This is a genomic window from Pontibacter saemangeumensis (assembly GCF_039541895.1).
Lineage (GTDB): Bacteria > Bacteroidota > Bacteroidia > Cytophagales > Hymenobacteraceae > Pontibacter > Pontibacter saemangeumensis.
The window spans coordinates 230,687-461,372 of sequence record NZ_BAABHC010000016.1 but is presented as its reverse complement, the minus strand read 5'-3'; the positions used below and the strand labels follow the sequence as shown (position 1 = coordinate 461,372).

Annotated in this window: 201 protein-coding genes, 2 tRNA genes and 2 pseudogenes (2 of these 205 cut by a window edge); 106 read left to right on the top strand and 99 right to left on the bottom strand. The window is 53.1% G+C overall.

What is annotated here, in order from left to right; translation table 11 throughout:
* The 9 genes from ABD920_RS15985 to ABD920_RS15945 all read left to right on the top strand — a co-directional run.
* Positions 1–318, top strand: partial view of a cupin domain-containing protein gene (locus tag ABD920_RS15985; RefSeq protein ID WP_345160454.1) — the 3' portion only. 165 nt of this gene lie to the left of the window's left edge; the window shows 318 of its 483 coding nt (coding positions 166–483); the start codon falls outside the window, past its left edge; the stop codon is at positions 316–318.
* Between the two features lie 60 nt (positions 319–378).
* Entirely contained in the window at positions 379–834 is a 456-nt protein-coding gene (locus ABD920_RS15980) for a (2Fe-2S)-binding protein (protein WP_345160453.1), read from the top strand.
* Positions 835–856: 22 nt separating this feature from the next.
* Entirely contained in the window at positions 857–3,115 is a 2,259-nt protein-coding gene (locus tag ABD920_RS15975; protein ID WP_345160451.1) for a xanthine dehydrogenase family protein molybdopterin-binding subunit, read from the top strand.
* A gap of 34 nt (positions 3,116–3,149) precedes the next feature.
* On the top strand, positions 3,150–3,362 hold the full coding sequence (locus ABD920_RS15970; protein WP_345160450.1) for a hypothetical protein: 213 nt from the start codon (positions 3,150–3,152) through the stop codon (positions 3,360–3,362).
* Between the two features lie 666 nt (positions 3,363–4,028).
* Entirely contained in the window at positions 4,029–4,451 is a 423-nt protein-coding gene (locus ABD920_RS15965) for a hypothetical protein (RefSeq protein ID WP_345160448.1), read from the top strand.
* Positions 4,452–4,815: 364 nt separating this feature from the next.
* Positions 4,816–5,898, top strand: coding sequence for an efflux RND transporter periplasmic adaptor subunit (locus ABD920_RS15960; RefSeq protein ID WP_345160446.1), 1,083 nt, complete (start codon positions 4,816–4,818; stop codon positions 5,896–5,898).
* A gap of 25 nt (positions 5,899–5,923) precedes the next feature.
* Positions 5,924–9,088, top strand: a complete 3,165-nt coding sequence (locus tag ABD920_RS15955) for an efflux RND transporter permease subunit (protein ID WP_345160443.1) — start codon at positions 5,924–5,926, stop codon at positions 9,086–9,088.
* On the top strand, positions 9,081–10,511 hold the full coding sequence (locus tag ABD920_RS15950; protein WP_345160441.1) for a TolC family protein: 1,431 nt from the start codon (positions 9,081–9,083) through the stop codon (positions 10,509–10,511). The genes ABD920_RS15955 and ABD920_RS15950 overlap by 8 nt, the downstream gene beginning before the upstream one ends.
* A gap of 472 nt (positions 10,512–10,983) precedes the next feature.
* The gene (locus ABD920_RS15945; RefSeq protein WP_345160439.1) at positions 10,984–12,393 is read left to right on the top strand and encodes a multicopper oxidase family protein; all 1,410 of its coding nucleotides are present in this window, start codon (positions 10,984–10,986) and stop codon (positions 12,391–12,393) included.
* Positions 12,394–12,742: 349 nt separating this feature from the next.
* Here the strand turns inward: ABD920_RS15945 and ABD920_RS15940 are convergent, their stop codons facing one another.
* The 3 genes from ABD920_RS15940 to ABD920_RS15930 form a co-directional block, all read right to left on the bottom strand.
* The gene (locus tag ABD920_RS15940) at positions 12,743–13,117 is read right to left on the bottom strand and encodes a hypothetical protein (RefSeq protein WP_345160438.1); all 375 of its coding nucleotides are present in this window, start codon (positions 13,115–13,117) and stop codon (positions 12,743–12,745) included.
* A 93-nt stretch (positions 13,118–13,210) separates the two neighbouring features.
* Positions 13,211–13,429, bottom strand: a complete 219-nt coding sequence (locus tag ABD920_RS15935; protein ID WP_345160804.1) for an MBL fold metallo-hydrolase — start codon at positions 13,427–13,429, stop codon at positions 13,211–13,213.
* An 8-nt stretch (positions 13,430–13,437) separates the two neighbouring features.
* Positions 13,438–13,695 (bottom strand): hypothetical protein, encoded by a 258-nt coding sequence (locus ABD920_RS15930; RefSeq protein WP_345160437.1) that lies wholly within the window; start codon positions 13,693–13,695, stop codon positions 13,438–13,440.
* 847 nt (positions 13,696–14,542) lie between these two features.
* Between ABD920_RS15930 and ABD920_RS15925 the strand changes: the two genes are divergently transcribed.
* A complete protein-coding gene (locus ABD920_RS15925; protein WP_345160803.1) occupies positions 14,543–15,475 on the top strand; it encodes an alpha/beta hydrolase in 933 nt (310 codons plus the stop codon).
* 463 nt (positions 15,476–15,938) lie between these two features.
* Here ABD920_RS15925 and ABD920_RS15920 read toward each other — a convergent pair whose 3' ends face one another.
* Positions 15,939–16,796: a hypothetical protein gene (locus tag ABD920_RS15920; protein ID WP_345160436.1), complete on the bottom strand. Its 858-nt coding sequence runs from the start codon at positions 16,794–16,796 to the stop codon at positions 15,939–15,941.
* Between the two features lie 168 nt (positions 16,797–16,964).
* A complete protein-coding gene (locus tag ABD920_RS15915; RefSeq protein WP_345160435.1) occupies positions 16,965–17,627 on the bottom strand; it encodes an NADPH-dependent FMN reductase in 663 nt (220 codons plus the stop codon).
* A gap of 148 nt (positions 17,628–17,775) precedes the next feature.
* On the opposite strand from ABD920_RS15915, the gene ABD920_RS15910 reads away from it, so the two are divergent.
* Positions 17,776–18,639, top strand: a complete 864-nt coding sequence (locus ABD920_RS15910; protein ID WP_345160434.1) for an SDR family oxidoreductase — start codon at positions 17,776–17,778, stop codon at positions 18,637–18,639.
* Between the two features lie 55 nt (positions 18,640–18,694).
* Here ABD920_RS15910 and ABD920_RS15905 read toward each other — a convergent pair whose 3' ends face one another.
* The 6 genes from ABD920_RS15905 to ABD920_RS15880 all read right to left on the bottom strand — a co-directional run bounded on the left by ABD920_RS15905 (position 18,695) and on the right by ABD920_RS15880 (position 22,806).
* On the bottom strand, positions 18,695–19,345 hold the full coding sequence (locus ABD920_RS15905; protein ID WP_345160432.1) for an alpha/beta hydrolase: 651 nt from the start codon (positions 19,343–19,345) through the stop codon (positions 18,695–18,697).
* Between the two features lie 59 nt (positions 19,346–19,404).
* Complete coding sequence (ygiD, locus tag ABD920_RS15900) at positions 19,405–20,238, bottom strand: 4,5-DOPA-extradiol-dioxygenase (protein WP_345160430.1); 834 nt, start codon at positions 20,236–20,238, stop codon at positions 19,405–19,407.
* A gap of 112 nt (positions 20,239–20,350) precedes the next feature.
* Positions 20,351–20,803, bottom strand: a complete 453-nt coding sequence (locus tag ABD920_RS15895) for a DoxX family protein (protein WP_345160429.1) — start codon at positions 20,801–20,803, stop codon at positions 20,351–20,353.
* A gap of 22 nt (positions 20,804–20,825) precedes the next feature.
* Positions 20,826–21,398 (bottom strand): YceI family protein, encoded by a 573-nt coding sequence (locus ABD920_RS15890; RefSeq protein WP_345160427.1) that lies wholly within the window; start codon positions 21,396–21,398, stop codon positions 20,826–20,828.
* Positions 21,399–21,448: 50 nt separating this feature from the next.
* Entirely contained in the window at positions 21,449–22,111 is a 663-nt protein-coding gene (locus ABD920_RS15885) for an NADPH-dependent F420 reductase (protein ID WP_345160426.1), read from the bottom strand.
* Between the two features lie 116 nt (positions 22,112–22,227).
* Complete coding sequence (locus ABD920_RS15880) at positions 22,228–22,806, bottom strand: Crp/Fnr family transcriptional regulator (RefSeq protein ID WP_345160802.1); 579 nt, start codon at positions 22,804–22,806, stop codon at positions 22,228–22,230.
* Between the two features lie 402 nt (positions 22,807–23,208).
* Between ABD920_RS15880 and ABD920_RS15875 the strand changes: the two genes are divergently transcribed.
* The 4 genes and pseudogenes from ABD920_RS15875 (at position 23,209) to ABD920_RS15860 (ending at position 26,391) form a co-directional block, all read left to right on the top strand.
* Complete coding sequence (locus tag ABD920_RS15875; RefSeq protein WP_345160425.1) at positions 23,209–24,186, top strand: ring-cleaving dioxygenase; 978 nt, start codon at positions 23,209–23,211, stop codon at positions 24,184–24,186.
* 312 nt (positions 24,187–24,498) lie between these two features.
* Positions 24,499–25,134 (top strand): annotated as a pseudogene (locus tag ABD920_RS15870) (alpha/beta hydrolase).
* Positions 25,135–25,138: 4 nt separating this feature from the next.
* Positions 25,139–25,441, top strand: a complete 303-nt coding sequence (locus ABD920_RS15865) for a GNAT family N-acetyltransferase (RefSeq protein ID WP_345160424.1) — start codon at positions 25,139–25,141, stop codon at positions 25,439–25,441.
* 53 nt (positions 25,442–25,494) lie between these two features.
* Complete coding sequence (locus ABD920_RS15860) at positions 25,495–26,391, top strand: adenylate/guanylate cyclase domain-containing protein (protein ID WP_345160423.1); 897 nt, start codon at positions 25,495–25,497, stop codon at positions 26,389–26,391.
* A 961-nt stretch (positions 26,392–27,352) separates the two neighbouring features.
* On the opposite strand, the gene treF is transcribed toward ABD920_RS15860, so the two are convergent.
* Positions 27,353–28,915: an alpha,alpha-trehalase TreF gene (gene treF / locus ABD920_RS15855; protein ID WP_345160421.1), complete on the bottom strand. Its 1,563-nt coding sequence runs from the start codon at positions 28,913–28,915 to the stop codon at positions 27,353–27,355.
* Positions 28,916–29,070: 155 nt separating this feature from the next.
* Between treF and ABD920_RS15850 the strand changes: the two are divergent.
* Positions 29,071–29,313 (top strand): annotated as a pseudogene (locus ABD920_RS15850) (transposase); the annotation flags it as partial.
* 173 nt (positions 29,314–29,486) lie between these two features.
* On the opposite strand, the gene ABD920_RS15845 reads toward ABD920_RS15850, so the two are convergent.
* Positions 29,487–29,558 (bottom strand) — tRNA-Glu (locus ABD920_RS15845).
* Between the two features lie 186 nt (positions 29,559–29,744).
* Here ABD920_RS15845 and gap point away from each other — a divergent pair.
* The 4 genes from gap (at position 29,745) to ABD920_RS15825 (ending at position 33,224) form a co-directional block, all read left to right on the top strand.
* Positions 29,745–30,737, top strand: a complete 993-nt coding sequence (gene gap / locus ABD920_RS15840; protein WP_345160420.1) for a type I glyceraldehyde-3-phosphate dehydrogenase — start codon at positions 29,745–29,747, stop codon at positions 30,735–30,737.
* 176 nt (positions 30,738–30,913) lie between these two features.
* A complete protein-coding gene (locus ABD920_RS15835) occupies positions 30,914–31,762 on the top strand; it encodes a universal stress protein (protein ID WP_345160418.1) in 849 nt (282 codons plus the stop codon).
* 221 nt (positions 31,763–31,983) lie between these two features.
* Positions 31,984–32,880 (top strand): diacylglycerol/lipid kinase family protein, encoded by an 897-nt coding sequence (locus ABD920_RS15830; protein WP_345160417.1) that lies wholly within the window; start codon positions 31,984–31,986, stop codon positions 32,878–32,880.
* A complete protein-coding gene (locus ABD920_RS15825) occupies positions 32,877–33,224 on the top strand; it encodes a translation initiation factor (protein ID WP_345160416.1) in 348 nt (115 codons plus the stop codon). The genes ABD920_RS15830 and ABD920_RS15825 overlap by 4 nt, the downstream gene beginning before the upstream one ends.
* A 67-nt stretch (positions 33,225–33,291) precedes the next feature.
* Here ABD920_RS15825 and kdsB read toward each other — a convergent pair whose 3' ends face one another.
* The 4 genes from kdsB to ABD920_RS15805 form a co-directional block, all read right to left on the bottom strand.
* Positions 33,292–34,029 carry a 3-deoxy-manno-octulosonate cytidylyltransferase gene (gene kdsB / locus ABD920_RS15820; protein WP_345160414.1) on the bottom strand — a complete coding sequence of 246 codons (738 nt, stop codon included), beginning with the start codon at positions 34,027–34,029 and terminating at the stop codon, positions 33,292–33,294.
* Between the two features lie 202 nt (positions 34,030–34,231).
* A complete protein-coding gene (locus ABD920_RS15815) occupies positions 34,232–34,576 on the bottom strand; it encodes a hypothetical protein (protein ID WP_345160412.1) in 345 nt (114 codons plus the stop codon).
* Between the two features lie 77 nt (positions 34,577–34,653).
* Entirely contained in the window at positions 34,654–34,995 is a 342-nt protein-coding gene (locus ABD920_RS15810) for a hypothetical protein (protein WP_345160410.1), read from the bottom strand.
* A 134-nt stretch (positions 34,996–35,129) separates the two neighbouring features.
* The gene (locus ABD920_RS15805; protein WP_345160409.1) at positions 35,130–36,482 is read right to left on the bottom strand and encodes an NfeD family protein; all 1,353 of its coding nucleotides are present in this window, start codon (positions 36,480–36,482) and stop codon (positions 35,130–35,132) included.
* 99 nt (positions 36,483–36,581) lie between these two features.
* Here ABD920_RS15805 and ABD920_RS15800 point away from each other — a divergent pair, with 99 nt between their 5' ends.
* Both ABD920_RS15800 and ABD920_RS15795 read left to right on the top strand, forming a co-directional pair.
* Positions 36,582–37,358 (top strand): DUF4905 domain-containing protein, encoded by a 777-nt coding sequence (locus tag ABD920_RS15800; protein ID WP_345160408.1) that lies wholly within the window; start codon positions 36,582–36,584, stop codon positions 37,356–37,358.
* Between the two features lie 13 nt (positions 37,359–37,371).
* On the top strand, positions 37,372–38,352 hold the full coding sequence (locus ABD920_RS15795; protein ID WP_345160407.1) for a LysM peptidoglycan-binding domain-containing protein: 981 nt from the start codon (positions 37,372–37,374) through the stop codon (positions 38,350–38,352).
* A gap of 287 nt (positions 38,353–38,639) precedes the next feature.
* Here the strand turns inward: ABD920_RS15795 and ABD920_RS15790 are convergent, their stop codons facing one another.
* The 6 genes from ABD920_RS15790 to ABD920_RS15765 form a co-directional block, all read right to left on the bottom strand.
* On the bottom strand, positions 38,640–39,638 hold the full coding sequence (locus ABD920_RS15790; RefSeq protein WP_345160405.1) for a beta-ketoacyl-ACP synthase III: 999 nt from the start codon (positions 39,636–39,638) through the stop codon (positions 38,640–38,642).
* Between the two features lie 143 nt (positions 39,639–39,781).
* Positions 39,782–40,723 carry a phosphate acyltransferase PlsX gene (gene plsX / locus ABD920_RS15785; RefSeq protein ID WP_345160403.1) on the bottom strand — a complete coding sequence of 314 codons (942 nt, stop codon included), beginning with the start codon at positions 40,721–40,723 and terminating at the stop codon, positions 39,782–39,784.
* A 54-nt stretch (positions 40,724–40,777) separates the two neighbouring features.
* Complete coding sequence (rpmF, locus tag ABD920_RS15780) at positions 40,778–40,975, bottom strand: 50S ribosomal protein L32 (RefSeq protein ID WP_241638302.1); 198 nt, start codon at positions 40,973–40,975, stop codon at positions 40,778–40,780.
* Positions 40,976–41,023: 48 nt separating this feature from the next.
* Positions 41,024–41,575, bottom strand: a complete 552-nt coding sequence (locus ABD920_RS15775) for a YceD family protein (protein ID WP_345160401.1) — start codon at positions 41,573–41,575, stop codon at positions 41,024–41,026.
* Between the two features lie 67 nt (positions 41,576–41,642).
* Positions 41,643–42,665 (bottom strand): 4-hydroxythreonine-4-phosphate dehydrogenase PdxA, encoded by a 1,023-nt coding sequence (gene pdxA, locus ABD920_RS15770; RefSeq protein ID WP_345160399.1) that lies wholly within the window; start codon positions 42,663–42,665, stop codon positions 41,643–41,645.
* Positions 42,666–42,671: 6 nt separating this feature from the next.
* Complete coding sequence (locus ABD920_RS15765; RefSeq protein ID WP_345160398.1) at positions 42,672–44,105, bottom strand: leucyl aminopeptidase family protein; 1,434 nt, start codon at positions 44,103–44,105, stop codon at positions 42,672–42,674.
* Between the two features lie 156 nt (positions 44,106–44,261).
* Between ABD920_RS15765 and rsmA the strand changes: the two genes are divergently transcribed.
* From rsmA to ABD920_RS15740, 5 genes are all read left to right on the top strand, one after another.
* Complete coding sequence (rsmA, locus tag ABD920_RS15760) at positions 44,262–45,041, top strand: 16S rRNA (adenine(1518)-N(6)/adenine(1519)-N(6))-dimethyltransferase RsmA (protein ID WP_345160397.1); 780 nt, start codon at positions 44,262–44,264, stop codon at positions 45,039–45,041.
* A gap of 7 nt (positions 45,042–45,048) precedes the next feature.
* Positions 45,049–46,404: a magnesium transporter gene (gene mgtE, locus ABD920_RS15755; RefSeq protein ID WP_345160395.1), complete on the top strand. Its 1,356-nt coding sequence runs from the start codon at positions 45,049–45,051 to the stop codon at positions 46,402–46,404.
* A gap of 152 nt (positions 46,405–46,556) precedes the next feature.
* Positions 46,557–47,498 carry an NAD(P)-dependent oxidoreductase gene (locus ABD920_RS15750; RefSeq protein WP_345160394.1) on the top strand — a complete coding sequence of 314 codons (942 nt, stop codon included), beginning with the start codon at positions 46,557–46,559 and terminating at the stop codon, positions 47,496–47,498.
* A 570-nt stretch (positions 47,499–48,068) separates the two neighbouring features.
* Positions 48,069–48,542: a transcription elongation factor GreA gene (gene greA, locus ABD920_RS15745; RefSeq protein ID WP_345160393.1), complete on the top strand. Its 474-nt coding sequence runs from the start codon at positions 48,069–48,071 to the stop codon at positions 48,540–48,542.
* A 5-nt stretch (positions 48,543–48,547) separates the two neighbouring features.
* A complete protein-coding gene (locus tag ABD920_RS15740) occupies positions 48,548–48,946 on the top strand; it encodes an HIT family protein (protein ID WP_345160391.1) in 399 nt (132 codons plus the stop codon).
* Positions 48,947–49,048: 102 nt separating this feature from the next.
* On the opposite strand, the gene ABD920_RS15735 is transcribed toward ABD920_RS15740, so the two are convergent.
* From ABD920_RS15735 to ruvC, 4 genes are all read right to left on the bottom strand, one after another.
* The gene (locus ABD920_RS15735; RefSeq protein WP_345160390.1) at positions 49,049–50,092 is read right to left on the bottom strand and encodes an MlaD family protein; all 1,044 of its coding nucleotides are present in this window, start codon (positions 50,090–50,092) and stop codon (positions 49,049–49,051) included.
* On the bottom strand, positions 50,093–50,866 hold the full coding sequence (locus ABD920_RS15730; RefSeq protein ID WP_345160389.1) for an ABC transporter ATP-binding protein: 774 nt from the start codon (positions 50,864–50,866) through the stop codon (positions 50,093–50,095).
* Between the two features lie 12 nt (positions 50,867–50,878).
* Positions 50,879–51,697 carry an MlaE family ABC transporter permease gene (locus tag ABD920_RS15725; protein ID WP_345160387.1) on the bottom strand — a complete coding sequence of 273 codons (819 nt, stop codon included), beginning with the start codon at positions 51,695–51,697 and terminating at the stop codon, positions 50,879–50,881.
* Between the two features lie 673 nt (positions 51,698–52,370).
* Positions 52,371–52,943, bottom strand: a complete 573-nt coding sequence (ruvC, locus tag ABD920_RS15720) for a crossover junction endodeoxyribonuclease RuvC (protein WP_345160386.1) — start codon at positions 52,941–52,943, stop codon at positions 52,371–52,373.
* Between the two features lie 26 nt (positions 52,944–52,969).
* On the opposite strand from ruvC, the gene ABD920_RS15715 reads away from it, so the two are divergent.
* The 13 genes from ABD920_RS15715 to ABD920_RS15655 all read left to right on the top strand — a co-directional run bounded on the left by ABD920_RS15715 (position 52,970) and on the right by ABD920_RS15655 (position 67,528).
* Complete coding sequence (locus tag ABD920_RS15715; RefSeq protein ID WP_345160384.1) at positions 52,970–53,959, top strand: lysylphosphatidylglycerol synthase domain-containing protein; 990 nt, start codon at positions 52,970–52,972, stop codon at positions 53,957–53,959.
* Complete coding sequence (locus ABD920_RS15710; protein ID WP_345160383.1) at positions 53,956–55,089, top strand: glycosyltransferase; 1,134 nt, start codon at positions 53,956–53,958, stop codon at positions 55,087–55,089. The genes ABD920_RS15715 and ABD920_RS15710 overlap by 4 nt, the downstream gene beginning before the upstream one ends.
* Positions 55,086–55,343, top strand: coding sequence for a hypothetical protein (locus ABD920_RS15705; protein ID WP_345160381.1), 258 nt, complete (start codon positions 55,086–55,088; stop codon positions 55,341–55,343). The genes ABD920_RS15710 and ABD920_RS15705 overlap by 4 nt, the downstream gene beginning before the upstream one ends.
* Positions 55,344–55,965: 622 nt before the next feature.
* Positions 55,966–57,189 (top strand): PP2C family protein-serine/threonine phosphatase, encoded by a 1,224-nt coding sequence (locus ABD920_RS15700; protein ID WP_345160379.1) that lies wholly within the window; start codon positions 55,966–55,968, stop codon positions 57,187–57,189.
* A gap of 113 nt (positions 57,190–57,302) precedes the next feature.
* Positions 57,303–57,935 carry a polysaccharide deacetylase family protein gene (locus ABD920_RS15695; RefSeq protein WP_345160378.1) on the top strand — a complete coding sequence of 211 codons (633 nt, stop codon included), beginning with the start codon at positions 57,303–57,305 and terminating at the stop codon, positions 57,933–57,935.
* Positions 57,932–59,023, top strand: a complete 1,092-nt coding sequence (locus tag ABD920_RS15690; RefSeq protein WP_345160377.1) for a glycosyltransferase — start codon at positions 57,932–57,934, stop codon at positions 59,021–59,023. The genes ABD920_RS15695 and ABD920_RS15690 overlap by 4 nt, the downstream gene beginning before the upstream one ends.
* 183 nt (positions 59,024–59,206) lie before the next feature.
* Entirely contained in the window at positions 59,207–59,974 is a 768-nt protein-coding gene (locus tag ABD920_RS15685) for a TatD family hydrolase (protein WP_345160376.1), read from the top strand.
* A 2-nt stretch (positions 59,975–59,976) separates the two neighbouring features.
* The gene (locus ABD920_RS15680) at positions 59,977–61,044 is read left to right on the top strand and encodes an asparaginase (protein ID WP_345160375.1); all 1,068 of its coding nucleotides are present in this window, start codon (positions 59,977–59,979) and stop codon (positions 61,042–61,044) included.
* Positions 61,045–61,113: 69 nt separating this feature from the next.
* Positions 61,114–61,201 (top strand) — tRNA-Ser (locus ABD920_RS15675).
* A gap of 707 nt (positions 61,202–61,908) precedes the next feature.
* Positions 61,909–62,442, top strand: coding sequence for a hypothetical protein (locus ABD920_RS15670; RefSeq protein ID WP_345160374.1), 534 nt, complete (start codon positions 61,909–61,911; stop codon positions 62,440–62,442).
* 613 nt (positions 62,443–63,055) lie between these two features.
* A complete protein-coding gene (locus ABD920_RS15665) occupies positions 63,056–64,279 on the top strand; it encodes an acyltransferase family protein (protein ID WP_345160373.1) in 1,224 nt (407 codons plus the stop codon).
* A gap of 389 nt (positions 64,280–64,668) precedes the next feature.
* A complete protein-coding gene (locus ABD920_RS15660; protein ID WP_345160371.1) occupies positions 64,669–66,225 on the top strand; it encodes a vitamin K epoxide reductase family protein in 1,557 nt (518 codons plus the stop codon).
* The gene (locus ABD920_RS15655; protein ID WP_345160370.1) at positions 66,209–67,528 is read left to right on the top strand and encodes an amylo-alpha-1,6-glucosidase; all 1,320 of its coding nucleotides are present in this window, start codon (positions 66,209–66,211) and stop codon (positions 67,526–67,528) included. The genes ABD920_RS15660 and ABD920_RS15655 overlap by 17 nt, the downstream gene beginning before the upstream one ends.
* A 23-nt stretch (positions 67,529–67,551) precedes the next feature.
* Here ABD920_RS15655 and ABD920_RS15650 read toward each other — a convergent pair whose 3' ends face one another.
* On the bottom strand, positions 67,552–68,634 hold the full coding sequence (locus ABD920_RS15650) for a hypothetical protein (protein WP_345160369.1): 1,083 nt from the start codon (positions 68,632–68,634) through the stop codon (positions 67,552–67,554).
* 355 nt (positions 68,635–68,989) lie between these two features.
* Between ABD920_RS15650 and ABD920_RS15645 the strand changes: the two genes are divergently transcribed.
* Positions 68,990–69,934 carry a manganese catalase family protein gene (locus ABD920_RS15645; RefSeq protein WP_345160367.1) on the top strand — a complete coding sequence of 315 codons (945 nt, stop codon included), beginning with the start codon at positions 68,990–68,992 and terminating at the stop codon, positions 69,932–69,934.
* Positions 69,935–69,950: 16 nt separating this feature from the next.
* Positions 69,951–70,742 (top strand): DsbA family protein, encoded by a 792-nt coding sequence (locus ABD920_RS15640; protein ID WP_345160365.1) that lies wholly within the window; start codon positions 69,951–69,953, stop codon positions 70,740–70,742.
* A gap of 565 nt (positions 70,743–71,307) precedes the next feature.
* Here the strand turns inward: ABD920_RS15640 and ABD920_RS15635 are convergent.
* The gene (locus ABD920_RS15635) at positions 71,308–71,937 is read right to left on the bottom strand and encodes an IS5 family transposase (protein WP_345160364.1); all 630 of its coding nucleotides are present in this window, start codon (positions 71,935–71,937) and stop codon (positions 71,308–71,310) included.
* Between the two features lie 524 nt (positions 71,938–72,461).
* The gene (locus tag ABD920_RS15630; RefSeq protein ID WP_345160363.1) at positions 72,462–72,650 is read right to left on the bottom strand and encodes a hypothetical protein; all 189 of its coding nucleotides are present in this window, start codon (positions 72,648–72,650) and stop codon (positions 72,462–72,464) included.
* Positions 72,651–72,817: 167 nt separating this feature from the next.
* Between ABD920_RS15630 and ABD920_RS15625 the strand changes: the two genes are divergently transcribed.
* From ABD920_RS15625 to ABD920_RS15615, 3 genes are read left to right on the top strand one after another with little or no spacing between them, the layout of a single operon-like run.
* The gene (locus ABD920_RS15625; RefSeq protein ID WP_345160361.1) at positions 72,818–73,105 is read left to right on the top strand and encodes a hypothetical protein; all 288 of its coding nucleotides are present in this window, start codon (positions 72,818–72,820) and stop codon (positions 73,103–73,105) included.
* On the top strand, positions 73,102–73,419 hold the full coding sequence (locus ABD920_RS15620; protein WP_345160360.1) for a hypothetical protein: 318 nt from the start codon (positions 73,102–73,104) through the stop codon (positions 73,417–73,419). Before ABD920_RS15625 ends, ABD920_RS15620 begins: the two co-directional genes overlap by 4 nt.
* Before the next feature lie 2 nt (positions 73,420–73,421).
* On the top strand, positions 73,422–74,255 hold the full coding sequence (locus tag ABD920_RS15615) for a formate/nitrite transporter family protein (RefSeq protein WP_345160358.1): 834 nt from the start codon (positions 73,422–73,424) through the stop codon (positions 74,253–74,255).
* On the opposite strand, the gene ABD920_RS15610 is transcribed toward ABD920_RS15615, so the two are convergent.
* Together ABD920_RS15610 and ABD920_RS15605 are read right to left on the bottom strand one after the other, a co-directional pair.
* Positions 74,252–74,461, bottom strand: coding sequence for an SHOCT domain-containing protein (locus tag ABD920_RS15610; RefSeq protein WP_345160357.1), 210 nt, complete (start codon positions 74,459–74,461; stop codon positions 74,252–74,254). The two genes, ABD920_RS15615 and ABD920_RS15610, sit on opposite strands and share 4 nt — an antisense overlap.
* A gap of 500 nt (positions 74,462–74,961) precedes the next feature.
* Positions 74,962–75,969, bottom strand: a complete 1,008-nt coding sequence (locus ABD920_RS15605) for a potassium channel family protein (RefSeq protein ID WP_345160356.1) — start codon at positions 75,967–75,969, stop codon at positions 74,962–74,964.
* A gap of 548 nt (positions 75,970–76,517) precedes the next feature.
* Here ABD920_RS15605 and ABD920_RS15600 point away from each other — a divergent pair.
* Entirely contained in the window at positions 76,518–79,097 is a 2,580-nt protein-coding gene (locus ABD920_RS15600) for a multicopper oxidase domain-containing protein (RefSeq protein ID WP_345160354.1), read from the top strand.
* 589 nt (positions 79,098–79,686) lie between these two features.
* Here ABD920_RS15600 and ABD920_RS15595 read toward each other — a convergent pair.
* From ABD920_RS15595 to ABD920_RS15555, 9 genes are all read right to left on the bottom strand, one after another.
* Positions 79,687–79,818: a hypothetical protein gene (locus ABD920_RS15595; protein WP_345160351.1), complete on the bottom strand. Its 132-nt coding sequence runs from the start codon at positions 79,816–79,818 to the stop codon at positions 79,687–79,689.
* 38 nt (positions 79,819–79,856) lie between these two features.
* Positions 79,857–80,318 carry a hypothetical protein gene (locus ABD920_RS15590; protein WP_345160349.1) on the bottom strand — a complete coding sequence of 154 codons (462 nt, stop codon included), beginning with the start codon at positions 80,316–80,318 and terminating at the stop codon, positions 79,857–79,859.
* A 94-nt stretch (positions 80,319–80,412) separates the two neighbouring features.
* Positions 80,413–80,874, bottom strand: a complete 462-nt coding sequence (locus ABD920_RS15585) for a hypothetical protein (protein ID WP_345160348.1) — start codon at positions 80,872–80,874, stop codon at positions 80,413–80,415.
* Positions 80,875–80,901: 27 nt separating this feature from the next.
* Positions 80,902–83,028 carry a copper-translocating P-type ATPase gene (locus tag ABD920_RS15580; RefSeq protein ID WP_345160346.1) on the bottom strand — a complete coding sequence of 709 codons (2,127 nt, stop codon included), beginning with the start codon at positions 83,026–83,028 and terminating at the stop codon, positions 80,902–80,904.
* A gap of 176 nt (positions 83,029–83,204) precedes the next feature.
* Positions 83,205–83,402 (bottom strand): helix-turn-helix domain-containing protein, encoded by a 198-nt coding sequence (locus tag ABD920_RS15575; protein ID WP_345160344.1) that lies wholly within the window; start codon positions 83,400–83,402, stop codon positions 83,205–83,207.
* A gap of 166 nt (positions 83,403–83,568) precedes the next feature.
* Complete coding sequence (locus tag ABD920_RS15570) at positions 83,569–84,030, bottom strand: DinB family protein (protein WP_345160343.1); 462 nt, start codon at positions 84,028–84,030, stop codon at positions 83,569–83,571.
* An 85-nt stretch (positions 84,031–84,115) separates the two neighbouring features.
* Positions 84,116–85,183: a c-type cytochrome gene (locus ABD920_RS15565; protein WP_345160341.1), complete on the bottom strand. Its 1,068-nt coding sequence runs from the start codon at positions 85,181–85,183 to the stop codon at positions 84,116–84,118.
* 326 nt (positions 85,184–85,509) lie between these two features.
* Positions 85,510–86,316: a CPBP family intramembrane glutamic endopeptidase gene (locus ABD920_RS15560; protein ID WP_345160339.1), complete on the bottom strand. Its 807-nt coding sequence runs from the start codon at positions 86,314–86,316 to the stop codon at positions 85,510–85,512.
* A 265-nt stretch (positions 86,317–86,581) separates the two neighbouring features.
* On the bottom strand, positions 86,582–87,433 hold the full coding sequence (locus ABD920_RS15555) for a universal stress protein (protein WP_345160337.1): 852 nt from the start codon (positions 87,431–87,433) through the stop codon (positions 86,582–86,584).
* Between the two features lie 487 nt (positions 87,434–87,920).
* On the opposite strand from ABD920_RS15555, the gene ABD920_RS15550 reads away from it, so the two are divergent.
* The 3 genes from ABD920_RS15550 to ABD920_RS15540 all read left to right on the top strand — a co-directional run bounded on the left by ABD920_RS15550 (position 87,921) and on the right by ABD920_RS15540 (position 91,578).
* Complete coding sequence (locus tag ABD920_RS15550; RefSeq protein WP_345160336.1) at positions 87,921–88,979, top strand: response regulator; 1,059 nt, start codon at positions 87,921–87,923, stop codon at positions 88,977–88,979.
* 245 nt (positions 88,980–89,224) lie between these two features.
* Positions 89,225–89,899: a BON domain-containing protein gene (locus tag ABD920_RS15545; protein WP_345160335.1), complete on the top strand. Its 675-nt coding sequence runs from the start codon at positions 89,225–89,227 to the stop codon at positions 89,897–89,899.
* A 41-nt stretch (positions 89,900–89,940) separates the two neighbouring features.
* Positions 89,941–91,578: a bifunctional aminoglycoside phosphotransferase/ATP-binding protein gene (locus ABD920_RS15540; protein WP_345160334.1), complete on the top strand. Its 1,638-nt coding sequence runs from the start codon at positions 89,941–89,943 to the stop codon at positions 91,576–91,578.
* Positions 91,579–91,629: 51 nt separating this feature from the next.
* Here ABD920_RS15540 and ABD920_RS15535 read toward each other — a convergent pair whose 3' ends face one another.
* The 4 genes from ABD920_RS15535 to ABD920_RS15520 all read right to left on the bottom strand — a co-directional run bounded on the left by ABD920_RS15535 (position 91,630) and on the right by ABD920_RS15520 (position 95,867).
* Positions 91,630–92,406 carry a VIT1/CCC1 transporter family protein gene (locus ABD920_RS15535; RefSeq protein WP_345160333.1) on the bottom strand — a complete coding sequence of 259 codons (777 nt, stop codon included), beginning with the start codon at positions 92,404–92,406 and terminating at the stop codon, positions 91,630–91,632.
* 201 nt (positions 92,407–92,607) lie between these two features.
* Positions 92,608–93,708, bottom strand: a complete 1,101-nt coding sequence (locus ABD920_RS15530; protein ID WP_345160332.1) for an SRPBCC family protein — start codon at positions 93,706–93,708, stop codon at positions 92,608–92,610.
* A gap of 443 nt (positions 93,709–94,151) precedes the next feature.
* Entirely contained in the window at positions 94,152–95,252 is a 1,101-nt protein-coding gene (locus ABD920_RS15525) for a DUF6544 family protein (protein ID WP_345160329.1), read from the bottom strand.
* A 96-nt stretch (positions 95,253–95,348) separates the two neighbouring features.
* The gene (locus ABD920_RS15520; protein ID WP_345160328.1) at positions 95,349–95,867 is read right to left on the bottom strand and encodes a hypothetical protein; all 519 of its coding nucleotides are present in this window, start codon (positions 95,865–95,867) and stop codon (positions 95,349–95,351) included.
* 34 nt (positions 95,868–95,901) lie between these two features.
* Between ABD920_RS15520 and ABD920_RS15515 the strand changes: the two genes are divergently transcribed.
* The 3 genes from ABD920_RS15515 to ABD920_RS15505 all read left to right on the top strand — a co-directional run bounded on the left by ABD920_RS15515 (position 95,902) and on the right by ABD920_RS15505 (position 100,152).
* Complete coding sequence (locus tag ABD920_RS15515) at positions 95,902–96,990, top strand: AI-2E family transporter (RefSeq protein WP_345160327.1); 1,089 nt, start codon at positions 95,902–95,904, stop codon at positions 96,988–96,990.
* 107 nt (positions 96,991–97,097) lie between these two features.
* The gene (locus ABD920_RS15510; protein ID WP_345160325.1) at positions 97,098–98,558 is read left to right on the top strand and encodes an L-lactate permease; all 1,461 of its coding nucleotides are present in this window, start codon (positions 97,098–97,100) and stop codon (positions 98,556–98,558) included.
* 910 nt (positions 98,559–99,468) lie between these two features.
* Positions 99,469–100,152, top strand: coding sequence for a phosphatase PAP2 family protein (locus ABD920_RS15505; protein ID WP_345160323.1), 684 nt, complete (start codon positions 99,469–99,471; stop codon positions 100,150–100,152).
* A 59-nt stretch (positions 100,153–100,211) separates the two neighbouring features.
* On the opposite strand, the gene ABD920_RS15500 is transcribed toward ABD920_RS15505, so the two are convergent.
* The 6 genes from ABD920_RS15500 to ABD920_RS15475 form a co-directional block, all read right to left on the bottom strand.
* Positions 100,212–101,405: an MFS transporter gene (locus ABD920_RS15500; protein ID WP_345160321.1), complete on the bottom strand. Its 1,194-nt coding sequence runs from the start codon at positions 101,403–101,405 to the stop codon at positions 100,212–100,214.
* A gap of 141 nt (positions 101,406–101,546) precedes the next feature.
* Complete coding sequence (locus ABD920_RS15495; protein ID WP_345160319.1) at positions 101,547–102,368, bottom strand: phosphatase PAP2 family protein; 822 nt, start codon at positions 102,366–102,368, stop codon at positions 101,547–101,549.
* Positions 102,369–102,483: 115 nt separating this feature from the next.
* A complete protein-coding gene (locus ABD920_RS15490; protein ID WP_345160317.1) occupies positions 102,484–103,617 on the bottom strand; it encodes a VIT1/CCC1 transporter family protein in 1,134 nt (377 codons plus the stop codon).
* A gap of 32 nt (positions 103,618–103,649) precedes the next feature.
* On the bottom strand, positions 103,650–104,792 hold the full coding sequence (locus ABD920_RS15485; RefSeq protein ID WP_345160315.1) for an efflux RND transporter periplasmic adaptor subunit: 1,143 nt from the start codon (positions 104,790–104,792) through the stop codon (positions 103,650–103,652).
* 4 nt (positions 104,793–104,796) lie between these two features.
* A complete protein-coding gene (locus ABD920_RS15480) occupies positions 104,797–109,167 on the bottom strand; it encodes a CusA/CzcA family heavy metal efflux RND transporter (protein WP_345160314.1) in 4,371 nt (1,456 codons plus the stop codon).
* A gap of 11 nt (positions 109,168–109,178) precedes the next feature.
* Complete coding sequence (locus tag ABD920_RS15475) at positions 109,179–109,664, bottom strand: hypothetical protein (protein ID WP_345160312.1); 486 nt, start codon at positions 109,662–109,664, stop codon at positions 109,179–109,181.
* Positions 109,665–110,479: 815 nt separating this feature from the next.
* Between ABD920_RS15475 and ABD920_RS15470 the strand changes: the two genes are divergently transcribed.
* The gene (locus ABD920_RS15470) at positions 110,480–110,722 is read left to right on the top strand and encodes a hypothetical protein (RefSeq protein ID WP_345160310.1); all 243 of its coding nucleotides are present in this window, start codon (positions 110,480–110,482) and stop codon (positions 110,720–110,722) included.
* A gap of 32 nt (positions 110,723–110,754) precedes the next feature.
* On the opposite strand, the gene ABD920_RS15465 is transcribed toward ABD920_RS15470, so the two are convergent.
* A complete protein-coding gene (locus tag ABD920_RS15465) occupies positions 110,755–112,794 on the bottom strand; it encodes a glycogen debranching protein (protein ID WP_345160308.1) in 2,040 nt (679 codons plus the stop codon).
* A gap of 349 nt (positions 112,795–113,143) precedes the next feature.
* Between ABD920_RS15465 and ABD920_RS15460 the strand changes: the two genes are divergently transcribed.
* The 5 genes from ABD920_RS15460 to ABD920_RS15440 all read left to right on the top strand — a co-directional run bounded on the left by ABD920_RS15460 (position 113,144) and on the right by ABD920_RS15440 (position 118,567).
* On the top strand, positions 113,144–114,520 hold the full coding sequence (locus tag ABD920_RS15460) for an MBL fold metallo-hydrolase RNA specificity domain-containing protein (RefSeq protein WP_345160307.1): 1,377 nt from the start codon (positions 113,144–113,146) through the stop codon (positions 114,518–114,520).
* A 385-nt stretch (positions 114,521–114,905) separates the two neighbouring features.
* Positions 114,906–115,910, top strand: coding sequence for a universal stress protein (locus ABD920_RS15455; protein WP_345160305.1), 1,005 nt, complete (start codon positions 114,906–114,908; stop codon positions 115,908–115,910).
* 168 nt (positions 115,911–116,078) lie between these two features.
* A complete protein-coding gene (locus ABD920_RS15450; RefSeq protein WP_345160304.1) occupies positions 116,079–116,396 on the top strand; it encodes a hypothetical protein in 318 nt (105 codons plus the stop codon).
* A 197-nt stretch (positions 116,397–116,593) separates the two neighbouring features.
* Positions 116,594–117,595, top strand: a complete 1,002-nt coding sequence (locus tag ABD920_RS15445; protein ID WP_345160302.1) for a universal stress protein — start codon at positions 116,594–116,596, stop codon at positions 117,593–117,595.
* 27 nt (positions 117,596–117,622) lie between these two features.
* A complete protein-coding gene (locus ABD920_RS15440; RefSeq protein ID WP_345160300.1) occupies positions 117,623–118,567 on the top strand; it encodes a universal stress protein in 945 nt (314 codons plus the stop codon).
* Positions 118,568–118,726: 159 nt separating this feature from the next.
* On the opposite strand, the gene ABD920_RS15435 is transcribed toward ABD920_RS15440, so the two are convergent.
* The 4 genes from ABD920_RS15435 to ABD920_RS15420 form a co-directional block, all read right to left on the bottom strand.
* A complete protein-coding gene (locus ABD920_RS15435) occupies positions 118,727–119,479 on the bottom strand; it encodes an LOG family protein (RefSeq protein ID WP_345160298.1) in 753 nt (250 codons plus the stop codon).
* A 281-nt stretch (positions 119,480–119,760) separates the two neighbouring features.
* The gene (locus tag ABD920_RS15430) at positions 119,761–120,639 is read right to left on the bottom strand and encodes a universal stress protein (protein ID WP_345160296.1); all 879 of its coding nucleotides are present in this window, start codon (positions 120,637–120,639) and stop codon (positions 119,761–119,763) included.
* Between the two features lie 329 nt (positions 120,640–120,968).
* Positions 120,969–123,398: a phosphoenolpyruvate synthase gene (gene ppsA / locus ABD920_RS15425; RefSeq protein WP_345160295.1), complete on the bottom strand. Its 2,430-nt coding sequence runs from the start codon at positions 123,396–123,398 to the stop codon at positions 120,969–120,971.
* 58 nt (positions 123,399–123,456) lie between these two features.
* Entirely contained in the window at positions 123,457–124,314 is an 858-nt protein-coding gene (locus ABD920_RS15420) for a universal stress protein (protein ID WP_345160294.1), read from the bottom strand.
* Between the two features lie 1,009 nt (positions 124,315–125,323).
* On the opposite strand from ABD920_RS15420, the gene rnk reads away from it, so the two are divergent.
* The gene (gene rnk, locus ABD920_RS15415; RefSeq protein WP_345160293.1) at positions 125,324–125,728 is read left to right on the top strand and encodes a nucleoside diphosphate kinase regulator; all 405 of its coding nucleotides are present in this window, start codon (positions 125,324–125,326) and stop codon (positions 125,726–125,728) included.
* An 86-nt stretch (positions 125,729–125,814) separates the two neighbouring features.
* Complete coding sequence (locus tag ABD920_RS15410) at positions 125,815–126,837, top strand: rod shape-determining protein (RefSeq protein WP_345160291.1); 1,023 nt, start codon at positions 125,815–125,817, stop codon at positions 126,835–126,837.
* 278 nt (positions 126,838–127,115) lie between these two features.
* Here the strand turns inward: ABD920_RS15410 and ABD920_RS15405 are convergent, their stop codons facing one another.
* From ABD920_RS15405 to ABD920_RS15390, 4 genes are all read right to left on the bottom strand, one after another.
* On the bottom strand, positions 127,116–127,931 hold the full coding sequence (locus ABD920_RS15405) for an SDR family NAD(P)-dependent oxidoreductase (protein WP_345160290.1): 816 nt from the start codon (positions 127,929–127,931) through the stop codon (positions 127,116–127,118).
* Positions 127,932–128,222: 291 nt separating this feature from the next.
* Positions 128,223–128,588: a Rieske (2Fe-2S) protein gene (locus ABD920_RS15400; RefSeq protein ID WP_345160289.1), complete on the bottom strand. Its 366-nt coding sequence runs from the start codon at positions 128,586–128,588 to the stop codon at positions 128,223–128,225.
* Entirely contained in the window at positions 128,579–129,115 is a 537-nt protein-coding gene (locus ABD920_RS15395; RefSeq protein ID WP_345160288.1) for a DUF2231 domain-containing protein, read from the bottom strand. Before ABD920_RS15395 ends, ABD920_RS15400 begins: the two co-directional genes overlap by 10 nt.
* A gap of 171 nt (positions 129,116–129,286) precedes the next feature.
* The gene (locus tag ABD920_RS15390) at positions 129,287–130,162 is read right to left on the bottom strand and encodes an AraC family transcriptional regulator (RefSeq protein WP_345160286.1); all 876 of its coding nucleotides are present in this window, start codon (positions 130,160–130,162) and stop codon (positions 129,287–129,289) included.
* 197 nt (positions 130,163–130,359) lie between these two features.
* Between ABD920_RS15390 and ABD920_RS15385 the strand changes: the two genes are divergently transcribed.
* The gene (locus ABD920_RS15385) at positions 130,360–131,253 is read left to right on the top strand and encodes a 3-keto-disaccharide hydrolase (protein ID WP_345160285.1); all 894 of its coding nucleotides are present in this window, start codon (positions 130,360–130,362) and stop codon (positions 131,251–131,253) included.
* Positions 131,254–131,337: 84 nt separating this feature from the next.
* Here ABD920_RS15385 and ABD920_RS15380 read toward each other — a convergent pair whose 3' ends face one another.
* The 5 genes from ABD920_RS15380 to ABD920_RS15360 all read right to left on the bottom strand — a co-directional run bounded on the left by ABD920_RS15380 (position 131,338) and on the right by ABD920_RS15360 (position 137,645).
* Complete coding sequence (locus ABD920_RS15380; RefSeq protein WP_345160284.1) at positions 131,338–132,294, bottom strand: multidrug resistance efflux transporter family protein; 957 nt, start codon at positions 132,292–132,294, stop codon at positions 131,338–131,340.
* A 38-nt stretch (positions 132,295–132,332) separates the two neighbouring features.
* A complete protein-coding gene (locus ABD920_RS15375) occupies positions 132,333–133,220 on the bottom strand; it encodes an AraC family transcriptional regulator (RefSeq protein ID WP_345160282.1) in 888 nt (295 codons plus the stop codon).
* A gap of 314 nt (positions 133,221–133,534) precedes the next feature.
* Complete coding sequence (locus ABD920_RS15370; protein ID WP_345160281.1) at positions 133,535–133,822, bottom strand: hypothetical protein; 288 nt, start codon at positions 133,820–133,822, stop codon at positions 133,535–133,537.
* 496 nt (positions 133,823–134,318) lie between these two features.
* Positions 134,319–135,926, bottom strand: coding sequence for an alpha-amylase family glycosyl hydrolase (locus tag ABD920_RS15365; protein WP_345160279.1), 1,608 nt, complete (start codon positions 135,924–135,926; stop codon positions 134,319–134,321).
* Positions 135,927–136,004: 78 nt separating this feature from the next.
* The gene (locus tag ABD920_RS15360; protein WP_345160278.1) at positions 136,005–137,645 is read right to left on the bottom strand and encodes an alpha-amylase family protein; all 1,641 of its coding nucleotides are present in this window, start codon (positions 137,643–137,645) and stop codon (positions 136,005–136,007) included.
* A 385-nt stretch (positions 137,646–138,030) separates the two neighbouring features.
* Here ABD920_RS15360 and ABD920_RS15355 point away from each other — a divergent pair, with 385 nt between their 5' ends.
* From ABD920_RS15355 to ABD920_RS15320, 8 genes are all read left to right on the top strand, one after another.
* A complete protein-coding gene (locus ABD920_RS15355) occupies positions 138,031–139,248 on the top strand; it encodes a serine hydrolase (RefSeq protein ID WP_345160277.1) in 1,218 nt (405 codons plus the stop codon).
* 243 nt (positions 139,249–139,491) lie between these two features.
* Positions 139,492–139,677 carry a hypothetical protein gene (locus tag ABD920_RS15350; RefSeq protein ID WP_345160276.1) on the top strand — a complete coding sequence of 62 codons (186 nt, stop codon included), beginning with the start codon at positions 139,492–139,494 and terminating at the stop codon, positions 139,675–139,677.
* Between the two features lie 48 nt (positions 139,678–139,725).
* Complete coding sequence (locus ABD920_RS15345) at positions 139,726–140,685, top strand: N-acetylmuramoyl-L-alanine amidase (RefSeq protein WP_345160275.1); 960 nt, start codon at positions 139,726–139,728, stop codon at positions 140,683–140,685.
* 1 nt (position 140,686) lies between these two features.
* A complete protein-coding gene (locus ABD920_RS15340) occupies positions 140,687–142,045 on the top strand; it encodes a D-alanyl-D-alanine carboxypeptidase (protein WP_345160274.1) in 1,359 nt (452 codons plus the stop codon).
* Between the two features lie 36 nt (positions 142,046–142,081).
* Positions 142,082–143,095, top strand: coding sequence for a dipeptide epimerase (locus tag ABD920_RS15335; RefSeq protein ID WP_345160273.1), 1,014 nt, complete (start codon positions 142,082–142,084; stop codon positions 143,093–143,095).
* Positions 143,095–144,168 (top strand): aminotransferase class I/II-fold pyridoxal phosphate-dependent enzyme, encoded by a 1,074-nt coding sequence (locus ABD920_RS15330; protein ID WP_345160272.1) that lies wholly within the window; start codon positions 143,095–143,097, stop codon positions 144,166–144,168. The genes ABD920_RS15335 and ABD920_RS15330 overlap by 1 nt, the downstream gene beginning before the upstream one ends.
* Before the next feature lie 76 nt (positions 144,169–144,244).
* Entirely contained in the window at positions 144,245–145,504 is a 1,260-nt protein-coding gene (locus ABD920_RS15325) for a DUF819 family protein (RefSeq protein WP_345160271.1), read from the top strand.
* 303 nt (positions 145,505–145,807) lie between these two features.
* The gene (locus ABD920_RS15320) at positions 145,808–146,902 is read left to right on the top strand and encodes a C40 family peptidase (protein ID WP_345160270.1); all 1,095 of its coding nucleotides are present in this window, start codon (positions 145,808–145,810) and stop codon (positions 146,900–146,902) included.
* A gap of 210 nt (positions 146,903–147,112) precedes the next feature.
* On the opposite strand, the gene ABD920_RS15315 is transcribed toward ABD920_RS15320, so the two are convergent.
* The 3 genes from ABD920_RS15315 to ABD920_RS15305 form a co-directional block, all read right to left on the bottom strand.
* Positions 147,113–148,345, bottom strand: coding sequence for a nucleoside recognition domain-containing protein (locus ABD920_RS15315; RefSeq protein ID WP_345160268.1), 1,233 nt, complete (start codon positions 148,343–148,345; stop codon positions 147,113–147,115).
* Between the two features lie 122 nt (positions 148,346–148,467).
* Positions 148,468–148,956 (bottom strand): GNAT family N-acetyltransferase, encoded by a 489-nt coding sequence (locus ABD920_RS15310; RefSeq protein WP_345160267.1) that lies wholly within the window; start codon positions 148,954–148,956, stop codon positions 148,468–148,470.
* Between the two features lie 68 nt (positions 148,957–149,024).
* Positions 149,025–150,479 (bottom strand): M14 family metallopeptidase, encoded by a 1,455-nt coding sequence (locus ABD920_RS15305; protein ID WP_345160266.1) that lies wholly within the window; start codon positions 150,477–150,479, stop codon positions 149,025–149,027.
* 484 nt (positions 150,480–150,963) lie between these two features.
* Here ABD920_RS15305 and ABD920_RS15300 point away from each other — a divergent pair, with 484 nt between their 5' ends.
* Positions 150,964–151,350: a hypothetical protein gene (locus ABD920_RS15300; protein WP_345160264.1), complete on the top strand. Its 387-nt coding sequence runs from the start codon at positions 150,964–150,966 to the stop codon at positions 151,348–151,350.
* 106 nt (positions 151,351–151,456) lie between these two features.
* Here the strand turns inward: ABD920_RS15300 and ABD920_RS15295 are convergent, their stop codons facing one another.
* A complete protein-coding gene (locus tag ABD920_RS15295) occupies positions 151,457–152,095 on the bottom strand; it encodes a carbonic anhydrase (RefSeq protein ID WP_345160263.1) in 639 nt (212 codons plus the stop codon).
* A 682-nt stretch (positions 152,096–152,777) separates the two neighbouring features.
* On the opposite strand from ABD920_RS15295, the gene ABD920_RS15290 reads away from it, so the two are divergent.
* Positions 152,778–154,547, top strand: coding sequence for a chloride channel protein (locus ABD920_RS15290; protein ID WP_345160261.1), 1,770 nt, complete (start codon positions 152,778–152,780; stop codon positions 154,545–154,547).
* Between the two features lie 43 nt (positions 154,548–154,590).
* On the opposite strand, the gene ABD920_RS15285 is transcribed toward ABD920_RS15290, so the two are convergent.
* Entirely contained in the window at positions 154,591–155,004 is a 414-nt protein-coding gene (locus tag ABD920_RS15285) for a hypothetical protein (protein ID WP_345160259.1), read from the bottom strand.
* Positions 155,005–155,510: 506 nt separating this feature from the next.
* Here ABD920_RS15285 and ABD920_RS15280 point away from each other — a divergent pair.
* The 7 genes from ABD920_RS15280 (at position 155,511) to ABD920_RS15250 (ending at position 163,284) form a co-directional block, all read left to right on the top strand.
* On the top strand, positions 155,511–157,055 hold the full coding sequence (locus tag ABD920_RS15280) for a sensor histidine kinase (RefSeq protein ID WP_345160258.1): 1,545 nt from the start codon (positions 155,511–155,513) through the stop codon (positions 157,053–157,055).
* 12 nt (positions 157,056–157,067) lie between these two features.
* Positions 157,068–157,517, top strand: a complete 450-nt coding sequence (locus ABD920_RS15275; RefSeq protein ID WP_345160257.1) for a response regulator — start codon at positions 157,068–157,070, stop codon at positions 157,515–157,517.
* Between the two features lie 152 nt (positions 157,518–157,669).
* Entirely contained in the window at positions 157,670–158,902 is a 1,233-nt protein-coding gene (locus ABD920_RS15270) for a hybrid sensor histidine kinase/response regulator (RefSeq protein WP_345160255.1), read from the top strand.
* Entirely contained in the window at positions 158,899–159,960 is a 1,062-nt protein-coding gene (locus ABD920_RS15265; protein ID WP_345160254.1) for a response regulator, read from the top strand. Before ABD920_RS15270 ends, ABD920_RS15265 begins: the two co-directional genes overlap by 4 nt.
* A 142-nt stretch (positions 159,961–160,102) precedes the next feature.
* Entirely contained in the window at positions 160,103–161,365 is a 1,263-nt protein-coding gene (gene hemA / locus ABD920_RS15260; protein ID WP_345160253.1) for a glutamyl-tRNA reductase, read from the top strand.
* A gap of 514 nt (positions 161,366–161,879) precedes the next feature.
* Positions 161,880–162,416: a YceI family protein gene (locus ABD920_RS15255; RefSeq protein WP_345160251.1), complete on the top strand. Its 537-nt coding sequence runs from the start codon at positions 161,880–161,882 to the stop codon at positions 162,414–162,416.
* Between the two features lie 157 nt (positions 162,417–162,573).
* Complete coding sequence (locus tag ABD920_RS15250) at positions 162,574–163,284, top strand: pirin family protein (RefSeq protein WP_345160250.1); 711 nt, start codon at positions 162,574–162,576, stop codon at positions 163,282–163,284.
* Between the two features lie 372 nt (positions 163,285–163,656).
* Here the strand turns inward: ABD920_RS15250 and ABD920_RS15245 are convergent, their stop codons facing one another.
* The 4 genes from ABD920_RS15245 to ABD920_RS15230 form a co-directional block, all read right to left on the bottom strand.
* Positions 163,657–163,923 (bottom strand): hypothetical protein, encoded by a 267-nt coding sequence (locus ABD920_RS15245; protein ID WP_345160248.1) that lies wholly within the window; start codon positions 163,921–163,923, stop codon positions 163,657–163,659.
* A 224-nt stretch (positions 163,924–164,147) separates the two neighbouring features.
* Entirely contained in the window at positions 164,148–165,032 is an 885-nt protein-coding gene (locus ABD920_RS15240) for an ABC transporter permease (protein WP_345160246.1), read from the bottom strand.
* A 197-nt stretch (positions 165,033–165,229) separates the two neighbouring features.
* A complete protein-coding gene (locus ABD920_RS15235; RefSeq protein ID WP_345160245.1) occupies positions 165,230–166,630 on the bottom strand; it encodes an ABC transporter permease in 1,401 nt (466 codons plus the stop codon).
* A 9-nt stretch (positions 166,631–166,639) separates the two neighbouring features.
* On the bottom strand, positions 166,640–168,358 hold the full coding sequence (locus ABD920_RS15230) for an ABC transporter substrate-binding protein (protein WP_345160244.1): 1,719 nt from the start codon (positions 168,356–168,358) through the stop codon (positions 166,640–166,642).
* An 11-nt stretch (positions 168,359–168,369) separates the two neighbouring features.
* Here ABD920_RS15230 and ABD920_RS15225 point away from each other — a divergent pair, with 11 nt between their 5' ends.
* The 4 genes from ABD920_RS15225 (at position 168,370) to ABD920_RS15210 (ending at position 173,335) form a co-directional block, all read left to right on the top strand.
* Positions 168,370–168,609 (top strand): hypothetical protein, encoded by a 240-nt coding sequence (locus ABD920_RS15225; RefSeq protein ID WP_345160242.1) that lies wholly within the window; start codon positions 168,370–168,372, stop codon positions 168,607–168,609.
* 337 nt (positions 168,610–168,946) lie between these two features.
* Positions 168,947–170,434: a hypothetical protein gene (locus ABD920_RS15220; protein ID WP_345160240.1), complete on the top strand. Its 1,488-nt coding sequence runs from the start codon at positions 168,947–168,949 to the stop codon at positions 170,432–170,434.
* Between the two features lie 12 nt (positions 170,435–170,446).
* Positions 170,447–171,943 (top strand): hypothetical protein, encoded by a 1,497-nt coding sequence (locus ABD920_RS15215; protein WP_345160239.1) that lies wholly within the window; start codon positions 170,447–170,449, stop codon positions 171,941–171,943.
* A 63-nt stretch (positions 171,944–172,006) separates the two neighbouring features.
* Positions 172,007–173,335 carry an MFS transporter gene (locus ABD920_RS15210; RefSeq protein WP_345160801.1) on the top strand — a complete coding sequence of 443 codons (1,329 nt, stop codon included), beginning with the start codon at positions 172,007–172,009 and terminating at the stop codon, positions 173,333–173,335.
* Positions 173,336–173,541: 206 nt separating this feature from the next.
* Here the strand turns inward: ABD920_RS15210 and ABD920_RS15205 are convergent, their stop codons facing one another.
* On the bottom strand, positions 173,542–175,209 hold the full coding sequence (locus ABD920_RS15205; protein WP_345160238.1) for an amidohydrolase: 1,668 nt from the start codon (positions 175,207–175,209) through the stop codon (positions 173,542–173,544).
* Between the two features lie 9 nt (positions 175,210–175,218).
* Entirely contained in the window at positions 175,219–175,992 is a 774-nt protein-coding gene (locus ABD920_RS15200; protein WP_345160236.1) for an AMP nucleosidase, read from the bottom strand.
* A gap of 94 nt (positions 175,993–176,086) precedes the next feature.
* Between ABD920_RS15200 and ABD920_RS15195 the strand changes: the two genes are divergently transcribed.
* Complete coding sequence (locus ABD920_RS15195) at positions 176,087–176,548, top strand: type I restriction enzyme HsdR N-terminal domain-containing protein (protein WP_345160234.1); 462 nt, start codon at positions 176,087–176,089, stop codon at positions 176,546–176,548.
* A gap of 47 nt (positions 176,549–176,595) precedes the next feature.
* Here ABD920_RS15195 and ABD920_RS15190 read toward each other — a convergent pair whose 3' ends face one another.
* The 3 genes from ABD920_RS15190 to ABD920_RS15180 all read right to left on the bottom strand — a co-directional run bounded on the left by ABD920_RS15190 (position 176,596) and on the right by ABD920_RS15180 (position 180,745).
* The gene (locus tag ABD920_RS15190; protein WP_345160232.1) at positions 176,596–178,470 is read right to left on the bottom strand and encodes an LTA synthase family protein; all 1,875 of its coding nucleotides are present in this window, start codon (positions 178,468–178,470) and stop codon (positions 176,596–176,598) included.
* 151 nt (positions 178,471–178,621) lie between these two features.
* Positions 178,622–179,734, bottom strand: coding sequence for an alanine dehydrogenase (gene ald, locus ABD920_RS15185; protein WP_345160230.1), 1,113 nt, complete (start codon positions 179,732–179,734; stop codon positions 178,622–178,624).
* Positions 179,735–179,980: 246 nt separating this feature from the next.
* On the bottom strand, positions 179,981–180,745 hold the full coding sequence (locus tag ABD920_RS15180) for a DUF1573 domain-containing protein (RefSeq protein ID WP_345160229.1): 765 nt from the start codon (positions 180,743–180,745) through the stop codon (positions 179,981–179,983).
* Positions 180,746–180,940: 195 nt separating this feature from the next.
* Between ABD920_RS15180 and ABD920_RS15175 the strand changes: the two genes are divergently transcribed.
* The gene (locus tag ABD920_RS15175; RefSeq protein ID WP_345160228.1) at positions 180,941–183,352 is read left to right on the top strand and encodes an alpha-ketoacid dehydrogenase subunit alpha/beta; all 2,412 of its coding nucleotides are present in this window, start codon (positions 180,941–180,943) and stop codon (positions 183,350–183,352) included.
* A 78-nt stretch (positions 183,353–183,430) separates the two neighbouring features.
* Here the strand turns inward: ABD920_RS15175 and ABD920_RS15170 are convergent, their stop codons facing one another.
* A complete protein-coding gene (locus ABD920_RS15170) occupies positions 183,431–183,985 on the bottom strand; it encodes a hypothetical protein (protein ID WP_345160227.1) in 555 nt (184 codons plus the stop codon).
* A gap of 69 nt (positions 183,986–184,054) precedes the next feature.
* On the opposite strand from ABD920_RS15170, the gene ABD920_RS15165 reads away from it, so the two are divergent.
* Both ABD920_RS15165 and ABD920_RS15160 read left to right on the top strand, forming a co-directional pair.
* Positions 184,055–185,050 carry an acyl transferase gene (locus tag ABD920_RS15165; protein WP_345160226.1) on the top strand — a complete coding sequence of 332 codons (996 nt, stop codon included), beginning with the start codon at positions 184,055–184,057 and terminating at the stop codon, positions 185,048–185,050.
* A gap of 35 nt (positions 185,051–185,085) precedes the next feature.
* On the top strand, positions 185,086–186,009 hold the full coding sequence (locus ABD920_RS15160; protein WP_345160225.1) for a zinc-dependent peptidase: 924 nt from the start codon (positions 185,086–185,088) through the stop codon (positions 186,007–186,009).
* A gap of 282 nt (positions 186,010–186,291) precedes the next feature.
* Here the strand turns inward: ABD920_RS15160 and ABD920_RS15155 are convergent, their stop codons facing one another.
* The 3 genes from ABD920_RS15155 to egtB form a co-directional block, all read right to left on the bottom strand.
* Positions 186,292–187,407, bottom strand: a complete 1,116-nt coding sequence (locus tag ABD920_RS15155) for a pyridoxal phosphate-dependent aminotransferase (protein ID WP_345160224.1) — start codon at positions 187,405–187,407, stop codon at positions 186,292–186,294.
* Between the two features lie 138 nt (positions 187,408–187,545).
* Positions 187,546–188,553, bottom strand: a complete 1,008-nt coding sequence (egtD, locus tag ABD920_RS15150; RefSeq protein WP_345160222.1) for an L-histidine N(alpha)-methyltransferase — start codon at positions 188,551–188,553, stop codon at positions 187,546–187,548.
* Between the two features lie 7 nt (positions 188,554–188,560).
* Positions 188,561–189,832 (bottom strand): ergothioneine biosynthesis protein EgtB, encoded by a 1,272-nt coding sequence (gene egtB, locus ABD920_RS15145; RefSeq protein WP_345160220.1) that lies wholly within the window; start codon positions 189,830–189,832, stop codon positions 188,561–188,563.
* Between the two features lie 262 nt (positions 189,833–190,094).
* Between egtB and ABD920_RS15140 the strand changes: the two genes are divergently transcribed.
* Together ABD920_RS15140 and ABD920_RS15135 are read left to right on the top strand one after the other, a co-directional pair.
* Positions 190,095–191,144, top strand: a complete 1,050-nt coding sequence (locus ABD920_RS15140) for an o-succinylbenzoate synthase (protein WP_345160218.1) — start codon at positions 190,095–190,097, stop codon at positions 191,142–191,144.
* A 126-nt stretch (positions 191,145–191,270) separates the two neighbouring features.
* The gene (locus tag ABD920_RS15135; RefSeq protein WP_345160217.1) at positions 191,271–191,576 is read left to right on the top strand and encodes a ferritin family protein; all 306 of its coding nucleotides are present in this window, start codon (positions 191,271–191,273) and stop codon (positions 191,574–191,576) included.
* 149 nt (positions 191,577–191,725) lie between these two features.
* On the opposite strand, the gene ABD920_RS15130 is transcribed toward ABD920_RS15135, so the two are convergent.
* From ABD920_RS15130 to ABD920_RS15120, 3 genes are all read right to left on the bottom strand, one after another.
* Positions 191,726–191,971 carry a hypothetical protein gene (locus ABD920_RS15130; RefSeq protein WP_345160215.1) on the bottom strand — a complete coding sequence of 82 codons (246 nt, stop codon included), beginning with the start codon at positions 191,969–191,971 and terminating at the stop codon, positions 191,726–191,728.
* Between the two features lie 96 nt (positions 191,972–192,067).
* The gene (locus tag ABD920_RS15125) at positions 192,068–194,347 is read right to left on the bottom strand and encodes a TonB-dependent receptor (protein WP_345160213.1); all 2,280 of its coding nucleotides are present in this window, start codon (positions 194,345–194,347) and stop codon (positions 192,068–192,070) included.
* 247 nt (positions 194,348–194,594) lie between these two features.
* Positions 194,595–195,296: an SIR2 family NAD-dependent protein deacylase gene (locus tag ABD920_RS15120; protein WP_345160212.1), complete on the bottom strand. Its 702-nt coding sequence runs from the start codon at positions 195,294–195,296 to the stop codon at positions 194,595–194,597.
* 212 nt (positions 195,297–195,508) lie between these two features.
* On the opposite strand from ABD920_RS15120, the gene ABD920_RS15115 reads away from it, so the two are divergent.
* Together ABD920_RS15115 and ABD920_RS15110 are read left to right on the top strand one after the other, a co-directional pair.
* Positions 195,509–195,955, top strand: coding sequence for a LexA family protein (locus ABD920_RS15115; RefSeq protein ID WP_345160211.1), 447 nt, complete (start codon positions 195,509–195,511; stop codon positions 195,953–195,955).
* 3 nt (positions 195,956–195,958) lie between these two features.
* Positions 195,959–197,266: a Y-family DNA polymerase gene (locus tag ABD920_RS15110; RefSeq protein WP_345160209.1), complete on the top strand. Its 1,308-nt coding sequence runs from the start codon at positions 195,959–195,961 to the stop codon at positions 197,264–197,266.
* Positions 197,267–197,324: 58 nt separating this feature from the next.
* On the opposite strand, the gene topA is transcribed toward ABD920_RS15110, so the two are convergent.
* Positions 197,325–199,766 carry a type I DNA topoisomerase gene (gene topA, locus ABD920_RS15105; RefSeq protein ID WP_345160208.1) on the bottom strand — a complete coding sequence of 814 codons (2,442 nt, stop codon included), beginning with the start codon at positions 199,764–199,766 and terminating at the stop codon, positions 197,325–197,327.
* A gap of 163 nt (positions 199,767–199,929) precedes the next feature.
* Here topA and ABD920_RS15100 point away from each other — a divergent pair, with 163 nt between their 5' ends.
* From ABD920_RS15100 to ABD920_RS15050, 11 genes are all read left to right on the top strand, one after another.
* Positions 199,930–200,424, top strand: coding sequence for a SixA phosphatase family protein (locus tag ABD920_RS15100; protein WP_345160206.1), 495 nt, complete (start codon positions 199,930–199,932; stop codon positions 200,422–200,424).
* Between the two features lie 113 nt (positions 200,425–200,537).
* Complete coding sequence (locus tag ABD920_RS15095) at positions 200,538–201,287, top strand: ParA family protein (protein WP_345160204.1); 750 nt, start codon at positions 200,538–200,540, stop codon at positions 201,285–201,287.
* Between the two features lie 372 nt (positions 201,288–201,659).
* A complete protein-coding gene (locus tag ABD920_RS15090; RefSeq protein ID WP_425568635.1) occupies positions 201,660–205,715 on the top strand; it encodes a HAMP domain-containing protein in 4,056 nt (1,351 codons plus the stop codon).
* Positions 205,715–206,314 (top strand): chemotaxis protein CheW, encoded by a 600-nt coding sequence (locus ABD920_RS15085; protein WP_345160201.1) that lies wholly within the window; start codon positions 205,715–205,717, stop codon positions 206,312–206,314. Before ABD920_RS15090 ends, ABD920_RS15085 begins: the two co-directional genes overlap by 1 nt.
* A 42-nt stretch (positions 206,315–206,356) precedes the next feature.
* Complete coding sequence (locus ABD920_RS15080) at positions 206,357–206,731, top strand: response regulator (protein ID WP_345160200.1); 375 nt, start codon at positions 206,357–206,359, stop codon at positions 206,729–206,731.
* Between the two features lie 39 nt (positions 206,732–206,770).
* Positions 206,771–207,901: a chemotaxis protein CheB gene (locus ABD920_RS15075; RefSeq protein WP_345160198.1), complete on the top strand. Its 1,131-nt coding sequence runs from the start codon at positions 206,771–206,773 to the stop codon at positions 207,899–207,901.
* A complete protein-coding gene (locus tag ABD920_RS15070; RefSeq protein WP_345160197.1) occupies positions 207,898–209,538 on the top strand; it encodes a chemotaxis protein CheA in 1,641 nt (546 codons plus the stop codon). Before ABD920_RS15075 ends, ABD920_RS15070 begins: the two co-directional genes overlap by 4 nt.
* 31 nt (positions 209,539–209,569) lie before the next feature.
* Complete coding sequence (locus ABD920_RS15065) at positions 209,570–210,217, top strand: chemotaxis protein CheC (RefSeq protein WP_345160195.1); 648 nt, start codon at positions 209,570–209,572, stop codon at positions 210,215–210,217.
* A 54-nt stretch (positions 210,218–210,271) separates the two neighbouring features.
* On the top strand, positions 210,272–211,087 hold the full coding sequence (locus ABD920_RS15060) for a putative phage abortive infection protein (RefSeq protein WP_345160193.1): 816 nt from the start codon (positions 210,272–210,274) through the stop codon (positions 211,085–211,087).
* A 319-nt stretch (positions 211,088–211,406) separates the two neighbouring features.
* Complete coding sequence (locus tag ABD920_RS15055; protein ID WP_345160192.1) at positions 211,407–212,477, top strand: agmatinase family protein; 1,071 nt, start codon at positions 211,407–211,409, stop codon at positions 212,475–212,477.
* A 194-nt stretch (positions 212,478–212,671) separates the two neighbouring features.
* The gene (locus ABD920_RS15050; protein WP_345160191.1) at positions 212,672–213,004 is read left to right on the top strand and encodes a phage holin family protein; all 333 of its coding nucleotides are present in this window, start codon (positions 212,672–212,674) and stop codon (positions 213,002–213,004) included.
* Between the two features lie 88 nt (positions 213,005–213,092).
* Here ABD920_RS15050 and ABD920_RS15045 read toward each other — a convergent pair whose 3' ends face one another.
* Positions 213,093–213,428, bottom strand: coding sequence for a four-helix bundle copper-binding protein (locus ABD920_RS15045; RefSeq protein WP_345160189.1), 336 nt, complete (start codon positions 213,426–213,428; stop codon positions 213,093–213,095).
* Between the two features lie 172 nt (positions 213,429–213,600).
* On the opposite strand from ABD920_RS15045, the gene recQ reads away from it, so the two are divergent.
* Complete coding sequence (gene recQ / locus ABD920_RS15040) at positions 213,601–215,739, top strand: DNA helicase RecQ (RefSeq protein ID WP_345160188.1); 2,139 nt, start codon at positions 213,601–213,603, stop codon at positions 215,737–215,739.
* Between the two features lie 85 nt (positions 215,740–215,824).
* Here the strand turns inward: recQ and ABD920_RS15035 are convergent, their stop codons facing one another.
* Positions 215,825–217,324 (bottom strand): S8 family serine peptidase, encoded by a 1,500-nt coding sequence (locus ABD920_RS15035; protein ID WP_345160186.1) that lies wholly within the window; start codon positions 217,322–217,324, stop codon positions 215,825–215,827.
* 571 nt (positions 217,325–217,895) lie between these two features.
* Between ABD920_RS15035 and ABD920_RS15030 the strand changes: the two genes are divergently transcribed.
* From ABD920_RS15030 to ABD920_RS15020, 3 genes are all read left to right on the top strand, one after another.
* Complete coding sequence (locus tag ABD920_RS15030; RefSeq protein ID WP_345160185.1) at positions 217,896–218,684, top strand: XRE family transcriptional regulator; 789 nt, start codon at positions 217,896–217,898, stop codon at positions 218,682–218,684.
* 188 nt (positions 218,685–218,872) lie between these two features.
* Positions 218,873–219,592 (top strand): pirin family protein, encoded by a 720-nt coding sequence (locus ABD920_RS15025; RefSeq protein ID WP_345160184.1) that lies wholly within the window; start codon positions 218,873–218,875, stop codon positions 219,590–219,592.
* Positions 219,593–219,694: 102 nt separating this feature from the next.
* Entirely contained in the window at positions 219,695–220,474 is a 780-nt protein-coding gene (locus ABD920_RS15020) for a TIGR02757 family protein (RefSeq protein ID WP_345160183.1), read from the top strand.
* A 181-nt stretch (positions 220,475–220,655) separates the two neighbouring features.
* On the opposite strand, the gene ABD920_RS15015 is transcribed toward ABD920_RS15020, so the two are convergent.
* From ABD920_RS15015 to ABD920_RS14990, 6 genes are all read right to left on the bottom strand, one after another.
* Positions 220,656–220,988 carry an SDR family oxidoreductase gene (locus ABD920_RS15015; RefSeq protein ID WP_345160181.1) on the bottom strand — a complete coding sequence of 111 codons (333 nt, stop codon included), beginning with the start codon at positions 220,986–220,988 and terminating at the stop codon, positions 220,656–220,658.
* A gap of 24 nt (positions 220,989–221,012) precedes the next feature.
* Positions 221,013–221,156: an SDR family NAD(P)-dependent oxidoreductase gene (locus ABD920_RS15010; RefSeq protein ID WP_345160180.1), complete on the bottom strand. Its 144-nt coding sequence runs from the start codon at positions 221,154–221,156 to the stop codon at positions 221,013–221,015.
* 178 nt (positions 221,157–221,334) lie between these two features.
* A complete protein-coding gene (locus ABD920_RS15005; protein ID WP_345160178.1) occupies positions 221,335–221,778 on the bottom strand; it encodes an SDR family NAD(P)-dependent oxidoreductase in 444 nt (147 codons plus the stop codon).
* Positions 221,779–221,910: 132 nt separating this feature from the next.
* Positions 221,911–222,351 (bottom strand): DinB family protein, encoded by a 441-nt coding sequence (locus tag ABD920_RS15000; RefSeq protein WP_345160176.1) that lies wholly within the window; start codon positions 222,349–222,351, stop codon positions 221,911–221,913.
* 132 nt (positions 222,352–222,483) lie between these two features.
* Positions 222,484–222,822, bottom strand: a complete 339-nt coding sequence (locus ABD920_RS14995; RefSeq protein ID WP_345160175.1) for a hypothetical protein — start codon at positions 222,820–222,822, stop codon at positions 222,484–222,486.
* A 63-nt stretch (positions 222,823–222,885) separates the two neighbouring features.
* Positions 222,886–223,368: a NanQ anomerase/TabA/YiaL family protein gene (locus ABD920_RS14990; RefSeq protein ID WP_345160174.1), complete on the bottom strand. Its 483-nt coding sequence runs from the start codon at positions 223,366–223,368 to the stop codon at positions 222,886–222,888.
* Positions 223,369–223,564: 196 nt separating this feature from the next.
* On the opposite strand from ABD920_RS14990, the gene ABD920_RS14985 reads away from it, so the two are divergent.
* Positions 223,565–225,964: an endonuclease MutS2 gene (locus tag ABD920_RS14985; RefSeq protein WP_345160172.1), complete on the top strand. Its 2,400-nt coding sequence runs from the start codon at positions 223,565–223,567 to the stop codon at positions 225,962–225,964.
* 81 nt (positions 225,965–226,045) lie between these two features.
* Here the strand turns inward: ABD920_RS14985 and ABD920_RS14980 are convergent, their stop codons facing one another.
* The 4 genes in view from ABD920_RS14980 to ABD920_RS14965 are tightly spaced (at most 35 nt apart) and all read right to left on the bottom strand, a layout consistent with a single transcriptional unit that may run on beyond the window.
* Complete coding sequence (locus tag ABD920_RS14980; RefSeq protein WP_345160171.1) at positions 226,046–227,332, bottom strand: DUF4302 domain-containing protein; 1,287 nt, start codon at positions 227,330–227,332, stop codon at positions 226,046–226,048.
* Positions 227,333–227,367: 35 nt separating this feature from the next.
* Entirely contained in the window at positions 227,368–228,213 is an 846-nt protein-coding gene (locus ABD920_RS14975) for a zinc-binding metallopeptidase (RefSeq protein WP_345160169.1), read from the bottom strand.
* Positions 228,214–228,222: 9 nt separating this feature from the next.
* A complete protein-coding gene (locus ABD920_RS14970) occupies positions 228,223–229,677 on the bottom strand; it encodes a RagB/SusD family nutrient uptake outer membrane protein (protein ID WP_345160168.1) in 1,455 nt (484 codons plus the stop codon).
* A 5-nt stretch (positions 229,678–229,682) separates the two neighbouring features.
* On the bottom strand, positions 229,683–230,686 hold the 3' portion of the coding sequence (locus ABD920_RS14965; RefSeq protein ID WP_345160166.1) for a SusC/RagA family TonB-linked outer membrane protein. The gene runs 2,392 nt beyond the window's last position; 1,004 of the gene's 3,396 nt are visible here — the last part of the coding sequence; the start codon falls outside the window, past its right edge; the stop codon is at positions 229,683–229,685.

The following is a 230,686-nucleotide window of genomic DNA, read 5'->3' as shown; positions in this document are numbered from 1 at the left end:
TCTTTGGTTACTCCCGATAGCATCAACCAGAATGCAGTAGGAAGCGTCACCTTCGAACCTGGCGCAAGGACGAACTGGCACTCTCATCCGGCCGGGCAAATTATATTGGCCCTGGAGGGAGAAGGGTATTACCAGGAAAAAGGACAACCAAAAGTAATTCTGCGTAAGGGAGATGTGAGGAAATGCCCGGCGGAGGTACCCCATTGGCATGGAGCAAGTGCAGATCGTGAATTCGTCCAGATCGCCATAACAGGGCGTGAAAGCGGCCCTACCGTATGGTTGGAGCCAGTGACCGATGAAGCATATAACAAGCAGTGAAATTGATAAATGTGTCTTTTCCTGCTATCTTAATATCAGACATACCTTAACTGAATCGCAATGGCAAAGATCAACCTGAATGTCAACGGAAAAAAGCAAGTGGTGGACGTTGATCCCAACACGCCGATGCTGTGGGTTTTACGCGACCACCTGAACCTGGTCGGAACCAAGTACGGCTGCGGCATCGCCCAATGCGGGGCCTGCACCATCCACCTCGGCGACGTGGCGGTGCGCTCCTGCCAGCTGCCCGTATCGGCGGTAGGCGACCAGGCGATCACCACCATCGAGGGGCTCTCTGAAAAGGGCGACCACCCGGTACAGCAGGCGTGGCTGGAGCACGATGTGGCGCAGTGCGGCTACTGCCAGGCCGGGCAAATCATGAGCGCCGCGGCCCTGCTGAAAGCTAATCCTACTCCCTCTGATGCCGAAATCGAATTGGGTATGAACGGCAATATCTGTCGCTGTGCCACTTATCTGCGTATTAAGGCGGCCATCAAGACAGCTGCTCAATCTTAATCAACTTAAACCTTCCCAGCACATGACACAGGTAAAAACATCGATGAACCGAAGGAAATTTTTAAAGGTTTCGGCCCTTGCCGGTGGCGGTATGATGCTCAGCTTTAGCTGGCTGGCAGGCTGTAAGCCTACTCCTGAAGAGGTGTCGAACCTCCCGAAGGCGTGGTTTGAGCTCAACAGCTACATCAAAATCGGAGACAACGGGTTGGTTACCCTGATGGCCCCCAACCCTGAATTTGGATCTAATGTCAAGACCTCCCTGCCGATGATGCTGGCCGAAGAGCTGGATATTGATTGGAAGAACGTCATTGTGGAGCAGGCTGATTTTTACCCGGAGCGGTTTGACCGCCAGTTTACCGGCGGCAGCCTGGCCATGCAGATGGCCTGGAAACCGCTGCGCACCGCTGGGGCCACCGCCCGGCACATGCTCGTTCAGGCAGCTTCAAAAGCCTGGCAGGTGCCTGCCGGTGAAATCACCACAAAAAACGGCGTATTGCACCACAAAGCAAGCGGCAAGGAAGCGGGTTATGGGGAGATTGCCTCTCAGGCAGCCGGACTCACGGTGCCAGAGGAGGTGCCTTTGAAGAAAGTGGGTGATTTCAAAATAATCGGCAACTCGAAAAGGAACGTGGAAGGGGCAAATATCGTGACTGGCAAACCATTGTTCACCCTGGATCACAAACAGGAGGGGATGCTGATTGCCATGATGGCCCATCCGCCGGCCTTCGGCCTGAAGGTGAAATCAGTAGAGGACAGTGCCGCCAAAGCGATGCCCGGCATCAGGGATGTGTTTGTCATCAAAACCTTGGCGGAGGATTACGTAAGAAACGGTTTCGACACGACCAGCTTCACGGAACTGGTGGTGGTGGTGGGCAATACCACCTGGGAGGTGATGAACGCCAAGAAGGCCTTAAAGGTAGAATGGGAAAAGACAGCCGACGCTACAGTTGCAGTGGCCGGCTGGGGCGGTAAACAACAATCCGTCATCATTCCCGCCGGTCTGGAGAGCACCGAAGGGCACCTGGCAAAGATGGCAGAAATGGCCAGGAAGCCCGGCAAAGTGCTCCGGAAAGACGGGGATCCGGAAGGAGTTTTTCAGCAGGCGGCCAAAGTGATAGAGCGAACGTATACGGCTCCCTTCCTGGCGCACAACTGCATGGAGCCGGTAAACTGCTTTGCCCATGTAACCGCAGAAAAAGCGGAAATTATTGCCCCCATCCAGGCACCGGAGTCTATTATGCAGGCCCTTTCTGCACGCCTGGGGATGCCAAAGGAAAAAATTCAAATCAGACTGGCCCGAATGGGAGGCGGCTTCGGCCAGCGGGCTTACGGTCACCATTTGGTGGAGGCGGCGGTCATTTCCCAGAAACTGAATGCCCCGGTCAAGCTGGTGTATACCCGTGAGGATGACATGACCTACGGCATATACCGGCCCACGTACACGGCCACTTACAAAGCGGCTCTGGATGAAAATAACAATATGATTGCCTACCAGGTGAAGGCAGGCGGTATACCGGAAAGCCCCCTTGGCTTTGCCCAAAACCGCTTTCCGGCCGGTGCTGTGGACAATTACCTGGCAGAGGAGTGGGTGCTGAACTCTAACATCACCATTGGGGCCTTCCGGGCGCCCCGCTCGAATTTCCTGGGAGCCGTGGAGCAGTCTTTCCTGGACGAGGTGGCGGAACTGGCGGGTAAGGACCCGATAGACTTCCGCCTGGATCTCCTGGAGCGCGCCAAAAGCAAGCCTGTTGGAGAGCAGAATGATTATAACCCGGACCGGTATGCCGGCGTGTTGAAACTGGTGAGAGACAAGGCCGATTGGAAAAGAAACAAGGACGGTGTTCACCGGGGCGTTTCGGCCTACTTCTGTCACAACACCTATGTTGCCCAGGTAATCGATCTGACCATGAAGGAAGACAAGCCCGTTGTGGAGAAAGTATATGCTGCCGTTGACTGCGGTGTGGTCGTAAACCCTGATGCGGCCACTAATATGGCGGAAGGAGGCATTATAGACGGGATCGGGAATGCCTTATTTGGTGAGATGACCTTTGAAGAGGGAGTCCCCCAGAAAAAAAACTTTGACACTTATCGCATGATCAGACACAGTGAGGCACCGAAAGCTATTGAGGTACATTTTGTAAAAAGTGAAGTGGATCCCACTGGCCTGGGTGAGCCGTTGTTCCCGCCTATTTTTGCGGCGTTGGCTAACGCCATATATAAAGCAACCGGCAGGCGGGAATATACCCAGCCCTTCCTGCAGGACAAACAGCCGCTGGTGTAAGGGCAACTATTCTCAGAAAGAAAACATATTCTATATGAAAAAGACTTTAATGGCCCTCACTTTAGCAGGCATTTTTACAGGCTGCGGAAACGGTGGCGAAAGTGCTGTAGATGCAGACAGCACTGCCGCTGTCAACAGCACCACGCCTCCTCCAACATCGGATACCACAGGTGCCGTAGGCGTGATGATGAGCGATACCTCTGTCACGGCAGCCGACAGTTTAGTTGCACCCGATAGTATAGAATAGCCGGTATACTTTTTACAAAAATTGAGTCAAAGCATAGGTGTAGGGTCATAAGCATAATTCTGAAACGAAACCTTGTATACCAGCGAAACAGCTACAAGATGTCTGACTGGGATATTCGTTTTAACAGGGTGAGCGGGTGGATCATGTATGAGTAACCATAGCTAAAAGGTACGCGTAGCGTCGGCCACAGCGACCCAAATAGCCGGCTTCTGAATAGCCTCAGCGTACCTGCTTTCCCGTTGCCCTGTTTGAACTCAGTTCTTATCGGCGCCTGATCCGCGCCGGAAGCCCGGAGTGGTAGTAGAGTGCTTTTACCAGATAGCCTAAAGCCTCTTGCCTATATGGCTTCATGCTTATGAATAAAAAGGAAATGCCATTTTCACTGTCACTATGGAAGGGGGTATATATAAGTTGGTATAAAAGCTCCGCTAGACTTCTACATCCAAAAATGTTGCTTGCTAAAAATGAAGTGTGGCATCTAAACGGTTATTCTGCCTTTTCATAAATTTTTCGGCAGGCGCACAGGCGTCATGATAAAATAAAAAGAAAAGAATTGCCTCTTTATTAGCATTATAACAATTATTTGCGGCTGTTGATTATAATATTTATATATGAGCAAGCAACACGCTTGTATGTATTATGAACGAGATGTAGCTTTGCCTTCAGATGGTAAAGCCATTCCTGAAATATCTTCTGTTTTTGTGTGTGCTGCTGTTGAGCGTGCACAGTCAAATCTATGCGCAATCGAGTCAGGAGTTTTCGCGCATTTCTCTGGCCAAAGTTTCGAATGGCTCAGAACTCGCCAGCTATGGCGCCATTCAAGCTGATCAACCCTTAAAAGTCAGATATTTTTCACCAAGTTCAGGGGATAGCTTCAAGCTAGAAGCCACGGACATCGAGGAGGAAGAGGATGAATTTGTTTCAATCCAAAAGTTTTTAGAGAGCAATAATTACTTAGCTGCTTCTCTTTACGCTCTTATCCTTGCCTTTTTTTTCCGTTACATCAAAAGAAGCTTACTTTTCTGTAAGCAAATCTCATATAACTCATCTCTCAGACGGTATCTCATATTCCAGGTATTCAGGATATGATATGAACCTTGGCTAGGTAGAAGCTTGCAATAATCACCACCTCATCCTGCAGCCGTGGGTTGGCAGATAGTGTCGAACCTGACGGTATAATCGCTAAAAGTTCTGTTTCGATACTCTTACGCCGCAATAATGTAAGGTCGCGAAACAAATCAACCTGTACGATGATATGGTGTTGTGGTCATCCCCTTGGTAAGTCCGCATAGGGGGAACTACGTTGTAAGTGCCTAACCTTCTTCTCCATTATTCTTTTATGGCAGCATCCATAACTTGGACCATATGGGTGCGCAGAAGCACTATGTGTGCACATCTCCTATAAAATACAATCAATCCTTATCATTTTAAAAACAAAATTATCAAGAAGACCATGAAGAGAGTTCTCATGCTCATGGGCTTGTGCGCCTTGTTGTGCAACACAAGCTGTGAGGCAAAAAAAGAAGAGAAGGAAGAGGCAACAGAATTTCTGGTAACCAGCCCGGTGCAAATGGACACCACGATCACAAAAGAGTACGTGAGCCAGATCCATTCCATCAGCCATATTGAACTCAGAGCCCAGGAAAGAGGCTACCTGCAGAACATCTTTGTAGATGAAGGTGAATTCGTGAAGAAAGGGCAGTTGTTATTTAAAATAATGCCCAAGCTATACGAAGCCGAGCTGCAGAAAGCGAAGGCGGAAGCCAGTTTTGCCCAAATTGAATACCAGAACACGAAGAGGCTGGCCGATAGCAACATCGTGGCACCAAGTGAACAGGCAATGGCTAGCGCCAAATACGATAAGGCTAAAGCTGAGTTAGCCTTAGCCCAGGTTCATCTGCAATTCACAGAGATACGAGCGCCTTTTGACGGGATCATCGGTCGCTTCCATGTAAGGCTTGGTAGCCTTGTAGAGGAAGGAGAACTGCTAACAGAGCTGTCAGACAACAACAAGATGTGGGTTTATTACAATGTTCCGGAAGCTGAGTACCTGGATTATGAGTCAAAGGCACATGCAGACAGCAAAGTTAACGTGAACCTGCTAATGGCCAACAACATGTTGTTTGAGTATCCGGGTGTGGTAGAAACCATCGAAGCCGACTTTGACAATGAAACAGGAAATATTGCGTTCAGAGCCACATTTCCTAACCCCAAAAGGCTGCTACGGCATGGCGAAACAGGCAATATCCTGATGAGCGTGCCGCTGAATAATGCGCTGATCATCCCTCAGAAGGCCACTTTTGAAGTCCTGGACAAAAAATATGTTTATGTGGTGGACAAAGACAATGTCCTAAGGTCAAGGGAAATCAGCATAGCAGCAGAGTTACCGCATATCTATGTTGTACAAGATGGATTGGCTAAAAGTGACAAGTTCCTGCTGGAAGGATTGCGCCTGGTACGGGAAAACGAAAAAATCCACTACAAATTCGTGGCGCCTGATTCTGTCATGTCTCAATTGGATTTATATGCGGAATAATCAACTATCCTAAAAAGCAGAAGACATGTTTAGTAAGTTTATACATCGACCCGTATTCGCCATCGTAATATCGGTCATGATTGTTTTTGTGGGGGTCTTGTCAATCAGACAGTTGCCGATTTCACAATTCCCTGAAATCGCCCCCACCACAGTGAATATTTTTATCGCCTATCCCGGATCCAGCGCAGATGTGCTGGTCAAGTCTACGCTGATTACACTGGAACAGGCTATTAATGGAGTGGAGGGGATGCGGTATTTAGCCACCGATGCAACCAGTGCCGGTGAGGCTACCCTTAGGATCATTTTTGAACCTGGCACCGATCCCAATGATGCGGTGATCCGGGTGAAAACCAGGGTGGACCAGGTAATGCCGCTCCTGCCTGAACTGGTGCAGCGGGAAGGGGTTGTGATTACCCCCATTCAGCCGAGTATGTTGATGTATGTCAACCTCTATTCTAAGAATGAGAGCATGGATGAAAAATTCCTGTTCAACTACGCCACCGTTAAAATGATCCCTGAAATACAACGGACCAAAGGGGTGGCCAGGGCACAAATACTCGGTAGCCGCAGATATGCCATGCGCATTTGGCTAAACCCTGACCGCATGCGGGCTTATAACCTATCTGTAAATGAAATAATGAAGGCTTTAGGGGAGCAAAGTATCATTGGACGCCCGGGCAGGTTGGGCCAAAGTTCAGGCATAGCCGCCCAGTCGCTTGAATATGTGCTTACCTATAAGGGAAGATACAGCGAACCGAAGGAGTACGAAAATATTATCATCCGGGCCAATGCAGAAGGCGAAAGCATACACCTGAGCGATGTAGCCACAGTCGAGTTAGGGAGTGAATTCTTTGACATTTATTCCAACTTGGATGGCCATCCTTCGGCTGCCATTGTGTTGAAGCAAAACTATGGCAGCAATGCCAGTGATGTAATTGCTGAAGTAAAAGCCAAGCTCGAAGAAATGAAAGCGAACTTCCCCCCGGGAGTGGACTATAAAATCAGCTATGACGTTTCCCAGTTCCTGGACGCTTCCATTGAGCAAGTGATTCATACCCTAAGAGACGCCTTCATATTGGTTGCCATCGTTGTTTTTATATTCCTCGGTGACTGGCGCTCTACCCTGATACCGATCCTGGCGGTTCCGGTATCCTTGATCGGGGCGTTTTTTGTCATTCAGTTTTTTGGGCTTTCCATCAACCTGGTGACTCTCTTTGCCCTTGTCCTGGCAATTGGCATTGTGGTGGATGACGCAATCGTAGTGGTGGAGGCCGTTCATGCCAAGATTGAGGATAAGCCATATCTGTCGCCCTATAAAGCTGTACAGGAAGTACTCGGGGAGATAAGCGGCGCTATCATCGCCATTACGGCTGTGATGGTGTCAGTATTTCTTCCAATCTCGTTCATGTCAGGTCCGGTTGGTACTTTTTACCGGCAGTTCTCCGTTACCATGGCCAGTTCCATCGTGATTTCGGCTGTGATCGCCCTTACGCTCACACCAGTATTATGTGCCATGTTACTGAAAAACAATCATGGTAAAAAAAGGAAGAGAAACCTGCTTACCAGATCGCTCGACAGCTTTAACAGCGGGTTTGACAAACTAACGGGTAAATATGTAGGCTTGCTCAAGTCAATCGTCAGCAGAAGGTGGCTCACGTGGGGTATATTACTGGCATTTGGCGCAGGCATAGTCTACGAAAACCAGATTTTGCCGGCAGGCTTTATTCCCAATGAAGACCAAGGGACAATTTATGCCATAATCCAAACTCCCCCGGGCTCTACTTTGGAAAGAACCAACCAGGTATCACAAAGGCTTCAGAAAATCTGTGAGAAAATCGAAGGGGTGGAATCGGTGTCTTCTCTGGCAGGGTATGAGATTATGACCGAAGGAAGGGGATCTAATGCCGGCACATGCCTGATCAACCTGAAAAGTTGGTCGGAGCGCGAACACACAGTGAAAGAAATCATGGAAGAGCTGGAGGAGAAGTCAAAGGGCCTTGGGGCCGTTGTAGAGTTCTTTGAACCACCGGCCATCCCGGGGTTTGGCTCTTCAGGGGGCTTTTCGATGCGTTTGCTGGACAAAACCACTGATACCGACTACCAGGAGTTCGACAGAATAAACCAGCAGTTTATGGATAACTTGCGCAAGCGAAATGAGCTTTCGGGGTTATTCACCTTTTTCGCAGCCAACTATCCGCAATATGAGCTGGAGATAGACAATAATCTGGCGATGCAGAAGGGCGTGTCTATCGGAGAAGCGATGGAAAACCTGAACATTTTAATAGGAAGCACCTATGAACAAGGCTTCATTAAGTTTGGTCAGTTTTTCAAAGTCTATGTGCAGTCCGATCCCCGGTTCAGGAGGCTTCCGTCTGATGTTCTGAAGCTTTATGTCAAGAACGATCAGGGCGAAATGGCGCCTTACTCCGCGTTCATGAAGCTTAAGAAAACGCAGGGGCCAAACGAAGTGATGCGTTTCAATATGTACAATTCTGCGGCCATCCAGGGGCTTCCGGCCAAAGGCTATACTACTGCAGACGCCATTCAGGCTGTACAAGAAGTTGCAAAGGAAACACTGCCACAAGGATATGACATCGCCTGGGAAGGCCTTTCATATGACGAAGCAGGCAGGGGGAATGAGGCGCTGTATGTGTTCCTGGTGGTGCTGATGTTTGTCTACTTCGTGTTGGCGGCACAGTACGAGAGCTTTATTATTCCGTTGGCAGTAGTCTTCTCGCTGCCGGTTGGGGTGTTTGGTTCATTCGCGACACTGAAGCTAATGGGACTGGAAAATGATATCTATGCCCAGATAGGACTCATAATGTTGGTTGGTCTGCTGGGCAAGAATGCCGTGCTGATCGTAGAGTTTGCCGTCCAGAAGCGTCTGGAAGGGGCTTCTATACTGGATGCCGCCATTGAAGGTGCCAGGGTGCGCTTCCGTCCCATCTTGATGACATCATTTGCCTTTATCGCCGGACTGATACCGTTGATCATTGCAACCGGTGCAGGGGCCATCGGTAACCGCACAATTGGTGCATCTGCCCTAGGCGGTATGTTATTCGGAACGATTTTCGGCGTCATCATCGTGCCCGGACTGTATTACATATTCGCTCATTTGGCAGATGGCCGCCACCTGATCAAAGATGAACATGAAACTCCTTTAACTGAAGATTATGTCCACCATGTTTAAAAGAATCATATATAAATGCGTAGGAGTAGCCTGCATGTCGTTTGCCTTTACGGCATGTGTCACCCCATCTGTAGTAGAAAGAACAGCGATCACGTCGGTACCTGCGAGTTACGGCAACTCGCAGGATACAACAAACACGGCAAAGGTTAACTGGAAGGATTTCTTCACCGATACCAATCTGACCGCCCTTATTGATACGGCCCTGCAGAACAACCAGGAGCTGAATATCACTTTACAGGAAATAGAGATTTCCAGAAACGAAGTGAGGGCCCGGAAGGGGGAGTACCTGCCAACCATTGGCCTGAGAAGTGGGGCTGGACTAGACAAGGTGGCGCGATACACCAACATAGGAGCGATGGAGGCGACCACCGACATCAAACCGGAAAGAGAAATGCCGGAGCCGCTGCCTGACTTTTTGGTGGGGGCCTATGCTACCTGGGAGGTGGATATATGGCATAAGCTGCGCAACGCGAAAAAGGCGGCTGTAAGCAGGTACCTGTCTTCTGTGGAAGGGAAAAATTTCATGGTTACGAACCTTATTGCCGAAATCGCTGATTCCTACTTCGAACTGCTGGCGCTCGATAATCAATTGGCGATCGTAAACCAGAACATCGAGATCCAAAGCAATGCCCTGAGAATTGTAAAACTTCAGAAGCAAGCTGCCAGGGTAACGGAGTTGGCAGTCCGCAGATTCCAGGCACAGGTGCTCCACACGCAAAGCCTGCAATATGACATTCAGCAAAAGATAACGGAAACCGAGAACAGGATTAACTTCCTTGTGGGCAGGTACCCGCAGCCAATAATAAGGAATGACCAGGCTTTTGAGACCTTTGCACCTGCAACCATACATGCCGGTATGCCGGCGCAGTTATTAGGCAACCGCCCTGACATCAAGCAGGCCGAACTGGAACTGGCTGCTGCCAAACTGGATGTGAGCGTGGCAAAGGCAAGGTTTTATCCCTCACTGGGTATTTCCACTGGTATAGGATATCAGGCATTTGATCCAGGGTTTTTGCTGAAACCCGAGTCACTGCTATTTTCCCTCGCCGGGGACTTAGCGGCACCTTTGGTTAACAGGAATGCGATTAAGGCAACCTATTATAGTGCCAGCGCACTGCAGATACAGGCCGTTTACAACTATGAACAAACCATTCTAAACGCTTACGTCGAGGTGGCTAATCAGCTGGCAAAGATCAGCAACCTGGAAAAAAGCTACGAACTGAAAGCGAAGGAAGTGGAGGCCCTTACCCAGTCGATCGATATTTCGAACGACCTCTTCGCCTCCGCAAGGGCCGACTACATGGAAGTGCTGCTGACCCAGCGTGAAGCCCTGGAGTCGAAATTTGAACTTATTGAAACCAAAAAAGAGCAAATAGCCGCCTATATAGACATGTATCAGGCTTTAGGCGGCGGTTGGAATTAATCAGCTGTCAGCCTGTTTACCAGTTGCCGTTATACCTCTTTCCTATAATTAAAAAGCCGTTTTACTTATTTGTAAAACGGCTTTTTTGTGTGAGAAAGGGACGATAAATCAGGTTCTAAATGATATAATGCCTCACCTTCTTCACATGTTTAAAGGTTATAGCATAGCCATTTGCTCTACACCTCTACTTTCTGGCCCTATATAAGCCCTACTTTCCTTCTACATTGATTGCTGTACTGCGGATACACTCTCTGCTATTATATAGATCGTAGGTAGCGTTGGTTCTCGGTATGAATTGGAGATAAAATTTGAATTAACTAAGTAATTTTTGAATAAAAGGTGATAAATATCATATATAAATATGATTTCTATCTCTGACTTATCATGAGCCTATCCAGTGGTTAAAGCGTACTTTATGATATAAATCAAAGAAGTATTTGAATAATATATAACTGTGCTAATCCTTATTAAAATGAAAAATGTGAAAAGGTTTTTTCTGATGAAGGCTCCTTTGCTCGTCGCAGGATTTTTCTTACTATCCTGTGAAAAGGAAATTCAGGAATTGGACAACTTAAAAGTAAGTGCCTCCAAGGAAGCTAAGGGAGGTGGCAGTACTGTCGCCCGGAACCTGCTCTATCTACCCGCTGAAGTTAAACCTACTGCATTATCTATCACTGCAGCTCCCATAACTGTAAACCTGGGAGGTGGCAATAATGCTCAGGTTTGGGCTTATAACCAAAGCTTTCCAGGCCCAACCATAAGAGCAAATCGGGGAGACAATGCCACTATTACGTTTCAGAACCAGTTACCGGAGCACAGCATCATTCATTGGCACGGCTTAGTAGTCAGTACAGAAAACGATGGGCAGCCCCAACAGGCTATACAGACAGGTGAGACCTACGACTATAATTTTTCTATAAATCAGCGCGCGGCTTTCAACTGGTATCACCCCCATCCGCACATGATGACAGGTGAGCAGGTATATAACGGACTGGCAGGCGGGTTTATAGTGAATGACAGCGAAGAATCCGCCAAAAACCTTCCTTCTGGGAAGTATGAGGTTCCCTTGGTCATCCGCGACGCAACGTTCAGTAAAAGTGGGGATATGCTCTACAAGCCTACTTCAGGCGGATTTTTTGGGCAAATAGCTTTGGTAAACGGCACCAAGGATCCTTACCTGGATGTGGATAGAGCTGTTTACCGGTTCAGAATTCTGAACGGAGCTAACTCCAGGGTATTTGGGCTTGCGCTGTCGAATGGAGCCAGTATGCATCTGATTGGTAACGATGGGGGCCTTCTTCCCTTATCTTCAGATCAGGCACGAATTGATATGGGAAACGGAGAAAGAACAGATGTGCTGATCGATTTCCGCAACTACCCTGCCGGCTCCAAAATAATGCTGCGCGATCTAAGAGCAGGGTGGGATATACTTGAATTCAGGGTAGGCAATACGGAGCAGAAGCCTTTCTATGCAACCTTACCACTTACTTCTGCAGTGGAGCCTTTGCCTGCTGCAGTTAAAACCAGGACCTTTAGTTTTGATGGCATGACTAAGATCAATGGGAATCTTTATGATGTAAACCGCATCGATTGGACCGTGAAAAAAGGTGATACGGAGTTGTGGGTGTTCAAGACAAATGGTAATGCCCCTCACCCCGTACACATACATGGCGCCTCATTCCAGGTAGTGTCACGTTCTGGTGGTAGAGGCAAGTTGTTTGCATGGGAAGCAGGCTGGAAAGATACCGTTCTGCTCGAAGACAGGGAAACAGTAACGGTGCGCATCCGCTTCGATAGCTTTACAGGCAGGTACGTGATGCACTGCCATAAACTGGAGCATGAAGACATGGGGATGATGGCAAATTTTGAAGTAGTGCAGTAAAGGAAAAGTATAATTACTGAAAATAATACTGTCATAAATGAGCAAACTTTGATAATAAGCTTTTTAAAGGAAAAACAGCTATTGTAGCAAATTATTGGCGCTATTTTTTTGATCATCGGCTTTTACCAGAATGATAGGCCAAATCGCTCCATAGACGGGACAGGTGCTCCTGTGCTTAACAAAGTGAGTTATATCTCCTGTGCCTTTAATAGGGTAGAAGTGAAGCAGAAGCTCAGCGCTACAAATAATAGAATAATGGATTCCTACTCATAATCCTGGATTAGTTGGGTACTGATATAAAGGCATGGACAATGTGTATTTCTACCTGACTTATTATTTACTACTAGCCTTAAAGCTGAAGTGTTTCACCAAGACCAAAGAACAGGTACTTGTCACCGAAAACCTGCTTAAAAACTGAAAAGCCCATGTGCCCAGTGCAGTGAGCAGGAGCCACGCTTTTAACAGCATAATCTCCTTGCATACGCTTGGCCAGCCCTTCTATGTAGGCACGGTCGTAGGGTATCAGGTGAAAGCCTCCCGTCACCAGGTGAATGTTTTCTTTGCGTAATTTCAGAGTTTCCTGGATGATGGTTTCAAGGGTGGAGTGTGAGCATCCAGCGATGATGATTTGCCCTTTGGGTGTAGAAAAAGAGGCAGACAACTCAGGCAAGCCAATAAATTGGGGATTGCTTTCATGTGGCGGGTATTTGATGAAGGTGCCCATAAGTTGAGATGTAGTAGGAATAATTGTCAGGCCCGGCAGCACTTCTTCAGCTTTCGTTAAATACGTGACATTACCTTTCCAAAACCTGCCGGTTTATACAGTCATCATGCCTTCTACCACCCTCTCTCCGCGAAAATACTGCTCATCTTTTGTGAGTGTTTTTGCAACGGCTGGTTCAACTTCACGGAAAGGAAATTTAACAGGAGCGCCCAGCGAGAAAAAGTCGTTTGGAAGGTAAATTTTTATGTTTGGGTGAAGGCTAAACAAATAATCCAAACCACCCATATGGTCATAATGACCGTGTGATAAAATAGCAATATCTATTGTATTGGGATCAATATGAAGACTTTTGAGATTTGCCGAAAAATTTCAGCATTAGTGCCTGCGTCAAATAATATTGTCTTCCCCTTATACTCGATCAGGCAGGAGAAACCAAAGTCCTGTTTTAGCCCTGCCATTTCTGCACCAAAGGCATCATACAGATTGATAAGTTTTATAGTAGTTGAATTGGTGTTTGGTTGAGCAATAGCTGTGATACTAAGTGTGATCGCTACAAACATCAAAAAGGCAAGCAGCATGTTGCTGTATGTCCTCATCTTACTTTATTAGTATAGTACTGCTTTAACTTAACAGACATGATGGTATTACGTAACTATCTGTAAATATGCAAGATTAAATATTTTGATTTATTGAATAGATTAGAAGCCTACAGGAGTATCCAGAATTATATAGTTTACAGTACTTGCTTAGAAAGTAACCGAAGTGGGTAAATTAGCGAAGCATATCTTCATAAATTTAGGGGCTTTGGATAATAATTTACTGGTAGGAGAGTGGCAATAAACACCTTCTTCTACAATAGCAAGTGGCTTCATGGCTAACTCAAGAGCTGATATGCAGCTCGCATTGAGTTATTTGCCTCCTCCCTTATTAGCCTTGCCCACAGAGAAAGACCTACGGCAGAAAATTTCACTACTTGTAGCATAGAGACAGCTTTATAGTTAACGTTAATGAGTACAATCGGGCAATAGCTTAAACAATCAGGGAGTTTAGGGAGGCATATGATAAAATTTTAAGACTCAATTGTTTGACATGTGCATAATTATTCTTACGTTTAAAAGTGTACTTCATACAATTATCTGCAGGGTGTAACCGCTGCTTCATGAGGCTGATGGTTCCTGCCTCAGCGGAATACCCGCAGATGCCTAAGAGGAGCAGCACAACACGCCAGCCCGACTGTGTGAGTAGAAGTGGAGGGAACGGATGCTTGGCAGCTCGTTAGAGCCAGAAAATGCACGACTGTCAGGTAAAGCCTTGTATTTGATTATTGATTTTCAATAATGAATGGTAGTAAAACCTTTGAAATGCTTTAACCAATATATATTCAAACTTCCACCAATCAATCACCTCTCCATGACTTATAAACTTATGAAATTGGCTAAACCGCTCATTATGGCCGCCTTGCTTATCTCTGCTGCATCAGCTACGGCGCAGGACGGCACCATCTATCCACTCAAAGCCCCTTCAGAGCCAAAGGCTATTCCGCTCGGCACGGGCGGCGTAGAAGGACAGCCCGCCCCCGAAACCTGGTTCCGCCAGTGGGGCGACCCAATGGCGCGGAACATCTCCACTGCCACACTTACCCCCTTCCTGCCTAAGCCGGGCAAGGCGAATGGCGCAGCCGTGATTGTGGCTCCCGGCGGTGGTTTCAGGTGGCTCTCGATGGGCAACGAGGGCTGGGAAGTCGCACAGGCACTTGCTGATCAAGGAATCGCCGCCTTTGTGCTCAAGTACCGGCTCCACCCCACTCCAGAGTCGCTCGACGAGTTTACAGCATGGATGAATCGACCCCGCCCGGCCACAGCGTCCTCCGACACTGCGCAAGGTGCAACACCGCCGAGTCCGCCGCAACAAGACCTGTCTAACCAGCTTGAGGACGCCGAGGCCGCTTACGCTATGATTCTCAAGCGGGCCAAGGAGTGGGGTGTCGACACTAACAGAATAGGCATGATCGGCTTCTCGGCCGGTGCTGGCCTCACAATGCACTCCACACTTAACTCTAAGACCATGAAGCTTGCCTTTATCGGTCCGATTTATGGCGGTATGGGCCCGGTGGAGGTGCCGAAAAACGCTCCGCCCATGTTCAATGTCATCGCCACCGATGATTTTCTCTTCCGCGGTCAGTTCGGTGTGATTGACTCCTGGTACAAAGCGGGCATCCCTGTCGAGTTCCACCTCTACCAGAACGGCGGCCACGGTTTCGGCCTTGGAAATCCCGACCGAACCAGTAACCGCTGGTTCGATGCCTTCATGCACTGGCTGGATGTCAACGACTTTCTCACGGCCAAGTCCGGGAAGTAATTAGAACTCACTTGATCAACGATATAGCTGTAAGTTGCTAAAAACTTAGACGGATATAAGTACACGCAATGAATCATCCTGTTGCATTGATATGAAATAGCCTCAAACGCCTTACTTTATATTTATCAGACCGGTACTTGTTTAACTTAAAGTAGCTTATAGGCAATATACAGAGAGGCCCTTCGGAATGAGGGGCCTCTCTGTATTATAATATAAAGCACACCTAAACAGCTGTTCCTATATGGGCACACGCTCACTGACTCATAGAACCGGGAGAGCGGCAGACTTCAAGGCCTTATACCAATATTAACTGCTTGGTGCGCCTTCAGCAATATAGGGAAAAAGCGTTAGTTGTTTTACGGCTTGAGGTTGTTGCATGTATTTTCTGACCATGCTTTCGAGCCATTGTTCGATCTGCCCTATATCGGTGAAAACCTGATTAGCCGTCCATTTCCGAAGTTCTTCAAAGAAGCGCTCCACCGGGTTGAGCTCCGGGCAGCCGCTGCCAGTCCAGCCCATGCTGCCCCCAAACCTGGGCCGTGTGGGCGGCCGCTCCGTCCCCGATGAGCAGCGCGGGGCCTGTGCCCTTTTCCTGGAGATGCAGCGCAAGCTGCTCGAGGAACACCTGAAAACCGGCTTTGTCCAGGCGCGGCGGCCGCATGGCGAACACATCCCCTGTGAAGGGGCAAAGCGCCACGTACAGGTAAGCCCACTCATAACCCAGCCTCACCGGGCAGCGGGGCCGGCGGCCCGGTGAGGCTGGGTTATGAGTGGGTGCGGGTGCCGTAGCGCATCTCGTCGGTGAAGTAAGTGGCAGTGCCGTAGGGAGCGGCCAGGCGCGCGAAGTTCTTTCAAAAGCCGCCTCCCCTGCCTCATCCTTTCGCACGTTCACCGGCCGGCCTGTCTTGAGCTTGACCTTCAGGCGCGTGAGCAGGCAGCTCAGGCCGGGCTGTGAGTAGGTGACGCCCATCTCGGCCTGCAGCCAGGCAGGCAGCTGCCGCTGGGTAGAGATATCATCCTGGTCCAGGCGCTGGAGCAGCCGCGCCTGCTGACAGCTGTCGAGCTTGGCCCAGCTGCCCTTGTGGTGGGTTTGCAGCAGCGAGTCGAGCCCCTGATCGCGGCACTGTTTCCACAGCAGCTGGCTCTTGCGCCGCTTCAGGCCCACCAGTTCCCCGGCCTGCCGCTGGGTCTGGGCCTTGCCTTCTTTAAGCAGGCGGATAAAGCGTACCCGGTCCCGAATAAGGGCCCGCTGCTGCTGCTCTATGCGCAGCAGCTCAGAGACTTCTTCTCTGACAAGTGCTGGATAATCTATACGTGCCATGCTCCTAAGACAAGGCAGGCGTACAAATCATGCAATTGTGGTATAACATAGCAGGAAATAGTAGTTCAGATTACTAACTATAGTTCATACACTATAACCCACTTGTTTTAACCAGCTTTATTATGTTTTTATATATAGATAGGAGAGACGGTACAAGCCCGGTTATACTTATTCCACACGTTCTGTTTCTTTGGCAGGTTTCTCGCCCAGGAACTCTACCCATGCCTTTTTGATGCACGGATAATGTTTGGATGCTTCCACCAGGTTCATAAAAGCTATCAGATTATCTTCAAACCGTTTGGCCAGTGTTTCATTTTTCAGGGTGCCATCTTCCTTAAAAGCTTCGTGGGCCGTAGCCAGTGAGAACATATCCGGATAAACCCTGGTGCCCAGGTGCTCAAACGGCACACGCAAGGCCCAAAGCCCCCGGTTGCCGCCGGCCATAGACGGGGAAGCTGACATGAGCAAGGCATGGTGCTGGTGGAATGGCTGCGGACGAAAGCGGGATGTCCAGTCTATTACATTCTTCAGATAGCCGGGCATGGATCCGTTATATTCCGGCGACGAGATAATAAAAGCATCGTTTGCTAATATCTTTTTCCGCAGCGCTTCAGCCCCATCAGGGTGGTAATTGTCAATTTCCAGGTCTTGGTTAAATGTAGGGCAGTCAAATTCCGCCATGTCGGCAAAGTCTACGGTGCCGCCATTTTTTTCAATAACCTTGACGGCCAGTTTTGCCAGTTTTGTGTTAAGCGAACCCTTTCGTAGCGATGCCGAAAAGACCAAAAAGCTTGTCTGGCCTCTACCCGTATTCTTTAGTTGCTTTTCCATCAGGACACGTTTCAAAAATATTGATTATCAAAACAATAGTATTCGTACGGATGTCAAGCACTTAAAGGCAAATTTTCAGAACAGGAATATCCCTGTTTACTTACTGTTCGCGTATTGAAGAAATTAACAGACCTAAAAAACAATCAGTATGAAAATTGGAATAACCGGGGCCACAGGACAGCTTGGCCGACTTATAGTTGAAAAATTGAAAGCAAAAACTGGGGCAGACAATTTGGTAGCGCTTGTCCGGTCGCCGGAGAAAGCCTCCGAACTGGGTATAGAAGCCCGGGAGGCTGACTATGACTCGCCTGAGACCTTAGAACACGCTTTGCAGGGTATAAATACGCTGTTGTTGATTTCGGGGAGCGAAGTTGGAAAGCGGGCAAAGCAACATCAGCATGTGATTGATGCGGCAAAAAAGGCGGGCGTGAAACGAATTGTTTACACAAGCCTGCTGCATGCCGATACTTCTTCGCTTAGCCTGGCAGAAGAACATCTTGCTACAGAAAAAGCCCTTAAAGATTCCGGTATCCCGCATACTCTTCTGCGAAACGGTTGGTACACCGAGAACTATACCAACTCCATTCCGGGCGCACTGGCTGGCGGGGCATTTATTGGCAGCGCAGGGGAGGGTAAGATCTCATCGGCCACCCGTGCCGACTTTGCCGATGCGGCAGTTGCCGTGCTGACCAGTGAAGGGCACGATGGGAAAGTATATGAGTTGGCCGGAGATGAAACTTACACCCTGATCGAACTGGCTTCGGAGATCTCCAGGCAATCCGGAAGAGACATCCCTTACAAGAACTTGCCGGAGGCAGATTATGCAGCAGCTCTGACCAGCTTTGGCTTGCCTGATGGTTTAGCAAAGGCAATTGCAGGTTGGGACGTTTCGGTGTCGCGGGACGATGTGTACGATGACAGCCGCCAACTCTCCAAACTGATCGGCAGGCCCACTACACCATTAAAGGTTGCTGTGAGCGATGCCTTAAAGAATGCCCAGAAGGCGCAGTAAATTTGCTTGGATGCACCGAAATGGTGCGCCGTATAAAATAAGTATGACAAGCTGGCTACGCCTGTAGCCAGTTTACCACATCTGCAACCACCTGACTGTTTAGCTGGTGCCCCATGTCTTCTTCGTGGTAGGTAAGCTGCACCCCTTTATCCTCCAGGTACGCCTTTGCTTCGCGGGCATAATGCACGGGCAGCATGTTATCCTGCGTGCCATGCGAGATAAAGACCTTCAGTTGCTGTAAAGCTGCATTTTGCTGCACCAAAGGCCTGATCTCCTGCAGTATTCTTCCGCTGAATGCAAGTATGCCAGCTACCAGTTCCGGGTGCTTCAGACCGATACTATAACTCATGATGGCGCCCTGGCTAAAGCCACCCAGGTATACTTCGTCCAGGTTATACTTTGCCTTTACCTGCTCTACAAACAGCTGAATAGTTTCCCTGCTCTGCGCCTCCTGGGTCGGGTTTATAGTTGGCTTGCCCGTACTAAAATCTACTTCGTACCAGGCATAGCGTCCATTGCCCAGCACAATCGGACCACGCGGTGAGATCACTGTCACGTCGGCCGGGAAGTGAGTAGCCAACTGGAAAAGGTCCTGCTCGTTGCTGCCAACGCCATGCAGCAGAATCACTGCTTTTGCATGCGTAGTGGTACTGCTGGCCGGGCGTACCAGGTACTGCAATGCCAGGTCGTTTTCAAGTTTGTTCATAGTTGATTCTATAGTTGCCATAGTTCAGTTGTTTAATCAGTTAAAAAAGGATGAGCTGTTTACCCGATCATCACCGATGTCATGGTCAGTGAGCCGCCTACTACTTTGTCGTTAAAGATGGAGACATCATCCTTGCTTCCTTTTAAACCTAAAGTATAAAGCAGTGGCCAGTAGTGCTCCGGGGTAGGTATGGCCAGCATGGCTTCCTTGCCCAATTGCTCATACTTGATCAGCTTATCGTGCTGGCCGTTGCGGATCAGGTCTTTAAATGTGTTGTTGATCTGCACCGCCCAGTCAAAGCCGAATTCGTTCTCGTTCAGTTTGTCCCAGGCGACCATGCGCAGGTTGTGCACCATGTTGCCGCTGCCCATGATCAGCACACCTTTTTTGCGGAGAGCTGCCAGTTCATTTGCCAGGTCGTAGTGGTACTGCGGGCCTTTGGTATAATCTATACTTAGCTGCAGTACCGGTATGTTGGCCTGCGGGTACATGTGCCGGATTATGGTCCAGGCGCCATGGTCAAGGCCCCAGTCGTGGTCCATTTCCACCTGCGTAGATTTGATGATGGAGGCGGTTTCCTTCGCAATCTCCGCACTGCCCGTTGCTTTGTACTGCACATCAAACAACTCCTGCGGAAAGCCACCGAAATCGTGTATCGTTTGCGGGAAATCCATGGCCGTAATGCGGGTGCCTTTGCTCAGCCAATGCGCTGAAACGACAAGCACTGCCTTCGGTGTCGGGATCTCTTTGGCTAACTTTGCCCATTTCTGGCTGAATTCGTTGTCTAAAATACCGTTCATAGGCGAACCGTGGCCTATAAAGAGAACGGGCATCTGCTGCTCCTGCTCTCCCAGGCTGTCTGTAAATCTATTAAAAGCGGTTAGTGTGGTCATGCCTGCTACTCCTGTTAAAAGTGTTTTGATAAACTGTTTCCGTTGCATAACAGCTGTTTAAATAAGAGTTGCTTCCGGGATAATGTAATCCCGGAAGCACCCATTGGTCATTTTACTGTATTGAAAGCTTTCTTTCGTATCGCGCACAGAGTACCTTCTGCAGTACCAGGTAATCCAGGGAGTACCTGCCGCTGCCTGTGAGCAACAGTACGATGTAAGGCATCAGGTATAGTAGTCCTATCTCCTGCTTGGCAAACGGGTCGGCGCCGTGCACCACAAATACTGCCACCAGCATCGTGATGATAAGCGGGATAGCTGCCAGTCTTGTGCCCAGCCCTACCAGGATCAACAAGGAGCAAAGCACTTCAGCGAATACCGCCAGGGCAAGCGACACATTAGCGCTAAGGCCTAACACAGCCGGAAACTGAACCGGGGCATCTGCCAGCAGCATTCCCAGTTTCGGCAGGCCATGCACAAGCATTAAGGCTGCAATGCCTACCCGGGTTATCAGCAGCGCCACATCAATGCTGTTGGCGCTCTGGTACACGTTTATGAGCTTTTTCATTGCTGATCTATACTTTTAAGGATTACTGGATAAACTCGCCGTCCGCTTTGATGCGCACTTCGTCGCTGATCATCGGGGCCGGGAAGCCGCTGCCAAAGTTAAAGTCAGAGCGCTTAATGGTGCCTGTTACCTGGAAGCCCGCTGTCTGCTTTTTGCTCATCGGGTTTTCAACCGTGCCGTTGTATACCATGTCCAGGGTTACCGGCTTTGTTGCGCCAGCCAGGGTCAGGTTACCGATAACCTTATACTTGTCTTTGCCAGCCTTCTTCACCGATGTGCTTTTGAAGTGCATGGTCGGGTATTTCTCGGCGTTAAAGAAGTCCGGGCTCTTCAGGTGCTTGTCTCTGTCGTCTACCCTTGTATCTATTGAAGCAGTTTTGGCTGTCAGTTCTACCACCGCATCGCTGAAATCAGGTTTTGTGGACGTGATGGTGGCGTCAAAATCATTGAACGTGCCCGATACATCGGCAATACCCAGGTGTTTTACCGTGAAGCCAAGCTGCGAGTGTGCGTCGTCGTTTGTCCAGACAGCATTCAGGGTTGTGAAAGCTGTCAGGGAGAAAAATGCGAATAGAATTACTGATAATCGTTTCATAAAATTTCTAATTTAAAATGGTGTTTATATAGTTTAAAATGGAGGATGTATTATTGATGCAGGATCTTCCAGCCTGCGAGCCAGTTATAGTTGTATTTCATGTTCAGCTGGATAAGGAGCAACTGCATGCGCTCCAGCGTTCCGCTCACGGCCAGGTCTCCGGCAACTATAGGATTGAATCCTGCGGTGCTTACCAGCTCCGAAACTGTTTGCACAGCTTCTTTGTCATCTCCGGCAACAAAAGCGTCTGCCTGCTTGCCAGCTATAGTTGGTGTTGAGAAATCGGCGGCAAACGTGGTGTTAAATGCTTTGACCACTTTAGAGTTGGACAGCAGCTTTTGCAGTTCTTCGGCGGCACTTGTGTCCGGTGCGGTTACCAGCCCGTTATAAGTGTCGTTCAGCGGGTTGGCAATGCTGATCACGATCTTCTGGTTGGCTACTTCCTTTATCTTCTCGGCTACTTCTTGCTCGGCCCCATGAGGCACTGCCGCAATGATAATGTCGGCCTCCCAGCTTGCTTCGCGGGTGCAATCAACAGCTTCTACTTCGGCAGCAGGATTACTGCTTTTTATTTCATCTGCCACTGCCTGAACTTTATCCAATTCGTTGGCGCAGAGCAGTAATCTATAGTTGCCCTTTGACAGGCTTTTAGATATGGCAGAGCCCATGTTTCCGGAGGCTCCTATAATCGCTATGGTTTGTATCGTCTTCATAATCTTCTAATTTGTTGACAATACAAAGGTACGGCAGCGCAAGGCCTCGCTGCATTGAGGCCGGTCAAGAAAAAGCATTGATCCAAATCAATGCTTTTAAGGAAGTATGAGGCTGGTTATTTGGAGGAGATCCTTTTGCGGATGCGGCTCAGGGTTTCGGGGGTAAGGCCCATATAAGAGGCGATCATGTGCTGAGGAACGCGCTGCGCGATGTGCGGGTAAAGGTTGATGAAATCCTGGTAGCGCTCCTCCACGGAGGCACTTATAATGGAAGTTAGCCGGCGTTGCATGGCCAGGTAAGCGCCTGTCATGTTCAGCCGGGTGAAGGTTTCATACTTCGGCATCGTCTGCAGCAGTTCTTCGTGGGCCGATTTGCTGATGATCACCAGTTCTGAATCTTCTATGGCGTCTATGTTATAGGTAGCGGGCTCTCCCGTCAGGAAACTATAAAGGTCAGAGATCAGCCAGCCTTCCAGACCGAACTGAATGATGCGCTCATTGTTATTCTCATCTATAGAGTAGGCGCGCAGGGCACCGTTCTCTACAAAAGCAATTACTTTACAAACATCGCCTTCCTGCAACAGGTACTGTTTCTTCCGGAGCTTCTTAAAGGTGAGGTACTTCTTTATCTGTTCCTGTTCCGCTTCGGTAAGCGCCACTTTGCTGTTTAAGTTCTGGAAGAATAGATCGTACATCATAACTATAGTATGGTCAGCTTTCGGTATTGGAGAGCAAGCTGCGCTTTACGTCGGTTCTGTTTCTGCAACCAAGTTACATATTATACTCCACCCGTTCTCTTTCCTACGCAGGTTTTTATACTGAATATTCAAACTACACAACTCCACCCACGGCAGGCCTCTGCTATAGTTCTTTTTTATTTGCTGGTGTGGTTCTGTTTCTGGAGATGCCCATCTATAGTTTGACGTGCGACTTAGATCCTGAAACGGTTGACAGTAAAGTATAGGGTTGATTTACGCCGGTTATGAGATGATGATAAAGCCATATACCAAATTTAATACCTATCAAATTGATTACCAGCGTATAGTTATTCAGGGAAGTAGCATACTTGATAAAAGGACTAAACAAGCACACAGAGCATGAATCAACTAAAAGGAGTACACCATGTAACCGCTATCGCCAGCAGCGCTGAAAAGATATACGAATTTTTTACTGATATACTGGGCATGCGGCTCGTGAAGAAAACGGTGAACCAGGATGATATACAGACCTACCATCTGTTCTTCGCCGATGACAAGGGCAGTGCCGGAACCGATATGACCTTCTTTGACTTTCCGGGAATTCCAAAAGGGGTACATGGCACAAACGAGATATCAAAAACATCTTTCCGGGTTCCGGATGATGTAGCCCTGACCTATTGGATAGAACGGTTTAACCGGTTAAATGTCAAACACACCGGACTTATAAAACAATTTGGCAAACTAACACTTTCCTTCTCTGATTTTGATGACCAGCAATACCAGTTAATTTCGGATGAGTTAAACAAAGGTATAGCATCGGGCACCCCCTGGCAAAATGGTCCTGTTCCCCTGGAGTATGCCATCACCGGTTTAGGTCCGGTTTTCATCTGTATCGGCGACTTTGACTATTTTAAGGAAGTGCTGGAGAAGGTTTTCTTATTTAAGGAGACTGCCCAGGAAGGGGAATTCCATTTATTTGAAGTGGGAGAGGGCGGAAACGGTGCCTCCATTGTAGTTGAAAAGAATGGGGATATGGCCATGGCCCAGCAAGGCTTTGGTACGGTGCACCACGTAGCGTTTCGGGTAGAAGACCGGGCGGTGTTGGATGAATGGATTGAACGGTTTAGCAGCATCGGACTCCCGTCATCCGGTTACGTCAATCGCCACTTTTTTGAGTCGGTTTACACCAGGGTAGCACCAGGCATTTTATTTGAGTTGGCTACCGATGGGCCTGGCTTTACGGGGGACGAACCGTATGAAACCCTGGGGGAGAAATTATCCCTGCCTCCTTTCCTGGAACCGAAACGCGAAACGATTGAAAAAATGGTTCGCCCGATTGATACCATAAGAAGTACAAAAGAGTTTGTAAAAGAGTAGATAAACTATACGCTTAATTCTATTCTTTAGCCTGTTCATTCATGCGCTATGAGTAAAAGTTACAGTATCCACGTATGATTACGACTTTCACAATGCACCGGCCCGCCAATACCTTTTTCTGCTGGATGGGGGAATAGAGATAGAAACCTCGCTCGGCGAAAAGCGGCGCTTTGAAACAGGGGAGGTTCTGCTGCTGGAAGATATAACCGGCAAAGGACATAAAACACGCAACCTGGAGCCGGCCGTTCGTACCTCAGTATTCGTAACCCTGAAGTAAGCGGCGTTATCCATACTTTATAAACTCAAAGTAGCATGTATACACATAAGAAGGATATCAAAACCAAGGGCAAGCCCTTGTCGGAAACAGGGAAGGCGCTGATACTGGTGCATGGCCGTGGCGCTACCGCCCCAAGTATACTGGACCTGGCAAACTACCTGCCTGTGCAGGACTTTACCTTATATGCCCCACAGGCTACCAATAATACCTGGTACCCCTATAGTTTCATGGCACCGGAAGCACAGAACCAACCTGCCCTGGATTCCGCATTGCAGCAACTGGACGAACTGGTAAAAAGTATACTGGAACAGGGCATTAAGGGTGAGGATCTATACTTTGGCGGCTTCTCGCAGGGAGCTTGTCTTACCTCATAATATACTTCCCGTAATGCCCAAAAGTATGGCGGTATTCTGGTGTTTACAGGTGGCCTGATCGGGGAAAAGGTTGATACGAACAGGTATAATGGCGACTTTGCAGGCACACCCGTGCTTATCACTACCGGCGACCCTGACCCGCACGTACCCGTAAACAGAGTAGAAGAAACCGTAGAAGTGATGGAAAAGCTGGGAGCTATCGTTACCAAAAAGATCTACCCGGGAAGGCCGCACACCATTCTGCAGGAAGAACTGGACCTGGCAAGCCAACTTATTAAATCATCAAAGAATGGTTAAGGCTATGGAGATAGAAGTAAAAGATAATCCGGCACAGCACAGGTTTGAGACAACAATAGAAGGCCACACCGCTTTTATTGCGTATAAGCTGCGGCCAGGCGTGATCACGGTTCTGCACACCGAAGTGCCGAAAGAACTGGAAGGTCGTGGTATAGCGGGCGCTATGACCAAATATGTGCTGGATTACATCGCAACAAATAATTTGCAGTTAGTACCGCTATGCCCATATATGCGAGTTTACCTGAAGAAGCACCCGGAGTACCAGCATCTGGTAAAAAAGGAAGCCGCCAAAGGTTTTGAATTATAACTTAACTAAAAGCTCCAATGCCCTGCCATATAAATTTTAAAGGTGAGAAAACGGTGCCGGTAGAAGAGGGCCAGACCATTCTGCAGGCATCGCTGGCAGATGGTATACCACACTACCACGCCTGCGGTGGGAAAGGGCAGTGTACTACTTGCCGGGTAATGGTGCTGGAAGGAGCGGAAAATCTTACACCGCCTACCAGCTGTGAAAGAGCTATCAAAAATGTCAAGAAGTTTCCGGACAACGTGCGCCTTGCCTGCCAGACTCAGGTGCGTGGAGAAGGAGTTCAGGTTCAACGCCTGGTTCGGGATGATACGGACCGTTACATTTTTATAGACGGTAAAGAAGAGGGAACTACTATAGGAGAAATAGGAGAACGCCGGAAGCTGGCGCTTTTCTTTATTGATGTCAGAAACTTCACCCCCTTTGTAGAGGCGAATTTACCTTTCGATGTGATCCACATCATGCGCAGGATCTTTGCGCTATTTAAAAATGCCATAACCCAATACAATGGCGAAATTATAGATACTGCCGGCGACGGGCTTTATGCCGTGTTCGGGCTGAACAGTAAAATAAGACAAGCTACCGAGTCGGCTGTGCTGGCCGGTTTCAAGATACTATCAGACCTCAGGATCTTTAATAACACTTACATGCGGCCATACTTTAACCACACCTTTGAAGTAGGCATTGGCGTGCATGTAGGGAAAGTGATCGTGGGTAATGTAGGTATCGGACTGAGCCACAACCTGACGGTGATGGGATATCCGGTAAACATTGCTGCCCGGCTGCAGGCGTCCACCAAAGAGCTGAATAACAGTTTTGTGATTTCAGAAGTTGCTTACCGGCTACTCAAAAATCCGCCTTATTCGCTGGGCTGTGACTACCTCAACCTGAAAGGTGTCAGCACGCCTTACGAAGTAAAGCTGATTGGCAAACCTTATGAAATTATTTAGCCAGTAAAACCCGGCAGGAAGAAGTAAAACGCTCAACCTGATGCTGCACTACTAATCCACGAAAGAATTAAGAAAAATACCAAGATTAAAGATGTATGTCCAGCAGACTAATTCTTTACCTGCGAGTTAGCGCATTTGATCATCACTTCTGCGTCTTACTACCTAATATTGCATCGCAGATTTTAAAGATGAGTGTTTGAAATAAAAGCATACTTTATTGTCTGCAAAGCAATAGTTTGTAAATGCCTGATGAAGAGGGGTTTATAAAGTTAAAGAGATTCTTTATTAATCTTGAAAAGCAAAAGCGGCTTAAACTATAGTCTAAGCCGCTTTTTGCTGTTTACCGAGTAGTCCGTAGGATAGAATTATCGAACCATTTCCACAAAGATTTTATGGCTGTGGAAAAGTTTCTGCAGGCGGGAGAGGTGCAGTAAATACCCTCTTCTACAACAGCATCTGACTGCCTGTTTGTCATAAAATCTGTTATTAGCTGGAGAAGGTGTGTTTTTTCACTTCCTCCATTCTAACAGCCGATCAATTTTATTCGAAGACAGGTAAATATTTTCAGTGGTAAGAATCAAAACGCAATTTTAAGAGTCTTGCACAGCAGCAACACTGAGAAAATTGTGTAGCGTATCTTCTTCATAAGTGTCATTTTTAGAAAATATCAATCGAATGATAAAAGAGGCATGCTGTAAGTGCCAGTTTGCTGCTCCCATTATAGATTTTATCGAATACTTTTTTATCTTTGGTTGTATTACCTAAACACTTCCTTAAAAGCTCTTAAACTTATGGGCTACACGGTATTTGCGTAAACTACAACATTTAATAATTAGAGGATCATCCTGATATTCCATTCTTAAATAAAGCTTCAATGCTCGTTACATAGGATAGAAACGACATGTTATTATCATGCATCTGATTGAAAATACTATAAAGAAAAACTCCGTCAAATCCATTTTTATGGATTATTCATCATCCAAAGATATATGCCGTTAGTCCACCCAAAGCCATCCTGATTTGGGTATTCTCCTCCTCCGGCGGGCAAATCAATATCTACAACATTATATTTTTCCATCATCTTGCCAGTTTGTTTAAAAACTTTATCATTAAGGGCTACCCATCTTTTTTTCAGTTCTTCTGCAGTCTCATAGAACTCATAATTGCGAAGTCCCTTATAGGTTAGATATTGCATGGGAGCCCAACCGTTAGGTAAGTCCCACTGTTGTCCACTCTCGTGGAGAGACGAAACGACGCCCCCCTTCTTTAAAAAGCTGCTGGCGATATGTTCGTGAACATGATGTGCGTGTTCGTTAGTGACAATCTTGGTGAACAACGGGAATATTCCTGCCAGCGACATTACTGTCGTGGATTTATTCAGGGCTAAATCATAATCCATGAAAAATTTCTTGTCATCATCCCAAAAATGTTTAATCATTGCTTTTTTTCGTTTTTCTGCCTTTTGAAGGAAATAGATAGAAGGATCTGAGAATGAGCTTTGATTATATGCTTCAGATAACGTTAGCTCAAGTTCGTATAGAAGGCAATTTAGATCTACAGGTATAATATCGGTCGTATGAATGGTTTCCATAAGATCGACATCTCTGAACCATCGGCAAGAAAAGTCCCAGCCAGACTCACAAGCTGCCCTTATATGTCTGTAAAGCGCTCCAGGCTCCACACCAAATGGGGCGGAGGAATGAGCCATTTCAACATCCTCATGATAAGATTCAGGACGAGGGGCAGGAAGGTCATCCCAGTAACGATTTAAAATACTGCCGTCTGGTAGTATGGCTACTCTGCGAAAAGAAGTTTCCTTATCCGAGAGGCGAAAGTACCCATCCATCCAGTAATTATATTCTTTTTGCATATGGGGGAGATATTTTGCAAAGACTTCCGGTCCATCTATTTCAGCAAGAAGGCGTATCATCAAAGCGAAATATGGAGGCTGTGAGCGGGTAAGATAATAACTGCGATTCGCATTGGGAATATGGCCATAAGCATCAATAAGATAGGCGAAATTATCAACCACTTCTCTTATCAGCCCATATTTTCCTGCCGATTGTAAACCTAACATTGTAAAGTAGCTGTCCCAATAATATAGTTCTCTAAATCGACCTCCAGGAACAATATATGATTTTGGAACAGGCAACATGGAGCAATTCGTTTCTGACGCCCGTGTTAACAATGGCCAAAGCTGATTGATATGCTCAGTAGCCGGTAACAATTGGTTGCTTGTATAATCTGTTGTTATAGGCGCTGGAATGTGAAAATAGGCTGAGACAAAATCATAAAGTTTAAAATCCTCCTCGTGCTTTTCAATTTCATATAAACTTAGAATTTCTTCTGGAGATCGCTTGGGGTAACAGTCTGCAAAAGTTTTTGAATCAGGGAAAACGTGATTCATCTGAACATCGTGGAATAGCGGTCCAAACAATTGGTCAGGTGGTAAAATGGCTGGCACTACGCTGTAAATCTGTGGGGGTTCTATAGATCTCATTTCTTTTTGTTTTTCATTATTCACGCATTTCTGGCTTTCAAGTTAGAATTTCTTATTATTTAAAGTTTGCAGCGTTGTGTACTACTCTCCATTTATAGGACTGACCTCCCCCGAAAAACAGGATAATTGTAAAGTAGAGGGAACGGGCAATAATCGTATAGAACCAAAAGCGAATTGCCCTGAAGAAAACTAAATTTACCGAGGTGTATACTGTCTTTGCCATCAAGCTATCCGAAAGTGGAGTCACTGTGGCAGAGTTCTATAGGAAGATGGGAGCAAGCGAGGTTACTTTTTATAACTGGAAGAAAAAATATGGTGGGTTAGGGGTTAGCGATTTTCGGAAACTGGGGCAGTTGGAGGAGGAGAGCTGTCAGCTGAAAAAGCTGGTGGCCGATCTGAGCCTGGACAAGCAGATGCTACAGGCAGGGAAGGAGTACCGAATGGCAGAGCAAACAAAAGGTGCTTTAGCTCTTGCTGGCGGGTACCTAAGAGACAAATTTTAAAGCAGTAAGTGGAAGAGCAGCTATTTTAGTGTCCGAATAGTGTCCGCAGGTCATAAAAAAAGGCCTCCAGCGTTAACTGGAGGCCTTTCCTGTAGCCCGTAGGGGAATCGAACCCCTGTTACCAGAATGAAAATCTGGCGTCCTAACCCCTAGACGAACGGGCCTGGTATTCTTTTTCCTGATTGACGGTGCAAATATACGGCTCTTTGACAAGCTGCAAAACATTCCGGCGTATTTTTTTTGAGGGTAAACGTAATACGTTCTATATCAGTATATAAAAAAATGCTGGTTTTACAATATGGGATATTGTAACTTCGCAGCATAAATAAAACTCATAAAAGAAAGATACCATGTCTAAAATTAAAGTTGCAATTAACGGTTTTGGCCGTATCGGCAGACTTACATTTAGGGCGCTGCTTCAAAAAGAAAACGTTGAGGTTGTGGCAATTAACGACCTGACCGATACGACGACTCTGGCGCACCTGCTGAAATATGACTCTGTACACGGAAGGTTCAGTGGCACTGTAGAGGCCACCAAAACGGGTATTGTGGTGAATGGCCAGGAAATCCAGATCACGGCTGAGCGTGACCCAAAGAACCTGCCTTGGGGTAAATTAGGTGTAGACGTAGTGCTGGAGTCGACAGGGCGTTTTGTGGATGACGTTAGCGCTGGTGCCCACATCGAAGCCGGTGCTCGCAAAGTAGTTATTTCGGCCCCTGCGAAAGGAGATGTAAAAACTGTTGTGCTTGGTGTGAACCAGGATATACTAAACGGTGAGGAGAAAATTGTTTCAAACGCCTCCTGTACCACTAACTGCCTCGCGCCTATGGCCAAGGTACTGGACGATAAGTTCGGAATCGAAAAGGGTTATATCACGACAGTACACGCCTACACTGCTGACCAGAACCTGCAGGATGGCCCACACAAAGACCTTCGCAGAGCCCGTGCTGCCGCGCTTTCTATCGTGCCGACTTCTACTGGCGCTGCCAAGGCAGTAGGCCTGGTGTTGCCTCACCTGAAAGGCAAACTCGACGGCGTGGCGATGCGCGTTCCTATTCCAACGGGCTCCCTGACTGACCTCACTTGTGTCTTGAAGAGAGCTGTGACAAAAGAAGAGATAAACGCTGCGATGAAAGAGGCTTCCGAAGGCGCCATGAACGGCATCCTGGAGTACACCGAAGACCCAATCGTTTCTGTTGATATCGTTGGGAACACCCACTCCTGCATCTTCGATGCCGAGATGACGTCAGCTAACGAGACGCTGGTGAAAGTGGTTGGCTGGTATGACAACGAAGCCGGATACTCTAACCGTGCAGCAGATCTGATCGCGCTTATTGGCTAAGCCTTCAGCAAATACGCACCATTTTAAAAGCAAAAGCCCGCCCTGCACAGGATGGGCTTTTGCTTTTAATGATCAAATATATCGCAGGTTGTTTGATAAAGTGATAAATGTTAACGTATATATAAGAAAGGCGCTATACATTTGCTCTTGTACCTAATTCACTAAAAGCAACATCCATGATGAAAAAGATCTTAGTCCCCACCGATTTCTCCGTAGAAGCGCGCCATGCCTTCGAAGTAGCCCTGGTCATCGCCCGCAAAACAGGGGCCGCTGTAAAACTTTTGCATGTGGTGGAGACCCCCTATGTGCCAGACTTTAGCGTGACTGGCGATACCAACACGCCGGACGGCATGCAGCAGGTGTATGTATTACAGCTTTTGGATGCAACAAAAGCCCAAATGAAAAAGCTGGTAGACGCTGTGCCGCACGAGGGGGTGAACGTGTTGCAGGAAGTGGATGTAGATAAGCCGATCTTCAAGATAAAGCGCACGATACAGGAAGAAGCAATAGACCTGGTGGTGATGGGCTCAAAGGGAAGCAGCGGGCTTGATGAGTTTCTGATCGGCTCGAATACCGAGAAGGTGGTGCGCACCGCTGATTGCCCAGTGCTGACCGTGAAGAGTGGGCAGCCGCCTTTTGACGTGCAGGAAATTGTGGTTGCTTCTGATTTCAAGCGTGAGGCGGGCCAAGCCATGGAGCGTTTTAAAGCGTTCCAGGAATTGTTCGGGGCCCGGATGCACCTCGTGTATATCAATACGCCGGGGGCATTTGAGTCGAGTGGAAACCTGCATCGTAAATTGGAGGAGGTGGCCCAGAAACATGGGCTACAGAATTTCAGCATCAACATATACAACGATACGATTGAGGAGGACGGCATCCTGCATTTCGCCCAGGATATCCGCGCTGATCTTATTATGATGGCTACCCATGGCCGGACAGGACTCTCACACCTGCTCAGCGGAAGCATCGCCGAAGACCTTGTGAACCACACCAATATCCCGGTACTGACCTTTCATCTGAAATAGCCAGAACTTAGAATACCGGCCTTCTGCGGAGGTAACACTGTTCAAGCCTGGGCCTGCTGTGGGGTTGTTCCGGCTACACAGTGGCTGTCTTCTTCAGACCCGGATTTATATATGCCCGGCTCGAAGTAGTCACTTTATAAAAGCATGGGATGCCACGGCACCTCATGCTTTATTTTTGCGCCGGAATTGGTAATTTTGTCTACAGCCCCGACACATACGCTATGAGCAAACGCCCGCACATCAGGTTTATCATCAACCCTACCTCCGGCCCGAAGAGCAAGGTGGATATGGCAGCACAGATTCAGCTGCACCTCGACCACGGGAAGTTCAGCCATGATGTGGTGTACACGCAGCGGGCGGGACATGCGCCCGAACTGGCCAGCGAGGCGGCCAGCAGCGGGTGCGCCATTGTGGTGGCCGTAGGGGGAGACGGGACGGTAAACGAGGTGGCGCGCGGCTTGCTCCATACTGATACGGCGCTCGCTATTCTGCCCAGAGGCTCCGGAAACGGTTTGGCGCGCCACCTGCTGGTGCCGATTATGCCACAAGGGGCGCTGCGGGTGCTCAACAAGGGCCACGTGACCACCATCGACAGTGGCAGTATCAACGGGCACCCTTTTTTTACGACCGCCGGTATTGGCTTCGACGCTTACATCAGTTCCGTGTTCGCCGGAAACAAAAAACGGGGGCTGCAGAGCTACGTGGAACTGGTAATGAAGGAGGTGCGTAACTACCGGCACCTGCCCGTGAAGGCGAGCATCAACGGCGCCGTCATCGACACGGATTGCTTTGTAATGGCCTTCGCCAATGCCGCCCAGTACGGCAACAACGCCTATATAGCCCCGGAGGCAGACATACAGGACGGCCTGCTGGACGTGTGCCTGGTGCGCAGGTTAGACATCATCAAAGCGCTGAACCTGAGCTACTCCATGCTCACGAACCAGCTGGCGCACGCCGACAGTGCCGAGTACTTTAAAACCACGCACGTACAAGTGGAGACAGAGGAGCCGATGATGTTCCATGCCGACGGCGAGTATATGGGTAAGACCTCGGCCTTCGACGTGCATATCCAGCCGCTGTCGCTGAAAGTAGTAACACCGCAAATTAGCATAGCATGAAAGACCAGAATAAAAAAGGCCGCCAGGGTGTGGTTTACTCGACCAACTCAGACTTTAACTACGATTACGAGCAGGAGCCTGCCGCAGAAACGCTGCCACCCCAGCAGCAGAACCTGAAAGTGATGCTCGACAAGAAGGCGCGCGGGGGCAAGCAGGTAACGCTTGTCGCGGGTTTTGTGGGAACTGACGAGGATCTGAAAGACCTTGGGAAACTGCTGAAAAGCAAATGCGGCGTGGGTGGCTCCGCCAAAGACGGGGAAATCCTGATTCAGGGCGATTTCAGGGACAAGGCCCTGCAGGTGCTGCAGGCAGCGGGCTACAAAGCCAAAAAAGCAGGAGGGTGAATCTGTTGTCAGTTCGGAGTCCCGAATTATATAGGGATTATGCTCAGTCGGAACGCTTAACTCGGCATTACTCAATGTGCGGCAGCACCTTCAGCAGGTCTTCGGGGGTGTCGATGCCAATCGTCTCGAACTCGGTGAGGGCGGTGGTGATGCGGAAGCCGTTCTCGAGCCAGCGCAACTGCTCCAGCGATTCGGCCAGTTCCAGCGCCGAGGGCGGCAGCTGCGTGATCTGCTCCAGTATATCCGCCCGATAGCCATATATGCCGATGTGCTTGTAATAGGTATGCTGCTGGTGCCATATATCATTCGGCACGTTGCGGCAATAGGGGATGGGCTGCCGGCTGAAGTACAGCGCCTCCCTGGCCTGGTTGATCACTACTTTCGGTGCATTTACGTTGAAAAGCTCTTCCGGCGTGTTTATTTTCTTAATGAGCGTAGCCAACTGTGTTTCTGACCTGCTGAAGCAGGAAGCCACCAGGTCAATCTGCTCTGGCTTGATAAAGGGCTCGTCCCCCTGGATATTGATGATGTATTCGTACGGCACATCGTGCAGCTTGTACGCCTCGAAGCAACGGTCGGTGCCGCTCTGGTGGTGTTCGCCTGTCATCACGGCTTTCCCGCCAAAGCTCTCCACATGTTCCTTGATGCGTGCATCGTCTGTGGCCACCAGCACTTCTGCCAGGCCAGCCTGCTTAGCCTGCTCATATACCCGCCGGATCATGCTTTTCCCGAGAATGTTGGTGAGGGGCTTGCCGGGGAAGCGGGTGCTGGCGTAGCGCGCCGGAATAATGCCAATAGCGTCCATGTGTTTTTTTTCTTGATAAGGATTTAAGCGGCTTTGGCTGCTGGCTCAAATATACAGAAACACTTGGCTCAATTCCGAATTCCTGGCTATGATTAACGAATGAGCAGCGTAGGGAACAGCAAAAGATAATGTGATAAAGCACCTTTCCTATATTCTTAGCCAGGATGATATAGCTCCCTGATCAGTATAGAGTTGTCAATAGTCAGTCTTTCAACCTGGTGTGCAGTGAAATCACTTTGATGCTGCGCATCGCTGTGCCTGCCATGCACGTCTTGGTGTTTTTGCCGTAGTTGATGATCTTGGCTTCTACGGCTGCAGGGGAAGCGGTTTTGTAGCTGTCCGGTATGTCCTGTTCATTGGTAGGTTTATGTGCCGTTTCCCCGACATATAGTATATAACCGCAGCCGTCCACGGCATAATCACCGGACCACACCAGGGTGGCGTCTACTGTCTGAGTCTGCCAACTGTCCTCCTCGTCCTCATCGCAGGAGGTGAGCAGCAGCAGGGACGATAACAGCGAGATACTCAGGAGGAACATTCTTCTCATGTCAGGGTATTTATATATCCTGATGATCCTATTCTTCCTAAAAAGGTTGCATTAACCTGTGCGGCGGCAGTAGTTTTTTATGGCTGCGCAATAGAAACCACCCGGATCGCGTCCATCACCCTGGGCTGCGGCAGCATCCCGCACTGGCGGTCAATGGGATCTGGCAGGCGCTCGAACTCCAGTTGCACCTGCGTACTTTCCTGGCTTTTGAACGACGCGTCGATGGCCTCTTCATTTTCCGGCAGGTACTTTTTCCCTTCGATCACCACCTCAAAGCCGCAACCGTCAGCAGCGATTTCGCCCGTCCAGAGCAAAGTGGCGGTAGCGGTTTCGTATTCCGTTTCCCGCATGGAGTTTGTCTGGCAGGAGGCCAGGCCGGCAATCAGCGCAAGCAGCGACAGGAAAAGGTGTGAGGCCATATCGTTTTTAGTCAATGAGCTATAATAGGTTTGATTATCTTCGGATATATAGACTAAAGCCAAGGCTTTGCGCAGCGCTTCAGGATCAGCGGTTACGCGCACGCCATATATAAATTACAGGCTATAAATAGGGGTTAGCTGACCTTCTTTACCCGCAGTGAGAAAGTGCTCTGGTCTATTACCTGCACGGTCTCGCCTTTCTCTATATAGCCGTCGCGGGCCTGCGCGTCATAGATGGTGTCGTCGATAAGCACGCGCCCGGTGGGCGTCATGGGGGTATGGGCAAGGCCGGTTTTCCCCACCAGGTGCGCGGCGGTGTCGCCAGAGCGGTAGCCCTCCTTGCTGTGAAAGCTGTTTCGGAGCACCACCCTGTCCATAGCCTTGCTGCTGACAAGGCGGTTCCAGGTGAGCGCAATCAACACACCGGCGCCTACCATGCCCACTACCACCGAGATCAGGCTCTTCATCAGGTTCTCGGAGGGCACAAAGGTGAAGTCGAAGTTGTAGTTGTTCACCATCATCAGCACCAGCGAGCAAACCGCCAGCAGAATGCCGCTAATGCCCGTAATACCAAACCCCGGCACCACAAAAACCTCAAGCATGATCAGAACGAAGCCTGCCACGAACATCAGGATCTCCCAGTTCTCAGCCAGGCCATTGAGGTAGTACGGCACGAGGTAAAAAATGCCCGCCACGAAAGCGGCCAGCAACGGGAAGCCAATGCCCGGCGTCTGCAGCTCGAAGTACAGCCCCCCGATGATGATGAGCAGCAGGATGCCGCTGATGAAAGGATTCAGGAAAAACGAGATAATAGTGTCGGTGGTGCTGGGCTCGAAGCGAATGATTTGGGCATCCTGCAGGTTTAGCTGTGCCATTACGCCCTCCACGTCCTCGGCCACACCATCGCAGAAGCCGTACTTCACGGCCTCTGTCGTTGTCAGCGACAGCACCTGCCCGGCAGAGAGCGTGCTGTCGACGCTGGCCTCCACCATCGCCTCGGCCAGGTGGGGGTTGCGCCCGTTCGCCTCGGCCGTGGAGCGCATAATGGAGCGCATATAGCTCTGGTACTTGCCGGGTGCTGCCTCGCCGTCGGCGCCCACCACGGTGGCGGCCCCAATGTTAGAGCCCGGCGACATATAAATGCTGTCGCAGGCAAGGGAGATCAGGGCGCCGGCGGACGCCGCGTTGTTGTCGATGAACACATAAACAGGCTTTGGGTAATTCAGCACCCGCTTCCTTATCTCGTCGGCGTCGTTCAGGGCCCCGCCGAATGTATCCAGCACCAGTAGCACGTGGTCGGCACCCGCCTCGGTGGCAGCATCAAAGGCCACTTGGGTGTAGCGGTTGGTGCGTGGGTCTATTTCCGACTTTACCTCCATCACAAATACCTTTGGCCTGCTTTGTGCTGATGAAGCAAAAGGCAGCAGCAGGAAGGGAAGAAGCAGATACAGCACCTGCATATACTGTTGCTTTGGATAGGTTTTCATAAATTTGAGAGCTGGTTAAGGGCCTTTTACTGGCAATAAGATACTAAAAAAACACCGCATATTCTTCCGCTACAGTTTAAATACGATTTTGGCGCGCCCGTGTGGCGAATCCGCCTCGACACCACCGCAAACCGGCTGGCGCTGGAGGTGCGGGACCCTGATCTGCTGCTGGCAAGCTTTTACACCATGGACCTAGGAACACGCCATCTAAAACAGCTGCCGCTGCCGCAGGGTACGGCCTGGTGGCAGGGGCTGGAGGAAGCGCAGGACTCTTATATATACCTGCACGGTTACGGCGACCGCAGGATGGGGCAGCACAAAGGCGTCCTTGCCGTGGAGGCCGGAACTGCAGCCGTCGCCTGGGAGGAGACGGAACTGGCCTTTTATGGGATGGCAGCCGATGGAATGCTGGCCTATATAGCCGCAACCCCCGAAGCCGCCTTCCGTTTGCTTCAGCCAGCTACGGGGCAGGTGGTGCAGGACGGCATCACGCAGCAGCAGGCGGCGGCTATGGTGGCGCAGCATAGCCACCTAAGGTACCGCCAGGCGGTGTATCCGGTGCTTTACAGGGAGGGGGAGGAGTACTTTGCCCAGGTGCAGCAGTTCCTGGATTCGCAGCAACTGACCGGAGCGACGCAGGCCATCGAGTATGCAGAGACAGACGCTTATCTGGCCGTCAGCTACTACGTGCAGGCAGCGGACAGCACGCTTCAGAATTATATGGCAGTATTTGATATTGAAGGCTCTTTATGCTTAAAAGAGCGACTCGCCGGCGGATTAAGTGGAATCGGTTCAGATACTTTTTTTATCTTTATGGGCGATTTATACTTCGTAAAGGATAAAGCCATTCTGAAGGTATATCGACTTTTAGCTTAGTAAATTTTTAGCCATGGTACGATCATTTTTATTCACACTTGTAGTAGCACCCGCGCTTTCGTTTTCAGCCAGCGCCTTCGGTGTATCGGCTGTTCGCGATTCGGTAGGGGTGGAGCGTAGGGACGGGAAACTTTTTGTGCAGCACAAAGTGGATCCGAAAGAGACGCTCTATGCCCTGTCCAGAAAATACAGTGTGCCTGTCTCTCAGATCGTGGAGGCGAACCCAAGCGTGCAGACAACCATCAAAATAGGCGACATTGTCCTGATCCCGCGCAAATCGAGCGGGTATAATGCCGTGGCCTCTACTGCCAAGGCCGCACCTGCCGCGGCAGCCGCCAGCAGCCGAACGTATACCGTTAGCGAGTCCGGAAACAAAATGCACATCGTGGAGGCGCGCCAAACCCTTTACTCCATCTCCAAAATGTACGGCGTGGCTGTGGAGGATATCCGCCGCTGGAACAACATGACGGATAACAGCATCAGCATTGGCACCAGCCTGGTAGTGGGCAAAGGGTCTGCTCAGGCAACCAAAAAGCCTGTCTATATGCCTGAGGCTGACGATGAAATGACTAAGCCAAGGACAACTGAAAGCGTATCGGCGGCCACTCCCGTAACGCCTGCCGTCACCACTGGCGCCCCCACCGCATCAACGGCTGGTCCTGCTGCGGATGCGTCAGTCATTACCGCGGCGGAAGAGGTAGAAGAGGAGACTGTCTCTGGCGTTAAAAAGATCATGGAGAGCGGCATGGCGGAGATGATCGACCCGAAGGCGGATACGAACAAATACCTCGCCTTGCACAAGTCGGCCCCGGTGGGGACCATCATGCAGGTGAAGAACGCTATGAACGGGCAGGTGGTATACGTGCGCGTGATCGGCAAACTACCGGAAACAGGCGCGAATGACAAGGTGATTGTGCGTATCTCTAAGAAAGCGTATCAGAAATTGGGTGCTGTAGACTCAAAGTTTCGGGTGGATGTCTCCTATATGCCGTAGGGTTTACTGCCGTTAATGGCGCTATATATAAATGGAAATCCCGTCGCTTATAACTAGGCGATGGGATTTCCATTTATATATAGCATAACCATATCCATTGGTTGCTGCGCCTTGCATTTCACCTGTCTGCAAATTTTCCTCCTCGGAGGGGCAGGGGTGGGTTCTGTAGAACAGCTTCGTGCGCAGTATGCAGGTAGCAGGAGTATTATATATCCCATGCGCTGGTGAGGGGGAACAAAAAGGGCAGCTCTTAAAAGCTGCCCTCTTCTATATATGCCTGATGCAGCTTACTTTGTATCGTATGCCCACTTCAGGTAGATGGCGCCCCATGTGAAGCCGCCGCCGAAAGCTGCGAGTATAATGTTATCGCCCTTCTTCATCTGGCTCTCGTACTCCCACAGGCAAAGCGGGATCGTGCCGCTGGTGGTGTTGCCGTATTTGTGGATGTTCAGCATCACCTTGTCGTTGCTCAGGCCCATGCGGTTGGCGGTTGCCTCAATGATGCGCTTGTTTGCCTGGTGGGGTACAAGCCAGGCAATGTCATCACCGGTCAGGTGGTTGCGCTCCATCACCTCAGCCGAAACGTCGGCCATGCCTTTCACCGCAAACTTAAACACCTGCTGCCCCTCCTGGAAAGCATAGTGCTCCCGTGCCTGCACCGTCTCGATGGTTGCCGGTCTGCGGCTGCCGCCTGCCTTCATGTGCAGGAACGGGGCCCCCGTTCCATCGGACTTCAGCACCTGGTCCTGAATGCCGAGGCCTTCTGTGTTTGGTTCCAGCATCACGGCGCCACCGCCGTCTCCGAAGATAATGCAGGTGGCACGGTCGGTATAGTCTACGATGGAGGACATTTTATCAGCCCCCACGATAATCACTTTCTTATACTGCCCCGACTCCACAAACTTCGCTCCTGTGGCCAGCGCGAAGAGAAACCCTGAGCAGGCAGCCTGCAGGTCGTAACCGAAGGCATTCACAGCGCCCACCTCAGCGGTGATGATGTTGGCCGTTGCCGGGAACACCATGTCCGGGGTGGTGGTGGCGCAAATGAGCATGTCCACTTCTTCGGGCTTCGTATTTGTTTTCCGGAGGAGTTCTTTTACTGCTGGAATCGCGATTTGGGAAGTGCCCATGTTCTCACCTTTCAAAATACGCCTTTCCTTGATACCGGTGCGGGAGGTGATCCATTCGTCATTCGTCTCAACCATTGTCTCGAGCTCTTTGTTGGTGAGCACATATTCCGGGACATAGCCACTCACGCCAGTTATGGCAGCAGTAATTTTACTCATTTTAATACTTCTTAGGTTGTTTAGATATCAAGGGCGGCAATTTAATAAAAAAAAATTGGCATAACCTGTCCGGTTCCTTAAAAAGAATAACCGATGCAGACTATGCCAAGACTTGTATTGCGTGCCACGTACAGTAGCGACTTCTAAGCGCTGTAGTTCTTCCTGAACCGTTCCGAGATTTTAGAGACGGCCATCTTCTGCGCCAGCAGCACCATGTTGCATATGGCCCGCGGACTCGATACGCCATGGCCGATCACGGCATTGCCGTTGATGCCCAGGATCGGGCTGCCGCCTTCGGTCTCGTAGTTAAACTTGTCGAAGAACGGGTCATGTATTCCTTTCTGGTGGAGGATGTCATAAAGCGACTCTGCCATTTTCACGATGATGTTGCCTGTGTAACCGTCACAGACGATCACATCTGCCTTGTCGTTGAAAATGTCGCGCCCCTCAATGTTGCCGATAAAGTTAATGTCCTTGTTCAGCTTCAGGCGCTGGTGCGCGGCCTGCGTGTTTACGGTGCCTTTGCCCTCCTCTTCGCCCAGGTTCATGAGGCCTACCTTCGGGTTCTGGATATCCAGCACGTACTTGGCGTAGATAGAGCCCAGTTCGCCGAACTGCTCCAGCACTTCCGGCTTGCAGTCGGCATTGGCCCCTACATCCAGTATCACGCCCAGGCCACCGCTCAGTTTCGGAACAAAGCTGGCAATGGACGGCCTAAGTATACCTTCAATCGCTTTAACGCTGAACATGGCCCCCACCAGCATGGCGCCGGTGTTGCCGGCGCTGCAGAAGGCATCGGCTTTCTGCGCTTTCAAAAGGCCATAGCCAAGGGCAATACTGGAGTCAGGCTTCTGCGTCAGGGCCTTGGTGGGATGTTCGCCCATCTCAATTACCTGCGACGCATGCATCACGGAAATATTGCTGCCTGTGTAACCATTCTCCTGGAGCAGTGTATGCAGGACGTCCTCCTTCCCAAGGAGCAGGATAACCTCACCATTCTTAAGCTCCTGAGCAGCCATCACTGCACCCTTCACAACTGCCTCAGGTGCAAAATCGCCGCCCATGGCGTCTAAAGCGATTCTCATTTACAGGGGGTATATTGGAGTATACAGAACTAAAGCTAAAGCAGTCGGATATACTTACTGCGCGTTAGCTGTATAATTCTTGATTGCCAGTTTGCCTTTGTGGAACAGATCGCCTTCTACCACATATGCGTGATGGTACAGGTGCGGTGTATCGGTGGTAGGGCAAATTGCAATGGCTTTCTCAGAGAGCTTCTGATGTGTTCTTCTCTTATCTCTTCTGGTCTTCGAAATCTTGCGTTTAGGATGTGCCATTTTTTAGAATAATTTACTTTAGTTTATGCTTTATACTTCTGAATTTCACTAATTTAAGTTGCGGAGCGCGTCCCAACGCGGATCAACTTCGTCGTCATCGTCGTCCTCTCCATCCTCGCCCTCTGTGGCCTGGTTTCGGGAAGAGTAGATCAGGATGTCCTGGTCGTTGTCGTCTTCCTCATCGGCGTCCGCCACAAAGCGCGGGTGCAGTTTCTTCATCGGCACGGCCAGCCCTATGTAATCGTACAGGTGCTGCGCAATGTTAATGGCCTGCGTGTTCGGTGTTATTTGCCACAAATCGTCATCAAGTTCAGCGTTCTCTTCGCCGTACTTGACGCGGAAAGTGGCCTGCACATCAACCGGGTAATCAAACTCATCCAGGCTCCTGTCGCAGGTAAGCCGTACATGGCCCTTTATACCCATGCGGAAGGTCAGCAGCGACTCTGTCTTGTCCAGTTCCACCTGCGCAACCAGGTTGCCGCCCAGGATGATGTCTTTCACGAAAAGATCGAAAAAGGAATCATCCAGCTCAAACTCATACAAGTGTTGCTTGTTGCTGAGTTTGGCGATGCCGATTTCATAGTCTCTTAGCTTCTTCACAACCGACTTTTTATTGCAAGATGCAAAATTAGAACATATTTCTGATAAATAAAACTATCTGTCCTATTTATACGACGGGCATTTCGGCCTCAAACCGCTTCCGAACCACGTCGCAGGCCACAAACAGCGCCTCCCTGAAAGAGGTTTCACTGGCAATGTGCTTAGCTGCAATGTCGTAGGCGGTGCCATGGTCGGGGGAGGTGCGCACAATCGGCAGACCGGCGGTGTAATTTACCCCGCTCTCGAATGCCAGCGTCTTAAACGGGATCAGCCCCTGGTCGTGGTACATGGCCAGTACGGCGTCCACCTGCTGGAACTGACGCATCCCGAAAAAGCCGTCGGCCGGGTAGGGGCCGAACACCAGGTACCCGCGCTCCTTCATCTGCACCACGGCCGGACGGATGATCTCCACTTCCTCGCGGCCCAGCAGCCCCTGCTCCCCGGCGTGCGGGTTCAGGCCCAGCACCGCGATGCGCGGTTTCAGAATCCCGAAGTCCTTGCGCAGCGAATCCAGCAGGATGGTCATCTTCCGAATCAGGAGTTCTTCCGTCAGCCGCGCCGGCACCTCTTTCACGGGTATATGCCCCGTAACCGTGGCCACACGCAGGCCGCCGCTCACGAGCAGCATCAGGCTTTCCGGCGCATCAAAGTATGATGTCAGGAACTCGGTGTGGCCCGGGAACCGGAAATCCTCCGCCTGTATGTTGTCCTTGTTGATGGGGGCCGTTACCAGGCCGTCCAGCAGCCCGGCCTTCAGGTCCCTGCTGGCCGCCAGCAGCGAGTCCAGGGAGGCCTTGCCGGATTCTGGTGTAGGGTGGCCGGGGTTCACCTCCAGCTCATTCTCCCAGCAGGAAATCAGGTTTATCTTGCGCGGCACCAGCGCCTGCGCCGACTCCACCTCTTGGAACTGGAAATGCTCCGCGTTCAGGGCTTTGCGCACATGCTTCAGCAGGCTGGCAGAGGCATATATAACGGGGGTGCAGAAATTGAGAATACGTTGATCAGAGAGCGTTCTGATAACCACCTCCGGCCCGATGCCGTTGGTGTCGCCGATGCTGATGCCTAATTTGGGTTTATTTTTATTATCCATTTTCGATTATCGAGCCAGTGCACTGAGGTAGTTGTAAACAAGCCGGACACCGGACCCGGTGGCCAGTTTGCCGCGGTAGCTGTCTTCGCTGTGCAGGTAAGCCGTTCCCGCGATGTCAAAATGCACCCACGGGTAGCTGGTGAAGGCCTCCAGGAACTTGCCCGCCGTGATATGGCCCGCGTCTGCGCCACCCAGGTTCTTCAGGTCGGCAATGTCAGACTCCAGCTGCTTTTTATACTCATCCCACAGCGGAAACTCCACCGTGCGCTCGTGTACTTCGTCACCGGCTTTCTTCAGGCCCGCCATCACATCTTCGCCCGCCGTGCCCATCACCACCAGGCCTTCCTTGCCGACGGCGCGCATTGCGGAGCCGGTGAGCGTGGCGAAATCAAGCACCAGCTCCGGATCATATTTTTTAGCGAAGCTCAGCGCATCAGCCAGTATCAGGCGGCCTTCCGCGTCGGTGTTCAATACCTCTACCGTCAGCCCGTTGTACATCGTGATCACGTCGCCCGGGGCCACCGCGCTGGGGCCGGGGCGGTTGTCGGTGGCCGGCACCAACCCGATGATGTGCAGCGGGAGCTTGTTTTTAGCGGCCGCGTACAGCACGCCCGCCACCACGGCAGAACCCGCCATGTCAGACTTCATATAGTCCATCGACTGCGGCGTGGGCTTCAGGCTGAGTCCGCCGGTGTCATATACCACGCCTTTGCCCACCAGTATATAGGGCTTGCTGTTCCTGGCGTTCTCCGGCTTCCACTCCATGATGTTGAACGTGGCCGGCTCCTCGCTTCCCTGGTTCACGGCAACCAGGCCACCCATCTTCAGCGACTGGATCTTGAGCAGGTCGAGCACATCGATCTTAAAGCCTGCCTGCTCGCTTAACCCGATGAAAGCCTCACTCAGTTGCGTGGCCGTCTGGTGGCTGTTCGGCTCGTTCACCAGGTCACGCGCCGTATACACGGCCTCCAGCACGTTAGCCAGTTCCTGCACCGTTTGCCCGTTCACATGCTCATCTGCAATGGTGATGGTTTGGAGCGGGCTTGGCTTGGCGTCCTTTGTTTTGTACTTCTGAAACTGGTAATTGCTCAGGTAAAGGCCCTCGGCTATATATAAACTGGCCCCATCATTTGTTTTGTCGAGCAGCGTGATGCGCTCCACTTTGTCTGTTTTCAGCTGTCTGAGCAGCGAGTGGCCGGCCTGCCGGAGGGCCTCATGCCGCAGGGCATCGGTTTTGGCTTCAGGGGCCACCAGTATATATAAGAAGTGTGAGAATCGGTTAAGTGCTACAAGCTTGGCCTCCTGCTTTACCTGCTGTTGCACGTATTGCTGCTCCTCCGGCTGCAGTTCCTGCAGCTGGGCCGCCTGGCCGGCCTCCACCACAAGGGCGAGGCTGGTATTATTCGCTAAGCTTGTATCGTAATTGAGTTGCGTTGGCATTTGTCGTTCGTATCTTTGGTGTGCAATATAGTAAGTATAATACGGAATGCGAAAATCCGTCGGCTGTCACAGCTTTGCTGTTCCTGCACCTTATCGTATAACGGGTTTGCGCCGAAAAGTATTCTTGGCAGTCAGCAGACCATAAAAAAGCAGAATGTGGGCAATGTAAAACCAAAAAAGCACCTGGGCCAGCATTTCCTGGTGGATCAGAACATCGCTACCAAGATAGTGGAGCAGCTGACGCTGCACCAGGGGGCGGAAGACGTGCTGGAGATAGGGCCGGGCATGGGCGTGCTCACGCAGTACCTGCTGCAGCACAAGGATTACCGCACCACGGTGCTGGACATCGACCGGGAATCCATCGCTTACCTGCAGGAGCATTTCCCGCAGCTTGGTGACCGCATCATCTCCGCAGACTTCCTGAAAACGGACCTGGGCACGCTGTTCCCCGGCAAGTTTGCCATCATCGGCAATTTTCCCTATAATATTTCGAGCCAGATTTTCTTTAAAGTGCTGGAGCACCGCGACAGGGTGCCGGAAGTGGTGTGCATGATACAGAAGGAGGTGGCCGAACGGCTGGCCTCCCCGCCGGGCTCGAAGGCATATGGCATCCTGAGCGTGCTGCTGCAGGCTTACTATATAATAGAGTACAAGTTCACGGTGAACGAGCATGTGTTTCACCCGCCGCCCAAAGTGAAGTCGGCTGTGATCCGGCTGCAGCGCAACGAGGTGGAGCGGCTGGGCTGCAATGAGGTGCTGTTTAAGCAGGTGGTGAAGCTGAGTTTCGGAACCCGGCGCAAAACCCTCCGTAACTCCCTCCGGAGTTTTAACCTGCCGCCGGAGGTAACGGCGCAGCCCGTTTTCGATAAGCGGGCAGAGCAGCTATCGGTGCAGGATTTTGTGGCTTTAACAACGTTGATAGAGCAGAATATATAGGGATTATATGCAGCAGGTAGAAATAACACGCGACTACATTGAGCAGGTAGAGGAAGCCATTGAGCGGAAAGACGCCGATTTTATCCTCGGCACCATGGCCGACATGCACCCCGCCGATGTGACGACGGTGCTCTACGAGCTGGACACCAACGAGTCGAAGTACGTGATGGACCTGCTGCCCCCGGACACGGGCGCCCAGATCCTCAGCGACCTCGACTACGACATCCGGACAGATTTCCTGGGCTACTTCACCAGCGCCGAGATCGCCCGCTACGTAAACCTGATGGACTCTGACGACGCGGTGGATATCCTGAACGAGCTGTCGGTGCAGACGCGGGAGGAAGTGATCGCCCTGCTCGACAACGAGGAGAAGGCCGAGCACATCCTCGACCTGCTCCATTACGAGGAAGACTGCGCGGGCGGTCTGATGGGGAAAGAGCTCATCAAGGTAAACCTGAACTGGCGCGTGCGCCATTGCATCGAGGAGATCCGGCGGCAGGCCGAGGACGTGGAGCGCATCTATACCGTGTACGTCACCGACAACCGGGACATACTGGTGGGGCGCGTGAGCGTGAAGCGGCTGCTGCTCTCCCGAGACGACACGCCGGTGAAGGACATCTATAACCCCGACGTGATCTCCATCGAATCCTTCCGGGACGAGAACGAGGTGGTGAGCGTGATGCAGCGCTACGACCTCGAGGCCATCCCGGTGGTGAACATACAAGGCAGGCTGCTGGGCCGCATCACCATCGATGACGTGGTGGACGTGATGCAGGAGCAGGCGGAACTGAGCCGGCAGCTCATGACGGGTATCACCGAGAACGTGGAAGAGGACGACAGCGTGTTCCGGATCTCGCGCTCGCGCTTGCCCTGGCTCATCATCGGCATGGTGGGCGGCTTGCTGGCGGCGCAGTTCATGGGCCTGTTCGAGGCCGATATCGCGATGCTGCCGGCGGTGGCGCTGTTTGTGCCGCTCATTACGGCCACCGGCGGCAATGTGGGCATCCAGTCCTCGTCTATTATCATCCAGACGCTTTCATCGAATGCCGTGGTGTTCGAGAATTTCGCCCAACGTATTTTAAAGCTGGTGCTGGTGGCCATGCTCAACGCCCTGATCATCTCGATCCTGGTGTTCGGCTTCTCTTACCTGTTCCGGCACGAGCTGAAGCTCTCGATCGTGGTGTCGGTGGCGCTGTTCTCTGTCGTAATACTGGCCTCGCTGATGGGCACCATCACACCCATGGTGCTGGACCGGTTCGGCATTAACCCGGCTGTGGCGGCAGGCCCTTTCATCACCACCGCCAACGACCTGCTGGGGCTTGCTATTTACTTCGGCATCGCGCATCTGCTTTATAATTTGTAGAAGAAAGAGCCCAGCAGATATCCGCTAAATAGCACTACGAAATGGGTAATTCATTTTCTGGTGTAAGGATATATAGGATGAGTGGATATCTGGGACGCCCTTCTCCTGGCATGTATATATAAACTTCTTCAAAAATTTAATCTTGATTCTTTATGGCATCACCTGCTGCGCGCATCCTGATCATCGACGAGATGCACCCGAGCCTTTTCCCGCTGCTGGAAGGCATCGGGGCTGAGGCGGATTACCGTCCGGATATGGCCCCGGCTGACGTGCGTCAGGCGCTGGCAGAATATAACGGGCTTATTATCCGGAGCAAAATGCGCGTCACGGCCGAAACCATTGAGCTGGCCGGCCAGCTGAAGTTCGTGGCGCGGGCAGGGGCCGGCGTCGACAACATCGATGCGCAGGCCCTGCAGGAGCGGGGCATCGCGCTGCTTGGGGCGAATGAGGGAAACCGGCAGGCGGTGGGGGAGTTTGCGGCTGGGGTGCTGGTGGCATTGGTGCGCCATATTCCCCGCAGCGACAGGCAGGTGCGGGAGAAGGTATGGCTGCGGGAGGAGAACCGGGGGGAGGAGATCAGCGGTAAAACGGTCGGCATCATCGGGTACGGCAACATGGGGCAGCGCTTTGCCAAAGTGCTGAGCGGCTTCGGCTGCCGCATCATCGCCTATGACCGTTTTGCGCCCGGGAAAATACAGGCACCCGCTGAAAACGTAACGCTGGCGCAACTGCAGGCCGATGCCGATGTGGTGAGCCTGCACATTCCTTATATATCCGAGAACCTCGGGATGGTGAATGACGCGTTCTTCGAAAGTCTGCGGAAGCCCGTGTGGTTCCTGAACACCTCGCGCGGGGATGTGGTGGACCAGGCGGCCTTGGTGCGGCACCTGAAATCGGGGAAGGTAAAGGGCGCTGCGCTTGATGTGCTCGAAAACGAGAAGCTGAAAACCCTCACGGCGGCACAGCAAGAGAACTTTCAATACCTGGCAACAGCCGACAACGTCATCCTGACGCCGCATATCGCCGGCTGGACGCACGAATCCTATATCAAAATCAACGAGGTGCTGGTGGAAAAGATCAGGCAGTTGCTGTGATCATCACTTGTTCCATTCATAAGTTGTTGTCCGGTTGATTGGTTGGTTTCAGGTATAGCCATATACCATTCAAACAGCCATTTAACCCCATCATGCCGCAAGTTGGAGCGCAGCGGTAACCTGTGGTAAAGTATAGCAGCAATTTTTCAACTTGCGTTTAGATAGTGGGCAACGCACGTTGGAAACTTGCTGTCATGGAAGGGCAGAAGTCACCGCTACGCTCACACTTACGGTATGGAAGGTTTTGGGAGAATAGCCATATGTGCTTTGAACCAAACATTTAAGCCTTCTACCTATCAGTAACCAACCGTTCAACAACAGCGCCATCAACAATCATATAGGGTCTTGCTACTTGTGTCGCAAATTTTGTATATTTGCTGAGCTACAAGGCAAAGGCCTTGTCGTATAATTAATTTGAAGCGTATGCCATACGTTGGTGGCAGCATATCCTGCATATGCCTGCCGCCGCACCGGAATTAATATATAAATTGTACATATCTGGCAAAGAGAACGGTTATGCAAGCCATAACCGTTCTCTTTGTTTTTGTGTTTTAAACGTGAGAACTGATTATGAGCAAGATTTCTTATTACACAGCCGAAGGTTTGCAGAAACTGAAAGACGAACTGGCTGAGCTCAAAACAAAAGGACGCGCCGAGGTGGCGCGCCAATTGGCCGAAGCCCGCGACAAAGGCGACTTGAGCGAGAACGCGGAATACGATGCGGCCAAGGACGCCCAGGGCCACCTGGAGTTGAAGATCGCCAAGATGGAGGAGATCATGGGCAATGCCCGCCTGGTGGATGAGTCGGGCCTGGATGCCAGCAAAGCCCTGATCCTGTCGAAGGTGAAGCTCAAGAACCTGAAGAACAACATGGTGGTTGACTATATCCTGGTGGCGGAAGAGGAGGCGAACCTGGCGGCAGGCAAAATATCAGTGAAGTCTCCGATTGGCAAAGGCCTGCTGGGCAAGTCTGTGGGCGATGTGGCCGATATCACGGTGCCGGCCGGTAAGCTGCAATTCGAGATACTGGAAATAAGCCGCTAAGCCCTATGGAAACATCACTCTTCACCAAGATCGTAAAGGGGGAGATTCCGGCCTACAAAGTGGCGGAGGACGACCGTTACCTTGCCTTTCTGGACGTATTTCCGACAACGAAGGGCCATACCCTGGTCATCCCCAAGCAGCAGGTGGACTATATCTTCGACCTGGACGAGGAGGTTTATATAGGTTTGATGGCTTTTGCCCGTAAGGTGGCGCTTGCCGTGGAGAAAGTGGTGCCCTGCAAACGCATTGGCGTGGCCGTAGTGGGCCTCGAGGTGCCGCATGCCCACGTGCACCTCATCCCGCTCAACAGCATGCAGGACATGAACTTCGCCAACAAGCAGAAGTTCAGCAAAGAGGAGTTTGAAGAAACAGCCGCGAAAATCAAGGCCGCCTACGAACAATAGCTGGAAAGATAGCACTGAGTTAAAATCAGAAAGGGGTTAGAAGATGAGCACCGGCTCCGCTTCTAACCCCTTTCCCGCTTTAGCAGCTGTGAGAAAAAGCCGCTACTGATTCTCCTGTTCCTGCTCCAGCAGCTGCTGTTCCTGCTGCTTTTGCAGCTCCTCCAGCTCCTCCAGCCGTTCCTCCTGCTCCTTCGCCTGTTTCCGGAAGAAGCCCCTGAACAGGATGTTACTCTGCAGGGCCTCCATGTTCTTGTCAAACTTATCGGTGCTGGTTTCGAGGTTTTGCATGGTGTTTTTCAGGTTACGGGCAAATTCCTCGTCGCTTAGCAACACGCCTACTGCGTTCCCCTCGTTGTTGAGCCGGGTGCTCACCTCCTGCAGGTTCTGGGTGAGCGCCGCTGCAGAGTTAGTCGCCTCCCGCAGCTGCGCCATCGAGGCGCGGAGCTGGCTGTAGACCACGGTATCGGTCAGCACCTGGTTGGCCAGTCCCTCCGGTGTGTTGAGCTTGTCTGTAAACTGGTTCAGGTCCCTCGAGGCCCGGGCGGTGTTCCGGGAGGTCTGCTGGAGGTTGGCGACCATGGCCTCAAAGTTATTGGCCAGGGTAGAGTCGGTCAGGAGCTTGCCTACGGTGCCTTCGCCTTTCGTCAGCTTGGAGGTGAGCTGCTTAATATCGTCTGTGATGGCTACGAGGTTGTTGTTGTTCTTTTGCAGCGTCTCCACCAGTTCATCGGTGTCAAGTGGGTTGGCGGCCCGTATCAGGTCACCATCCTCCACCGGGGACGCCTGCTCGCTGCCGCCCTCTATCACGATGTTCTTGTTGCCGATAAAGCTTTCGGAGCTGATGCGGGCAATCGCATCCTCCCGGATGTACTGCTGCGCGTTTGCCTCCACGTTCATGGTCACTTCTACCTGGGAGTCACCATAGAACTCAATGCTTTTGATAGTGCCTATTTTCACACCCGAGAACCAGACATTGTTTCCCGGCTTCAGGCCCGCCACATCGTCGAACACCGCCCGGATGGAGATGGAGTCGATAAAGCGTTTTTGCTGCCCCGCCAGGGTAAATATACCGGCAACGAGAATGGCGATGGCCAGGAGTACGAAAATCCCGACGATTACGGAACGTTTATTATCTGCAGTGATCATTTAGTCTATGAAATTGTAATTGTAAAATGCTTTTACTCGCTCGTCGTCCGTGGCGAAAACCTCCTCAAAGGTGCCCTGCCGTTTAAACTCCCCGTCCAGCAGCATCACCAGCCGGTCACCTACAGCGCGGGCGCAGGTCAGGTCGTGGGTAATGATGATGGAGGAAGTGTTGAAGCGCCGCTGCACCTCGTTTATCAGCTTGTTTATCTCGATGCAGGTGATCGGGTCGAGGCCGGCGGTGGGCTCGTCGTAGAGCATGATCTCCGGCCTTAGGATCAGCGTACGGGCTATGCCGATGCGCTTGCGCTGCCCCCCGGACAGCTCAGAGGGCATCTGGTGCATGGCCTTGGTCAGCCCGACCGCCTCCAGCACCACGTCGATTATACGGGTGCGGTCGCGCTGCGTCATGTGCTTGGAGTGGCGCACCAGCGGAAACTCCAGGTTCTCTTTTACGGTCATGCTGTCGTAAAGGGCGCTATTCTGAAACGAGAAGCCGATCTTCAGGCGCAGCGCGTCGAGTTGCTTCGGCGAAAGATGGCCTACCTCTTGCCCCAGCACGTTCACCATGCCCGCATCGGCCCGCAGCAGCCCCGATATGATCTTGATCAGCACCGATTTGCCCGTGCCGGAGCGGCCCAGCACCACCAGGTTCTCTCCCTGGTACAGGTTCAGGTCCACATTTTTCAGCACCTCAAACTCGTCAAAGGCCTTCTGCAGCCCCCGTATCTCGATGACTTTGTTCTCTCTTATTATGTTTGGGTTGATCTTTTTCATTTCAAGAGGCGGTTACAGGACGCGGATCGCATTGATAACCTGCATGACAAGAAGCTCTTCAATAAAAATGAGAAACATGGCCGTCACCACCGAGGAGTTCGCAGCCTTTCCGACACCCTCTGTGCCCTTGGAGGAATTGTACCCTTTGTAACAGCCCACCATCCCGATGGTAAAGCCAAACAGCACCGACTTCACTGAAGAGGAGATGATATCGAGAAACGTGATCGCGTCAAAAACCTGGGTAAAGAAGGTGGTGAGGGTGGTCAGCTCGTTCTGGTGCACGTTCAGGTAGCCGCCCAGCAGCGACACCAGCGTAGTGTACATGGTGAGGGCCGGAATCATGAAGGTGGTGGCCAGCACGCGGCTTACCACCAGGAATTTATAGGGGTTTGTAGCTGATACCTCCATGGCATCGATCTGCTCCGTCACACGCATCGAGCCCAGCTCAGCCCCAATGCTGGAGCCGACCCTGCCTGCGGCAATAATAGCCGTCACCAGCGGCCCCATGGCCCGCACAATGGCCACCGAGATCAGGGCGGGCAGGAGGGAAGTGGCCCCGAAGTCAGCCAACGACGGCCGGGACTGGTTCGTGAACACGATGCCGATAATAAAGCCGGTGACCGAGATGAGCGGAAGCGAGCGGACGCCAACCTCATAGCATTGCTTGATGACCTCCTTAAACTCGTAGGGCGGGAACAGCACTTCCCTGAAAAAGCGGGCGACGAAGGCGTATATATAGGATAGCTCCAGGAAGATGCGGTCAGCCCTTCGGGAGAAGACGTATTTGCGTGTTCTGGTAGGAGGTGTCTTCTTATTGTTACTTTGATCCATTCGTTGTCAGATGAAAACCGGACGAGTCAGGTTATATGTACCGGCACAGGGGGAAATCAATCGAAAGATTTACCTGCACATACGGTTTGAGCGAAGTACAAGGTTGTGAAAGATTCCGGCCAATCATGTAAAGGTATAAATTAACTTTAAATGCGATGCCAATCTGCTGCACCCTGGCAGGGGAGAGGTTTCAGCGGCGGCAACCAATGTAAAACGTGTACATGTGTTTATATATAAAGCCTCCGGCGAAACAGAACCGCTATACTTTCACAGCTTTGCAGTCAAACGTGAACATCGCCTGCCTGCGTCCCTTCTGCGCCGGCAAAGATAAGCAAGAAGTTGTCCTAAATGAAAGTAAAACCGCTGCAATGGGGATTTGTGCTGGTAAATCGTGGTGACGAGCGTAGCTGCCTGGGCCGTGGAAGCAGTTTACAGGGTAGAAATGCTTGCTGTGTTTCAGAAGGCCGTTGCCCCCTCATTCCGGATAGGGCAGCCGCATACAATGGGGGAGGTGATATGGTAAAAACGGCGGCTTTCGGTTGGGGTGCTGAGAGCTGCATGAGTCTCCTCCTATATGTACCTCAACGAGCTCATCAAAAAGAGCAACTAAATAAAAGGCGGCTCCTGGTTTATATATAACTGGTATAGTATATATGGCCTGGGGAGAAGTAGCTTATTTTGTAGCCAGCCTGTCCGGGTTGTCCTGCAGAAAGCCCTTCCAGGACTTGCCGCCCTGTTTGGCGTTGTTGCCTTTCTGGTAGTGGTGGCAGAGCGCTACACCCAGGGCGTCGGTGGCGTCCAGTAGTTTGGGTGCGTCCTGTATTTTCAGGATCTGCATGAGCATGCTGGCTACCTGCTCCTTCGAGGCATTCCCGTTGCCTGTGATGGATTGCTTTATCTTTTTGGGTGCGTATTCCACGTAAGGGATGTCGCGGGAGAGGGCGGCGGCAATGGCCACTCCCTGTGCGCGTCCCAGTTTCAGCATGCTCTGCACGTTGGTGCCGTAAAACGGCGACTCGATGGCCAGCTCGTCGGGGAGGTACTCGTCGATGAGCTGTATCATGCGGTCAAAAATTTTCTTTAACTTGATGGCGTGGTTGCTGTAGCTCTTCAGATGGATGACGCCATATTGCACCAGCTGCACTTTGGAACCCGTCACCTCGATCAGCGCGTAGCCCATTACCTGGGTGCCAGGGTCGATGCCAAGGATGAACTTGTTAGGGGGGAGTGCGGAAGGGTGCGCCATAGGATTGCAAAATTAGAGATATTATCTTGAACATTAACCTCAACAGAAAATTCCTTTTGGCTGCGGGAAAAGCCTTGGTCGTGGTGCTCACGTTCTACCTGCTGTACAAGGCGGTTTTCAAGGCGCCCGACACTTTCCTGAGTTGGGGCGTTGTGCTGCGGCATGCCTGGGAGAATCCCCTGCGCCCCCTGCTGCTGCTCACAGCCGTGCTGATACCCATTAACTGGGGCTTCGAGGCTATGAAGTGGCAACTGCTGGGGCAGAAGATCGAACGGTTTTCATTCCTGCAGGCTTACCGCGCCGTGATGGTGGGCCTCACCCTCGGCTTCATCACCCCAAATCGCCTCGGCGACTTTGCCGGCCGCGTGCTGGAGCTGAAGAGCCGGCAGCGGCTGGAGGCGATCGGTGCAATTTTTATGGGGCGTTTTAGCCAGCTGGTGGCAACGGTACTCGTCGGTTCCCTTGGCCTGGCTTACTTCATCCTTCGCTTTTACTTCCCGCTGTATCCCTCTGTTTGCCTAAGCCTTATGTTTCTCCTTCTCGCCCTGGATTTGATCGTGCTGCTGCTGCTTTACAATGCGCGGGCGATGGTGGGAGTAGTGGCTGGCATCAAACCGTTGCAGCAGTTTGTGCCGTATATCGCCATTATGGCCGCCTATTCCTCTCCCGAACTCTCTCGCCTCCTGCTGCTGTCGCTGGGCCGGTACTTTGTGTTCCTGCTGCAGTTTATATTGCTGCTGGTCTTATTCGGGGTGCGCCTGAGCGCAGTGGAGTATATAGGCGGCGTGTCCGGCACATTTTTCCTCAAGTCGGTGGTGCCCTCCGTCAGCTTGCTCTCAGACCTGGGCATGCGGGAGTTGTCGGCAATGTACCTGTTCGGGTTGCTGGGGCAGGTGAGGCTGCAGGTGCTCAGCGCCAGCCTAAGCCTCTGGCTGCTCAACATTGCGGTGCCCAGTGCCGTCGGCCTGTTCTTTGTACTGCGGCTTCGGCTGGCCCGGAAAGGCGTCACCACGTGATCTTGCTGCTCTCGGCCACGCTGCTGGCCTATGCCTGGATTATTCTGCGCCGCCGGTCTGCGTGGCAGGAGCTTCCCGTCTCTGACGCCCCTGCAAGCTATATACCTGACGTCCGGCTGTCTGTCATCATCCCCGTCCGAAACGAAGCCGAGAACATACTCCTGCTGTTACAGGACCTGGAGCGGCAGCTTTATCCCAAGGAGCTTCTGGAGGTGCTGGTGGTAGACGACCATTCCGAGGACAGGACGGTTGAACTGGTGAATGAATACAAGGCAGGTTCCACAATGAGTATAAGGGTGTTGCAGTTGCATGATTACCCTGCTATGCAACTCAAGAAAGCCGCCGTGCAGAAGGGGGTGGAGCTGGCGCAGGGAGAGCTGCTGGTGTTTACTGACGGTGACTGCAGGGTGGGGCCGGAGTGGCTTCGGCAGTACGCGTACCTCTATAGGTTGCAGCAGCCCTACTTCATCAGCGGGCCGGTTAGCTTCCACAACACCGCTACCTTGTTTGAGAAAATGCAGTTGGTGGAGTTTTCGAGTTTGATCGGCATTGGCGGCGCCTCCATCGGGCTTGGCAAACCCAACATGTGCAACGGTGCTAACCTGGCCTACCGGAAAGATGTTTTCAACAGCGTGGCAGGCTTTTCAGGCAACGAGGGCATCGCGAGCGGCGATGACGAGTTTCTGCTGCACAAGGTGCACGAGCAGTATCCGGGCAAAGTGGCCTTTCTGAAAAATCCTGAATCTATAGTTTATACGGATGCCCGTAAAACACTGATTTCCTTCGTGTGGCAGCGGGTAAGGTGGGCGAGCAAGTGGCAATCCTACCAAAGCCTGGAGGTGCAGTTGGTTGCGGTGGCGGTTTTCCTAGTGAATTTCCTGCTGTTCCTGGCCATCGCCCTGGTGATTTCCGGCAGCATGCCGCTCTGGATATTTATAGGCGCATATATTTCGAAATTCGCAGTGGATTTCTTATTTTTAAAACAGGTACTGGGCTTCTTAGGCAAACGAAGGTATCTTTGGTATATGCTGCCATTGCAACTCGTTTACGTCCCTTACGTGGTTTTTACTGGTGCCTGCGGCCTGCTGGGGCGCTACCGTTGGAAAGGGAGGATAATCCGCAACTCATGAGCGATAATGAATTTGACTTACTGGACGAACTGTACTTTGTGACGTCTTACCCGGATCTCAGAAGCACCCTTTCGCTGAGCGATGAGGAGCTTTGCGAGAGCCTGCAGTCACTGATCAGGCGGGGATATGTGAAAATCCTATACCCTGACCAGGATACTGAGCACGAGTACGATGAAAGCACTTTCGCGCAGCATTGCCACGATTATTTTTACCTTGCCACCAAGGCAGGCCTGGTGGTGCATAATTCCCTCTGAAAAGCCTCTTCGGCAACTATGCTTGCTTAGTGCGTGCTAATATATTTATAGCCGGCGGTGCTTTTTTTAAAAGATGAAGCGGCAGCGACTCCTGCATAAAATTTTCACATGAGTGCCTTGGAAAGTCACCCCTACTGCTGCACAAGGGTGTGTAAGAGAACATTGCAGTGACTGACACTAAATATCTGATTTAAAGATTTGTATGTGTCGAAATGTGTTATCATGTCTTGCCCCTGAACTTCCCTGAATGGAAATGGGAGCACACGGGTTGCTTTAGCTTTGACCTTCATGTAAATGCTGCGCAGGCACCTGGTTTTCTGCAGCAACAGGCGGTGTTCCGCAACCTGCCGTTCAATAAGTTGGGCTAGCGCAGCGTTATTGCCACGGCTTACTTTGCCAAAACCTTTGGAATGGAAGTGGGTTAAGTTTTCAGCCGCCTACCTTCTCGTATTCAGCTCTTCTTTGCGGCGAGCAGCATCTGAAGGTTTCCAGTAAAAAGATGCGGGGGCTGGTATTTTTTTATTAGTTTTACCTAGTATATGTATCAGTAATCTTGTGCCTTTCATCGCGATGAGGTGCTAAGATTTACAGGATGCATATGATCCAATAATCCTGATTTCGAATGCCTGATATCATTACACCGAATACACAGCAGGAACTCAATCTCAAGAAACTGGAGCTTTCGGCTCTGCTTGAGATCACGCAGGCGATCAATGATAACCTGCCGGAGACTGCTCTGTACAAGATATACCGCTTCACCCTGTTGGCGCAGTTGCAGATCAGCCGCCTGGTGCTGTTTGTGCACGACGAGGCCTGGGAGTGTAAGGTGTGCTTCGGCACGGAGCAGGACTTTACAAAGCAACGGTTACCGGATGGCATCAAGACGCTGAAAGAGATTTCCAAGACCGCCAGGCTGCCGGTCGACAAGAAATGGCGCACCTTCGACATCGTGATCCCGATCCTGCACAACGGCAAAGTGCTGGCCTTTGTCATGATCGGGAAGATACAGCCTTACTACCAGAACCTCGGCGCGCTCGGGTTTGTGCAGACGGTGAGTAACATCATGCTGGTGGCGATCGAAAACCACAAGATGGCGCGCCAGCGGCTGGCAGAGGAGTCTATCCGGAGGGAGATCGAGATTGCCCGCGAGGTGCAGTCCATGCTGTTCCCGAAGTCGCTCCCCAACGACAGCGATGTGGTGATCCATGCCAGCTATATCCCCCATTCCTCCATCGGCGGCGACTACTACGACTTTATCGAGATTGACCAGGACCAGTTCCTGTTCTGCGTGGCCGATGTGTCGGGCAAGGGCGTTCCGGCCTCATTGCTGATGTCGAACTTCCAGGCGGGCCTTCGGACGATCCTCCGGCAGACCTCGGACCTGGGTACCGTTGTGGCCGAACTGAATAATCTCATCTACCGCAACGCGATCGCTGAGAAATTCATCACCACCTTCCTGGCCATCTATAACCGCCGGACGCGGGAGCTTTCGTACGTGAACGCCGGCCACAACGCCCCGATCCTGCTGTACGAAAACAACTCGCACCTGCTCCTGAACGAGGGCTGCACGATGCTGGGCGTGTTTGATGTGTTGCCCTTTATGTCGGTGGCCAAAGTGACGGTCCCCAAAAACGCGGTGCTGCTCTGCTATACCGATGGCCTGACGGAGGTGTTTGACGAGCATGAGGCTGAGTTTGGCATCGAGGGCACTATTGAGTTCATGAAGCGCAACCGCTTCCTGAGCTCCAAGATGCTGCACCTGCAGCTGCTCCGGGAGATTAAGCTCTACAGCGAGGAGATCAGCTTCAACGACGACATCACGCTGCTCTCGTGCCGGTTTAAGTAATTTGATTGTTGATCGTTGGTTGTTGATTGTTGATTGTAGAGTGAAGGCCAGCCGGCCCTGATTATGGTCGCTATCAGCAGCAAGCAATCATCAATCATCAATCAACAATCAAGATGATCCGCTTTTACAAAACGCCTTACCTGCTCCGGAAACTGTTGCCGGGCTATACTTGGCACCGGGAGGCAGGGGAGAAAAAGCTGTACCTGACCTTCGATGACGGCCCTATCCCGGAGGTGACGCCCTGGGTGCTGGAGCAACTGGCCATATATAAAGCGAAGGCCACGTTCTTCTGTGTGGGCGATAACCTGGTGAAGCACCCCGAGGTGGCCCGTCTGGCGCTGGCGCAGGGGCATGTGCTCGGCAACCACACCTTCCACCACCTGAAGGGCTGGCAGACATCATTTGAGAAGTACGTTGAGAATACGGCCCTGTGCCAGGCTGAGCTGGACGCGCTGCAGCCAAACCCAAAAGTCAGGCTGTTCCGGCCGCCATATGGCCGCATTTCCACGGCGCAGGCCGCAGCTCTGCGGCAGTCCTATGAATTGATTATGTGGGACACGCTCACCAACGACTACGACGCCACGCTTTCCCCGGAAAAATGCCTTGAAAATGCTATCCGTCACACCCAAAGCGGCAGCATCATCGTATTTCACGACAGCCTGAAAGCGCAGCGTAATATGCAATATGCCTTACCGCGTTTCCTGGGGCACTTCTCCCGGCTGGGATATGCGTTTGAGACCCTATGATTGTATCAGTAGTCTATTTCACTCTTTATTTTCTGCTTTTCCTCTCGTTGCTGGCCCTGCTGATCCTCAACCGCGCACCCTATTCCCCGCGGCTGCACCACCAGCCCCATATCAGTATCCTGATCGCCGCCCGAAACGAGGAGCACACCATCCTGCGCTGCCTGCAGGCTATCTCGGCGCTGGATTACCCCTCCGGTAAAATGGAAGTGCTGATAGGCGACGATGCCTCCACGGATGCCACCCGCGCCGTGGTGGAAGCCTATATACAGGACCGCCCGAACTTCATGTGCTTCCCCATCTCTCAAAACAGCGGAGGCAACCGTGGGAAGGCCAATGTGCTGGCCCAACTGGCCAGGCAGGCCACTTCGGGCTACTTCTTTTTTACGGATGCGGATATAGCGGTGCCGCCGCAGTGGGTGCGGGGGATGCTGTCGGAGATGCAGGGGCAAGTCGGGGTGGTGACCGGTATAACGTCCATCGCGGGCGAAAGCCTGTGGGCCAGGCTGCAGGCCATGGACTGGCTCTATGCGCTGGGGCTGATGCAGGTCATCTCAGACCTGGAACTGCCTGTTTCCACCATCGGGAACAACATGCTGCTGCGCCGGGAGGCGTACGAGGCGGTGGGGGGCTTTGAGGGAATACCGTTCTCAATTACAGAGGATGTGGCTATTTTCAATTCCATTATCAAAAAAGGTTGGGGCTTCCGGAACATATTTGACCGTACGGTGCTGGCATACTCTACGCCAGCCGAAAGCATCCCGGCATACCTGCAGCAACGCAGGCGCTGGATGAGCGGCTCGATGCACCTGCCTTTATATATGGCTGTCATCTTTATCCTGCACGCGGCTTACTACCCGGTGCTGCTGCCCTTTTTCGCCTACACCTCGGTAGGGGTGGCTCTGGGGGTTTTCATCGGCAAACTGCTGCTGCAAAGCCTGTATGTTTATATATGCCTCCGCCGTGTGGGGCAGTCTGCGCCGTGGTGGCTGTATATTGCCTTTGAGATTTACCTGCTGGTGTCGTCTGTGGTGCTGATCGTTTACTTCTTCCTGCCGCTCAACATCACCTGGAAAGGGCGTGACTATTAGGGATTTGGCTTGATGGGTTATATAGAGGTGGGCCGCTGCGATGGAGTTTGGCTCGATCCTACCCGTCAGCCATATAGCAATTTAACCATGCACAATAAAACGCATCAGAGATTTAATTCCTAAATTACGGCCTCAAGCATATACAGCAGCAATTTTTAATGCTTGCGTAACGACAGTAGATAAATGAGTTTAATTGATTCGCACGCACATATCTATTCCGAAAAGTTTGATGAAGACCGCGCAGAGGCCGTGGCTCGGGCGCAGGAGGAGGGGGTAACCCGGATCTATATGCCCAACATCGACCACACTTCGATAGACGCGATGCTGGAGGCGGAGGAGAAGTACCCGGGCGTTTGCATCCCGATGATGGGCCTCCACCCGACTTCCGTGGGTAAGGATTTCGAACGGGAGCTATATATCCTGGAGGAGTGGCTGGGCAGGCGAAAATTTGCGGCCATCGGCGAGTGCGGCACCGACCTGTACTGGGACAAGTCCTTTCTGCCACAGCAGCAGGAGGCCCTGAAGGTGCAGGTGGCGCTGGCAAAGAAGCACCAGCTGCCCGTTGTTCTTCATTCCCGGGACTCCTTCGACGAGACATATGAAATACTGGCAGCTGCGCAGGACGGCACGCTGCGCGGGGTTTTCCATTGTTTTACCGGCACTGCAGAAGAGGCCCGGAAGGTGAAGGAGCTCGGCTTCCTGCTGGGAATAGGAGGGGTGGCCACCTTCAAAAACGGCGGCCTGGACAAGGTGCTGCCGCACGTGCAACTCTCGGACCTGGTGCTGGAAACAGACTGCCCTTACTTGGCGCCCGCCCCGCACCGCGGCAAGCGCAACGAGCCGGTATACATGACGCTGATAGCGGAACGAGTGGCGGACTTGCTGCAGCAGCCCATAGAAACAGTGGCCCGGGAAACTTCTGCCAACGCTTTAAACCTCTTTAAGCTGTAAAGATGAAGGTCGTAAACGTGAACATCGATACCGCTACGCCGAAAGATGCGGAGGCATCCATCCTCATCATCTACACCGGCGGCACCATCGGGATGGTGTTTGATGAAGATCACAAACACCTGGTGCCTTTCAATTTCAGCCAGATACTGCAGAAGGTGCCGGAACTGAGGCAGTTCCACTACAAGCTGACGGTGATGAGCATAGAACCCGCCATCGACTCCTCCAACGTGAATATTGCGGACTGGATGATGATGGTGCGCCTGATAGAGGAGAACTACGAGGCCTACGACGGCTTCGTGATCCTGCACGGCACCGACACGATGGCTTACAGTGCCTCCGCCCTGAGCTATATGCTGGAGAACCTGCAGAAGCCCGTTATTTTTACCGGTGCCCAAGTTCCCATCGGCCGCGTGCGGACGGATGCACGGGAGAACCTGATCTCGGCGCTCCAGATCGCGGCCACCAAGATCGATGGCGGCAGCACCGTGCCGGAGGTATGCATTTACTTCCATAATTTGCTGCTGCGCGGCAACCGGGCCAAGAAAGTGGAGAGCACCCAGTTCAGCGCATTCAAGTCTGAGAACCACCCGATCCTGGCGAAGGCCGGCGTCAACATCGACTACTACTGGACAGCCATCAGGCCGAGCACGAATTTGCCCCTCAAGGCGCACTACGACATGGATTACCGGGTGGCTATCCTGAAACTGTTTCCGGGCATTACGCCCTATGTGGTGAAAAGCATCCTGACATCGCCGGACCTGCGCGGCGTGGTGCTGGAAACCTACGGTGCCGGAAACGCGCCAACCAACCCGTGGCTGCTGGAGTTGCTGCGCGATGCCATTGCACGCGGCATCCTGATCCTGAACGTGTCGCAGTGCGATGAGGGCCGCGTGGACCAGGGGCGTTATGAGACCAGCCGCTACCTGTTGGAGATGGGCGTGATCGGTGGGGCCGACATCACCACGGAGGCTGCGATCACGAAACTAATGTTTGTGCTGGGGCAGCAATTGCCTGACGCGGAAACAAAAGAACTGCTCATGAAAGACCTGAGCGGTGAAATAACACTGTAGAATTAGCGACGGAAAGTGGGCAGGGCTTGCAACTGTCCCGACAATTGCCTTATATTTGCAGCAGCAATTAGAGAGTTGTCCGAGTGGTTGAAGGAGCACGCCTGGAAAGTGTGTATACCTCAAAAGGGTATCGAGGGTTCGAATCCCTCACTCTCTGCCGGTAGTGATACCATATATAATCAAAAGCCTGCAAATGAAGAGTTTGCAGGCTTTTTCGTTTCTGCCTCCTAGCTAACTCATTCGGTTTTTTGCCTTCTTGATAACAGGATCAGCTATATATAGCATTGAAACGAATCTAATTAGTTGAGGCGGCGCTACCACCTTTTAAGCCTTCCCAATGAATTAAAATGGCCTCAGGATAAAAAATGTGCATAAATAGCTGAGAGGGATATATGTACATCGCTAATAAAGGCTCTTTCTACCAAAGAATATAACGGGATTATATTCTTTTAGGGAGCTGATAAACTCTACATATGTGAAAATATCCGTTTAACTGCGAAGTAGTAACCATCTGTAAATTATATGTCCCTCAGTAGTGCTTTAAATCAAAATTATACCTTTTATAAATAAAACTTTGTTGTTTAGGAAGCGTTATAGATAGTCTGCTCTCTTGGCCTTCAATAACGGCCATAATTTCGGCTGCGGCTTTCATCATCCATTCGAAGGCACCCACACATGTACACTGGCAGTATGCCAATGGGAGTCCACTGCTTTCTAACCTTACCCATATACTTTCAAGTGGCTAATTTGTAGCTCAATTGAATAATGCAACTGTCTTCTCTCCCCCGGACATCCTGCCAATGAGCCCCTGTAACTCGTGCTTCGCTTGATGTTTTCTAACACCTTAACTCCTTTTTCGATGTGATGAAGAAATTAACCAATTTCACGTTGCTGCTTTTTGCTGTGGCGTGCCTTTTTGCATTGACGTCCTGCTCAGCAGAGAATGAGCTGGACGAGATTACACTCTCCGGTACTGAAAGCGCTGATGCCAAGATGCAGATGCGGCCCTTTGGAGGGTCTTACGAAACAAGGCATTATGTTTTACCGGAGTCTGCTTTTCCGATACAGCGCATCAGGATTACGGGGCAGGGACAGTTTTCTCATATGGGCAAATCCATCGTTGTTACAAATACGACACTTAACCTTACGCCACCGCCTCCCTTTATTACAAATGGTACTAATGTTATCACGGCTGCCAACGGGGATGAGCTCCATTCTTCGTTTACAGGCACAGCCGTTCCACAGCAGGATGGCAGGCTGCTGGTAACTGTAAACCATACCATCACCGGTGGCACAGGCAGGTTTTATGATGCGTCCGGCCACTATACAGGTGTTTCTTATTCAGTTCCAGCCGCTGAGGCCGGGCTTGTTATTATCACTGGTGAAATCGCCTATTAGCGTAAGCTCTATTTTTTGCTGATTAAGCGCTTCACCTTAGATACAGATTAAGAAGTTTGTCTATCTGGTTATACATCAGGTGCTGTTGGGAGCCTCTGCATGCCCACATTCAGATTAGTCAGGCAGTTCTCGTGTTTTTGTCGTGCTTGGTTGTGGAGAGTTACATATAAATCTCTGCATATTTTTTTGCCGCAGCTTAAGCTAGCTCCTATATACTTCCTGCCATAGCTACTGTAAAAATGCCCTTCCCCTTCAGCTCAAACGGATGAAGCTCTATATAGTTGAAAGTTTAGGCGGCAGGAAATTTCAGTTAAGAAGTTACGGCAATGAAGAGATTTCTCCCTCTCTTTGAATTGCATTATAAATATCCCCCTTATTATTGCTATCCTTAGGCACTCCTATGCAATTTCTGGCAAAGCGGCTTTGCCCATCTTTTACATTCTATACAGGATGATAAAATCTGACCCGCATTTACATTGCATGTGCAAGGGGTACCCGATAGCCGCATCTTTTCCTGTATCAATCTTAGTTCTTAAAGCCATTTAGCGGATAAAATTCCTGCTGATATATAGGAGATTTTAGATTTGATTACCTATCTTATTTAAAACTTCCTATGAGAACGACGACTGCGCCTGTTTCCGATGCTCCTGTTATAAACCCTGTGCTTTCCACCGGCAGAGTTGCTTCAGTGGATGTGTATCGGGGTTTTGTCATGTTGCTGATGATGGCAGAAGTGCTTTCCTTCCGGCGTGTCGCAGAAGCCTTGCCGGATAGCCGGTTCTGGCAGTTTCTCGATTTTCATCAAAGCCATGTGCCGTGGGTGGGCTGCTCGCTGCATGATCTGATCCAGCCTTCTTTTACTTTCCTGGTAGGGGTGGCCCTGCCGTTCTCCATAGGCAGCCGCCTGGCCAAAGGCGCGAAGTTCGGGCCTTTGTTACGTCATGCCATCGTACGGTCCCTCATTCTGATCTTGCTGGGGATATTTCTGCGCTCCCTGCATTCGCAGCAGACCAATTTTACCTTCGAAGATACCCTTACCCAGATCGGGTTAGGCTACCCTTTTCTTTTTCTGCTCGGCTTTTCTTCGCAACGGGTGCAATTAGGGGCGCTGGCCCTGATTCTGGTTGGCTATTGGGCTGCCTTTGCTTTCTTCCCTTTGCCGGGTGCCGGCTTCAATTACGAGGCTGTTGGCGTGGCACCCGATTGGGAGCACAACCTCCGTGGCTTCGCCGCCCACTGGAACATGAACACCAACTTCGCATGGTATTTCGACCGCTGGTTCCTCAACCTGTTTCCCCGGGAGAACCCTTTTACGCATAACGGCGGCGGCTACGCTACCCTAAGCTTTATACCTGCGCTGGGCACCATGATCTTAGGATTGTTTGCGGGGAAAGCGTTAAGGGCGACTACTGCACAAAAGGTAAAGCTGAAGTTTTTTTTGATTACAGGGATCAGTTTGTTGGCAGCGGGGGTTTTGCTGCACGTGATGGGCATCAACCCGATCGTAAAGCGCATCTGGACCCCCGCCTGGGTGCTTTTTAGCGGTGGCTGTTGTTTCCTGCTGCTGGCTTTGTTTTACTGGGTAATAGATGTGGCGAATTACAAGAAATGGTCCTTCCCTTTGATGGTGATCGGGATGAACTCCATCGCGGCCTATGTGATAGCCGATGGCTTCGGCTCCTTTATCGCCTCTTCCTTATCCATCCATTTAGGGCAAGATTATGATCAGGTTTTTGGTTTACCCTATGCTACGCTGGTAAAGGGTTCCTTGGTATTATTGGTAGAATGGTATATTCTTTACTGGATGTACAAAAACAAAATCTATATAAAAGTATAGAGGATGCTTTTGAGAAAATTTAAGAAATACTGATCTCCCCTATATTCTTAATCTTCTATTGAGCAGAGGAGGCCGCTGCACGTGATTCTCTACTGCCGGTAAGCTGCGCAAAATTCTATGTCAATTAGGCGCTGCAAATCTTCTGTGTCTGGCAGCACGAAATTGTATGTAAGGCTCATGTTGTACACCCGCTGAAGCATGTGGATATCCTGCTTGCGCTCCACCAGTAAGTTGATCCCTCCGCCTCATCATCAGAGCCATGGCCTTCACCTGTTATGAATTTACGATATGACCCGGTGCTGTATTTCATGATTATATACCCGTCATATCCTGACCATTGCTGCCGCGTATAAAAGAGTTTCAGGCTATATATCTTAAACCATATAACCATGATGGACAACAGCAGTGAAAATAAGCAGAAGGATGGCGAAGAGAAGCACAAGGGCGCAATGGGAATGCGTGGTGTGACACGCCCGATGGCTGAGAAAGAGGTGCGAAAACACAACGAAGAAATGCACAAGGACGGTGGGCATGGCGATATGATGTCGGATGACATGCGGGAGAAGATGCTGCACATGCATCACATGCAGACACTCTGGGTGTACTGGATGATCATCATTCTGGGGGCCTGGGTGCTGCTCTCGCCGTTCACCTTCGATTACAGCAGCGGCACCGTGCAGCCCTCCGGCGGACGTGAAGTGTGGCTCTCGCTGGAACAGCGCATCGGGTTCATGAAGTGGAGCGACATCATCAGCGGTGCGCTGCTTCTCTTTTTCGGGTGGCGCGGCCTTACCCCCAACCGCCCCGTCAGCCTCTGGATCTGCTGCTTTGTCGGCATCTGGCTCACCATGGCCCCCTTGCTGTTCTGGTCCCCAACGGCTGTCGCCTACTTGAATGATACCATGGTCGGTGCGCTGATCATTGCCCTTACGATTCTCATACCGGGCATGCCCAACATGATCATGTACATGAAAATGGGTCCCGACACGCCGCCCGGCTGGAGCTATAACCCCTCCAGCTGGCCGCAGCGCTGGATCATGATGGTGCTGGGATTTGCGGGCTGGGTCGTTTCCCGTTACCTGGCAGCCTTTCAATTGGGCTATATCGACAGCGTCTGGGACCCGTTCTTTGGGCAGCAGACCGAGCAGGTGCTCAATTCCGCCATGTCACATTCCTTGCCAGTCTCCGATGCCGGCCTTGGAGCCATCGCTTACACACTGGAGTTCCTGATGGGTTTTATGGGAGCCCCCTCGCGATGGCGTACGATGCCCTGGATGGTCGCCATTTTCGGAATCCTGGTGATCCCGCTTGGGATGGTACATATTTTCCTTGTCATCAGCCAGCCCGTGCTGGTGGGTGCCTGGTGCACCTTCTGCCTGTTGGCCGCGGCCATCATGATCCCCATGATCCCGCTGGAGGTGGATGAGGTGATTGCCATGGGGCAGTTCATGAAAAAGAAAGTGAACCAAGGCGAGAGCTTCTGGAAAGTGTTCTGGAAAGGCGGTAACATTGAGAGCGATGCAAAAGATGAAGCCCCGGAACTGATAGAACTCCCACAAAAGCCCGGGCCGGTATACAATGCCTCCATCTGGGGTGTCAGTTTCCCCTGGACGCTGACTGTGTCTACGCTGCTTGGGGCGGCGATGGTGTTTGCCCCCGGGCTTTTCGGTGTCGGGATACAGGAAACAGTGGCGGACGTGTTTCACCTGTCCGGGTCGCTGGTGGTGGTGGTGTCTGTGTTCTGCATGGGGGAACCGCTCCGCATCGGGCGCTATGTAAACATCCTGCTCGGGCTGGCTGTGGCGGTGGCACCCTGGTTTCTGACTAACAGCCCGACAGGGTTAAGCATAACCGGAGTGGTATTGGGGCTGGCTGTGGCGGCACTGGCCTTGCCTTTAGGTCCGAAAACGCAGCGTTACGCAGGATGGGATGAGTATATCAGATAAACAGAGGCATCCTGGCGGACAACGCGTATTGCCTGACCAGGAGATCAAAGACCGGGTGCGGGAGGTGCTTTATAAAAACATGATCAGTGGCCAGCGGGCGGGGTTTTCCTATCACTATACAAAACCGTCGCCAGGCACCTACCCTTTCCAGTACTTCTGGGACACGTGCTTTCATGTGTTCACGCTCACTGCCCTGGGAGAGGAAGACATGGCCAGGAAGCATATCCTGAGCCTGTTTGAGATGCAGCAGCCAGATGGCTTTGTTGGCCATATGAGTTATTGGAAGCGCCTTTGGCCCGCCCGCATCACCGACCTGTTTCAGCTTAGGCCCCGCGATCTGCTTCAGCTTTACAAGCCGCATATGTCAGCCCTGGTGCAGCCGCCGCTCGCTGCGCAGGCAGTGCTGCGTGTTTACAGCTTAACCCGGGACAAGAGTTTTGTACAGCAACTGTTGCCCAGGCTCAGGAAATACTACAGGTGGCTGGCCCGGAACAGGGACTTTGAAGGGGAGGGGCTGCTCTCTATCATTACGCCCTTTGAATCCGGGATGGACTGGAAAGCCTCCTATGACCCCGTGCTCGGGTATAGCAAAGGCAAAGCAGGACCGCAGCTTTTCTGGAAGGTGCTGCAGGTGGATATGCACAACTTCCGGAAGGGATATGATCTGAAAGCCATCTACCGGAGCAACAAGTTTATAGTGAAGGATGCTGCCTTTAACACCATCTACGCGCAGAACCTGTCCGCCATGGCGGAACTTTGCCGCCTCGCTGGAGACGAAGAGGAACAGTATTTCCGGGAGCAGGCTGATAAAACCGGTAAGGCTATATATAAATACATGTATGACGAGACCGATGCCGCCTTTTATGATCTTTACGGGCATGATTACGGGAAGCTAAAGGTGCGGACAGCCACTATCTTTTTCCCGGTGGTTTTAAAAAGCGTGCCAGATACCGTGTGCAAGCAGGTACTGGAACGGCACTTGCTGCACAAAGATGGCTTCCATGTGCCGTTTCCCATGCCGTCGCTGTCCGTGAATGAACCTGCTTTCGTTCCCAATGAATCGCTTTATATATGGCGCGGGCCGACGTGGGTGGTGTTCAACTGGTTTATGCAGCAGTTTCTGCTGGAGAAAGGATATGAACAGGAAGCGCAGGCGCTCCTGCAAAGTGTAAAAAAGCTGGTGTCCGGGAGCGGCTTCCGGGAGTACTATAACCCCTTCACCGGCGAAGGCCACGGAGCAGAGGAGTTTACCTGGTCGGGCCTGGTGGTGGACATGATCAACAAACAGCAGGGGGCAGATTGATTTTTGCACCCTGCTGTTTGTTTTTATATAAGCTTGTGCTGCACGGTACCGGCATCTTCCCAGAGGCAGAGCGTTTTGCCGCCGGCTACGGCATATACCCGTGGGGTATTGCCATGGCCCAATTCCAGGGTCGTGTTAGTGGCTAACTTCTTAAGTTTGATTTGCCCTTTCTCCTGCCACACGATCACGGTGTTTGCACCTGCCTGCGCCAGAGCACAATCCCTTCCTGTCCCTATCAGCTGTTCCGGTTGGTTTTCCTGGCAATAGAAGATTTCTCCCTTCCGCTGCCAGACAGAGCTTACCAGGCCATTGTCTCCTACTACGATACCGCCGCCGTCCATTGGGCAGCCCTCCAGTTTCCAGGTGCCCTGGCCAAACTTTTGAGGAGCCGTGAAGTTCTTCCCCTTGTCAGTGGAGGAGGTATGGTAGATGTCCCGGGAGCCGTTCAGCCAGTTTCGGAAGGAGATCGTCAGCTTGTCACCATGGAAGGCAATATTGGGCTTGCAGCATTCGCAGACGGTCTGGTCAGGAGAGGTATAGACCAGTTTGTTTGCTGACCAGGAGCCTTTGCCGGGGTGGAGGGAAGAAAAGAAGATTTTGTTTTTCTTGTCTCCCCTGGTGTCCAGCCACACGGCGTAAAAGTTGTCTTCTTTGTCAGCTGTGAGCGCCACAAGACCTTCCGGTGCCGATCCTTTCACATCATTGACCCCGGCTGCCCTTGTCCATTTGCCGTTGCTGTGCTTTAGCTGGTAAGCATGGATGTTGCCCGCCTTGTCCATTGCCGTAACGAGGCTGTAGTTTTTGGAGGAGGCGATCTGCGGCCCCCTCGACATGCCCAGGTGCATGTCTGGCAGTGTCGCAATTTTCTCCGGCTCCGAGAAACTTTGCCCATTGTCGGTGGAGGATATGGTATAAATATCATTCCCTTTCCCAAAGACAACCCGGATGGCGCCTTTGGTGTCAATGGCCGCGTTCGGCTGTTTGCCGCTCAAAAGGCTGCTTCCAGCCGAAACAGTCGCTGTGTTAAAAAGTACAGTCCCGAAGAGGAACAGGCAAATTAGCAGGAGAAGCTTCATGTTGTAAGTGCCAGCGTTAGTCAATAGCATGTATCTGATCTTATGCTCCGAAGTGGATGTTCTAAGATAGGGAAATTTTTTATCAAAGGAGACGAATGGTTGATCGGTACTGCTTCTGTTTCGTCCGTATCAGTGCTTGAACATTTGCCTTCCTAGCCGTCCCTAGTCAGGGGAATGCCTCCTATGGCGTGGAAAAAATACTGCAGCCCCGGTATTGGGCGACCCATGCTCGCAGACATATGATAACCAGTAAGAAAGGCCAGCAGGCAGCAATTTACAAGGTTTAGGGGGAGGTGGAAATCCCCGGAGGGCATAATCCTTTTGCGGCTTAACCTCGTTTATTGTAGCTCAAGCTATCTATCAAACTTAATAAAAGGAGGTATCAATGTTTCACCACGTAAAAGAATTACAGTTCAATGCGCGCGTCTCAAAGCCGGACCCGAAGTTCGCCAGCCTGCTGCTGGAGCAGTTCGGTGGGGCAAACGGGGAGCTGAAAGCGGCCATGCAATACTTTGTGCAGGCCTTTCCCGCCCGCCAGCCATACCCTGACAAGTATGACATGCTGATGGACATTGCCACGGAGGAATTCAGCCACCTGGAGATCGTCGGGGCCACCATCCAGATGCTGCTCGGCGGCATCAACGGGGAGCTGAAGAAGGCGGCCGACGAATCCGAGATCATGCAGCTCCTCAAGGGCAAAGGCGAAAAGGAGTCCTTCATTCACGAGGCGATGGTCAACCCGCAGTTCTTCGGGCTTAGTGGCGGCGGCCCCACGCTCACCAACAGCCAGGGGGTGCCGTGGACCGCATCCTACGTAACCGCCAACGGCGACCTGACGGTGGACCTGCGCTCTAATATCGCGGCGGAGGGCCGAGCTAAGATCGTTTACGAATACCTGATGCAGTTCACCGACGATCCCTATGTGAAGGAAACGCTCAAGTTCCTCATGACGCGGGAGGTGGCACACGCGCAGATGTTTGAGGCCGCACTGCAGACACTAAATCCAAACTTCCCGCCCGGGGTGCAGCAGGCTGACCCCCGTTATGCGAACGTCTACTTTAACATGTCAAACGGGGCGGAGGTACGTGGCCCCTGGAACCAGGGGGAAACGCCCGTTACAGGGGAGGAATGGCAGTATGTGCAGGACCCGCTGCAGCACGTGATCCAGACCAACGGTATGCTGGACCAGCAACCGAAAGGAACCTATATTACCGTAGACAAGGCGGAGAAAGTGAGCAAAAAGCTGGGAGGGGAGCGCAGCGGGGAGATCTCTGCCGCCGTCCCTAAAGGAGAGAACCAGTGGAGCACATATCCGCAGCAGAAACTGTAGCGTATGCTGCCACCGTATGACAGAGAAAGAACAAAGTAATAATGATGCAGTAATGCAGGAAGCAGGGTTGGTGGAGATTGAGTTCTACACCGACCCTCTTTGCTGTTGGAGCTGGGCCTTTGAGCCCCAGTGGCGCAGGCTGCGCTACGAGTACAGTGGGAAGATCCGGTGGCGCTACCGCATGGCTGGGATGATTCCTAACTGGAGCAGCTACAGCGACCCCTTGAACAGCGTAAGTAAGCCGCTGCAGATGGGGCCTGTCTGGCTGGAGGCCAAACACCTCTCAGGGATGCCCATAGAGGACAAGGTGTGGTTTGCTAATCCCCCCGCATCCTCTTACCCCGCCTGCCTGGCCATGAAATGCTCTGGGCTGCAGTCGCCGGAGGCGGCGGAGATGTACCTGCGGCGGGTGCGGGAGGCGGTGATGCTGCACGGCAGGGATATCTCGAAGGAGGAGGTGCTGCTGGAGGTGGCTAAGGGGCTGTCGGAGGAAGCGACCCGGCTACTTGATTATACTCAATTTGAGCGGGAGCTCCACGGCGAGGAGGCGAGGAATGCCTTTGTGGAGGACCTGAAGCAGGTGCGTTATCTTGGTATTACCCGCTACCCTGCTCTTACCCTCAGCAAACCCGGGCAGCCGGGGCTGCTCATTGTCGGTTACAGGCCTTACGAGGCGCTGGTCAGCACGCTTAAAAAAGTAGCGCCGGAGATAGAGCCAGCCCGGCGAATGAAAGACGCCAAAGAATATAGCAGCTTCTGGAGTGGCGTAACTGAACGTGAAACGGAGGAGGCCTTAAGCTTGGGGTGATCCAAATAGCACCGCAACAGAAAGATTTCATCATATAGCTATATATAAGCGTCAATCCACTGGAAACGGTTCAACTGAATCAATTAATTCATCCTTCCGGATTCATGGAAGCGAGGACAAAAGCAGCTTGTAGAATTAAAACGTTGAGGAAAGCAAAAGAACTGCGGAGGGAGGGCAAAAACTCATGGTGCTGGATGAGAAGGACGTTCCCATATACGCCCAACACCTGCAGCCCCCTCAGGAGGAAAGTACAAGTAAATTAGGATGTAGCCAACGCTTCGTGTTCTACGAGTACCTCTCTGTGCATTTGCAGGCGGTGATGAGAGAAACGCGTTTCATGGTCGTGGTGATTTTTAGTAAACAGTTCCCTTTACAGCCGCCGATCAATTCTTTTTTAAACAACGGTAAATGCTGTGATTATGAGAAAGCTTTTAATGCAGGCTCTTTACTGATAATGGTTAGTTTAGCCACAGGTAGTTCCTCCGCAGCAGGTCATGATAATAGCCCGACAAGTCAGGACTCGGTGGTGAACAGCGTTATTGAGAAAGTCTTCGGGGATGGGAACCTAACGGCTGAATTCAGTGCCTTTCCTACTTTGAGCAAAGCGCCTCAAATCATCTCCCCGGTATCTTCCGTCCACCCACACCAGCTTTACCTGACTGCAGAGCTCCCCGAGGTTAAAGGAGCGGCGCAGGTAGCGCAGCAGGCACTTGGCCCCCATTTTCTCCGATACGCTCGCCGCGCACAGCCACACGGCCAGCAGCAAGCCCTGCGTATCAGTCAGGATGAAGCGCTTGCGACCCCTTATCTGCTTTGCGGCATCGTAGTCACGGTTCCGGCCGCCGCATGCCGGGGTCTTGACGCTCTGCGAGTCCAGGCAGCCTGCCTTGGTGCGGGCCTTTTTAGCCAGAAAGCAGTTCATCGCCTCCCAACTGCCGCCCTTGCTCCAGCGGTTGAAATAGCCGTGCATTGTCTGCCAGCAGGGCAAGTCGTGCGGCAGGCTGCGCCAGCTGTAGCCCGTCTTGACCATATACAGAACAGCATTCATCACTTCTCTTATGTCTGCAGCAGGGCGCCCGCCGTGCTTGCTGCCTGACGGCACAACCGGCATGGCCTGCCTGAGCTTTTTCCAGCCGTTTTTACTCATGTCGCTTGGGTAACTCTTTCTTTTTTCCTTCTTGTGGTTGGTGCTCACAAAGGTTTTGGGTAGTTGGCCGAATAATTGTCTTAACCAATGACGGCACTCTTTATTTCCGCTTAACAACCTTTTAAAACAGCTTCTTAATTGTCGGAGTTTTGTAGGAGCCATTGTGGCTGTATATTTTGTGCACCCACACACGCAGGGGCTGCCAAAGCGAACGCAGCAGGTGGTTGAAATACATGAAAGATATGCTACCTACACTTTACGGCTTAGTGGCATCGGTCTTGTGCTAAAGTCGGTGAGCTACTTTTTTTTAACAGAAAACTAGCGGCAGAGTTGATCACGGCTTTAGTGATTGTTGCTGCAGCCACTTTTGTGAGTATGACCGGCCACTTTGGCTCGCAACTGGCTTATATAGAAGGAGTAGGGGCACAAGGCAGGTACTTAGAGCAGCACGAAAAATAGAACGCCGAGCAAAGATAACTATAAAGTTATTTAAACCGTCTGTAACAATACCTGGCTGATATAAAACGCTGGTTATCTTCGTTAAAGCTATAGACTATGAAAAATGACTTACTCTACGCCATGGCAGGTTTGCTGCTATGCTTCTCCTGCACCTCCACTCCATCCTCTGAAGAAGAAACAGACACGGCTACTGCATCCACAGAGCAGGTATTGATCGATTCGGTGGGGCTGCAACTGATCGCCTCTGACCTCGTCTCACCCGTTTTCCTGACACAGCCACCCAATGACGACAGGCTTTTCATCCTCGACCAGATAGGAGAGGTGCGCGTGGTGAAGGATAGCCAACTGCAGCCGGAGCCCTACTTGGACCTCAAGGGTAAAATTGTCAACCTAAAACCAGGAATCAAGGGGCCTGGGATGGGGTATTGCGCAGGCCGGTCACAATTTCATCATCGGCAACGCAGACAACATGCTGGACATGATTCCTGCGGCGGTGCTGGGGCACATGGGCAAACACGGGCCTATACTTCTGGTGGCGCAGGACAGCGTACCCAAAGCCGTAAACAGCTACCTCACCATGGTAAAACCTTTTCCGACAGGTCCGCAGGAAACCATTTTGAACTTTGCCTGGATCATCGGCGACACAGGCACCGTATCAGAGGCTACACAGCGGGAAGTAGATTTCCTGTTATCGCCCTTCAAGAATCCTAAGGCAGCTAAACCTCTTTCAGAAGCAGACACGTTACAACAGAAATGAAAAATACTACCGATAAGAAAGACGCAGACTTAATTGTAGGCTACACCAACTACGACCCGGAAGGGCACGTTATGTATCACCCTGCCATCCTGAAAATGGCCATCATCTGGGCTATAGTTTTTGGGTTTATACTTGGCTTCATGGGCTACATGATCTCTTCCGGTGCCTGGCCCATCCGAGACCTGGGGCAATATGCCACATCAGGTACTGCGGTAGGTACTTTTGTGGGCGCAGTGGTGGGTATTGCTTTAGGAGGGCTGATAGGGGCACTAATGGGCATGGGAAAGATGAAGCGTAAGAGCAGGAGCATATAGGTATGGCAGCCGAAAAAGAAGACTATGCCCATGAGCAGGTAAAAGAGATCGGTAATTCTCCTTCTGCCACAGCTATACATGATGCCATCTACAAGGAGGCAGAATCGGAGCTGGAGCGCCCTACATCCAACCTGTTCTGGTCTGGCCTGGCAGCAGGCTTGTCCATGAGTTTATCCATGATCGTGGAAGGCATTTTGGAGGCTTACCTGCCGGAGGCGAAATGGACGGTGCTGGTTTCCAGCTTCGGCTACAGCGTGGGCTTTGTTATTGTTATACTTGGCAAGCAGAAGCTTTTCACGGAGAACACACTTACACCCATCCTGCCGCTGCTGCACGATAAAACACTGGAAAAGTTCAGGAACGTGATGCGGCTGTGGGGCGTGGTGCTGTTAGCCAACCTGGTGGGTACATTACTGGTCGCCTTAACCGTAGCGCACACGTCGGCCTTTGACCCGCATATACTTGATACCTTTGCCAAGCTGGGTCATGAAGCCATGAAGCCGGGCTTTGGCACCGTGCTGCTGCGAGGTGTGTTTGCCGGCTGGCTTATTGCGCTGATGGTATGGCTGTTGCCTCACGCAGGCTCGGCTCGGGTGTGGATCGTTATACTTGTTACTTACGTGGTGGCCATCGGGCACTTCAGCCATGTCATCGCAGGGTCTATGGAAACTTTTACCATTGCTGCTATGGGGGAGACCACTTGGGGAGATGTGCTGCTAACCTATACCTTACCTGCTCTGATCGGGAACATACTTGGGGGTGTCGTGCTGGTAGCGGCAATCAACCATGCGCAGACACAATCTGGTGAGAAAGAAAAGTCGCATACGCAGGCTTAGCTGCCTTTTTCCAGTTCTCTTTTTCGGATGTTATACTCTGCTGTGTCTATCTCCCCGGCAGCATACCTGCGCTTAAGTATGTCAAGGGGAGTTTCTTTGCTGGTACGTTTACTCCGGATGTACCAGAAAAAAGCAAAGATGATGATAGCAACTATGATCCAGAACATCCACCAGAACCAATGCATGACCCAAAAATCATCGTCCATGTGCCACATGATTCGCTTCTTTTGGTTATTGATTGGTTTTACGTTTTTACAGGAAGGTTGTAGGTGGAAATTGCTTTTTAGTTTCGGCTGATTCCAGTAGAAGTAACTCTCATGAAATCAGGATTTCATAGCGTGAGCGTCCACGCTCGTGTTTACTATAGTTTGGGCCTCTGGCCCAGTCGGGTTAAAACCAAAGTTAGCGAGAGAGTAAACAAGGAAGATGCTCTGAAGTTTTAGTTATCGCCGACTACCGCTGATTCGGATTTGCAATCAGAATTATTTTTATTGCGGATTTGTAATCCGCCTTGCAAAGGCTGCTGCAAACCGATTAAACATTCCCGAGCTGAAGGTGCAGCTGCAACGGATTTCAAATCCGATGACTACTAAAGATTCGGATTACAAATCCTATGACTACCAAATATCCGGTTTGCAAATCCGAATCAGCAACAGGGAGCAAAAGCAATGACAGCAGCTACAGACAATCTTCCCAAAAAGTATAATTAATCACCAGAACCATAAACCTGTTTCCACGACCAGCCGTCTTTTTCCAGCAGTGCCGTAAGCAGTTTACGGCGATCCTTCTGCTCTCGCTCAAATACCTGCTTTACCTGTTCCGTATTTTCCTGCAGCAGGCCCTGCTTTTGTAGTGGCTCCAGGACTGGCGTTGGGGCATCTGAATGAGCTTCATCGTTTTTGAGAAAGCTCTCCCGCATCGTTTCCAGGTAAGTATCCAGTGTGGTCTGCAGCATCTCCATCTTCAACTCATCCTTTGAAGAAGTACATTTGAGCAGGTGAAACGCTTCGTCGAGCAGCACAATGGCAGGGGTAATGGCCAACTTCACCTTGTTGTTGTGGAAGTAGTGGATAACCGGGTAGGAGTGGTGGTTCATGGTGTGCTGCATCAGCATCTGGCACAGGTCCGAAACGGTATCAAAAAAGGAAGAGAAGTCTTTCCCGTTCCAGCTGTTGAGAATTAGCTGCTGTGGTGTTTTGCCCATGCCACTGATGTATAAACTTAGCTTGCTTTGTAGCCCAACTGCAGAGAGTACGGGCACAAAATAAGTGATGGAAGCGGTAATAAAGGCCAGCCCGGAAAAAGCGGCAAGGCTGGTGACGATGCGCCAGGAATCAGTAGTAGCTATATAATCTCCCACACCCAGTGTAGAGAGCGTGAAGCCGGCGTAGTAAAGCTTTTCTAGGGGAGTAGCAACAACGAGAGTGCTACTTTTCACGATGGAGTTTTTGTCAGAAAGCAGCATCAGGAACATGCCGCCCCAAAGGCCGATGATCCAGACCAGGAGTATGGATATCAGTACAGCAGGGCCTGCGTAACTAAGCAGCTTTGATCTGCCGTTTTTCCCTGAGGCAACGAAAAACACATTCCAGACCCCCTTCGAGACGGCACTGGTGATCTTTCCTCCGCCGTTGGAGGAGAAGGTTGTCTTGATCAGGTCCATCACCGTCAGTACAAAAAGAAGGATGCCCAAAACAAGGTAGAGGTAGTTCATAAAACCATTGTTGTTTCTGTCTGCTAAACGGGTAGAGGGGCTCAGGAGTTGAGAGGACTAACCTGATGGCTATGCTGCAGAAGTCAATATAGATGGAGCGAATCTCCGGATTCTTGATTAACAGTGGGTGTTGAGTCTTTGACTCCAAGGGCCGGAGAACTACCTTTTTTAAGTTATACCGCCAGTTTTAGCGCAGCGGGAACTGGTGGTAATGGTTAAAGCCAGTTTGTAAAGGCGTAAACGTTGGATAGGTAAAACGTCAGTTACAAACTGACCTCATGTGAAGCCGTAAGCTGCGCTAACGCTAAACTTACGGCATGTGCACGATCCTTAATATACTAAACTTCATATCCCAGAAAAGTTATAGAACAGGAACAGGAGAGAACGCTCGCGCCATGGCTGAGCACTTAATCGGCTCTGAATCAGAACATGGTCTGAAATCAATAAGTATAACAGTATAAGCAGATCTAATTACCGAATATAGTAAGTCTGCCGAAGAGCCTGATTTAAGTCAGTTTGCCATTAACATAACATTGAAAATATACGCTGTGAAAAGTTCATACTCCTACATCCTGATCTTAATCCTTACCGCACTTTTTTCATACTTTCCCAAAGATACTGCAGCACAGCCCGATACCGTGGTCTACAACCTGACAGTTGACCAGGAGCAGGTGAAGATTGCCGGGAAGAAAAGTATGGGCATGACCATCAACGGCATGATTCCCGGCCCGACCCTGCGGTTTAAGATCGGCGACTATGCGGTTATTCATGTGACGAACAAGATGGACGTGGAGACCTCTATCCATTGGCACGGCATCCTGTTGCCCAACTTTTTTGACGGGGTACCTTACCTGACCACACCACCCGTTGAGCCGGTCACTACCTTTACGTATGAGTTTGAGCTAAAGCATACCGGTACGTACTGGTACCATTCCCACACCGGCCTGCAGGAGCAGATGGGGGTATACGGATCAATTGTGATCGAGGACCGGGAGCAAAAACTGGAGTATGACTCTGACCTGGTGATCGTGCTGTCGGACTGGACCTATGAAAGACCAACAAACGTCCTGAAGACGCTGAAGCGGGGACTTGAAATATACGACATCCAGAAAGGCACTTCCACGCCATTAAGTATGGTAATCGCCAGGGGCGCATTGGGTGCACAGCTCAACTTCTGGAAGCAGCGGATGGAGGGTGCCGACATCGCCGATGTGTACTACCCGGCCTTTCTTAGTAACGGGCAGCTGGTACGGGAGTATCCGGAATATAAACCGGGGCAAAAGGTAAGGCTTCGGGTGATCAATGCTGCTGCCTCCAGCCAGTTCTGGCTCACCTTCGGAGGGGATACACCGCTGTTAATTGCCGCCGATGGCCCTGACGTGGTACCTGTAAAGCGAGACAAAACCTTTATCGCAGTAGCCGAGACATACGATTTTATAGTAACCATTCCGCAGAACGGTAAACTGGAAATGAAGGCCACCGCGCAGGACGGCTCCGGCCATACTTCTACGTTGCTCGGCCAGGGACCTGTTATACCTGCACCGGATGTTCCCCGACCTGATAAGATCGCCATGATGCAGCAGATGGCAGCCATGGATATGAAAATGGGCGCTCCGGCCACCAAGTTCAACCCCAGCGAGGAAGAGCCTTACGAGATGATGAAGGAGTGGGGAATGGACATGGACGGTGAGATGCAGATGGAGGAAGGTACGCACATGGACCACAGAAAAAGTATGGAGCATAATTCTAAACCTGAAGAGCAGAAGAAGCCCACACATCAGCATGACATGGAGATGAAGCAGGATACGGCGGGTGCTAAAAAGATGGACCACTCTAAGATGAATCATCAGATGGGGGAGCAGAAAAGGGAGATGCAGATGCCAAAAGACACCACCGCTGCAAAGGGTATGGACCACGCCAAAATGGGCCACACCATGCACGATAAGGAAATGCAGAAAGACACCGCCGCTGCCGTGGAAATGGATCATTCAAAAATGGACCACAGCAAACATGGTAAAGCTGCTGATACCACGCATATGAACCAGCCGGAAGCCAGGAAGGGGATAGGGATGCAGCACGAGGGGATGCCTGGTATGGACATGTTTTCTGAGTATAACTATAACTATTTGAAAGCTCCCGTGCCAACCGACTTTGCTGAAGGCAAGCCTGTGCGTGAGATCCTCCTGAACCTGACTGGAAACATGGTGCGCTACATCTGGAGCATGAATGGGGTTCCGCTGAAAGAGGCAGACAAAATCAAAATTCTAAAGGGTGAGGTGGTTCGCATTACGCTCAACAACCTGACCATGATGCACCACCCGATGCACCTGCACGGCCACTTCTTCAGGGTAATAAATGAACATGGGGAATACTCGCCGCTCAAGCATACGGTAAACGTGGCGCCGATGCAAAAGGTGGTGCTCGAGTTCGACGCCAACGATTACGGCGACTGGTTTTTCCACTGCCATATCCTGTACCACCTGGATGCGGGTATGGCCCGAATTTTCAGCTATGACACCGTCCGCGACCCGCGACTGAAAGGCTACCCGCTTCGGATCCTGACAAACAAGAGCAACCATTTCTTTTTCTGGGGAGCCGTGGACGCAGCCTCGCACATGGGGGAAACAAGGATGGTGCTGTCGAACCTGCGGAACCAGTTCACCTTGTCGGCGGAGTATGGCTGGAACAAGAACCTGGAGGCAGAGTTTACCTACGGCAGGTTCCTGTACGATTATCTAAATATTTTTGTAGGGGTGAATGCGGAAAACGTGGAAGAGGATAGTATGGATAAAGTGGAGACCACCGCCATTGCTGGCATCCGGTACCTGACGCCCTACATGTTCAACCTCGACCTGCGGGTAGACAACAAGCTTCGCCCGGAAATAAGGGTAGGCAGGGAAGTGCTTATTTTGCCGCGAACCTTCCTGTTTGGCGAGTATGAATACCAGGCAGACTTTGGTTGGGTAAATGACTTTGAGCCGGAGGAAGGCACGGTTAAAGTGGATAACTACCGGAGCGAAACAACCTGGAACGTGGGGCTTGAATACCTGGTGTCCAAGACCTTTTCGTTGATGGGCAGCTACGACAACCGCTTTGGAGCAGGCGGCGGTTTAACAGTGAGGTTTTAATCTTAGTCTTCGCCTCGGCGATTCAATTTAGATGTTGGTTAGCTGCCACTCCTACTTCCTTATACCATTATCAACTGAATACTGCGCACGAAGATGTTCTATAGAACCCACCCCTGCCCCTCCGAGGAGGGGAATCTGCAGACAAGCAAATTGCAATGCGCATGAACCAACTGATAGTCGTATTATTCACAATATGAGCAATAATACTATGCGAACCCCCAGACAAGTGCTTGAAGACCACCTTGAAAAATCTAAAACAGGCTCCGTAAAGACCTGAAGCTAAACTTTTCAGAGGACGTTGTGATGCTGACTACTTTTGAGGTCTACTGTAGTGTAATAGCCACTATATGACCTGACACAGTTGCTAAATTTGATTGAAGCAAGATTACAGGTTCATTTCTCTTTCGCAACCCCTCCATATTTAAGCGGGAGGGGATTACGAAAGAGAAATGTTAGGTTAGAACTGTCAGTTAATATATTGTTCGATTGTGCAGAATGTCAGCTTACATCTTGACTATTACAACTGTAGGCTCCCCCATTTTAGAACTACCTTGGAGAAGAAGATTCAACAAATTTGAACTCTATCCTGCTAACTCCAATCCTCAAAACCTAATTCCTCCGACGATTTCTGAACAAGTTCGTAGCGCCCGTATATCGCAAACTTATCGCTTTGGAGGTTAGACTCCAACAGGAAAGAATGCTCCTTATGGTGCTCATCCACATAGTTATAGCCCCAGTTCAAAGAGCCGGTCGACTGTGCTATTTTTTCATGCCTGCTTTCATGTTGTTCATCATTTTTTGATAGCAGGCCTCATCCATCATACCTTTCTGCTGCATATGTTGCATCATGTTCTGCATCATCTGCTGATTGTTCATCATCATCTGCGACATCATCCGGCAGTTGGCAGAATCCTGTTCGCAAGCAGTCATCATCTGCTGCATCATATCGTGCATGTTCTCCTGGTTCATCCTGCCCATTCCCTGCATTCCTGCGCTGTCGCCCATCATTTGGCCACGCCCCATCATGCCTTCTCCCATCATCATACCTCCTTCAGGATGTTGGCGCATCGTCTGCATCATTTCCTGGCGCATCTCCGGGTTATCCATAATCGTGGCGTATACTTCCTTACGCTGTGCCTCGGTGTCCATCACTTCCTGGACGGTCGCCTCCCGCTGGCAACTGGTTGCTGTTAACAGGAAGAGCACCACAACTGCTGACATAAAGTTTTTCATAGTATAGAAATTTAATCTGTGTTAAATAAAGTTTATATGTGTTTTGCGCGTTCGCTTTTCGGCGATACAACGGTGATAGTTTTTAAGTGAGATGCGGCCGGACAATACAGGAACTAACCCAACAGGCAATAATCGGTAGCACCATAAGCTGTAGCAGGGGAAAAAGCCCCACGCGAAGAACAGGTACAATGGGCATGACCTCAGTGTAAGACCACTCGCCCCCCTGTAGAGCCCATTTTTCAAACCATACGGCTAACAGCCCACCGAGAAGCGTGAGGAATAAATATTGCCACGGCCCTGCACCCATTGGCCAGTACAGGTTCTGATTGTAAGCTACCAATAACAGGTAAAGTAGCAGGATAACCAGCGCATCAACCACAGCGGCAACAAAGCATATCTTTAAATGGCTGTAAAACCCACTATAATCGAGGTAAAGCGGAGCCTGCGCATTCTCCCAGATCAGGTTCAGCAGAAACCCGTCCAAAAGCACAAGTCCGCTTGCCCTCAGGGTGCCTCGAATGCTGGCTGAATGCTTTTTCTTCATGGGCAGCTTCTTTATGAGTCCAGCGTATTATTTGATCTCCCTCCGCAGCAGCTGCGCGTTGATGGCCACGATCACCGTGCTCAGGCTCATCAGCGCCGCCCCGACAGCGGGCGAGATCATGATTCCCTGCTGGTACAACACGCCCGCGGCCAGCGGCAGCGCGATCACGTTATAGCCGGTGGCCCAGATCAAGTTCTGGATCATCTTGCGGTAGGTGGCCTTGCCGAAAAGGATGAGCGAGGCGATGTCCTGGGGGTTGCTGTTCACCAGGATGATGTCGGCGGTCTCGGCGGCTACATCCGTGCCGGAGCCTACGGCGATGCCCACATCGGCCTGCGCCAGGGCAGGGGCGTCGTTCACGCCGTCGCCCGTCATGGCCACGAATTCCCCCTGTGCCTGCAGTTCCTTCACTTTCTCCTGCTTCTGGTGCGGCAGCACATTGGCCAGGTAGCCGTCCATGCCCAACTTGTCGCTCACGCTTTTGGCCACGCGCTCGTTGTCGCCGGTGAGCAGCAGGTTCCTGATGCCGTGCGCTTTCAGCACCTTTATCGCGCCCGCAGACTCTTCCCGGATCTGGTCGCGCATGGTGATATAGCCCACGGGTTGTTTGTCCACCAGCACATACACCACCGTTTCCACGCCTTCCTCGGCTTCGCTGGCGGGTACTTGTATGTTAAATTCCTTGATGTAGTTTGGGCCGACCACTTTCACGTCCTTGCCCTCTACCTTTCCCTCCAGCCCTTTGCCAGGCAGGTAGTTGAACGCTTCTGAGGGCGGCACAGAGATGCCCGCTTCCTTCACCTTGCGCAGGATGCCCTGAGAGATAAAGTGCTCCGAGTTCTGCTCCACGCTTGCCGCCAGGCGCAGCATCTCCCGTTCGTCGAGGGTGTTAGGGAAGGTGATCACGGCGGCGATCTCATGGGAACCCTGGGTGAGGGTGCCGGTTTTGTCGAATATGACAGTGGTGATCTTGCGGGAGTTCTCGAAGGCGGTGCGGTTGCGGATCAGCAGGCCGTTGTTAGCTGAAACAGCCGTGGAAATAGCCACCACCAGCGGAATGGCCAGCCCCAATGCGTGCGGACAGGAGATGACCATGACGGTGACCATGCGCTCCAGGGCAAAGGAGAACTCCTGCCCCAGCAGCAGCCAAGCCGCCAGCGTGCCGAAGCCGGCGGTGAGGGCCACGTAGGTCAGCCACTTGGCGGCTCGGTCGGCGAGGCGCTGCGTCTCCGACTTTGTCTTCTGCGCCTCCTGCACCAGCGTGATCACCTTGTTTAGGTAACTTTCTTTGCCCGTGTGCTCCACCCGCACCCGCAGCGAACCGTTGCCGTTGATGGAGCCACCGATCACTTTCTCGCCCTTCGTTTTCTTCACCGGTTTGCTCTCGCCGGTCAGCATGCTCTCGTTCAGGTGGCTTTCGCCGTCCTCCACCATGCCGTCGGCCGGCACCTTCTCCCCGGGTTTCACCAGGATCAGGTTCCCTTTCTGCAGGTCCTCGATGCGCACCTTTACGGTTTCGCCGTCCCTGATGAGCATGGCCTCTGCCGGCATCATACTCACCAGCAGCTCCAGCGCCCTGGAAGCTCCCAGCACCGAGCGCATCTCGATCCAATGCCCCAGCAGCATGATCACGATCAGCGTGGCCAACTCCCAGAAAAAATCCATGCCTGGCAGCCCGAACGCCACAGCCGAACTATAGCCGTAGGCCACGGTGATGGCCACGCCGATCAGCGTCATCATCCCCGGCGATCCTTTCTTCACTTCCTCCACAAGCCCCGTCAGGAAGGGCCAGCCCCCGTAGAAATAGATGACGCTGGAAAGGGCGAAGGCGATATACATGCTGTAGGGGATGTCCAGTGAGAAGCCTAGGATGTGCTGCACCATCGGGCTCAGGACGATGACAGGGACAGAGAGCGCCAGCGAGATCCAGAACCGCTTCCTGAAGTCTTCGATCATCATGCGGTGGTGGTCGTGCCCGCCCTCACCGTAGCCTCCGTGACCTTCGTGGGGCGGATGGCCGCCAGTGTCACTTTCCATGGCTTCACTGTGGCCGTGCAGCGTCTTTTCCTCCAGCCGCTCCGTTACCTGGTCTTTCTGCTGTTGAGCTTCATGACGGTGGCTTTTGTTTGTGTGGTGGTGCTGGTCGTGGTCCATATCCTGTTATTAAAAAGGTGCTTTTACCTTTGTTTATAGATAAAATATAGACATATTTCATCTATATAAAATATAGGCGCTCACTATATATACGGCTATCATAATTCCACGCCGAATAGACTTTGTTAAAGAAAAAATTTGCGTTTATATATTCTTTACCAAAGAAAATCAATTCGCTAAGTATTTAACAAGTTGATAGGTTTTCGGGCCGGGCCTCCCTGATTGCGGTAGCGGCTTGGGGTAACGCCCATCACTTCCTTGAATTGGGCCGACAGGTGCTGCACACTCCTGTAGCCCAGCCGATTAGCGATCTCGCTTACACTCTGCTCCTTGTATTGCAGGAGCTCTTTGATCCGATCTGTTTTATGCAGCATTACTTAGCGGCTCAGGGATATGTCCTCGGTAGCTTTGAAGGTGGCGCCGCTTGTATTGTTGTCATTTGTGAAGAAGCCTGGTTGATCAAATCCGACAGAAAAGTCTGTTATATCCTGTGGAGGTGAACAGAGGCGTGAACATCAGTCTGCTATATATAGCCATTCGTTACAGCGCAGGCTGCCCATACTTCAGGATCATCGCTAACTGCCCGGCATGGTAGGCCGTGTGCGAAACTATCCTGCCCAGTGCTTCCGCCTTGCTTTTCTCCCCGAATTCTTTTGTCGTGATTTTTTCCTCCCACGAATCGTCCGGCTGCCGGCTTAGCACGGCTGACAGCTGCTCAAAAGCTGACTGCTGGTAGTCCTTGAGGTCCTGCAGGTCTGTCCACTGGCCGGTGTCGTGTTGGTCAATGACTGTTTTGGCAACTACTTTTATGTCCGGGGCATTGAATACATTCTTGGCGAAAAGCAACTCCACATCGGCTATATGCCTGATCAGGAAACCGGCGGAGTTGGGGGCAGGCGCCAGCTTCTTTGCCAGGTCGCTTGCTGTTAGCGCAGGTAGTTGCCTGCTGAACCGTGTCCTGGCTTCTTGCCACTGTTGGATAAAAAAGGCAGTTGTACTCATTTAATCTTTGGCATAATATAGCTTTATATATGGCAACAGTAGCGGGTACCACTAAAAAACGCGAGGCTGCCCAAATCAACTCTTCTTACCGGGCTTTTTCCTTCGCTTCCATTATCTGCTGAAACGGTCCATACTTGTGCCGCTTTTCATCAAACTTATCAGTGTACGGGCCAAAAGGATGATCAAACGGCTTTTTGGAGATGTCAGGCCAGTCTTTACGAATATCCTTTTGGGGGCGTGGCATGCTGTTGACATAGGCCGCCAGGTCCCAGGCCTCCTCATCTGTCAGCATGGGGCTAGCATACGTTGCGCCAAGCGGCATGTTGGCTTTTACATACTTGGCAAAGTTTGAGATTCGGTACAAACCGGCGCCGTCGTTGTAGCTGTTCGCGCTCCAGAGTGGCGGAAACTGGTATTCTGCGCTCCCCACCGGCTTCATCCCTTCGCCAGCCTGGCCGTGGCAAACCTGGCATTTCTGAACATACACCGCTTTGCCGTTTTCAGGGCTTGCCGCTCTGTCCAGCAGTGCAATCGGCATCAGGCCCGAACCGGGTACTTTCTCCTCTTTTTTTACATCCTTGCCGACCCATTTTATATAAGCCACCATCGCCTGCATTTCCTTTGAGTCAGCAGCCAGCGCCTTGCCATTCAGGCTACGCTCAAAGCAATCATTGACGCGTTTCACCACATCCTCTTCCTTACCCGACCTGGCACGGACTTTAGGGTAAGTGGAGGCGACGAGAGAATAGTTGTTGCCGTAGGGTTTAGTGCCTGCATCAAGATGGCAGTTCTGGCAGTTCATCCCGTTGGATAAATGCAGCACGCTTCCTTCAGGGCCAAGGTATTTGGCGGTATGGGCCACAAGTTCACGGCCATAGCGTATCTGGTCGCCTTCCGGGGTAGCCGGTAACGAGGCAAGGTCGGGTGCTCTCCACATAACATCAGCCTGCGGGGCAGGGGTGCCGGCAGCCGCTGGCGCTGTAGTTTGTACAGGCTCATCTGAGGTTAGCTGTGGCAACGACAGGTCGGGTTGGTAAAAGAGCAGCAAAACAATGATACCCAGCAGCAGTAAGACCGCTAAGCTGCTAAGTCCTACCACATTGGCCACTTTTACCAAAAAGCCTATAAATTGCTGTTCCTGGTTTAGTTTCATGTGAGTTTTCAGTAAAGTTTTAGGGTTTATCCTATTTCAGGGTATATCCAAGATAAATGCTTTCCTCTTTATTGTATGTGACTTAAATCACACAGACCCGGTGTGGTAGTTGAACTTTGTCTTAGGCAGGTGGCGAAAGCTTGATCTTACTTCTGAGCCTTTGAAGGCAAGTGCATTTGAGGGTGATAAGCAGGACTATTGTGAATGGATATGCCTGTGGCCAGTTGTTAACGGCTTCTATTCTTGTATACGAATAACAGGTGATAATTGGAAGCTGCCGATGCGACTAATCAGGTTGCGCCCTCCGTTTTGCCCGTTTGTACGGGCTATATTCTTAACAAGAAAATCCTTTTATTCTGAAGAACCAGGAACAAAGCGATGACCAGCAGCCATATAAACTGAACAAGCTCCGTGAAGGGGGAAATCCGGATGATCGTGCCCGCGTAGTTTATCATAAAGTGGAAAAGGATGGCCGCCAGGATGCTTCTCCTGTTTGCATAGTAAAGCCAGGTATACAGGATCGACAGCGGGAACAAATTGCCGAAGAAGGTAAAAAGCAGCAGGGGGCTGGCAATAAATCCTTGTAAGGGATACCCTTCCACAAAGAACAAAGGCACATGCCATATACCCCACACCAGTGCAATGATAAAACTGCTCTGCAGCCCGCTAAAGTCGTTCCGCAAGCTTTCCAGCAGGTACCCCCGCCACCCGATTTCTTCGGGTAAAGGGCCAACAAGCAGTGTATAGGCCAGGAAAGTAAAAAAGTAGGGGGCGCTTCGCGTTGCTTCTTCTGACAATTGAAGTTGGTGGAAAGAGTAACCTGCCAATGTAGAGACAAGGACCGATAGCAGCGGTAACATAACCGGAACCAGCACGATAAACAGGTAGCCTCTCACGGAGATCAGCCTGAAGTCGATGATCCGGTTGAGAAAAATTCGCTTCACCCTATCCGGCTTGTTTCGTAGCAGCAGCCAGGCGCTGACAGCCGGCCCCAGCAGCCCCAGCAGGAGCAACCCTTTCACAACGCCAGCGTCGAAGCCTTTTTGTGAGAGCAGCGCAACAACCCAGGGCCCCCAGGAAAGGAGCAGGGCCAGGGGAATAAACAACCGATGCTGGTCAATCCTGCTTGACATCGTGATGGTTTTATCCGATGTTATATACAGCGATGTCCTGTATGATCTATCGCTGACAACATTGAGGCGATTCCATTAATCCACCTTCTTTAGCGTTCAGCTACTCAGAAAACCTGGTAAGAGCACCGCTGCACCCGATCTTCGGGAGCGGGTGTCTTAGAGGAGCCTTGCCTAAAAGGGACTGCGCATTTAAAAGCCCGTTTGTCAATAACGCTCCCGTCTGGCTATCCTCCCTGATAAGGTCTCAATTTACCTCCTACAGCAGCTAGATGCGGTAATGAATGATCAGGAGCGGCAGGTACGTATGGTATGCCATCTCAAGGCTATAATCCTGGCTGAACATATGCTCCCAGAAGTTCCGGGGGTGATATCCCATCACCAGTAGGTTGGCTTGGTGCCGGTGGCAGAACTGACTGATGCCGTCCTCCAGATGGGCGCTGGCCTCGGTGTGGAAACTCACGTTTTTATAGGGGAGGCTTTTGTGCAGCCGCTCTAACTCCTCCTGGGCCAGTTGCTGGTTGTCGTGCAAGGCCTCTGTCAGGACGTGCAGGAAAAGTATCTCGGCTTCGAACAGGCCGGCAATTTTCGAAACGAACGCCACATCGGTAAAAGGCTCGCCATGCAGGTCCGTGGCGAACACGATCTTATAAACAGGCTTGAAAACAGCCTGGCGCGGGATGAACAAAACGGGGCAGGGCGATTTTTTTATCACTTCGGCCGTTACCGAACCGAAGAAGGCCTCTTTCATACCTTCCGGCCGCTCGTACCCAACCACCACCAGGTCGGCCCGTTCCTGGTGGGCCAGCTGCGGAATTGTCTCGCCGGGCAGGCCATACCCGATTTTCTCCTCATACGCCACCGGGATTCCCCACTCGACATCCTCCAGGCTTTTTCGGAGCCCATCCAGCTTCAGTTTCTGTTCCTGGTGGTACTTCGGGTCCCGGGCAGGTTGACTGCCTGGCAGGGCGCCCGTTGCGGAGGATTGCTCCCCAGCCGATTCATATATGTTGTGAAACAGCACAATGCGGGAATTCATGCGCTGGGCGAGCTCGTCGGCGTAGCGAATGGCATTCAGGGAACTGGGGGAAAAATCGGTCGGGCAGAGGATGATTTCCATAACGGGTTCTTTATATAGAATAGTAAGCTCCCTAATTATTCTTACGATAAACAGATGATAGACAGTATATTAAATCCCATTGAAGTCATGGCCTTTGTTATCATTCTATTTACTACCAGCAGATGCTGTTTTCGTGCCAGCTACAGCTTTCGTTGTTGCCCCGGTAAGCCGCTATATACCCGGACTTCCTTTGGATACTGCGTTGAAAAATCGAAATTTAGAAATAAAATACGTTTGATTTAGACTTTATCATTTACTTATATTCTGAAAATTCGTTATAAGTAGGAAGCACCCCGGGAAATCAGCTGTCGCTTTTGTGCATTGTTTCCTTAGGGAGCTGTAAGCGAAATAGATCAGCTGAATCTCTGTGTAGGTGCAGGTGCTGGCAACGCGCAGCTTTTCTCTCTCCAGCGTCAACGCCTTCGGCTGGCTACCCACCAATTCTGGCGTTGCACCACGTGGTTGTTTCCACCAAACCTTATCCTCTATGAAAACAGTATTGCTGATCGAAGACAATGAGTTCATTAGGGAGAACATCACTGAAATGCTGGAACTGGCGCATTACCAGGTGTTGTCGGCAGAAAACGGCAAGAAAGGTTTGGAACTGGCCCTTCAGCGAAAACCCGATATTGTGCTGTGCGATGTGATGATGCCCGTGATGGACGGGTACGGCGTGCTGCTTCATTTCAAGGAAAAGCGGGAGTTAGCGGCCATCCCTTTTATTTTCCTGTCGGCGGCCACCGAGCGGACTGATGTGCGGAAAGGCATGGCAAGCGGGGTAGACGGCTACATTACCAAGCCTTTCGGGGAAGACGATTTGATGCAGACCGTTGAAATCCACCTGCAGCGGGCGGACGCACTCAAAAACGAGTGCAGGCAATCGTTTGAGGGGATACAGGAACTGATCAGTACCGCGCGGCAGTATAAGGAACTGGAATACCTGACGCAGGATAAAAAGGTGTACGCATATAAAAAGAAACAAATCCTATACCTGGCAGGCACAGAGCCCACGCGTTTGTTTTTTGTAAGGAGGGGGAAGGTGAAAACGTACCGCTCTAACCAGGACGGCAAAGAATATATCACCGGCATCTACAGAGAAGGCGATTTTTTTGGATACCTGCCCCTGATCGAGGAAACGGAATGCCAGGAAGCCGCCGAAACCATGGAAGATTCTGAGGTTGTGGTTATACCGAAATCGGAGTTCATGGCCCTGCTTTACCAGGACCCCCACATTGCCAAACGGCTGATCAAGATGCTGGCCAGCAGTGTTTCGGAGAAAGAGAAGCTGCTCTCTGGCATGGCCTACAACTCCCTGCGCAAACGCGCGGCCGATTCCCTGCTGTTCCTGCACTCCAAGTACCAGACGCATCACGAACCGCGCCCCTTCATCCAGATCAGCCGCGATGATATAGCCGGCATCGTGGGCTCGTCCACAGAATCGCTGATCCGCACCCTGAGCGACTTTAAAAAGGAGCAACTGATCGACATCGTAGACGGTAAAATCCTGATCAAGGACGAACAGAAGCTGCAGCATATGCCCAACTAAGCGCAACAAGGGAAAGCAAGTTCTAAGACTGACAAGGAAACTCTGCGTCTGTGTGTTGGCTGGAGATATTCCGGTTGCCTCAACTATAATGATTTGCTGATTATTTAGTTGTATGTACTATATATAGCCCGAAAAAGCGCAATATGCCATCCGTTGATCCTGCTAATAGCCTGGCAGCCGCAGATGGCTTTTTTTGAGACGTAAAGAACACTGGCATATATCATTCAATATTTAAAGCTGCAACCATGAGAACAGATGCACAGATTCAACAGGATGTGATGAACCAGCTGAAGTGGAACCCGATGTTAACGGCTTCCGAGATAGGCGTCTCTGTCAACAGCGGCATTGTGACGCTTTCGGGCCAGGTGGATGCTTACTACAAAAAGCTGGAGGCGGAGCAGGAGGCCAAAAAAGTAGCGGGCGTGAAAGCCATTGCCGAGGATATCCACGTGGGTGTTTCCCCCCGCCACAAAAGGACCGACGCCGAAATTGCGGCCGCCGTTTTGAACGCCCTGAAGTGGGACACCTCCATCCCCGAGGATCACATACGCGTGAAAGTGGAGGATGGGGTGGTGACACTGGAAGGGGAGGTGGAGTGGGTGTTTCAGCTTCAGTCGGCGGCAAGGGCGGCCGGGAGGCTGGCGGGCGTGCGGAAAGTCATCAACAGCATCGCTCTTCGCCCGAAAGTGGCTCCCTCCGATCTGAAGCACAAGATCAGCGCCGCTTTTATCCGCAACGCCACCATCGACGCCAGCAGGATACAGGTGGAGGTGACGGGCAGCAAGGTGGTGTTAACGGGGCGGGTGCGCTCCCTGACGGAGAAAGAGGACGCGGAGAAGGCCGCCTGGCTGGCCCCGGGCATCCAGTTTGTGGAAAACAACCTGGAGGTAGAGCACGCACCGGAACCCTCAAAAGCGTAAGTGACAAAGGCGGAGACTTCATATCCTATAGCCTGGGAAAAGTGGATGAGACAGGGAACAAGCACATGGCCACACTGGAAGATTCCACGGAAAGGATGATCGCTTTCCTGCGGCAGCCTTCTGCTTACCCGCACCGCCCCCCCGCAGTAGAAATCAGGCAGACGCACGCATCCGTGCTGGCCATCGCGCCGCCCTATGTGTACAAAGTCAAAAAACACGTCAATTTAGGATTTCTCGATTTTACCCGTCTATCGGAGCGGAAAGAAAACTGCGAGCGGGAACGCCGGCTGAACAGCCGCTTATGCCCTGAATTATATATAGGTGTACTCCCGATCGCCTCAAAAGACAATCGCCTGTTTTTCGGGGCTGAGGGCCGCATTGTAGAGTATGCCCTCCAGATGAGGCAGCTCCCGGAAGGTTTTTTCCTGGACCAGTTGCTGCAGTCCGACCAGGTTACCCCCGCCACGCTAGATCTGATCCTGCAAAAACTGAAGAGGTTTTATGAAGAGCATCCCCCGGCCCCCTCCGTGTCTGCCTACGGCGAGGCTGAGAAAGTGAGGGAGGTCGTGGAGGGGAATTTGATCGCCTTGAAAGAGCACACCGGGGAAATCGTGCAGGAGGCGTCGCTCGAAGCGGTTCAGAATTACTGCGCGCGTTTTTTCGCGGACAACCAGGCACTGTTTGAAAAGCGCGTGCAGGAGCAGAGAATCCGGGATTGCCACGGCGACCTTCACCTGGACCATATCCATATATGGCAGGGCAAGGTATGTATTTACGACTGTATCGAGTTCAACGACCGCTTTCGCTATATAGATGTCGCCTCCGATATGGCTTTCCTGGCGATGGATTTTGATTTTCACGGCAGGCCTGACCTGGCCAGCTATATCACCTCCCGGTTGGCCAGCTTGCTGCACGACCCGGACCTGGCCCTGCTTTCAGACTTTTATAAATGTTACCGGGCCTGCGTACGGGCCAAGGTGGAGTGTATCACATCGCAGGAGCCGGAAGTGCCCGCCATTGAGCGACAGCGCAGCCGGGAAAAGGCCAGGCGTTATGGCAGCCTAGCCTTGCATTACGCCCTTTTCGGCTCACAGCCTGCCGTGCTTGTAGTCTGTGGCAGGAGCGGGAGCGGCAAAAGCACCATCGCCGGCCGCTTAGCCGAGCTGCTCGGATGGGAATATGTGAGCAGCGACATCACCCGGAAAGCCCTGTTCGACATACCCCAGCATCAGCGCAGCAGCCCGGAAATGCGGGCCAACTTATATGCGCAGCAGGTCACGGACCATGTTTACCAGATCCTGCTCAACCAGACACGCTATGCGGTCATGAACCAGCGAAGCATAGTGGTGGATGCTTCCTTTGGCCAGCCCCGGCACCGCGCGCTGTTTGGGCAGGGGCTGTCGCGCGCGCAGGTTCCCTTTCTTTTCATAGAGATGCAGGCATCAGACGAAACCCTCCGGAAGCGGCTGGCCAAGCGCGACAAAAGCAGACAGGTGGTGTCGGATGCGCGCTTTGCGGATTTTGAGCTGCTCAGGCAGCTGTACCACGAGCCGAACGAGGTAGCGCCGGGGCAGCTCTTGAGAATTAATGCCGAAAAAGCTCTAGGCAGGATCGAAAAAGAAATCCTTCAACAGCTCTCCGTGCTGATCGGCAAAAACAGGGAACAGCGGGGCGGATAAGATCGGCGGAAAGCGCGAACGCCTGCCCTTCGCAAACCAGGTAACCGCGGCCTATGCCAGTCCTTCCAGCAGATCGCCGATTAGATAGGCTAAGGCCGCTGCCGCGCCTCCTAATAAAAGGGTTTCAATGCCCGAGCTGTACCAGGGCTTATCCACGAACTTGCTTTTGATGGCTCCGACGGCAAAAAAGGCTATCCCCGTACTGACGCTGCTCCACAGAAACGGGCTCTGGAACTGATGCCCCGACAGGTAATTCCATAAAAACGGGAATACCGGGATGAAGCCGATCAGCAGAAAGGCGGTAAAAGTGGCCAGCGCCGCTTTCCAGGCGACAATGTGCGACGACGGCAGGTCGTACTCCTCCTTCAGCATGGTGTCGGCCCACTGTTTTTTATCGGAAGTGATGATCTCGACGGCGCGTTTCAGGTTCTCCCCCTTAAATCCTTTCTCGGCGTAGATCTGGCGGATCTCCTCTTTCTCGCCTTCCGGGTACAGCTGGATATGCGCCTGCTCTTCGGCGCGGGTTTTCTCGATTAACTGTTTTTCGGTTTGTGCCCCCAGGTAGTTACTGACGGCCATACTGAATCCGTCAGCAAACAGGTTCGCCATGCCCAGGATAATCACGATCCTGGGGGCGAGGTCAGCCCCTTCCACGCCCGAAACCACGGCAAAGGTAGTTACCGCCCCGTCGACGGCCCCATATACGAAATCCTTCAGGTAGCTTTCCCCCGCCTTGTGCCGAAGACGGCTGCTGATCTTGTCCGGGGTGTGCGAGGCCTCTAATTGCTTGCGCATTTCATCGTCGGAGGGAGGAGTGTTAAAAAGCATCAGCTATATATGTTACCTGTCGGAGAATAAATAAAATCATGATAAAATCCCGCGGAGGAGTCGGGTACATATTTAGTACGTGCTGCCATAGAACCGCCGCATATAGGCCTAAGCATCAGCTTCCGTATTCATCAGGACAAGGCACAATATATATAGCAGAAAGCCAGGGAACAAGCCACAATTTCCGTTATATGGGTCTTGTTATCGCATTTGCGCATCCCGCTCAGCCAATTGCCTGATATGCTTTAGCTGCGCCCCCGACATAAAGCCATGCACAGGAGGGTAAACCAGGTGTTCCATCAACCATTCCTCCCAATTGGGCGTCGCTTCCGCCCTTGTTCTGCTTACCAAATGCGTGGCGTCTTCACCGATGGGTTCCAGGATAAAGGCCCAGGTCATTTTGTACGGCCCCCCGAACCGCTGTGTCTCGCCGCCTATCACGAAATGCTTTTTTTCTTCCAGGGCCAGCACCTCAAAAAAGCTGTCCTGGGCAGGGGTGGCGGAGAGCCTGTCACCCACTTTCCTGGTTTCCCAACCCGGCACCAGGTGGTCCACACTGGGCACGCCGCCATGGTCGAGCCTGTCGATGCTGTACCAGCCGGCCCGGTCGCACCCCAACTGCATGAGATAGGGCCAGACTATTTCGGGTGGCGCTTCAATGTTGATGTGGTGCGTGAGGGCATAGGATGCCTGAGGGAGAAGCTCATCGCCGGGCAATGCCCGCACGTCATCGTCCGGGAGGGGGAGTTTCCCGAGCGCGGCAACCAGATGATGCATGCTGGCTTCCCGGATCAGGCGGGAGCCAATGCCGATCAACTGGTAATAGGCATTCAGTTTTTGCCAGCTTACCTCATCGGTGGCGGTCGTGCGCAGCTCCAGGCTGATGGTGCTACCCTTCAGGTAGGGTTCCACGGAGAAGGCCCAGGCCAGCTTGCCATAGCCCGGTGTCTGGAAAGACCTGAAATCCTGCGGCGCGACAGCGGCAAAGGGAATAGTCAGGTGCCAGAACTGACCGACGGATGCCACCACCACCTCCTTGCCGGGAGTCTCATGGACGATCATAAAGCCCTTGCCGCTCTCTGTTACCTGGTCAACGCCCAGCCGCCGGTCAGCCTCGGAGGGCTGGTGTCCGAGCAGGCGTTCGGGCAGTAACCGGATATCAAACAAAAGGCGCACCCACGGGATGGAGGCCATATCGAAGTGGCGCGCGGCCTGCCACGCCATGTCGGGTGGGGCATTTACAAAAACCCGGTGCACCTCGGTATGGCGGGGGTGCGGGAGTTGACCCTGGATGGCTCTCATGATGCTTCAGCTTTTAAAAATCAAACGCGCAGAATTAAAGGATCTTGTCATTTTGTTGCTCCGTTGTGATTAAGCCGGAATCTGGCGAAGCCTTTTTGCTTCCGGCTGACGGCGCCTATAGAATTAGTTGTTTCATATACCGGACGTAAAGCGAGTTTACTTGTCATTTCCATATAGGGTGTGCCTTGCCCTTGCAGGGGTGTTCTGAGGCGGTATAGCTCTGAATATCCGGTGGCCCTTTACAGCTTCTCGTCAAGCAGGGTGAGGACAGCCAGTAGCATTTCAGCCAGTAATGGATATCGTACTAGATACGCGTATGCAGGGGTCTGAGCCAAACAGAAACCGCAAATGCCTGTACTATATAAGATGGGCTATAACTTCGCTCCGTTGCGGGCTGTACAGCAAGTGTGTAACACTTGTCTTTGGCGTCGGAGCGCGGGTTCTCACTCAAACATAGCTGCTCTGTTGTACTGCACCTCCGTCAGTTCCAGTTTCAACCAGGTGAAATCGCCGGTTTTCAGTTTCCAGGTCACTTCATTTTGGTATGGGATCCGGATACCTTCAAACTCCCGGTGGCTTTTGTTTTCGATATGCCATTTTTCAAGGGAGGTTTTACCGTTGAAATCGCCGTAGCGCATGGCCTCAAAACCCGTGACATCCCCTTCCTCGTTGAAAAAGAAATCTCCCGTTGCGGTCACCCCTCTGTACGTCATCGTTGCCCTGGCTGAGCGGGAATCAAGCGGCTCCCATTTTATATAGTCACTGAGTGCCGCCGTGGGAAACCAGCAGGTTTCGCCGAGGAAGCGCAGCAGCGTGCCCTGGTTCATTTGCTCGGTGCCGCCAGCGTGCACCACTTCCTTCAGCGACAACAGCTTGATCAGCATCTCTCCCTGCCCGTTGGCGTACTTGTCCCTGCCCGACAGGAACACGCCTGGCATCGCCTGCACTTTTGTTTGCCAGTTGAAACCCGGTTGGTCCACCACCACATACTGGGTTGCTTCAAAGTCCATCCACCTGCCGCCCGGTTTGGTAAGCATTTCGCCTTTTTGTTTCAGCCGTACCGTGTGGATCAATTCCTTGCCCACAGCGCCGGAGCGCAGCAGCCATTTTTGCACCACCGGCGGTAAAGGCGCTAGCATTTCGGGCGTGACTGTTATCGCATTGCCCTTGTTGACGGCCAATAAAGCCGTTACTTCTTTTGCCACTTTCCTGTCGAACGTCCAGTCGGCAAGGCTTACCAAGCCCACCGCCAATACCAGGCAGTTGGCGATGGTGCCGAAACGGGCATCCTGCCACACCGAAATAATCAACAACTGCGACAGCAGGGCTGCTGGGAAACCGATCAGCCACCATTCTTTTCTCAGCAGGTACAAAGCAGCGGCAACTAAAAAAAGCATAGCCGTGACAAACCAGAGCACGCCCGCAGGCCTGGAAATGCTGTGACTAAGCTGCGTTATGTGGCCATAGCCGAAGGCTTTCGCGAATCCCATCAAATGTATCAGGCCGTGCACCAGCAGAAGCAGAGAAAATAGCGCTCGTATCATCTTTATATAGGGCAGGGATTATATATGGGCACAGATCCTAATTGATAGAATCTTCCGAAGCCATATATGGATTTAACGGGTTTTGATTTATTTGATCTATGCCAGCGTCAGCTTTTCCTTTGCTCTCTTGCTTTCAGTTCGTTTGACTCTATAGCAGCTCCAAGGCAACACCTGCACAGCAGGGCGCAGCACGTGCACAGCAGGCAAACCTGGTCTGCAAATAAAAAGCATATATGGAGTCGCCAAAACAGGCATACCATATATTTGGCTTCCTTCTTTTGCTTGAGAGGGAGCGGCATTTTTACTGTAGCTATGGAAAGAAGTTTTTAGGGTGTGGTAATATGCAGGCAAGCACCTATAAATTCTCACAAAGTGCGGCGGCATGCTACCCTGCCATTTAGCTAAAAGGGGATCAGGATGCTGCATGGTGGGTGATACATGACCGATATCATTGTGAATACCTGCAGACAATCCTAACTTAAATCCTGAATCCAGTGTAACCTTAAAGGGGGAGGCAGAAAGAGGGATAGGAATGACAGGCGCGGCGCCGCTATAGCCTGGCAAGACAAAGGCCGGTGCGCGGGGACCGTCATAGCGGTGGAGACTTTTCCCCAACAAAACGTGAGTGTTATTCTTAAGCCATCGTTGTATGCTGCCAGCACCATCTGCCCACAAACCCGACTACCTGCGGATCCTGCTATATATCCTGGTGATCGGTGTGTTATTGTACCTGGGGCAGTCGTTGCTGGTGCCCTTGAGTTTTTCGCTGCTGCTGAGTTTCGTGCTCTACCCGGTTTGCCGTTGGCTCGAAAGCCGGAAAATGCCGCGCCCCCTGGCGATTGCCCTGGCCCTGCTGCTGGTGCTGCTGGCGGTGGGGGGGCTTGTTCTTTTGCTGGTGCAGCAGTTCATCCAGTTCTCAGAGGAGTGGCCTTCGCTGCGGGGAAAAATCACGGGGCTGGGAGACCAGCTGAGCCATTATTTGTTTTCACGCTTTAACCTGCCGCTCCGGACGCAGGCTCTTTGGCTGGAGAGAATGCTGCTGAGCGGTGTGCAGCAGTTGTTGCCGCTGGCCCGCCAGTTGGTCTATAGCTCAGCGGTAGGCCTGGTTTTACTCATCCTCATTCCATTCTACAGCGCCCTGATCCTCTATTACCGCGAGCAGTTCGCCAATGCGCTGTTCCAGCTTTTCCCCGGGACGGATGCAGCCAAAATGAAGCTCATCCTGCGGCAGACGATCAACACGTTTTATGAGTTCATCAAGGGGATGGCGCTGGTATACCTCATCGTGGGCGTGCTGAATGTGGCCGGACTGCTGGTTTTAGGGATACCGCATGCGCTGCTTTTCGGCATCGTGGCTTCCCTGCTCACCTTTATCCCGTACGTGGGCATTACGCTGGGATCGCTGCTGCCCATCACCATGGCCTGGCTCACCTACGACTCCGTCTGGTACCCCCTCGGCGTGGTAGCGGTGTTCACGCTGGTGCAGTACCTGGAGGCTAACGTGATCTTTCCGGTAGCCGTGAGTTACCGGCTGCAGGTGAACACGCTCTTCATGATCCTGGCCATTATCACGGGGGGTATTGTCTGGGGGGCCGCCGGCATGATCCTGTTTGTGCCATTCCTGGCGATCCTGAAACTGGTGGCCGACCAGGTCGAAGGCTGGCAACCCCTCGGGCGGATGCTAGGAATCGGCACCCGCAGCGATACGGCAGGCCGCCGCAAGCCCGAATCTCATTGATATATTAAGCTAACCTGAACCAGGGTAAATCCGTCGGGCGGTGCTACCTTCCTGTTCGTGTGCGTAATTTAAACCTGACGCTATCCAACGTATCAAAAAAAGTGAACATGAATTACCTGCTCTCGCTGCTGCCCATCTTCATTCTGGTGACTGTCTCATTAACGAAAGGGGTGAAGCCGGCGGTGATGGTGGGGTGGCTTGTCACGACACTTCTCTTCTTTTACTGGGGGGCGGGTGTCGCGCATTACCTGGGGGCACTGGGAGTGTCGCTGCTTACGTCTGTGAATATTCTGCTGATTGTGCTCGGCGCGGTTTTCCTCTATAACATCATGTCGCACACGGGGCTGATAGAGCAGATTACGCACTCCCTGGATAAGCTGCACCCATCCAGGGAACTGCGTTTTTTTCTGCTTGCCCTTGGCTTAACGGCTTTTTTTGAGGGAGTGGCGGGTTTTGGAACACCCGGGGCTATCGTGCCGCTGATCCTGATGGCGATGGGGTTCGAAGCGGTGCTATCGGTGTCGGTGGTGTTGCTGTTTGACGGCTTGTTTGCCTTGTTCGGCGCGGTGGGCACGCCTGTGCTTATAGGATTGGCTTTGCCGCTCCGCCTGTCAGCCGGGGAAGTGAGGGAAATAGGCTTCATCGCCGCCTTGCTGGTGAGTATGGCCGGCTTCGTGGTGCTGTGGTTCGTTTTCCGGCTGGTAAACAGGCAGCATGGCCCGCTGGAGAACCGGAAACAGGTGTTGGTGCTGTATGCTTTTTTCATAGTGCCTTACTGTGCCCTGGCCTGGCTGGCCCCCGAGCTTGCCACTGTTTTCGGTGCCCTGGCGATGCTGGGGCTGTCTGTGCTCTACCTGAGGCAGAAGGGCTCCCGGATAAACCTGTGGCCCTGGCTACCCTACGTGGTGCTGGCTGTGCTGTTGCTCCTGCCGAAGCTGCTGGCCCCTCTGCGGGAGTGGATTGGCTGGGAGCTGACTTTCGGTGACATGTTCGGGTCCGGGATCCGGGCAAGCATCAAGCCGCTGCAGTCGCCTTTTCTTCCGTTCGTGGTGGTGGGCCTGGGGGTGGCTTATTTCAGGAAAAGCCGTTCGCTCTACCTGAAAGAGCCGCTCAAAAAAGTGGGCAGCGTGTTTGTCGTGCTTTTCCCCTCTGTTGCCATCGCACAGCTGATGATTTACTCGGGCGTCGGGCAGCCCTCCATGGTGGGGTATATAGCCGGGCTGCTTAGCATGATGGGGCAAACTTATACGCTGTTTGCTTCTTTCATCGGGGTGATCGGCGCTTTTATTACAGGCAGCACTACAATTTCCAATGTTGTTTTCGGGGCTTCGCAGCAACAGGCCGCCATGTCGTTAGGCATAGATGCGGAAATAGTGCTGGCCCTGCAGCTGGCTGGTGCCTCGCTGGGGAATGCCATCTGCCTGTACAATATAATTGCGGCGGCCTCTGTCGCCAACATCCGGAACTACAAGGATATATTTGCTAACAACATCCTGCCCACCCTGCTGGCGGCACTGCTGGTAGGGCTGCTCGCGATGGCCTGGCTGCTGGTAAGTGCCTGGCAGTAACTTGCGTTCTGTTTATATATACCCTAAACACTTTCGCTGCACCTTTAATGCGTGGCTCCACAGGCATCGCACGAAATCTATACCACTTTCCCGGGTATAGCGTCTTTCCGGCTTTTGGAGAGGCGGCCCCGGGTTTCGGAGTAGGGACTATGCTATAGAAGCAAAGAGCCGCTATGCTCTTTATAAGCAAGAAAGATTTGAAATCTTGAGCTACGCAATTATGTCGTGTAACTGAAGCTGGCCAGGGGGACAGATTCTGCGACATTGGGTAAATCGATACATATACTCTAGGTTACACCCAAGCGAATCGGCTGTTTCGAACATACTATCGACCAGGCTTTTGCGTTTATTCCTTAAATCCCCAATATAGATAACACGCCTACATTTTATTTGAACAAAAAACCTGCGCTAAAGAACAGGAAAACCGTCTCTGGCGAATTTCGTGCGGAACGGGTCTTTTGTTTAGAGGTTGCTTTCAGGTTCGATCCTTGTTTTCCCGCTTGTTCTTAAAAGGAGCCTAAGGCCGGATATAGGTACTGCCTGATTGTCTTTCGCTGTACTGACTGGAGCAACCTCTGCTGCAGCAGCCTATATACAGGTTGGGCAAAGTTATCCGCTTATATACGGAGCACGGAGTAGGAAGCCCTTTTTTTCGGTTCAAATAAGGTAAACATCACTAATAAATGAGTTGCATATGCCCTTTGCGATGCCGAGTGCACCTACTAAAACCAGGCGTTATGGCCTGAAGCTGTGGGTACTTTTACTGCCCCTTTTTATCTATAATCCGCTACAGGCGCAAAAAGCATACCTCTCAGCTGACGCGCCTGTCAGAAACCACTTCCTGCAGGCTTTCCCTCCTCCGGATGCGTCCAAACACCCCATTTTATTTAAAAAAACTACGTTTTCGCCTTTGGCCAAGGGAGCAGCGCTGGTAGTGGTGGGAGCAGGCGTCTGGACGGCTACGTTTGCCCTCGCCGATGAGCCCCTGCAGCAGTACACTCAAAGCCACCGTACGTCCCTCGCCGATAACGTCGCGGGTTTTGTGGAGCCACTGGGGCGCCAGGCCTATATGGCCCCTCTTGCCGGGGCGGCCTTTGCGGGCGGACTGCTGTTGAAGGACGCTCAACTGCAGAAGGCGGGGCTGGTGTCGTTGGGCAGTGTGCTGGCCAGCGCCGTGGTGACGGGCATGCTGAAGAACCAGTTTCGCCGGCACCGGCCCAGCGAGACAACGGAGAATCATATTTTTGATGGCCCGGTACTGGAGACGGACAACACCTCGCTTCCTTCCTCCCATACCGCGACGGCGTTTGCGTTGGCAACCTCTGTCGCGACTGTGTATGGGGATGAGCACAGGTTGGTTCCCCCGATCGCCTATGGTGTCGCGACGCTGGTGGGCCTGTCGCGCATCAACGACAACGCGCACTGGGCTACCGATGTGATGGCGGGCGCCCTGGTGGGATACCTTTCTGCGAAAGGAACCAACTATCTGTATGATATGGTCAACCAGAAACTCAGGATTCGCAGGCAGCGGCTCCTGATCACGCCCCAGCCCGGTTTCAAGTCAGCGGGAGTAAGCGCGACGCTGGTTTTTTAGGTATATATCCTTAATCCATTTATCCAAAGCAGCAGGCATCCTGAAAGTGGTCAGCGCGATCAGGCGCTTTTCTGAACAGGGGCGCTTGAAGTAATCGCCAGGTACACGATTACGGCCAGGGCAACTGTTCCGGAAACCAGAAAGGTGACTGCCGCCCCATATAGTTGCCAGAGCAGGCCTGCCAGGGCAGAGGCCACCAGGGCGGCGATGCTTTCGAAGGCAGTGTAGGTTCCGATGGCGGTGGCGGTGTTTTCAGAGGCGCAGATATTCGTGATCCATGCTTTGGATATGCCTTCTGTGGCAGCAGCATAAAGACCATATATAAAAATGAGCGGCAGGTACACCCAACGCTCCAGGCCAGCTGCCATTCCAAAGTACACCAGCACAAACAAGCCAAGCCCTGACAGGTAAACACGCTTCAGCCCCCATTTATCGGCAAGCATGCCCATCGGGTAGGAGCTCAGCGCATAGACCAGGTTATAGAGGATATACAGCCCGATCAGGTGCGTGTCGTCCAGGCCTACTTCTTTCATCCGCAGCAGCAGAAAAAAGTCGCTGCTGTTGAACAGCGCGAAAAGCAGCAGCCCTGTCAGCAGGCGCCTGTACCCCGACGGGCTTTCTTTCCAGTAGCGCAAAAACGCAAAGAAGTTGTACCTGCTTTCCCTTACCGTTGCCAGGACAGGCTTGCGCTTCTCCCGCAGGAGGTAAAGCAGCGCTACCGCCGCCAGGCCAGGCAAGAAGGCAAAATAGAAAAGGGGCCTGTAGTGCCCCGGATAAAGGTAGAGGTATACCAGGGCGATGCCTGGCCCGATGCAGGCACCCAGCGTATCCATTCCGCGGTGGAAGCCAAATACCCTGCCTTTGGTTTGCGGGGTGGCCTCCTCAGAGAGCATAGTGTCACGGGCACCGGTACGGAGCCCTTTGCCAAAGCGGTCGAGTGTGCGGGCACCGAACACCCAGAGCGGAACAATGGAAACCGCTAGCAGGGGCTTGGACAATGCCGCCAAAAGATAGCCCCAGCGGATGAAGGGAAGCCGCAGCCCCGTTTGGTCGGAGAGCCTGCCGAAGTATCCTTTGCTGAGGCCTGCCGTCCCCTGTGCCACGCCTTCCAGCACCCCGATCAGCAACATCGAAAAGCCGATGTGCCGCAGGTAGATGGGAAGCACAGGGTAAAGCATCTCGCTGGCCACATCGGCGAAGAGGCTGACAAGTGAGAGCACCCATACGGTGCGGCTAAGCAATTTGCGTTTCATGGTGTGCAGGCGCGGGCTATATATAGCAGTAGAGGTTCCGGAGCATCCTTCTCCCTCAGCACAGATCAACCCGGTTCATATACTGCCGAAAATGTCTGCTGGCATTGCTTTGCCAGGTTTCTTTCCCAGCGTTTCCTGTTTTCAGAAAGAATGAGCTGCTGTGGCAGGCTGCTGTGTGTGGTCTAACTCATCAAGGTGAATGAAAAGTGCCAGACCGGCTGCGTTAGGGCTGTATGTAGGCACCAGGGTAAATGGCTTGCGCCCCCATCGGTTTCGGTGAGACAGGTACGCCAGGTGAGAAGAAAGTATCCCGATTCCCGCGCCCACAAACACATCCGATTGCCAGTGCTTGTTCTTCAGCATCCTGATGGCACCTACGCTTGTGGCAATTCCGTACGCCCCGACCCCGTACCACTGGCTCCTGTGCCGCAGTTCCGTGTGCACAATGGAGGCGGCCAGGAAAGCCTGGGCTGTGTGCCCGGAAGGCATGGCCTTGGTGTCTTCCCCGTTGGGCCGCTCCAATTTTGTTGCCTCCTTCAACCCGAATACCAGGGCCGCCATCACCGCTTCTGCTTTCAGGGTGACAAGGGTGGTGTTGATCAGGTCGTTGTTTGATTTTACGTTTACCAGGTTGGCGATCGCCAGTTCCAAATAGGGCGCCACAAGCAAAGGGTCATCGGCCCAGGTATCGAAATTAGGTTGCTTTCGCAGGATGTCCTCCCGCAGGTCGTAGCTGGAGTAAATGCCGTTGCCCCGGATAGTGCTGACGCCGTAACCGATGAGAACAACCGGGACAATGGTGGCTTTGAAAAGCTTGGATTTGTAAAAGGGCACCCGCAGCGAAGTGTCTGCCGGAGGGCGCTGGTACTTTTTTAGCGTGTCTGTTTCCTGTGCCAGCAGGTGCTGGCTCGTCATGGCCAGGAACAGTACCGAGGTAAGCCAGAAGTTGAAGGCCTTTTTCATTGTGTCAGATGGTAAGAGCAGTTCGTTTAAAGTGAGGAGCATATGCTTTCATAATCGGCAGCCAGCGAAGCGGTTCACTCCCTGGTGCAACCTGGGGCGGTGTATTATCAGGGGATCAACCCGAAAGGCTAACTCCGATAAGCTTTCCGATACCATAAGTAACAGCCGCAGCAGCTAGCCCGAAGAGCACCTGCCGGAAGCCGGAATACCAGACGCTTTTGCCGGTAAAAAGGGTGATGGCGGCACCAATGAGGAACAGGCCTGCCGTACTGAATGCAAGGCTCTGGAAAATGGCCTGGTAGCCGGAAGCATAGAAGAATGGAATGACAGGTAGGATTGCCCCGACAGCAAACAGCAGGAAAGAAGCAATGGCCGCCTCCCAGGCCGAACCTTTCAGTTCCTCCGTGTTGATGCCCAGTTCTTCCTTCACCAGTATCTCATGCGCGTGCTCGGTGTCCTGTATGGCAGTGGCCGCCATCTGCCGCGCCTGTGCTTCGGGTATCCCCTTGGCGATGTAAATGAGCGCGAGTTCGCGCATTTCGCCTTCCGGGTTTGTCTCGATCTCCAGCATTTCCAGCGCCATCTGCCGCTCGTACAGTTCCTGTGAGCTCTTCACGGAGATCCACTCGCCCAGCGCCATCGACAGGGCGCCCGCCAGCAAACCGGCCATACCTGCCAGCAGCACGCCGCTGCCTGCGTCGGTGGCGCCGGCCACGCCCATCACCAGGCTCATGTTTGAAACCAGCCCGTCGTTGGCACCGAGCACGGCAGCCCGGAGCGCGTTACCGCCGATGGACCTGTGCTTTCCCTCAATACGGGAGATATGCTCACCGGAGACCTTGCTCTTGTTGTTGAGCAGCGTCTGCAGTATTTTCACGTGGTTGGCCTCGTCGCCGGAAATGGGTATATGGCTTTTCTCCTTTTGGGATAGCTGCGCGGCGCTTATGCTTTTCTCGGTGTCCATCATCACCCCGATCACATACCCGTAGCCTAATATCCTCCCGATGCGGTCCAGCACACGGGCACGCCAGGAGGGAGGAGGCAGCGTGATGGCCACACCGTCCCGTGCCAGCTTTTCCTGCATTTTGATTGCATGTTCCCGCTCTATCGCGCCGAGTTCCCGGAACATACCGGCTATGGCCGGCACTTCCTCCGCAGCGGCAATACGGTCGTACAGGAAAGCGGCGTCTACCTCTGTCTGTAAACCGGCTGTGTATTTCCTGTGCTGTACGGAGTCTATGGCGGCCATCTGTTATATGTCGTGTAAAGTAATCAGCTCATTTACTCTTCTTCCTTGTTTTTCAGCTTCATCAGCAGGGCATAGGCTCCCCTGGTGACATAGGTCTGGCTTTCGGGCTGTAGCGCGGCGCTCGGCAGCAGGGCAGTATAGCCTTGCTCTGAGTTACCGGTCTGTGCTTCCACCATCTCAAAAATGCTGCTGTCCCGCACCGCGAAAACGTACTGCTTGTTGCCGTAGCGTACAATGGCGTCTTCGGGCAAGGTATAGGCTTCCTTGCTCTGAACTTCGATCTCTGCATTCATGAACATGCCGGGCACCAGCGAGGCGTCCTCCTTCTCCAGGTGGCAGTGTACTTCCACGGCACGGTCGTCGGCTACATCCTTGCCTATATAGATGATTTTAGCAGGATACTTCTTCTCCGGCTGATTCGCCCGATGCGCCAGTACCTGCTGCCCGATCTCGAGTTTATCCAGGTCCTTCTCGAACACCGTGAGCATGAGGTGCAGGTCCCGTGGGTCCACGAGTTCAAACAGCACATCCGTCGGCACGACATACTTGCCAATGTTCACGTTCACCTTCGTCACATAGCCATCGATAGGGGAGTAGAGGCGCATGGTGCGGGTGAGCGTGCTTTCCGTGAGCCGGTTGGGGTTGACGCCGACCATGCGCAGTTTCTCTCCCAGTGCCTTCAGGAGCACCTGCTGGCTTTTGTAGTCTGCCTGGGTCTGCTGGAAGATCTTGTCGCTGCTGGCCTTGCTTTGGTTAAGATCACGCTGCCGGCTAAAATCCTGTTCCAGGTAAGCCAAGCGGGCTTGCGCTGTCAGGTAATCCTGCTGCAGCTGGATATAGGTCTGGTCTTCCAGCTCGGCCATCAGCTGGCCTTTTTTCAGGTGCATGCCGGGGAGCAGGGTGGTTTCTTTCAGGTAGCCGCCCAATGGTACGCTGACGGATACCACGTTTTGTGGCGGTGCTTCCATGACGCCGTTTACCTGCAGTACCGTGGAGATGGTTTTGCGTTCCGGCTTGCCTGTCTCTACGCTGGCATTTTCCATCTGCGCCGGCGTGAGTTGTACCAGGTTGGTTTCCTGCGGCTTTTCTGCGACGGTTGATTCGGCTGGTTGCTCGCTGCTGCAGCCATAAAGCAGGCCAGCAGCGAGAAAGTATAGATAGAGTGGCTTTTTCATGGGATTATCTTTTTCCGGTCAGGGCGTTGATCTCGAATATGCTCTGGTTATAGCTTCTGACAGCGTCGAGGTAGCTGGTCTGGAGGGTGATGGCCTGGTTGGTGAGCAGCACCCACTCCAGGTAGTCGATCTCACCACCCCGGAACTGCTCATCGGCTGTCCGGAGGATGGACTCGGCATTGGGCAGGGCCGTTTTCTCGAAGTAGGAGATACTTTCTGCTGCCAGCTGGTACTGCTCCAGCGCCTTTCGCAGTTGCGTTTCCAGTGTCAGCTTGCCGGCGTTGTAGCTGTTGCGGGCGGCCTGCTCCTGTATCCGGGCTGCCTGTATGCGGGACTTCTGCGCGCCAAAGAACAAGGGCACGCCTATACCCAGCTGCACGGCCGAAAAGCGGTCGGACCCGGTAAAGTTCTTTTCCACGCCATCTACATTCTGAAGCCCTTTTATGCTTTGGTTGTTGTAGCCTGCCTGCAGGTCGGGGAACAGCCTCGACTGTTCCACCTTGGTCCTCGCCTGGCTTACTTCCTGTTGTTGCTGCAATAGTTCCAGGTACGGATGAGTGTCCCTCATTGCGGTGTCGCCGGTTGCAGGCAGCACCATTTTTAAAGGATGTGCGGCGGGTATAAAAACGGTGTCGGTGTTGAGCAGGAGCTGGAACTGTTGCTGCAGCCCGGTTATATCCTGTTGCAGATGCTTCAGTTGCAGGCTTACTTGTCCGCGTTGGGTCTGGGCCGTATTTCTCTCCAGGATGTTACTGGCGCCTTTCTCAAAGCGCAATTCGGCATTGCGCAGGAAGGTGGCGTACAGGCTGTCGGTACGGAGCAGCAGTTTCTGTTTTTCGCGGGTATACAGCATGTCGTAGTATACCTGCGTTACCTGCCATTGCAGTTCAAATGCTGTCAGCTCCGATTGCAATATACCCTGCTGCCACTCGTGCCTGAGCAGTTGCTTCCGTTGCGCGTACACCGTCGGGAAACTGATGCTTTGCGACACACTGAAGCGGGTATCCTTGTATGCCGTATTGATCTGTCCGTACTCGCCGGATACTGTGGTTTGTGGTATATCCCAGCCGGTTCCCTGCAGTTTCTGCAGCGAAGCAGCCTGCAGGCGCTCGTTCTGCAGCGAGGGGTTCTGGTGAAGTGCCTTTGCGATCGCTTTTTCCAATGTGATAGGCTGCTGGGCTGACGCCAGGTTCGGGAGCAGGAGCAGGAGTATGATGCCGACTGTAGTCGCCACCGGTTTGTTTGGTTCCTTGTCATGATGCGCGGCTTTCTCAAAAAGGATGTACAGCGAGGGCAGCACAAACAGGGTAAGAAACGTGGCTACGATCAAACCACCGATCACCACCGTGGCCAGCGGCCGCTGTACTTCGGCCCCGGCCCCCATACTTAAAGCCATCGGAAGAAAGCCCATACTGGCCACACTCGCCGTCATCAGAACCGGCCGTAACCTTGACTTAGTACCTTCCAGCACGATTTCCTGCAGCGTAAGCCCGCCGGCCAGGCGAAGCCTGTTAAACTCAGCGATCATCACAATGCCATTCAATACAGCCACCCCGAACAGGGCAATAAAACCCACGCCAGCCGAAATACTGAAGGGCATGTCCCGGAGCCACAGGGCAAAAATACCGCCGATGGCTGACAAAGGTATAGCGGAATAGATGAGCAAACCGTAGCGCACCGAGCGGAAGGCAAAGTAGAGCAGCAGGAAAATAAGTGCCAATGAAATCGGTACGGCCACGGTCAGGCGCTTGCGGGCGGCTTCCAGGTTCTCAAATTCGCCGCCGTATACCACGTAGTAGCCGGGTGGCAGCGTCAGCTGTTGCTGTACCTTTTGCTGCAGCTCATCCACGATGCTCTGCACATCGCGGCCACGCACGTTAAAGCCCACCATAATGCGGCGCTTGGCGTCCTCGCGCTGTATCTGGTAGGGGCCTTCCTGCAGTTGCACATCTGCCAGCAGGTAGAGCGGCACCTGCTGCCCGGAAGGCGTCGGCACGAGCAGGTTCTGCACGTCGTTCAGGTTCTGGCGCAGTTCACCCTGCAGTCGCACGACCAGGTCAAAGCGCCGTTCTCCTTCAAACACCAGCCCGCTGCTCACGCCGGCAAAAGCGGCATTTACGGTCCGGTTGATGTCGGCGATGTTGGAGCCGTGTTGGGCAATGGCGGCATGGTTATACCGGATCACGATCTGCGGCATACCTGTCACTGTCTCCACGTACAGGTCGGTAGCGCCTTCTACCGTAGTGGCCAGCTCGCCTAAGCGGCTGGCGTAGCGGGCCAGCGTATCCAGGTCCTCCCCGAATATCTTACAGACCACATCCTGGCGGGCGCCCGTCATCAGTTCGTTAAAGCGCATCTGCACCGGGTACTGGAAACCAGCTGTTATACCGGGTACTTCCTGTATGGCGTGGCCCATTTTCTCGGCCAGTTCATCAAACGAGGTGGCTGAAGTCCATTCGGCTTTGGGCTTCAGGATCACCATCATGTCACTGGCTTCGATCGGCATCGGGTCGGTCGGTATTTCGCCGGAGCCGATCTTGGTCACCACTTTCTCTACTTCCGGAAAACGATCGAGCAGTATACCCGAGGCCTGTTGCGTCGCTTTGATCGTGGTGTTCAGGTTGCTGCCCGTCAGTACGCGTGTATCCACGGCAAAGTCGCCTTCCTCCAGCGCAGGTATAAACTCACCGCCCAGCGACATCAGCACCAGCACCGCCCCGGCAAACAGCAGCACCGCCCCGGCAATCACCATTTTGGGAAACTCGATCACGCGGCGCAAACGCTTCTGGTAGAAGTTCTCAATCCGGGCCATCATTTTGTCAGAGAACGTGTCCTTGTGGCTGATCTTCTTGCTCAGGAACAGCGCGCTCATCATCGGCACGTAGGTCAGCGACAGGATAGCAGCCCCGATCAGGGCGAAGGAAACAGTTTGTGCCATCGGCCGGAACATTTTGCCTTCTATACCTACCAGCGCCATGATCGGCAGGTATACGATCAGGATGATGATCTGCCCGAAGATGGCGCTGTTCATCATGCGGCTGGCCGATTGCTGCACGGTATCGTCCATCTCGGGCTGAGACAGGCGGGTAGTGGTGGCGAATCGCTTGTTAAAGTGAAAGGTATGGAGCACCGCCTCCACAATGATCACGGCACCGTCCACGATCAGGCCGAAGTCCAGCGCACCCAGGCTCATCAGGTTGCCGCTCACGCCAAACGTATTCATCATGGTCACGGCAAAGAGCATGGAAAGCGGAATGACCGACGCCACGATCAGGCCCGCCCGCAGATTCCCCAGGAACAGCACCAACACAAAAACCACGATCAGGGCGCCTTCCAGCAGGTTTTTCTCTACCGTGCTGATGGCGTTATTCACCATCTTGGTCCTGTCCAGGAACGGCTCGATCACCACGCCTTCGGGCAGCGACTCGCGTATCTGGTCAATGCGCTCTTTTACGTTTTTGATCACTTCATTGCTGTTGGCGCCCTTCAGCATCATCACCACGGCACCGGCCACTTCGCCCTGGTCGTTGTAGGTCATGGCGCCGAAGCGGGTGGCATGCCCATAGCCAACCTCCGCTACATCGCGCAGGTATAAGGGCGTGCCGCTCTCGGTGTTCTTAACGGCAATACCCCGGATGTCCTCCAAGCTACCCAGCAGGCCCTCGCTGCGGATAAAGAGCACGGCGTCGCCTTTGTCAATGTAGGAGCCGCCGGTGTTCTGGTTGTTATTCTCCAGCGCCGTGAACACATCCGAGATCGTAAGGCCATAGGATTTGAGCCGGGAAGGGTCGATCGCAATTTCATACTGCTTCAGATAGCCTCCGAAGCTGCTCACATCAGCCACACCGGGCACACCCAGCAGTTGCCGCCGCACGATCCAGTCCTGGATCGTGCGGAGCTCCATGGCATCGTACTTGCCTTCGTAGCCTTTTTCGGGCCGCACCACATACTGGTAAATTTCCCCCAGGCCGGTGGTAACAGGTCCCAGCTCCGGCGTGCCCACGCCTGCCGGAATCTGCTGCTGCACCGTCTGCAGCCGCTCCGCCACCTGTTGGCGGGCCCAGTATACATCCACTCCATCCTCAAACACAATGGTGACCAGCGAAAGGCCGAAACGCGAGAAACTGCGGATCTCCTTTATGCCGGGAATGTTGCTGTTCGCCTGCTCGACCGGAAAGGTAACGAGTCGCTCAATGTCCGGTGCGCCCAGCGAGGGCGCCACCGTGATCACCTGCACCTGGTTGTTGGTGATGTCGGGCACCGCATCGATCGGCAGCCGCATGAGGTTGTAAATGCCCATCACGATCAGACCGATCACGAAAAGCCCGATGATGAGCTTGTTATTTATGGAGAAAGATATGATCCTGTTCAGCATAGCTTTGCAGCTTAATCGTCATCGTCGCTCTCGTGGCTGCCCACCTGCTGGCTTACCGGCTGATCAGGGTACAACTCCGTATGCCTGATCTGGCCGCCTAGGTACCCGACGCGCGCCATGGCCGCAAATGCCAGCAGCGTGAGGAGAGTGGCTATACTGAAAGGTACTTTGGAGGAAGAACGGTACTGCAGCAGCAAGGCGGCCAGGGAGGCTATACCGGCAGCGGCCATCACCAGGATAGCCAGCTCTGCGGCCTCTTCGTGTTCCTCGATCGCACTCTCCGATATGCCCGGTATGTTTTCTACCCGTTCTTCGGCAGGTTCGCCGGTCAGGTATACCGGTACTGCCATGACGGTCATGGCTATGATGATGGCAGCAGCTACCGCCTTTATAGTTTTCTGATTTCGCACCATGCCCCACAGCATGACGCCAGCGCCGATCAGGGTCCCGACGATCGGGAAATGATTCAGCAGCATATGAATGTGTGTTAAGTCCATCACTGATTTCTTTATATGATAAATACCTGGTTAATGGTGCTCCTGCTGTATATTCGAAAGCTTTTGATTATTATATAACTCAAATTAGATATATAAATCTGCTGTGTGAAATCCTGCTCCTCCCAAGAGGGGAATAAAAATTCCGTTTCTGAGAAATTCCCCTCCTCGGAGGGGCGGGGGTGGGTCATGTTTCGACTTTGTAAGTATAGCGCAAATGGGTTATATATTTTGAACAGCAGCACTTTAGTTTTTTCTACCGCTTCCAGTGGAAATTATTTAAATTTCAATGAATGGATGCACTTATCAAATGATCTTCATCATATATAAGAATTAAAGCATAGAGGCTAATTCTACATAGGGGAGAATTTCAGCAAAAGGTTCTTTTCCCTGAATGACACCAGTTTTAGCTTGTAGACCATTTCTGCAGGGAGCCACGAACGAAGAGTGTCGCAGGGCATTAGCTGGTTCTGACCCTGGTGCTATGATCATTTATTACTGATGACTGTCATAGGGGGCGCTGATCCTTCTCATTGCAGGCGCGCTTCCCACGCTTTTCCTTTGGTCTATATATACCAAAGGAAAATATATTCTATTCAACCCTATAAACAGCGCCATGAGAAGTGATGATAAATTGCAAGGCATTGTTACGATACAGGTGAAACCGCTTTTATGGTCCTGTCATGACTAAAGCAGTGCTGGCTTTGAGCTTACTCCTGTGCAGCCTTAATTCCCTGGCTCAGCCGCGGGTGCTGCATTATTCGTCGGAATCCTGGGCGGGGGTGTTGCCAGATAGGACGCCAGCGCCTGGTGAAATCGTGCTAGATGAACAAAATAAATCGATCCATATACAAAGCCGGTACCGGGACGAGACATACATTATCGTCAGAACCATTTTGAACGAGGAGGACCTGGCGGTATATAGCTGTGAGACAAGATTTCCGGGTGGCAGGCTTGTCAGGTATGTCGTAAAATATGACCCCAACCAGATGGTTGTTGTGCTGTACCCTGAAAATCCGTATTTGAAAGCCAGCACCACTTTCCAGTTAATACCAGAATAAGATATAAGCTATCCAGCAAAGCAGCTGCCGTTCTACCGCACAAAAACGGCAACAGACCGGGAGCCGACTGCATAGTGGGGGTAACGCACCTCTTCCTGGTCATCTTCCAGGAAATCCTGCGGGTGCTTCAGGCTCGTATCCACAACCCGGCTCCAGGGACCGGGCTCCATAAACTGAAAGTCCATGCTTTCGCCTCCGGCGTTAACCATGACATATAAATCCCTGTCGTTTACTGATTTGCCAGACAGGAAGTAGGCAAGGGTGCGCGAGGCCGGGGAAATATCCGCTGCTCCGCTTGGCCCGTACCATTTTACATCCGCGCGCCAGAAGCGGCTTCGCCCCAGGGTGGGATGGCGCTTTCGGAAAGCGATGGCTTTTTTCACAAAAGCGAAATGTTCCTGCATCAGCTCCAGCCGACTCCAGTCCAGCCAGGTGGTGAGGTTATCCTGGTTGTAGGGATTGTTGTTGCCGCCCTGGGTTTGCAGAAACTCATCTCCGGCCACAAACATGGGGCTGCCGTTAGCCAGCATCAGCAGCATGAACAGGTTCTTGGCCTGCCTTTTCCGCAGTTCCAGCACGCTTGCCGGGACATCCCGGTCCCCTTCCCAGCCACAATTCCAGGTGAAGTTATATGCCATGCCGTCCTCATTGTGATGCCCGTTGGCCGCATTGTGCTTTTCGTTGTAAGACACCAGGTCGTAAAGCGTGAAACCATCGTGCGAGGTGACGTAGTTGATGCTTTGGTAGGGGTGGTAGGCGTGCAGCAGGTCGTCGGGGAACAGGTTGTCGCTCCCGTAGATCCGCTGCATCAAGGCGCCCACCATTCCTTCGTCACCCTTTACAAACCGGCGTACATCATCCCGGAAGCCGCCATTCCATTGCTGCCAGCTGATGCCGGGAAAGCTGCGCCCCAGCTGGTACAGGCCCTGCGCATCCCAGGGTTCCCCGATCAGCCTGATGCGCGCCAGGTCCGGGTCGGTGGCAATGTCTGAGAAAATGGGCGCCTCGCCTATAGTTCCGTCTGAACGCCGGGTAAAGATGGAGGCCAGGTCGAAGCGGAAGCCGTCGACGTGCATCTCCTTCACCCAGTACCGCAGGCAGTCCATGATCATAAGCTGCACGGCCGGGTGGTCTGTCCGCAACGTGTTGCCGGTACCGCTGAAGTCGATGAAAGGATGCTCCGGATCTTCCGCGACCAGGTAATAGGTAGATGTGTCGATGCCTTTCAGGTGGTAAGTTGGCCCGTTCGTGCCTTCTTCCGTGGTGTGGCTGAAGACGACATCCAGGATCACCTCGATCCCGGCTTTGTGCAGCTCCCGGACCATTTTCCTGAACTCATGGATGGCCCCGGCGGGTGCCTGGTTGGCCGCGAAGCTCTTGTGCGGGGAAAAGAAATTGAGCGGCATATACCCCCAGTAGTCACTGGCTTGCGGGTCAGACTGGTGCACCGGCATTAACTCCACTGCGGTTATCCCCAGTTCTTGCAGATAGGGGATTTTCTCTATTATGCCGGCGAAGGTCCCCCTGGTGTCTTTTCCGAGTCCGGCATTGGGGTTGCGGCTAAAGCCGCGCACATGCATCTCATATATAACCAGGTCATGCTCGTGGGGCACCATATGGTCGCCCTGCCAGTCGAACTCTTCGTGGTCAGGCAAAATAAAACCCAAAGGGGATTTGCCGATATTAGAGCCCGGGCTGGTGGCGGCGCTGCGGCTGAACTCCGGCGGGAAGAAAACCTCGCGGGCATAGGGGTCCAGCAGTATTTTCTCGGGGTCTATCCGGCAAAGCCGGCTCAGGTGGTCTGTGCAGCCATGTACCTGGTAGGCATAATAGCGGGCACTGGCCATCTCAGATTTGTTCAGGCGGCAGTGCCACACCCGCTGCGATTTATTTCTCAGCGGGTTGAAGTCGAAGGTGAGAACAGGCTTTTCATATCCCTCTTCCCCGAACAGCAGGAGCGTGACCTGCACGGCGTTTTTGGAGTAGAGCGTGAAATTATAAGCATCCTCTTCCGGGATATAGCATACTCCCATCGGGTAAGGCGAACCCTCCATCGCGTGCCATGATTTCATAACCGTGTCCTCTATATCAGCCGGAAGGCCAGTTGTCAGTATTGCTTAATTCCTCTCTCGCCGTAAAATTTAAAATAATTTTTACGCTTCCTGATGATATCTCTCACTTTAAAAGAGAGGATGCATCACCGTATAATTGTTTATATCCTGCTAAACTTAAACATACATGAAGGTGCCAGTATTTTAACGGAGCAAGCTGCAATTGCTGTAGCAGCTTCACGCTAGCTTTATATATAAGTAGCGTAAAGAATGGCTGTTCCTGCTATATGCTTACGGCCGAAGACAAGTGTTAATTACGATGGCTTTTATTTAGCTTGATACGTTTATTAGACAACGATATATCGCCTATATGATTCCAGAGCCAACTCCTGTACAGTTGCAGTTTCTAGGTGGCGCCGGCACGGTGACCGGGTCCAAAATCCTGCTCAAAACAAGCCATTACCAGGTGCTGATAGACTGTGGCCTTTTTCAGGGGCTGAAACAGCTGCGCCTTCTGAACTGGGAGCCGCTGCCGCTGAACATAGAGGAGCTGGATGCGGTTATCCTGACGCACGGCCACCTGGACCACTGCGGCTACCTGCCTGTGCTGGCCAAGAACGGGTATGCGGGGCCTATATACTCTACCCCGCCCACCCGCGATGTAGCCGAGATTATTCTCCGGGACAGTGCCCGCATTCAGGAGGAGGATGCGTCGCAGGCGAATGCAGGGGGCTATTCCAGGCACCATCCTGCCAAACCGCTTTATACTGAGCGTGACGTGGACCGGACGATGCCGCTTTTTGAAACCCACGAGGACGCCGAATGGGTAATCATCAATGAGGACTTCAAATTCTGTTTCAGGAAGAGCGGGCATATACTCGGCTCGGCCATGGTGGAGCTGAAGTGCCAGGGCCGCAAATTCGTGTTCTCCGGTGACCTGGGCCGCAGGCGCCCGCTGCTGATGGAACCGCCGGTGCCTGTAAAGGAAACCGATTTCCTGGTGCTTGAGTCTACCTACGGCGACCGGCTGCACAGCGCGGTGACGCCGTACGAGGAGCTGGCGGAGGTCGTGAACCATACCTACGCGAAGGGCGGAGTGCTGGTAATCCCGAGCTTTGCGGTGGAGCGGGCGCAGGAGTTGCTGCTGCTGCTGAACACCCTGCGCATGGACAAGAGCATCCCACCCCTGCCCATCTACCTCGACTCTCCCATGGGCATCAACATCACGGAACTATACCTGCACCACCGCGACTGGCACAGCCTCTCAGACGATGAGTGCGAAACCATGATGCGGGACGTGAAACGCGTCTATAAGTTTGAGGAAACCCAGCATGTGCTGGACAGGAAGGAGCCCAAGATCATTATCGCCGGGAGCGGCATGGTAACCGGCGGACGTGTGCTCTACTACCTGGAGCAACTCCTCGGGAACAGCCAGCACACGGTGTTGCTGGTGGGCTACCAGGCCCCGGGAACACGCGGAAACCTGCTTCGGAGCGGCGCGAGCGAACTCAAAATTCACGGCAGTTATTACAAAGTGCAGGCTGAGGTCAGGCAGATTGGCTCCCTCTCCGCGCACGGCGACCAGGAAGACCTGCTTTGGTGGATCCGGCATTTTAAAGCGCCGCCCCAACGGGTATTCCTGAACCACGGCGAACCGCAGGCGAGCGAGTCCCTGCGGTTAAAGATCAGCGATACCCTGCACTGGCCGGTTTCCATAGCGGAGGCAGGGAGAATTTATGATCTGTAAGATGGAGAACCCTTTCTACCGATGCGCCCGCTTCCCGGTTTTTCAAAGCAAAAGCATACGTGGTATATAGGTTAGGTATATACTACATAAAAGCGAAGCAGCCTTCCCTAACCTGCCGCTATTCGCACCCGGTGCCGCTTCCCAATCATTTGCCGCACCCGTTCCGGCACCTCGGCTATCCTGCTCCGTACGTGTTCATTTTACCCGCCTCCCAAGGCTATATATACTGGGCCTCTTGCAGTTGTGAGGCTGCGAAAACTGATGAAGATCGCTTTTTCGGTTGACGCAGGTCATCGTTTCCGTATGCCCTTCAGCCTACCTTTATGTTGTAAATCAGCGATTCATGCATGCGCTGCCTTCCGTTGTTTTACTTAAAGCTATAACAATGAAAACCATACTGATACCGGTTGACTATTCCCCGAACTCCAAAAGCGCGCTGCTGTATGCGCTTAAAATGGCGCATAAGGCAGACCTGAAGGTGGTGGTGTTTCATTCGTTTTATTATATGGTGTCTCCCCCGGCAGCCTATGACATCCCTTCTTTCATTCCTGACCTGGAGCGGGAGAAGAGCAAAGAACTGGAGCAGTATGTGCGGGAGACAAGGGATGCGCTCCAGGAGGATGTCGTTATCACCTACAAGCACCTGAAGAATGATGTGCAGCGCGTTAACGCCAAGCCTGCCCAATTGCGCAGTGTCTTTCATACGTCGCAAGTTTCCAGAACGCATCGCGATAACTACCCCGCGCATGTTACCTGCGTCGCTAAACTGGGTTCCGTCTATGATCAGATCATGATTGCGGCAGAAGCCTACGGGGCTGATATGATTGTGATGGGCATGCAGGGGAAAGGGGCCTTAGGCCAGGCGGTCATCGGCAGTACCACCATCTCGGTGATGCGCAACAGCCGGGTGCCTGTGCTGGGGGTGCCGCTCAACATGATGTTTAACGATTCGGAAACTGTGGTTTTCGCATCTGATTTACGGCAGCAGCCCAACAAGCTTATGCTGAATAAACTACGGGATTATGTCAGAACCTTCTGTCCTAAACTGGAGGTGCTGCACATCGACAAAGAGCACGACCTGAAGGCCGTTCAGCAAAAAGCAAAGGATGCCCTGGAAATAATTGACAGGCAACTGTATGATTTAGACTACAAGGTGATCCTGCAACAGCGTGTGGATGTGGCAGCCGGAATACAGGCCTATGTGCAGGAGCATAGAGCAGACTTGCTGGTTCTTGGGCCACAGAAGCATTCTTTACTGGAGAAGCTCCTGAATAAAAGCGTGACCTCCCGAATTGTAGCCAACAGTGTTTGTCCGCTGCTGGCCCTGCCTGTCCCGAAGACCGGTAACCAGGATATAGCCGCGGAAGAACTGGAGCATGTCCGTGATTGAGGGGCTTCAGTCCCATAGGGCTTTTCCTCAGCCGGAGCTGATTATGCACATTGTCCTACGGGGGCCTGCAGGGACTGGTCAGGAGTGTTTTTACCCTGCGTGAGGCGATGCTAGAGCAAATTGAACAAATCACCGAATGACCATATCACCGAGAAAATTATAGAACCAATGGAAGAGTTAGCCAAATTATCGGCTGCGCTAAAGAACAGCAGCTCACTGCTATTGAAGCAGCGAAGAAACAGTCTGGAATGCCAGTTTGTGGAGAAAGGCCTCGTACGGCAGGTTTTGCCTGTCAGGTGCGAGGTGCTTGCCGCGGCCCTGTGGCAGGCAAGCGTGCTCGGCATCCTGGAAGGCTTTGAGTTCAGGGCCTTTAAAAACTCCTTCGAAAGTTTCTCCATCCGTGTCAAAGCCAGGATGCTTTATCGGGAGCTCAGTGCCACACTTCCCCTGGCCTCCGAGGCACAGCACATTTTAAAGGCGGCCTAAACGGATATAGGGACTTCCAGACTGGCGTGCTCTACCACAGGCAGTTGCCCCGCGGTACTTTGGTATCTGGATGCTCAGATACGGCTGATAAAAATGATTTCCATATTTCTTTAGAAGGCTATATATAAGTTTAATCTGTTGTTTGGCTAAGTGTTGTGTTGCTATAACCTCATCGAATTATTTTAAAATCAGCAATCATGAAAACGATATTAGTACCCACCGATTTCTCACAGGACGCCCATGACACCTTGCTGTATGCAACCGAGATAGCATCCGTCACCGGCTCCAAGATTGTGCTTTTCCACGCTTTTTACCAGCCGCTCTCGTTGTCCTATTCCCAGGATTTTACGACTGCCGTCAATGAGCTGGAAAGAGAAAGGACAGAGGAGCTGGAAGCCTACGCGGAGAGATTCAAGGCCTATGCCTTCGATAACTTCTCCGTCAGATTCCAAAGCACGCTGGATACAGGCGTACAGCGGGAAACCCCCGTAACAAAAAGCGGCTTTCACCATGTCGAGGTCGATAACGCGGCGGCTAAAAGAGCAGGAGTAGACATCAGGTGCGTTTGCAAATTCGGGTTTGCCTTCGATGAAATCCTCAAAGCTGTTGACGTTCACAGGGCAGATCTGGTGGTGATGGGGATGAGGGGCGAAGGGGCCTTGCGCAGGGCGCTCTTGGGCCGCACCACCATCAATGTCATGCGGGATGCCAAGGTGCCAGTGCTGGCCGTTCCGCTGGGTTGCCGCTTCATGGGTTTCGAAGCCGTTGTTTTCGCAGCCGATTTGTTCAAGCTCCCGCCCAACACTGTTTTTGAGTTTTTGAGGGGGTTTGTGAAGCAGTTCGCCAGCAGGCTGCAAATACTTCATCTCTATCATGAGAATAGCCTGCAGCAAGAAAAAGAGAAAGCGCTCGCTTCGCTGGACATCCTCGACCGCCAGCTCTTCGATATCAACTACAAAGTAGTTTTTCAGAAAGAGAAGGATTTTGCGGAGGGTGTTACAAATTTTGTGCAGGAACAACAGGCCAGTCTGCTGGTTTTGGTCCCCCAGAAGCACCCCTTCCTCGAGGAGCTGCTGAGCAGAAGCCTGACCCAGAAAATCATGGCGAAAGCCTTTCTGCCCCTCCTGGCACTTCCCGCTGTCGGTGTGGAAAGCACGAGTGCAGCAGAGGTTAAAGTGGTGGAAGAACATCAAGGATGAAGTAAACATACTGGAGGAACTATTGCCATGGAAACCTTTCTAATCCCGATAGATTACACTGACAAGTCTCTCAAAGCCTTAGAGGTTGCCTTCAGCCTGGCCTCTAGAATAGAGGCTCAGTTGTTATTGTGCCATGTTTTCCAGCCCCCTGTTATTACCGGGGATGAGAATGAGCCCGAGTTTGCGCTGCCTGCCTATGAAACGAAGAAGCACGCTGTGCAGCAGCTCAGAAAGTATGTGAACATGGTGAAATCCAACGCGCCAACTGCTGTCCCTTTAAAATTCACCACGAAGGCCGGGGATGTGGTGGAGGAACTGCTGGATCTGGTCCGTGCAAGGAATGTCAGTATGGTTGTTATGGGAACAGGCGGAAGCAACTCCTATATGGCACGGGTCTTCGGCACCACCTCAGAGGAACTCGTACGGCACGCGCCGTGCCCTGTGCTGGTGGTCCCTAAAAGTGCTGAGCTTGGTGCCATCAGCCATATCGTGTATGCATCTGCGCTCAGGCCCAGCGATACGGAGGCCGTGTTTGTGATGGCAAAACTAAAAAAGCTGTTTCACGCCTCATTGAGTTTGCTTTACGTGGAAAGGAAGGGGCAGGAAAGCCGTATAAATGTGGCTGTGCTTAAAAACTATCTCCTGCATAACTTTGATGAAGATGAGGTTGCCTACACAATGATTGAAGGCAAAAGTGTAGTAGACGGCATTGAGCACTATGTTAAAACCAGGGACTGTGACCTGGTCGCGTTTACTGTATCTGATCATGCGCTGTGGAAAGACCTTTTTCACAGCAGTGTGACAAGCCGGTTGCTGCATACGTTGAATATACCCATGTTGGCTTTGCCGAAGCACGGCAAGGCAACAGCTTTGGCGCACATGCAGGAAAAAGCCGGGCAGCAAATGGACTCTGTGCACCCCGCACGCCGGTATAAAAAGGGTAAGCAATCGCCTGTTAAACTTCAGAATTAGGCTATGGCACTGCTGCTTGTAACTGGCCATCAATTTTTGATGTGTAACCAAAACGAATCCCGGAGATGAACATCGGCCAGTTCTTTGGCATATATAATTGCAAAACAGCAGCGGCGAACACATATAGGAGTGTTCGCCGCTGCTGAATTTTTGATCGCTTTACAACTTAATTTTATACCGTTTCAGTCCGAAGGGTTCTATGGTGTACTTTTCTATATGCGCTGTCGCTTCGCTCACGGAGTCAGTTAACAGAAAAAGTTCAAGGTCCGCGGCATGGATAGTCCCCGCCGCCGACATGTTCAGCAGGTGCTGATAGAGCGCCGCATGGTACTCTGTTCCCATCAGGACCACCGGGAACCGCATCATTTTCTGATTCTGAATAAGCACCAGCGCCTCAAACAGCTCATCTAGGGTCCCGAAGCCCCCCGGCATCACCACGAACGCGTAGGAGTATTTGGAAAGCAGCACTTTCCTGACAAAGAAGTACTTCAGGTTCACCCACTTATCCAGGTAAGGGTTGGGTTGCTGTTCCTGGGGCAGAATAATATTGCATCCGATAGAAACACCTTTCGCCTCTTTTGCCCCCCGGTTCGCAGCCTCCATCAGGCCCGGTCCGCCACCGGTCATAACCGTGAAGCCTATTCTGGCCATGGAATAGCCGATAGCCTGGGCTAACTTATATATCTCATGGTCTTCTTTGAACCGGGCAGATCCGAAAACAGTGACACAGGGCCCGACGAAATGCAGCATCCGAAAGCCACGGATGAACTCTTTCAAAACTTTTATTACGAAGAAGAATTCCCGCCTGCGGGAATGGGGCCCTTCCAGGAAGTACCTTTCCTCATCCGACTTGATAACGTTTTCCCTTTTTCTTTTGGCTTCAGAAACAGTGTCTTTCATGGTCGTCTTCATATAGCACCCGCCGGGAAAAGCTGTTTGACTTCAGTTATTCATCCAGCGTGGTTACTGATAAATTGTCATATTAAATCCCGTCGGGGTGGTCGTTGTCCCGGCGGAACAAAGATGCCAATGTTTATATGTTTGTATCAACGGGGTGATTTTCTTAGCTATATATCAATCTCCCGCCGAAGCATCGGTCACCCCTTTACAAAAGCAAATAAGGGACAGGCAAGGCCTGCCGTTTAGCAACCGCTTTACATGCTATGCTCTGTACGCACCCGTCCTTCCCGCTCCTATCCGGCGATCGTCTCTGTTCCTTCGGTTTGATGGTTTCTCAGGTTATAGGGTTTCTCAGGAAGGCTCAGGAGGGGCACCGTTGTTTCGAGGGCCAGCTCTTTTGAGACACTCTTATGGAAAAAGTCTTCGAGGAGGCTTCGCTCATGCAGAGACACCGCCAACACATTTACCTTGTTGTCGCTTATGAATGCCATAATCCCAGCGGGGATGCTGTCCGCCTTCACCTGCGTAATGCAATACCTGCTGTTAGGAAATGCCTTTGCCATATCCTGAAGTATCCGATCCTCGGCATCAGAGGCAGCTTTCTTCTTAGTTTTTACATTGATAATGAAGACCTGTGTTTTGAAGGGCTCCGTGAGCCGGAAAAGCTGCTGAAGATACACCTGGTCGTGGCCTGTAAAGTCGGAGGCGTAGGCAATCTTCGAAAAACCCCATAAACGTGACGCTGAAGGTACCGCCAGCACCGGGCACGCGGCCATTCTCATATAGGCGGCGGTGGTACTGCCGATCACTTTATCAAGGAAGGAGTTGGTGCCCCTGTAGCCCATCACTACCAGGTCTGCCTTCGAGCTAATGACCAGCGCATTGACCACCTCATTGAAAGGACCATGCTCGCAGAAAACCTCCACCTCAAACCTAAAGCCATTCTCCAGCTGTATCTCTTTGGCGATGTCGTTCAGTTTGGTGGCATAGTGCTCGTGTACAACCGGATCAAAAGACGTATATACCCCGCTTTCAGCCGTGGTCATCACCTCAAGGGGCAGGATATGGACTAAAATCAATTTGCCACTGATCAGATTTGCCAAAGCCACGGCATTCCGGATGGCATTGGCCGCGTTAGCAGAGAAGTCTGTCAAAGCCAGAATCGTTTTCATATATATAAGTTAAGTGGTTTCCATATATTACTTTCCTTTTAAAATTACCCATATTGGTAAAGAGATAACATGATTCTCGTCTTCTTCTCATATGATTTTAATCATCTAGAACGGGCAAAGAACGCTCTGCAGCTGCCTTTCCAAAAGGTGCTATATAGCTCGGGATTGGCAGCGGAGCCCACTGCTTGTAAATATGAAAGGCGTATATTCTGTATATGGCAGCGGAGAAGGGGAGAAGCCGGGTCGATATTTTTCCTGGTTTCTCCCTTTTGGCATACACTGAAATGACAGCTTAATTCCGTTCAAAGCCAATGTGTTTTCATATGCGCTTACCTTGCCTCCTCTACAGGCGTTGACTGGACAGGTTTGCTTTCGCTGCCTTTCTCACTTTCTGCGGCCAGGATATTCTCGACTCCCTGTAGCAAGGCATCCGGGTTAAAGGAGATGCTGTCGATGCCCTGCTGCACCAGGAACTTGGCAAACTGGGGGAAGTCACTGGGGGCCTGTCCGCATAATCCCACTTTAGCGCCGGCCTTGTGGGCTTCACGGATAATGGTGCTAATCATGGCCTTGACGGCGGCGTTTTGTTCATCAAACAGTTCGCTGACGGTGGAAGAGTCGCGGTCGATGCCCAGGGTAAGCTGCGTCAGGTCGTTGGAGCCGATGGAGAAGCCGTCGAATATACCGGCGAATTCCTTTGCCAGCAGCACATTGCTCGGGATCTCGGCCATCACATATACCTCCAACCCGTTCGCACCTCGCTGCAGGCCATATTCCTGCATTTGCTGCAGCACTTTTTGCCCTTCCTCCACTGTGCGGCAGAAGGGGATCATGAGCTTTACGTTTGTCAGCCCCATCTCGTCCCGCACCGTCTTCATGGCTTTGCACTCCAGGCCGAAGCCCTCTTGATAACGCGGGTTATAGTAACGGGAGGCGCCCCGGAAGCCCAGCATCGGGTTTTCCTCCTTCGGCTCAAACTCCTGCCCCCCGATCAGGTTGGCGTACTCATTTGTTTTGAAGTCGCTCATGCGCACGATCACGTCTTTGGGGTAAAAGGCGGCGGCGATGGTGGCAACAGACTGCGCCAGCTTCTCCACAAAGTAATCTTCTTTGTTTTCGTGATGGTGCGTCAGCGCGTCGATCTTTGCCTTTACGGAGGCATCTTTCAACGAATCGTACCTCACCAAAGCCATTGGGTGAATCTGGATGCTGTTGTTGATGATGAACTCCAGCCGCATTAGCCCCACACCGTCATTCGGGTAAAAGGAGAGTTCAAAGGCTTGGTCAGGATCGCCCACAATCAGCATGGTATGCGTCTCCGGCTTGCCGAGGTGCCCGAAGTCAAGCTCTTCCTCTTTCCAGTTCAGTTTGCCGTCGTACACAAGGCCATTCTGGCCATCGGCGCAGGATACCGTTATCTCCTGCCCGTTCTCAATCACTTCGGTGGCGTTCCCGGTGCCCACTACGGCAAGGGCCCCCATCTCCCGGGCCACGATGGCGGCATGGCTGGTCCGGCCGCCCTTGTTGGTGATCACCGCCGATACCTTCTTCAGGATAGGGTCCCAGTCGGGGTTGGTGATGTCTGTCACCAGGATCTCACCGGGCTGCAGCTGGCTCGCCTCGTTTGGGGAGTTGAGGCTTCTGGCGATGCCGCTGATGATACGGTGGCCAATGGCTTTTCCGATGGTGAGCGGAGTGCCTGCTTCCTCCAGGGTAAAGATCTTCCGGGAAAGCTGCCTTGTCTTTTGGCTGTGGATCGTCTCGGGCCGGGCCTGAACGATAAAAAGTTCTCCTGATTCGCCGTCCTTCGCCCATTCAATGTCCATGGGTTTGCCGTAATGCTCCTCAATCCGCACGGCCCACTCTGCCACCTTCGTTATTTCGCTGTCGGTAAGCACGTACAGCTCCTGTTTCTCGGCAGGGGTCACGATGTTGATGGTCGGCTGGTCCGGGTTGTTTTCCGCATACACCATCGTGAGGGCCTTGGAGCCCATCTTCTTATTCAGGATCGCTTTCTGGCCCTGGCGCAGCGTAGGCTTGAACACGTAAAACTCATCGGAGTTCACAGCGCCCTGCACAACGTTTTCGCCTAATCCCCAGCTTCCGGTGATAAACACGACCTTGTCAAACCCCGACTCAGGATCGAGGGTGAAGCAAACGCCCGCGCTTGCCAGGTCAGAACGTACCATCTTTTGCACCCCTACGGAGAGGTAGACCTTCATGTGCTCGAATCCGTGGTCGTGCCTGTACTTGATGGCCCGACCCGTAAACAGCGAAGCATAACACCGCAGGCAGGCTTTCAGCACCTGCTCTTCCCCTGCAATATTCAGGTAGGACTCGTGCTGACCGGCAAAGCTGGCATCGGGCAGGTCTTCGGCCGTCGCGCTGCTCCGGACAGCCACCTGAACCGTATTGCCGTATTCCCGGCACATTTCCTGGTAAGCACCGCGTATCGCCCCGGCTATGCTTTCGGGTATCCGGGACTGGAGAATAAGCTGGCGGATCTTTGCGCCCGTTTCCTGCAGGTTGGTGAAGTTCTGGGTGTCCAGCGATGAGAGCAGCTTTTTTATTTCATCCTCCAGTTTGTTCTCTGTCAGGAATTCCTGGTACGCCTGTGCCGTGGTGGCAAAGCCGTCCGGAACGCTGATGCGGTCGGCAGACAGGTTTCGGAGCATTTCACCGAGTGAAGCATTTTTGCCTCCCACCTCAGGAATGTGCTGCAGTGTGATGTCTTTGAACGGGATAACATAGGGAGACATGGCAGAACGTGTTTAGGTTATGTGTTTATATAGGCATGGCGATGGATGAGACAGCGCTTCAGCTGTGCCTTTTTATATGTGTAAACAGCACCGGCAGGTAGGTGTGGTATGCCTTTTGGTTGGGCTGGCTTTTTTGGAGCAGGTGTTGCCACGGGTTTTCTGCATGATGGCCCAGCACCAGCATGTCAACCCTGTTTTCGCGGGTGAACTGGCTGATTCCTTCTTCAATGCTTTCACTGATAATGACATGGTAGCTCACATGCTTATGTGACCGCCAGGAAGACAGGGCGTAAACCTCTTCGTTGGCGGTGGCATTGGCGCTGGTTTGCTCTTTTGTCAGGACATGCAGCAGGAGTATCTCCGAGCCAAACACCTGCGCCAGCTGCAGCACCAGGCCCGCATCCTCGTAAGGTTCCTGTATCTGATCCACCGCATACACTATTTTCCTGAACGACTTAAAGGAAGCCCGCTCCGGGATAACCAGCACCGGGCAGTGGACGCGATCGATGATTCCGGCAGCAACCGACCCTGCAAAAATCTCCTGTAACGCTTCGGCATCCTCGTTCCCCACCACCACCAGGTCAACCTGGGCTTCCCGCACCAGCGACGAGATGTTTTCCTTCGCTGACCCGTATTTGATGACACACTCCAATGACGACTGCCTGGCAGGGTCATCATAGGCAAGCCGCCTTTTTACCTCTTCCAGCCTTTTCACATGCTCGTTCCGTTCCTCGAGTTGGGCAACGAGCTGGGTATGTTCCGGGGCACCCCCTGAGGCAGGCGTGGCTGCGGCAGACGCGGGTACGTTATAAAAGAGCAGAAGGCGGGCCTGCAGGATCTGGGCCAGCTCATTTGCGTAACGGAGCGCATTCTCAGAACTCAGCGAGAAATCATATAGACAGACTATCTTTTTCATGGTAAAGCGTTTAGAAGGTCATATTGGATAGCTTAAAGTTGCCGTTTTAAAACCGATGTTTGAATGACCTGCGTCAGGACCGGAAATGATTTATATCATGATGCCGGCGTAACGCGTGCTGAAGAAAGCGTATAATAGGAGTGGCTATATATAGCCTCGGGATTCCCATAACAACAGGCAGCAGCAGAGAGGCACCAGGAAAAGGTTTGGTATATATAGGAGATTGTATGTAAACCGTGGTCTGAAGCAGACGCTGTTCATGCAGCGGAGTTTATATATAAGCGCCGGCAGGGAAGCAGTGGGAGGGAAGTGTATTTGGAGCGCCCGGTTGGGAGCGCTGGCGGATATAACGCGTTTCACGCAGGCAGTGGAAAAGCCTGGAGCCGGAGCGTTTATGATGAGAGATGCCGAAAGATGCCTTTCACTAAGCGCGTGTTGCTTTTGAGGCAGGTATTGCTTTACTTTGAGATACTTGATTTTGACCGTGCTGCCTTACCACAGATTTTATACCTCTTTCCCGAAGCCGCTCTCAGGCTTTGTCGCTGCTTCGCATCATGTCTCTTTGAGTGATGTGCTGAATGGATATTGCCTGCATTTTTACACGGTTCCCAAAGACAATATCGGGTAAGCCGGAACCCCCGTCCAGCAACTTCTCTGTCCTTAGTTAATGGTTTGATATGCGCGCTGAAAAGCGCAGCATGCGCCTGTTTTTTGATTTTCCCTCTTCTATAAGATTCGTGTAGCATGTTGCAGAACCTGGAAGGATGAAGTCCCTCATACCTGCACCAGAAGAAGGATAGGGCATGTTTCTGCTTTTACCCAGCCATCATAATGTGAAGGCATATAAGTGCGGATGGCGCTATATGCTTTTAGATGCAAGTGTTCTTAGCCAAAGCAATTAAAAACCAGGAGAGGCGTAAGCTCAGGAGCAGTGAAAGATGCGAGTATGGGATATCCTTTGGCTGGGCAGCAGGCGATATGATTTCTAAAACTTTTAATTTTTTATACCATGGATACGATTTATTTAACAGAAAAAGATTACCAGCGCCTGCACGGCCTGGTGCAGGAACAACGGCAGGCAAACGGGCCTCATGTGGTGGCAGCGCTCAGCAAAGAGCTAAAGCGGGCGAAAGTAGTGCCCTCAGCGGAGGTGCCGAGGGACGTGGTCACCATGAACTCGCTTGTAAAGCTTCGGGAACTGAAAAGTTCTGCGGAAATGGAAATAAGCATTGTTTACCCAAAAGATGCTAATTTAGCAAACAGGAAAGTGTCTGTTCTCGCGCCTGTTGCCACCGCTGTGCTGGGCTGCAGCGTGGGCGAGGAGGTGGAGTGGCCCGGACCACAGGGCACTTTGAAGTACAAGGTCGAGGAAATCATCTATCAGCCGGAGGCTGCTGGCGACCTTTACCTTTAATCTCTATATATGGTGCCGTACAGTGACCGAGATCCGCTGAAAGCGTAAAAGGCAGGAAGAAAAATATCATATACTAATACCAATAAATGGGTTTCTTTAATTTTTTCACCCAGGGGATCGCCATCGATTTAGGTACAGCGAACTTCCTGGTCATTCACGAAGATAAAATTGTGGTAGACGAGCCTTCTATCGTGGCGTTCGACAGAAGGTCGGGTAAAGTGATCGCTGTCGGCCGCAAGGCAATGCAGATGGAGGGGAAGACGCATGAGAACATCCGGATCGTCAGGCCCCTGAAAGACGGTGTGATCGCAGATTTTTACGCTGCAGAGCATATGATCAAAGGCATGCTCCAACTGATCGACAACGGTAAAAGGCGCATCGCCCCTTCCTATAAAATGGTTATCTGCGTGCCGTCCGGTATCACGGAAGTGGAGAAGAGAGCGATCCGCGACTCGGCGGTAATTGCCGGGGCCAAGGAGGTGTACCTGATTCACGAGCCTGTGGCCGCCGCCGTGGGCATCGGGCTGGACGTGCAGGAGCCTACCGGCCACATGATCATCGACATCGGGGGCGGCACCACTGAGATAGCCGTAATAGCCCTAAGCGGCATTGTCTGTGATCAGTCTATCCGGGTGGCGGGGGATAGCTTCGACGCCGAGATCGTGCATTATATGCGTCGGAAGCACAACATCCTGATCGGGCACCAGACGGCCGAAAAAATAAAGATGGAAGTGGGGGCCGCCCTGCCCGAACTGAAGGAGCCGCCTGTTGATGTCTCCATCAGGGGGCGCGATCTGATGACCGGGCTCCCCAAACAGGTAAAAGTTTCTTACACCGAAGTAGCCCATTGCCTGGACAGGTCGCTCGCCAAGATTGAGGATGCCATCCTGAAAACGCTGGAGATAACCCCTCCCGAGCTTTCGGCGGACATACACCAGGAAGGGATTTACCTGACCGGTGGCGGTGCGCTGCTCCGGGGCCTCGACAGGAGAATTTCCTCCAAAACAAAACTCCCGACCCATGTGGTGGAGGACCCGCTCCGCGCGGTTGTGAGAGGAACGGGAATCGCCCTGAAAAACATCGGGCACTTCCGGTTCCTGATGCGCTAAACCGTGTGACAGGGCTGGCCTGGAAAAAGGGCCGAACAGCTGCAATTGAATTTTGGAGCCGGGGGTGTGGCATACCCTGTGGGTACAATACTACTATCAACTGAACATTGCGCATGAAGCTGTTCTTCAGAACCCACCCCTGCCCCTCCGAGGAGGGGAATCTGCAGACAGGTGATAGGCAAGACGCTTGCACCAACGGATAGGCGTATGATGTTTCAAGACTTTCTTATATATCCTTTTTATATATGATAGGGCAGTTTGATTCATCAGGCAACACCTTAGCCAAAGGCCGATTCCACGGACCCTCCGTCCGCGCGGAAGTTGCTGCCTGTGATATAGCTGGCCTGCTCCGAGCACAAGAAAGCAATGACGGACGCCACTTCGCTGGCTTCACCGCGGCGGCCCACGGCAATTTGAGGCCGCTTGTTTTTTAAGAACCATTCGACTGCCTCGGCTTCAGAAGTGCCGCGCTTCTCGGCCAGTTCCTGCATCATTTCATCTGTCATGGGGGTCGCTATATAGGCAGGTGAAACGCAGTTAATCAGGAGGCCTTCTTTGGAATACGTTCTGGAGAGGCACTTTGCCAGGTTGATAATCCCGGCTTTGCAGGCATTGTAAGGGCTTTCATCCTCGTAGGGCTGTAAGGCGTTTTCTGAGGAGATCAGCACGATCCGTCCCCAGCCTTTGGCCTGCATCTGCGGAATAAAAGCGCGGCACGCACGCACGGCCCCCATCAGGTCAATGTCAATCGTGTTGTACAAGTCTTCGTCACTCAGTTTCAGAAAGTCTCCGGCCGCCCCCCGGATGCCCGCGGAATTAACCAGTATATCCGCCCCTCCGAATTGCTCCTGTACCTGGGCAGCCAGCTTTTGCACCGCGCCGTTTTGGGTTAAGTCTGCCGTAACGGCCACCACGCGGCTATTCTCCCAGGCATGTTCCCGCACCTTTTCGGCGGCTGTCTCCAGTTCCTCCTTTGTTTTATCATTCAGGACGATATGTGCGCCCTCGCTGGCCAGCAACATGGCGGTGGCCAGCCCGATGCCGGAATCCCCTCCTGTAATAACTGCTGTACGTCCTTTTACTGCTAAATCCATGTTGTATGCTGTTTTGGGAAAAGAAGCTGTTTCATGTTATATGTGCTGGTTTGCAAGCATTGTTCCGGGTTGTTCAGCAGAAAGAAAGCCAGGCTTTGCTTGCACTATTCCTATACCAGCCTGGTGGCATGAAGTGCTGTAACAGCCGGCTTAGGACAAATTGAAGCAGTTTTATATATCCCCGGCATAGCGCCGCAGGTGTTGTATATAAACGGCTTTAAACGTGCCGATGAAGGTTTGGCAAAGCGGCTTCTGCTAATTCTGGATGCGTATGAAACAAATAACCTGTGTTTACTTATCCGCTTCTTGCTGTAGCCTGACCTCAATCTGACCTGCGCGTACCCGAACCTCAAACTTTGGCTGCGGCTCTGTCGCCGGGCCGTTTACCACGTTGCCGTCCCTGAGCGAAAACACTGAGCCGTGCCACGGACAGCGCACGGTGCCATCATCCAGCAGTTCGCCTTCCGAGAGCGGCCCGCCCAGGTGGGAGCAGGTATGCGCAATGGCGAAAACCGTCCCGTTCTTCCGGGCCAGCAGAACCGGAACTTCCCCGGCTTCCACGCGCCGCATGGTGTTTTCCGCCAACTCGCTCTCAGGCAGCACCGCGACAAAGTCTTTCGGGTACTTGTCAGCCGTAGCCGTGTGATCTACGCCCACCTGCTTGCCATATACCAGGTGCCCCCCCAGGTACGCCGACGCACTGACCACGCCATAGCCGAGCATCGACAGGCCGATTGCCGTCCGCGGGTTGCCTTGCGGCGGCGCAGGAACAACGACGTTATGTAGAGCACCGTCGCGCCGGCGTTCAGCATCCCGTGCATCAACCCGATCTTTCTTCTTTCCTTGGTCGTGCCGGTCCAGTCCGTCAGCCCCGTCACCGCCGCGCCCACCGCACCAACCAACCCAACCGAGATGGCGGCGTCCGCACCCGGCTTGTACTTTTCCTCGCCCAGCAGTTCCAGGCCGTCCAGCACGGCGGCAGTGGTCCAGGCCCCGACCGGAACATCCGTTAAGGCAGGATGGAGCGGGTGTCCGAGCCAGGTGCCGTGCAGCGCGTTTTTGATTGCCTGCCCGGTCTCGCCGCCCGCCTTAAAGGCATTAAGCACGGCAGGTTGTATGGCGTCGCCCGCGGTTTCGAGCCATTCTGTTTCGGCAATGCGGTTAATTGTCGTTTTTTGGTCCATTCGTTTTTCCTCCTTTCATATATACTGCCGGTTTTGCAGCACATACTACACCTACGAATGAAAGAAATGTAGGATGGTTTTTGGGGAACAGAAAAAGGTGCTTGCTGCTCAGTGAACGAATTTTTTCAGCACAGCAGGACGAGGCGAAAGGCGGCTGATACGGCTTTGCCGTTACGTCTTCTCTGCCTTGGCCTTGTTCGAAAGGCGCATGGCCCTGTATTCACCGGGGGCAACGCCAAAGTGTTTCTTAAACAGCTTGTTCAGGTGGCTTCCGTCCGTGAAGCCGAACTCGTGCGTAATCTGGGAGATCGTCATCTCGCTGGCCAGCAGGCGGCTCTCGATCATCTTGAGCTTGTAATGCAGGATGTATTGCTGCAAGGTCTCACCGGTTTCCTTTTTGAAGAAAATGCCCAGGTAGCCAGGCGAGAAATTAAATTTTTCCACCAGCCGCTCTATGCGCAGCGCGTCGGGCTCATATATGTGCTGGCTGATGTACAGCATGATATCCTCTATCAGCCTGGAATTCTTTGCCTTTTTCCGTTCCTGGAGGTTCTGCCGGACCATGTTCCTGGCCAGCATGCCGAGCATCGCTTTCATGATGCTGTTCATGATCAGCTCATAGGAGCTGTCGTGCCGGTTGTCGTATTCATATAGCAGCACCGTCAGCAGGCGGTCAAGCTGCTCCTTTTCATCTGTTTCCGTCACAATCGTTCCGTTGCACTGGTAGGGCGAGTGCAGGATAAACGCGATGGTCCGCTGCCAGTCCGGCACGCTGGGCAGTGCCGGAGCATTTATATATACCTCCGTAAAGCGGATATAGCAAAAGGTGGTGTGCTCCCGGATCTCGAAGTAATGGTAGTCCTCGGGGCCGAGCAGGAAGACATCGCCCGCCGTGTAACGCACGGTATTGTCGTTGATCACGTGAAGGCCACTCCCGCTCCGGATAAAAATGATCTCGAAGTAGCTGTGCTTGTGAACCGGGTGTTGCCACGTGCCGGTATCGAAGAGGTAGATATTGAAGGGTTCGTACTGGATATAGCGCTTCATGCTCTGAAAGTACAAATATAAGGGCATATCTACCATAGAATAGTAGATTTTTACAACATTGTCCTTCGCCACCCTTCCTACTTTTGAGAATGGTTACCTGCTTCCGTTTCTCGCTTTTGTATGTGATGCAGGTGCCGGTAATTCAATAGCGTTTGATTTTGCCGGCCATATACGAGCCAAAACCTAAAAAGAGAATTATGAAAATCATGTCTAAAGCTTTGCTGGCCCTGGCTTTTTGCGCCGTTGCCATCTTCTGTATGAGTTCCTTTTATGTGAAAGAGGAGTGGGTGCCGCTGCTCGACAAAGATATGTCGAAGTGGGAGGTGTACCTGAGCTACCGCCACAAGAAGGGCTACAACGGAGACCTGCCCAGGCACGAGGACGGGCGCATCGTGGAACCTATCGGTTATAACAAGGATGTAAGCAACGTTTTTTCCATGGTAGATGAAAAAGGCGAGCCGGTTCTGAAGGTCAGCGGCGAGATATACGGGTGTGTGTTCACGAAACAGGAATTCGAGAATTATCACCTGAAACTGAAGGTGAGGTGGGGCGACAAAAAGTGGGTGCCCCGTATGGCCAAGCTCAAGGACTCCGGCGTGCTGTACCACTCCATCGGGGAGAGCGGGGTAGACTACTGGCGCGCCTGGATGCTCTCGCAGGAGTTCCAGGTGATGGAAGGGCATATGGGCGACTACTGGACAATCGCCAACTCGGCCATGGACGTGCGGGCCTATATACCGGAGGGAGATATGAATACCGTGGCAAGCACACGGCAGCCTTTTCTGCCGCTTGGCGCAGGCACAGACCTGAGCGGGTTCTGCCTCCGCAGCGAAGACCACGAGAGCCCGGCAGGGGAGTGGACGGAAATCGAGCTGGTGTGCTTCAAAGACAAAAGCCTCCACATCGTGAACGGCCATGTCGTGATGGTGCTTCAGAACTCCCGCTATATCGGCAGCGATGGCAAGGCGGTACCCCTTACCCGGGGAAGGCTGCAGCTGCAGAGCGAAGCCGCAGAGGTATATTACAAAGACATCAAAATCAAAAGCCTGGAGGCACTGCCGAATAAGTATGCTTCCTATTTTAACAAATAAAGTATTGAAGCGAGGGGAATTGTGATAAGCGGACTGGCTTCTCGTTGAGATGGGCCAGTCCGCTTATATATAGGCTGTGCGGTTTCAAGTAACCTGCAGCACCTTCTGCCGGACGGGCACACTGTACAGCACCAGGCCGCTGATGATGAGAACGATGCCCATGCTGCCAATCCAGTTGGGCCAGGCTATGCCGAGCAGCAGCACTTCCCCGACGATGGTGACCAGGATCTCGATCGACTGGGTAGCCTCCACAGCAGCCAGTGAAGCGGCGCTAGAGCGGGCCAGGTGCATGGCTTTGAAGAACAGGATACAGCCCACCACGCCGGAACTCAGGGATATGATTAGTACCGTCAGGAGCTGCTCCCTGCCCGGCAGGCCAGCCTGGCCGAAGCCGTAGAGCAGCAGTAAAAGCTGCACCGGAACGCTCCCGATCGCCGTGCCGGCAACTCGCTGGATGGCGCTCAGGTGCTGGCCGGTCTCTTCCAGGTGCAGCAGGAGCTTGCGGTTCGCCAGCGGCCAGGTGAAAGCCGCCGCCAGGACCAGCCCAACGCACCACCACAGTTGCTGACGCGAGTAACTGCCGTTCATTTGGCTCCACTGCATACAGGCGATGCCCACCAGGATCAGCAAAGAGAGGAGCAGTGCTTTGACGGGTATTTTGGCGCGGTGGTCTTTGTACAGCACAGGGGAGAGCAGTATGCCCGCCACAATCGTAAACTGGAACACGCCCGCCACCAGCCAGCCGGGCCCGAAGGAGGCCGCAAACGTGAGAAAGAAGTAAGACAGGCCAAAAGCCACCCCACCCCATACCAGCCACACCGCCAGGTTCTGGCGCATCACCCTCAGCAGGTGACGGAGCTGCCCCTGCACTGAAAGCACGGCCAGCAGCAGGAGCACCAGGAAGGTGGTGCGCAAACCTGCCGTCCAGGCCCAATGCCCGCCTTTCGAGGAAAGGAAACTGTTGAGTATATAAGTAGAGCTGAAAAAGACACAGGCCAGGGAGCCCCACCCGAAAGCCTTTAGGTTGCTGCTGTTTTGCATATAAAAATCATTTATGCAAAATTAGAGCGGCGCCCAGCTCAACTCGCAGGACTTTCAGCAGCAAGTATGGTACTTTTGGAACCTCCGCCTCGTAGTTGCGTCGGCGTCAGCCCCGCCAGCCGCTTAAAGAAGCGCACAAAGTAGGAGGCATCCTCGAAACCGAGCTGGTGGGCGATTTCCTTCACGGACAGGCTGGTGAAGAACAACAGGCGCTTGCTCTCCACCAACAGACGCTCGTGCTGCATATCGGCTACCGTGGTATGCAGGTACTGGCGGCAGAGGCTGTTCAGGTGCTTCGGGGTGATGCTGAGCGCGTCTGCGTAGAAGCCAATGCTGCGGTGCTCTTTGTAATGGCTCTCGATCAGGCTGCTGAGACGGAACAGACGCTCACTGTGCCGCACAGGCGTCAGCTTTTCGATTTGCACATGACACTCGCGGAGCAGGTACTGCAGCAGGATGTACAGGTATCGCGACAGGATTGGCTCGGACGGCTCCGGCTCCTGCAGCTCTCTGATCATGAGGTGCACCAACTCCTCGAAAACGGTTTTCAGCTTCTCGGGCAGGTCGAGGTAAGGGTGCTGGTACACCGAGCTGAAGATCACGAAGGCATCGTGGGTGCGCACGCCGGCGGCCTGCAGGAACTTCTCTGAAAAGGACACCAGAACGCCTTTCTCCTGCCGCGACTCCCGCTGGTGCGCCTGCCCCGGCCGCAGTAAAAATACGCGGTCTGCCTCCAGGGGGTAGCGTTGGAAATCAATCAGGTGATGGCCTCCCTTTGTTTCCTTCACATACATGATCATATAGGCGTCGTGACTGTGGGGCACCTCCGAAAGCTCGCTGGCAAATGTTTCCAGCGGCATCACCGTGAGCGCCTTCTGGTTCAGCAGGTCCTGGATTGGGAGCTGTTCTGTTCTGGAGAACTTCATGCGGCAAGATAAGCGAAAAACAGCACAGGGGGCGCTCGCCCGCTGTTACAAAATTTCGAATCAACCTGCCTCCGGTAGCACAGCAGGTGGATTTTAGCTTTCCGGGCAGGTTATTTCGGGCTTACGCAGCGCTCCGCAGACGTGGTTGCCATACAGTAAAAGGCACTGCTGAATAAAGTTCCGCTGTTTTACCAGGGGTACTTTTAACAGGGGGATAGGGAATAGTAGTTGGTGGCACCTTCCTTCGCTTCTATCCCCGCTGTTACAGCCACAGAAAAGCTTTTCCGGCCAGGATCAAATGCAACAGCAGCGACTCAGGTGTCTTCCTTGTTCAGCAGCCTGTCCAGCATCGCGCGGGCGTTGATGAAACTCTTCAGGTTAGCGTAATCGTGCGACTTGTACTCTATCCTGTCTACGCCATAAAAGAAAACAGCAAGAGATTTTACCAGGTCTTCCTCTAATGGTATTTCCCGCTTTTTACCGCTTTGCCCTGCCTGTAAGCAGAGCCCGTCCTTGCCGACAGTAACCCAGAAAGTTATTATTTTGCCATCTCTTACATGCGCTTCGAATTCCTCCAAAACCTGTGTAACGTTAGCTGCCATAGGTGTCATTCTGATGCTCCGGCTTTCAATGTTTGCTCAGGAAAGATACTTTTTCGTCCGCAGAAAACATACCTCGTTAAATACTGGTTTTAAGTAGGTATTAATGCATAAAAAATGCAAAAATCTTAGGACTGTATCATCTATAGCCGCCGTCTGAGCAAAGAACGGGCAGAGTGCTAGCGCATCATTGCCACCTCCCGCTTTCTTTCAAAGTTTAGGGTATGCGGATAGGATATCTTACTGCCGGTTAAACCGTGCATAAGCAGGAGGCGCCTCGTTAGAGGGGGAGTATAAAGCTAATGAACGCCTTGAATTACCCAAGCCTATATAGCCCTCTCTTAAGAGTATGAGTGGGTATCATATTTCCAGAATAGTCAATCAGAGACAGACACAAGCGGTCTGACATCCTTAGATTCAGGGCTTTGATGAAAAATTGGAAGAAGCTAAAGGGCTATGCGGTTTTTATATACTCACAGACAGGCGCAGCTAATCTGCGTTATGAAGCCAGCCGCACGACAATCCCCTCGTCCCCGCTCAGGCTGATGGTGCCGCTTATTGGGGTCCCCTCCCGCTCAAGGTAGGTGCTGATGGCGATGGTGCCACTGAAAGCCTCGTGCTCCGGGTTAAAATAACAGGGCCTGTGGGTCAGATTCAGGACTATAAGGAAACGCTTCTCACCCGCCTCGCGTGTGTAGGCAATGGCCTGGCTGTCGGTATATACGGGCGCGTAATCGCCAATGCGGAGCGCCGGCTCCTCCTGGCGCAACCTGATCAGCTTCCTGTAGAAAGAAAGCATGGAATAGGGATCGTCCTGCTGCGTTTTCACGTTCACTTTCCGGAAGTTCTCCGGGAGCCTCAGCCAGGGCTTTGCCACCGTAAAGCCCGCATGGTCGCTGTCATCCCACTGCATGGGGGTGCGCGCCGGATCGCGGCTGAGGTACTTGTCCGGTATGTTCAGCCCCTGCGGGTCCTGCACTTCTTCGGGCGGGATGGGCACGTCCCGCATGCCAAGCTCATCACCATAATAGAAGGTGGGCGTGCCACGCAGCGTGAGCAGCAGCATGGCGGCCACATTTGCCTGCGACTTTCCGACGCGGCTGGTGATGCGGGGCTTATCGTGGTTGCTCAGCACCCAGTTCGGCCAGCCGCCGGGGGGAAGCGCTCCCTCGTACTCAGATATGGCAGAGGCAAGCTGCTGTGCATCCCAGGGCAGCGCCAGCAAAAGAAAGTTAAAGGGAAGGTGCGCCCCTTTGTTATCAGCCCCGTAGTATGCGACCAGCTTTGAGACAGGCAGGTAAATCTCCCCGATCATCATGCGCTCGTGGTAGCTGTCGGTAACCTGTCGCATCATCTTCACAATGTCGTGCACTTCCGGCTGGTCGGTGGAGTAGGTGGGGAGCAATTGCCTGTAAGGCAACTCGAGCGGGTTGTAGTTGGGGTTTGCAGGGTTGTCGCGCAGCTGCTCGTCTTTGATCATATGCCACATCACATCCACCCGGAAGCCGTCTACCCCTTTGTCAAGCCAGAAGCGCATGACATTGAGCATCGCGTGCTGCACCTCGGGGTTGCGCCAGTTCAGGTCGGGCTGCTTTGTATGGAACGCATGGTAATAGTACTGCTGCGTTGGCTCATCCCATTCCCATGCACTGCCCCCGAAGACGCTGAGCCAGTTGTTCGGAGGCGACCCGTCCGGTTTGGCGTCGTGCCAGAGGTACCAGTTGCGCTTCGGGTTGTCACGCGAAGAACGGGACTCCTGAAACCAGGGGTGCTCGTCGGAAGTGTGGTTCGGGACAAGGTCCAGGATGAGTTTCATGTCTCGGGCATGGACCTCGTGCAGCAGCGCGTCAAAATCCTGCATAGCGCCGAACAGGGGGTGAATCGTGCAGTAGTCTGAGATGTCGTACCCGAAATCAGCCATGGGAGAGGGGAAGATAGGGGAGACCCAGATGCCTTTGATGCCAAGCCACTTCAGGTAGTCCAACCTGCTGGTGATGCCCCTCAGGTCCCCGATGCCGTCTCCGTCACTGTCCTGGAACGACCGCGGGTAAACCTGGTAAATGATCCCTTCCTGCCACCAAAGGTGCTTGCTTGTTGTTTTCTCCATCCTCTTAAAATTTATGAATTTCCAAATGGGCGGTTATAGCATTATACATATACCGGTTGCCCGCCCTACCTGGTTTAACTACTGCTTTGTCTTCAGCTCGTTTACCCTGAACCATCTGTAGCCATAGCCCTCCAGCGCCACCTGCGTCGTGTGCTCCGTGGTGGGCGCATAATCCTTATCGCAGAAAATATCAACGAACTGGCGGGGGTGGAACTTCCTGGAGCTAATGCTGAACTGGCAGGGCTTTGCGGAGAGGTTATGGGCAAAAACGAGCACATTTCCCTCCCAATCGTAGGAGTGCACCAGAACGTGCGGCTGGTCTGATTGTACGACCTGCGGCTGGCCCCAGCCTATCTCACTGGAGTTTTTACGGATCATGATGAGTCGCTTCATCCAGTTCAGGAACGAGTTTTCCTCGTGCAGTTGCGCTTCTACGTTCACCTTTTTGATGCTGAACGGCCCGGATGTGATCAGTCGCCGGAAGAGTTTACCGGGCGGGGCATCGGAAAACCCGCCGCCTGTGCAACTGTTCCACTGCATGGGGTTCCGCACACTGGTGCGCCCCGGCTGCTCCAGGTCGTCGCCCATCCCGATTTCGTCTCCATAAACGAGAAGCGGCGAACCCGGCATCGTGAAAAGCAGGCTGTACACCATCTCCATATAGCTCCTGTTTCCGTCCAGCATCGGGGCCATTCTTCTCCGGATGCCACGGTTGAAGATGCGCATGTTCTCCTCGGGTGCGAAGCGTTCAAACACATCCTCCCTTTCCTCCTCTGAGAGGCGCTCCAGGTCCAGCTCGTCGAGGTTCCGTAGAAAGTTTGTCCACTGGCAGCGTTCCGGGGGCGCGGGCTTCTCTAAAAAGCCTGTGATGGGAGCGGCATCCTCCCGGGCCAGTGCCAGGAACATATAATTATCGAGCAGGAAGTTGAAGAGCATGTTGATCCGGTCTCCTTTGCCGTAGTAGAAGCCCACCTTATCCGGGGTAACGTCAGCCTCCGCCAGCAGGATAGTCGCCTTGCTTTTTTTGGTGACGGCTTTCCGTAAACTCTTCAGGAAGGCCGCCGGACGCCTAAGCCGCGTGCCCGGCCTGCCTTTTCCATCCAGCAGATGCGTGGCCGCATCCACTCGAAACCCGTCGATGCCAAACGAGAGCCAGAACTCAATAAGGGAGAGAATTTCTTTCTGGACCTCCGGGTTCGCCACATTCAGGTCGGGCTCGAAGCTATAGAACTGATGGTGGTAAAAAGCGCCTGCCCGTTTCTCGTACGACCACACGCTGTTTTCCTCTCCCGGGAAAACGTTTTCTGCTTCCTCCTTTGCCGGCCTTTCCTCGCGCCACACATAGAACGCATGAAACTTGGAGGTGGGGTCCGTGGAACCGGCCTGGAACCAGGGGTGCTCATCAGAGGTGTGGTGCACGATCAGATCGATCAGGATGCGGATCTTCCGTTCCCTGGCAGCGGCCACAAAGTCAGAGAAGTCCTGCAGGCTCCCGAGGCGGGCATCTATGGAGTAATAATCCTTTACATCGTAGCCGTTGTCGCGGTTCGGGGTGGTGTAGAAAGGCAGTAGCCAGAGGCAGTTCACGCCCAGGTCGCTCAGATAATCGAGGCGGGAGGTGAGCCCCTGAAAGTCACCGGTACCGTCCCCGTTGCCGTCCTGAAAGCTCTCTACGTCTACCGCATAGAAAATAGCGTCCTTATACCAGAGTTCATCCATATATAGAATCTACGTTTTATTCCATCCAAAAGGATACTGCAAGGTGCCGCCGCTTCTACGGGAATGCGCCAGCAGGTTGCCTGGGGTATATATAACTTCCCTGGATGCGATCAGCCGCCGCGTGCGATCATGCCTTGGCTGGTCTGTAGCAGAGGGAATTAGAAGCTGGACTTTTTGCTGGAGACGGTGGGGCGGGGCGATGGGAGATTACGTGTTAAGTGTATTAGGTGCCTTGTTCTTATATCGGAGCTACCTACCGAAATTGGGAAAAAGTACCTACCTTATTATCAGAACAATTCAGGACCCTATGATCAAGCTCATCCCGCGCGGCACAGCAGGCCTGCCACTGCTACCGTATATGTTGATTCTACTCGCCTCTTGCTTTATGAATCCTATACCTGCCGCCGCCCAGCATATGTCGTCTAAAAAACTGGTCCAGCGAATACTCAAGAAGCAGCCCGACAAGTTCGGGGAGATACTGGAAAACCCGGAGAAGTACCGCGTGCAGATATTGTACACGCAAATAGACCGGGATGCCCAGAACCAGCCGCACTTTACCTCCTTTGGCTACCGGCTGAACCCGGACGAGTATTTCTACCCGGCCAGCACCGTGAAACTGCCGGGTGCGCTGGTGGCGCTGGAGAAGCTGAACGCGCTGGATATACCAGGGCTGAACAAGTACACGCCGCTGCGGATCGACAGCGCGTACGCCGGTCAGAGCGCCGTGAAAACCGACAGCAGCTCCGAAAACCAGCTCCCGTCCATCGCCCACTATATCAAGAAGGTATTGCTGGTGAGCGACAACGACGCTTACAACCGGCTATATGAGTTTGTGGGGCAGCAGCAACTCAACGAGGCCCTGCACCGCAAAGGATTCGGGGATGTCCGGCTGGTGCACCGCCTGTCTGTCTTCCTCAGCCCCGATGAGAATGCCCGTACCAACCCTTTTACTTTTTATGAAGGGGAGAAAATTGTCTACCAGCAGCCCATGCTGTACAACCCTGCACCGGTGCCTGCCCGTTCGAATACAACACTGTTGGGAAAGGGCCACTACCTGGGCGATAGCCTGGTGAACGGGCCGATGGACTTCTCAAACAAGAATTCTATATCCATCGAAAACCTGCAGGGAATTCTGAAGACGGTGCTTTTCCCGGAGTCCGTTCCGGAGCAGCAGCGCTTTAACCTGACGCCCGATGACTACGCGTTTCTATATAAATACATGTCGATGCTGCCCCGGGAGAGCGACTACCCAAGCTACGACCCCGGTGAGTACCCCGACGGTTACGTTAAATTCCTGCTGTTCGGCAACACAAAGGAACGGTTGCCGGAAAACATCCGGATCTTTAACAAGGTAGGGGATGCCTACGGCTTCATTATTGACAATGCCTACCTTGTGGATTTTGAAAACAACGTGGAGTTCCTGCTGACGGCGGTGCTGCTGGCGAACGAAAACGAGGTATTCAACGACGGGCAGTATGAGTACGAGGAAGTGGCTTTTCCGTTTATGAAGAACTTAGGCCAGGCCATATATGACTTTGAGCTAAAACGAAAGCGGAAGCACCAGCCAAACCTGGAGAAATTCAGGATAGATTACACAGAGTAAAAGGTGCCGGGCGAATGGAAAAGCCGCAGCAAAGCCTAAAACCATATATAAACTAAGAGTTGCCCCGAAATTCTAGGAACGGCTTTGTTTTATAAATATTAGCAACCATGGCAACTGCTTTTCGTCCCACCGGAGCGCTTCCGACAGCGCGGGAGAATCGGCCGTGTTTTTTGAAGCCTCACCCGATACAGGCAAATTTCTATCTGAAAATATTTTTCAAGCTGTTTCTGATTAGAGTCCAACATGAAGGGTGAGCAGGCAGCTTTTAACCGTAGGTTAAGCGAATCCTGCGAAGCCACCCACTTGCCGCCGCTGGGCGACGACCCGCACCACTGGCTGAAGTTCTCGAACGTGCTGAAGGTGGGCAACGCCACCGCCGGCTTTTTCAGGCGGAAGCTGATGCGGCAGCAACAAATGGGGAAGCGGTAGCGGCACCCGGCAATTGCGGCTTATGAAAGATATTGTTACTTTAGTTTGATGAGAACCCCCATTCTGCGACAAGACGCACCCACGGTGCTTTTTCTGCTGCTGGCCGGCGTGGTGACCTCGTGTACCTCCAACCCTTATGCCGACACCAACAAACTGCACCGTAAGCAGGTGAAGGCTTATGCGGAGGAGCTCCGGACCTATCCGACACCGACGCCCCGGGAGCAGTCAATTCCGCAGGGCGATTACTGGGTAGGCACCACCAACTTCAGCATGCGCCGACCGAATTATGTCATCCTCCATCACACCGAGCAGGACTCCACCGGCCAAACCCTCAGGACCTTCACCAAACCCGAGACGGAGGTAAGCGCCCATTACGTGATCGGGAAAGACGGCAAAGTATACCACATGCTGCACGATCTCCTGCGGGCCTGGCACGCCGGATCCGGCAAATGGGGCAATTCCACGGACCTGAATTCCTCCTCCATCGGGATAGAGCTCGACAACAATGGTTCGGAGCCTTTCCCGGAGGCGCAGATTAACAGCCTGCTGCAGGTGCTGGCCATGCTCAAGGATACGTACAAGATACCGGCAGCCAACTTCATCGGCCACTCCGACATCGCCCCTGTCCGGAAAGTAGACCCGAACAAGTATTTCCCCTGGGAGCAACTGGCCCGGAACGGGTATGGCCTGTGGTACGACGCGGATGTGCTGGAAGCATATGCTTCCTATATGGCCTCGCTGCCCGCAGAAAAGTCCGCTTTGGCCCCAGACACCAGCGCAGCAACCGGAAGCCTCGTAACCGCTGACAGTGCTGTTGTAGGGGAGCCCCTTTTTTACCCGGAGCATTTCGATCCGCAGGAGGCGCTTCGCATCATCGGGTATGACACACAGGATATGGGAGCGGCCATACGGGCCTTCAAGCTTCATTTTATACAAACCGATACCACGGCCGTACTCACGGAGCCGGACAAGATTGTGCTCTACAACCTGTATAAAAAGTATATATAGCATGCTGTCTTTTCCGCTCCTTTCCCCGCACGCCCGTTTATATATACTGTTAGGGCTGTGTGCTTTCCTGCTGCTAGGCTGCAGCACTTCCCGGCAGGCACCTTCTGCGGTTGCGCCTCCCTATGGGCCGGCCGAAATCAAGCGGCAGGTCACCGGGTCGGAGGTGCTGAGGCAGAGTTTTGTGGGTTTTGCGCTCTATGACCCGGAACTGGGCCGTATGGTAGTGGAACACAACGCGGACAAGTATTTTGTGCCCGCCTCCAACACCAAGCTCTTTACCTTCTACGCCGCCCAGAAAATGCTCGGAGATACCCTTCCGGCGTTAAAGTATGCGGTGCACGGTGATTCGCTGTTGTTCTGGGGGACCGGTGACCCTACCTTCACGCACATGGACGTGAAGAACACCATCGCCTATGATTTCCTGAAGAACCGGCCGGAGAAGCTGTACTATATAGAGGCGCCGTTTGCCAGCACGCCCTTCGCCATCAACTGGGGTTGGGATGATTATAACTACTATTACCAGCCGGAGCGGAGCGTCTTTCCCATCCACGGCAACGTGGTCAAGTTCGCCCGGAGCGATACCAGCGCCCTCCGGATTGCCCCGGCCTGGTTCAAGCCGCTCGTGAAAACCGACACAGCGGCGACCGCGCAGGGCGATGCGTTTGTGCGGGACTGGCGCGCCAACAACCTGACCTATTACCCCCGGCACGCCAGGGCCGCGTTCTCGGTGGAGGTGCCGTTCATTACCTCTCCTGAAATGACGGTGCAGCTGCTGGCCGATACCCTCAAGCGCCCTGTGGAGTGGGTGAGGCGGCCCGTTCCTGCGCAGGCGCAAACGCTCTATGGCCTGCCCGCCGACACGGTATATAAGCGGATGCTGCAGGTAAGCGACAACCTGCTGGCCGAGCAGCTGATGGTACTCAGCTCCGGCACTATATCCGATACCCTATCCGTGGAGCGCGGCATTGCCTACGCACTGGAAAACTTTTTGACGGACCTGCCCGATACGGCGGTTTGGGTGGACGGATCAGGGTTATCTACCAAGAATCTGTTCACGCCGCGCAGCATTATTTTCCTGCTGCAGAAGCTGTTGCAGGAGAGGCCCCGGGAACGCTTGCTCCCACTGCTGGCAGCGGGAGGGCAGCCGGGTTCTTTCCAGAACATATATAAAGCGGAGGTACCGTTTGTGTTTGGCAAGTCGGGCACGCTGTCGCATGTGCACAACCAGAGCGGCTACATCCTCACGAAAAGCGGGAAGCTGCTGCTCTTCAGTTTCATGAACAACAACTACGCCGTGTCCACCTCCGCCATCCGAAACGAAATGGTGCGCATCATGACGGAAGTGCATGAGAAATACTGAGCAGGCCCTCAACACCTTTTACAAAATAAAACGAATATGAAACTGACGATCCGGAATTTCGATCTCCCGTTGAAACACACCTTTACCATCTCCTACGACTCCCGCGATGTGCAGGAAACGCTGATCGTGGAGCTGCAGCAGGGGCAGTACAAAGGCTATGGCGAGGCCACCAGCAACCCATACTATGGCTTCACGATCGGGAATATGACGCAGGCGCTGGAAAAGCTCCGGGAGCGGATCGAGACAACGGAGCTCACCAGCCCGGAGGCGTACTGGGCGCAGATGCAGCCTATGCTTGTTGAAAATCCCTTTGCCCTTTGTGCCCTGGATATGGCCGCCAACGACCTGTTCGGTAAAATGCAGGGGCAGCCGCTGTACAAACTGTGGGGCCTGGACGCGAGCCGAATGCCGCTCACCGACTATACCATCGGCATCGACACGGTAGACCATATGGTGAGGAAGCTACAGGAACGCCCGTGGCCCCTCTACAAGATCAAGCTGGGCACGCACGAGGATGTCGCCATTGTAAAAGAGCTGCGCAAGCACACGGACGCGGTGTTTCGGGTGGATGCCAACGGGGCGTGGGGTGTGGAGGAGACGATCGCGAATTCGCAGCAGCTGAAGGAACTGGGGGTGGAGTTTATAGAACAACCAATGCCGGCCACTGATCTGGAGGGCATGCTGGAGGTATATAAACGCTCTGCCCTGCCGCTGGTTGCCGATGAGAGCTGCATCACCGAAGGAGACGTGGCCAGGTGCCAGGGGCGCTTCCATGGGGTAAACATCAAGCTGGTGAAATGCGGCGGCCTGACACCGGCGCGCCGGATGATCGCCGAGGCCAAGAAGCTGGGTATGCAGGTGATGGTGGGCTGCATGACGGAGTCGTCCATCGGCATATCGGCCATCGCGCAGCTCCTGCCGCTTCTCGATTACGTGGACATGGATGGCGCGCTGCTGCTGCGCGAAGACATCGCTTCCGGCGTGACGATTGACTACGGCAAAGTGAGCTTCAGTACTGAAAACGGCACCGGGGCCACGCTGTTAGCCTGATGTCTGCCTCCGGATACCTTTTTGCTGATGAACTGCCGGGACGCACCCTGCGTGTGGACGGCGAAGAGTACCTGTATTGTAGCGGCACCTCCTACCTCGGCATTTCCCAGGATGCGGGTTTCAGGGAAAGGCTGCTCGAGGGCATGGGGCGGTATGGCACCAACTACTCCAGTTCGCGCAACTCGAACCTGCAACTGCAGGTGTTTGACGAAATAGAGCGCTTTTTTGCCGCATATACCGGGGCGGAGGCCGCGCTCACTTTCTCGTCGGGGCTGCTGGCGGGGCAGGTGCTGGTGCAGGCGCTGCTGGGCCGCGGCCATTTTATATATGGCCCGGGCACGCATCCGGCGGTCTGGCGCGACACGACCGATGCGCCGGATGCAGGGCAGGTGTTTGAGGAATGGGTAGGAAGACTGCTTCAGGAGATGATGTACAGGCCGGAGCAGCATATCGTGCTCGTCTGTAATTCCCTGGACCCGCTGCACGCCCGCAACCACTCTTTTGGCTGGTTAGCCGCTTTGCCTCCGCAGAAGCAGTACACCCTGGTCATCGACGATTCCCACGGTTTTGGGGTGACCGGGGCAGAGGGAGCCGGTATATATGGCCAGCTGCCGATGGTGCCGTACGTGCGCCCCATTGTGGTCAGTTCGCTAGGAAAGGCATTCGGCATTCCGGCCGGTGTTATTCTGGGGGACGCGCGGCTGATTGCGGAGCTGCGGGAGAACCCGTTTTTTGGAGGTGCCTCGCCCGCTGTACCCGCTTACCTCTTCGCCTTCCTCCAAAGCCAGGAGGTATATAAAGCAGCGCGGAAGCGGTTGTTCGAAAACGTCGCCCGGTTCAAGCAGCGGCTCGACAGGCCGGAGATGTTCCATTTTTTCGACGATTTTCCGGTGTTTTATACCGATCGCCACGCGCTGTGCCCGTACCTGCAGAAGCACAAGGTCCTGATCTCCAGTTTCCGCTACCCAACACCCGCCCACGATCCCATCACGCGCGTCATCCTGAACAGCCTGCACACACCGGACGATATGCAGCACCTGACAGAATTAATCAATAGTTTTGTGCCAGCATAGCACAGCTCAACACTTGCTTTGCCATTACCCAGTTATTTAACCCACAGATCATCATATACCTCTACACCCATAACTTATGCAGCAAGTAGCTGAGCAAACCCCGCTGATTACGAACGATGCCGTTGTGCTGGGAATCCTGGTGCTGATTCTTGCCTTTGTGTTTAAGACATCCTCTAGCAAGCGCCCTTTTTTCAGGAAGTTCTATGCCGTGGTGCCCTCGCTGCTCCTTTGCTACCTGATCCCCAGCCTGCTGAACTCCGCAGGTGTCATCTCCGGGGAGCATTCGGCGCTGTACCAGATGGCCTCCCGGTATTTGCTCCCTGCCAGTCTGGTGCTGTTCACCCTCAGCCTCGACCTGAAAGAAATCTGGAAGCTGCGTCACAAAGCCGGGCTGATGTTCATCACGGGGAGTATCGGGATCATGCTGGGCGGGCCGCTGGCTGTGCTGATTGTGTCCACTTTTGCGCCGGAGATCGTCGGCGGGCAGGGGCCGGATGCGGTGTGGCGTGGCCTGAGCACTATTGCAGGCAGCTGGATTGGCGGCGGTGCCAACCAACTGGCCATGTACGAGGTTTTTCAGCCGAACCCCAACCTTTTCTCTGCCGTGATAGCGGTGGATGTGATCGTGGCCAATGTCTGGATGGCGGTGCTTTTGTATGGCGTCGGGAAATCAGACAAGATAGACAAGTGCTTCAAGGCGGACAATGCCGCGGTAAACCACCTGAAGGAGAAGGTGGAGGCATACAGGCTCGGCATTATGCGGATTCCCACGTTAACCGACACCATGCTGATTGTGGGCGTAGGCCTGGGTGTAACGGGTGGCGCACACTTCCTGGCTGATTTGATCGCGCCCTGGATCAGCACGCATGCGCCGTCGCTGGAGCAGTTCAGCCTGACATCGGGGTTCTTCTGGCTTGTGGTGCTGGCCACAGCCTTCGGTATTATGCTGTCTTTTACCCAGGTGCGCCAGCTGGAAGGCGCAGGTGCCTCGCGCATCGGCAGTGTGTTTCTATATATCCTTGTCGCCACCATCGGGATGCAGATGGATGTGACCGCCATTCTGAGCAACCCGGGCCTGTTTCTGGTTGGCTTTATCTGGATCACGTTGCACATGCTGTTACTGGTTATCGTGGCCAAGCTGATCAAAGCCCCCTTTTTCTTCTTGGCGGTGGGCAGCCAGGCAAACGTGGGCGGGGCCGCCTCGGCCCCGATCGTGGCCGGGGCTTTCCATCCGGCGCTGGCGCCCGTTGGGGTGCTGCTGGCCATCTTCGGCTATGCCATCGGCACGTACGCAGCCTATATATGCGGTTTGCTGATGCAGATGGTAGCTCCCTGAGTAGCATCCGTTGAAAGGGGGAATTGGTATAACCAAGGCTCAAAGTCGTGGAGGTCTCCAATACCTGGACTGTTTCCCGCGCATCAGAGGCAATAGCGTAACTTGTTTTTAATGTGGTGCAGCAGGGCAGGCAGGAACTTCATACGTGATCAAAACATTGTATATACTGTACGCTAAGCACCCCATGATTGCGCTATGAACAGGCTCCCGTTTCCGTTGCAAAAATGTTTCACTTTCCTGCTGCTGGCCCTGCTGATGTCCTGCGCCGGCGGCCGTACCCCTTTGCCATCTTCCTCAACCGATATGATGCTACAAACTCTCATTGACGCCGTTCGCCAACAATATGCCCCGGACAAGCGCACGGTCTTGTTTCAGGTGGAGGCGCTTGGTCACGTACTCTCAGGTGAAACCAACCTGCCGGAGGCGAAGGCGGCACTCCTGGAACGCCTGCAGGCCGCCAACATCCCTTTCCAGGACAGCATCCACGTTTTGCCTGCCCCCGATCTGGAGGGGAGGCACCGGGCGCTCGTCACCATTTCGGTGGCGAACTTGCGTACGCAGCCGAAGCACGCCGCCGAGTTAGCAACGCAGGCCACCCTGGGCACCCCAATACAGGTCTGGAAAAAGGACGGGACTTGGTACCTGGTGCAGACCCCGGATGAGTATATAGCCTGGGTAGACGCAGGCGGTATCACGCTGCTGGATAGCGCCGGGTTTAAAAACTGGCAGCAAAGCCCAAAGCTACTGTACACCGACCCGTACGGCTTTGCCTATGCCGCGGCAGATGGCAATGGAGCCACCGTCTCAGATTTGGTATATGGCGATGTGCTGGTGCTGGAGGGTGAGCAGGCTGGTTTTTATAAGGTGGTGTTCCCGGACGGGCGCACCGGCTATATACCGTCCGGCAGCGGTGTTCTATATGAAGACTGGGTAGCCAGGCGGCAACCGACGGAAGAGAACCTGGTGCAGACGAGCAGGCGCCTGATGGGCTTGCCTTACCTGTGGGGCGGCACCTCTTTTAAAGGCGTGGACTGCAGCGGCTTCACCAAAACAGTTTATTTCATGAACGGGCTGGTGCTGCCGCGCGATGCCTCCCAGCAAATCCATTTAGGAGAGGTGGTGGATACCGCTGGCGGCTGGCAACAGCTGCGCCCGGGCGATCTGCTGTTCTTCGGGGTGCCCGCCGCCGAGGGCAAGCCGGAGCGGGTGGTGCACGTGGGCATGTGGCTCGGGGAGGGCATGACGTTTATCCATGCCTCGGGCAGGGTGCGCATCAGCAGCATGAATCCGGAGGCGGAGAACTACGATGCCTACGAGCGGGGACGCTTTCTGCGCGCAAAGCGCATCCGGCCCCAGGACGCCCTGCTGGATCTGCGCGCCGCTTCGCTGTACGAGTAACGCTCTATAAACCGGGCTTTCTATATCAGGAGAAAGTATTCCTGGCCTGATGTAAACAACGCACCCTGCACCGGCTATTTAAAGCTGATGCAGGGTGCGTTGTTAGGCTACCTTACCCAAACGAATTAGAAGTGAAAGAAATCATTGATGCGATGCTGCGTGAGTTTATATATACCCTGGTGACCCAAGTTTTATTTCCCGTCTATAGCTTTAATGGAAGAACAGGTAGGAGATGAGAATGGCGGCAATGACACCAGCCAGGTCCGCCAATAAACCGCAGGTGAGCGCGTACCTCGTTTTCCGGACGCTGACGGAGCCGAAGTAAACGGCCAGCACGTAAAACGTGGTCTCCGTGGAGCCCTGGATGGCCGACGCCAGCCGCCCGACAAACGAATCCACCCCATAGGTGTTCATGGCTTCCACCATCATGCCGCGGGCCCCGCTGCCGCTCAGCGGCTTCATGAAGGCTACCGGCAGGGCCGGCACAAAATCAGTGTTCATGCCCAGCATCCCAAAAAGGGAACCAAGCCCGCTCACCAGTATCTCGAGCGCGCCGGAAGCCCGGAAAACGCCGATGGCCACCAGGATCGCCACCAGGTACGGGATGATGGAGATGGCCACAGAGAACCCCTCTTTCGCCCCTTCTATAAACGCCTCATACACGTTTACTTTTCTGACCATCGCCAGCGCGATGAAGGCAATGATGATGGAGAAAAGGATCACGTTGCTGGCAACAGTCGAGATCACGCTGATCTGCTCCTGCGGGATGGTGCTGAAATAATAGATCAGCCCGCCGATCAGCAGCATCAGGCTGCCCAGATACGCCAGGATCACGGGGTTGAACAGGTTAATGCGCTGGTAGAGCGCCACGGCTATCAGTCCGACCATGGTGGAGAAAAAAGTGGCCAGCAGGATGGGAATAAAGATATCCGAGGGATCGGCTGCTCCCAACTGGGCCCGGAACACCATGATGCTGATGGGGATAAGGGTAAGGCCCGAGGTGTTGAGCACCAGGAACATGATCTGCGCATTTGAGGCGGTATCCTTGTCCGGGTTCAGTTCCTGCATCTCCTTCATCGCCTTCAGGCCGAGGGGCGTGGCGGCGTTGTCGAGGCCAAGCATGTTCGCCGAAAAGTTCATCAGGATGGAGCCGAACACCGGGTGGTTCCTGGGGATCTCCGGGAACAGGCGGTTGAAGAAGGGGCCGACGATACGGGCAAAGATGGCGATGATGCCGCCGCGCTCCCCCACCTTCATCAGGCCCAGCCAAAGGGTCATGACGCCGGTGAGGCCGAGGGAAATCTCAAAGCCGAGCTTTGCGTTGTCGAAGGTGCTGGCGACCAGTTTCTGGAAGATTTCGATGTTCCCGAAGAAGATGAGCTGAAACAGGGCAAGGCAGAAAGCGATCAGGAAGAAAGCCGCCCATAGGTAATTTAAAACCATGCAGTTTAAGGTTGGTATGGAATGAACCTGTAAGATACAAAGCCATCTTGCATAAAAAAATACCGGCTCTGTGCGTTACCGGAATGGTGAGGCGAAGGATGCTGGCAGCGAGGAAGGCGCGTCTAAAGGGGACGTTTATATAGCTCTGCCGGTAAGTTGTCCAACGCACCGGCATAAAATAACTTGAAGTCAAGCTTCTCGAGGATTCTTTTGGATGCTGTATTGGCAGGGTCGATGATTGCGGACAGGGTTCTAAGGTAGGGGAGGCCCTGGGCGTGCTTTACCAGGAGCCTTGCTATTTCTCCGCCATACCCTTTCCCCCAGCTTTCGGGCAGCAGCAGGTAACCGATTTCAGCCTCTTCCGGATCAGTCAGCACGATCTTGCCCAAACCGATACAGCTGTTTGCGGCGATCGTTTTCACCGCGAAGTAACCCAGTTCTTCCTGGCTGAGATTAACCGCTAAAATTTGCTTGTACTTCTCCTCCGCTTCCTGCTGTGACAGCGCGTTCCCGGTAACCATACGCATGACCAGTTCATTGCCCGCTAACCTGTAATAGTTGCCAAAATCCTCTTCTCTGAATTTTTCCAGAACCAGCCTCTCTGATCTCATATAGTGTAATTGATGCGAAACAGCCGAAGTGGGCAATATGAAACTACTAACGGCAACCGGTGATGCGCTTACATCACCAAGCCATGGAAAAGCCCGGGTTTCTCACCGGCCAAATCATATATAAAACCATTCACGATGGCATACTTTACCTCGCCTTTGGCGTCTTTTAAGACAAAGTTCGCATCGCTGTACAGGTCGAGCTCATGGTTTACCCTCCCCGAGAGCGTGGTTACATTCAGGGGCAGCTCTACGGTGTTGACGTTAGCGGCGGAAAGCCTTTTTACCCGCACGGTGGTGAAGCCATCCTCCAGCAGTTCCTGCGTACGCTCCGTTGTCAGGGCCTTGAGGTTGTCAAAAGGCTGGTCATATACCCTGCCGGGCACCAGTGTCAGCCCTTCGCCGTCTATCTCCTCGTAGCCATAGGCCACACTCATATCCCCGATTTCCTGCACACTGCTGCGGTGGTAGAACCCCTGGTCATTCTGAGCCCTTACTTCGTCCCGCATAATGCCCACGTCCAACAGGTAATCCCGCTCCTCGTCCGCGTACTTCACTTTCCGCAGCACCACATCATATAGATAGCGCTCATTTTCCGGGATGTCATAATATTCGTCCAGCTCGTGCTGTGCGTAGCCCTTGCCGGCGATCAGGTGCAGCGCCGACACGATGGAGGCAAAATTGAGCCGGCGTATATGCTGTTTCTCCGGGTCGTTTTTGTACCCGCCGGACTCGATCAGGATCACGCTCGTTCCCCACTTCTGAATGTTATCGCCAAAGGCACGCGGTTCGTGGCTATCGGCGTACTTGGCCACGTGGCCCGGAATCAGCTGCTGCAGCTCCTTGTTCATGCCCACGATGGTACGCATCGCCCGCCCGCGCACCTCGTTCACGGTCTGGGCGTGGTCAAAGGCAGGGGCCAGAAACGAAATAGTGGCCGGTTTGGAGGTGGTGCCCACGGTATAGTAGCGGCTCTGGTCGTGCAGGTTAAAGCCGAATTCCGGATCAAGGCTGTCGCGCAGGCTTTTAAGCAGCTGTGCCTCCGGCGACTGCAGGCGCAGCGCATCGCGGTTCAGGTCAATGTCCAGGGCATTCCGGCGCTTGAAGTACTCGGCGCCGTCCGGGTTCAGCATGGGCACGAAATAAAGCGTGGTGTTCTCAAGGATCTGCTTCCGGATGGGGTCCAGTTCGTCAGACTGCTGCAGGAAGTTGAAAAGATCAAACAGCGCCATGGTAGCGGTGGACTCGTCGCCGTGCATCTGCGACCAGAGCATCACCTTGGTTTTTCCTGTGCCTGCCTTTGCCAGGTATATGGCGCGCCCTTCCACAGAACGGCCGACTACATCGACATCAAAGAGAGGGTCCTGTTTCAGTTGCTCTAACAGGGGTACGATATGCTCGTGTTTGAACCGACGGGTTACAATAGCGGGTTCTTTGTACGAGCCATACTCCTGAAACGCCTGCTGCGCTATGCGTGCTATTTTAGGTTTAGGGGTGGGTTTGGTCTGGCACTGCACTACGCACATTGTTATCAAAATAAGAAATATAAGATTATATCTATGCATTGGGCCTCGATTACTTTACGGCTTTTTTTACGGCAATTTACTAAACATGCCCGTGAGAACTCACTAGTGCAGCCATTCTTTTAATTTCTGAACTCACGAAGGCTGTAAAGAGGTCCTCCATGGGGCTCGTAAAGGAAGCCATCAGATATGAAAGTTTTGGGCTACAGGGCCCGTTCACGGTTACATGGCAGGGTGGTGCAGCGAACGAGAAACGATGCAAGGCAAAAACGGCAGCCATGTAAATTAAAAAGCCGTGAGGGGTATATAGGCTAATGCCACATTGCCGTTATACAGGTAGCAGGCTTTTCGAGGTTCACTGTTGAGTCTGCTCAAAAATAAATCAGCACAGTGCATCAGACCTACATCTTAAGAGCCAGAGACCTGACAGAATGGGCTGGATTCTAAGATGTAGGTTCCTCATTTTTAAATCTTTAAAAAATTAATTATGGCTACCAGCATATCAAAAGATACATTTTTAGACACGAAGCAAAAGAAACTGGCATTTTTCCAGAACCTTGTTCTAGTTGCAATCGCAGACCGGTATATAGATAAGATGGAAAGCGATTTTCTGCTCACGATCGGCAACCAGCTGGATCTCTCGGAAGAGGATACCCTGGAAATTACAGATAACCTCTCTTCGCTCTCCTTTATCATTCCGGAGGATGGTTTGCAGAAGTCCATGGAACTGCAGACGTTGGTGATGATGGTGCTGCAGGACGGCGAAGTGGAGGAAAGGGAGTACAATCTGTGCCTCGAATACACCCGCCAGATCGGCTTTACACAGGAGATCCTGGATAAACTGATCGCCAAGCTGGGGAATAAGCAGCGCTGAGTTAGCAGCTGAAAGATCCCCAAAGAAAATCCCGGCAGGGCCAGCGTCGCATGGCCCTGCCGGGATTTTCTTTGGGGGAACCTTTAGGTATATCCACCTGACTGATTTACCCGCCGGTCAGGTTATATATGTCTTTTATGTCTTTCAGGATATGCTCGTAGTCAATGTGCAGGTCGATGATTCTCCCGGAGCGAATATCGAACACCCAGCCGTGCACCTGAGGGTACCCTGTGGCGGCGTAAGTTGACTGCAGGGCCGCCGTTTTAATGATGTTAATGCACTGCTCCTCCACATTCAGCTCCACCAGCCTTTCGAAGCGTTTGTGTTCCTCTGTAATCGCGTTCAACTCTGCCTTGTGTAACCGGTAAACATCCCGGATATTCCGCAACCAGGGGTTCAGAATGCCCAGATCCTTCGAGGCCATGGCCGCTTTCACCCCGCCGCAGTCGTAATGCCCGCAGACAATGATGTGCTTGACGTTCAGGTGGCGGATCGCGTAGTTGATGACTGCCATCACGTTCAGGTCCACATTATTGACGAGGTTGCCGACATTGCGGTGCACGAATACCTCCCCGGGGCCGAGGCCCATCAGTTCCTCCGCCGTTACCCGGCTGTCGCTACACCCGATATATAAGTACTCCGGGTTCTGGTCTTTGGCCAGCTCCCTGAAGAAATTCTCGTTGCTGCTGGTTTTCTGCGCAATCCACTTGCGGTTGTTCTCGAAAATTTCATCGTACGAAGTCATAGGCTGCTGTGAACGGATGTTGTATAGGTGTAGAAAGTTAAGGGAAAATCTGATAGGTTTTATGCTCAAGCAATTGCCGGTGATATATAACCAAGGCCTGTGGCCGGCTTCATCCCCAGTTTCAACCTGGTCTTTAGCCGCAGCATATAGCGAGGGCTTTCAGCCGGAGCCCAGAAAAGTGGAACAACAGCGCAGGCAATGCCGGCCGGAATATTTGTTGCTGTTGGGCTCGTGACTTGACTAAATGATAGGCTTTGATAGATGCTTGATTCTGTAGTGCTAAAATTATGTTAAGTTAAGGAAAGATGTCATATTACAGGTTCGTCTTTCACGTGTTGCCCACCACCAGATCCGAATGCCAAAGTACAGAAGGGATAGGAAAGCTTTTGCTGCTGTGATTTAAGGTTCGTTATGCTTTGTGGCAGCATCAGCACCCGATTAAGTGTGTATATTGCGGTGTGTCCGAACAAGCCGGGATTAGGGGATGAGAATGTTTGAGGAGAAGCACAACTTTATCTTTGAAAGACGCTTATATGGTGGTGGAGGAACAGGGTGAGAGAGGGGCTGGTAGGTTGAGTTTTAGTGCAGTCGGGGGCGGCATATGCATCTAAACCGCACCCACTGAAGGCATGCTTTCAAAATTCGGATCTTGTAGCTTAAAACGATAGGTAGTGCCCACGCAATGAAGCATAAACTGAACCGATTCCAGCTTGCGTTTTTCAGGTGGCGCAGGAGGCAGAGCAACAACCGCATCATGCCCTTTGTGCTCAGCGTGGTGGTGGGGCTGATCGTGGGTTTATCGGCCATCCTCATTAAGACGATCATTTTCTATATTGAGCAATACGCCGTTTATTTCGCCCCGAGTATCCTCAACTTCCTGCTGCCGCTCATCGGGTTTCTGATCGTTACCTTCCTCAACCGCAACATATTCAGCAAGACCGCCTACTTTAACGGGGCCCGGAACGTGATCGAGTCGATTGAGCAGAACGCATCCATCATCAGGTTCCGGCTTATATACTCCAAGTTCATCACCACGGGCCTCACCATTGGCTTCGGTGGGAGTTCGGGGGTGGAGGCGGCCATTATCTCCAGCGGGGCGGCCGTCGGGTCAAACGTGGGCCGCGTGCTCGGGCTTGGCTACAGGCTGCGCACCCTGCTGATCGGCTGCGGGGTGGCTGCCGGCATCTCGGCGGTCTATAATGCGCCGATGGGAGGGTTTATCTTTGCCCTCGAGACCATCCTGCCCGAGTTCACCCCCACGCTTCTTATCCCGCTGCTGGTGGCCGCCGCCACCGGAAAAATCCTCTATGAGTTTATTATGGGGGAGCACCTGCGCTTTGAGGTGCCGCTCACCGATTTCGAGTATGAGCAGATCCCGCTGGTGATCATGCTCGGGGTGCTGGGCATGCTGATGTCCAACTACCTGCTGAAGACCTACAGCTACTGCGCCAATTATTTCTCCCGCATCAAAAACGCTTACCTGCGCGCGCTGATAGGTGGCGTGGCGCTGGGCAGCATCATCTACCTCCTGCCGCCGATGTATGGAGAGGGCTACGTGAGCATCAACGCGCTGCTCAATTCGGAAGAGCGCTCCCTCATCGTAAACTCGCCCCTGTCGGCGCTGCCCAACACGGTCTGGTTCAACCTGCTCTTCTTCTTCCTGATCACCATGGTGAAACCCCTGAGCACAGGCATCTGCGTGAACTCCGGCGGGGAGGGCGGTTATTTTGCGCCTTCCATCATCACGGGCGGGTTCCTGGGGTACCTGTTCTATAAAATCGTGGTGCTGTTGTTCCCGTTTTATGCCCTGAACGCCTCCACTTTCATGTTTCTGGGCATGGCCAGCGTTTTTGCCTGCATCATGAACGCACCGGTAACGGCCATATTCCTCGTGGCTGAGATCACACAAAGCTACCAGCTGTTTGTGCCGCTGATGCTGGTATGCGCAGTCTCCTATTTCCTGAAGTATTACGTTGAGAACCTGAGCAAAAGCGTGGAGCACCCCAAGGGGCAGAGCAAAGCCCTGCGGGTAGACCGTATTCTGCTGAACCAGCTTGACATCAGCAAACTGGTGGAGGAGGACGGTGCGCCTGTGCAGGAGGATTTCTCTTTCCGTAAAGTCGTGGAGAACTTCTCCAACTCCAACCGGGATGTGCTGCAGGTGCTGGATAAAAAAGGAATGCTGGTGGGGGTGATTGCCCTCAACGATATGCGCAAACAACTTGGGGATGTCTCAAACTACGATGTCGTGCTGGCCAGGGACCTGATGCAGCCGCCCAGCATCGTGGTGGAAATAGACGATCCTGCAGCAGAGGTGCTCGATAAATTCGACAAGAGCAAACTATGGTCGCTGCCCGTGGTGCGGAAAGGCAAGTTCAAGGGCTTTATATCGAAAAGCAGGCTCCTGACGCAGTACCGGAACGAACTCACCCGCGTGAACAGGTTCTTTTAATTGATCTACGCGAGGAAGATCATCCATCTAATGAGCCTGTCGTTTAGTTGCTCAGGCCCGAGGTATAGCCGGCAATCTCCTCTTCCTTTTCCTGAAGTGTTAGGTAGGCGAATTTTGAGAGCACATCTCCGGCCATCTTGCTCATAACCCCAACAATCCTGGCCTGGCTGATCACCTCCTTGTCCCAGGCGGCGGCAATCACCATCAAGGCATAGCCGTTGTAGGGCGTCAGGTCCATCAGGTTAGGCAGCTGGCTTGGCCACTTTCCGGCTGTCAGGCTGTAGTTGCCCTGTTCCCATCGGGGCGGGTTCTCCAGTTTGTCCTGGGTAGGCTGAAAGAAACCATCAGCCACAGGGCCTATAAAAAGTGCATTCACCTCGCGCAGGGCACTGGGCACCATGGACAAAGGGTTTGGCATCAGCACATTGTCTTCTAACTTTTCTTCCGTGTTTTCCATAGTTCTTTTAAAGTAGGTTTGGATAGAACGTTAAAAGCGCCCCAATAGGTTCTAAAGCATTTAAGTGTAGCATGGCAGGGCTTCTTGCCGTTTGAGGGGGCAGCGCACCTAATGGTTAGTCATATAGAAGGCCGGAACCTAAAGCTACTGAAAGTATAGTTTTATATATAGAGCCATGTCCGCGCGCACCAGAAGGGGCAGAGATGCATTTTACTGGACCCTTTTTTATATATGTTTTTATATAATGATATAAACCATAAGCCTCTCTTCCATTGCGGCTGGGTGCAGTAAAGTCAAATAAAGGCAGTTTCTGGCCCAGGGAACAGCAACTTATCAACCAATGACTTAAGTTATTTTCAGCTTATGAGGGGTGACTCAAGACTATGTAGCGCCGTTTGCAGCCAGTTTTTTTTTAAATTAGTCCGTTACTTTGCGGAATGGGAAATAAGCGCCGGCGCTTTGGCCGCTTGCGCAAGAGTGACTATATTTATAAAAAAGCCTTACTTTTGGAAAATCTGCCACAGCAACAGGACCTGAATATAGACAGCCAGTCGCGGCTGAAAGCGATCATTGAGACCGCCGTGGACGGGATCATCACCATCGACACCCGCGGCATCATGGAGAGCGTTAATCCTGCCGCTGCCCGCATTTTCGGATATGAGCCGGAAGAGATCATTGGGCTGAACGTGAGCGTTCTCATGCCTGAGCCCGACCACAGCCTGCACGACACGTATATCGGCCGCTACCTGCAGACAGGCGTTGGCCAGATTATTGGAAAGGGAAGGGAGGTGCTCGGGAAAAAAAAGAATGGCACGCTCTTCCCCTTCTTCCTGAGTATCGCAGAGGTGAAACTGCAGGACAAGCGCATCTTCACCGGGATTGTGCACGACATCACGGAACTGAAGCGAACAGAGGAAGCTTTGCGCGAGAGCGAGAGCAAGATCAACTCCATTATTCAAACGGCTGTGGATGGCATCATTACCATCGACACCCGGGGTATCATAGAAATGGTGAATCCGGCTGCCGCGCGGCTGTTCGAGTACGATGAACACGAACTCATTGGCCAAAAAATCAACATGCTGATGCCGGAGCCCGACCGCAGCAGCCACGACCAGTACATGCACCACTACCACCAGACAGGTGAGAAGCGCATTATTGGCATCGGGCGCGAAGTGTCTGGCCTGAAAAAGAGCGGCAAGGTTTTCCCTTTCTACTTAAGCATCAGCGAAGTGCAGCTGACGGACCGGAAAGTATATACGGGTTTTATACACGATATTACCCGGCAAAAGATGAGCGAGGAAAGGCTGCGGCGCTATGCCTCCGAACTGGAGCGCAGCAACCGGGAACTGCAGGACTTTGCCTATGTATCGTCCCACGACCTGCAGGAGCCGCTGCGCAAGATCCAGGCGTTCGGCGACCGGCTCAAGACGAAAGAGTACGATAAGCTCAGCGACCAGGGCAAAGACTATGTTGACCGCATGCTGAATGCCGCATCGCGCATGCAGAACCTCATCAACGACCTGCTCGATTTCTCGCGACTGACCGCGAAAGACAAGGCCTTTGTGGAGGTGGACCTCGACCGGATTCTCACTGAGGTGCTCTCCGACCTGGAGATCGTTATTGAGAAAACGGAGGCGACGATTACCCGCTCTCCGTTGCCGACCATCGAGGCCGACCCGTTGCAGATGCGCCAGCTGTTCCAGAACCTCATCAGCAATGCCATTAAGTTCAGGAAAGAGGACGTGAAGCCTGAGGTGGCGATATATGCCAAATTACTGCAGCCCAGAGCGCATCTTACCTCCACGCCCGGAGACCAGTTGGTGGAGATATATGTGCAGGACAACGGTATCGGGTTCAACGAAAAATACCTGGACCGCATTTTCAACATCTTCCAGCGCCTGGAGGGGCAGAAGTATGAGGGCTCCGGCATCGGACTTGCCATCTGCCGCAAGATAGCTGTGCGCCATGGGGGCGACATCACAGCGCGAAGCCATGTGGGCCAAGGCACCACCTTCATTGTGACATTAGCGACCAAGCACCTTCAGGACTAAAATACGACAAACATGAGCCGAAACAGAAGACCTATTATCATCTTGATTGCCGACGATGACGCAGAAGACCGCATGTTGGTGAAAGATGCCCTCGACGAAAGCCGGCTGACAAACCAGATGCAGTTTGTGGAGAACGGAGAGGAATTGATGGATTATCTGCATAACCGCAACAAGTACGCCGACAAGGACAAATACCCGACGCCGGGCCTCATCCTGCTGGACCTGAACATGCCCAAGAAGGATGGCCGAGAGGCGCTCAAAGAGATCAAGAGCGATGAGCACCTGAAGGTGATTCCCGTGGTGGTGCTAACCACCTCTAAAGCCGAGGAAGACGTGCTCCGGACCTATAACCTGGGTGTGAGCTCCTTCATTACTAAGCCGGTAACGTTCGCCTCTTTGGTGGATGTGATGAAGACCCTGAGCAAGTACTGGTTTGAGATAGTGGAACTCCCGAAACCCTGAAGTTAGAAAATTTAGGAGTTTGAGAGTTAGAAAGTTGGGAAGTTATAGATGGCTCGGTATACCATCGTGTTATTGCTCCCGACTTTTTAACTCTTAAATTTTCTAACTCCCAAACTCTCTAACTTCCAAACTCTCCAACTTTTTAACTTTAGATGGCTGATAAAATAAAAGTGCTGCTGATAGACGATGACGAAGACGACTTCATCATCACCCGGGATATTATGAATGACATACCCGGGCGCAACTATCTGCTCGACTGGACTTCTTCTTTCGGGGAGGCGCTCCGTCTCATCAAGCAGGGAATCTATGATGTGTACCTCGTGGATTACCGGCTGGGCGCGCACAACGGGCTGGAGCTGATCATGACGGCCGTAAAGGAGCGGGCAATAGCGCCGTTCATCCTCCTGACAGGCCAAAGCGACCGCGAAACAGATGAGCAGGCCATGCATGCCGGGGCGCTGGATTACCTCGTGAAAGGCACGTTCAACCCCTTCGACCTGGAGCGCTCCATCCGCTACAGCATTGAGCACGCCAAGAGCCTGGCGGAGATTCAGAAACTGAACGGCGAGTTGGAGCAGCGCGTGGAGGAAAGGACGCAGGAGCTGGCCGAGGCGATCAAAAAGCTGGAGCATACCAACAGGAGCCTGTACAAAGCGCAGCAGGAAATACACAAGGCGCTTCAGAAAGAGAAGGAGCTGCACGAGCTGAAATCCCGTTTCGTTACCATTGCCTCGCATGAGTTCCGGACGCCGCTCAGCACCGTGCTGTCATCGGCCTCACTCATCAGCAAGTACAAGGGGCTGGAGGACGACGACAAAAGGCAAAAGCACGTAGACCGCATTAAGTCGGCAGTCTCGAACCTGACGACGATTCTCAACGACTTCCTTTCCATCAGCCGGATTGAAGAAGGGAAGATATATAACCTGCCCACTACCTTTAACCTGAAAGCCTTTGCGCAGGAGGTGGTGGAGGAGATGCAGGGTTTCCTGAAGGAAGGGCAGCACATCGATTACCAGCACCTGAGCGACGTAGAAACCATCAGCATAGACAAGCAGCTGCTGAAGAACATTCTTTTCAACTTGTTAACGAATGGCAGCAAATACTCCGGCGAGGGCAAAACGATCCGGATGACCACTGCGATCACCAACAACAGCGTCACCATTACCGTGCAGGACTACGGTATCGGTATTCCGAAGGCAGATCAGGCGCACCTGTTCACGCCATTCTTCCGCGCCCAGAACGTGACCAATATCCAGGGCACTGGGCTGGGGCTGAACATCGTGAAAAGATACGTAGAGATTATGGACGGGACGCTGGAGTACGAGAGCGAGCTAAACCAGGGCAGTACCTTCACTATTTGTTTACCTAACGCAGCCGAAGCATGAAAAAGATCTTACTCATAGAAGACAACAACGAGATACGGGAGAACACTGCCGAGATACTCTCGCTGGCAAACTACCAGGTGGCCGAGGCCGACAACGGGAGAACAGGCGTGGACCTGGCGCGCAAAGAGCACCCGGACCTGATCATCTGCGATATCATGATGCCGCAGCTCGATGGTTATGGCGTGCTGCACCTGTTAAGCAAGGACCCGGCTACGGCTGGCATCCCGTTTATCTTCCTGACGGCCAAATCAGAGAAAGAAGATTTCCGGAAAGGTATGAACCTGGGTGCCGACGATTACCTGACCAAGCCATTTGATGACGTGGAACTGCTGGATGCCATTGAAATGCGCCTGAAGAAGAACGAGATCCTGAAGGCGGATTTCAAGAAGAGCGCGGAGGGCCTGGACCAGTTTTTACAGGAGGCAAGGGGATATGAGGAGATGGAGAAACTGATCTCGGACAACCACAAGCTCACCAACCTCAAGAAAAAGCAGAACCTCTTTATGGAGGGCAACAGGCCCAATGCGCTTTTTTTCCTGAACAAGGGAAAGGTAAAAGCTTATAAGTCGAACGAGGAGGGGCGGGAGTACATCACCACGCTATATAAAGACGGCGATTTTATAGGGTATCTCGATCTGCTGGAAGAAACCCCGTACCGTGAATCGGCGATGGCGATGGAAGACTCGGAGGTCTACGTAATCCCGAAAGAGGACTTTTTCACGCTCTTGTACCGCAACCGCGATGTGGCCAGCAAGTTCATCAAGATTCTGTCCGACAACCTCTCCGACCGGGAGGAGCGCCTCCTGAAGCTTGCCTACAACTCGGTGCGCAAGCGCGTGGCCGAGGCGCTGCTGCTGGTGGAGAAGCAGTACCAGTGGGAAGAAGGGGGGCAGAAGCAGATTACCATCTCCCGCGAGGACCTGGCCAGCATCGTGGGGGCCTCCAAGGAAACCGTTATCCGCACCCTCGCCGACTTCAAAGACGAGAAGCTGATCGACACCCAGGGCAGCCGAATCACCATTCTGCAGATGCAGAAGCTTGCCAACATGCGTAATTAGTAGATATAAAAGCCGGAGTCAGAGCAGAAAAGACACGGAATGTGGCCGGGTAAGTGATAAATGTCGTGGGCAGAACTGACAATGGTCATGTTTTTAGCAGCTCCCTTTTCGGAAATTTGTTGTGTAAGTTGAGAGAAACACGATGCAGCAAAGATTCAAGGTTCTGACCCTTTCCTATAAAGACGCCCCGATTGCCGTACGGGAGGCCGTAGCGCTTAACGAGATTGCCAGTAAAAACCTGCTGGACAAGATCCGGGAGTTTACGGATGCCCAGGAAGTGCTGGTGCTCTCCACCTGCAACCGCACCGAGGTCTACTATGCCGCAGACGCGGACCTGTCCCGCAAGCTGATCAAATTGATAGCGCTTGAAAAGGGCTTTATGGCGACAAAGCAAATCTCCCCTTACTTCAGAAGCATCACGCAGCACGAAGCCGCCGTGCAGCACCTCTTCTATGTCTCGCTGGGGCTGGAGTCGCAGGTGGTGGGCGATATGCAGATACTGAACCAGGTGAAAAAAGCCTACCAGTGGACCGCAGACGCCCATATGGCCGGCCCTTTTCTGCACAGGCTGCTGCACACCATTTTTGCCGCCAACAAGCAGGTGGTGAATGAAACCGGCTTCCGCGACGGGGCCGCCTCTGTGTCCTATGCCACTGTGGAGCTGGTGGAGGAACTGACGAAGGATATCGAGAACCCGCGCGTGCTGATGATCGGGGTAGGCGAGATCGGCGCGGATGTCTGCGATAATTTTCAGAAGTCGAAGGTGCGCCACATCATTATTGCCAACAGAACCTACCACAAAGCGCTGGACCTGGCGCAGAAAACCGGTGCCAGGGCCGTGTATTGGGAGAAGGTTTGGGAAGAGATCGCGCTGGCCGACGTGGTGATCTCCTCTGTGCCCGGCGACTGTTTCTATATCAGCAGGCAGGCGATTGCGGATTATACCCTGCACACCCCAAAGAACTTTGTGGACCTCTCGATGCCCCGCAGCGTGGATGCGGCACTGGAGACGCTGGATGGCGTGACGGTACACAACATCGACGATATCAGGAGCCGTGCCACCGAAGCGCTGGAAATGCGCCTGGCCGCTATCCCGGCGGTAAAAGCCATTGTTGCGGACACTACGGCCTGCTTCCTCACCTGGACCAGGGAGATGGCAATGTCTCCGGCCCTGCAGCAGTTCAAGAACAGGCTGGAGGAGATCAGGCAGCAGGAGATGGCCCGCTATATGAAGAACATGAGTGCTGCGGAAAAAGAGGCGGTGGAGGCGATTACCAAAAGCATGATGAACAAGATCATAAAGCTTCCGGCCCTGGAGCTAAAGGGCGCCTGCCTCCGCGGGGAATCCGAGGCTTTGCTGGAAGGCTTAAGCACGCTGTTCCAACTGGATAAACAGGAGGCTTGATCTCTTCAATAAAATCCCAGCTATCGGATAGTAGAACGATCTGCTGTGTTCTATATACTGCTTGCAAATAAGTGTAATTCCTTATCCTTCCTTTCACCAGAAAGGGAGGATTTTCCCTTTCTAAACGCGCGCTGTTAAAGCTTTCATATTTTCGGGGGCTTTGAAATCAGACCTTAATGAAATGCCAGGTGCGGCAATATATCGCCCCTGTCCTCAGAGGCTTTCTCCCCACAGCCCTGACGGAAATCATTTTTTGCCTTTGTTGTCTCTGTTGGATGAAGCTGATTGGTTAACATATATAGCAGCAGCCAGCATACTATTCTTGTCCACCCAATGCTGCAAGCAGAAGCCGCTTCTTTAGGCAGCATGCACAATCTCCCTTCTTTTTTTTTCAACCAAACTATCAAAATGAAGGAACAATTTCGCTCTTATATATGTATATACATTAAATGTTTGTACATTTGTAAAGCGAGAATGAACACATCTATATATAAATCACTTTAAATTAAACGACATGGCGAATGTAAAATGGGCAGTAGACCCAACCCACAGCGAAGTACAGTTCAAGGTAAAGCACCTGATGATCACGACGGTGACAGGTTATTTTAATAACTTCAACGTTACCGCAGAGAGCGAGGACGAGCAGTTTGGCGGTGCCCGTAATATCGTATTCACCGCAGATGTGAATTCCATCAGCACAAACAACGAGCAGCGGGATACACACCTGAAATCGCCCGATTTCTTTGATGCCGACCAGCACGATGAAATCCATTTTGTCGGCTCTAAGTATGAGCAGGTGGGCGATGATAGGTTTAAGCTGCACGGCGACCTGACCATCAGGGACACGACAAAGGCCGTAACGGTAAACGTAGAGTTCGGTGGTATTGTGGTTGACCCGTATGGTCAGACAAAGGCTGGCTTCACCGTTGAAGGCAAGATAAGCCGCAAGGAATTTGGCCTGACCTGGAACGCTGTTACAGAGGCTGGCAGCGTGGTGGTGAGCGACGAAATCAAGCTTCAGGCCGAGATTCAGTTAGTGAAGCAGGCCTAAACTAAATCTTATATAAAAGGCCGGCAGGAGTGTACTGGAGACACCTGCCGGCCTTTTATATATATACAATCTGGGTCAGGAAAGTTTATTTGCAACTGAACTATCTAATGGGGCAAGACAGCGGCAATTGGCTGCATCAGGATATAATTTACAAGTTATGAAATATAAACTCTATAGATCCGGAGAAAGGGGGTTGAAAGACATCGGGTGGCTGAAAAGTAATTTTACCTTTAGCTTCTCCGGCCATTATGATCCGACACTTGCAGGCTTTGGCTTGCTCCGAGTCCTCAACGATGATTTTGTTGCCACCGGCAACGGTTTTGGCATTCATCCTCACACTAATATGGAAATCATCTCCGTGATGCTGGCAGGCACGATGAGTCATATAGATTCGCTGGGTTACAAAGAAGTGGTGGAAAAGGACTGGGTCCAGATCATGAGCGCCGGCAGCGGCCTGCGCCATGAGGAGCACAACGTGGGCAGCGAGGAGGTGAACTTTCTGCAGATATGGATTGAGCCGAAAGTACAAAACATCGCGCCACGCTATCAGCGCCGGCATTTTCCGGCGGAAAGCCGCCAAAACAAACTGGTTACGATTGTCAGCAACGAGGAAGGGCAGGGGCACTGCTGGATAAACCAGAATGCGAAGCTCTCTTTAGGTCAGTTTGACAAAGGCCAGCAGGTGCCATATACCTTTAACCCGGTGAACAAAGCCATCTTTATCTTTGTGATAAGCGGTTGCATGCAGGTTGATGGGCAGCCTGTGGAAACACGCGACGGGATCGGGATCTGGGACACAAGCCATCTCGAGATCGACAGTACGACGGATTGTGAATTCCTGCTTATCGAAGTGCCGGTCAATTCCTGAAAGCGTATCACCTATTTTGTATAAAAGCGCATGCATTTCATATATAGAGGATGTTAGAGCAGATCATCTATACGTCCATCTTTACAAAGAAACCGCCCACCATTCTTTTAAAGGCGCGGGGCGGTATATGGAAGATGATTTAGACGACTTGGTATAAGCTTTTATATAACATTTCCGGATCTAAAGGTTTGATGCCGTACAGGCGTTGAGGTGGTTGCACGGGAGAGGGGATAATGCGAAAGGGCGGTAAAAACAATAGCCCTGTAGGGGGGACTACAGGGCTAATTGCCTAATCTAAACACAAACAACCAACAATTATTTTAACCTAATAGAGATGTAAATTTTTTCCCATATTATATATGTTCTCACTGACTAATAGCGAATGAACGGAGTAGTGAGGCTGATAGAATGATAGCTGTCAGCTAACCCTACAAAGTAGTCTCCGATGAAAATCCCGGCCCCGTTATTTACAGCGCTGGCTACCTCTACATGGTGTACCATGTTACCGTCAATGGTGGCGTAGCCTACAAGGTCCTCTTCCATCGTGCCCGCTTTTAACAAGGCAATGGCGGAAAGGCAGGCGCTCTTGTAGCAATTGTCTGCCATGTACTGGGTCGATTTGTTCGCAGTAATTTTCATGTGACGTTAGGGCTTAGGGTCTTAGGACGTAACAATTTTACGCATGTCTGCATCCAGATAACAGGAATATTAGCACAGGCAGGTAACATGGAAACGTAGGCAAAAATCGCCGGATTAAAAGCCCTTGTGTATAGCTATTGTTAAGAAATAAACTGCTTTGGAGAGAAATCAGACCAATAATAGCTCCAATATAGTTGAGTTAAAAAATATTGAAAAGTAACATTTCAGCCTCTGTTTTTAGATGAAAAAACTTTCGATAAATAGTGGCTGCAGGTATAGAGAGCGAGAATTGTGAGGGTTAGCAGGGCACCGGGAAATACCACCAGCCACCAGGCAGCGGTGTTTGAACGTACACTGGCGATCGTTCTGCCCCAACTCACGAGCGTAGGCGGCACCCCGATATTTAGAAAGGATAAGGTGGACTCAAGTGCCAGCAGTCCCCCCAGGCTAAACGTAAAAGCGACCAGCACCGGCCCCAGCAGGTTCGGGAAAGCCTGCCTCCATAAGAGTTCCCGCGAGTTCAACCCAATACTCCGGGCTGCCTCGAAATATGGTAACTGCTTAATACGCATCATTTCTGCACGCGCCAGCCGCGCAATGCCTGTCCAGGCGGTAAGGCTGATGATGAGGGAGAGCAGTAGCACAGAAGGCGGCAAAAAGGACGCCAGCACCAGAATGAGTACGAACCGCGGAATGGTTGACACTGCTTCCGTTAGCCGCATCACCAGTTGGTCCACCGGAACAGCCACCCGTTGGCGCAACGGAGCGATGAATTTTTGAAGTAAGCTTGAAAAGCAGAAAAGTAACACAACCACAACAGCCCCTGCCATAATACTTTTCAGGGCCATGGGCGTCCCCAAATTTAAAGAAGCTATCTGCACCGGCAGGTACAGCCAATAGTAGCCAAGGCACAGCAGACTCAGCAAACACAGGAGCAGGTTCCTGCGGCTGGTGCTGAATCCCTTATCGCCAAAAAAACCAGCTCCCGCACCGAGTGTCAGCCCCAGCAGTGCGGCCAGGGCCATGACAGGTATACTGATGAAAAAGGCCGTGCGGGCACCATACAGCACGTTTGCAAGCACATCCCGCCCCAACCTATCGGTCCCCATTGGGTGTGACTTAGTTGCATACGTTAGGCTGAAGGGAGGTTGGTATATATGCTCCAGGTCAAGATCGTTTGGGCCATAGGGAAGCGGGATCCAGGGCAATAACAGAATGAGTAGTAAGAGCAGGCCCAGGTAGCTTGCGGCTATCCTGAACAAGGTCTCATTTCTCCACAGCGCTCGTATGTTTTGCCAGGCTTGCTTCATGTCATCCGTTGTCTGATGCGGGGGTCGGCCCAGGCATAAGCCATATCTGCCAGCAGGTAAGCGGCTATCCGGAAAGCGGCTATGATCAGCACGATCCCGGTCAGCATCGGATAGTCCCTCGAAAGTACTGCATCCAGAAGCAGCCGCCCGACGCCTGGCACGGCAAAAACTGTTTCGACGATCAAAGTGCCTGTCACTAAAGCCGGTATAAAATCCGACACAATCGTTATGATGGGAAGCAGGGAGTTGCGGAGGGCGTGCTTTCGGATAACGGCTGACTCGGCCAACCCTTTCGCCCTGGCAGTACGGGTAAAATCGGATTGCATGGCCGCGCTGATGGCGCTATGTATCTGGCTTGTGAGATAAGGCAGGTTAAAAAGCACCAGGCTAAGCAGGGGCAGGGCCATGAAATAAGCCCATTGCATCAGCTCCTGCCAAAGGCCCAGCTCCTGTGGCATATAGTAGCCCATCCCGAAGACAGGGAACAGCTGTATAAAATTAGGGTTAGCGAGCAGTACAAGCAGCAGCAGGGCCAGCACAAACGGCGGTATACTATCCAGCATGAACAAAAGGGGCAGCAAAACTTTCCGAAGCCGATTTTCTTTCTTTTGCGCCATCAGCACACTGAGCTCCAGGGCCAGAAAAAACGTGATAACCATGCTGCAGATCAGGAGCCACCACGTATTCCCAACCGCCTCCACCAGTACTTCCAGCACCGGCCGGCTGCTTTTATAGGAGTTGCCCAGATTGCCGTGCAAGAGCTGCACGAGCCACTGGTGATACTGATTCTGGCTGCCATGCCAGCTAATGGCAGGTAACAGGAAGGCTAAAGAGCCCTGTGGCTGCATCGCCTGCAGCCGTACAAGCACGTTGTCGGCGGCCCTTCGCAAGCGTGGGTGCCCGGCGGCGGCCCTGATTTCTTCCGCTGCATCCACTAAAGGTTCGGTGTTGTCTGCTGCTTGCAGCGTCTGGAGATGCACAGCTACAGCGTTTCCAGGTACGGCGTTATGATAACTATCCTGCCACTGCTTCTTTAGGGCTGCTACGCTTTGGATATAGGCTTTCGCATTTTGCGCACCGTAGCGCCACGACAGCTTCGTAAGCTGTTCCTGGGTTTGTTTTGTGTAAGAAACTGCTGTTTCTGCTGGAGAGTGGGTTGCCGGTCCTGCTGATAAATAAAACAGGGGCATGTCCTGGCCTGTTCGCTTTACATAGGACAGGTAAGCTGCCTGCCGGTCGGTTTCGGAGCCTTTGCTGTAGTACCCGGTGCCGCTTTGCAGAATACGCTCCGAGCCGTACGTGCCTGGCAGCAGCCTGCTCAGCAGAAACACAACGGTAGCAAGCGCCCACAGCGCAGGTATTGCCAGTAAAAATCGCCTGAGCAGGTATCCCCCCATGCCTGAATGCTATTCTTTAAGGGTGAAGGCGCTGACATCATAGTTAGGCTTTAAGCCGGATACTTTGACGTTGCCAAACCTCCTGTGCACGGCCAGCCGGTCTTTCAGGTAGTAGAGCGATATGAACGCCGCCTCATCATAAAGGATTTCCTGCAGGCGTTTCAGGAGTTTTGCTTTCACCTCGGGCGTGTCTGCCTTGTTAATGGCGTCCAGTACGTTGTCGCTCTCCGGCGTGCCGAAACCGGTGACGTTCCTGCCGCCTTTCCCGGCGAAATCCGAGTGAAGCAGGGGCTGGAAGTTGAGCACAAAGGGGTTGCCTGACAAAGAACGGAAGAACATTTCAAAGTCATGTGCTTTCAGATTCTGGCTTAGCAGGCTGTTTTCCATGGCCTGCACCTGCACCGGAATGCCAACTGCGGCCGCGCTTTGCTGAAAAATAATGGCGGCGTTCTCGTAGTTGCTACTGCCTGCCCTGTAGTTAACCTCCAGCGTCAGCTGTTCCCGGTTCCCGTTTATTTCCTGAAACCAGCCGTCCTGCTCCCGTTGCCAGCCCGCGGAAGACAAGAGTTCCATTGCTTTTTTCTGATGAAGGGAGTATGGGGTAAGCTTGTTGTTGTAATACGCTTTGAGTGAGGGCGGCACGGGGCCGACGGTAGGAGTGGCGTAGTTTTGCTGCGATACTTTGATCATGCTCTTCACATCCAGCAGGTGCGCAATCGCCTGTCGGGTGCGCTTGTCCGATAACTTCGGGAGGCGGGTGTTGATGCCGGCATAGATGAATTCATAAGCGTCCGGAGAATACATGGCGTACTCTTTCAGGAAATCTTCTTCCTGCCTGAGCTCATTAAACTCAGCGGCCTCAATATTATCCAGCACATCGAGCTGCCTGCTCCGCAGGGCCATCAGCGCGGTGGTGTTATCCGGAATCAACTGGAAGCTGATACGCTCCGGGTTGGCGGATAGGTAGGGGGCGTCAGGCAGGTTGTTACCCCACCAGTCGCTCTTCCTTTTTAAGGTCAGGTATTTGCCGTTTTCCCAGCTTTCGAGCAGGTATCCGCCGCTGCCTTGCAGCACACGGGTGCTGTGCCCATACGCTGGTGAGTTAAACCTGGCGGCGAAAGCTTTTAAATCACTGTTGTTTTCTAGCTCGGAAAGGCTTCCGGTAAGTGCCGCGACCTCAAGAGGTTGGAGCAGTGCTTCAGGATCAAATAAATAGGCAGGGAGTATGAAAAAATCCCCCGTCAGCAACTCCATCTCCGGGCTGTACCCCTCACAAACGAAGGTAAAGCGCTTGGCGTTGGAGCTGTCAAGCCTGATGTCCTGTATAAATTGTACCTGAGGTTTTAGAAACTCGTTGTTGAGCAACGGCGCTTTTAGCACCTTCAGGGTAAAGGCAACATCTGCTGCGGTTACAGGCGAACCATTTGTCCAGGAAGCTTCCTCCCGGATCTGGTACGTGAACAGCGACACGGAATCCAGGCGCTCCACCTGTGGCAAGTCAGCCGCCAGGTATGGCTTAATCTGATTATCCGCCAGGTCTGCGCTAAGCAGGCTCTGGAACAGCAGGTTTAAAATTTGTAGCGCTCCCGCATCGCTGTAGCTCACCGGGCTCAGCGTTTCCGGCTCTACTGCCAGTCGTACCCGCACCTCCTCTGGCGCACGTTCCGGCTGGCTGCAACTTGAAAGTACTATGAATAGACTTGCAACTAATAACCTGAAATTCCTCATTAAAATACCCTTTGGCTACATACATTACTGAAGGGCAAGTTAGGGAAAAAGACCAGAAGGTAGAGTTAAGCTTCGCTTATTCTACTCCACCATTTGTCCAGGTAGATGTACCTCCGAGTACAGTGGCAGCTGGCGTAGTAGTTGTTGTTGTTGTCGTTGTTGTAGTGCCTTTAGTAGAGGTGGATGTTCCAGAAGAAAGAGTGCCTAAACTAACCAAAACGGATATAAGAAGTGCTACCATGATTGTATAGTGTTTATGTGGTTTTATTTAAAACAAAGTTGATGCAGAATGAGCGATGTCGAAAGGAATGTTTTAATAAAAAAGTAACTGTTTTTATCCTAATTTTTTATTGATTTAAATTGATTATGTGTGATAAAACCTAAGTATATTATGTGTAATAATGATAAAATATATATATAATAATATTTTAAAGTAACTTTAAGATCTCATATCGTTTAAGTAAATATTCATTCTTATTTTGTAAAAGCAAATCAATAAGCTGTAATGTAAGTAACAATATATTATCTATTATTATCTTGTATTATTCTTTTGTAAACAACGCATGTTAGCTGTTACAGCATATTCTTATGGAAGAGCTCTATAAAATTGTTAAATTAGTAACTAAAAGTACCAACTTAAGTTTAGTGCTTCCTATTGCGAATGGCCGTCTCAGCAAGGAAGATGTTTTTTATGAAGGGATAAAAAACGGAAAATATGAATCTGATGAAGACGCTGCTAAAAGCTTGTACAATTCAGGTCCTAATGATGTGCGGTACAAAATGCTAAAGCATCGGCTAAAGAAAAAGCTGCTGAACAATTTACTCTTTCTTGACTACAACAAACTCGGTTCAAAAAGTTACTTCATAAAAGAGCAATCCTGCCTTCTGATGCTCCAGCAGGCATATATCCTAAGGTTAAATTACGAATTTGATTTAGTTTTGTCCTTGGTAGCCAAGATAATGGCTATCGCAGAGGAATATGACTATACTAACCACCAGGTTGCCGCTCTTGAACTGGCCGTTGCATGCTACTCTGAGAAAGGCAATCTAAAGCAATTCAACACTGCGCTTCCAGCGTTAGAGCAGGTGCTGTTCAAGCGAAATATTGAATTCAAAGCCACGAACATATTTCAAAGTGTAAGCGTGAACCTGAAGAAGTCTGTCACAGCAAGGAAGCGCCTTCTCCCCAAATTGCCCGAGTTGATCCAAACCCTGGAGGCTCTCTGGCAGGAAGCACGTACCTTTGTTACCTTTGAAGCTTATTACAAGACATCCATATCCTATTATGAGCTTGTCGGCAGCTTTGACAAGATCATTGAGATGACTGTTAACGCAGGAAAATGGGTTGAAGAAGGTACCGTCAATCCTTTGAGATTCGAGTCTAATTATAACAAGTTCGTTTTAGTATATGCCCATCTTCGGAATAAGGATTATGCCAACGGATTATTATATGCCGAAAAGTTTGCCTCAGATTTCAAAGAGGGCTTTCTAAACTGGTTTGCCTATATGGAGAACTACTTCCTGCTGGCTCTGCATTCCAATCAGCTTCCCTTATCTGAACTGCTTCTCCATAAAGTGTTTTCAAATAACTCTTTTTCCAGGATATCAAACACTGCCAAGGAAAGATGGAGCCTGTACCAGATGTACTATAGGGTGATCAGCTTAAACTCAAAGACAGCAAACAATATTTACATCAATCCCTATAGCCTTTCTCTTCCTGAGTACAGCAAGGACAAACTAGGGTTTAATGTGGCTTATCTTATACTGCAGTTCATATACTTTCTGCAAAAAGAGGACTCTGAGGCGCTTCTGTACAGGATTGAAAGTTTGAAGAAGTATATACTTACCCACCTGAAAGATACTTTCAGCCTAAGAAGCAAAACTTTTTTAAAGCTCCTGATCCTTACTGTAACGGAAGATTTCAACGCAGATGTCTGCCGCAGCAAAGGGCAAAAGCTCTATCAGAAGCTTATAGAGACCCCACCGCCAGGTGATGCTTACGCAGAGATAGAAATTGTGCCCTATGAGCACCTTTGGGAACATATACTCTCTATTTTAGATAAACAGGGCAACTGATAAAAAGCATACATGGATGAACTTTTGAGGCTTGTGAACCTGATAGTAGAGCGCAGTCCGAAATCCTTTCCCCTTATCAACTACCAGGACGAAAAGAGTCTTGAAACAAGATTTTTTAACCTGCTTAAGCAAGGTGAAGTAGCAACAGATGAGGATGCGTCTGAAACACTGTATGGCGGGAAGGGCCTTTCTGTTAATTACCGCATGCTGAAATCCCGGTTGAGGAGAAAGTTGCTGAACCACCTCCATTTCTTAGAGTTTCCGGCACATAAGTTTAGCCTTGGTAGTTTTGAGCAATATAAAATTCATGCGCTTCTGCTGGAGGCAGAAGGGTTGATCGTCGCCAATGAGTACAAGCTTGCAGATAGGATATTGACGCAAGCGATAGCGTTTGCAAAAGAGCACCACCTTACTACGAGCATCGTGAGGGCATTGGAGCAGAAGTTAAACATACACACAACTGTCATCAACAAAAAGACATACCTGGAATCTCACAAAGAGCTACAAGGATACTATCGTTTAGAAGCCTTGGAGCGAACCGCAACGGGGTTGTTCAACCACGCCAGGATAGAGTTGGGTTCCAGCTTGGGTGCACGGCTTGCATATATGCGCAACTTACCGGAGGTGCTCAAAGAGTTATATACCCTTTGGGAGAGCTCCAAATCCCCTCTCATCTATAACAGATACCATATCCTGAGCATTCAGTATTTAGAGCTGTTAGGGGATTTTAATGCAATATCGGAGGCGGTGGCAAACGCGGAGGACTTGCTGAGACAGGGTAAGTTGCATGCAAACTGGTTCAACCATAAGTACAACGCTTTCATACGCATATATGCCCTGCTCAGAACCCGGCAATATGAAAAAGGGCTTTCGCTTGCCCCTGCGTACCTTCAGCTTTTCGACCCCCAGACGGTGAACTGGTTTGCTTTTATGGAGAACTACCTGCTCCTGGCCCTGCATGCGCAGCGGTATGCGCTGGCCGGGGAGCTGCTGCAGAAAAGTGTCGGGAACCGTTTTTTCAGGAAAATACAGCAGCCTGCCAAGGAAAGGTGGGAGCTGTACAGAAAGTACCTTGTCCTGATGAGCGATGTTCTTCCCGAGAGCCTGCGCATTGAGTTGCCTGAAGATGTTTTTATTGAACTGGTTACCCTGCCCAAGGATAAGGCCGGATATAACCTGTCGCTGCTGGTGTTGGATACCATTAAAAGCTTTACCACCAAAAAAATTGACGACTACGAGTCGCACGCGGAGCGCATAAAGAAATACATCCTGAAATATATGCGCGGGGATAAGGCGGAGCGACCAAAGATTTTGCTGCGGCTGCTGTTGCTGGCCATAAAGAAAGGGCTCGATTTCAACCAGATAAGGGAGGCAAGCGGCCACCTTTCCGAAAAGCTGGCGAAGGCGCCACCGCCCGGCGATGCCTTCGCCGAGGTAGAGATCGTGCCGTACGAGCACCTGTGGGAGGCCGTGCTGATTATTCTCAAGCGGCGGGCGATTCCCGCATAGACTGCCATTGTACTTACGGCCGAAGGAGAGGCTATCGTTTGCTTATTTTTGCTATTTTAGATGATGCAGAAGAACAACCCCACCGTGAGCAGAGCCTGGTGCTTTTATGACTGGGCCAACTCAGTTTATTCGTTGGTCATTATTTCAACGATCTTCCCGATATACTACAGTGCGGTGGCGCGCAACCCGGACGGGACGGATCTGGTGCGCTTCCTCGGATTTGAGTTGGGGAGCGCCGTGCTTTTTACCTATGCCATCTCGGCGGCTTTCCTGATCATAGCCGCTATCAGCCCTTTCCTGACAGCCATCGCCGACTACAGCGGCCGTAAGAAGCTTTTCATGCAGCTGTTCTGCTACCTTGGGTCCTTTTCCTGTATAGGTTTGTACTTCTTCACGCGCGAAACGTTCACGGTTTCTGTCCTGTTGTTTGTGCTTGCCACGATAGGCTACAGCGGCAGTATCGTGTTCTACAACGCCTACCTGCCCGAGATCGCCACAGAAGACCAGTATGACAGGCTGAGTGCGCGGGGCTTTTCGATGGGCTACGTGGGCAGCGTGCTGCTCCTGGTCTTTAACCTGGCCATGATTCTGCAGCCGCAGTGGTTCGGGATTTCAGTTGAGAATACCTCGCTTCCGCCGCGCATCGCCTTTCTGAGCACCGGCATCTGGTGGTTTGGGTTTGCGCAATACTCGTTTTACCACCTGCCCGGCAATGTCTATGCCCGCAAGCCAAAGGGGAGCTGGATTCTCAACGGTTTTAAAGAGCTGAAGCATGTGCTGGACCAGGTGAAGGGGCTGCCCATGTTGAAACGCTTCCTGCTGGCGTATTTTTTCTACAACATGGGCGTGCAGACGGTCATGTACCTGGCGGCGCTCTTCGGGGAGGTAGAGCTGCGCCTGCCAAGCGACGTGCTGATCCTGACCGTGCTGATCATACAACTTGTAGCTGTAGCGGGCGCCTATACTTTCTCAAGGCTATCGGCCCGGTTCGGCAATATCCGGGCGCTGATACTGGCGGTGCTTATATGGGTCGGCATCTGCATCGGGGCGTATTTTACCTACACCGAATTCCAGTTTTACGTGCTTGCTGCTGTCGTTGGCTCGGTGATGGGCGGCATCCAATCGCTCTCCCGCTCCACCTACTCCAAGTTCATCCCAGCCACCACGATCGACCATGCCTCTTTCTTCAGCTTCTATGATGTAACGGAGAAAGTATCTATTGTGCTCGGCACGCTGGCATATGGTATGATCGCGCATTACACCGGGTCGATGCGCTACAGCATTCTCGCCATCATCGGCTTTTTTGTGCTGGGCTTGCTGTTCCTGCTGCTGGTACGCGGTAAAAGGTCGCTGGAGGCCCAGCCAGATAATATCCAGCCTGTTCATATATAAAAACCAACGTAAGTTGCAGGCTGAGAACAGGAGGGCCGCTGCAAGAATCTTTTGCAGCGGCCCTCCTGTTTTGGGTCCCCCTGTCAACAAAGCAGGAGTTACACCAAGTCGTCTGAACCTTCTTCCGTATAGGGCTTCATCCTTTGGAATGAAAGGAGAGTGCCATTTTAACCGTAGCTATGGCAGGAAGTATATAGGATCCGGCATTACTTACTCTTCTTATATACCTGCTTCCCGTTTACGAAGGTGCTGAGCACCTGCACGCCGCGCATCGCGGCTGGCTCAATGGTCATGAGGTCCTTGTCTACAATGATAAAATCAGCGAACTTGCCGGGCTCCAGGCTTCCTTTTTCATCCTCCTCGAAGTTAGCTCTGGCTGCCCAGATCGTCATGCCGCGGAGGGCTTCTTCACGGCTCAGCGCATTCTCCATCTGAAAACCGCCTTCCGGGAAGTTCTTGCCATCCTGGCGAGCAACCGCCGCATGAAAGGTGTAGAAGGGGTTTATATCCTCCACCGGAAAATCGCTGCCCAGCGGGAGGAAGCCGTTCTGCTCCAGCAGTTGCTTGAAGGGGTAGGCATGCCCGATCCGCTCTTCGCCCAGCCTGTCGCCGGCCCAGTACATATCGGAGGTGGCGTGGGTGGGCTGCACCGAGGGGATAATGCTGAATTGCCCGAACTTGTCCATATCAGCCGGGTGCACGATCTGGGCATGCTCAATGCGCCAGCGCTTGTCGTTCCTGCCGCCCAGCACATCGCCATATATGTCCAGCAGCAGGCGGTTGGCCGAGTCGCCGATGGCGTGCGTGTTCATCTGGAAACCGTGCTCGTGCAGCTGCTTGGCGATGTCGCGGAAATCCTGCTCAGCCGCCAGCAGGAAACCAAAATGGCCTGGCTTGTCGTGGTAAGGCGCCAGCAGGTTCGCTCCCCTGGACCCGAGGGCCCCGTCGGCATATACTTTGAAGGAGCGCACGTGCAGCCTGTCGGTTTTGTAGGGGCCATGTTCGAAGTAATGGTCCTTGTTCTCCTGTGTGGGGTTCAGCATGGCGTAGACGCGCATCTGCAGCTCGCCCTTCCGCTGCATGTCATCGATCAGGTCTACTGTTGCTTTGTCCAGTCCGGCATCATCCACGGACGTCAGGCCGACGGCAAAGCAGTTGGCTTCGGCAATTTGGAGCGCCTGCCGCTGCTCAGCCTCATCCGCCTCCGGTATTTTAGAGGTCACCAGGTCCACGGCATTGTCAACCAGGATGCCTGTCATGCGGCCGTCTTTTACCTCCACCAGTCCTCCCACCAGTTTGGATCGGGACGTGACACCCGCCAGGTCAAGCGCCTTCTGGTTAGCCAGGGCGGCGTGGCCGTCCACGCGGGTGATGATCACCGGCGTGTCGGGGAAAAGCTGGTCCAGGGTATCTTTAGTCGGGAATTCCTTTACCGCCCAGTCGTTCTGGTCCCAGCCGCGCCCCGTTACCCAGTCGGCATCCGGGTATTTCTCACGCTGCGCCACTAACTGCTGCACCACCTCTTCGAAGGAGGCCGTGCCCACCAGGTCCGCGGATTGCAGGCCAAGGCCGTAGCGGTAGAAGTGGGAGTGGGCGTCGATCAGCCCGGGATATATGGCCTTGCCGCCAGCGTCTATTTCTTCCGGGGCGGCGTATTTCTGGCGTATGGCCTCGGTTGTGCCTACTTCTAAGACCTTTCCGTCTTTCACGGCGAAGGCCTCAGCTTTTTCGAAACCGCTGTTTACGGTATATACCGTCCCGTTATACACAACCAGGTCGGCCTGCCGGGTGCTCTGTGAGGTGCTGGTGCAGCTGCTTAAAAGGGAGGCGCCCAAAAGCAGGGCAGCGGCAAGGGTGCGTAAGGTTTTCTTCATTATATATATTTACTCAAAGCGCATGTGTTTCACAGACTCGCCGGAGTTGATCAGTTCCAGCAGCGAGTCTATGCCGATGCTGAGGTGCTTTTCGACATAGGTCGTTGTCACCAGCTTGTCGCTTTCAGAGGTCTTCACGCCTTCCGGGATCATCGGGTTGTCCGACACCAGCAGGAGGGCCCCGTGCGGGATCTCGTTGATGAAGCCGACGGTGAAGATGGTGGCTGTCTCCATGTCCACGCCCATCGCGCGGATCTGGCGCAGGTACTCCTTGAACTCCTCGTCGTGCTCCCACACCCGGCGGTTGGTCGTGTAAACGGTGCCGGTCCAGTAATCCATCTCATGCTTCTTGATCATAGACGAAACCGCTCTTTGCAGGCGGAAAGAGGGCAGTGCCGGGATCTCAGGGGGCATATAGTCATCGGAGGTACCCTCGCCGCGGATCGCCGCGATCGGGAGGATCAGGTCCCCGATCTGCGTCTTCTTCTTCAGGCCGCCGCACTTACCCAGGAAAAGGGCCGCTTTCGGTTTGATGGCCGAGAGCAGGTCCATCACGGTGGCTGCCATGGCGCTTCCCATCCCGAAATTGACGATGGTGATGTTGTTGGCGGTCGCTGTCTGCATCGGCTTGTCGAGGCCGTTCAGCTCTACCCCGAAACGGTCAGCAAACATGCGCACGTAGTTGATGAAGTTGGTGAGCAGAATATACTCGCCGAACTCATCCAGTGGCACCCCCGTGTAGCGGGGAAGCCAGTCGCTCACTATTTCTTCTTTGGTTTTCATACGCTGTATGTGCTGTATATAAGTTGATATAAAAAATCCGCCGTAGTAGCTGTCACTACTGGGGCGGAGCACCGGGAAATGGCTAAATTGCGGCATGGATGCTTTGAATCTGCCACCATTTGAATACAAAATTACGAAATCCGGCACTAATAACCTGATTTTTGATATAATCCGCCGAAAATACGTAGTGCTCACCCCCGAAGAGTGGGTCCGGCAACATGTGGTGCACTACCTCATCAACACGCTTGCATACCCCAAAAGCCTGCTCAGTGTGGAGCGTGGCGCCAACTATAACAAGCTGCAGAAACGCTCTGATCTTTGTGTATATAATACGGAGGGGAAGCCGCACCTGCTGGTCGAGTGCAAGGCGGCGCATGTGCCGATCACGCAGGAGGTCGTGAAGCAGGTATCCATATATAACCAGACCCTGCAGGCCCCTTTCCTGGTGATCACCAACGGCCTGCAGCATTATTGCTGGCAAGTTGATTTCAGGACAAGGCAGTTTCAGCCGCTACAGGACATCCCAGCCTTCAGCCCAGAGGGATTGAATTCCTGAGTGTAGGTAATAAAATGTCGTTTGGCCAAAATTGAGCCGACCAGGTCTCAGTCATTAAATAAATACAGCTTGTTCTGTGTCATGCCGTTCCGGAAGTACTGCACGTAGGCCTTCAGTTGCTGCGACGCTGCGGGGGAAGCGGGGGCTGGGGCCATGTCTGGGAAAGTATAGGTCTGCACCTGGTCGTCGGGTGTGAGTTTAGTGATCTGCTCCTGCTGCACCAGTAGATACGCGTTGCCGTCGAAAAGCAGCGCCCGGCCTGTGCCGGTGGTGTCCAGCACCGACCGCCCGAACGGCAACAACTGGTTCGTCGGAATGTGGAGGTAGTCGATGACGGTGGTGGGGATATCCGCGTGCTGGGCTACCTGCTCCGGATTTATATCCGCAAAGCTTTGGCCCGGGTGGAAGAGGAGCAACGGCACGCGGTAAGCGCCCAGCTCGTTCTGGTAAGCAGGGGATATGCTTTTCTGCGTATGGTCGGCTGTGAGGATGAACAGCGTGTTGCGGTACCAGGCTTGCCGGGAGGCGGTCTTGAAAAACTCCCGCAGCGCATGGTCTGCGTAGCCCAGCGACTCGTGGATCTCCAGTTCCCCCTTCGGGAAACGGCCGCTATATTGAGGGGGCACGGTGTAAGGTTGGTGTGAGCTTAGGGTGAACACGGTGGACATGAAAGGCTGCCGGAAAGAAGACAGCTCCCGTGCCACATATTGCAGGTACGGCTCGTCGAAAATGCCCCATTGGCCGTCAAAGTCATTGTACCGGAGTTCCGACGGATAATCATCCAATCCATAGTAGGCCTGTATGCCGGACGCCTTCGAGAAATTGTTAAAGCCCATCGAGCCGTTTGCCGCCCCATGGAACATGGCGGTCTGGTAGCCGTGCTCCTGCAGGATGCTGCCCAGGCCACTGTAGCGGTTCGCCTCGTAAGGGGAGGTGATAAACGGCTGGTCCATCAGCGAGGGAATGCCGGCCAGGATGGAAGGCAGCGCCTCGATGGATTTGCGCCCGTTGGCAAAGGCATTCCGGAACAGCACGCCTTGCGTCGCCAGGGAGTCTAAGAATGGCGTGTAGCCTTTGCCGCCGTTCAGCGCCCCCACATATTCTGCTGCAAAGCTCTCGAGGATGATGATCACCACATTCTCTTTTCTCATATCCCCCCCCGGATTTATATATAGATTGGGGTTGAAGGGCAAAGCCGCCAGCAGCTCAGCCTCCGTCTCAAAATAATGCTTCTCCTCCAGGGTAGCCTTGCCGATGCCCTTGATGAAGGTGAAGGGGCTGTTCAGGGTGAGGTGGCCAAGCTGAGCCGTATCCAGCACAAAGGCGTGGTTGGGCCGGAGCGGCTTGAGCTGCAATCCACCCCGGATGCCCAGCACTGCAAATGCCGCCACCAGCAGTAACCGTATGCTGCGCAGCCATATAGGGGGTGAGGGTGCGGCAGGTGCGGCATGCGCCTTTGGGTATAGCTTCATCAACACGAACAGTAGCAGCACAAAGGCAAGGCCGAGGTACCAGTAATAGAATGCCAGCTGCCCGATCTGCTCTGCCACGTCTCCCCCGATCGAGAGCAGCTCGTTGCTGGAGCGCCGCCCGATGAACTTAAAGAACTCCACATCCACCAGAGCCAGCGCAAGAAACGGGGCGTTAGAGAGAAAATACACACCTTTCAGCACCTGCTGGTACCGCGGGTGCAGCGTGTTGCCCACGGGCAGCAGCGAGAGCAGGATGAACACGCTGTTGATGATGAGGAGCGCAGACACGTCGTAGCGAAGGCCGTGTGCAAAGGCAAACAATGTCTCCGCCGCGCCGGCCGGGACAAAGGTGCTATAATTAAAGACATAGAAAACCACGCGCAGTACCATATACAGCGCCAGTAACAGGCCCAGGCGACGCAGCATTAATCTAAAGGTAGTATCGAACATCTTTTCCTGCGCTCTTATATATTCTATATAGGGGAAGCAGCGACTTCACCTTCATCTGATGTATATATGTTATATATATGGCTGGGCAAAAATAAGGGCGCCTTTCTGACAATGTCAAAAAGGCGCCGCTTAATATCGTCATTTTCTGTATTTATAATACCTGCTCCGCCGGTACAAACTCCAGTCCGAACGCTTCCGCCACGCCTTGGTAAACAACCTTGCCCTGCACCACGTTCAGGCCTTTCAGCAGCTCCGCGCTGTCGGCGCAGGCTTTCTTCCAGCCTTTGTTAGCCAACTGAATGGCATAGGGCAGTGTGGCGTTTGTGAGTGCCAGTGTGGAAGTATAAGGCACCGCACCCGGCATGTTGGCCACGCAATAATGCACCACATCGTCAATGACATAGGTTGGGTTCTCGTGCGTGGTCGGCTTGCAGGTCTCGATGCAGCCTCCCTGGTCAACCGCCACGTCTACCACCACAGTGCCGGGGCGCATCTCCTTCAGCATATCGCGCGTGATGAGGTGGGGCGCCTTGGCACCCGGGATCAATACCGCCCCAACGATCAGGTCGTGGGTGGACAGCAGCTCGCGGATGTTGTACTCATTCGACATGAAGGTGTTCACGTTGGCCGGCATGATGTCGTCGAGGTAGCGCAGGCGCTGCAGGTTCGTGTCCATGATAGTGACATCGGCACCCATACCGGCTGCTATTTTCGCAGCGTTGGTGCCTACCACTCCACCGCCCAGGATCATGACTTTGGCAGGTCGGACGCCCGGAACCCCGCCAAGCAGGATGCCACGGCCGCCCATCGGCTTCTCGAGGTATTTAGCGCCCTCCTGGATGGCCATGCGGCCGGCCACTTCCGACATGGGCACCAGCAGCGGCAGCGTCCTGTCGGCTTTCTCCACGGTTTCGTAGGCCAGGCACACCGCCTTGCGCGCAATCATGGCGTGCGTTAAGGGCTCATAAGAGGCAAAATGGAAGTAGGTGAAAAGCAACTGGTTTTCCCGGATCAGGTTGTACTCCGACTCAATCGGCTCCTTTACTTTGATGATCATCTCGGCAATGCCATATACCTCCTCGATGCTTGGGAGGACAGTGGCACCCGCTCTTGCGTATTCCTCATCGGCGAAACCGCTTCCGGCGCCCGCAGAAGACTGCACGTACACGGTGTGGCCATGGCGCACCAGTTCAATCACACCGGCAGGAGTGGCACCTACCCGGTTCTCGTTATTCTTTATTTCCTTTGGAACACCAATTATCATGTGGCTCTGTCTTGCTAGTAATTTTGAAAAGTTGCGCAAAGATACCACTTCTCTATTCAAATAAAATAGTCCGTGCTGCCTGTGTGGTAAAGCCGGCCGGCGTGACTGAGGAATCCAGAGAAATGGTGCAAAAAACTGGGGGAGAACAGGGGGATGAGGAAGGGTATGAATGAAAAAAGGCAGTGATAGAATCACTGCCATTAGTACAAAATAAAACTATGAAAAAAACTATCTCTAAGGTATCGGCTATCTGCCCTCCCTTAACATATTTTGAGGTGCCTGCCGCTCTACTACATTTGCCTTCAGCGTGAGCCGGAGCGTAGGCACTACGATATCATTTGAAAAAACTGTTACTTCCTCGCTTTGTTCCTCCAACACCGCTGCACTATACCTTAGTTCCAAAAGTGCTGTCTGTCCTGATTTTATTGCCGGCTCCGAAACCCGGTACTGCACACAGTTGCAATCTGACTTCACACCCTGGATCACCAGCGGCTGCCGCCCCGTGTTTTTAATTCGGAATTTGGCAATTACTTTTTGTCCTTTTTCAAGATTTCCAAAGTCGTAGTTCGTTCTGCCAACTGCCAAACGCGGGGACATTGCCTTTTGTTCCGGGGTGTAATGTGATTTTAAATCTTTCGGCCCGACTTCTCCTTTTATATACAATACCTGCACGGGCTCTGCCGCGCTGGAGGTTATCGTGATGGCCTTGTTGAAAATGCCCGGGCGCCCCGTGCTATTGTACATAGCAGAAATCACGCCAGTTTTCCCGGGCAGGATAGGGGCCGTTGTCCAGGTGGGGGTGGTGCAGCCGCAGGAGGGCCGCACCTCTGATATAATTACCGGCTGGTCGCCCACATTTTTAACGCGAAACTCGTAAGTAGCTTGAGTACCCTCAGCGATAATACCGAAATCATGCGTTTCTTTCTCGAAGCTCAGCATTCCCTGTGCGTTGGCCGCAAAGGCGGTAAACACCAGGCTGAGCAGCAGTAAGAAGTGAAGCTTTCTATTCATAATATACCGGAGAAGCAAAAAGTTAGGCAATTAAAGTTCTGTTGGGTTCAGTGCAAAACAAATATACAAATTTCTTTCACAAAATGGTAAACCGTGCCCTGCGCTAAACTGGCGCCGAACCGGCCCTGATTTGAAAATAGGGTATTTTTCTGTACTTTTGAGGGGTACACCACATTTTAGCCAAACTGAGAAAACATGCAGACTGCTGAAGCATCTATTACTCAAAAACTAACAGCTGAAGAGATACTCAACGACTACCGGATCGGGTGGGAGAGCCGGCAGGCCAGCCTCACCGGACGCAAAGAGGTGTTTATGGGGAAGGCCAAGTTCGGCATCTTTGGCGACGGGAAAGAAGTGGCGCAGCTGGCGATGGCAAAGTTTTTCCTCCCGGGAGACTTCCGTGCCGGCTACTACCGCGACCAGACCCTGATGTTTGCGATTGGGGAGCTGACACTGCAGCAGTATTTCGCCCAACTATATGCCCACACCGATGCAGTGGCTGATCCCTCTACAGCCGGTCGCTGTATGAATGGCCACTTCGGCACCCGCTCCCTGGACCAGGAGGGCAACTGGAAGAACCTGATGGAGATAAAGAACTCCAGCGCCGATGTGTCGCCGACGGCTGCCCAGATGCCGCGCCTCCTCGGGCTGGCGTATGCCTCTAAACTGTACCGCCAGAACCCGGGGCTCCAGGGCCTGAATCAGTTTTCAAGGAACGGAAACGAGGTAGCCTTTGGCACCATCGGCAATGCATCCACCTCCGAGGGGATGTTCTTCGAGGCTATCAATGCCGCCGGGGTGCTGCAGGTGCCGATGCTGGTCTCTGTCTGGGACGACGGCTACGGCATCTCGGTGCCTGCTGAGTTCCAGACCACCAAGGGCAGCATCTCCGAGATCCTGGCGGGTTTCCAGCGAAACAGCGAAGAAGAGCAGGGATATGAAATTTTTAAAGTGAAGGGCTGGGACTATATGGCCCTCTGCGAAACCTACGAGGCCGCCGTGCGCGTCTGCCGTGAGCAGCACGTGCCGGTGCTGGTGCATGTGGAGGAGATGACGCAGCCGCAGGGCCACTCCACTTCCGGTTCGCATGAGCGGTACAAGCCTGAGGCGCGCCTGGCCTGGGAGGCAGAGTACGACTGCCTGAAGAAAATGAGGGAGTGGATTATCGATAACGGCATTTCCACCTCCGAGCAGGTAGATAAAATAGAGGCAGAGGCCAAAGAGGCGGTACGCACGGCCCGTGGCCTTGCCTGGAACGCGCTGCTGGGCTCCATTAAAAAAGACCAGAACGAGGCGCTCCGGCTGCTGGACAACCTGGCCGCAGGCAGCAACGAGCACGCCACGCAGCTTGCCACCATCGCCAAGGAACTTCGCAAAATAGAGCCGCCCATTCGCAGCGATGCCGTGCGGGCGGTGCGCAAAGCCCTGCGCTATGTGCGCAACGAGCGCAGCCAGGCCAAGCGCGAGTTGGTGGGCTGGCTGGAGCAAACCATTGGCGAGAATGCGGACCGCTACAACTCCTACCTCTTCAGCCAGTCTGCGGAGTCGGTGCTTTTAGTGGAGGAGGTGAAGCCCGAGTTTGACGAGAACTCGCAGACCGTGGACGGCCGGGAGGTGCTCCAGGCCTGTTTTGACGCCATGCTCGCCCGCGACCCGCGTGTGTTCGCCTTTGGCGAAGACGTGGGGTATATAGGCGACGTGAACCAGGCCTTTGCGGGCCTGCAGGAAAAGTACGGCGATCTGCGCGTCACCGATACGGGCATTCGGGAATGCACCATTGTGGGGCAGGGGATAGGCGCCGCGATGCGTGGCCTGCGCCCTATCGCTGAGATACAGTACCTCGACTACCTGCTGTATGCCATCCAGATCATGTCTGATGACCTGGCCACGCTGCAGTACCGTACCAAAGGCGGGCAGAAGGCGCCGCTGATCGTGCGCACGCGGGGCCACCGCCTGGAGGGCATCTGGCACTCCGGCTCACCCATCGGCATGATCCTGAACAGTATCCGGGGCATGCATGTGCTGGTGCCACGGAATATGACACAGGCGGCCGGTTTCTACAATGCGCTGCTGAAGACCGATGAGCCAGCTTTGGTGATCGAGTGCCTGAATGGCTACCGCCTGAAGGAGCGCGTGCCCAACAACATCGGGGAGTTCACGGTACCATTGGGCCAGCCGGAAATATTGAAGGCAGGTTCGGACATCACGATTGTTACGTACGGCTCGATGTGCCGCATCGTGATGGAGGCGGCCAAGCAACTCGAAGCCTTCGGTATTTCAGCGGAAGTGATTGACGTACAGACGCTGCTGCCTTTCGATGTGGACCACATGATCTCAGACTCGATCCAGAAGACAAACCGCGTGCTTTTTGCGGATGAGGACGTGCCCGGCGGCGCCACCGCCTATATGCTGCAGCAGGTGGTGGATGAGCAGGGTGCTTACCGCTGGCTTGACTCTAAACCGACCTGCCTTTCGGCGCATGCACACCGCCCTGCCTACGGCTCCGACGGCGACTACTTTTCGAAGCCGAGCGCGGAGGATGTGTTTGAAATGGTATATGAGGTGATGCATGAGGTAGACCCGGAGGCTTACCCGCCCATTTACTAGCAAAACCCATGAACCTATACAGCGAGCGCCCTGCAGTTTAAACTGCAGGGCGCTCGCTGTATAGGTCGTTAAAGAGTTCTACTGCCCCTGAAACAACACCACGTCATCAGAATACACCGTGTTGCTTTTATTGAGCGCCCGGTCATATATAAATATCTCGAAGCGCACCGTGTCGCGCGGGTCGAAGATGTCGTTGGAGAAGTTGGTCAATGTATATTTTATTTCGCCTTCCAGCACCTCATGCCGGTCATCCCGGGCCAGGCGCGGGAAGCGGCCGTTCAGGTTCAGGAACTCCGAAGCAAAAGGGAAAGGGACATAGGTATCGCCCCGCTTGACCTGCAGGTTCACAAAAAAGTTGTTGAAGTAAGGAGAACTCTGGTCGAAAGAGCCTTGAAAGTCTGGGTCACCCTCGCCCTCCGGGCTTCTGCGGAGGCCTAGGTTCCCATCACCGTCCTGGAAGTTCACCACCACCACCAGTGAATCGAACGTAATTCTGTTTTTGGTGTACGTATACTGATCTACCCGCTCAAATGTAATAGAGGGTTCATCCGGGTAACTAGGCTCCTCGCGGCAACCGCTCACCAGCAGTGCCAGCAATAGCAGCGCAGCACTGTACTTTAGCAGGTGTTTCATGTAGGATATCAGAAAATGAAGCTAAATTTACTAAAATTAACGCAGGAAATATAGGATTTGTTGTATCCAATGGATTTTAAAGAAAACCACAAAAAGCTGCTGCTGCAGAATGCCCCTTTTGATTTCCAAGCCGCAGCGCTGGAACTGTTCCAATACCAGGCCCAGCACAACGCGGTGTACCAGTCCTATATAAAGCACCTGGGCGTAGAGGCAGCGCAGGTGCAGGCGCTGGCGCAGATTCCGTTCCTGCCAATCGAATTTTTCAAGGAGCAGGAAGTGAAGGCAGGGGACTTTGAGCCGGAAGTCGTTTTTTACAGCAGCGGCACCACCGGGCAGGTCAGGAGCCGTCATTTCGTGGCCGACCTGTCGTTTTACCACGCTGTAGCAGAGCGCACCTTTGAGCAGTTTTACGGGCCGCTGCAGGAGTACGTGGTGCTGGCGCTGCTGCCGTCTTACCTGGAGCAGGGCGGCTCTTCGCTCGTGGCCATGGTGGCGCACTTCATCAAGCAGACGGGGCAGCAGGAGGAAGGATTCTATCACCGCGACCATGCCGGGATGCTGCAGGCAATGCGGCAGGCGCGGCAGCGGGGCAAAAAGGTGCTGCTGATCGGGGTTTCCTACGCCCTGCTGGACCTGGCCAAAGAACTGAACGGGCAGGAGGATTTCAGCGGCGTGACGGTGATGGAAACAGGCGGCATGAAGGGCCGCCGGCGCGAGATGATCCGGGAGGAGCTGCACGCGCACCTGAAGAAGGGGTTCGGCGTGGGCGCCATTCACTCGGAGTACGGCATGACGGAGCTATTGTCGCAGGGTTACTCCCAGGGAGAGGGTGTTTTCAGACCAGGTTACAGCCTGCGCGTCCTGCTGCGCGACCTCAATGACCCTTTCGATATCGGCCCGGGCCATCGCTCCGGCGGCATCAACGTCATCGATCTGGCCAATATAGATTCCTGCGCCTTTATCGAAACGAAGGATATTGGACGGATGCAAGACGACGGCACGTTCGAGGTGCTGGGGCGCTTTGACAATTCGGACATCAGGGGGTGTAATTTGCTCCTTATCTAAGCATCTTTCCTGCCTTTGGCGCGTTTAAGTGGGGCATGGGTTACGTAGTTTTTATTGCACTGGTAGCAGGCATGTGCCTGCTTTTTTATAGTTGGGCTACCCGCAAAACGCGCCGGCGCAAAAAGGTGCTGGCGCAGGAGTTCCCGGCGGAGTGGCGCAAGATTCTGGTGGACCGGGTGGGCTTCTACCATACCCTGAAATCGGAGGAGGACAAGCAGCGCTTCGAGAAGATGCTGCAGCTGTTCCTGTCGGAGAAGCGCATCACCGGCATCGACGTGGTGGTGGACGACGTGACAAAGCTGTTGGTGGCATCCAGCGCAATCATCCCGATCTTCGGGTTCCGCGACTGGGAGTACCAGAACCTGGGGGAGGTGCTGGTGTTTCCGGGGAGCATCAAGCGCTACAAAGACGAAAAAAGCGAGGCGGTGTCGGAGGTGCTGGGGCGCGTGAACCCTTTCCAGAACGACCATTACGTGACGCTCTCCAAGCCGGCCCTGGAGCGGGGCTTCAACGACATGGCTGACCGCAAGAACGTGGGCATCCACGAGTTTGCCCATATGCTGGACCAGGCAGACGGCGAGATAGACGGCACGCCGGCAGCCTACCTGCCGGAAGAGCTCGTGCAGCCCTGGCAGGAGCTGATGTACCGCAAAATCCAGAAAATCAAGCAGGGCGACTCTGATATCGACAGCTACGGCGCGACAAGCGAAGCGGAGTTTTTTGCCGTGGTGACGGAGTATTTCTTCGAGAAGCCGGACCAACTGGCCGAGAAGCACCCGAAGCTATATGAGCTGCTGACCAAAATCTTTCACCAGAAGAACATCAAACGCCGCTTCCGCCTCAACTTCCGGCAGTTGCTGAACCCCTACGGCAAACGCGTTGGCCGCAACGAGCCCTGCCCCTGCGGCAGCGGCGAGAAGTACAAGAACTGCTGTCTGTTGAAGAAGGCGGCAGCCTGAGGCGGTTGTTGCTTGTTGGTTGTTGATTGTTGTGCATTGTGCGCAGGAATTATTTAAATGTGATGTTTTCTGCTGATGTTATACCATTATCAACTGAATACTGCGCACGCAGCTGTTCTATAGAACCCACCCCTGCCCCTCCGAGGAGGGGAATCTGCAGACAGACAAATTGCAATGCGCATGAACCAACTGATAAGGGTATTATATATAACTGTATGCTGCACCCATATATAAAGCAGTCAGCGCACAGTCAGCGTATGCCTTACAATCAACAATCAACAATCAACAATCAACAATCAACAGCTCCAGCGCCTGCTTCAGTCGTTGCAGGGCCTCCTGTAGCTTTGGCGTTTCGATAGCGAAGGATAGGCGGGCGTGGCCGGGCGCTCCGAATTTATCGCCGGGAGCGAGTTCCAGATGGTAACGCTCAAGCAGGTAGCGGCAGAGGTCAACGGAGGTGGTGAGGGTGTCGCCGGATGGGGTGCGACGATTCAGGTAAAAACTGAAGACGGGGAAGAAGTAGTAGGCCCCATCGGGTAAATAGTACTTTACTTCCGGTATTGCGTCGAGGCCCTGCTGCATCACGCGCCGGTTCTGCGCCAGCACTTCCAGCATAGGAGGCAGCACCTCCGGCTCCTGCTCCAGCGCCGCCAGGGCGGCCTTCTGCAGGAAAACGCTCACCCCCGCCAGCGTGCTCCCCTGGAAATCGACGCACTTGCTGATGATTTCCTCCGGCCCCAGCATATAGCCGAGCCGCCACCCCGACATGGCGAAGGATTTGGAGAACCCGTTTATGAGGATGCTTCTTTCTTCTTTTGCCCCTTTGCAGGAAAGGAGAGAAGTAAAAGGCCCATCGTAAGCAACACGGTCATATATTTCATCAGACAGGATATATAAGTTCGGGAAATCGTTTGTCACCTCCAGCAGCGCCTCCAGTTCGGATTGGGTGTAAATGCGGCCGGTGGGGTTGCCGGGGTTCGTTAGTAAGAGTATACGGCTGCGGTCGTTCAGGGTCTTGCGGAGCGCCTCCGGTTTCAAGGCATAGCCTTCTGATAGCTTTGTCTCGAGGGGCACCACCATGCCCTTGCTGTACTTCATCAGCTCCTGAAATCCAAACCAGGCTGGTGTCGGCACCACCACCTCGTCGCCCTGGCACAGCAGGGTGGTGAACAGGTTGAACAGCGCCTGCTTGCTTCCCGGCGTCACAAGCACCTGCTCCGGCTTTACGTGCAGCCCGCCATTGTTATAGAAGTCGCAGATCGCCTGTCGTAGGGCAGGCGTGCCTTCCGTGGGGCCGTACGTGGTGTTGCCCTCTTTTAGGCCCGCTATGGCAGCGGCAGTGGCTGGCGCAGGGCTCCGGAAATAGCTGGCGCCGGAGGCAAGGGAGATCGGGTTCATGGGCATCTGGTTGTTTTTTCCTGATCAAAAATACCCTGAGAGCCGGTGAAAAGCAAAAGCACCTTCCACGGCCGGGGCGATCGCGGTGAGAGGGGCTTTTATATGGAGTTGTATATATAGATATATTCTTCCCAGCTTTCAGGTGACGGTAAAGAGCACATCCGCATAGCCGCAGGCATCGTCCTGGAAAACGGTTTCGATGCCGAAGCCACAGGCCTTGCCGAGCTCCTCCACCTGCCGCATGGAATACTTGTGCGAGTTTTCGGTATGGATGGCTTCCCAGGCATCGAAATGGAAGGTTTGGCCGGTGTCCCGGATATAGACGTCCTGCGCCTGCGTGCTGACAAGGAAGCTGCGCATCACCCCTTCGTGTGGGTTATAGATGGGGTAGTGGCGGAACTGCGAAAGGTCAAAGTCCCCGCCAAGCTCCCTGTTGATGCGGCGCAGCAGGTTAAGGTTGAATTCGGCTGTCACGCCAGCGGCATCGTTGTAAGCGCTCAGGATCGTGTCGGGGTCCTTGCGGAGGTCCACGCCCACCAGCAGCTTGTCGCCGGGGTCCAGGTAACTGCAGATGGTCTTCAGGAAGTTTCTGCTCTCGTCCGGCTTAAAGTTGCCGATGTTCGACCCGAGGAACAGCACCACCTTCCGCTCCGACTTATGCGCATGCAGCCACTCCAGCGCCTGGAAATACTCGCCCACCACGGCCTGCACGTGCACGGCGGGCATCTCCCGGTGCAGGCTGTCGCTGAGCTGGCGCATGGCATCCCCGGATATATCCACCGGCACGTAGTCAAAGGCGCTTTGCTGCCCGTCCAGCTCCCGCAGCAGGATCTTGGTCTTCAGGGCATCGCCGGCACCCAGGTCGATCAGGTGGAAGAAGCTGCTGTTGGCAAAGTGCCGGGCTATTTCCTGCCGGTTCTCGGTCAGCACCTTGAACTCGCAGCGCGTCAGGTAGTATTCCGGCAGCGCCATGATGTCCTGGAAGAGCTTGCTGCCCGCGGCATCGTAAAAGTAGCGGGAGGGCAGCGACTTCGGGCTCTGGCCCAGGCCCGCGGCCACGTCCCTTGCAAACGTTTCTGTGCTGTTGGTGCCGTCCTCTTTGCGGCTTAAGTCTATCATTTGTACTTTGGTAGGAGTCAGTTCCATCTATTCGTTATTGTGCCAGCCGGATGCCGTTGTACTGCCAGCGCTTGTCGGGGTGAAAGAAGTTGCGGTAGGTGGTGCGTATATGGCTTTCGGGGGTGGCGCAGGAGCCGCCGCGCAGCACCATCTGGTTCAGCATGAACTTGCCGTTGTACTCGCCGATGGCACCGGGCGCTTTCGTGAAGCCGGGGTAGGGGTGGTAGGCGCTGTAGGTCCACTCCCACACGTCGCCGTATAGCTGCTGCATGCCCTGGTTGGCCGGGTCGGCCGCCGTAGGTTCCAGCCGCCCGCTCTCCATGAAGTTTCCGGGGGAAGGGGGATATAGCTGCGAGGCCGCCTCCCACTCAAACTCCGTCAGCAGGCGCTTGCCCGCCCAGCTGGCGTAGGCGTTAGCCTCGTAAAAGCTCAGGTGGCTCACTGGCTCCCGCGGGTTCACTTTCTCCATGCCGTGCATCGTGAAGCGGTGCCACTCCTTGTCCTGCTTCACCCAGTACAGCGGCGCCTCCAGGTGCTGGTTGTTCACCAGGGCGAAGCCTTCGTCCAGCCAGTGCCTGAAATCCTGGTAGCCGCCATCCTGCATAAACTCCATGTACTCCCCGTTGGTCACGAGCCGGTTCATGATCCGGAAATCCTGCAAGAGCACCTCGTGCACCCCCAGCTCGTTATCGAAACTGAAGCCCTCGCCCCGGAAACCGATGGTGTAGGTGCCGCCGGGCACCTCTAAAAAAATAGCCTTGGAGGGGGTGGTGGTGATAGCGGGCTGCGGCTGTGGTTTATATACAGGCAGCAGCGGGTTGGTGCTGAGGATGTATTTGATGTCGGTGATGAGGAGCTCCTGGTGTTGCTGCTCGTGCTGCAGGCCCAGCTGCAGAAGAGGCAGCAGCTCCTCCAGCTTATCCTCCTCGAGTTGCTGAAAAAGCTTGTTCATATGCTCGTCTACGTGCCGGCGGTAGGCATATATATCACGGAGCGGCGGGCGGGTGAGGGTGCTGCGCTGGTCGCGCTGCACGCGGCTGCCCACGCTGTTGTAGTAGGAGTTGAACAGGTAACTGTACTGCTTGTGAAAAAGCTGGTAGCCCGGCAGGTGTGGCTGCAGCAGGAACGTTTCGAAGAACCAGCTGGTGTGGGCCATGTGCCATTTCGGCGGGCTCACGTCTATGATCGGCTGCACCACGGTGTCCTCCGGCTCCAGCGGCTGACAGATGAGTTCGGTGCGGGCGCGGATCTGCTCGTATTGCTGCAGCGTTTGCTGCGCGGCGGGGGCTTTGAGGAGGGTGCTCATAGGTGCAAGGTTGGTTAATTTTGGTTAGGGCCTCCGGTCAGAACAAAGGCAGCGGCTTTGTGTTAGAATGTTTTCGGGTTAGATGGCAAAGGATGGTGAATATCCCGGCTGTAGTTGCAATTACTGGGTTATATATAAATTAGGTATAGAAACACACAGAGGGCAAAGAAGTTTTATCCCCGTATTTCCACACTTCGATCTTCCTCTACGTCAGAATTGGCGGTTATGGTTTATCTTACCGCGAAATCAACAGCAGAATCATATGCGCCTGAAGCTACGTTACACGCCCCACACCCTGCAGTTTAAGTTCGATGCCCGCACCTCGCGCGGTGCCATCTCGGAGCACCGGGTGCACTTTATCAACCTTTGGGAGGAGCGTTCAACGGAAATTGTGGGCGTGGGAGAATGCGCCCCCCTGGCAGGTCTGAGCATCGATGCCCGCCCGGACCTGGAGCAGAAGCTGCAGGCGGTAGCGCAGCTGGTAAACGAGCAGCAGGTGCCATTACAGCCGGGAAAGCCGCTGCCGCAGGAGCTGGAACTGCAGGAGTGGCCGGCCTTGCGCTTTGCCCTGGAAACCGCTCTCCTCGATTTACAGCACGGTGGCCGGCGCCTTATATATGACAATGCCTTCAGCCGGGGCGAAACCGGTATTCCCATCAACGGCCTCATCTGGATGGGCGACCGCCAGTTTATGCAGGAGCAGATAGAGAAGAAGCTGAAAGAGGGCTATAGCTGCCTCAAACTGAAGATTGGCGGGCTGGATTTTGTGCAGGAGCTGGAGATCCTGCAAAGCATTCGCGAAGTGGCCGGTGCCCATGAACTGACGGTGCGCGTGGATGCCAACGGGGCTTTTTCGCCGCAGGAAGCCTACAAAAAGCTGGAGCGGCTGGCCCGCTACGACCTCCATTCCATCGAGCAGCCCATCAAACAGGGGCAGCACGAGGCGATGGCGCAGCTCTGCGCCTATACGCCCGTGCCTATCGCCCTCGACGAGGAGCTGATCGGCGTGCAGGAGCCGGAGGCGAAAGTGCAGCTGCTGGAGTATATAAAGTCGCAGTACATCATCCTGAAACCCACGCTGGTTGGCGGCCTTGCAGCCAGCGCCGAGTGGATTGAGATGGCGGAGGCGCGCCGCATCGGCTGGTGGATGACCTCGGCCCTGGAGTCCAACATCGGCCTGAACGCCGTCAGCCAGTTCACCGCCAACTACGACATCACGATGCCGCAGGGCCTGGGTACCGGGCAGCTCTACCACAACAACATCCCGTCGCCGCTGCAGATCGAGCGGGGGCAGCTGTGGTACCGGGTGTAAGCAGGTTATATATACCTTATATATGGCTTGTAGTGAACTGGATATAGCGGCATGCTGAGTTAACGGTTAACCCTGGCATACGGCGAAGCGTTAGCATATATAGTTTTCACTTTAACCAACACCTATATGCCAACCGAACAATACCACGAGCCAGCACACGAACTCTCCGACAGCACCCGCACCTTTGTGCGCATGATTACCTCCGTGATTGAGGAAGCCGAAGCCATCAGTTGGTACGAGCAGCGCATTTCGGTGGAGAAAGACGAGGAGGCGAAAGCCATCATGAAAAACGCCCAGAACGAGGAGTTCAAGCACTTCGGCATGGACCTCGAATTCCTGCTGCGCAAGAAGCCCGCCTGGCGCGAGATGATGAAAACCATCCTCTTCACCGAAGGCGACATTGTGGCGAAAGGGGAGGAGGCAGAGGATTAATCTGTATCGGATTAAACTCTAATGCCGTTCCAACGAATGCTAACCTTATTTTTACAGATGCATACGTACTGACTGTCAGATGCTGCACCGGTTGGTGTGGAAGAAGTAAAGCTACCCGGTTAAAAGAGGCTTTTTTATAGAACTGAGATTTAGTAAGGCGCCAATTCTCCATTTTTGTTATAATCAGCACGTCCCCCAATCAAATACAAGTATACCATGGGGACACCGATAGCATCTTTTATTTTACCTATAACAGTTTTATCAAGTGACCTAACTCCATTAAGTACTTCTTCCTCGCTCATTTCAGTTTTATCAGCTATTGTTGATAAAGTGTAGCCATGATTTAACAGGACTGTTTCTAATCTTCGTATGGGTGTAGTTTTTAAGAGTGTCATTTTACTGAATAGTTAAGGGTTTGAATTTGTACTGTACAAAGATACATCATTTGCCACTCACCTAATTCAAATACTTATTGTAACCCCTAAATTCACCTACATCAACCCGAACTTCAGGCCGAAGAAGAACGTGCGGGGCCGTGCCGGACCGTATACATAGTTGCTGTCTCGGTACTGGGAGGTGTCGAAATCGCGCTGGTACGCGTTGAATATGTTCTGCACGCCGGTACTCAGCTGCAGGTCTTTCCCAATGCTTTTGATGATGAAGCGGTAAGCCAGCTTCACGTTGTTCTCCACAAAGGTGGGGGAGGTATATAACACATCCTCTGCCACACCGGGCGCGCCGCCGAAGTGCGGCACCTGCATCGGGCCCGTCAGCACCCCGGAGAAAGAGGCGGTAAAGCGGCTTTGCGGCAACAGCGTGAGCACATAATAGCCGTAGGTGCCGGGCGTGCGCAGATACTCCCGCGTGCCCGCTATCTCCGATGACCAGGCCACCGGCTCGTCGTAGCGCGACTGCTGCAGCGTAATGCCTGTCTCCACCTGGAACCGCTGGTCGTAGTTGAGGCGGCCTTCCAGCGTTGCACCCATCACCGTAGAATTGCCCCCGTTCTTGCGCAGCAGCAGCTGGTTGCCGTTTTCGTCAGTACCTATTTCCTCCAGCACAAAGGCGTCGTAGAGGCGGGTATGGAAGGCGTCCAGCGTAAAGCCATAGATCATCTGCTCGCTCGCCTTGTTAAAGTCCACGGAGGCGTTAAAGCTGCTGGAGGTTTCCTCCCGCAGGTTCGGGTCTACCCGGATGAGGGAAACGCCGCCTCCCGCAAACGCGATGTGCAGGTCTGCCTCGAAGGCCTGCGGCGCCCTGAAGCCACGGGCGTAGGAGCCACGGAACTGCGTGGTGGTACCCAGTTTATAGACGGCGCTCAGCCGGGGAGTCAGCGTGAGCCCTTCCACATTGTTGTGCCTGTTGGCCCGCACCCCCGACAGCACGGTAATGGCCGGGCTCACGTCCCAGTCGCTTTGCAGGAACAGGCCCGTCAGGTTTGTTTTCTGGTCGATGAGGTAGTTGTACGCCTTGATCTCATCAAAGGTGTAATCATACTGGTGCTCCGCGCCCGCGGTGAAGGTGTTGCTGCCGCCGAAAAAGTCGGGCAGGCTGTAATTGAACTGGAAGCCGCCCTGCGCCGTCTGGTTCTTCGTGTTGCCCCAGCCGTCTGACTGGTCGATGCCAGTATAGTGGGTGCGGCTGGTGTGCTGCGCCGAGCCGTAGACACTGAAGGAGGCGTTGCCGCCGCGTAAGTGGTGGTCCCAGTTGAGGCCGGCCACCAGGTTATTCTGCAGCCGGTATTCTGCCTGGTCGGACCGGTCGGCGGGGCCCTCCAGCTTGTTGCCGCCGTGGCGCTCCTCGTTTATGCTCCAGCCGTTCACGTCAATCCGGTCGCGGGCGGTGGGTTTGAAGAAGGAGTTGAAGCCGAAGGAGTTGTTTTTCAGCTCCGCCAGCTCCGAAAAGCCGTCGCCGTTGGCGTCATACGCCTCCTTGTTGCGGTGCGATGCAAAAAACGACAGCCCCGCGTTCCGCGCCTCGTTCACGGTGTTTACATTTGCATTCAGGAAGTGGTCCCAGGCCTGCCCGTCTATCACAGAGGAGGTGGAGGAGAGGGTGTAGGTGCTTTCCTCGAGCTCCTTGGTGATGATGTTCACGGTGCCGGCAATCGCGCTGGAGCCATAGAGCACCGACCCGCCGCCGCGCACCACCTCCACCCGGTCCACCATGTTGGCCGGTATCTGCTCCAGACCATATAAACTCATGAGCGACGTGAAGACAGGCCGGCTGTTGATGAGGATCTGGGAGTAGGAGCCGCCGAGCCCGTTCATGCGCAGCTGCGTGTAGTTGCAGGTCTGGCAGTCGGTTTCCATGCGCAGGCCCGGCTGAAAGCACAGCCCCTCCGACAGCGTGTTGGACTGGGTGAGGCTGAAGATCCGGCTGTCGAGCACGTTCACGGCCACCGGGCTCTCCAGCCGGCGCCGGCTGGTGCGCGTGCCGGTTACCACCACTTCATTCAGCGTGGCGTTCACTTCGGCCATCTTTAGATTCAGCGTTATTTCCGAGCCAGGGAGCACCTCCACCGGGCGTTGCACCGGCTTGAACCCGATCGCTGACACCAGCACCTCATACTTTCCTCTGGGTATCTTCTCCAACTTATAGCGGCCATCCGCATCAGTAGGCGTGCCCCACGGCGTGCCCTTCAGGATAACCGTGGCATAAGGCACCGCGCCGGCATCGGCTGTGATCCGGCCACTAACCGCGCCATCCTGGGCAGTAGCTATGGAACTTAGGCTGCATAGCAACAGCAAGAGTAAAATTCTGTACAGCATCCCTATATATTTTAAGAAGTTGAATATTATAATTAGGAACGCCAAATTAGTAATTTAGATTAGTCTAAAATAATATTTAAGCATGTTTTTGTGTATCTGTGGTTCGCTTGACCACCTAACTGGATAGTAGTGCAGGAGAGGGGGATATATAAATGCCGGTTGTTTTCTTGTCTGTACTACAAAAGCAGGCTCCTCACCGCACCGGGAAGCGGGGAGGAGGCCTGTAAGTCAGAAACAGCGGGATGGGTTATATATACTTCCCGCGCAGCTCCTGGGCTACTTTCAGCATGCCGGTGCTGGCTTTCTCTTCGTAGCGGTGCAGGTTAGGGCGCCGGCGCATCTCGGGCAGGTTGGGGTCTACCACGAAAATCGGCACCTCGTCCGGCACAAGATCCACCAGTCCGGCAGCAGGATATACGACCAATGAGGTGCCCACCACTAAGAAGATATCCGCCTGTATGGTCTCTTCTATGGCCTGGTCCATCAATAGCACCGGCTCTCCGAACCACACGATGTTGGGCCGGAGCTGCGACCCGCGCTCGCATTTATCGCCTTTCTTCAGTTCCCAGTCTTCCATCGGGTATATAAGCGAAGGATCTAAGGTGCTGCGGCTCTCGAACAACTTGCCGTGCAGGTGCAGGACATTGCTGCTGCCCGCCCGCTCGTGCAGGTTGTCCACGTTTTGGGTGATGAGGCGCACCTCAAAATCCCGCTCCAGGTCAGCAAGCGCTATATGGCCGGCGTTGGGCTGCGCGCTGTGGGCGTTTTTCCGGCGCTGGTTATAGAAATCCAGGACCAGCTCAGGGTTCCTGCGCCAGCCCTGCGGCGAGGCCACGTCCATCACATCATGCCCTTCCCAAAGGCCGTTTGCGTCGCGGAACGTGGCTATCCCGCTCTCTGCGCTGATACCGGCGCCAGTCAGCACCACCAGTTTTTTTTTCGTCTTCACTCGCTCTGAATATATATGCTCCCCCTTCTATACCCCATCCATTCTGCTTGTGTTGCCTCTTGCCGCTGCTGTTTTCTTCGGGTGCGCAAGGAGGGTATATATGATTGGCCAATAAAACCTTACGATATACATATAGCGATCAAGCAAAATAAATTACTAAATATTTTAGCATAATATATAGCTAATGCTAATTTTATTCGTAAAATAGCGGTATGGAAGCAGAAGTTATAATCATTGACAGACCGGACGTGATGCAGCTACATGATATGACGGCGCATCGCTTATCCTTATTTTCGTCGGCCGTGCAGGCGGGTTTCCCGAGCCCCGCTGCGGATTATGATGCCGAGCCGATCGACCTGAACGCCTATATCACCCAAAACCCCACGGCCACTTTCCTGGCGCGCGTAGAGGGCGACTCGATGATCGGGGCCCATATTGAGCCTGGGGACCTGGTGGTGATCGACCGCTCGCTGAAACCGACGAGCGGCCGCATCGTGCTGGCCTTTGTGGCCGGGGACTTCACGATCAAGCGCCTGATGCTGAAACCGGATGGCGCTTACCTGGAGCCGGAGAACCCGAAGTACGAGAGCATCAAAATCAATCACCCCGATATGGGCCGCATCTGGGGCGTTGTGGTAGGCATTGTAAAAAAAGTGTAGGCCATGATAACGACAACACGCTTTGCCCTGGTAGACTGCAACAGCTTTTACGTGTCCTGTGAGCGGGTTTTCAGGCCGGAGCTGGAGGGGGTGCCGGTGGTGGTGCTCAGCAACAACGACGGCTGCGTGATTGCGCGGTCCAATGAGGCCAAGGCGCTGGGTATCAAGATGGGTACGCCCTACTTTCAGCTTAAGGACCTGGTGAAGCGGGAGGGGGTGGAGGTGTTCAGCTCGAACTATGAGCTGTACGGTGATATGTCGCGGCGCGTGGTGAGCACGCTGTCGCAGTTCACCCCGAACCTGGAAGTTTATTCCATCGACGAGTGCTTCCTGGACCTGAGCCACCTGAGGCCGGAGGAAGTGGAGGAATATGGGGTAAAGATAAAAAAGACAGTGCAGGACTGGACGGGCATCCCGGTGTCGGTGGGGGTGGCGGGCACCAAGACACTGGCGAAAGTAGCCAACAAACTTGCCAAGAAGCGTGTGGGGGCCAACGGCGTGCTGGCGCTGAACGAACAGGCAGAGATAGAGGAGGCCCTGCGGGAAACGCAGGTCGGGGACGTGTGGGGGATCGGGCGGCAGCACGCGAAAAGGCTACAGCAACTAAATGTGACCTCCGCCTGGGACCTGTGCCGGATGCCGGAAGGCTGGGTGAAGAAAAACATGGCAGTGACCGGGCTGCGCACGTTGCTGGAGCTCCGCGGCCAGCCCTGCCAGGACCTGGAGCCGGAAGCGCCGGACAAGCAGAACATCTGCACCTCCCGCTCCTTCGGCAGAGCGCTGACTGAACTGAAGGACATAGAGGAGGCCCTCTCCACCCACACCGTGCGCTGCGCCACCAAGCTGCGCAAGCAAAACAGCTGCGCCACCGGCGTCAACGTGTTCCTGATGACGAACCGCTTTGCCGTAACGGAGGATATCTACTGCAACAGCCGCACCATCCAGCTGCCCACGCCCACCAACAGCGAACTGGAACTGCTGCCGCGCGCCCTGCACCTGCTCAAAGGCATGTTCCGGCCCGGCAAGCGCTACGTGAAAGTGGGCATCATCCTCACTGGTCTGGTGCCGGCCTCTGAGGTGCAACTGGATTTGTTCAGTAGCCAAAACGGAGAGAAGCACGCGAAGCTGATGGATACCCTGGACACGCTCCGGCAACGGTTCGGGCACCAGGCCCTGAAGTACGCGGTGCAGGGCAACCATTACGAGAAAGCAGTGAAAGAAGAGAAAAGGGCGCCGTGGATGCTGCAGAAGCAGTTTTTGTCCAGCCTTTACACTACGTCTGTGGCCGGGGTGCTGAATATTAAAACATAAAAAGGCCACTCCATATAAGAGCGGCCTTTTTACCTGGGTTTATATATAGATATAGAACTTACTTCTTTTTTGCCGCCGCTTTAGCGGCCGTGGCTTTGGCCGGGGCTTTCTTCTTTGCCGGAGCGGCTTTCGCTTTGGCAGCCGGTTTCTTGGCCGGCGCATCCGCGTCTGCTTTCTTCTTGAAGCCGCCTCGGCCTTTTTTCTCCGGCGTGGCCTCCGCCAGATCCAGGCATTCCTGCAGGGTCAGTTCGGTCGGCTCCTTGCCTTTCGGGATCTTCACGTTCTTCTTACCAACCACAATGTATGGACCGTAACGTCCGTTGAGTACCTGCACGTCCGGGTTCTCCTCAAAAGACTTGATCAGGCGCTCGGCGTCGGTCTTGCGTTTGGCCTCAATCAGGGCAATGGCCTCCTCAGCCGTCACCTTCATCGGGTCGAGTGTTTTCGGCAGGGAGTAGAATTTGCCCTCGTGGCGTATATAAGGGCCGAAGCGTCCCACGGCAGCTGTCATCTCCTTGTCCTCGAACGTGCCCACAATGCGCGGCAGCTTAAACAGGTCCAGCGCGTCTTCCAACGAAATGCTCTCTATAAACTGGCCTTTGCGGAGGCTGGCATATACCGGCTTCTCGCCTGTTTCCTCGTTTTCCTCGCCCAACTGCACATAAGGCCCGAAGCGGCCCAGCTTCGCCAGGATGGTTTTGCCGGTGGCCGGGTCAGTGCCCAGTTCCCTGGCCCCGGACACGTCGGCCCGGTTAATACTCTCACTCGACTCGATGCGCTGGTGGAACTTCTGGTAGAACTGCCCCAGCATAAATTCCCACTCTTTCAGGCCCTGCGCGATCTCATCGAACTCGGCCTCCACACGGGCGGTAAAGGAGTAGTCGATCACGTTCGGGAAGTGCTCCACCAGGAAATCGTTCACCACCATGGCCATATCGGTCGGGAAGAGCTTTGCCTTCTCAGCGCCCGTGATCTCCGTTTTGGTTTGAGTGGAGATGTTGCCGTTTTTCAGCGTCAGCACCTGGTACTGGCGCTCTTTGCCCTCGCGGGTGTCCTTTTCCACGTAGCCGCGCTTCTGGATGGTAGAGATGGTAGGCGCGTAGGTGGAAGGACGGCCGATGCCCATTTCCTCCAGCTTCTTCACCAGGCTGGCCTCGGTGTAGCGGGCAGCCGGTCGGGTATAGCGCTGGGTGGCCAGCATCTGGCGCAGGGCGATTGCCTGCCCGATGCTCAGGGGCGGCAGCATGCCTTTCACATCCTCGTCTTCCCCCTCCTCATCCTCGTCCTTCGACTCTATATATACCTTCAGGAAGCCCTCGAATTTGATCACCTCGCCGGTGGCAATCAGTTTCTGCGCCTGCTGCGTGGAGATGCCGATGGTCACGGTGGTTTTCTCTATTTGCGCGTCTGCCATTTGCGAGGCGATGGCGCGTTTCCAGATCAGCTCATACAGGCGTTGCTCGTTCCGGTCGCTGCTGGCCACCATTTGCGAGAAATCGGTCGGGCGGATGGCCTCGTGCGCCTCCTGCGCACCGGCAGACTTGGTTTTAAAATGGCGCACTTTCACAAACTGCTCCCCAAAAGAGCGGTTGATCTCCCGGGTGGCACCCTGTATCGCGTCTTCCGATAGGTTTAAAGAGTCGGTACGCATATAGGAGATCTTACCGGCCTCGTACAGGCGCTGGGCCACCGTCATGGTCTGCGCCACTGAGAAGTACAGCTTGCGGCTGGCTTCCTGCTGCAGGGTAGAGGTGGTGAACGGAGGTGCCGGGCTGCGCTTGAGCGGCTTTTTCTCCAGGTTCTCAATGGTATAATCAGCGCCGATGCATTGCTGCAGGAAGGCCTGCGCCTCGGCTTCTGTCTTGAACTTGGCAGGAAGCTCTGCTTCCAGTTTTTTGCCCTCCACCTCAAAATGCGCCGTGATGCGGAAAGACGCCTCGGCATTGTGCCGCTCGATCTCCCGCTCGCGCTCCACCACCAAACGCACCGCCACCGACTGCACGCGGCCCGCTGAAAGCCCGGTTTTGATCTTCTTCCAGAGCACAGGCGACAGTTCGAAACCCACCAGGCGGTCCAGTATCCGACGTGCCTGCTGCGCATTCACCAGGTCCATGTCGATGCCGCGCGGGGAGCTGATGGCGTTGAGGATGGCGCTCTTGGTGATCTCGCGGAAAACGATGCGGCGGGTTTTGGCGTCGTTCAGGTTCAGCGCCTCGGTGAGGTGCCACGAAATGGCCTCCCCCTCGCGGTCATCATCCGATGCCAGCCACACGATGTCGGCTTCCTTGGCCAGCTTGCGCAGCTGCGCCACTACCTCCCGCTTGTCGCTGGAAACGACATAGGTCGGCTTGAAACCGTTAGCCACATCAATGGCATTGTTGTCTTTGGGGAGATCGCGCACATGGCCGAAACTCGACTTAACAATGAAATCCTTCCCCAGATACCCTTCTATTGTTTTTGCTTTTGCAGGAGACTCTACTATAACTAAGTTTTTTATCATGCTTTATTTTTGGAGGCAGGCGTTGGCCAGTTTTGCCCAAAGTTCAGTCTTTTTTTTTAACAATTACAACCTCAATCGTATAACATAGGTTTAACAAAGAGCAAAAAAGCCGAAGTTTCGTTATATTCCGGCATCTCAAACCTAAGGTGACTTTATATATTCTATGCAAAAAACTTTACTCATTTGCCGCCACGCGGAGGCATATGACCCTTATCCGCTCCAGCCAGACTTCGAGCGGGAGCTCACGCCGCACGGTCTGCACCAGGCTAACAAAACGGGAAAATGGCTTCGCGAGAATTTTGTGAAGATCGACCAGCTGCTGTCCAGCCCTGCCAAACGCGCCAGCCTGACAGCCCGCACCCTTGCCGGCCGCCTCTATTTCGCGGAAGAGAAGATCTCCTATATGCCAGACCTGTACAATGCCCGTGAGTCGCAGCTGTTGCAAATTCTGAGCCAACTACCAGACCAGGCGAAGCAGGTGCTGCTGGTGGGGCACAACCCGGGCATCACCAAACTTGCCCGCGACCTGGCCGGTCAGCACTTCAGCTACCTGGACCCGGCCAACGTGGTGGCAGTCAGCCTGCCTTTCGAAAAGTGGGAGGATATATGCCTCCACAGCGGCGTGCTGCTGAACCACAACCTGGCGCAGGCGCTATAAAAAGGCCCACGGCTTTTCAAACGTCCACATTATTTTCGGGTTATATATAAATTTGATAGCTTAGGGGCATGGCCTGCGCCGCGCCTGCGGCACGCGCCTTAAGAAAAGACTTCATGGCAAAAACAAAGGTGGTGGCCGTTATCAACCAGAAAGGCGGCACTGGCAAGACAACAACAACTATAAACCTGGGCAGCGCGCTGAGCAAATTAGGCAAAAAAGTGCTACTGCTCGACCTGGACCCGCAGAGCAACCTGTCCTACTCGCTCGCGGTGGCAAACCCCGGCGCCACGCTCGCGGACGTGTTCCTGGGAAACAAAAACATCAGGGACGTGATCGTGGCAAAGGACGATCTCTGGATCGTGCCTGGGTCAAACGAACTGGTGGATATTGAGATTTCGCTGGTGACGCAGCCGGAGCGGGAGAAATTCCTGAAGAACATACTGGCAGAGGCCAAGGGCTTCGATTACGTGCTGATCGACTGCCCGCCTTCGCTCTCGGTGCTTACCCTGAACGCGCTCACGGCAGCACAGGAGGTACTCATCCCGCTGCAGATGGAAGTACTGACACTGCAGGGGCTTGACCAGATCATGAACACCGTGGAGAAAGTAAAGAAAACCCTCAACCCGAAGCTGAAGATTAAAGGCATTGTGGTGGTGATGTATGACGTGCGCCGGAAACTGAGCCAGGAGGTGCTGGAATACCTGCGGGAGAACATAAAGGAGCGGATTTTCGAAAATCATATCCGCTTGAATGTGAAACTGGCCGAGGCGCCCTCCTTTGGCAGAAGCGTGCTTGATTATGACGCCTCCTCCAACGGGGCAAAAGACTACAAAGCGCTGGCGGCCGAATACGTTGAAGAATAAAGCGCTTCACAACAACGGTGCCTCATTTTATTCGTCATCTTTTTTAATTAAATTGCACTCACTTTAAACCTGCATTGTGCCTGAACATCGGTCAGCCCCCTTCCGGAACAAAAAAGGATTAATGATTCCATTCCAACCAAACAACATATGGCCTTAGGTAAAAACTTGAAGTTGAGCAAAGAGAAGCTCATCAGTGACGTGGAAGCCAGAGAAGAGAAAAGCCCTGCCTCAAAAGCGAAAGGAGACGCCGGCGTGTCTACTTTACCTGTGGAAGAAGCGCCTGCAGCACCAGCCGCAGCATCTGGCAGGGCGAAGGCAGCCGGCAAGCCGGCTACGGATACGGTGCCCAAGGAAGGCCTGAAGCCAAACGGCGTGAAAAGGGATAACGCAAAGCCAGCAAAGCTGGAGAAACTGGCAAATAACCCGGAATACATCAGCGAGCAGCTGAACAAGGTGCTCTATGCCCTCGATGCCTTCAAGAAAGGCGATATATCCGTGCGCCTGACCAAGCAGAACGATGACCTTTTCGCTGAGATTGCCGAAGCCTATAACTCCATGGTGGAGATGATCGGTGGGGTAGGCGGCGAGGTGTCGCGCATCTCGAAGGTGGCCGGAGTGGAAGGGAACCTGAAGGCCCGCGCCTCGGCCGAGAACGCCTCCGGTTTCTGGAAAGACATGATCAACAACATCAACGGCCTCGTGGACTCCATTGCGGTGCCGGTACTGGAAGTAGGGAAAGTATTGAAGAACATTTCGCGGGGTAACCTCGACGAAACGTTCCAGATCCCTGTTTCCGGCGACTTCAAGATAATGGCTGAAACCATCAACCGCACCATCGACAACCTGAACTTGTTCGCGGGGGAGGTAACGCGTGTGGCACTGGAGGTGGGTACCGAAGGTAAGCTGGGCGGCCAGGCCTCCGTTCCGAACGTGGCCGGGGTTTGGAAAGACCTGACGGACAACGTGAACACGATGGCCTCTAACCTGACCCTGCAGATCCGGGACATCTCAAACGTGGCCACAGCCGTGGCCAAGGGTAACCTGGCCCAGAAGGTGTCGGTGGATGTGCGCGGAGAGTTTGCCCAGCTGAAGGACAACGTGAACCAGATGGTGGACTCGCTGAACGTGTTTGCCGATGAGGTAACGCGCGTGGCCCGTGAAGTGGGAACAGAGGGAAGGCTGGGCGGACAGGCCAAGGTGCCAAATGTGGGCGGCGTTTGGAAAGACCTGACCGACAACGTGAACACCATGGCGTCCAACCTTACCTCACAGGTAAGGGATATCGCCAACGTGGCCACCGCCGTGGCCAAAGGCGACCTGACGCAAAAAGTAACGGTGAATGTACGCGGCGAGATAGCCGATCTCAAGGACATCATCAACCAAATGGTGGACTCGCTGAACGTGTTCGCCGGGGAGGTAACGCGCGTGGCAAGGGAAGTAGGAACAGAAGGTAAGCTCGGCGGCCAGGCCAACGTGCCGAAGGTAGAGGGAACCTGGAAAGACCTGACCGAAAACGTGAACCTGATGGCGGGCAACCTGACCGCGCAGGTGCGGGACATCGCCAACGTAGCCACCGCGGTGGCAAAAGGCGACCTGACCCAGAAAGTGTCGGTGGATGTGAAAGGGGAGCTCGGGGAGCTGAAAGATATATTGAATGAAATGGTGGACCGCCTCAATGTATTCGGTGCCGAGGTAACGCGCGTGGCGCGTGAGGTAGGAACCGAGGGTATACTGGGCGGCCAGGCCAACGTGCCGAACGTGGCGGGTATATGGAAGGACTTAACAGAGAATGTGAACTCCATGGCCTCCAACCTGACCTCACAGGTGCGGGATATCGCAAACGTGTCTACGGCCGTGGCAAAGGGTGACTTAAGCCAGAAGATTACCGTGAATGTGAAAGGGGAGTTGGCCGAACTGAAGGTAAACCTGAACCAGATGGTGGACTCGCTGAACGTGTTCGCCGGTGAAGTGACGCGTGTGGCCCGTGAGGTGGGTACAGAGGGTAAACTCGGCGGCCAGGCCAACGTGCCGAACGTGGCCGGGGTCTGGAAAGACCTGACTGAGAACGTAAACACCATGGCCTCCAACCTGACCTCTCAGGTAAGGGATATTGCCAACGTGGCCACCGCGGTGGCGAAAGGCGACCTGACCCAAAAGGTGTCGGTGGACGTGAAGGGCGAGCTCGGGGAACTGAAGGAGAACATCAACCAGATGGTGGACTCGCTGAATATATTTGGTGACGAGGTAACCCGTGTGGCCCGTGAGGTGGGTACGGAAGGCAAACTCGGCGGGCAGGCCAACGTGCCGAACGTGGGCGGAACCTGGAAAGACCTGACGGACAACGTAAACCTGATGGCGAATAACCTGACCTCGCAGGTGCGGGATATCGCCAAAGTAGCGACTGCGGTGGCGAAGGGCGACCTGACCCAGAAAGTGTCGGTAGAGGCCCGCGGTGAAATCCTGGACCTGAAGGAAAACCTGAACCAGATGGTGGACTCGCTGAACGTGTTCGCCGATGAGGTAACGCGTGTGGCCCGTGAAGTGGGAACAGAGGGTAAGCTCGGCGGCCAGGCCAACGTGCCGAAGGTGCGGGGCACCTGGAAAGAGCTCACTGATAATGTGAATACGATGGCCTCCAATCTGACTTCACAGGTGCGCGACATCGCCAAAGTATCCACTGCAGTGGCAAAAGGCGACCTGACCCAGAAAGTATCGGTGGATGTAAAAGGGGAGATGGCGGAGCTGAAGGAAAATATCAACCGCATGGTGGACTCCCTCAATATATTTGCCGGGGAGGTTACCCGTGTGGCCCTGGAAGTGGGTACAGAGGGTAAACTCGGGGGGCAGGCCAATGTGCCGAACGTGGCCGGGGTCTGGAAAGACCTGACAGATAATGTAAACACCATGGCCAGCAACCTGACAACGCAGGTGCGGGGCATTGTGAAAGTAGTAACCGCTGTATCGAAAGGCGACTTGACCCAGAAGCTGACACTGGAGGCCAAAGGCGAGGTGGCCGAACTGGCAGACACCATCAACACCATGGTGGTGGACCTGAACCGACTGGCGGGTGAGGTAAGCCGCGTGGCAAGAGTAGCCGGTGTGGAAGGCAAACTGACCGAGCGCGCCACGCTGCAGGGCGTGGGCGGAAGCTGGAAAGAACTTGTGGATACCGTTAATGACCTGCTGGAATCCATTGTGACGCCGATGCTGGATGTGTCCAGAGTGGTGCGGGCGATCTCCGAGGGTGATCTGACACAGAAGGTGGACGTGCAGACAGCAGGTGACGTGATGGATATGGCAAATGCGCTGAACCTGGCAGTCGATAACCTGAACACGCTCCTGGGGGAAATTAACGACTCATCGCTGGTGGTGGGCAGCTCTTCGGAGGAGATGGCTGGCAAAGGCCTGGAGATGAACAAGGTGACGCTGGATGTGGCGCTTGCCATGCAGCAAATGGCAGAAGGTGCCCAGAACCAGGCCCTCAAGACTGACCAGGCATTTAAGCTGATCGAAGAGATCATGAAGACCACGAAAGATACGGCCAACCGTGCGGAGGTAGTGAACAAGTCGGCTTTGCTGGGTGAGGAGAGTTCTCAAACCGGCCTTAAGACGGTGGCGGAAGTGGTGAAGAACATGGAGGAAATCTCCAGTTCGGCGGCCCTTACCGCCAAGACCATTGAAGTACTGAGCACCCGTTCACAGGAGATATCCAAATCCTTGGGTGTAATTACGGACATTGCGGCCCAGACAAACCTGCTTGCCCTGAACGCAGCCATCGAGGCGGCGCGCGCCGGCGATGCAGGCCGCGGTTTCGCGGTGGTGGCCGAGGAAATCAGGAAGCTGGCCGAAGGCTCCCGCAAGTCTGCCAGCGAGATTGCCACGCTGGTGGAGGATGTGAAGAAAGACACCGCCTCCGCCGCCACGGCCATCTCCACCATGGAAGGCCGGGTACTGAAAGGAAAGAATGCCACCTTCGAGGCATCCGGTGCCTTCAAGAATATTGCCGCCTCCAGTGGCGAGACCCTGCGCACGTCGCAGGACATCCTGACGGCAACTGAAATCCAGAAGTCCTCTATCGGCGATGTGGTGAAATACGTGGAGGAAGTGGTGGCCATTGCCGAGCAAACGGCCTCCGGTACCCAGCAGGTGGCCAGCACAGCCAAGCAACTATCCGCTTCCATGCAGGAGCTCACCTCTTCGTCTCAGAACCTGAACGACATCGCCGCTGATCTCCAGATCAGTATATCTGCCTTCAAATTGATCGACGGTAACCTGGTGTTCAGTAATGGCAAGAGCCGGCGCCTGACTTCTATCCCTGTGCAACAACAGCAGAAGATCAGAAAAGGCAGCATGGGCAACAACCGGTTGGCAACCAGCTCTAAAAAGCACAGCTCCGGCAACAATTCTGAAAGCAGCAGATCAAGGTAATGGCGAAGCAAACGAATACGGAGAACGGAAGAGCTTTGCCTAGCGAAGAAAGAAAAGGCTCTGAGCCGAAAGAAACTGATCTGGCCTCTTCCGACGAAAAGAGAAGAGGGGCAGACCAAAAGCCGGTAAGCGAAGAGATGATGCACCTTATCGTGTTTAAGCTCGGCGCCGAAAGCTATGCCATTAAGATTGAGCAGGTGAAAGAGGTAACCATCACCCCGGTGATTACCCGCATGCCGCGTACCCCGCACTTTGTGAAGGGGGTAGCGAACATCCGCGGGGATATCATCGCCATCATGGACCTGGAGGAGCGGTTCCACATCAGGCCGGAGCCCCTGGCAGAAGGCCTGAACCCGAACATCACCTATACCCTGGTGCTGGAAGCGAAAGATTATAGCATCGGTGTGGTGGTGAAGGAGGTGCCGCAGTCGCTGAACCTGCCGATCTCAAAAATTGACAGGGCACCCTCTTTCCTGCAGGACGCCAACATCAGCGAGAACTTTATCGAGGGCTTGGCCAAGATCAACGAGCGCCTGATCATCGTGCTCGACATGAACAAGATACTCACCCAGGAAGAGATAGAGGAAATATCTGCCTGAGGCGGGATCACATATAATTATCAAACGCTACTTTAAAGGAGTATGAACAGAATATTAATAGTAGACGATTCTTTCTACATGCGCACCATGTTGAAGAACATGCTGACGGACGCCGGTTACGAAGTAGTAGGAGAAGCACCAAACGGCCAGACCGCACTGGAGCTCGCCAAGGAAACAAAGCCGGACCTGATTACGCTGGATGTGATTCTGCCGGACAATACCGGCCTGGACGTGCTGAAAGGCATTAAGGCAGATCAGCCTGACATGAAAGTGATTATTGTGAGCGCTGTGGGGCAGGAGGTGATCGTAAACGAGGCCATCGAATACGGGGCAAAGGCCTATATCGTGAAGCCGTTCTCAGAAGAAAAGGTGCTGGAGGTAGTGAGCCAGGTGCTGGCAGAGGAGCCAAAGCAGTAACCTCTCTTTTAATTTTGCGGGTATAATTTTTCGGGGCGAATGAGTGTGCAGAAGCAGGAGCAGGAATTGCGGGTGCTGGTGGCAGACAAGGACAGTTACGCCAGACTAATTTTACAGGACATACTCAGCGCGGAGGCAGGCGTGCAGGTGGTTGGCTTGGCCGCCACCGGCGATGAACTGCTGCTGCTGCAGAAGCAGCGCAAAGCCGATGTGGTATTGCTGGACTTCGATCTGCCCCACAACAGGCAGTTGCTGACGCTGAAGCGCCTCTTTAGTGAGCAGCCTGCGCCGGTGCTTCTGCTGGTGATGCAGGAGCAGTTGTCGTTGGAAATGATGCAGCAGGCATTGGAACTTGGCGTGTATGGCATCGTTCTGAAGCCTGGCAAAGGCCACTATATAAACTACAGAAGTGTGGCCGCCGAAGTGCTCCGGAAGATATATGCGGTGCGGGAGTCCGAGCAGTGGGACGGTGAGCGCCGCCTGATGCTGTTACAGGAAGTAATGCAGGAACTCCCTGACAAGCCGAGGCCCAGAAAGCGCGGCAGCCATCTAGCAGCCGACACTATCATTGTGATAGGCGCCTCCACGGGAGGTACGCAGGCGGTCGAAAGCATCATCACCAGGCTTTCGCCGGACCTGAACGCCACGGTGCTGGTGGCGCTGCACCTGCCGCAGAGCTTTACACGCACCTATGCACAGCGGCTGCAGGAACTCACCAGCCTGAAGGTGCAGGAAGGGCGCGAGGGGCTGACGCTGAAGAGGTCATGCGTGATTGTGGCGCCGGGCGGGCGGAACATGGTGGTGCGCTCCGTGATGGGCGACAAGGCCAACCTAAGAGTGTCATTCTCGGATGAGGAGACCGCCACGTACGACCTGCCATCCGTCGACCTGCTGATGAAGACGGTGGGGGAAAGCGTAGTGCCGCATATGGTGGGGGTTATCCTGACGGGTATGGGCAAGGACGGCACCGTGGGTGCCTCCTATATACAGCGCAGAGGCGGCCTGATGGTAGCCCAGGATGAAGAATCTTCCACGATCTTCGGAATGGCAAAGTCGGCCATCGAAAGCGGATACATAGATAGGGTGCTGCCATTGGCAGAAATACCGCATTTCCTGAACAGGTTTGTGGCCGGGCAGCATCAGGTCAGTGCAACTGACAGCGTAGCATGAAATCGAGAGAACAGGAGTATAAAGAAATTTTCATAGCCGAGGCCCTGGAGTATTATGATGCTCTCAACAGGCACATCAGCACCCTGGAAAAGCAGCCGGACGACGACCAGACGCTGGCTGAGGTGTTCCGTTTGCTGCACAACCTGAAGGCCAATTCGAAAGCGATCGGCTACCTCCACATCTCGGATGTGTCACACAAGCTGGAAACGGCCTTCAGCCTGATCCGCAGCAAAGAACTCGCTTTCAGCGACGAGGTGGTGACGGTGCTGTTCGACGGCGTAGACCTGCTGGGAGAACTGATCACCAACATCGACAATAACGAGGAGACCGAACCGGACCCGGTGCTGCTGCGCAACCTCGACATTATTGTGGAGAACCTGTCGGAGAGCACCATCGAGCTGGCGAAGGTGCAGAAGTACAATACCACCAAAGCCCTGTCGCTGTCGGACCTGGTGTATATCCAGATCAAAAAGCTGGACCACATGATGAACCTGGTGGGCGAGCTGATGATCGACCGCGACCGCATCCTCTCCATCAGCAAGGGCACGGACAACGACGAGCTGAAGTCGGTTAGCTCGCACCTTTACCGCATTACCGAAGACCTGCAGTACAGCGTGATGGATGCCAGGCTCGTGAACATCGGGTCGCTTTTTAACAAATTCCCGCGGATAGTACGTGACATCGCGGCGGCAGAAAAAAAAGAGGTTGATTTGAAATTATCCGGCCAGGATATACAGATTGACCGTAATATCCTGCAGATCATGACGGATTCGCTGCTGCACCTGGTGCGCAACGCGGTAACGCACGGACTGGAGCTGCCTGGCGAGCGGGAGAAAAAAGGGAAGCCGCGCACGGGCCAGCTGCGGCTGAGCGCCCAGAGCGACCGGGAGAACGTGCTCATCGAGCTCTCGGACGACGGGAACGGCATGGACATCAAGCAGATCAAGCGCACCGCCGTGGAGCGCCAACTGGTGACGGCCGAAGCGGCCAAGGGGCTTGCTGACGAGGAAGCGCTTACCTTCCTTTTTGAGCCGGGCTTCTCTACGGCGAAGGAGGTCACCGAGTACTCGGGTCGTGGGGTGGGGCTGGATGTTGTGAAAAACGCCGTGGACTCCATCGGGGGGCGCCTGACGGTGCATTCTGAGAAAGGGCGGGGAACCACTTTCACCATGCTGCTGCCCACATCGATTGCCGTGAAAGGCGCGCTGCTGTTTGAGGTGGATGAAATCTTCTATGCCATTCCGCTCATTCATACCGAGCAGGTGGTGGCCCTGGACAAGGACGAGATACATGAGGTGGGCGACGTAATGGTGGCCAGCCTGAAAGGGGAGACCGTGACGGTGGTGTACCTGCACGAGCTTCTGAACGCCGATGAAACAGACATGCGCCTTGGAGATAAATCACGGCTGAAGGGGCAGGTGCAGAACATTGTTGTCGTATCTTACAACAACAGGAAGCTGGGCCTGATCGTGGACAAGCTGTACAGGCAGCAGGATATTGTGGTAAAACCCCTGAGCAAGCCGCTCGACCGGATAGACCTGTACGGGGGCGTGACGCTTCTGGGGACGGGTAAAGTATGCCTGGTGCTGGATGTGCCTGCCACCACACGCTATTTTATATATAAAAGGCAGGGATAAGATGGATGCGAACTTTACAAACGCGACTACTATGACGACTGAACCTCATATAACGGAGTTAGAGCGGGATATAATCAAGGAGATACTGAATATCGGGCTGGCAAGGGCAGCAGATTCTTTTGCCGCCATCGCACGGGACAAGGTGCTGCTGAAGGTGCCCGATATCACACTGATAGAGGTAAAGGACCTTCTGAACCTGGTCGCCACGTATGAGAACACCCACATCATCATTCAGTCTGATATAAAGGGCGACTTTAACGGCGCCACGCTCATGCTTTTCTCTGATGAGCATATTGTGCGCCTCTCCGAGATATGCCTGAGCATGGTGGACGTACAGAAAGGGGAGTTGTCTGTGATGCAGGAGTCGCTGCTGCTGGAGATTAGCAACATCATCACCGGGGCACTGGTCACGCAGCTGGCAAACATCCTCAAGTCGAACATATATGGCTCGCCGCCCAAGGCCCCCAAAAGCCATATCGCCGACTCCCTCAAAGGCATCCTGGTGCAGCACCCGCTCTTCCAGCCGCTTGTTTTCACCGTCATCACCCAGTTTTCGCACAACTCTAAAAGCGTGGAACTGCCGCTCCTGCTGTTTTTCGACACCAATACGCTGCTGAAAATACTGGAAATCATCCGTTCCTTCGAACTGGGGAAGAACAACCTGACAGAAACCGATTAAGAACCATATATAGCTGGCGTGTAGCTGACACACCGTGCTGTATTGCCCTGCTGCATGCCAAAGAACAAGTTAAAACTAAGCCGCTACGAAATTATAGGATATGTTCTCATTGTTGCCGGGGCTGTGGTGCTGGTGTGGGGAACAGTAAAATTCAACCTCTGGCACGAGCTGTACCTCGACCCGGCTGACCGGGAGGGAGGCGTTTTCGGCGAGTACGGCGAGTTTATCGGCGGCATTGTGGGGTCGCTGTGGGCGCTGGCGGGCGTGTTCCTTTTTTTTGCCACGCTCACTTACCAGAAAAGGGAGTTTGAGCTGCAGCGCTATGAGCTGCATAAAACGCAGAAGATCTACCAGCAGCAGAATTTCTCCACGCTCTACATCAGCTTCATCAGCAAGCACAACGACATCATCGACTCCCTCACGGCCTACGACATCAACAAGAGCGCCTGGAAAGGAACCAACTTCTTCGTCTTTTTCCAGGAGAAAGTGCTCACTTCCTTTGTGCAGAAAGTGCGGGGCCTGGAGCCGGATGAGAAGACGGAGGCAAACCTGCTCCGGATATTCAAGGATTACTTCACCTACCACTTCTCATTTTACCAGAACAGCCTCGACCCGTACCTCAAGAACCTGAGCGTGCTGTTCAAACTCATCCAGCGCTACCGCACCGAGACCGAGGACGAAGGCGAGTACTACAGTTTTATCACCAAAGCCAGCTTTACGCAGTCAGAATTGTTCCTGATCTACCACGTGGCGCAGTTCAGCCTGCTGAAGGAGTTCAGCACGTTTGATGATGCCTTCGACGTGTTTGAGGACCTGGTGGACGAATATAAAGCCGCCGCCATTATCCGGAAGGAACTGCCAGGGGCATAGCGGGGCCGGACCACAAAGCTGGTGTGCGGCAGTTAATGGCCCTAACACCTAACACAACGTGCTGCAAAACAGTATACTTCTCTAACGCTGATGAAATTTAATACGGGGTGTAGACTCACAGTTTTACTTTTAAAACATTAGATGCGCTTCTACACCCTGAAGAACCTTCCGTGGTACGGCAGGGTATGCAGGGAAGATATAAGAAGATATAAAATAAGGAAATCCATTTATCATAGCCTCCGTGCCTCCTTAAGATGCAAAGGGTAGGCCGGAGCGAATCATATATTGCCTATCACAGAACATGCAGCAGAACCAACAAATGACTAGCAAAGAGCAAAAAATTGCCAGCTTCGACCCGAACGGTGTCGGGGACATTGGCGGCGGCCTCTTCGGTTTGCCCTTCACCATAGAAGAGTCGGAGGTGGTGATCATCCCGACGCCCTGGGAGGTGACGGTTTCGTACAGTGCCGGCACGGCGCTGGGACCGCAAGCCGTGAAAGACGCCTCGCCTCAACTGGACCTATATGAGCCCACGATCAGGGATGCCTGGAAACTGGGCATCGCGATGGAGGAAATCTCCGAGGAATGGGCGGCCACCAGCGAAGTTCTCCGCGGGAAAGCGGAAGCCTATATCAACTGGCTGGAGGCTGGAAGCCCTGAGGTAGGGAAAGCAGAGTTTGAAAACCTGCCAGCCGAAGTGACTGCAAAAGGGGAGGAGTTCCTGCAATGGCTTAAGCAAAAGGCGTTGCGCTACCTGGAGCAGGGCAAGCTGGTGGCAGTACTGGGCGGCGACCACAGCACCCCGCTGGGCCTGATGCACGCGCTGGCAGAAAAGCACGAAGAATACGGGATTTTACAGGTGGATGCCCATGCCGATTTGCGCGAGGCATATGAGGGCTTCGAATACTCGCACGCCTCGATCATGTACAATGCCCTGAAGCTGCCACAGGTAAAGAAGCTGGTGCAGGTGGGCATCCGGGACATATGCCAGGCCGAGGCGGAACTGGCGCAGCAATCCAATGGGCGCGTGGCCATTTTCTACGACGCGGTGCTGAAGGAGAACCTATATGGCGGAGACAGCTGGAAAAAGGAATGCAAAAAGATAATTGCCCAGCTGCCCCAGCAGGTATATATAAGCTTTGATATAGACGGGCTGGACCCGAAACTTTGCCCGGGCACAGGCACGCCGGTACCCGGCGGGCTGGAGTTTGAGCAGGCCATGTTTCTGGTAAGGCAGCTGGTAAAATCCGGGCGCGAAATCATCGGGTTTGACCTTTGCGAAGTAGCGCCCGGCGACAGCGAGTGGAACGGAAACGTGGGCGCCCGCGTGCTCCTGAAGCTGTGCAACCTCATGGCCGCTTCGCAGCAAAAGCTCGAGGCTCAGTTCTGAGGGGCAACGTGCAGTTCCCATACAGAGAACCCCCGCTGCTTCTGAACACCGGGGCGCCTGGGGTACTATTATCACCTTAATTAACAGCGCTTTAGCATCCTGTAGATATTGTTTATCTTTATTCTGTTATTTGCGTATGTATAGCCACGTGTAAATAACACGGAACAGCTATATAAATAAGAAACTATAGATTTATGGCATTCATCCTAAAACTCCTCCTGACAGGTGCAGCCGCCATGTTGTCGGCTTACATTTTACCTGGTGTTCACATTGACGGATTTATAACGGCTATTATCCTGGCCCTGGTGCTGGCCTTGCTGAATGCCATCGTAAAACCTATCCTGGTGATATTGACCATTCCGGTTACCATCATCACACTGGGGCTTTTCCTGCTCGTCATCAATGCCCTGATTATCCTGCTGGCTGACTCCCTGATAGCGGGTTTCGACACAAGCGGCTTTTTCACCGCCCTGCTTTTCAGCCTGGTGCTCTCTATTATTACCGCTGTGCTGGACATGATCTTTTAACAAACTTATCTTTTATATATAAAGAGGCGGGGCCGGCAGTAATCTGCCGGCCCCGCCTCTTTATATAAACCGGGATGTAAAACCCGGACTATTTCTTTTGCATCCACTCCTCGCAGGCAGCGGCGCATTCCTCACAGGCATCCGCGCACTTCTGGCAGTGCTCGGCCTCATGCTTGCGGCACTCTTCTCCGCACAGGCGGCAAATCTCGATGCACTCCTTCATCACGTGCTTGGCGTGGGCTGAATTACGCGCCACAAAACGCGAGGTCAGCGCGCAGATATCGGCGCAGTCGCGGTCCAGCATGATGCAGCGCACCATCATCTTCACATCGTCCTCCTGCAGGCACATGGTTGCGCAGGTTTCGCAGGCAGTGATACACTTGATCAGTACGTGCTCCAAATTGTTTGTTATCTCTGATTTCATAGCTTGGATTTAAATGGTTTTATGATGCTTTAGAATACGGGAGCCGGGGCGCATTGTTATCGCGGAATAGCCTATGCCCGGCGGCTGACCCTGCAGATGCAGAAAATAATAATTATCTTTACCGGTAGGAGGCGGGGCAACATGCGTATGCCCTGCAGTAGCGGAAAACGAAATGGCGACGATACGAGAGGCCCGGGAAGCCCTGAAACTATACTTCGGATACGAGCAGTTCCGCCCGATGCAGGAGCAGATCATCAGCGGTCTTCTGCAGCAGCAGGACGTGGTGGTGCTGATGCCGACGGGCGGCGGAAAGTCCGTGTGCTACCAGGTGCCCGCCGTAGTGATGCCGGGTATATGCGTGGTGGTGTCGCCGCTGATTGCCCTGATGAAGGACCAGGTGGAGGCGCTGCTCGCCAACGGCATACCGGCGGCCTATATCAACAGCTCCCAGGGCGCGGAGCAGCAGTACCAGATCGAGAACCAGTGCCTGGAGGGGAAGCTGAAGCTGCTGTATGTGTCGCCGGAGAAGCTGCTCTCCTCCGGTTTCCTGTCGTTCCTGAGCCGGGTGAAAGTATCTCTTTTTGCAGTGGATGAAGCACATTGCATCTCCTCCTGGGGCCACGATTTCAGGCCGGAGTACACACAGCTCAAAGCCCTGAAGCACCACTTCCCGCAGGTGCCCGTGGTGGCCCTGACTGCCACCGCCGACAAGCTCACCCAAAAAGACATTCAGGAGCAGCTGCATCTGCAAAACCCCAAGGTATATATCGCTTCTTTCGACAGGCCAAACATTAACCTGACGGTGAAGCCGGGTCGGGATCGGTTCAACAAAATCACAGAATTTATCAGCAACAGGCCCAAGCAGCCGGGCATTATCTACTGCCTCAGCCGGAAAGCCACCGAATCGATGGCAGGCAAGCTGAAGCAGAACGGCTTTAACGCCACCTTTTACCATGCGGGCTTGTCGGCGCCCCTGCGGTCTAAGGCGCAGGAGGCTTTCCTGAAAGACGATGTGCAGATCGTGTGCGCCACCGTCGCCTTCGGCATGGGCATCGACAAGTCGAATGTGCGCTGGGTGATCCACTACAACCTCCCGAAGAACATAGAGGGCTATTACCAGGAGATCGGCCGGGCCGGCCGTGACGGTGCCAAAGCGGACGCGCTGCTGTTTTACTCTTTCGCGGATGTGATGAACATGCGGAGTATGCTGCAGGAGAACGAAAGCGATAAAAAGCAGACGGAGCTCCAACTGGTGAAGTTGGAGCGCATGCAGCAGTTTGCCGAAGCCGCCGCCTGCCGCCGCCGCATCCTGCTGCAGTACTTCGGGGAGACGATGCAGAAAGACTGCGGCAACTGCGATATCTGCCGCAACCCGCCCACCACCTTCGACGGTACGCTGCTGGTGCAGAAAGCGCTCTCGGCCATTGCCCGCACGCAGGAGCAGGCAAATATGACACTGCTGGTGGATGTGCTGCGGGGCGCGCGCAACAGCCAGGTGCTGCAATCGGGCTTCGATAAAATTAAGACCTACGGCGCCGGCCGCGACGTGAGCACCTTGGACTGGAACCGCTACCTGCACCAGATGCTGAACAGCGGGCTGGTGGAAATGGCGTACGATCAGGGATATACCCTGAAACTGACGGAGCAAAGCCGCAAGGTGCTCTTCGACGGAAAGCAGGTACCCCTGGTGAAATTTGAGGAGGTAAAACAGCCGGAGGAAGCCGCTGTGAGGGCGCGGCCAAAGCGGGAGCTGATTAAGGATGCCTTGTTTGAGCGGTTGCGTGCCCTGCGGAAGCGGCTGGCGGATGAGTCCGGTGTGCCGCCCTATGTTGTTTTCACGGATAGCACCCTGCAGGAAATGGCAGCTGAAAGGCCTACAAACCGGATATCGATGCTGGCTATATCCGGTGTGGGGGCACAGAAATTCGAGCGGTTCGGCGACACGTTCATGACGGAGATCATCGACTTCATCAACGAGGAGCAGGCCAAAGGCAGCAAGCTGAAGGGTGCCACTCACCTGGCAACCTACGAGATGCTGCAACAGGGCTATGGCATAGAGCAGATAGCAAAGCAGCGCAACCTCAACCCCGTCACCATCTATTCGCACCTGGCGACACTGTATGAGCAGGGATATGAGGTCGATCTGTCTAAATTTGTGACAAAGGCCGAATACAAGGCCATCGCCATAGCCATCGCGAAACTGGGCACCGAGGCAAAGCTGAAGGACCTGTTCGAGGAGCTGAAGGAGCGGTATGAATACCACAAGATCCGGCTTGCCGTCTCGATTTACAAAAAAGACAATACGTGGTAAGGAAGAAAAACTTTACCTGAGCTCTATATAAACAGGAAAGGCTGCCCATCAGAGCAGCCTTTCCTGTTTATATAGAGCCGGTTTATTACTTGACCGAGGCGATAGGGTCCGGGGTCGTGTCTTTGTCGCCGGTAATGGTGCCCTGCGAGTAAACGGTTCCCCTCAGTGCCAGGATGCCTGCTACGTGCGGGGCTGCCATGGAGGTGCCGTAGGCACCGCCGCCAATGCTTCCGCCTTTGGTGGTGACGGTAACGTTCACACCGGGCGCCGCAAAGTCAACGGATGCGCCAAAGTTTGAACGATCCCAAAGCCTGTTGTACACATCCGAAGCGGATATGGTATATACGCCGGGGGCATCCACACGGGCGGGAGAAGACTGGTAGCAGTCAACACTGCTGTTGCCGGCCGCAATGGCGAACAGGATACCTTTCTCTGCCGCTGTTCTCACGGCATTGTCCAGGGTGGTAGACATGCCACTTCCAAGGCTCATGTTCACCACGTCACCTGCTTTGGCGTTGTTGCCTACGTGCAGTACGGCATTGATCGCTCTGGAGAGCGTGCCGGCTCCTGCATCGTCAAATACGCGCAGGGCTATGATGGTGGCGTTGGCAGCCACCCCGATCATACCGGAACCGTTGTTTTTGGCGGCGATGATGCCGGCAACAGAAGTGCCGTGCCCATAACCGTCTTCAAAGGAAGGGTTGCCATATATAAGTGAAAGGCTTCTGGTCAGGTCCACGTTCAGGTCGGGGTGGTCCGTGTCTATGCCGGAGTCAATCACCCACACCGTTTTTCCGGTACCGTCGCCGTAACCAACCCGCTCAATGTTCCAGGGCAGGTTCTCTCCAGCCATCGGGGTGATGGTGGTATAACCTGGCGCAGGCGCCGGTGCAGGCTCAGCTGGGGCGGGCTCTGTTGGTGCTGGTTCAGAAGGAGCCGGTTCTTCCGGGGCTGGTTCAGTTGGTGCTGGTTCTGTTGGTGCTGGTTCAGTTGGTGCCGGTTCTGTTGGTGCTGGTTCAGTTGGTGCTGGTTCAGTTGGTGCTGGTTCAGAAGGAGCCGGTTCGGTAGGGGCTGGTTCAGTTGGTGCCGGCTCTGAAGGTGTGGGTTTGTTTTTGCCGTTGCCGCCACCTTTCGTAGTGGTGTCGCTATCTGCATTGCCTCCGCCTTTGGTCGTGCTTGTCTTTGATACTGTGCCCAGGGATATATAGCGGTCCTGCTCGACATACGCTACCTCCGGATTCGTGCGCAACGCCGCTAGCTGGTTATCCGTAAGTCTGGCGGCGAAGCCGTTTACAACACCTTCATATACCTGGCTCACCACGTCACTTTCTACGCCAGCTGCTTCGTACACTTTCTGCCGAGTTTTGGCTGCTGCTGTGCGGCTGGCGAAAAGGCCCTGGCCTGAACTGCTGGCAGGCGAGCCGGTGCTTCCGTTCTTGAACACCACGATGTAATGCCCTTCAATGAATTGGCCGTAGGGGCTGTTTTCAGCGGCGGCAGGAGAACTAAACTGGCTTTCCATCAGCTCTTCTTTCTGACAGCCGGATGACATAGCGATCACAGAAGCCAGTGCAACGCAGGACATTGATTTTCTGAAAGTGTTTGTAAACAACATAGCTAATAATATAAAGGTGTAAAGGTGTAATGGTTAGCAAATCCGAAGACAACCGGCTGAAAATGGTTTTTAACCCCTCCAAGCTGTTGTGCCTGCTCCCGCTTTAGATAGGATGCACCCAAAAAACTACCGTTATATGTCGAAACACTTTTATATTCACCAAAAGGCATAGTCTTTCCCCGATAAAAGGACAATACCTTTACCTATAGGACTATTTGAAGGGAGGATATAAAATAGAGGACTGGTAGAGTTATTGCATATATCTAATGGCTGTTACATATCGTTTTGTAAATGTATGGCATTGTAAAGCTTTAAACCAAATATATAGCTGGTGTAGTTACAATATAATGTTGTAATTTTTGAAGAACTTTTGAATGGCTTAGCAGAGTTAAATATTAGTAGGGTTATAATTCAATATAAATTTTAGTAGGATTAGCAAAAACTGCTAAAATAATTAGTATGCGTGTTAATATTTTAGTATTTTTACAGGTGAGTGGTGAAGTAGCCACGGCAATATTCCTAAACCATAGCTTTAGCTGTTATGCAATTGGTGACATTAAACATAAGGCATCTGCGCAAAGGCGCCGGGTATACACAGGCCCAGCTGGCGGAGAAACTAGATATAAAGCGTTCGCTGGTGGGCGCTTACGAGGAGGGGAGAGCAGAACCAAAGCTCAGCACCCTGATCAATGTGGCAAGGCTTTTCGATGTTTCGCTTGATGAGCTGATAACTGCCGACCTCACAAAGGACGGGGTGAAAACCGCAAGTGCAGGGGGCGCTGCCAAAACATCAGGCGGAAACCTGCGCGTGCTGGCGATCACGGTTAACGACGAGGAGAAAGAGAACATCGAGTTGGTGCCTTACAAGGCCAGCGCGGGTTACCTGAACGGCTACGCCGACGCCGAGTTCATGGAGGAGCTGCCGCGGTTCCGGTTGCCGATGCTCGGGACCGGCGGCACGTACAGGGCCTTCGAGATCAGCGGCGACTCTATGCTGCCCATTGCCTCAGGCACCGTAATCGTAGGGCGCTACGTCGATGACTGGAACCAGATCAAAGACGGCACTCCCTGCATCATCGTGAGCCAGAAAGAAGGAATCGTGTTCAAGCGCGTCTTCAACAAGATAAAAGACACCGCCGTGCTGCACCTGCACTCCGATAACCCCGTGTACTCACCGTATGAGGTGCACGTGGAGGACGTAGTGGAGATATGGGAGGCGAAATCCTATATCAGTTCCACTTTCCCTATCGCGGACCTGTCGCTCAACAAGCTTTCCTCCATTGTGCTGGATTTGCAGAAAGAAGTGCAAAAGCTCAAGAAGGTAGAGTAAACGATTAAACAGCACGCATAGCGAAGCCTGCTGCTGCCTTTACGGGCAGCAGCAGGCTTTTTTTGTAGGTTCCAGGCGGCTGTATTCTCTTTTGCTAACAAGAAAGAACAATATGCGTAAAGCCATAGCAGGGTTACAGGCTACTATAGCTCCCGTATTTATACAATGTTCCATCACACACACGCACTATGATAAAATTAATGACCGCGGCCGAGCGCCATCATGCAGAAGTAGGGGATTGGTTACAGTCGCACTATCTTTTCTCGTTTGCCGATTATTATGATCCTAACAATGTGCAGTTCGGCCCTTTGCGCGTGTTCAACCATGATGTGATCAAGCCGCACGCCGGCTTCCCGTCGCACCCGCACGCTGAGATGGAAATCATACAGATTGTGATGGGCGGCGAACTGACGCACAAGGACAACCTCGGTAACGAAGTAACGCTGAATGCCGGGAGCGTGCAGCGTATCACGGCAGGCACGGGCATCACAATTTCTCAGACAAACGAGGCAGACACCCCCCTGGAGATTTTCCAGTTGTGGTTCCTGCCGAACAAACGCGGGCTGGCACCGTCCTATGAGCACATGAACCTGGATTTCCTGGACGAGAAAAACAAGCTGGTGCCGCTGGTAACGGGGCAGAAGGTGCTGGAGAACGTAGCTTACCTTAACTCAAACTCTACCATTTATTACGGAAGGCTTTCACAGGGCGAGGAGATAGATTTCAAAACCTTTAAGCTCCGGAAGACCCTTGTTTATGTGGTAGAGGGAAGCCTGCTGATCAACAACATGGAAGTAGACACACACGACCAGGTGCGGCTGGAGGAGCAGACGGCGGTGACCCTGCACGGTACAGGCGATTCGCGTTTCCTGCTGATAGACGTGCCAGCCGCCGAAGTGAACTATTAAGGATGTTGGGCCAGCAGCCTGCGTTTGGGTAGCGCAGAATGAGCTACCTTTGTTCATTCAAAAACCATTTACAGCAGCCTGTGCAAACAAGCTGCTTTTTTTATGATTCATAAGAACCTTCCAGCTATCAAAGCGCTCCTCGACGACCGGGTGGAGCAATATAACCAGCCGGGATTTATACCGAACGACCCAGTCTCCGTTCCGCACCGCTTCTCCAAGAAGCAGGACATCGAGATCAGCGGCTTCTTCGCGGCCATTCTGGCGTGGGGGCAGCGCAAAACTATCATAAACAACTGCCTGAAGCTGATGGACCTGATGGACAACGCCCCGCACGACTTCGTGCTGCACCACCAGGACCACGACCTGCCCCGCTTTTTGGGCTTTAAGCACCGCACCTTCAACGACACGGACCTGCTGTATCTGCTTCACTTTTTTCAGCAGTACTACCGCCGCCACCACAGCCTGGAAACAGCCTTTACCGGGGAAGGGGAGATATATAAAACCCAGAAAGAGCGGCTGGTGCACTTCCACAACCTTGTGTTCAGCCTGGAGGATGCGCCGCAGCGCACCAGAAAGCACATTGCTACCCCGGCACGGAAATCGGCTTGCAAGCGGCTGAACATGTACCTGCGCTGGATGGTGCGCAAAGACGAAAAGGGCGTGGACTTCGGCATCTGGGACACCATGCAGATGGCCGAGCTGATTTGCCCCTGCGATGTGCACGTGGAGCGGGTGGCCCGCCGGCTCGGCCTGATCACCCGCAAAGGCATGGACTGGGAAACAGCCGAGGAGTTAACAGCCTATTTAAGGGCCTTTGACCCGACGGACCCGGTGAAATATGATTATGCTTTGTTTGGGCTGGGGATAGAGGAGAAGTTTTAGTTATAGCCTGAGCCATATATAGGCTTGCAAATTTCAGCGTCAAATCTGCATAGCGAATAAGCGCAAGAGATAATGAATATAGTTGCCAGAGTTATATATAAAGAGTACCTGCAGAGATATAACTTACCGGTACTCTTTATAGATAGGAACAACCTGAATCAGATAGTCGGTTTGCCGCCGGTTACCTGCACGGTGGCGCCTGACATATAACTGGAATCCTGCGAGGCAAGCAACACATAGCCGCGAGTTCTACCGGTTGCCCCGGCCTGCCCAGCGGCACGTCTTTCCCGAAATTCTTCACCTGCTCCGCTGGCATCGTAGCCGGGATGAGCGGCGTCCAGATAGGGCCGGGGGCTACGCAGTTTGCCCGTATGCCTTTCTCGGCTAGCAGTTGTGCCAGGTTGGCTGTGAAGTTCTGGATGGCACCTTTGGTAGCGGCATAAGCCAGCAGCGACGGCCCCGGCTGGTACGCATTCACGGAAGTGGTGTTCACGATGGTGCTGCCGGGTTTCATATGCGGCTCGGCGGCCTTGCAGAGTTAAAACATGGCATATATGTTCGTACGGAAGGTATGGTCCCACTCCTCGCTCGGAATTTCCTGCAACGACTCGCGCGCCATCTGGAAAGCCACATTGTTCACCAGCACATCAATCTGGCCAAACTCCTGCACAGCGCGCTCCACAATCTTCTTCCGGTAGTGATAAAGAAGTAATGCTATGCCCTCGCTCGCCTCTGGCGAGTGTGAGTTATCAGGAGGCGTCCCGCCTCGTTTAACTCTATGTTATGGTTGCTCAGCGGCCAGAGGCCGACCTATAGCTCACACTCGCCAGAGGCGAGCGAGGGCAGCCGTAGCTGTATTTTTAAACCAGCATTACTTCTTTATCACTACCCTTCTTGCAGTGCGCTTCCTCACTGTTATCGCCTGCCACCAGCACGGCTTTCTGCCCGGCCTCTTCTATATAGCGGGCGGTTTCTTTGGCGTCCTCTTCTTCGCTGAGGTACGAGATCAGCACGTCAGCGCCTTCTCGGGCAAAAGCATTGGCCACGGCCCGCCCGATGCCAGAGTCGCCGCCGGTGATAATGGCCTTGCGGCCCTGGAGTTTGCCGGAGCCGCGGTAGGTTTCCTCCCCGTGGTCTGCTTTTGGCGTCATCTCGCTCTCTGTGCCCGGCACTTCCTGCTTCTGCTGCTTCGGGAAAGGCGGCTTGTCAAATTGCTCCCGTGGGTCTTGCTGCTTGTTTGATTTGTTTTCTTCTGTTTTTTCATCTGTAGGATAGAATATACTGGAGGGCGCTATCCGATACAAACGCAGGAAGGGGGATGTGGTTAGGGTAAAAGATTCAAGGTAACGGTTGAGCTAAAAAGTGATTTCACTGCTTTTAGCTATTGTTGTACATTCGTTCTTTTGGATCAGTATGGCCAATAAATTTCGAGTTGCTTATCTTCCTTTCTTTAGTGTCAATATTATTTGGCCAGCATGATGCGAATTGTGAAAAAGGATGTGTGAAAAAAGCTTTGCTCGTGAAACTGTGCCAAAAAAGGGCGTATCAATGGAATTAAGCCATGCTGAATCAGGCGTGTCTTCTACAAGTTTTCGGAGCATTTCATAACCTTGTTCAATTAAACGCTTACTTTCTTCTACGTCTTCGCCTTGTCCTGTATCTGATTGGCCCATAGTCGTATTTTGCACCGATGATGGTACTCCGAAAAATAAACCGAACATATTTATAGTCTCGCCAAGGTGACGAAGAATAAAACCAGCCGATGCTGTTTTACCATTCAATTGAAGCGTCGCATTATCAAGAGTTATGTCGTCAAAGGCAGCGGAACAGGTAATTCTGTTTTGAGATAAAATATCCAGAAGAACTTCTTTTTGCATCTTTTTTAAAATGATATTTTTCTTCTTTAATTGATTCTCAACGGTTAGTACAGGCCTTGAACGAGGCATAGCCGAGTATAAAGCCTGTGTAGTGTTATGCTAATTTGTTCTCTCTATATACTGTAACTTCTACTACTCTATCAGCCGCACATTTTCGGTCTTACTGTCCCAATAGATTCTTGATTTATTGAGAATATACCATTTATTCCATTTTTGATAATCACTTTCTGTAGGCTCCATTTTGCCTATATCATTTCCATCTGATTCAGACACTATACCTGTTAAATTCTCAAAAAAAATTATTGCTTCTACTCTTCTTAGGGAGGGGTCTGAATCACCATTGTCTATGTAGCCTTTTATAATTTGAAGCCTGTTCTCTACTTCTTGATATGCTTTATCATAGTCTTGTTTTGCTGCAACACAGCTATAAGCTATGCAAAGTACAATTAGAAACAGGTTCTTCAACTTCATGATGTTAATTTAGCATAACTTGCGGATATGCGTGAACATACTGTTATCTACACTATATATAACCTAAACTCCAGCCTCTGACTCCCCGCCACCTGCCGGCTCCAACGCTATTTTAAGCACCACCTTTCGTACTGTTTCCTCTGTCACCATGGCGGCGTGGGCATCGTCGGGGAAGAAGATGGTGAAGTAGCCGGCGGGCACGTCAAACCAGTTGCTCGTTTTGTCGGGGAAAAAGGCGGCCTCACGCTCGGCGGTGTAAGGCTCGCTTGGCTCCGCGCATAAGGCCAGGCTTTTCCAGCCCATATGGTCGGTGCCGGAAATTACATATTGGATGTCGATGTACTTGCGGTGCACCTCCAGTTTGGCATCCTTTTCAGGGATCCCGGAGCCCTCTGAGATGATGGCAAACAGATCGCGGCCCACGATTGCCTGCTGCCCCAGCGACAGCTTCATTAAATCGGTTTCCTTCAGAAAACGGAAAGCATGCGTAAACAGCGGGTGCAGGCTATAATAGCGGCGGGCGTTTTGTAAACTGTCTAAAACCATGATGTCGAATTATAGGTTAAGAATCTTGATTTGGTCGCGGAGGCGGCGTGCTGTTCTGGTAGCTGCGTCCCTGCTATATAAAAAGGAGAAAAATATCGACACTGCTGCTTGAATCCCTTATCGGGAAAACGAACAAAACAGGCCCCCTTACATGTTATAGATATTGCTAATTTTGCAGTAAATTAAGAGATATCAATTGATCTATCCAGAAAACTTTGAAATAAAAATAGGGTTTGCGCAGGTGCGCGACATGCTTTCCGAACTTTGCCTGAGCCCGCTGGGCCGCCAGTTCGTCACCCGCATGACATTCCTCAACCGGCACGACCTCGTGCAACGCCTATTAGAGCAGACAAACGAGTTCAAGCAACTGCTGGAGTCTGATGCCGAGATTCCGCTGCAGTACTACTTCGACGTCACCGCTTACCTCGACCGCGCCGCCATCCTGGGCACCTACCTCGATGTGCAGGACTTCTTCGAGATAAAAATGTCGCTGCGCACTATCCGCGACTCCCTGCGTTTCATTGCCTCCGCCGAAGAAGGAAAGTATGAGTCGTTGAAGGCGCTGGGCACCAATGTTACTGTAGAGCGCTCCCTGATTGCCGCTTTGGATAAGGTGGTGGACGATGCCGGTGCGGTGCGCGACGATGCGACACCGGAGCTGCAGCGCCTGAAGCGCGATCTGATCTCACAGCAGTCCATCCTGCGCAAGCAGATCCAGTCGATCATCCGGCATGCTAAAAACGAAGGCTGGACACCTGCTGACGTGGAGCCCACTATCCGCGGCGGCCGCCTGGTAATTCCGGTGCTGGCTGAGCACAAGCGACGCCTGAAGGGGCTGATCCACGACGAGTCGAGTACGGGACAGACGGTCTATATAGAGCCGGAGTCCATCTTCGAGCTCAACAATGATATAAAGGACCTGCAGAACGCGTACCACCGCGAGCTGATCCGCATCCTGGTGGGGCTTACCAACGCGCTGCGCAACCATATACCGGAGTTGCGCAAAGCCTACCAGTACCTGGGCCTGCTCGATTTTATCCGGGCAAAGGCCGCCTTCGCGCGCCGAGTGGAGTCGACGATGCCAACTTTGCAAAAATACCCGCATATAAAATGGGCGCAGGCGGTACACCCGCTGCTGTACCTGGCGCACCGGCAGGTGGGCAAACCCATTGTGCCCATGGACCTGGAACTGACGCAGGAGCAGCGTATCCTGCTTATTTCGGGTCCGAACGCAGGCGGTAAATCCGTTAGTCTGAAGACGGTGGGGCTGGTGCAGTATATGCTGCAATGCGGCATGCTCATTCCGGTGGCCGACAACTCGGAGGCGGGCATTTTCCATGATATTTTCATCGACATCGGGGATGAGCAGTCCATCGAGAACGACCTGAGTACGTACAGCTCGCACCTCACCAACATGAAAAAGTTTGTGACGGTGGCCGACAAAAAGAGCCTGGTGCTGATCGATGAGTTCGGTACGGGCACAGAGCCGGTGCTGGGAGGCGCCATTGCCGAGGCGGTGCTGCAGAACCTGAACGACAGCAAGGTATATGGCGTGATTACGACGCACTATACCAACCTGAAGAACTTTGCGGAACGCACGCCAGGTGTGGTGAACGGTGCTATGCGCTATGACCACAAGAACCTGCAGCCGCTCTACCAGTTGGAGATCGGCAAGCCGGGATCGTCGTTTGCCATCGAGATTGCCCGCAAAATCGGGTTGCCGAAGCATATCGTGGACAAGGCCAGCAGCCTGGTGGGCAAGGATAAGATCCGCTACGACCGCCTGCTGGAGGAACTGGAGACGGAGAAGCAGGAGCTGGAGAAAAAGCTGCGGGAGGCAACTACCCTGGAGCAGAAGCTGAAGCGAAACGTGAAGGAGTACAGCGACCTGAAAAACTTTCTGGAAGACAGCAAGCAGGACATCATGCGCGAGGCCAAAGGCAAAGCAAAGCTGCTGCTGAAAGACGCCAACCAGAAGATCGAGTCCACGATTCAGCAGATAAAGCAGAGCCAGGCCGCGAAAGAGGAAACGAAGCAGGCGCGCCAGGAACTGGAGAGCTTTGCCACAGAAGTACGCAAGGAGGAGCCGCGGGCGGTGCAGAAGCGCATTGCCAACGGCGTCATCAAAGCAGGTGATAATGTGGCCCTGATCGGGCAGGACTCGGTGGGGCAGGTGGTGAGCATCAAAGGCAAAACGGCTGAAGTGCTGTTCGGTGGCCTGAAAACGATCGTGAAAGTGGATAACCTTGAGAAAGTGGAGGGGCAGGTGGCTACCAAACTGAAGAAAGCAAAAATGGCGGAGGCGGCAGAAGGCTATTCCCGCGGCATGAACATCACGCAGCGCATGGCCGACTTCACCACCACCCTCGACATCAGGGGTGAGTACGCGGAGGAGGCCCTGACTAAACTAATGAACTTCACCGACGAGGCCATCATGCTGGGAATCCCGGAGATCAAGATCATTCACGGGCGGGGCAACGGCGTGCTGCGGCAGGTGGTGCGCGATTACCTGCACTCGGTGCGGGAGGTGGCCAGCCTGGGCAACGAAGCCACCGAGCGCGGCGGCGACGGGGCAACCATGGCGGTACTGAAGTAGCGTTGCAGTATAAATAAGCAGTATATAAACAGAGAAGGCTCCTGAATCAGGAGCCTTCTCTGTTTATATAGGAGTGGAAACTTATTCGAAACTGATCCAGGTTTTCGCGTCTTTCGCGCTGACCAGGTCATAGGTGCTGGGGCTGGTCTGGACAACATAGTATCCTTCCGGGTCAGTCCATTGCTTCGTAAATGCCTCTATGATAGGCGCATGCTCCGCTGGTACTTCCCCAAGCATCCCAAGCTCCTGAAAGATGATTCTTCCATCCCGGGGAAAGCTCGGAACGGCGGCAGGTCCGTACCTTATGCTGTTCCCAAAAACAAAGCCCATCAGGTCATAGGGAGTGCCCTCCACGTCGTCAAACTTTGGCCAGTAAACCAGCAGGGAGAAATCAGGCAATGTAGAAAGCTGGAAGGCATCTTCCACGCCCTCCACCACAAAGCCCTCCGTGAGCCAGTAAGTGCCGTTCGCAGGGTTGTTGTAGAAAGCTCTGGCAAGCTGGGTGTCAATATTGGCAGGTTTACTGGCCTCCCGTATACTGCCAGTGACCCCATTCACGGTCACGTCAACCCTGCTCTGCGCAGCCTGATACTCCAGGTCATTGAAGCTTGCGATGGTCAGGTCACCGATCTGGAGCGGCTGCAGGAGCCTGACGCCCTCGAGGGTATAGTAGTAGCCAGTGGTAAAGGACTTTACGCCACTGCCATCATCGTAGGTAAATGTAATGGTGCGGAGGGTAGTATTTACTTTGATATCGAAAGACTGCCCGCCAATGGTAAGCTGCTTAAAGTAGAGGCTGAAATTATTGATGCCCTCGAAAGCCAGGATTTGTTCGTTTATCCGGGGGATATAATTGGAGGCTTCTTCTGCCGTGGCCCGTACCAATACGAGTCGGCTGCCATTGTAGTTGCCGGTGAGCACGATGGAGTCGGGCGAGACTTCCTCAAAAGAAAACTCGTAGTCAGAAGACCTGCCCTGGCCCCACTCGCCGCCGCTCTTAGACGCATCCGGGTCAGCCAGTACGTGGAGGTAGGTGTAGGTGTCGAACAGCAGGGAAGGCTGCTGCCCAGCCTTTAAGCGGTAGGTGCTTTCTAGGGGAGTAGTTGCTGCGGCAGCGCTGATATCGCTCAGGGTCACCACCCGGTCATTTTCCAGAAACCTGAACAGGAAGCTGTACCCGGCGCCACCCTCCGGGAAAAGAGTGGCTTTCCAGCCATGCTCGGCGCTAACCAGCTGCGATTTGTATTCGCCGAGCGTTTTTTCCAGGCGCTCGTCCGGCCTTTCTCCCGGTGCCGGGTCATTGTCATCTTTATCGCAGGCCGAAAGCATAGAGACTAGCAGCAGGCCGAACAGCAGAAACTTTCGCATATGCATCTTATATAGGTACGGGACCATAGGCTATTTTATAAGGCTTCGATAGCAGCCTGGGATTTTGCCTGTAAATCGTAAAAGTCGATGTTCCAGGCCTCTTTGAAATAGCGCACCACGTACTGTTCCTTCTGCCTCAGCAGGGGTTGAGCAGGCTCCGGTGCGTTGTTCACAATCGCGTCGAAGCCAGCCTTGCCTTCAATCAGCATGATGGATATCATCTCCACAAAGTCTTCGTCCGGGCTGCTTCTGGCGTATTCCGTAATATAGCCCCGCGACCGCGCATCAGCCAGTGAAAAGTCATTCCAACTGGCTGTGTAATCCGTGGTGATGCGCTTGAATTCCTCCGGGTACATAATGTTCTGGTGCAGGATATGGGCAAACTCGTGGTGGATGGTGTGCAGCATTTGCTTTACCTCTGTCTCCAGCTTTGGATCGAAGTCATTCACCACGAAAAGCACGACCTTGCGGCCCCCTTCGGCTGTTCCGAGTGTGATGGTGCCGTTTGAGTTATATTCCGCGCTGCCGACCAGGACAAACTGCTTCGGGGACAGGCTTTTGATAAAAGTCTCGCCGGCTACCTGTTCGTATGGGGCAATCCACGTTTTGCGGATGGTCTCCATTACCGGGATTACTTTGTCTTCCCTGACCGGTGACAGCACCCTGTTCAGCGCCACCTCATATTTATCGAACCGGTACTTTACCTCTATGTTATAGGGGGTGACAAAATTCTCATATAGCCAGCTGTCCACCGGCCCGTTCACCCAGGTTTCGCCCCCGAGATCAGGAAGCGGTGTGTCCGCGTCATCCTCATCTGAGCAAGCTGAAAACAGGCTTACAGCCAAGAGAATAAATAAAAAGTGAATGTGTTTTATGTTCATCGTTTTCTTTTAACGGGGGTTAAGGGTTAAGCCAGCCTGTTCCGCCTCCTGCGGAATCTGCAGGATCCTGCGCGGGTCGCCCGGAGCCGAGATGATCACCTGTCCGCCAACCGTGGGGTGCTCGACGGTGATATCATGCCGCAATATATCAAACCAGCGCATGCCTTCCTGCACAAACTCAGCCGCTTTGAAATCGAGCAGGGCCGCCATTAGCCCTGCCTTCTCATTTTTGGTGCCGTAGAACGCTCTTAGTTTGGCTTCTGTGATCCGGTGCATGGCCGGGTTATAGTCCTCGATGCGGGTGCTGGCGAACAGGTCAAGGTCGTCTGTGGCAGCATCGTAGTTGCCCAGTTCCAGGTAAGCCTCTGCTCTGTTGAACAGCACCTCTTCGGCCGTAAACAGCGGGAAGATGGTATAAGGAATCCCTATATCCGCATTCACGTTTTCGCGTACAAAATGCTCCCTGAATTTCAGGACAAGCCAGTTGTCATTTCCCTGCGTGTACAAAGGGTACACCCACGTGGCGCCTGTCACGTTATCGCTTCTGAAGAGATAATTTACGATTGGCGTAGCCAGCCCATACCGGTAACGCCCGTAGTTTCGCGCCCACGAGGAAGGTGCCTCCACCAGCAGCAGGTTGGCATTTTCAGTCGCCTGGGTATATATGGCCAGGCCTTCGTTTGCCGTAAGGGTGCTGTACAGGCTTGCCCACGGCCTTAGGTTCGCGCCGATATTGCCTCCCGGGAATACCTGCCCGGCATGGTCGATCACCTTTTGGTACTCCTGCTTAAACAGGTAAAAACGGGTGGCAAAAGCATGCGCCGCGGAGGTATTGAAATGGTACTTTGGCACGCGGTAGGCGTTGTTATCCAGCAGGGGAAGCCCTTCGGTCAGGTCTTTCTCGATTTGCTCATACACATACGCTACGGTGTTCCGCTCATACTGCTTCAGCACCACTTTCTCAGGCTCTGTAACATACGGAATGCCCGGGTCCGAAGCGGCTGTGGCAGGATCATATACCCTGGAGAAAAGCGTGACCAGCATAAAATGGGCATAGGCCCTGGCAACCAATGCTTCTCCCTTCTGGGCATTGTAAACGGTAGGGTCAGGGGTGTTTTCTATGCCTTCCAGGGCGTGGTTAGCGGCTGCGATGGCGGCATAACTGGCATTCCAGTAAAAGTCCGGGGAACCCTGGTTTCGGTCCTGTACATCCTGGTAGAAATAGGGGTTCTGGTTCACCTCGTCCACCACCACCTGCCCGGTGCCTTTGTCGAGGGCCAGGTCCGACATGGCCTCGGTGAAAGTGACGTAGTCTGCCTGTGGGTAAGCCGTTGTTAACAGTTCGCTGATCTTTTGCCCCGTGTCTAGCTGCGTCCGCTGGTCCACGGCCTGCTCCAGGTAGTCCTCACAGCCAGAGGCTGCCAGCAGAGAAGCGAGAAAGGGATATAGGAGAATCTTTTTCATGTGACTTAGAGACCTGCTTTCAGTGATAAGGTGAACTGGCGGGGCACAGGCATGGCGACACCACCCGAGCCAAAGAATTCGGGGTCCTGCCCGTTCAGCCTGTCATCCGCATATATGAGCCACAGGTTGTTTGCCACCAGGCTCAGCGAAAGGCTGTTCAAACCGATCGTGTTTACCCGGTTAGCGGGCAGGATATAGGAGAGGGATACCTGCTTCAGCCGCACGAAGTCGCCATCCACGACACGGGCGGTTGAGTAGTTGTAATTGTTGTAGGGATAAGTGCCTCCTAACTCTGCCGCCTCCACACGGTCCAGGATAGAAGGGACGTTTGTGTTTTCTTCATCCCCCACCAATACCCAACGATCCAGAAAGGCGTATGGTGTGGCGTCGAGGTCGGTGTAGCTGGTTTTAAAGGCTGGGTTGAGCCTGATCTTATGGCCACCGCTGTAGGTTACCAGGCCGGAAAGCGTGAAGTTTTTGTAGCGCAGCGAGTTAAACCAGCCCCCGTTCACGATCGGGTCAACAGGCCCTTCGTACTTCAGGTTTTGCGTTTCGTCGCTCTGCAGGTACACGTTCCCGCTTCTTTCCCCGTTTTCGTTCAGGAAGACAGGGGAACCGTTCTCCGGGTCGAGTCCGTCAAACCGGATGGAGAACAAGCCGCGGTAGGGGTAGCCTTCCTTTGGTCCTCCCTCCGGCGTCACCAGCGACCATATATCGGGGTTGTTCTTCAGGTTGGTTATCTCGCCCTCGTTGTAGCCGAACGTCAGCTGAGACCTTAAGCCCCAATCCTGGTTTTCAATGATGCTCCCGTTCAGCATGACTTCCAGGCCGTGCGACTCCATATCGGCATAGTTGGCAATTTTTACACCCTCCCCGCCGATGCCGGATGTCCTGATCAGGCCGATCAGATCGAACGCATTCCTGATATAGCCATCCACTGTTACCTGCAGCCTTTCACTGAACAAGCCGGCATCCACACCTACATTTGTTTCGTATTGCTTTTCCCAGG

Bases quoted from the DNA above. Each gene is read 5' to 3' on its own strand.
- ABD920_RS15980 (WP_345160453.1), top strand. From the start codon at position 379: ATGGCAAAGATCAACCTGAATGTCAACGGAAAAAAGCAAGTGGTGGAC.
- ABD920_RS15975 (WP_345160451.1), top strand. From the start codon at position 857: ATGACACAGGTAAAAACATCGATGAACCGAAGGAAATTTTTAAAGGTT.
- ABD920_RS15970 (WP_345160450.1), top strand. From the start codon at position 3,150: ATGAAAAAGACTTTAATGGCCCTCACTTTAGCAGGCATTTTTACAGGC.
- ABD920_RS15965 (WP_345160448.1), top strand. From the start codon at position 4,029: ATGGTAAAGCCATTCCTGAAATATCTTCTGTTTTTGTGTGTGCTGCTG.
- ABD920_RS15960 (WP_345160446.1), top strand. From the start codon at position 4,816: ATGAAGAGAGTTCTCATGCTCATGGGCTTGTGCGCCTTGTTGTGCAAC.
- ABD920_RS15955 (WP_345160443.1), top strand. From the start codon at position 5,924: ATGTTTAGTAAGTTTATACATCGACCCGTATTCGCCATCGTAATATCG.
- ABD920_RS15950 (WP_345160441.1), top strand. From the start codon at position 9,081: ATGTTTAAAAGAATCATATATAAATGCGTAGGAGTAGCCTGCATGTCG.
- ABD920_RS15945 (WP_345160439.1), top strand. From the start codon at position 10,984: ATGAAAAATGTGAAAAGGTTTTTTCTGATGAAGGCTCCTTTGCTCGTC.
- ABD920_RS15940 (WP_345160438.1), bottom strand. From the start codon at position 13,117: ATGGGCACCTTCATCAAATACCCGCCACATGAAAGCAATCCCCAATTT.
- ABD920_RS15930 (WP_345160437.1), bottom strand. From the start codon at position 13,695: ATGCTGCTTGCCTTTTTGATGTTTGTAGCGATCACACTTAGTATCACA.
- ABD920_RS15925 (WP_345160803.1), top strand. From the start codon at position 14,543: ATGAAATTGGCTAAACCGCTCATTATGGCCGCCTTGCTTATCTCTGCT.
- ABD920_RS15920 (WP_345160436.1), bottom strand. From the start codon at position 16,796: ATGGCACGTATAGATTATCCAGCACTTGTCAGAGAAGAAGTCTCTGAG.
- ABD920_RS15915 (WP_345160435.1), bottom strand. From the start codon at position 17,627: ATGGAAAAGCAACTAAAGAATACGGGTAGAGGCCAGACAAGCTTTTTG.
- ABD920_RS15910 (WP_345160434.1), top strand. From the start codon at position 17,776: ATGAAAATTGGAATAACCGGGGCCACAGGACAGCTTGGCCGACTTATA.
- ABD920_RS15905 (WP_345160432.1), bottom strand. From the start codon at position 19,345: ATGAACAAACTTGAAAACGACCTGGCATTGCAGTACCTGGTACGCCCG.
- ygiD (WP_345160430.1), bottom strand. From the start codon at position 20,238: ATGACCACACTAACCGCTTTTAATAGATTTACAGACAGCCTGGGAGAG.
- ABD920_RS15895 (WP_345160429.1), bottom strand. From the start codon at position 20,803: ATGAAAAAGCTCATAAACGTGTACCAGAGCGCCAACAGCATTGATGTG.
- ABD920_RS15890 (WP_345160427.1), bottom strand. From the start codon at position 21,398: ATGAAACGATTATCAGTAATTCTATTCGCATTTTTCTCCCTGACAGCT.
- ABD920_RS15885 (WP_345160426.1), bottom strand. From the start codon at position 22,111: ATGAAGACGATACAAACCATAGCGATTATAGGAGCCTCCGGAAACATG.
- ABD920_RS15880 (WP_345160802.1), bottom strand. From the start codon at position 22,806: ATGTACGATCTATTCTTCCAGAACTTAAACAGCAAAGTGGCGCTTACC.
- ABD920_RS15875 (WP_345160425.1), top strand. From the start codon at position 23,209: ATGAATCAACTAAAAGGAGTACACCATGTAACCGCTATCGCCAGCAGC.
- ABD920_RS15865 (WP_345160424.1), top strand. From the start codon at position 25,139: ATGGAGATAGAAGTAAAAGATAATCCGGCACAGCACAGGTTTGAGACA.
- gap (WP_345160420.1), top strand. From the start codon at position 29,745: ATGTCTAAAATTAAAGTTGCAATTAACGGTTTTGGCCGTATCGGCAGA.
- ABD920_RS15835 (WP_345160418.1), top strand. From the start codon at position 30,914: ATGATGAAAAAGATCTTAGTCCCCACCGATTTCTCCGTAGAAGCGCGC.
- ABD920_RS15830 (WP_345160417.1), top strand. From the start codon at position 31,984: ATGAGCAAACGCCCGCACATCAGGTTTATCATCAACCCTACCTCCGGC.
- ABD920_RS15825 (WP_345160416.1), top strand. From the start codon at position 32,877: ATGAAAGACCAGAATAAAAAAGGCCGCCAGGGTGTGGTTTACTCGACC.
- kdsB (WP_345160414.1), bottom strand. From the start codon at position 34,029: ATGGACGCTATTGGCATTATTCCGGCGCGCTACGCCAGCACCCGCTTC.
- ABD920_RS15815 (WP_345160412.1), bottom strand. From the start codon at position 34,576: ATGAGAAGAATGTTCCTCCTGAGTATCTCGCTGTTATCGTCCCTGCTG.
- ABD920_RS15810 (WP_345160410.1), bottom strand. From the start codon at position 34,995: ATGGCCTCACACCTTTTCCTGTCGCTGCTTGCGCTGATTGCCGGCCTG.
- ABD920_RS15805 (WP_345160409.1), bottom strand. From the start codon at position 36,482: ATGAAAACCTATCCAAAGCAACAGTATATGCAGGTGCTGTATCTGCTT.
- ABD920_RS15795 (WP_345160407.1), top strand. From the start codon at position 37,372: ATGGTACGATCATTTTTATTCACACTTGTAGTAGCACCCGCGCTTTCG.
- ABD920_RS15790 (WP_345160405.1), bottom strand. From the start codon at position 39,638: ATGAGTAAAATTACTGCTGCCATAACTGGCGTGAGTGGCTATGTCCCG.
- plsX (WP_345160403.1), bottom strand. From the start codon at position 40,723: ATGAGAATCGCTTTAGACGCCATGGGCGGCGATTTTGCACCTGAGGCA.
- rpmF (WP_241638302.1), bottom strand. From the start codon at position 40,975: ATGGCACATCCTAAACGCAAGATTTCGAAGACCAGAAGAGATAAGAGA.
- pdxA (WP_345160399.1), bottom strand. From the start codon at position 42,665: ATGGATAATAAAAATAAACCCAAATTAGGCATCAGCATCGGCGACACC.
- ABD920_RS15765 (WP_345160398.1), bottom strand. From the start codon at position 44,105: ATGCCAACGCAACTCAATTACGATACAAGCTTAGCGAATAATACCAGC.
- mgtE (WP_345160395.1), top strand. From the start codon at position 45,049: ATGCAGCAGGTAGAAATAACACGCGACTACATTGAGCAGGTAGAGGAA.
- ABD920_RS15750 (WP_345160394.1), top strand. From the start codon at position 46,557: ATGGCATCACCTGCTGCGCGCATCCTGATCATCGACGAGATGCACCCG.
- greA (WP_345160393.1), top strand. From the start codon at position 48,069: ATGAGCAAGATTTCTTATTACACAGCCGAAGGTTTGCAGAAACTGAAA.
- ABD920_RS15740 (WP_345160391.1), top strand. From the start codon at position 48,548: ATGGAAACATCACTCTTCACCAAGATCGTAAAGGGGGAGATTCCGGCC.
- ABD920_RS15735 (WP_345160390.1), bottom strand. From the start codon at position 50,092: ATGATCACTGCAGATAATAAACGTTCCGTAATCGTCGGGATTTTCGTA.
- ABD920_RS15730 (WP_345160389.1), bottom strand. From the start codon at position 50,866: ATGAAAAAGATCAACCCAAACATAATAAGAGAGAACAAAGTCATCGAG.
- ABD920_RS15725 (WP_345160387.1), bottom strand. From the start codon at position 51,697: ATGGATCAAAGTAACAATAAGAAGACACCTCCTACCAGAACACGCAAA.
- ruvC (WP_345160386.1), bottom strand. From the start codon at position 52,943: ATGGCGCACCCTTCCGCACTCCCCCCTAACAAGTTCATCCTTGGCATC.
- ABD920_RS15705 (WP_345160381.1), top strand. From the start codon at position 55,086: ATGAGCGATAATGAATTTGACTTACTGGACGAACTGTACTTTGTGACG.
- ABD920_RS15700 (WP_345160379.1), top strand. From the start codon at position 55,966: ATGCCTGATATCATTACACCGAATACACAGCAGGAACTCAATCTCAAG.
- ABD920_RS15695 (WP_345160378.1), top strand. From the start codon at position 57,303: ATGATCCGCTTTTACAAAACGCCTTACCTGCTCCGGAAACTGTTGCCG.
- ABD920_RS15690 (WP_345160377.1), top strand. From the start codon at position 57,932: ATGATTGTATCAGTAGTCTATTTCACTCTTTATTTTCTGCTTTTCCTC.
- ABD920_RS15685 (WP_345160376.1), top strand. From the start codon at position 59,207: ATGAGTTTAATTGATTCGCACGCACATATCTATTCCGAAAAGTTTGAT.
- ABD920_RS15680 (WP_345160375.1), top strand. From the start codon at position 59,977: ATGAAGGTCGTAAACGTGAACATCGATACCGCTACGCCGAAAGATGCG.
- ABD920_RS15670 (WP_345160374.1), top strand. From the start codon at position 61,909: ATGAAGAAATTAACCAATTTCACGTTGCTGCTTTTTGCTGTGGCGTGC.
- ABD920_RS15665 (WP_345160373.1), top strand. From the start codon at position 63,056: ATGAGAACGACGACTGCGCCTGTTTCCGATGCTCCTGTTATAAACCCT.
- ABD920_RS15660 (WP_345160371.1), top strand. From the start codon at position 64,669: ATGATGGACAACAGCAGTGAAAATAAGCAGAAGGATGGCGAAGAGAAG.
- ABD920_RS15655 (WP_345160370.1), top strand. From the start codon at position 66,209: ATGAGTATATCAGATAAACAGAGGCATCCTGGCGGACAACGCGTATTG.
- ABD920_RS15650 (WP_345160369.1), bottom strand. From the start codon at position 68,634: ATGCTATTGACTAACGCTGGCACTTACAACATGAAGCTTCTCCTGCTA.
- ABD920_RS15645 (WP_345160367.1), top strand. From the start codon at position 68,990: ATGTTTCACCACGTAAAAGAATTACAGTTCAATGCGCGCGTCTCAAAG.
- ABD920_RS15640 (WP_345160365.1), top strand. From the start codon at position 69,951: ATGACAGAGAAAGAACAAAGTAATAATGATGCAGTAATGCAGGAAGCA.
- ABD920_RS15630 (WP_345160363.1), bottom strand. From the start codon at position 72,650: ATGAAAAGCCTGTCGTCATTGGGTGGCTGTGTCAGGAAAACGGGTGAG.
- ABD920_RS15625 (WP_345160361.1), top strand. From the start codon at position 72,818: ATGCTGGACATGATTCCTGCGGCGGTGCTGGGGCACATGGGCAAACAC.
- ABD920_RS15620 (WP_345160360.1), top strand. From the start codon at position 73,102: ATGAAAAATACTACCGATAAGAAAGACGCAGACTTAATTGTAGGCTAC.
- ABD920_RS15615 (WP_345160358.1), top strand. From the start codon at position 73,422: ATGGCAGCCGAAAAAGAAGACTATGCCCATGAGCAGGTAAAAGAGATC.
- ABD920_RS15610 (WP_345160357.1), bottom strand. From the start codon at position 74,461: ATGGACGATGATTTTTGGGTCATGCATTGGTTCTGGTGGATGTTCTGG.
- ABD920_RS15605 (WP_345160356.1), bottom strand. From the start codon at position 75,969: ATGAACTACCTCTACCTTGTTTTGGGCATCCTTCTTTTTGTACTGACG.
- ABD920_RS15590 (WP_345160349.1), bottom strand. From the start codon at position 80,318: ATGTCAGCAGTTGTGGTGCTCTTCCTGTTAACAGCAACCAGTTGCCAG.
- ABD920_RS15585 (WP_345160348.1), bottom strand. From the start codon at position 80,874: ATGAAGAAAAAGCATTCAGCCAGCATTCGAGGCACCCTGAGGGCAAGC.
- ABD920_RS15580 (WP_345160346.1), bottom strand. From the start codon at position 83,028: ATGGACCACGACCAGCACCACCACACAAACAAAAGCCACCGTCATGAA.
- ABD920_RS15575 (WP_345160344.1), bottom strand. From the start codon at position 83,402: ATGCTGCATAAAACAGATCGGATCAAAGAGCTCCTGCAATACAAGGAG.
- ABD920_RS15570 (WP_345160343.1), bottom strand. From the start codon at position 84,030: ATGAGTACAACTGCCTTTTTTATCCAACAGTGGCAAGAAGCCAGGACA.
- ABD920_RS15565 (WP_345160341.1), bottom strand. From the start codon at position 85,183: ATGAAACTAAACCAGGAACAGCAATTTATAGGCTTTTTGGTAAAAGTG.
- ABD920_RS15560 (WP_345160339.1), bottom strand. From the start codon at position 86,316: ATGTCAAGCAGGATTGACCAGCATCGGTTGTTTATTCCCCTGGCCCTG.
- ABD920_RS15555 (WP_345160337.1), bottom strand. From the start codon at position 87,433: ATGGAAATCATCCTCTGCCCGACCGATTTTTCCCCCAGTTCCCTGAAT.
- ABD920_RS15550 (WP_345160336.1), top strand. From the start codon at position 87,921: ATGAAAACAGTATTGCTGATCGAAGACAATGAGTTCATTAGGGAGAAC.
- ABD920_RS15545 (WP_345160335.1), top strand. From the start codon at position 89,225: ATGAGAACAGATGCACAGATTCAACAGGATGTGATGAACCAGCTGAAG.
- ABD920_RS15535 (WP_345160333.1), bottom strand. From the start codon at position 92,406: ATGCTTTTTAACACTCCTCCCTCCGACGATGAAATGCGCAAGCAATTA.
- ABD920_RS15530 (WP_345160332.1), bottom strand. From the start codon at position 93,708: ATGAGAGCCATCCAGGGTCAACTCCCGCACCCCCGCCATACCGAGGTG.
- ABD920_RS15525 (WP_345160329.1), bottom strand. From the start codon at position 95,252: ATGATACGAGCGCTATTTTCTCTGCTTCTGCTGGTGCACGGCCTGATA.
- ABD920_RS15515 (WP_345160327.1), top strand. From the start codon at position 95,902: ATGCTGCCAGCACCATCTGCCCACAAACCCGACTACCTGCGGATCCTG.
- ABD920_RS15510 (WP_345160325.1), top strand. From the start codon at position 97,098: ATGAATTACCTGCTCTCGCTGCTGCCCATCTTCATTCTGGTGACTGTC.
- ABD920_RS15500 (WP_345160321.1), bottom strand. From the start codon at position 101,405: ATGAAACGCAAATTGCTTAGCCGCACCGTATGGGTGCTCTCACTTGTC.
- ABD920_RS15495 (WP_345160319.1), bottom strand. From the start codon at position 102,368: ATGAAAAAGGCCTTCAACTTCTGGCTTACCTCGGTACTGTTCCTGGCC.
- ABD920_RS15490 (WP_345160317.1), bottom strand. From the start codon at position 103,617: ATGGCCGCCATAGACTCCGTACAGCACAGGAAATACACAGCCGGTTTA.
- ABD920_RS15485 (WP_345160315.1), bottom strand. From the start codon at position 104,792: ATGAAAAAGCCACTCTATCTATACTTTCTCGCTGCTGGCCTGCTTTAT.
- ABD920_RS15480 (WP_345160314.1), bottom strand. From the start codon at position 109,167: ATGCTGAACAGGATCATATCTTTCTCCATAAATAACAAGCTCATCATC.
- ABD920_RS15475 (WP_345160312.1), bottom strand. From the start codon at position 109,664: ATGGACTTAACACACATTCATATGCTGCTGAATCATTTCCCGATCGTC.
- ABD920_RS15465 (WP_345160308.1), bottom strand. From the start codon at position 112,794: ATGAAATCATGGCACGCGATGGAGGGTTCGCCTTACCCGATGGGAGTA.
- ABD920_RS15460 (WP_345160307.1), top strand. From the start codon at position 113,144: ATGATTCCAGAGCCAACTCCTGTACAGTTGCAGTTTCTAGGTGGCGCC.
- ABD920_RS15455 (WP_345160305.1), top strand. From the start codon at position 114,906: ATGAAAACCATACTGATACCGGTTGACTATTCCCCGAACTCCAAAAGC.
- ABD920_RS15450 (WP_345160304.1), top strand. From the start codon at position 116,079: ATGGAAGAGTTAGCCAAATTATCGGCTGCGCTAAAGAACAGCAGCTCA.
- ABD920_RS15445 (WP_345160302.1), top strand. From the start codon at position 116,594: ATGAAAACGATATTAGTACCCACCGATTTCTCACAGGACGCCCATGAC.
- ABD920_RS15440 (WP_345160300.1), top strand. From the start codon at position 117,623: ATGGAAACCTTTCTAATCCCGATAGATTACACTGACAAGTCTCTCAAA.
- ABD920_RS15435 (WP_345160298.1), bottom strand. From the start codon at position 119,479: ATGAAGACGACCATGAAAGACACTGTTTCTGAAGCCAAAAGAAAAAGG.
- ABD920_RS15430 (WP_345160296.1), bottom strand. From the start codon at position 120,639: ATGAAAACGATTCTGGCTTTGACAGACTTCTCTGCTAACGCGGCCAAT.
- ppsA (WP_345160295.1), bottom strand. From the start codon at position 123,398: ATGTCTCCCTATGTTATCCCGTTCAAAGACATCACACTGCAGCACATT.
- ABD920_RS15420 (WP_345160294.1), bottom strand. From the start codon at position 124,314: ATGAAAAAGATAGTCTGTCTATATGATTTCTCGCTGAGTTCTGAGAAT.
- rnk (WP_345160293.1), top strand. From the start codon at position 125,324: ATGGATACGATTTATTTAACAGAAAAAGATTACCAGCGCCTGCACGGC.
- ABD920_RS15410 (WP_345160291.1), top strand. From the start codon at position 125,815: ATGGGTTTCTTTAATTTTTTCACCCAGGGGATCGCCATCGATTTAGGT.
- ABD920_RS15405 (WP_345160290.1), bottom strand. From the start codon at position 127,931: ATGGATTTAGCAGTAAAAGGACGTACAGCAGTTATTACAGGAGGGGAT.
- ABD920_RS15395 (WP_345160288.1), bottom strand. From the start codon at position 129,115: ATGGACCAAAAAACGACAATTAACCGCATTGCCGAAACAGAATGGCTC.
- ABD920_RS15390 (WP_345160286.1), bottom strand. From the start codon at position 130,162: ATGAAGCGCTATATCCAGTACGAACCCTTCAATATCTACCTCTTCGAT.
- ABD920_RS15385 (WP_345160285.1), top strand. From the start codon at position 130,360: ATGAAAATCATGTCTAAAGCTTTGCTGGCCCTGGCTTTTTGCGCCGTT.
- ABD920_RS15380 (WP_345160284.1), bottom strand. From the start codon at position 132,294: ATGCAAAACAGCAGCAACCTAAAGGCTTTCGGGTGGGGCTCCCTGGCC.
- ABD920_RS15375 (WP_345160282.1), bottom strand. From the start codon at position 133,220: ATGAAGTTCTCCAGAACAGAACAGCTCCCAATCCAGGACCTGCTGAAC.
- ABD920_RS15370 (WP_345160281.1), bottom strand. From the start codon at position 133,822: ATGGCAGCTAACGTTACACAGGTTTTGGAGGAATTCGAAGCGCATGTA.
- ABD920_RS15365 (WP_345160279.1), bottom strand. From the start codon at position 135,926: ATGGAGAAAACAACAAGCAAGCACCTTTGGTGGCAGGAAGGGATCATT.
- ABD920_RS15360 (WP_345160278.1), bottom strand. From the start codon at position 137,645: ATGGATGAACTCTGGTATAAGGACGCTATTTTCTATGCGGTAGACGTA.
- ABD920_RS15355 (WP_345160277.1), top strand. From the start codon at position 138,031: ATGAATCCTATACCTGCCGCCGCCCAGCATATGTCGTCTAAAAAACTG.
- ABD920_RS15350 (WP_345160276.1), top strand. From the start codon at position 139,492: ATGAAGGGTGAGCAGGCAGCTTTTAACCGTAGGTTAAGCGAATCCTGC.
- ABD920_RS15345 (WP_345160275.1), top strand. From the start codon at position 139,726: ATGAGAACCCCCATTCTGCGACAAGACGCACCCACGGTGCTTTTTCTG.
- ABD920_RS15340 (WP_345160274.1), top strand. From the start codon at position 140,687: ATGCTGTCTTTTCCGCTCCTTTCCCCGCACGCCCGTTTATATATACTG.
- ABD920_RS15335 (WP_345160273.1), top strand. From the start codon at position 142,082: ATGAAACTGACGATCCGGAATTTCGATCTCCCGTTGAAACACACCTTT.
- ABD920_RS15330 (WP_345160272.1), top strand. From the start codon at position 143,095: ATGTCTGCCTCCGGATACCTTTTTGCTGATGAACTGCCGGGACGCACC.
- ABD920_RS15325 (WP_345160271.1), top strand. From the start codon at position 144,245: ATGCAGCAAGTAGCTGAGCAAACCCCGCTGATTACGAACGATGCCGTT.
- ABD920_RS15320 (WP_345160270.1), top strand. From the start codon at position 145,808: ATGATGCTACAAACTCTCATTGACGCCGTTCGCCAACAATATGCCCCG.
- ABD920_RS15315 (WP_345160268.1), bottom strand. From the start codon at position 148,345: ATGGTTTTAAATTACCTATGGGCGGCTTTCTTCCTGATCGCTTTCTGC.
- ABD920_RS15310 (WP_345160267.1), bottom strand. From the start codon at position 148,956: ATGAGATCAGAGAGGCTGGTTCTGGAAAAATTCAGAGAAGAGGATTTT.
- ABD920_RS15305 (WP_345160266.1), bottom strand. From the start codon at position 150,479: ATGTGCGTAGTGCAGTGCCAGACCAAACCCACCCCTAAACCTAAAATA.
- ABD920_RS15300 (WP_345160264.1), top strand. From the start codon at position 150,964: ATGGCTACCAGCATATCAAAAGATACATTTTTAGACACGAAGCAAAAG.
- ABD920_RS15295 (WP_345160263.1), bottom strand. From the start codon at position 152,095: ATGACTTCGTACGATGAAATTTTCGAGAACAACCGCAAGTGGATTGCG.
- ABD920_RS15290 (WP_345160261.1), top strand. From the start codon at position 152,778: ATGAAGCATAAACTGAACCGATTCCAGCTTGCGTTTTTCAGGTGGCGC.
- ABD920_RS15285 (WP_345160259.1), bottom strand. From the start codon at position 155,004: ATGGAAAACACGGAAGAAAAGTTAGAAGACAATGTGCTGATGCCAAAC.
- ABD920_RS15275 (WP_345160257.1), top strand. From the start codon at position 157,068: ATGAGCCGAAACAGAAGACCTATTATCATCTTGATTGCCGACGATGAC.
- ABD920_RS15270 (WP_345160255.1), top strand. From the start codon at position 157,670: ATGGCTGATAAAATAAAAGTGCTGCTGATAGACGATGACGAAGACGAC.
- ABD920_RS15265 (WP_345160254.1), top strand. From the start codon at position 158,899: ATGAAAAAGATCTTACTCATAGAAGACAACAACGAGATACGGGAGAAC.
- hemA (WP_345160253.1), top strand. From the start codon at position 160,103: ATGCAGCAAAGATTCAAGGTTCTGACCCTTTCCTATAAAGACGCCCCG.
- ABD920_RS15255 (WP_345160251.1), top strand. From the start codon at position 161,880: ATGGCGAATGTAAAATGGGCAGTAGACCCAACCCACAGCGAAGTACAG.
- ABD920_RS15250 (WP_345160250.1), top strand. From the start codon at position 162,574: ATGAAATATAAACTCTATAGATCCGGAGAAAGGGGGTTGAAAGACATC.
- ABD920_RS15245 (WP_345160248.1), bottom strand. From the start codon at position 163,923: ATGAAAATTACTGCGAACAAATCGACCCAGTACATGGCAGACAATTGC.
- ABD920_RS15240 (WP_345160246.1), bottom strand. From the start codon at position 165,032: ATGGGGACCGATAGGTTGGGGCGGGATGTGCTTGCAAACGTGCTGTAT.
- ABD920_RS15235 (WP_345160245.1), bottom strand. From the start codon at position 166,630: ATGGGGGGATACCTGCTCAGGCGATTTTTACTGGCAATACCTGCGCTG.
- ABD920_RS15230 (WP_345160244.1), bottom strand. From the start codon at position 168,358: ATGAGGAATTTCAGGTTATTAGTTGCAAGTCTATTCATAGTACTTTCA.
- ABD920_RS15220 (WP_345160240.1), top strand. From the start codon at position 168,947: ATGGAAGAGCTCTATAAAATTGTTAAATTAGTAACTAAAAGTACCAAC.
- ABD920_RS15215 (WP_345160239.1), top strand. From the start codon at position 170,447: ATGGATGAACTTTTGAGGCTTGTGAACCTGATAGTAGAGCGCAGTCCG.
- ABD920_RS15210 (WP_345160801.1), top strand. From the start codon at position 172,007: ATGCAGAAGAACAACCCCACCGTGAGCAGAGCCTGGTGCTTTTATGAC.
- ABD920_RS15205 (WP_345160238.1), bottom strand. From the start codon at position 175,209: ATGAAGAAAACCTTACGCACCCTTGCCGCTGCCCTGCTTTTGGGCGCC.
- ABD920_RS15200 (WP_345160236.1), bottom strand. From the start codon at position 175,992: ATGAAAACCAAAGAAGAAATAGTGAGCGACTGGCTTCCCCGCTACACG.
- ABD920_RS15195 (WP_345160234.1), top strand. From the start codon at position 176,087: ATGGATGCTTTGAATCTGCCACCATTTGAATACAAAATTACGAAATCC.
- ABD920_RS15190 (WP_345160232.1), bottom strand. From the start codon at position 178,470: ATGTTCGATACTACCTTTAGATTAATGCTGCGTCGCCTGGGCCTGTTA.
- ald (WP_345160230.1), bottom strand. From the start codon at position 179,734: ATGATAATTGGTGTTCCAAAGGAAATAAAGAATAACGAGAACCGGGTA.
- ABD920_RS15180 (WP_345160229.1), bottom strand. From the start codon at position 180,745: ATGAATAGAAAGCTTCACTTCTTACTGCTGCTCAGCCTGGTGTTTACC.
- ABD920_RS15175 (WP_345160228.1), top strand. From the start codon at position 180,941: ATGCAGACTGCTGAAGCATCTATTACTCAAAAACTAACAGCTGAAGAG.
- ABD920_RS15170 (WP_345160227.1), bottom strand. From the start codon at position 183,985: ATGAAACACCTGCTAAAGTACAGTGCTGCGCTGCTATTGCTGGCACTG.
- ABD920_RS15165 (WP_345160226.1), top strand. From the start codon at position 184,055: ATGGATTTTAAAGAAAACCACAAAAAGCTGCTGCTGCAGAATGCCCCT.
- ABD920_RS15160 (WP_345160225.1), top strand. From the start codon at position 185,086: ATGGGTTACGTAGTTTTTATTGCACTGGTAGCAGGCATGTGCCTGCTT.
- ABD920_RS15155 (WP_345160224.1), bottom strand. From the start codon at position 187,407: ATGAACCCGATCTCCCTTGCCTCCGGCGCCAGCTATTTCCGGAGCCCT.
- egtD (WP_345160222.1), bottom strand. From the start codon at position 188,553: ATGGAACTGACTCCTACCAAAGTACAAATGATAGACTTAAGCCGCAAA.
- egtB (WP_345160220.1), bottom strand. From the start codon at position 189,832: ATGAGCACCCTCCTCAAAGCCCCCGCCGCGCAGCAAACGCTGCAGCAA.
- ABD920_RS15140 (WP_345160218.1), top strand. From the start codon at position 190,095: ATGCGCCTGAAGCTACGTTACACGCCCCACACCCTGCAGTTTAAGTTC.
- ABD920_RS15135 (WP_345160217.1), top strand. From the start codon at position 191,271: ATGCCAACCGAACAATACCACGAGCCAGCACACGAACTCTCCGACAGC.
- ABD920_RS15130 (WP_345160215.1), bottom strand. From the start codon at position 191,971: ATGACACTCTTAAAAACTACACCCATACGAAGATTAGAAACAGTCCTG.
- ABD920_RS15125 (WP_345160213.1), bottom strand. From the start codon at position 194,347: ATGCTGTACAGAATTTTACTCTTGCTGTTGCTATGCAGCCTAAGTTCC.
- ABD920_RS15115 (WP_345160211.1), top strand. From the start codon at position 195,509: ATGGAAGCAGAAGTTATAATCATTGACAGACCGGACGTGATGCAGCTA.
- ABD920_RS15110 (WP_345160209.1), top strand. From the start codon at position 195,959: ATGATAACGACAACACGCTTTGCCCTGGTAGACTGCAACAGCTTTTAC.
- topA (WP_345160208.1), bottom strand. From the start codon at position 199,766: ATGATAAAAAACTTAGTTATAGTAGAGTCTCCTGCAAAAGCAAAAACA.
- ABD920_RS15100 (WP_345160206.1), top strand. From the start codon at position 199,930: ATGCAAAAAACTTTACTCATTTGCCGCCACGCGGAGGCATATGACCCT.
- ABD920_RS15095 (WP_345160204.1), top strand. From the start codon at position 200,538: ATGGCAAAAACAAAGGTGGTGGCCGTTATCAACCAGAAAGGCGGCACT.
- ABD920_RS15085 (WP_345160201.1), top strand. From the start codon at position 205,715: ATGGCGAAGCAAACGAATACGGAGAACGGAAGAGCTTTGCCTAGCGAA.
- ABD920_RS15080 (WP_345160200.1), top strand. From the start codon at position 206,357: ATGAACAGAATATTAATAGTAGACGATTCTTTCTACATGCGCACCATG.
- ABD920_RS15075 (WP_345160198.1), top strand. From the start codon at position 206,771: ATGAGTGTGCAGAAGCAGGAGCAGGAATTGCGGGTGCTGGTGGCAGAC.
- ABD920_RS15070 (WP_345160197.1), top strand. From the start codon at position 207,898: ATGAAATCGAGAGAACAGGAGTATAAAGAAATTTTCATAGCCGAGGCC.
- ABD920_RS15065 (WP_345160195.1), top strand. From the start codon at position 209,570: ATGACGACTGAACCTCATATAACGGAGTTAGAGCGGGATATAATCAAG.
- ABD920_RS15060 (WP_345160193.1), top strand. From the start codon at position 210,272: ATGCCAAAGAACAAGTTAAAACTAAGCCGCTACGAAATTATAGGATAT.
- ABD920_RS15055 (WP_345160192.1), top strand. From the start codon at position 211,407: ATGACTAGCAAAGAGCAAAAAATTGCCAGCTTCGACCCGAACGGTGTC.
- ABD920_RS15050 (WP_345160191.1), top strand. From the start codon at position 212,672: ATGGCATTCATCCTAAAACTCCTCCTGACAGGTGCAGCCGCCATGTTG.
- ABD920_RS15045 (WP_345160189.1), bottom strand. From the start codon at position 213,428: ATGAAATCAGAGATAACAAACAATTTGGAGCACGTACTGATCAAGTGT.
- recQ (WP_345160188.1), top strand. From the start codon at position 213,601: ATGGCGACGATACGAGAGGCCCGGGAAGCCCTGAAACTATACTTCGGA.
- ABD920_RS15035 (WP_345160186.1), bottom strand. From the start codon at position 217,324: ATGTCCTGCGTTGCACTGGCTTCTGTGATCGCTATGTCATCCGGCTGT.
- ABD920_RS15030 (WP_345160185.1), top strand. From the start codon at position 217,896: ATGCAATTGGTGACATTAAACATAAGGCATCTGCGCAAAGGCGCCGGG.
- ABD920_RS15025 (WP_345160184.1), top strand. From the start codon at position 218,873: ATGATAAAATTAATGACCGCGGCCGAGCGCCATCATGCAGAAGTAGGG.
- ABD920_RS15020 (WP_345160183.1), top strand. From the start codon at position 219,695: ATGATTCATAAGAACCTTCCAGCTATCAAAGCGCTCCTCGACGACCGG.
- ABD920_RS15015 (WP_345160181.1), bottom strand. From the start codon at position 220,988: ATGAAACCCGGCAGCACCATCGTGAACACCACTTCCGTGAATGCGTAC.
- ABD920_RS15000 (WP_345160176.1), bottom strand. From the start codon at position 222,351: ATGCAAAAAGAAGTTCTTCTGGATATTTTATCTCAAAACAGAATTACC.
- ABD920_RS14995 (WP_345160175.1), bottom strand. From the start codon at position 222,822: ATGAAGTTGAAGAACCTGTTTCTAATTGTACTTTGCATAGCTTATAGC.
- ABD920_RS14990 (WP_345160174.1), bottom strand. From the start codon at position 223,368: ATGGTTTTAGACAGTTTACAAAACGCCCGCCGCTATTATAGCCTGCAC.
- ABD920_RS14980 (WP_345160171.1), bottom strand. From the start codon at position 227,332: ATGCGAAAGTTTCTGCTGTTCGGCCTGCTGCTAGTCTCTATGCTTTCG.
- ABD920_RS14975 (WP_345160169.1), bottom strand. From the start codon at position 228,213: ATGAACATAAAACACATTCACTTTTTATTTATTCTCTTGGCTGTAAGC.
- ABD920_RS14970 (WP_345160168.1), bottom strand. From the start codon at position 229,677: ATGAAAAAGATTCTCCTATATCCCTTTCTCGCTTCTCTGCTGGCAGCC.